General features: G+C 52.3%; 233 protein-coding genes, 2 other RNA genes, 1 riboswitch and 1 other annotated feature (1 of these 237 running past the window's edge). Of the genes, 199 read left to right on the forward strand and 36 right to left on the reverse strand.

Annotated features, from left to right (window positions below):
* Positions 1 to 129: 129 nt before the first annotated feature.
* From ACFQ2I_RS03950 to ACFQ2I_RS04010, 13 genes are all read left to right on the forward strand, one after another.
* The gene (locus tag ACFQ2I_RS03950) at positions 130 to 417 is read left to right on the forward strand and encodes a Dabb family protein (protein ID WP_377562322.1); all 288 of its coding nucleotides are present in this window, start codon (positions 130 to 132) and stop codon (positions 415 to 417) included.
* Between the two features lie 150 nt (positions 418 to 567).
* Positions 568 to 987 (forward strand): DUF86 domain-containing protein, encoded by a 420-nt coding sequence (locus ACFQ2I_RS03955; RefSeq protein WP_377562323.1) that lies wholly within the window; start codon positions 568 to 570, stop codon positions 985 to 987.
* A 40-nt stretch (positions 988 to 1,027) separates the two neighbouring features.
* Positions 1,028 to 1,681, forward strand: coding sequence for a helix-turn-helix transcriptional regulator (locus tag ACFQ2I_RS03960; RefSeq protein ID WP_377562964.1), 654 nt, complete (start codon positions 1,028 to 1,030; stop codon positions 1,679 to 1,681).
* Between the two features lie 172 nt (positions 1,682 to 1,853).
* Positions 1,854 to 2,324 carry a hypothetical protein gene (locus ACFQ2I_RS03965; RefSeq protein ID WP_377562324.1) on the forward strand — a complete coding sequence of 157 codons (471 nt, stop codon included), beginning with the start codon at positions 1,854 to 1,856 and terminating at the stop codon, positions 2,322 to 2,324.
* Positions 2,325 to 2,374: 50 nt separating this feature from the next.
* On the forward strand, positions 2,375 to 2,851 hold the full coding sequence (locus tag ACFQ2I_RS03970; RefSeq protein WP_377562325.1) for a YtxH domain-containing protein: 477 nt from the start codon (positions 2,375 to 2,377) through the stop codon (positions 2,849 to 2,851).
* Between the two features lie 164 nt (positions 2,852 to 3,015).
* Positions 3,016 to 3,831 (forward strand): glutamate racemase, encoded by an 816-nt coding sequence (gene racE / locus ACFQ2I_RS03975; RefSeq protein ID WP_377562326.1) that lies wholly within the window; start codon positions 3,016 to 3,018, stop codon positions 3,829 to 3,831.
* 144 nt (positions 3,832 to 3,975) lie between these two features.
* Positions 3,976 to 4,863, forward strand: a complete 888-nt coding sequence (locus ACFQ2I_RS03980; protein ID WP_377562327.1) for a M14 family metallopeptidase — start codon at positions 3,976 to 3,978, stop codon at positions 4,861 to 4,863.
* Positions 4,864 to 4,965: 102 nt separating this feature from the next.
* Positions 4,966 to 5,199, forward strand: a complete 234-nt coding sequence (locus tag ACFQ2I_RS03985; protein WP_377562328.1) for a hypothetical protein — start codon at positions 4,966 to 4,968, stop codon at positions 5,197 to 5,199.
* A gap of 112 nt (positions 5,200 to 5,311) precedes the next feature.
* A complete protein-coding gene (locus ACFQ2I_RS03990; protein ID WP_377562330.1) occupies positions 5,312 to 5,539 on the forward strand; it encodes a DUF1450 domain-containing protein in 228 nt (75 codons plus the stop codon).
* A gap of 95 nt (positions 5,540 to 5,634) precedes the next feature.
* Positions 5,635 to 6,249: a DUF3990 domain-containing protein gene (locus ACFQ2I_RS03995; protein WP_377562332.1), complete on the forward strand. Its 615-nt coding sequence runs from the start codon at positions 5,635 to 5,637 to the stop codon at positions 6,247 to 6,249.
* Entirely contained in the window at positions 6,209 to 6,511 is a 303-nt protein-coding gene (locus tag ACFQ2I_RS04000; protein WP_377562333.1) for a hypothetical protein, read from the forward strand. The genes ACFQ2I_RS03995 and ACFQ2I_RS04000 overlap by 41 nt, the downstream gene beginning before the upstream one ends.
* A gap of 104 nt (positions 6,512 to 6,615) precedes the next feature.
* On the forward strand, positions 6,616 to 8,013 hold the full coding sequence (locus ACFQ2I_RS04005; protein WP_377562334.1) for a PDZ domain-containing protein: 1,398 nt from the start codon (positions 6,616 to 6,618) through the stop codon (positions 8,011 to 8,013).
* 80 nt (positions 8,014 to 8,093) lie between these two features.
* Positions 8,094 to 9,494: an extracellular solute-binding protein gene (locus ACFQ2I_RS04010; RefSeq protein ID WP_377562336.1), complete on the forward strand. Its 1,401-nt coding sequence runs from the start codon at positions 8,094 to 8,096 to the stop codon at positions 9,492 to 9,494.
* Positions 9,495 to 9,607: 113 nt separating this feature from the next.
* Here the strand turns inward: ACFQ2I_RS04010 and ACFQ2I_RS04015 are convergent, their stop codons facing one another.
* Positions 9,608 to 11,014 (reverse strand): extracellular solute-binding protein, encoded by a 1,407-nt coding sequence (locus tag ACFQ2I_RS04015; protein ID WP_377562337.1) that lies wholly within the window; start codon positions 11,012 to 11,014, stop codon positions 9,608 to 9,610.
* Positions 11,015 to 11,253: 239 nt separating this feature from the next.
* Between ACFQ2I_RS04015 and ACFQ2I_RS04020 the strand changes: the two genes are divergently transcribed.
* The 7 genes from ACFQ2I_RS04020 (at position 11,254) to ACFQ2I_RS04050 (ending at position 18,542) form a co-directional block, all read left to right on the forward strand.
* The gene (locus ACFQ2I_RS04020; RefSeq protein ID WP_377562338.1) at positions 11,254 to 12,243 is read left to right on the forward strand and encodes a hydroxyacid dehydrogenase; all 990 of its coding nucleotides are present in this window, start codon (positions 11,254 to 11,256) and stop codon (positions 12,241 to 12,243) included.
* A gap of 363 nt (positions 12,244 to 12,606) precedes the next feature.
* Positions 12,607 to 13,602 carry a zinc-dependent alcohol dehydrogenase gene (locus tag ACFQ2I_RS04025; protein WP_377562339.1) on the forward strand — a complete coding sequence of 332 codons (996 nt, stop codon included), beginning with the start codon at positions 12,607 to 12,609 and terminating at the stop codon, positions 13,600 to 13,602.
* 62 nt (positions 13,603 to 13,664) lie between these two features.
* Complete coding sequence (locus ACFQ2I_RS04030; protein ID WP_377562340.1) at positions 13,665 to 14,681, forward strand: NAD-dependent epimerase/dehydratase family protein; 1,017 nt, start codon at positions 13,665 to 13,667, stop codon at positions 14,679 to 14,681.
* A complete protein-coding gene (locus tag ACFQ2I_RS04035) occupies positions 14,681 to 15,760 on the forward strand; it encodes a dihydrodipicolinate synthase family protein (protein WP_377562341.1) in 1,080 nt (359 codons plus the stop codon). Before ACFQ2I_RS04030 ends, ACFQ2I_RS04035 begins: the two co-directional genes overlap by 1 nt.
* Positions 15,757 to 16,428 (forward strand): L-serine ammonia-lyase, iron-sulfur-dependent subunit beta, encoded by a 672-nt coding sequence (sdaAB, locus tag ACFQ2I_RS04040; RefSeq protein ID WP_377562342.1) that lies wholly within the window; start codon positions 15,757 to 15,759, stop codon positions 16,426 to 16,428. The genes ACFQ2I_RS04035 and sdaAB overlap by 4 nt, the downstream gene beginning before the upstream one ends.
* 19 nt (positions 16,429 to 16,447) lie before the next feature.
* Positions 16,448 to 17,356 (forward strand): L-serine ammonia-lyase, iron-sulfur-dependent, subunit alpha, encoded by a 909-nt coding sequence (sdaAA, locus tag ACFQ2I_RS04045; RefSeq protein ID WP_377562344.1) that lies wholly within the window; start codon positions 16,448 to 16,450, stop codon positions 17,354 to 17,356.
* On the forward strand, positions 17,337 to 18,542 hold the full coding sequence (locus tag ACFQ2I_RS04050) for a M20 metallopeptidase family protein (RefSeq protein ID WP_377562345.1): 1,206 nt from the start codon (positions 17,337 to 17,339) through the stop codon (positions 18,540 to 18,542). The genes sdaAA and ACFQ2I_RS04050 overlap by 20 nt, the downstream gene beginning before the upstream one ends.
* A gap of 60 nt (positions 18,543 to 18,602) precedes the next feature.
* Here ACFQ2I_RS04050 and ACFQ2I_RS04055 read toward each other — a convergent pair whose 3' ends face one another.
* Positions 18,603 to 20,735: an LTA synthase family protein gene (locus tag ACFQ2I_RS04055; protein ID WP_377562346.1), complete on the reverse strand. Its 2,133-nt coding sequence runs from the start codon at positions 20,733 to 20,735 to the stop codon at positions 18,603 to 18,605.
* A 28-nt stretch (positions 20,736 to 20,763) separates the two neighbouring features.
* Positions 20,764 to 21,906, reverse strand: coding sequence for a THUMP domain-containing class I SAM-dependent RNA methyltransferase (locus ACFQ2I_RS04060; RefSeq protein ID WP_377562347.1), 1,143 nt, complete (start codon positions 21,904 to 21,906; stop codon positions 20,764 to 20,766).
* A 257-nt stretch (positions 21,907 to 22,163) separates the two neighbouring features.
* On the opposite strand from ACFQ2I_RS04060, the gene ACFQ2I_RS04065 reads away from it, so the two are divergent.
* A complete protein-coding gene (locus ACFQ2I_RS04065; RefSeq protein WP_377562348.1) occupies positions 22,164 to 22,796 on the forward strand; it encodes an O-methyltransferase in 633 nt (210 codons plus the stop codon).
* 107 nt (positions 22,797 to 22,903) lie between these two features.
* Here the strand turns inward: ACFQ2I_RS04065 and ACFQ2I_RS04070 are convergent, their stop codons facing one another.
* The gene (locus ACFQ2I_RS04070) at positions 22,904 to 24,097 is read right to left on the reverse strand and encodes an MFS transporter (RefSeq protein WP_377562350.1); all 1,194 of its coding nucleotides are present in this window, start codon (positions 24,095 to 24,097) and stop codon (positions 22,904 to 22,906) included.
* 253 nt (positions 24,098 to 24,350) lie between these two features.
* Between ACFQ2I_RS04070 and hemE the strand changes: the two genes are divergently transcribed.
* The 6 genes from hemE (at position 24,351) to ACFQ2I_RS04100 (ending at position 31,050) form a co-directional block, all read left to right on the forward strand.
* Positions 24,351 to 25,427, forward strand: coding sequence for a uroporphyrinogen decarboxylase (gene hemE / locus ACFQ2I_RS04075; RefSeq protein WP_377562352.1), 1,077 nt, complete (start codon positions 24,351 to 24,353; stop codon positions 25,425 to 25,427).
* Complete coding sequence (gene hemH / locus ACFQ2I_RS04080; RefSeq protein ID WP_377562353.1) at positions 25,420 to 26,370, forward strand: ferrochelatase; 951 nt, start codon at positions 25,420 to 25,422, stop codon at positions 26,368 to 26,370. Before hemE ends, hemH begins: the two co-directional genes overlap by 8 nt.
* Positions 26,371 to 26,375: 5 nt before the next feature.
* Positions 26,376 to 27,797 carry a protoporphyrinogen oxidase gene (gene hemG, locus ACFQ2I_RS04085; RefSeq protein ID WP_377562354.1) on the forward strand — a complete coding sequence of 474 codons (1,422 nt, stop codon included), beginning with the start codon at positions 26,376 to 26,378 and terminating at the stop codon, positions 27,795 to 27,797.
* 313 nt (positions 27,798 to 28,110) lie between these two features.
* Complete coding sequence (locus ACFQ2I_RS04090; protein ID WP_377562355.1) at positions 28,111 to 29,367, forward strand: CapA family protein; 1,257 nt, start codon at positions 28,111 to 28,113, stop codon at positions 29,365 to 29,367.
* Between the two features lie 47 nt (positions 29,368 to 29,414).
* Positions 29,415 to 30,182, forward strand: coding sequence for a glycerophosphodiester phosphodiesterase (locus ACFQ2I_RS04095; protein ID WP_377562356.1), 768 nt, complete (start codon positions 29,415 to 29,417; stop codon positions 30,180 to 30,182).
* A gap of 7 nt (positions 30,183 to 30,189) precedes the next feature.
* Positions 30,190 to 31,050 (forward strand): DUF92 domain-containing protein, encoded by an 861-nt coding sequence (locus tag ACFQ2I_RS04100; protein WP_377562357.1) that lies wholly within the window; start codon positions 30,190 to 30,192, stop codon positions 31,048 to 31,050.
* 124 nt (positions 31,051 to 31,174) lie between these two features.
* Here ACFQ2I_RS04100 and pepF read toward each other — a convergent pair whose 3' ends face one another.
* From pepF to ACFQ2I_RS04115, 3 genes are all read right to left on the reverse strand, one after another.
* The gene (pepF, locus tag ACFQ2I_RS04105; protein ID WP_377562965.1) at positions 31,175 to 32,971 is read right to left on the reverse strand and encodes an oligoendopeptidase F; all 1,797 of its coding nucleotides are present in this window, start codon (positions 32,969 to 32,971) and stop codon (positions 31,175 to 31,177) included.
* 249 nt (positions 32,972 to 33,220) lie between these two features.
* Complete coding sequence (locus tag ACFQ2I_RS04110; protein ID WP_377562358.1) at positions 33,221 to 33,409, reverse strand: hypothetical protein; 189 nt, start codon at positions 33,407 to 33,409, stop codon at positions 33,221 to 33,223.
* Positions 33,410 to 33,454: 45 nt separating this feature from the next.
* The gene (locus ACFQ2I_RS04115; protein ID WP_377562359.1) at positions 33,455 to 33,688 is read right to left on the reverse strand and encodes a hypothetical protein; all 234 of its coding nucleotides are present in this window, start codon (positions 33,686 to 33,688) and stop codon (positions 33,455 to 33,457) included.
* A gap of 188 nt (positions 33,689 to 33,876) precedes the next feature.
* Between ACFQ2I_RS04115 and ACFQ2I_RS04120 the strand changes: the two genes are divergently transcribed.
* Complete coding sequence (locus ACFQ2I_RS04120; protein WP_262675250.1) at positions 33,877 to 34,074, forward strand: cold shock domain-containing protein; 198 nt, start codon at positions 33,877 to 33,879, stop codon at positions 34,072 to 34,074.
* Between the two features lie 103 nt (positions 34,075 to 34,177).
* On the opposite strand, the gene ACFQ2I_RS04125 is transcribed toward ACFQ2I_RS04120, so the two are convergent.
* Positions 34,178 to 35,377, reverse strand: coding sequence for an MFS transporter (locus ACFQ2I_RS04125; protein ID WP_377562360.1), 1,200 nt, complete (start codon positions 35,375 to 35,377; stop codon positions 34,178 to 34,180).
* A gap of 193 nt (positions 35,378 to 35,570) precedes the next feature.
* Between ACFQ2I_RS04125 and ACFQ2I_RS04130 the strand changes: the two genes are divergently transcribed.
* Positions 35,571 to 36,653, forward strand: coding sequence for a tetraprenyl-beta-curcumene synthase family protein (locus ACFQ2I_RS04130; RefSeq protein WP_377562361.1), 1,083 nt, complete (start codon positions 35,571 to 35,573; stop codon positions 36,651 to 36,653).
* 71 nt (positions 36,654 to 36,724) lie between these two features.
* A complete protein-coding gene (gene pfkA / locus ACFQ2I_RS04135) occupies positions 36,725 to 37,693 on the forward strand; it encodes a 6-phosphofructokinase (protein WP_377562362.1) in 969 nt (322 codons plus the stop codon).
* A gap of 54 nt (positions 37,694 to 37,747) precedes the next feature.
* Here pfkA and ACFQ2I_RS04140 read toward each other — a convergent pair whose 3' ends face one another.
* The 3 genes from ACFQ2I_RS04140 to ACFQ2I_RS04150 form a co-directional block, all read right to left on the reverse strand.
* A complete protein-coding gene (locus tag ACFQ2I_RS04140) occupies positions 37,748 to 38,956 on the reverse strand; it encodes a putative glycoside hydrolase (protein WP_377562363.1) in 1,209 nt (402 codons plus the stop codon).
* A 148-nt stretch (positions 38,957 to 39,104) separates the two neighbouring features.
* Complete coding sequence (locus ACFQ2I_RS04145; RefSeq protein ID WP_377562365.1) at positions 39,105 to 39,299, reverse strand: hypothetical protein; 195 nt, start codon at positions 39,297 to 39,299, stop codon at positions 39,105 to 39,107.
* A 155-nt stretch (positions 39,300 to 39,454) separates the two neighbouring features.
* Positions 39,455 to 40,258 carry a YitT family protein gene (locus ACFQ2I_RS04150; RefSeq protein ID WP_377562967.1) on the reverse strand — a complete coding sequence of 268 codons (804 nt, stop codon included), beginning with the start codon at positions 40,256 to 40,258 and terminating at the stop codon, positions 39,455 to 39,457.
* A gap of 184 nt (positions 40,259 to 40,442) precedes the next feature.
* Between ACFQ2I_RS04150 and ACFQ2I_RS04155 the strand changes: the two genes are divergently transcribed.
* The 4 genes from ACFQ2I_RS04155 (at position 40,443) to ACFQ2I_RS04170 (ending at position 43,673) form a co-directional block, all read left to right on the forward strand.
* Entirely contained in the window at positions 40,443 to 42,035 is a 1,593-nt protein-coding gene (locus ACFQ2I_RS04155; protein ID WP_377562367.1) for a DEAD/DEAH box helicase, read from the forward strand.
* Positions 42,036 to 42,139: 104 nt separating this feature from the next.
* A complete protein-coding gene (locus tag ACFQ2I_RS04160) occupies positions 42,140 to 42,940 on the forward strand; it encodes a YesL family protein (protein ID WP_377562368.1) in 801 nt (266 codons plus the stop codon).
* 48 nt (positions 42,941 to 42,988) lie between these two features.
* A non-coding RNA gene (gene ssrS, locus ACFQ2I_RS04165) (6S RNA) lies at positions 42,989 to 43,172 on the forward strand.
* A gap of 111 nt (positions 43,173 to 43,283) precedes the next feature.
* On the forward strand, positions 43,284 to 43,673 hold the full coding sequence (locus ACFQ2I_RS04170) for a DUF1499 domain-containing protein (protein ID WP_377562369.1): 390 nt from the start codon (positions 43,284 to 43,286) through the stop codon (positions 43,671 to 43,673).
* Positions 43,674 to 43,752: 79 nt separating this feature from the next.
* On the opposite strand, the gene tpx is transcribed toward ACFQ2I_RS04170, so the two are convergent.
* Positions 43,753 to 44,271 carry a thiol peroxidase gene (gene tpx, locus ACFQ2I_RS04175; protein WP_377562370.1) on the reverse strand — a complete coding sequence of 173 codons (519 nt, stop codon included), beginning with the start codon at positions 44,269 to 44,271 and terminating at the stop codon, positions 43,753 to 43,755.
* 103 nt (positions 44,272 to 44,374) lie between these two features.
* Here tpx and ACFQ2I_RS04180 point away from each other — a divergent pair, with 103 nt between their 5' ends.
* Entirely contained in the window at positions 44,375 to 45,016 is a 642-nt protein-coding gene (locus ACFQ2I_RS04180; protein ID WP_377562371.1) for a rhomboid family intramembrane serine protease, read from the forward strand.
* A gap of 27 nt (positions 45,017 to 45,043) precedes the next feature.
* The gene (locus ACFQ2I_RS04185; protein ID WP_377562372.1) at positions 45,044 to 45,937 is read left to right on the forward strand and encodes a LysR family transcriptional regulator; all 894 of its coding nucleotides are present in this window, start codon (positions 45,044 to 45,046) and stop codon (positions 45,935 to 45,937) included.
* A 74-nt stretch (positions 45,938 to 46,011) separates the two neighbouring features.
* On the opposite strand, the gene ACFQ2I_RS04190 is transcribed toward ACFQ2I_RS04185, so the two are convergent.
* Together ACFQ2I_RS04190 and ACFQ2I_RS04195 are read right to left on the reverse strand one after the other, a co-directional pair.
* Positions 46,012 to 46,683 (reverse strand): zinc metallopeptidase, encoded by a 672-nt coding sequence (locus tag ACFQ2I_RS04190; RefSeq protein WP_377562373.1) that lies wholly within the window; start codon positions 46,681 to 46,683, stop codon positions 46,012 to 46,014.
* 30 nt (positions 46,684 to 46,713) lie between these two features.
* Positions 46,714 to 47,151, reverse strand: coding sequence for a MerR family transcriptional regulator (locus ACFQ2I_RS04195; RefSeq protein ID WP_377562374.1), 438 nt, complete (start codon positions 47,149 to 47,151; stop codon positions 46,714 to 46,716).
* A gap of 287 nt (positions 47,152 to 47,438) precedes the next feature.
* Between ACFQ2I_RS04195 and ACFQ2I_RS04200 the strand changes: the two genes are divergently transcribed.
* From ACFQ2I_RS04200 to ACFQ2I_RS04210, 3 genes are read left to right on the forward strand one after another with little or no spacing between them, the layout of a single operon-like run.
* Positions 47,439 to 48,812, forward strand: a complete 1,374-nt coding sequence (locus ACFQ2I_RS04200; protein ID WP_377562376.1) for an ammonium transporter — start codon at positions 47,439 to 47,441, stop codon at positions 48,810 to 48,812.
* A 32-nt stretch (positions 48,813 to 48,844) separates the two neighbouring features.
* Complete coding sequence (locus ACFQ2I_RS04205; RefSeq protein ID WP_377562377.1) at positions 48,845 to 49,900, forward strand: DUF294 nucleotidyltransferase-like domain-containing protein; 1,056 nt, start codon at positions 48,845 to 48,847, stop codon at positions 49,898 to 49,900.
* A gap of 24 nt (positions 49,901 to 49,924) precedes the next feature.
* Entirely contained in the window at positions 49,925 to 50,662 is a 738-nt protein-coding gene (locus ACFQ2I_RS04210) for an exonuclease domain-containing protein (RefSeq protein WP_377562378.1), read from the forward strand.
* A 24-nt stretch (positions 50,663 to 50,686) separates the two neighbouring features.
* On the opposite strand, the gene ACFQ2I_RS04215 is transcribed toward ACFQ2I_RS04210, so the two are convergent.
* Positions 50,687 to 51,889 (reverse strand): MFS transporter, encoded by a 1,203-nt coding sequence (locus ACFQ2I_RS04215; protein WP_377562379.1) that lies wholly within the window; start codon positions 51,887 to 51,889, stop codon positions 50,687 to 50,689.
* A 149-nt stretch (positions 51,890 to 52,038) separates the two neighbouring features.
* Here ACFQ2I_RS04215 and ACFQ2I_RS04220 point away from each other — a divergent pair, with 149 nt between their 5' ends.
* Positions 52,039 to 52,581 (forward strand): TlpA family protein disulfide reductase, encoded by a 543-nt coding sequence (locus ACFQ2I_RS04220; protein ID WP_377562381.1) that lies wholly within the window; start codon positions 52,039 to 52,041, stop codon positions 52,579 to 52,581.
* A 60-nt stretch (positions 52,582 to 52,641) separates the two neighbouring features.
* Here the strand turns inward: ACFQ2I_RS04220 and cimA are convergent, their stop codons facing one another.
* Positions 52,642 to 54,255, reverse strand: coding sequence for a citramalate synthase (gene cimA, locus ACFQ2I_RS04225; RefSeq protein WP_377562383.1), 1,614 nt, complete (start codon positions 54,253 to 54,255; stop codon positions 52,642 to 52,644).
* Between the two features lie 200 nt (positions 54,256 to 54,455).
* Between cimA and ACFQ2I_RS04230 the strand changes: the two genes are divergently transcribed.
* The 7 genes from ACFQ2I_RS04230 to ACFQ2I_RS04260 all read left to right on the forward strand — a co-directional run bounded on the left by ACFQ2I_RS04230 (position 54,456) and on the right by ACFQ2I_RS04260 (position 60,752).
* A complete protein-coding gene (locus ACFQ2I_RS04230) occupies positions 54,456 to 55,742 on the forward strand; it encodes a DNA polymerase IV (protein ID WP_377562385.1) in 1,287 nt (428 codons plus the stop codon).
* 72 nt (positions 55,743 to 55,814) lie between these two features.
* Positions 55,815 to 56,057 carry a ferredoxin gene (locus ACFQ2I_RS04235; RefSeq protein ID WP_377562387.1) on the forward strand — a complete coding sequence of 81 codons (243 nt, stop codon included), beginning with the start codon at positions 55,815 to 55,817 and terminating at the stop codon, positions 56,055 to 56,057.
* Positions 56,058 to 56,252: 195 nt separating this feature from the next.
* Positions 56,253 to 57,653 (forward strand): L,D-transpeptidase, encoded by a 1,401-nt coding sequence (locus tag ACFQ2I_RS04240; protein WP_377562389.1) that lies wholly within the window; start codon positions 56,253 to 56,255, stop codon positions 57,651 to 57,653.
* A gap of 33 nt (positions 57,654 to 57,686) precedes the next feature.
* Entirely contained in the window at positions 57,687 to 57,830 is a 144-nt protein-coding gene (locus ACFQ2I_RS04245) for a hypothetical protein (RefSeq protein WP_377562390.1), read from the forward strand.
* A 213-nt stretch (positions 57,831 to 58,043) separates the two neighbouring features.
* The gene (locus ACFQ2I_RS04250; protein WP_377562391.1) at positions 58,044 to 59,141 is read left to right on the forward strand and encodes a quinone-dependent dihydroorotate dehydrogenase; all 1,098 of its coding nucleotides are present in this window, start codon (positions 58,044 to 58,046) and stop codon (positions 59,139 to 59,141) included.
* A gap of 17 nt (positions 59,142 to 59,158) precedes the next feature.
* Entirely contained in the window at positions 59,159 to 59,956 is a 798-nt protein-coding gene (locus ACFQ2I_RS04255) for a GTP pyrophosphokinase (RefSeq protein WP_377562392.1), read from the forward strand.
* Positions 59,957 to 60,005: 49 nt separating this feature from the next.
* Positions 60,006 to 60,752, forward strand: a complete 747-nt coding sequence (locus ACFQ2I_RS04260; RefSeq protein WP_377562393.1) for a pseudouridine synthase — start codon at positions 60,006 to 60,008, stop codon at positions 60,750 to 60,752.
* A 71-nt stretch (positions 60,753 to 60,823) separates the two neighbouring features.
* Here the strand turns inward: ACFQ2I_RS04260 and ACFQ2I_RS04265 are convergent, their stop codons facing one another.
* On the reverse strand, positions 60,824 to 62,278 hold the full coding sequence (locus ACFQ2I_RS04265) for a DEAD/DEAH box helicase (RefSeq protein WP_377562394.1): 1,455 nt from the start codon (positions 62,276 to 62,278) through the stop codon (positions 60,824 to 60,826).
* Positions 62,279 to 62,466: 188 nt separating this feature from the next.
* Here ACFQ2I_RS04265 and ACFQ2I_RS04270 point away from each other — a divergent pair, with 188 nt between their 5' ends.
* Positions 62,467 to 63,708, forward strand: a complete 1,242-nt coding sequence (locus ACFQ2I_RS04270) for a CynX/NimT family MFS transporter (RefSeq protein ID WP_377562396.1) — start codon at positions 62,467 to 62,469, stop codon at positions 63,706 to 63,708.
* 476 nt (positions 63,709 to 64,184) lie between these two features.
* Positions 64,185 to 64,423: a binding site (T-box leader), on the forward strand.
* 60 nt (positions 64,424 to 64,483) lie between these two features.
* Positions 64,484 to 66,922: a leucine--tRNA ligase gene (gene leuS, locus ACFQ2I_RS04275; RefSeq protein ID WP_377562397.1), complete on the forward strand. Its 2,439-nt coding sequence runs from the start codon at positions 64,484 to 64,486 to the stop codon at positions 66,920 to 66,922.
* A gap of 44 nt (positions 66,923 to 66,966) precedes the next feature.
* Here the strand turns inward: leuS and comER are convergent, their stop codons facing one another.
* Complete coding sequence (gene comER, locus ACFQ2I_RS04280) at positions 66,967 to 67,806, reverse strand: late competence protein ComER (RefSeq protein WP_377562398.1); 840 nt, start codon at positions 67,804 to 67,806, stop codon at positions 66,967 to 66,969.
* A gap of 118 nt (positions 67,807 to 67,924) precedes the next feature.
* On the opposite strand from comER, the gene ACFQ2I_RS04285 reads away from it, so the two are divergent.
* The 7 genes from ACFQ2I_RS04285 to holA all read left to right on the forward strand — a co-directional run bounded on the left by ACFQ2I_RS04285 (position 67,925) and on the right by holA (position 76,701).
* Positions 67,925 to 68,440, forward strand: coding sequence for a ComEA family DNA-binding protein (locus tag ACFQ2I_RS04285; RefSeq protein WP_377562400.1), 516 nt, complete (start codon positions 67,925 to 67,927; stop codon positions 68,438 to 68,440).
* A gap of 70 nt (positions 68,441 to 68,510) precedes the next feature.
* Positions 68,511 to 69,803 carry a homocysteine synthase gene (locus ACFQ2I_RS04290; RefSeq protein WP_377562401.1) on the forward strand — a complete coding sequence of 431 codons (1,293 nt, stop codon included), beginning with the start codon at positions 68,511 to 68,513 and terminating at the stop codon, positions 69,801 to 69,803.
* 94 nt (positions 69,804 to 69,897) lie between these two features.
* Entirely contained in the window at positions 69,898 to 70,425 is a 528-nt protein-coding gene (locus ACFQ2I_RS04295) for a deoxycytidylate deaminase (protein WP_377562402.1), read from the forward strand.
* A gap of 494 nt (positions 70,426 to 70,919) precedes the next feature.
* The gene (locus ACFQ2I_RS04300) at positions 70,920 to 73,523 is read left to right on the forward strand and encodes a ComEC/Rec2 family competence protein (RefSeq protein WP_377562403.1); all 2,604 of its coding nucleotides are present in this window, start codon (positions 70,920 to 70,922) and stop codon (positions 73,521 to 73,523) included.
* A 174-nt stretch (positions 73,524 to 73,697) separates the two neighbouring features.
* The gene (locus tag ACFQ2I_RS04305; protein WP_377562404.1) at positions 73,698 to 74,246 is read left to right on the forward strand and encodes an RNA polymerase sigma factor; all 549 of its coding nucleotides are present in this window, start codon (positions 73,698 to 73,700) and stop codon (positions 74,244 to 74,246) included.
* On the forward strand, positions 74,243 to 75,391 hold the full coding sequence (locus ACFQ2I_RS04310) for an anti-sigma factor family protein (RefSeq protein WP_377562405.1): 1,149 nt from the start codon (positions 74,243 to 74,245) through the stop codon (positions 75,389 to 75,391). Before ACFQ2I_RS04305 ends, ACFQ2I_RS04310 begins: the two co-directional genes overlap by 4 nt.
* Before the next feature lie 263 nt (positions 75,392 to 75,654).
* Entirely contained in the window at positions 75,655 to 76,701 is a 1,047-nt protein-coding gene (gene holA / locus ACFQ2I_RS04315; protein ID WP_377562406.1) for a DNA polymerase III subunit delta, read from the forward strand.
* Between the two features lie 69 nt (positions 76,702 to 76,770).
* Here the strand turns inward: holA and rpsT are convergent, their stop codons facing one another.
* Positions 76,771 to 77,043, reverse strand: coding sequence for a 30S ribosomal protein S20 (gene rpsT, locus ACFQ2I_RS04320; protein WP_377562408.1), 273 nt, complete (start codon positions 77,041 to 77,043; stop codon positions 76,771 to 76,773).
* Positions 77,044 to 77,310: 267 nt separating this feature from the next.
* Here rpsT and gpr point away from each other — a divergent pair, with 267 nt between their 5' ends.
* The 17 genes from gpr to ACFQ2I_RS04405 all read left to right on the forward strand — a co-directional run bounded on the left by gpr (position 77,311) and on the right by ACFQ2I_RS04405 (position 93,916).
* Positions 77,311 to 78,321 carry a GPR endopeptidase gene (gpr, locus tag ACFQ2I_RS04325; RefSeq protein ID WP_377562409.1) on the forward strand — a complete coding sequence of 337 codons (1,011 nt, stop codon included), beginning with the start codon at positions 77,311 to 77,313 and terminating at the stop codon, positions 78,319 to 78,321.
* Between the two features lie 170 nt (positions 78,322 to 78,491).
* Entirely contained in the window at positions 78,492 to 79,754 is a 1,263-nt protein-coding gene (gene spoIIP / locus ACFQ2I_RS04330; RefSeq protein WP_377562410.1) for a stage II sporulation protein P, read from the forward strand.
* Positions 79,744 to 80,139, forward strand: coding sequence for a hypothetical protein (locus ACFQ2I_RS04335; protein ID WP_377562411.1), 396 nt, complete (start codon positions 79,744 to 79,746; stop codon positions 80,137 to 80,139). The genes spoIIP and ACFQ2I_RS04335 overlap by 11 nt, the downstream gene beginning before the upstream one ends.
* 77 nt (positions 80,140 to 80,216) lie before the next feature.
* Positions 80,217 to 82,034 carry a translation elongation factor 4 gene (lepA, locus tag ACFQ2I_RS04340; protein ID WP_377562413.1) on the forward strand — a complete coding sequence of 606 codons (1,818 nt, stop codon included), beginning with the start codon at positions 80,217 to 80,219 and terminating at the stop codon, positions 82,032 to 82,034.
* Positions 82,035 to 82,135: 101 nt separating this feature from the next.
* Entirely contained in the window at positions 82,136 to 83,299 is a 1,164-nt protein-coding gene (hemW, locus tag ACFQ2I_RS04345; protein WP_377562414.1) for a radical SAM family heme chaperone HemW, read from the forward strand.
* Between the two features lie 88 nt (positions 83,300 to 83,387).
* A complete protein-coding gene (locus ACFQ2I_RS04350) occupies positions 83,388 to 83,855 on the forward strand; it encodes an N-acetyltransferase (protein ID WP_377562415.1) in 468 nt (155 codons plus the stop codon).
* Between the two features lie 143 nt (positions 83,856 to 83,998).
* Positions 83,999 to 85,024 (forward strand): heat-inducible transcriptional repressor HrcA, encoded by a 1,026-nt coding sequence (hrcA, locus tag ACFQ2I_RS04355; protein ID WP_377562416.1) that lies wholly within the window; start codon positions 83,999 to 84,001, stop codon positions 85,022 to 85,024.
* Positions 85,025 to 85,046: 22 nt separating this feature from the next.
* Entirely contained in the window at positions 85,047 to 85,619 is a 573-nt protein-coding gene (gene grpE, locus ACFQ2I_RS04360; RefSeq protein ID WP_377562417.1) for a nucleotide exchange factor GrpE, read from the forward strand.
* A 58-nt stretch (positions 85,620 to 85,677) separates the two neighbouring features.
* Positions 85,678 to 87,522 (forward strand): molecular chaperone DnaK, encoded by a 1,845-nt coding sequence (dnaK, locus tag ACFQ2I_RS04365; RefSeq protein WP_377562418.1) that lies wholly within the window; start codon positions 85,678 to 85,680, stop codon positions 87,520 to 87,522.
* 110 nt (positions 87,523 to 87,632) lie between these two features.
* Complete coding sequence (gene dnaJ, locus ACFQ2I_RS04370) at positions 87,633 to 88,760, forward strand: molecular chaperone DnaJ (protein ID WP_377562419.1); 1,128 nt, start codon at positions 87,633 to 87,635, stop codon at positions 88,758 to 88,760.
* 129 nt (positions 88,761 to 88,889) lie between these two features.
* Positions 88,890 to 89,072: a YfhD family protein gene (locus ACFQ2I_RS04375; RefSeq protein ID WP_377562421.1), complete on the forward strand. Its 183-nt coding sequence runs from the start codon at positions 88,890 to 88,892 to the stop codon at positions 89,070 to 89,072.
* Entirely contained in the window at positions 89,073 to 89,276 is a 204-nt protein-coding gene (locus tag ACFQ2I_RS04380; protein WP_377562423.1) for a hypothetical protein, read from the forward strand.
* 142 nt (positions 89,277 to 89,418) lie between these two features.
* Positions 89,419 to 90,396 (forward strand): 50S ribosomal protein L11 methyltransferase, encoded by a 978-nt coding sequence (prmA, locus tag ACFQ2I_RS04385; protein ID WP_377562425.1) that lies wholly within the window; start codon positions 89,419 to 89,421, stop codon positions 90,394 to 90,396.
* Positions 90,397 to 90,413: 17 nt separating this feature from the next.
* Positions 90,414 to 91,121, forward strand: coding sequence for a site-2 protease family protein (locus ACFQ2I_RS04390; RefSeq protein ID WP_377562968.1), 708 nt, complete (start codon positions 90,414 to 90,416; stop codon positions 91,119 to 91,121).
* A 50-nt stretch (positions 91,122 to 91,171) separates the two neighbouring features.
* Positions 91,172 to 91,951: an RsmE family RNA methyltransferase gene (locus tag ACFQ2I_RS04395; RefSeq protein WP_377562427.1), complete on the forward strand. Its 780-nt coding sequence runs from the start codon at positions 91,172 to 91,174 to the stop codon at positions 91,949 to 91,951.
* Positions 91,952 to 91,956: 5 nt separating this feature from the next.
* Positions 91,957 to 93,348, forward strand: coding sequence for a tRNA (N(6)-L-threonylcarbamoyladenosine(37)-C(2))-methylthiotransferase MtaB (gene mtaB / locus ACFQ2I_RS04400; protein WP_377562429.1), 1,392 nt, complete (start codon positions 91,957 to 91,959; stop codon positions 93,346 to 93,348).
* Between the two features lie 136 nt (positions 93,349 to 93,484).
* Positions 93,485 to 93,916: an NUDIX hydrolase gene (locus ACFQ2I_RS04405; RefSeq protein WP_377562431.1), complete on the forward strand. Its 432-nt coding sequence runs from the start codon at positions 93,485 to 93,487 to the stop codon at positions 93,914 to 93,916.
* Here the strand turns inward: ACFQ2I_RS04405 and ACFQ2I_RS04410 are convergent.
* Positions 93,913 to 94,887, reverse strand: coding sequence for a Na/Pi cotransporter family protein (locus ACFQ2I_RS04410; RefSeq protein ID WP_377562433.1), 975 nt, complete (start codon positions 94,885 to 94,887; stop codon positions 93,913 to 93,915). The genes ACFQ2I_RS04405 and ACFQ2I_RS04410 overlap by 4 nt on opposite strands.
* 132 nt (positions 94,888 to 95,019) lie before the next feature.
* On the opposite strand from ACFQ2I_RS04410, the gene ACFQ2I_RS04415 reads away from it, so the two are divergent.
* The 31 genes from ACFQ2I_RS04415 (at position 95,020) to rnpB (ending at position 128,458) form a co-directional block, all read left to right on the forward strand.
* Entirely contained in the window at positions 95,020 to 96,384 is a 1,365-nt protein-coding gene (locus tag ACFQ2I_RS04415; protein ID WP_377562970.1) for a class I SAM-dependent rRNA methyltransferase, read from the forward strand.
* 24 nt (positions 96,385 to 96,408) lie between these two features.
* Positions 96,409 to 99,966 carry a helicase-exonuclease AddAB subunit AddB gene (gene addB, locus ACFQ2I_RS04420; protein WP_377562434.1) on the forward strand — a complete coding sequence of 1,186 codons (3,558 nt, stop codon included), beginning with the start codon at positions 96,409 to 96,411 and terminating at the stop codon, positions 99,964 to 99,966.
* Complete coding sequence (addA, locus tag ACFQ2I_RS04425) at positions 99,926 to 103,774, forward strand: helicase-exonuclease AddAB subunit AddA (protein WP_377562435.1); 3,849 nt, start codon at positions 99,926 to 99,928, stop codon at positions 103,772 to 103,774. The genes addB and addA overlap by 41 nt, the downstream gene beginning before the upstream one ends.
* Positions 103,771 to 104,394: a hypothetical protein gene (locus ACFQ2I_RS04430; RefSeq protein ID WP_377562436.1), complete on the forward strand. Its 624-nt coding sequence runs from the start codon at positions 103,771 to 103,773 to the stop codon at positions 104,392 to 104,394. The genes addA and ACFQ2I_RS04430 overlap by 4 nt, the downstream gene beginning before the upstream one ends.
* A gap of 80 nt (positions 104,395 to 104,474) precedes the next feature.
* Complete coding sequence (locus tag ACFQ2I_RS04435) at positions 104,475 to 104,774, forward strand: hypothetical protein (RefSeq protein WP_377562438.1); 300 nt, start codon at positions 104,475 to 104,477, stop codon at positions 104,772 to 104,774.
* Between the two features lie 138 nt (positions 104,775 to 104,912).
* The gene (locus ACFQ2I_RS04440) at positions 104,913 to 105,254 is read left to right on the forward strand and encodes a histidine triad nucleotide-binding protein (protein WP_377562439.1); all 342 of its coding nucleotides are present in this window, start codon (positions 104,913 to 104,915) and stop codon (positions 105,252 to 105,254) included.
* 102 nt (positions 105,255 to 105,356) lie between these two features.
* Positions 105,357 to 105,530 carry a 30S ribosomal protein S21 gene (gene rpsU / locus ACFQ2I_RS04445; RefSeq protein ID WP_028597065.1) on the forward strand — a complete coding sequence of 58 codons (174 nt, stop codon included), beginning with the start codon at positions 105,357 to 105,359 and terminating at the stop codon, positions 105,528 to 105,530.
* A gap of 15 nt (positions 105,531 to 105,545) precedes the next feature.
* Positions 105,546 to 105,989: a GatB/YqeY domain-containing protein gene (locus ACFQ2I_RS04450; RefSeq protein ID WP_377562441.1), complete on the forward strand. Its 444-nt coding sequence runs from the start codon at positions 105,546 to 105,548 to the stop codon at positions 105,987 to 105,989.
* A 197-nt stretch (positions 105,990 to 106,186) separates the two neighbouring features.
* Entirely contained in the window at positions 106,187 to 107,578 is a 1,392-nt protein-coding gene (locus tag ACFQ2I_RS04455) for an NfeD family protein (protein WP_377562443.1), read from the forward strand.
* Positions 107,579 to 107,600: 22 nt separating this feature from the next.
* Positions 107,601 to 108,593, forward strand: a complete 993-nt coding sequence (gene floA / locus ACFQ2I_RS04460) for a flotillin-like protein FloA (protein ID WP_377562444.1) — start codon at positions 107,601 to 107,603, stop codon at positions 108,591 to 108,593.
* 46 nt (positions 108,594 to 108,639) lie between these two features.
* On the forward strand, positions 108,640 to 109,161 hold the full coding sequence (locus ACFQ2I_RS04465; RefSeq protein ID WP_377562446.1) for a hypothetical protein: 522 nt from the start codon (positions 108,640 to 108,642) through the stop codon (positions 109,159 to 109,161).
* A 165-nt stretch (positions 109,162 to 109,326) separates the two neighbouring features.
* Positions 109,327 to 109,605: a sporulation protein YqfC gene (gene yqfC / locus ACFQ2I_RS04470; protein ID WP_377562448.1), complete on the forward strand. Its 279-nt coding sequence runs from the start codon at positions 109,327 to 109,329 to the stop codon at positions 109,603 to 109,605.
* Between the two features lie 21 nt (positions 109,606 to 109,626).
* Positions 109,627 to 110,829 (forward strand): sporulation protein YqfD, encoded by a 1,203-nt coding sequence (gene yqfD / locus ACFQ2I_RS04475; RefSeq protein WP_377562449.1) that lies wholly within the window; start codon positions 109,627 to 109,629, stop codon positions 110,827 to 110,829.
* Positions 110,830 to 110,832: 3 nt separating this feature from the next.
* Complete coding sequence (locus ACFQ2I_RS04480) at positions 110,833 to 111,813, forward strand: PhoH family protein (protein WP_377562450.1); 981 nt, start codon at positions 110,833 to 110,835, stop codon at positions 111,811 to 111,813.
* An 18-nt stretch (positions 111,814 to 111,831) separates the two neighbouring features.
* Positions 111,832 to 114,069: an HD family phosphohydrolase gene (locus ACFQ2I_RS04485; RefSeq protein ID WP_377562451.1), complete on the forward strand. Its 2,238-nt coding sequence runs from the start codon at positions 111,832 to 111,834 to the stop codon at positions 114,067 to 114,069.
* 5 nt (positions 114,070 to 114,074) lie between these two features.
* Complete coding sequence (gene ybeY, locus ACFQ2I_RS04490; RefSeq protein ID WP_377562452.1) at positions 114,075 to 114,572, forward strand: rRNA maturation RNase YbeY; 498 nt, start codon at positions 114,075 to 114,077, stop codon at positions 114,570 to 114,572.
* The gene (locus ACFQ2I_RS04495) at positions 114,572 to 114,937 is read left to right on the forward strand and encodes a diacylglycerol kinase family protein (protein ID WP_377562453.1); all 366 of its coding nucleotides are present in this window, start codon (positions 114,572 to 114,574) and stop codon (positions 114,935 to 114,937) included. The genes ybeY and ACFQ2I_RS04495 overlap by 1 nt, the downstream gene beginning before the upstream one ends.
* 17 nt (positions 114,938 to 114,954) lie before the next feature.
* Entirely contained in the window at positions 114,955 to 115,395 is a 441-nt protein-coding gene (cdd, locus tag ACFQ2I_RS04500; protein ID WP_377562454.1) for a cytidine deaminase, read from the forward strand.
* Positions 115,396 to 115,399: 4 nt separating this feature from the next.
* Positions 115,400 to 116,317, forward strand: coding sequence for a GTPase Era (gene era, locus ACFQ2I_RS04505; protein WP_377562456.1), 918 nt, complete (start codon positions 115,400 to 115,402; stop codon positions 116,315 to 116,317).
* A 90-nt stretch (positions 116,318 to 116,407) separates the two neighbouring features.
* On the forward strand, positions 116,408 to 116,569 hold the full coding sequence (locus ACFQ2I_RS04510; protein WP_377562457.1) for a YqzL family protein: 162 nt from the start codon (positions 116,408 to 116,410) through the stop codon (positions 116,567 to 116,569).
* Positions 116,570 to 116,621: 52 nt separating this feature from the next.
* Positions 116,622 to 117,368 carry a DNA repair protein RecO gene (recO, locus tag ACFQ2I_RS04515; protein ID WP_377562459.1) on the forward strand — a complete coding sequence of 249 codons (747 nt, stop codon included), beginning with the start codon at positions 116,622 to 116,624 and terminating at the stop codon, positions 117,366 to 117,368.
* Between the two features lie 345 nt (positions 117,369 to 117,713).
* The gene (glyQ, locus tag ACFQ2I_RS04520) at positions 117,714 to 118,601 is read left to right on the forward strand and encodes a glycine--tRNA ligase subunit alpha (protein WP_377562460.1); all 888 of its coding nucleotides are present in this window, start codon (positions 117,714 to 117,716) and stop codon (positions 118,599 to 118,601) included.
* Positions 118,594 to 120,675: a glycine--tRNA ligase subunit beta gene (glyS, locus tag ACFQ2I_RS04525; protein ID WP_377562971.1), complete on the forward strand. Its 2,082-nt coding sequence runs from the start codon at positions 118,594 to 118,596 to the stop codon at positions 120,673 to 120,675. Before glyQ ends, glyS begins: the two co-directional genes overlap by 8 nt.
* Before the next feature lie 34 nt (positions 120,676 to 120,709).
* Positions 120,710 to 121,525 carry a pyruvate, water dikinase regulatory protein gene (locus ACFQ2I_RS04530; protein WP_377562462.1) on the forward strand — a complete coding sequence of 272 codons (816 nt, stop codon included), beginning with the start codon at positions 120,710 to 120,712 and terminating at the stop codon, positions 121,523 to 121,525.
* Between the two features lie 125 nt (positions 121,526 to 121,650).
* Positions 121,651 to 122,121 (forward strand): YaiI/YqxD family protein, encoded by a 471-nt coding sequence (locus tag ACFQ2I_RS04535; RefSeq protein WP_377562463.1) that lies wholly within the window; start codon positions 121,651 to 121,653, stop codon positions 122,119 to 122,121.
* A 63-nt stretch (positions 122,122 to 122,184) separates the two neighbouring features.
* Entirely contained in the window at positions 122,185 to 124,014 is a 1,830-nt protein-coding gene (dnaG, locus tag ACFQ2I_RS04540) for a DNA primase (RefSeq protein WP_377562465.1), read from the forward strand.
* Between the two features lie 34 nt (positions 124,015 to 124,048).
* A complete protein-coding gene (rpoD, locus tag ACFQ2I_RS04545) occupies positions 124,049 to 125,176 on the forward strand; it encodes an RNA polymerase sigma factor RpoD (RefSeq protein ID WP_377562467.1) in 1,128 nt (375 codons plus the stop codon).
* Positions 125,177 to 125,250: 74 nt separating this feature from the next.
* On the forward strand, positions 125,251 to 126,096 hold the full coding sequence (locus ACFQ2I_RS04550) for a hypothetical protein (protein ID WP_377562468.1): 846 nt from the start codon (positions 125,251 to 125,253) through the stop codon (positions 126,094 to 126,096).
* A complete protein-coding gene (locus ACFQ2I_RS04555; protein ID WP_377562469.1) occupies positions 126,096 to 126,869 on the forward strand; it encodes a tRNA (adenine(22)-N(1))-methyltransferase in 774 nt (257 codons plus the stop codon). The genes ACFQ2I_RS04550 and ACFQ2I_RS04555 overlap by 1 nt, the downstream gene beginning before the upstream one ends.
* A complete protein-coding gene (locus tag ACFQ2I_RS04560; RefSeq protein ID WP_377562470.1) occupies positions 126,845 to 127,966 on the forward strand; it encodes a Nif3-like dinuclear metal center hexameric protein in 1,122 nt (373 codons plus the stop codon). The genes ACFQ2I_RS04555 and ACFQ2I_RS04560 overlap by 25 nt, the downstream gene beginning before the upstream one ends.
* Before the next feature lie 87 nt (positions 127,967 to 128,053).
* Positions 128,054 to 128,458, forward strand: an RNA gene (rnpB, locus tag ACFQ2I_RS04565) — RNase P RNA component class A.
* An 89-nt stretch (positions 128,459 to 128,547) separates the two neighbouring features.
* Here rnpB and ACFQ2I_RS04570 read toward each other — a convergent pair.
* Entirely contained in the window at positions 128,548 to 130,410 is a 1,863-nt protein-coding gene (locus ACFQ2I_RS04570; protein ID WP_377562471.1) for a S8 family peptidase, read from the reverse strand.
* A 175-nt stretch (positions 130,411 to 130,585) separates the two neighbouring features.
* Here ACFQ2I_RS04570 and ACFQ2I_RS04575 point away from each other — a divergent pair, with 175 nt between their 5' ends.
* The 11 genes from ACFQ2I_RS04575 to ACFQ2I_RS04625 all read left to right on the forward strand — a co-directional run bounded on the left by ACFQ2I_RS04575 (position 130,586) and on the right by ACFQ2I_RS04625 (position 145,315).
* Entirely contained in the window at positions 130,586 to 131,086 is a 501-nt protein-coding gene (locus tag ACFQ2I_RS04575) for a DUF3907 family protein (protein ID WP_377562472.1), read from the forward strand.
* A 54-nt stretch (positions 131,087 to 131,140) separates the two neighbouring features.
* Complete coding sequence (locus tag ACFQ2I_RS04580; protein WP_377562473.1) at positions 131,141 to 131,344, forward strand: DUF1540 domain-containing protein; 204 nt, start codon at positions 131,141 to 131,143, stop codon at positions 131,342 to 131,344.
* 5 nt (positions 131,345 to 131,349) lie between these two features.
* On the forward strand, positions 131,350 to 131,769 hold the full coding sequence (locus ACFQ2I_RS04585) for a hypothetical protein (protein WP_377562474.1): 420 nt from the start codon (positions 131,350 to 131,352) through the stop codon (positions 131,767 to 131,769).
* Positions 131,770 to 131,925: 156 nt separating this feature from the next.
* Complete coding sequence (locus ACFQ2I_RS04590) at positions 131,926 to 132,720, forward strand: ABC transporter ATP-binding protein (RefSeq protein WP_377562475.1); 795 nt, start codon at positions 131,926 to 131,928, stop codon at positions 132,718 to 132,720.
* Between the two features lie 11 nt (positions 132,721 to 132,731).
* The gene (locus ACFQ2I_RS04595; protein WP_377562476.1) at positions 132,732 to 135,086 is read left to right on the forward strand and encodes an alpha/beta hydrolase family protein; all 2,355 of its coding nucleotides are present in this window, start codon (positions 132,732 to 132,734) and stop codon (positions 135,084 to 135,086) included.
* Positions 135,064 to 137,385, forward strand: coding sequence for an RNA polymerase recycling motor HelD (helD, locus tag ACFQ2I_RS04600; RefSeq protein WP_377562477.1), 2,322 nt, complete (start codon positions 135,064 to 135,066; stop codon positions 137,383 to 137,385). The genes ACFQ2I_RS04595 and helD overlap by 23 nt, the downstream gene beginning before the upstream one ends.
* Positions 137,386 to 137,624: 239 nt before the next feature.
* Positions 137,625 to 139,643 (forward strand): 1,4-alpha-glucan branching protein GlgB, encoded by a 2,019-nt coding sequence (glgB, locus tag ACFQ2I_RS04605; protein WP_377562478.1) that lies wholly within the window; start codon positions 137,625 to 137,627, stop codon positions 139,641 to 139,643.
* Positions 139,561 to 140,739: a glucose-1-phosphate adenylyltransferase gene (locus tag ACFQ2I_RS04610; protein WP_377562479.1), complete on the forward strand. Its 1,179-nt coding sequence runs from the start codon at positions 139,561 to 139,563 to the stop codon at positions 140,737 to 140,739. Before glgB ends, ACFQ2I_RS04610 begins: the two co-directional genes overlap by 83 nt.
* Positions 140,736 to 141,851: a glucose-1-phosphate adenylyltransferase subunit GlgD gene (glgD, locus tag ACFQ2I_RS04615; protein WP_377562480.1), complete on the forward strand. Its 1,116-nt coding sequence runs from the start codon at positions 140,736 to 140,738 to the stop codon at positions 141,849 to 141,851. Before ACFQ2I_RS04610 ends, glgD begins: the two co-directional genes overlap by 4 nt.
* Positions 141,852 to 141,905: 54 nt before the next feature.
* Positions 141,906 to 143,369 (forward strand): glycogen synthase GlgA, encoded by a 1,464-nt coding sequence (gene glgA, locus ACFQ2I_RS04620; RefSeq protein ID WP_377562481.1) that lies wholly within the window; start codon positions 141,906 to 141,908, stop codon positions 143,367 to 143,369.
* On the forward strand, positions 143,351 to 145,315 hold the full coding sequence (locus ACFQ2I_RS04625; RefSeq protein WP_377562482.1) for a glycoside hydrolase family 15 protein: 1,965 nt from the start codon (positions 143,351 to 143,353) through the stop codon (positions 145,313 to 145,315). Before glgA ends, ACFQ2I_RS04625 begins: the two co-directional genes overlap by 19 nt.
* Before the next feature lie 20 nt (positions 145,316 to 145,335).
* Here ACFQ2I_RS04625 and ACFQ2I_RS04630 read toward each other — a convergent pair whose 3' ends face one another.
* From ACFQ2I_RS04630 to ACFQ2I_RS04650, 5 genes are read right to left on the reverse strand one after another with little or no spacing between them, the layout of a single operon-like run.
* Positions 145,336 to 145,776, reverse strand: a complete 441-nt coding sequence (locus ACFQ2I_RS04630; protein WP_377562483.1) for a spore germination protein GerPE — start codon at positions 145,774 to 145,776, stop codon at positions 145,336 to 145,338.
* A complete protein-coding gene (locus ACFQ2I_RS04635; protein ID WP_377562484.1) occupies positions 145,769 to 145,990 on the reverse strand; it encodes a hypothetical protein in 222 nt (73 codons plus the stop codon). Before ACFQ2I_RS04635 ends, ACFQ2I_RS04630 begins: the two co-directional genes overlap by 8 nt.
* Entirely contained in the window at positions 145,987 to 146,679 is a 693-nt protein-coding gene (gene gerPC, locus ACFQ2I_RS04640; protein ID WP_377562485.1) for a spore germination protein GerPC, read from the reverse strand. Before gerPC ends, ACFQ2I_RS04635 begins: the two co-directional genes overlap by 4 nt.
* 39 nt (positions 146,680 to 146,718) lie before the next feature.
* Complete coding sequence (locus ACFQ2I_RS04645) at positions 146,719 to 146,922, reverse strand: spore germination protein GerPB (RefSeq protein ID WP_377562486.1); 204 nt, start codon at positions 146,920 to 146,922, stop codon at positions 146,719 to 146,721.
* A complete protein-coding gene (locus ACFQ2I_RS04650; RefSeq protein WP_262675348.1) occupies positions 146,919 to 147,152 on the reverse strand; it encodes a spore germination protein in 234 nt (77 codons plus the stop codon). Before ACFQ2I_RS04650 ends, ACFQ2I_RS04645 begins: the two co-directional genes overlap by 4 nt.
* A 137-nt stretch (positions 147,153 to 147,289) precedes the next feature.
* Between ACFQ2I_RS04650 and ACFQ2I_RS04655 the strand changes: the two genes are divergently transcribed.
* The 7 genes from ACFQ2I_RS04655 (at position 147,290) to metG (ending at position 151,435) form a co-directional block, all read left to right on the forward strand.
* The gene (locus tag ACFQ2I_RS04655) at positions 147,290 to 147,724 is read left to right on the forward strand and encodes an Hsp20/alpha crystallin family protein (protein WP_377562487.1); all 435 of its coding nucleotides are present in this window, start codon (positions 147,290 to 147,292) and stop codon (positions 147,722 to 147,724) included.
* 106 nt (positions 147,725 to 147,830) lie between these two features.
* Positions 147,831 to 148,031 (forward strand): hypothetical protein, encoded by a 201-nt coding sequence (locus ACFQ2I_RS04660; protein WP_377562488.1) that lies wholly within the window; start codon positions 147,831 to 147,833, stop codon positions 148,029 to 148,031.
* A 24-nt stretch (positions 148,032 to 148,055) separates the two neighbouring features.
* Positions 148,056 to 148,280, forward strand: a complete 225-nt coding sequence (locus ACFQ2I_RS04665) for a hypothetical protein (RefSeq protein ID WP_377562489.1) — start codon at positions 148,056 to 148,058, stop codon at positions 148,278 to 148,280.
* Between the two features lie 95 nt (positions 148,281 to 148,375).
* Positions 148,376 to 148,819: a Fur family transcriptional regulator gene (locus tag ACFQ2I_RS04670; RefSeq protein ID WP_377562490.1), complete on the forward strand. Its 444-nt coding sequence runs from the start codon at positions 148,376 to 148,378 to the stop codon at positions 148,817 to 148,819.
* A gap of 11 nt (positions 148,820 to 148,830) precedes the next feature.
* Positions 148,831 to 149,052, forward strand: a complete 222-nt coding sequence (yidD, locus tag ACFQ2I_RS04675) for a membrane protein insertion efficiency factor YidD (RefSeq protein ID WP_377562491.1) — start codon at positions 148,831 to 148,833, stop codon at positions 149,050 to 149,052.
* 82 nt (positions 149,053 to 149,134) lie between these two features.
* Positions 149,135 to 149,374 (forward strand): hypothetical protein, encoded by a 240-nt coding sequence (locus ACFQ2I_RS04680; RefSeq protein ID WP_377562492.1) that lies wholly within the window; start codon positions 149,135 to 149,137, stop codon positions 149,372 to 149,374.
* A gap of 66 nt (positions 149,375 to 149,440) precedes the next feature.
* Positions 149,441 to 151,435, forward strand: coding sequence for a methionine--tRNA ligase (gene metG / locus ACFQ2I_RS04685; RefSeq protein WP_377562493.1), 1,995 nt, complete (start codon positions 149,441 to 149,443; stop codon positions 151,433 to 151,435).
* 190 nt (positions 151,436 to 151,625) lie between these two features.
* Here the strand turns inward: metG and ACFQ2I_RS04690 are convergent, their stop codons facing one another.
* A complete protein-coding gene (locus ACFQ2I_RS04690; RefSeq protein WP_377562494.1) occupies positions 151,626 to 152,345 on the reverse strand; it encodes a helix-turn-helix domain-containing protein in 720 nt (239 codons plus the stop codon).
* Between the two features lie 265 nt (positions 152,346 to 152,610).
* Here ACFQ2I_RS04690 and ACFQ2I_RS04695 point away from each other — a divergent pair, with 265 nt between their 5' ends.
* From ACFQ2I_RS04695 to ACFQ2I_RS04730, 8 genes are all read left to right on the forward strand, one after another.
* Positions 152,611 to 153,447, forward strand: a complete 837-nt coding sequence (locus ACFQ2I_RS04695) for a phytanoyl-CoA dioxygenase family protein (RefSeq protein ID WP_377562495.1) — start codon at positions 152,611 to 152,613, stop codon at positions 153,445 to 153,447.
* Positions 153,448 to 153,621: 174 nt separating this feature from the next.
* On the forward strand, positions 153,622 to 154,545 hold the full coding sequence (locus tag ACFQ2I_RS04700; RefSeq protein WP_377562496.1) for a nucleoside hydrolase: 924 nt from the start codon (positions 153,622 to 153,624) through the stop codon (positions 154,543 to 154,545).
* Between the two features lie 15 nt (positions 154,546 to 154,560).
* Positions 154,561 to 155,475 (forward strand): ribokinase, encoded by a 915-nt coding sequence (gene rbsK, locus ACFQ2I_RS04705; protein ID WP_377562497.1) that lies wholly within the window; start codon positions 154,561 to 154,563, stop codon positions 155,473 to 155,475.
* Positions 155,476 to 155,634 carry a hypothetical protein gene (locus ACFQ2I_RS04710; RefSeq protein ID WP_377562498.1) on the forward strand — a complete coding sequence of 53 codons (159 nt, stop codon included), beginning with the start codon at positions 155,476 to 155,478 and terminating at the stop codon, positions 155,632 to 155,634. It begins immediately after the preceding gene.
* Positions 155,635 to 156,139: 505 nt separating this feature from the next.
* Positions 156,140 to 157,270 (forward strand): metal ABC transporter solute-binding protein, Zn/Mn family, encoded by a 1,131-nt coding sequence (locus ACFQ2I_RS04715; RefSeq protein ID WP_377562499.1) that lies wholly within the window; start codon positions 156,140 to 156,142, stop codon positions 157,268 to 157,270.
* Positions 157,271 to 157,331: 61 nt separating this feature from the next.
* Entirely contained in the window at positions 157,332 to 158,129 is a 798-nt protein-coding gene (locus tag ACFQ2I_RS04720; protein ID WP_377562500.1) for a metal ABC transporter ATP-binding protein, read from the forward strand.
* Between the two features lie 6 nt (positions 158,130 to 158,135).
* Positions 158,136 to 158,951: a metal ABC transporter permease gene (locus tag ACFQ2I_RS04725; RefSeq protein ID WP_377562501.1), complete on the forward strand. Its 816-nt coding sequence runs from the start codon at positions 158,136 to 158,138 to the stop codon at positions 158,949 to 158,951.
* A gap of 37 nt (positions 158,952 to 158,988) precedes the next feature.
* Positions 158,989 to 159,702 (forward strand): cytochrome c biogenesis CcdA family protein, encoded by a 714-nt coding sequence (locus ACFQ2I_RS04730; RefSeq protein WP_377562502.1) that lies wholly within the window; start codon positions 158,989 to 158,991, stop codon positions 159,700 to 159,702.
* On the opposite strand, the gene splB is transcribed toward ACFQ2I_RS04730, so the two are convergent.
* Positions 159,699 to 160,766 carry a spore photoproduct lyase gene (gene splB / locus ACFQ2I_RS04735; RefSeq protein WP_377562503.1) on the reverse strand — a complete coding sequence of 356 codons (1,068 nt, stop codon included), beginning with the start codon at positions 160,764 to 160,766 and terminating at the stop codon, positions 159,699 to 159,701. The genes ACFQ2I_RS04730 and splB overlap by 4 nt on opposite strands.
* A gap of 160 nt (positions 160,767 to 160,926) precedes the next feature.
* Here splB and mntR point away from each other — a divergent pair, with 160 nt between their 5' ends.
* Positions 160,927 to 161,349, forward strand: coding sequence for a transcriptional regulator MntR (mntR, locus tag ACFQ2I_RS04740; RefSeq protein ID WP_377562504.1), 423 nt, complete (start codon positions 160,927 to 160,929; stop codon positions 161,347 to 161,349).
* Between the two features lie 72 nt (positions 161,350 to 161,421).
* Here the strand turns inward: mntR and ACFQ2I_RS04745 are convergent, their stop codons facing one another.
* Complete coding sequence (locus ACFQ2I_RS04745; protein WP_377562505.1) at positions 161,422 to 161,739, reverse strand: hypothetical protein; 318 nt, start codon at positions 161,737 to 161,739, stop codon at positions 161,422 to 161,424.
* A gap of 43 nt (positions 161,740 to 161,782) precedes the next feature.
* The gene (locus ACFQ2I_RS04750; protein ID WP_377562972.1) at positions 161,783 to 162,682 is read right to left on the reverse strand and encodes a DUF1385 domain-containing protein; all 900 of its coding nucleotides are present in this window, start codon (positions 162,680 to 162,682) and stop codon (positions 161,783 to 161,785) included.
* Between the two features lie 229 nt (positions 162,683 to 162,911).
* Between ACFQ2I_RS04750 and ACFQ2I_RS04755 the strand changes: the two genes are divergently transcribed.
* The 5 genes from ACFQ2I_RS04755 to ACFQ2I_RS04775 all read left to right on the forward strand — a co-directional run bounded on the left by ACFQ2I_RS04755 (position 162,912) and on the right by ACFQ2I_RS04775 (position 167,050).
* The gene (locus tag ACFQ2I_RS04755) at positions 162,912 to 163,442 is read left to right on the forward strand and encodes a YqhR family membrane protein (RefSeq protein ID WP_377562506.1); all 531 of its coding nucleotides are present in this window, start codon (positions 162,912 to 162,914) and stop codon (positions 163,440 to 163,442) included.
* 94 nt (positions 163,443 to 163,536) lie between these two features.
* Positions 163,537 to 163,977, forward strand: a complete 441-nt coding sequence (aroQ, locus tag ACFQ2I_RS04760; RefSeq protein WP_377562974.1) for a type II 3-dehydroquinate dehydratase — start codon at positions 163,537 to 163,539, stop codon at positions 163,975 to 163,977.
* Positions 163,978 to 164,002: 25 nt separating this feature from the next.
* Positions 164,003 to 165,076: a M24 family metallopeptidase gene (locus ACFQ2I_RS04765; protein ID WP_377562507.1), complete on the forward strand. Its 1,074-nt coding sequence runs from the start codon at positions 164,003 to 164,005 to the stop codon at positions 165,074 to 165,076.
* 27 nt (positions 165,077 to 165,103) lie between these two features.
* Positions 165,104 to 165,661 (forward strand): elongation factor P, encoded by a 558-nt coding sequence (gene efp / locus ACFQ2I_RS04770; protein WP_377562508.1) that lies wholly within the window; start codon positions 165,104 to 165,106, stop codon positions 165,659 to 165,661.
* A gap of 135 nt (positions 165,662 to 165,796) precedes the next feature.
* Entirely contained in the window at positions 165,797 to 167,050 is a 1,254-nt protein-coding gene (locus ACFQ2I_RS04775; protein ID WP_377562509.1) for an aspartate kinase, read from the forward strand.
* A 125-nt stretch (positions 167,051 to 167,175) separates the two neighbouring features.
* On the opposite strand, the gene ACFQ2I_RS04780 is transcribed toward ACFQ2I_RS04775, so the two are convergent.
* From ACFQ2I_RS04780 to ACFQ2I_RS04790, 3 genes are all read right to left on the reverse strand, one after another.
* Positions 167,176 to 167,634, reverse strand: coding sequence for a DUF441 domain-containing protein (locus ACFQ2I_RS04780; RefSeq protein ID WP_377562510.1), 459 nt, complete (start codon positions 167,632 to 167,634; stop codon positions 167,176 to 167,178).
* Positions 167,635 to 167,706: 72 nt separating this feature from the next.
* The gene (locus ACFQ2I_RS04785; RefSeq protein ID WP_377562511.1) at positions 167,707 to 168,420 is read right to left on the reverse strand and encodes a 2-phosphosulfolactate phosphatase; all 714 of its coding nucleotides are present in this window, start codon (positions 168,418 to 168,420) and stop codon (positions 167,707 to 167,709) included.
* Between the two features lie 19 nt (positions 168,421 to 168,439).
* Positions 168,440 to 169,285, reverse strand: coding sequence for a phosphosulfolactate synthase (locus ACFQ2I_RS04790; protein WP_377562512.1), 846 nt, complete (start codon positions 169,283 to 169,285; stop codon positions 168,440 to 168,442).
* A 180-nt stretch (positions 169,286 to 169,465) separates the two neighbouring features.
* On the opposite strand from ACFQ2I_RS04790, the gene ACFQ2I_RS04795 reads away from it, so the two are divergent.
* The 34 genes from ACFQ2I_RS04795 to ACFQ2I_RS04960 all read left to right on the forward strand — a co-directional run bounded on the left by ACFQ2I_RS04795 (position 169,466) and on the right by ACFQ2I_RS04960 (position 200,064).
* Positions 169,466 to 169,732 carry a YqhV family protein gene (locus tag ACFQ2I_RS04795; RefSeq protein ID WP_377562975.1) on the forward strand — a complete coding sequence of 89 codons (267 nt, stop codon included), beginning with the start codon at positions 169,466 to 169,468 and terminating at the stop codon, positions 169,730 to 169,732.
* A gap of 87 nt (positions 169,733 to 169,819) precedes the next feature.
* Positions 169,820 to 170,863: a stage III sporulation protein AA gene (gene spoIIIAA, locus ACFQ2I_RS04800; RefSeq protein ID WP_377562513.1), complete on the forward strand. Its 1,044-nt coding sequence runs from the start codon at positions 169,820 to 169,822 to the stop codon at positions 170,861 to 170,863.
* On the forward strand, positions 170,860 to 171,378 hold the full coding sequence (gene spoIIIAB, locus ACFQ2I_RS04805) for a stage III sporulation protein SpoIIIAB (protein WP_377562514.1): 519 nt from the start codon (positions 170,860 to 170,862) through the stop codon (positions 171,376 to 171,378). Before spoIIIAA ends, spoIIIAB begins: the two co-directional genes overlap by 4 nt.
* 15 nt (positions 171,379 to 171,393) lie before the next feature.
* On the forward strand, positions 171,394 to 171,597 hold the full coding sequence (gene spoIIIAC / locus ACFQ2I_RS04810) for a stage III sporulation protein AC (protein ID WP_262677842.1): 204 nt from the start codon (positions 171,394 to 171,396) through the stop codon (positions 171,595 to 171,597).
* Between the two features lie 10 nt (positions 171,598 to 171,607).
* Positions 171,608 to 172,003 carry a stage III sporulation protein AD gene (gene spoIIIAD, locus ACFQ2I_RS04815; protein WP_377562515.1) on the forward strand — a complete coding sequence of 132 codons (396 nt, stop codon included), beginning with the start codon at positions 171,608 to 171,610 and terminating at the stop codon, positions 172,001 to 172,003.
* Positions 172,004 to 172,011: 8 nt separating this feature from the next.
* Positions 172,012 to 173,265 (forward strand): stage III sporulation protein AE, encoded by a 1,254-nt coding sequence (gene spoIIIAE / locus ACFQ2I_RS04820; RefSeq protein WP_377562516.1) that lies wholly within the window; start codon positions 172,012 to 172,014, stop codon positions 173,263 to 173,265.
* Positions 173,266 to 173,295: 30 nt separating this feature from the next.
* A complete protein-coding gene (gene spoIIIAF, locus ACFQ2I_RS04825; RefSeq protein WP_377562517.1) occupies positions 173,296 to 174,033 on the forward strand; it encodes a stage III sporulation protein AF in 738 nt (245 codons plus the stop codon).
* A 1-nt stretch (position 174,034) separates the two neighbouring features.
* Complete coding sequence (gene spoIIIAG / locus ACFQ2I_RS04830) at positions 174,035 to 174,661, forward strand: stage III sporulation protein AG (protein WP_377562518.1); 627 nt, start codon at positions 174,035 to 174,037, stop codon at positions 174,659 to 174,661.
* A 36-nt stretch (positions 174,662 to 174,697) separates the two neighbouring features.
* Positions 174,698 to 175,318, forward strand: a complete 621-nt coding sequence (locus ACFQ2I_RS04835) for a SpoIIIAH-like family protein (RefSeq protein WP_377562519.1) — start codon at positions 174,698 to 174,700, stop codon at positions 175,316 to 175,318.
* Between the two features lie 152 nt (positions 175,319 to 175,470).
* Positions 175,471 to 175,977: an acetyl-CoA carboxylase biotin carboxyl carrier protein gene (gene accB / locus ACFQ2I_RS04840; RefSeq protein ID WP_377562520.1), complete on the forward strand. Its 507-nt coding sequence runs from the start codon at positions 175,471 to 175,473 to the stop codon at positions 175,975 to 175,977.
* Between the two features lie 40 nt (positions 175,978 to 176,017).
* Positions 176,018 to 177,361 carry an acetyl-CoA carboxylase biotin carboxylase subunit gene (gene accC, locus ACFQ2I_RS04845; RefSeq protein ID WP_377562521.1) on the forward strand — a complete coding sequence of 448 codons (1,344 nt, stop codon included), beginning with the start codon at positions 176,018 to 176,020 and terminating at the stop codon, positions 177,359 to 177,361.
* A gap of 133 nt (positions 177,362 to 177,494) precedes the next feature.
* Entirely contained in the window at positions 177,495 to 177,899 is a 405-nt protein-coding gene (locus tag ACFQ2I_RS04850; RefSeq protein ID WP_377562522.1) for an Asp23/Gls24 family envelope stress response protein, read from the forward strand.
* Positions 177,900 to 178,008: 109 nt separating this feature from the next.
* Positions 178,009 to 178,566 carry an alkaline shock response membrane anchor protein AmaP gene (amaP, locus tag ACFQ2I_RS04855; protein WP_377562523.1) on the forward strand — a complete coding sequence of 186 codons (558 nt, stop codon included), beginning with the start codon at positions 178,009 to 178,011 and terminating at the stop codon, positions 178,564 to 178,566.
* A gap of 21 nt (positions 178,567 to 178,587) precedes the next feature.
* Positions 178,588 to 178,818, forward strand: coding sequence for a DUF2273 domain-containing protein (locus ACFQ2I_RS04860; RefSeq protein WP_377562524.1), 231 nt, complete (start codon positions 178,588 to 178,590; stop codon positions 178,816 to 178,818).
* Between the two features lie 119 nt (positions 178,819 to 178,937).
* The gene (gene nusB, locus ACFQ2I_RS04865) at positions 178,938 to 179,384 is read left to right on the forward strand and encodes a transcription antitermination factor NusB (RefSeq protein WP_377562525.1); all 447 of its coding nucleotides are present in this window, start codon (positions 178,938 to 178,940) and stop codon (positions 179,382 to 179,384) included.
* A 37-nt stretch (positions 179,385 to 179,421) separates the two neighbouring features.
* The gene (gene folD / locus ACFQ2I_RS04870; protein ID WP_377562526.1) at positions 179,422 to 180,282 is read left to right on the forward strand and encodes a bifunctional methylenetetrahydrofolate dehydrogenase/methenyltetrahydrofolate cyclohydrolase FolD; all 861 of its coding nucleotides are present in this window, start codon (positions 179,422 to 179,424) and stop codon (positions 180,280 to 180,282) included.
* Positions 180,283 to 180,290: 8 nt separating this feature from the next.
* Positions 180,291 to 181,643 carry an exodeoxyribonuclease VII large subunit gene (gene xseA / locus ACFQ2I_RS04875; RefSeq protein WP_377562527.1) on the forward strand — a complete coding sequence of 451 codons (1,353 nt, stop codon included), beginning with the start codon at positions 180,291 to 180,293 and terminating at the stop codon, positions 181,641 to 181,643.
* 17 nt (positions 181,644 to 181,660) lie between these two features.
* Positions 181,661 to 181,900 (forward strand): exodeoxyribonuclease VII small subunit, encoded by a 240-nt coding sequence (xseB, locus tag ACFQ2I_RS04880; protein WP_377562976.1) that lies wholly within the window; start codon positions 181,661 to 181,663, stop codon positions 181,898 to 181,900.
* Positions 181,901 to 181,914: 14 nt separating this feature from the next.
* A complete protein-coding gene (locus tag ACFQ2I_RS04885) occupies positions 181,915 to 182,817 on the forward strand; it encodes a polyprenyl synthetase family protein (protein WP_377562977.1) in 903 nt (300 codons plus the stop codon).
* A gap of 118 nt (positions 182,818 to 182,935) precedes the next feature.
* Positions 182,936 to 184,837 carry a 1-deoxy-D-xylulose-5-phosphate synthase gene (dxs, locus tag ACFQ2I_RS04890; RefSeq protein WP_377562528.1) on the forward strand — a complete coding sequence of 634 codons (1,902 nt, stop codon included), beginning with the start codon at positions 182,936 to 182,938 and terminating at the stop codon, positions 184,835 to 184,837.
* Positions 184,838 to 184,897: 60 nt separating this feature from the next.
* Positions 184,898 to 185,731 (forward strand): TlyA family RNA methyltransferase, encoded by an 834-nt coding sequence (locus tag ACFQ2I_RS04895; RefSeq protein WP_377562529.1) that lies wholly within the window; start codon positions 184,898 to 184,900, stop codon positions 185,729 to 185,731.
* Between the two features lie 72 nt (positions 185,732 to 185,803).
* Entirely contained in the window at positions 185,804 to 186,337 is a 534-nt protein-coding gene (locus tag ACFQ2I_RS04900; RefSeq protein ID WP_377562530.1) for a hypothetical protein, read from the forward strand.
* Between the two features lie 25 nt (positions 186,338 to 186,362).
* Positions 186,363 to 186,815: a transcriptional regulator AhrC/ArgR gene (gene ahrC, locus ACFQ2I_RS04905; RefSeq protein ID WP_377562531.1), complete on the forward strand. Its 453-nt coding sequence runs from the start codon at positions 186,363 to 186,365 to the stop codon at positions 186,813 to 186,815.
* A gap of 37 nt (positions 186,816 to 186,852) precedes the next feature.
* A complete protein-coding gene (recN, locus tag ACFQ2I_RS04910) occupies positions 186,853 to 188,559 on the forward strand; it encodes a DNA repair protein RecN (RefSeq protein WP_377562532.1) in 1,707 nt (568 codons plus the stop codon).
* 123 nt (positions 188,560 to 188,682) lie between these two features.
* Positions 188,683 to 190,008, forward strand: a complete 1,326-nt coding sequence (gene spoIVB, locus ACFQ2I_RS04915; RefSeq protein ID WP_377562533.1) for a SpoIVB peptidase — start codon at positions 188,683 to 188,685, stop codon at positions 190,006 to 190,008.
* A 252-nt stretch (positions 190,009 to 190,260) separates the two neighbouring features.
* Positions 190,261 to 191,076 (forward strand): sporulation transcription factor Spo0A, encoded by an 816-nt coding sequence (gene spo0A / locus ACFQ2I_RS04920; protein ID WP_377562534.1) that lies wholly within the window; start codon positions 190,261 to 190,263, stop codon positions 191,074 to 191,076.
* Positions 191,077 to 191,270: 194 nt separating this feature from the next.
* The gene (locus ACFQ2I_RS04925; protein WP_377562535.1) at positions 191,271 to 191,996 is read left to right on the forward strand and encodes an HAD family hydrolase; all 726 of its coding nucleotides are present in this window, start codon (positions 191,271 to 191,273) and stop codon (positions 191,994 to 191,996) included.
* 35 nt (positions 191,997 to 192,031) lie between these two features.
* The gene (locus ACFQ2I_RS04930) at positions 192,032 to 193,648 is read left to right on the forward strand and encodes an ABC transporter substrate-binding protein (protein WP_377562536.1); all 1,617 of its coding nucleotides are present in this window, start codon (positions 192,032 to 192,034) and stop codon (positions 193,646 to 193,648) included.
* A gap of 16 nt (positions 193,649 to 193,664) precedes the next feature.
* The gene (locus ACFQ2I_RS04935) at positions 193,665 to 194,606 is read left to right on the forward strand and encodes an ABC transporter permease (RefSeq protein ID WP_377562537.1); all 942 of its coding nucleotides are present in this window, start codon (positions 193,665 to 193,667) and stop codon (positions 194,604 to 194,606) included.
* 63 nt (positions 194,607 to 194,669) lie between these two features.
* Entirely contained in the window at positions 194,670 to 195,425 is a 756-nt protein-coding gene (locus ACFQ2I_RS04940; protein WP_377562978.1) for an ABC transporter permease, read from the forward strand.
* Positions 195,426 to 195,446: 21 nt separating this feature from the next.
* A complete protein-coding gene (locus ACFQ2I_RS04945) occupies positions 195,447 to 196,460 on the forward strand; it encodes an ABC transporter ATP-binding protein (RefSeq protein ID WP_377562538.1) in 1,014 nt (337 codons plus the stop codon).
* Positions 196,447 to 197,415, forward strand: coding sequence for an ABC transporter ATP-binding protein (locus ACFQ2I_RS04950; RefSeq protein ID WP_377562539.1), 969 nt, complete (start codon positions 196,447 to 196,449; stop codon positions 197,413 to 197,415). Before ACFQ2I_RS04945 ends, ACFQ2I_RS04950 begins: the two co-directional genes overlap by 14 nt.
* An 87-nt stretch (positions 197,416 to 197,502) precedes the next feature.
* The gene (locus tag ACFQ2I_RS04955; protein WP_377562540.1) at positions 197,503 to 198,345 is read left to right on the forward strand and encodes a metallophosphoesterase; all 843 of its coding nucleotides are present in this window, start codon (positions 197,503 to 197,505) and stop codon (positions 198,343 to 198,345) included.
* A gap of 141 nt (positions 198,346 to 198,486) precedes the next feature.
* Positions 198,487 to 200,064, forward strand: coding sequence for a VanZ family protein (locus ACFQ2I_RS04960; RefSeq protein ID WP_377562541.1), 1,578 nt, complete (start codon positions 198,487 to 198,489; stop codon positions 200,062 to 200,064).
* 32 nt (positions 200,065 to 200,096) lie between these two features.
* Here the strand turns inward: ACFQ2I_RS04960 and ACFQ2I_RS04965 are convergent, their stop codons facing one another.
* Positions 200,097 to 200,390: a DUF2627 domain-containing protein gene (locus ACFQ2I_RS04965; protein ID WP_377562542.1), complete on the reverse strand. Its 294-nt coding sequence runs from the start codon at positions 200,388 to 200,390 to the stop codon at positions 200,097 to 200,099.
* A gap of 332 nt (positions 200,391 to 200,722) precedes the next feature.
* Here ACFQ2I_RS04965 and ACFQ2I_RS04970 point away from each other — a divergent pair, with 332 nt between their 5' ends.
* The 6 genes from ACFQ2I_RS04970 (at position 200,723) to lipB (ending at position 207,428) form a co-directional block, all read left to right on the forward strand.
* Positions 200,723 to 201,337 (forward strand): histidine phosphatase family protein, encoded by a 615-nt coding sequence (locus tag ACFQ2I_RS04970; protein ID WP_377562543.1) that lies wholly within the window; start codon positions 200,723 to 200,725, stop codon positions 201,335 to 201,337.
* Between the two features lie 469 nt (positions 201,338 to 201,806).
* Entirely contained in the window at positions 201,807 to 203,234 is a 1,428-nt protein-coding gene (gene lpdA, locus ACFQ2I_RS04975; RefSeq protein WP_377562544.1) for a dihydrolipoyl dehydrogenase, read from the forward strand.
* Between the two features lie 98 nt (positions 203,235 to 203,332).
* The gene (locus tag ACFQ2I_RS04980) at positions 203,333 to 204,367 is read left to right on the forward strand and encodes a thiamine pyrophosphate-dependent dehydrogenase E1 component subunit alpha (protein WP_377562545.1); all 1,035 of its coding nucleotides are present in this window, start codon (positions 203,333 to 203,335) and stop codon (positions 204,365 to 204,367) included.
* Entirely contained in the window at positions 204,367 to 205,350 is a 984-nt protein-coding gene (locus ACFQ2I_RS04985; protein ID WP_377562546.1) for an alpha-ketoacid dehydrogenase subunit beta, read from the forward strand. Before ACFQ2I_RS04980 ends, ACFQ2I_RS04985 begins: the two co-directional genes overlap by 1 nt.
* Positions 205,351 to 205,392: 42 nt before the next feature.
* A complete protein-coding gene (locus ACFQ2I_RS04990) occupies positions 205,393 to 206,691 on the forward strand; it encodes a dihydrolipoamide acetyltransferase family protein (RefSeq protein WP_377562547.1) in 1,299 nt (432 codons plus the stop codon).
* A 26-nt stretch (positions 206,692 to 206,717) separates the two neighbouring features.
* Positions 206,718 to 207,428, forward strand: coding sequence for a lipoyl(octanoyl) transferase LipB (gene lipB, locus ACFQ2I_RS04995; protein WP_377562981.1), 711 nt, complete (start codon positions 206,718 to 206,720; stop codon positions 207,426 to 207,428).
* On the opposite strand, the gene prli42 is transcribed toward lipB, so the two are convergent.
* Entirely contained in the window at positions 207,411 to 207,512 is a 102-nt protein-coding gene (gene prli42 / locus ACFQ2I_RS05000) for a stressosome-associated protein Prli42 (RefSeq protein ID WP_377562548.1), read from the reverse strand. The genes lipB and prli42 overlap by 18 nt on opposite strands.
* An 84-nt stretch (positions 207,513 to 207,596) precedes the next feature.
* On the opposite strand from prli42, the gene ACFQ2I_RS05005 reads away from it, so the two are divergent.
* Entirely contained in the window at positions 207,597 to 208,730 is a 1,134-nt protein-coding gene (locus ACFQ2I_RS05005; RefSeq protein WP_377562549.1) for a M20/M25/M40 family metallo-hydrolase, read from the forward strand.
* Positions 208,731 to 208,749: 19 nt separating this feature from the next.
* Here ACFQ2I_RS05005 and mciZ read toward each other — a convergent pair whose 3' ends face one another.
* A complete protein-coding gene (mciZ, locus tag ACFQ2I_RS05010) occupies positions 208,750 to 208,932 on the reverse strand; it encodes a Z-ring formation inhibitor MciZ (RefSeq protein WP_377562550.1) in 183 nt (60 codons plus the stop codon).
* 94 nt (positions 208,933 to 209,026) lie between these two features.
* Between mciZ and ACFQ2I_RS05015 the strand changes: the two genes are divergently transcribed.
* The 22 genes from ACFQ2I_RS05015 to ACFQ2I_RS05120 form a co-directional block, all read left to right on the forward strand.
* A complete protein-coding gene (locus tag ACFQ2I_RS05015) occupies positions 209,027 to 209,584 on the forward strand; it encodes an NUDIX domain-containing protein (protein WP_377562551.1) in 558 nt (185 codons plus the stop codon).
* Positions 209,585 to 209,747: 163 nt separating this feature from the next.
* Positions 209,748 to 210,371 (forward strand): stage II sporulation protein M, encoded by a 624-nt coding sequence (gene spoIIM / locus ACFQ2I_RS05020; RefSeq protein ID WP_377562552.1) that lies wholly within the window; start codon positions 209,748 to 209,750, stop codon positions 210,369 to 210,371.
* An 84-nt stretch (positions 210,372 to 210,455) separates the two neighbouring features.
* Positions 210,456 to 210,917 carry a ferric iron uptake transcriptional regulator gene (gene fur, locus ACFQ2I_RS05025; protein WP_377562553.1) on the forward strand — a complete coding sequence of 154 codons (462 nt, stop codon included), beginning with the start codon at positions 210,456 to 210,458 and terminating at the stop codon, positions 210,915 to 210,917.
* A gap of 139 nt (positions 210,918 to 211,056) precedes the next feature.
* Complete coding sequence (gene ald, locus ACFQ2I_RS05030) at positions 211,057 to 212,181, forward strand: alanine dehydrogenase (RefSeq protein ID WP_377562554.1); 1,125 nt, start codon at positions 211,057 to 211,059, stop codon at positions 212,179 to 212,181.
* A gap of 78 nt (positions 212,182 to 212,259) precedes the next feature.
* Positions 212,260 to 212,493, forward strand: coding sequence for a DUF4227 family protein (locus ACFQ2I_RS05035; RefSeq protein ID WP_377562555.1), 234 nt, complete (start codon positions 212,260 to 212,262; stop codon positions 212,491 to 212,493).
* A gap of 90 nt (positions 212,494 to 212,583) precedes the next feature.
* Positions 212,584 to 213,471: a site-specific tyrosine recombinase gene (locus tag ACFQ2I_RS05040; RefSeq protein WP_377562556.1), complete on the forward strand. Its 888-nt coding sequence runs from the start codon at positions 212,584 to 212,586 to the stop codon at positions 213,469 to 213,471.
* A 27-nt stretch (positions 213,472 to 213,498) separates the two neighbouring features.
* Positions 213,499 to 214,680, forward strand: a complete 1,182-nt coding sequence (deoB, locus tag ACFQ2I_RS05045; protein WP_377562557.1) for a phosphopentomutase — start codon at positions 213,499 to 213,501, stop codon at positions 214,678 to 214,680.
* Between the two features lie 31 nt (positions 214,681 to 214,711).
* Positions 214,712 to 215,539 carry a purine-nucleoside phosphorylase gene (locus tag ACFQ2I_RS05050; protein ID WP_377562558.1) on the forward strand — a complete coding sequence of 276 codons (828 nt, stop codon included), beginning with the start codon at positions 214,712 to 214,714 and terminating at the stop codon, positions 215,537 to 215,539.
* 111 nt (positions 215,540 to 215,650) lie between these two features.
* Positions 215,651 to 215,821 (forward strand): aspartyl-phosphate phosphatase Spo0E family protein, encoded by a 171-nt coding sequence (locus ACFQ2I_RS05055; protein WP_377562559.1) that lies wholly within the window; start codon positions 215,651 to 215,653, stop codon positions 215,819 to 215,821.
* Between the two features lie 26 nt (positions 215,822 to 215,847).
* Complete coding sequence (locus ACFQ2I_RS05060; protein WP_377562560.1) at positions 215,848 to 217,182, forward strand: pyrimidine-nucleoside phosphorylase; 1,335 nt, start codon at positions 215,848 to 215,850, stop codon at positions 217,180 to 217,182.
* A gap of 263 nt (positions 217,183 to 217,445) precedes the next feature.
* On the forward strand, positions 217,446 to 218,639 hold the full coding sequence (locus ACFQ2I_RS05065) for a D-alanyl-D-alanine carboxypeptidase family protein (RefSeq protein WP_377562561.1): 1,194 nt from the start codon (positions 217,446 to 217,448) through the stop codon (positions 218,637 to 218,639).
* Between the two features lie 132 nt (positions 218,640 to 218,771).
* A complete protein-coding gene (spoIIAA, locus tag ACFQ2I_RS05070) occupies positions 218,772 to 219,125 on the forward strand; it encodes an anti-sigma F factor antagonist (protein ID WP_377562562.1) in 354 nt (117 codons plus the stop codon).
* On the forward strand, positions 219,122 to 219,568 hold the full coding sequence (gene spoIIAB / locus ACFQ2I_RS05075; protein WP_377562563.1) for an anti-sigma F factor: 447 nt from the start codon (positions 219,122 to 219,124) through the stop codon (positions 219,566 to 219,568). The genes spoIIAA and spoIIAB overlap by 4 nt, the downstream gene beginning before the upstream one ends.
* A gap of 19 nt (positions 219,569 to 219,587) precedes the next feature.
* A complete protein-coding gene (gene sigF, locus ACFQ2I_RS05080; RefSeq protein WP_377562564.1) occupies positions 219,588 to 220,343 on the forward strand; it encodes an RNA polymerase sporulation sigma factor SigF in 756 nt (251 codons plus the stop codon).
* 112 nt (positions 220,344 to 220,455) lie between these two features.
* Positions 220,456 to 221,103: a stage V sporulation protein AA gene (locus tag ACFQ2I_RS05085; protein ID WP_377562565.1), complete on the forward strand. Its 648-nt coding sequence runs from the start codon at positions 220,456 to 220,458 to the stop codon at positions 221,101 to 221,103.
* Positions 221,096 to 221,527 (forward strand): stage V sporulation protein AB, encoded by a 432-nt coding sequence (locus ACFQ2I_RS05090; protein ID WP_377562566.1) that lies wholly within the window; start codon positions 221,096 to 221,098, stop codon positions 221,525 to 221,527. The genes ACFQ2I_RS05085 and ACFQ2I_RS05090 overlap by 8 nt, the downstream gene beginning before the upstream one ends.
* 22 nt (positions 221,528 to 221,549) lie before the next feature.
* Positions 221,550 to 223,187 (forward strand): spore germination protein, encoded by a 1,638-nt coding sequence (locus tag ACFQ2I_RS05095; RefSeq protein ID WP_377562567.1) that lies wholly within the window; start codon positions 221,550 to 221,552, stop codon positions 223,185 to 223,187.
* A gap of 140 nt (positions 223,188 to 223,327) precedes the next feature.
* On the forward strand, positions 223,328 to 224,659 hold the full coding sequence (gene lysA / locus ACFQ2I_RS05100) for a diaminopimelate decarboxylase (RefSeq protein ID WP_377562568.1): 1,332 nt from the start codon (positions 223,328 to 223,330) through the stop codon (positions 224,657 to 224,659).
* A 55-nt stretch (positions 224,660 to 224,714) separates the two neighbouring features.
* Entirely contained in the window at positions 224,715 to 225,149 is a 435-nt protein-coding gene (locus tag ACFQ2I_RS05105) for a peptidylprolyl isomerase (protein WP_377562569.1), read from the forward strand.
* Positions 225,150 to 225,267: 118 nt separating this feature from the next.
* Positions 225,268 to 225,467, forward strand: a riboswitch (FMN riboswitch).
* Between the two features lie 237 nt (positions 225,468 to 225,704).
* The gene (gene ribD / locus ACFQ2I_RS05110) at positions 225,705 to 226,811 is read left to right on the forward strand and encodes a bifunctional diaminohydroxyphosphoribosylaminopyrimidine deaminase/5-amino-6-(5-phosphoribosylamino)uracil reductase RibD (protein WP_377562570.1); all 1,107 of its coding nucleotides are present in this window, start codon (positions 225,705 to 225,707) and stop codon (positions 226,809 to 226,811) included.
* Positions 226,812 to 226,824: 13 nt separating this feature from the next.
* Positions 226,825 to 227,496 carry a riboflavin synthase gene (ribE, locus tag ACFQ2I_RS05115; RefSeq protein WP_377562571.1) on the forward strand — a complete coding sequence of 224 codons (672 nt, stop codon included), beginning with the start codon at positions 226,825 to 226,827 and terminating at the stop codon, positions 227,494 to 227,496.
* A gap of 24 nt (positions 227,497 to 227,520) precedes the next feature.
* On the forward strand, positions 227,521 to 228,252 hold the 5' portion of the coding sequence (locus tag ACFQ2I_RS05120; protein WP_377562572.1) for a bifunctional 3,4-dihydroxy-2-butanone-4-phosphate synthase/GTP cyclohydrolase II. Its footprint extends 510 nt past the window's final position; only the first 732 of its 1,242 coding nucleotides appear in the window; it begins with the start codon at positions 227,521 to 227,523; its stop codon lies off the right edge, out of view.

A 228,252-nucleotide genomic window follows, 5' to 3' on the forward strand; every position in this document is an offset into this window, starting at 1 on the left:
ATCTCCTTTGCCGAAAAGATTGCCGTAATGCGATCACTTAGGTTATTATGTGACAAAAGGACAAATCTCATGCTGTAAAAGCGGCATGGCTGATTTTTAGGATCCGCAACAAAATAGGAGGCCTTGTATATGATTACCCATATCGTTTTCTTCAAATTGAAAGACGGAAGCCGGGAAAATGTGGCGCATACGGCCGAAGTGCTCAGAAATATGGAGGGCAAAATCGATCAGTTGAAATATATTGAAGTGGGCGTCGACGTGCTTCATACTGAACGCTCCTTCCATATCGCGCTGGTAACAAAATTCGAATCTATGGCTGACCTGGAGGCGTATCAGGTGCATCCCGTGCATCAAGAAGTGATCAAGCATATGGCGCAAGTGCGCGAGTCCGCTGTCAGCGTAGACTACGAAAGCTGAGGGATGGACAGTTGAGAGACGTATATGAGATGCTTACTTACCTGCTTGTCGTCGTCTTGAGCAGTATCATTATGGTGATATGGCTGAAGAAGAAGGGCAAGCGCAAGAAGCAGGGCTGAATATTGGGCAGGAAAGCAGGCGGAAAGAGCTATGTATTATGTAAATGAAGAACAGATTAAAGTAAGGCTGGCTACGATTCCGGAGCTGGCGGCGGCGATGCAGCGGATTGCCGCAGAGTGGGACGGAGACGTTCTGCAAGGCTTGGCCCAGGAGAGAGCGCTTCATCAAGCAATCGAAATTGTGACGGATGTCGGCAGCTACCTAATCGACGGGTTCCTGATGAGAGATGCCAGCAGCTATGAAGACATAATTGCTATAACGGGAGCAGAGGGCGTATTCTCATCGGATCTTGCCGAGACATTGACGGAGCTCGTCAGGCTGCGCAAACCGCTCGTACAGGAATATTATTCCTGGGACCGCGGGCGGCTACATCCGCTGACTGAGATTATGGCAGAGCGTCTGCCGAAGTTCAAGGACGCTGTTGAGGCCTATCTGGCACAGGAATTGTAAGGGATAAGACGGAGAGGGAGCGGGAGCGGGGGTGAAAGCGATGAGCGGGGAAGGACTGACGACGCGAAGGCGCATACTGAACGCATTGAAGAGACATGGAAGGATGAGCGCCAGCGCTCTGGCCAATGAGATCGGGCTGACGGAGATGGGCATTCGCAGGCATATGTACGGGCTGGAGAAGGAAGGCTACGTGATAATCGAGTCTGTCCGCCAAGCGATGGGCAGGCCGCTTCATACGTATGCGCTGACGGTCAGCGGCGATGAGTTGTTCCCCAAAAACTATCATCTGCTCACGCTGGACCTCCTGTCTGAATTGGAGGATGCACAATTTATCGATGCCATGTTCGAAGGCAGAGGGAAGAAGCTGCTGGACCGATATGCTCCCCGTATGAAAGACAAGACGCTGCCGGAGCGAGTGGAAGAGCTGGCGGCAATTCAGAATGCCGGGGGATATATGGTAGAGATGGAGCGGCATGACGACGGTTCATATACGCTGCATGAATATAATTGCCCGATAGCGCAAGTGGCAGGCGTGTATCAGCAAGCATGCAGATGCGAGCTAGAGCTGTTCCGTTCCATGCTTCAGGTGTCGGTGGAGAGGACGGAGTGTCTGGCCAAGGGCGGCGGGAAGTGTAGCTACGTCATAGGCAGTCAATTACAATCGCAAGTCGAGAAGAAGCTTACAGATGCTTGAAAAGGCATGCTGTAAGCTTTTTTTGTAATCATTCTATATCAAAGAGAAAACACCCGTAAACCGTTTTTCTCATAAGCAGTGTCAAGTCAAGCCCAAATTGCTTATACTGTCATACGCAAGTAGGCATTCGTCTAGCAGTTGTAGCGACGAGCGCGAGGAAGGAGGGGTGTGAATGCTGATGGAGTGGAGTATTGCGGTTGCTGCCATGTCGTTCGTTGTACTGGTGGCGGGCATATTGTATGCGATTCGGATTGGACTGAATCGGCTGGAACGTATGCAGGCTTCAGCGGAGGCGCTGCAGGAAGAGCTACAGCAGTTATCAGCGCAAGCAAGCTCGTTGCTGGTGCCAGCGGGAGAGACAATCAAGACACTGAAGGAAGGCGTGCAGTCTGCTGAAGGTTTGTTCAAGGCGGTAAAGGGAGCAGGTCATACCATTCATCAGTCGACTTCTGCTTTGGAGCGCGTTACATCCACGTTATCGGATTCGGCTGTGCGGCATGCGGAGCAGTTGGCGGGCAAGCGCCAGCTGGATGAAGCGGTGCAGTGGGCGGAGCTGGGGCTGACAGCGTGGCATCTGTGGCAGTGGGGTCGGAAGTCTGAGGCGAAGACTGACAATGGGCGCTCATATAGCGGAAGAGGCTGAATGAAGGATGCTGGACGAAGGGTACTCTAATGAAGAAAGGAGCTGTATGAATGATGTTTGCAAGAAAAGGGAATAAAGGCGGCTTTTTGCTGGGGGCGCTTGCCGGTGGGGTAATCGGATCGATTACGGCATTGCTGCTCGCACCCAAGTCCGGTAAGGAGCTGCGCGAGGATATTGCTCTGCAGGCGCAGAAGGTTGGCGACTCGACGGTTCAGGCTGCGAATAGAGTGGGTGACGCAACGAGTCGCATCGCAAGGGATATCGGCAGCAGCGCGGCAGGCTTGGCTGATCGTACGAGGCAGGCAGCCGAGTCGGTAGTGAGCGGCATAAGAGGGAGCCGTACACAAGAAGAAGACGACTTGGCGAACGAAGAAGCTGTTGCGACAGTATCAGGGCTGGCAGAGGCAGATGGCGAAGAGCAATCGTTCATTATCGCTTCAGATGATCAATTGGAGAAGGAAGATGGGGGCTTCGGCGGAGAAGAAGCAGCATTGCGTCGCAGAGACCCCAATATGGACTTGTCTTAACAGGGCGAGAGACGAAGAGCCGGGTGAAGGAGCATTTCGCTTCAAGCGCCAAGGCTCTTTATCGTGAGCTGTCCATCCAAGCGATAAGATGAAGGTACGTTTCGGATGAAGCATTCATATGCTATCTTGTCACGGCAACCTATCATCATGAAGAAGAAAGCGGTGTGTTTGTGCAGCATCCGATTGCAGTTCTGGATTCCGGTGTAGGCGGGTTAACGGTAGTGAAGGAAGTTATGCGTCAGCTGCCGCGGGAGAAGATCATATACTTTGGGGATACGGCCCGAACGCCGTATGGACCAAGAACTCCTCAGGAAGTGATGGGGTTTACAAGAGAAATTGTAAGTTATTTAATCCAATATCAGCCCAAAATGATCGTTATCGCTTGCAATACGGCAACAGCTGTAGCGATGTCAGATATACGATCCAGCGTGGATATACCGGTTGTGGGCGTTATCAATCCCGGAGCTAGAGCGGCGATTGGCAGGACGTCGACAGGCTGCGTCGGAGTTATCGGAACGGAAGGAACGATTAGAAGCGAAGCGTACGAGATCGCTTTACGCGAGCTGTCGCCTCATGTGCAGGTCATCAGCCAGGCTTGCCCCCGATTCGTTCCGCTTGTGGAGCGCGGCAATTTTCGCTCGAGAGAGACGTATGACACGGTGAGAGACGCCATCGGGCATATGAAGCGCTATCCGATCGATTGTCTTATTCTAGGCTGTACGCATTATCCCTATCTGACGGACGCCATCTCCGAGGTGATGGGCGGCGAGGTGGCATTAATCAGTTCAGCGGAGGAGACTGCTCGGGAAGTCAGTGCGATTTTGCAGGATAAACGGGAACTGGCGAGAAGCAATCAACTGCCGGTTCATCAGTTTTTTTGCAGCGGCGAGCCTTGCATGTTCAGATTAATCGCTAACCAGTGGCTGGGAGAACAGATCGAGTTAACGCCTGTTGTGTGGCAGGTTCCGACGATTGGATGAACCAATAGAAATAGAGAGGCTGCTTTCGATGATGCCGGGAGCGGCTTTTTTGTTCTCTCCAATCTGAGACTAGGCGACTAGGAATAGCCTGTTACGGCATAGGCTAGGGTGAGACATGAATATTGCGCGATGGGGAGGAGGCTTATGGATATGACAAGCGACGCATACAGCTACAGCAGGATGATGCAGCGATGCGGCGAGCTGACCGCCGCCTATCCCTTTCTGTCGATCTATCCCATTGGACAGAGCGTGTTGGGACAACCGCTGGTTGCGCTTCGTCTCGGATATGGGCCCAGGCGCATCCATATGAATGCTTCGTGTCATGCCAATGAATGGATCACTTCGGCGCTGCTGATGCGCTTCCTGGAGGATGTGTGCGAAGCCTATGCATATGGAGAATCGTTATGCGGCTATCCTGTCCCAGTATTGCTTGCATCTGCGACGCTTTGGGCCGTGCCTATGGTTAATCCGGATGGCGTGGAACTGGCCCAAGGCAAGCTCAGTGCCGAGCATCCGCTGTATGACCGACTGAAGGATTGGAATGGCGGTTCGGAAGACTTCAGCGGGTGGAAGGCGAATATACGAGGAGTAGACTTGAATGATCAATTTCCGGCCTTCTGGTTAGAGGAATGCAAGCGCCGTGGCGTGAAGGGACCCGCACGCAGCGACTTCCCGGGACCTTGTCCGCTAAGTGAGCCGGAAGCAATTGCGCTAGCGCAGCTGACGGAGCGTCTTCGGTTCGATACAGTAGTGGCGCTTCATACGCAAGGGAGGGAACTTTATTGGAACTATCGGGACTTTGAGCCCCCCCATGCAGAGGAACTGGCGCAGAGGCTTGGCTCAGTAAGCGGGTATAAACCAGTCAAGCTAAGCGGCAGCGATGCCGGCTACAAGGATTGGTTCATACAGCGCTTCGGCAAGCCCGGCTTTACCGTTGAAGCCGGATGGGGCACAAACCCATTGCCCATGCATCAATTCGACTCTATTTACAAGGAGCTGCAACCGCTACTGGTGGAGGCGCTTCGATTGTGAAGAATCTCCCTCTTGTCTTTGCCCAAGCGGACGGTATGTCTATGTGGAAGCTGTGTTATACTGGATGGGAGGATACACGTCAGGGCAAAGGCAGGTGGGAAGATGCGGAAGCTGTTGACGCTCCGGCATTGGCGGGCGACCTTCGCCCTTATTTTCCGGGTGTTGCGGTCAAAGGATGTATCGCTGGCGGACAAGCTGCTATTCGGAGTGCCCGTAATTGTCTATTGGGTGATGCCGGATGCGCTGCCGATGCTGCCCGTTGATGATATCGCCGTTACGATGATTATTGCGGAATGGTTTGCCCGCAGGATGGGGAAGAAGTATAATATATTGTAAATGGCTGGAACTACGCTGCAAAGGGTTAGAAGGAGCTGGAATTTATGACATGTAAGATTACTCGCAAATCATTAATGCTCGCGGATAGCGAAGACGAACGGGATGATGAGCAATGGCGAAGAATGATATAAGAGTGTGCGACAAGTGCAAGCATATGCGAATGAAGACGGCAGTTCAGAAGCTGGAGAAGCGTGCGCCGGGAACAGAGATCAAGGTAGGGTGCAAGTCCTATTGCGGTCCCTGTGCCAAATACGCATTTGTATTTATCAACGGTCGTTATGTGAAGGGTGCGACGGAAGACGAAGCGATAGAGAAAGCATTGGTACATTTGAAGAAATAATTAGGATAATCATTCATACAGCAACCGCACGATGAACCCGACAGCAGCATGATTCTGTTGGGTTTTTGCATGATGAAGGGTAGAAAGGAGTAGGGATGGATATAAGGACACCTCAGCTGCTCTATCACGGCACGACAAGCCGCACGGTGGATTCCTTCGCCAAGAGGCTTCTGGCTTCTCGCTATTGGCGGCCAGGGAAGGATTTTGGAGAGGGCTTCTATACGACGATATCGATTGCACAGGCGCGTCAGTGGGCGCACAAGACGGCCAAGGAAAGCTGGGATGGCGGCAAGCCCTGCGTACTGGTCGTAGAGCTGGCAAGCATTCCGCCGCAGACGGAGCCGTTGCTGTTCCTGTCGGATTCCCTTGCCTGGGCTTCCTTCATATACAGCCATCGTCGGATGACGGTGAAGGGCATGGATCCTTGCGAGCTGCATCCGGAGATAATTATAGGTCCGATGGCGGACAATGACACTGGCAAAATAGTACATAAAGCAGTACAATTAAATAAAGATGATGCATGGTTTTATGATGAAATCACAAGATCAGGCAAGGGACGGAGACTGGACGCATTAAGCTTGGGCAATCAGGTCGTATTCGCTTCGGAGCGTTGGGAATCTCACCTGAGGCTTGTCGGTTATCACGTGTATTCAGGAGGAAGGTGGTTGTATGAAGATGCCAAAGACACGGGTGAGACTCAGTCTGTATGAACGGGGCATCGCCGAATCGCTGGTCAGCCAATATGGGTATACGCCGTATGAAGCTCGCGAACTGGTTGTCGACTATATTGCCATTGTACGCAAGCTGGGCGGATATGAGCAATGCGTACATTACGCGGAGCTGTTGCATCGGGCCAGAGAGTCGGGATACGCGCCTTCCGCTTGGTTGCAGCGAATTATCGAGATTGAGGGCGGCGAGGCGAGAGACAGAGGAATTGGAGCGGAGCAGCAAGAGTATTTGCAGAGCAGATAATTGTGCATGAACCGCGACGATTGTCCATATAGCAGTGAAGCGGGTTTAGGCCGGAAGCGGACTCGTTTCATTGCTTTTTTTTCGTATTAAGGAGGAGACAGGCAGTGAAGATTAGCGTACACAGAGAGATATCGGCAGGGATAGGGTACTATTATGCGGGAATGGCCGGGGCGATTGCCGTGATTGCTGCGGCGCAATTAATCTGGCTGCCGGCACCGCTAGAGACAGCACGCGGGATGCAGTGGATCGAGATGATTGATTGGCTTCTGCTGATGATCGCTTTCATCCCGCTCGTTTGGGGAATCGGGGCTTGCGTACGCATTCGGGCCAAGGAAGCGACCCGGTGGCTGAATGTGCTGCGGGGAGGGCTTGCCTTGCTTGCCTTCGGCACGGCTTGTTATCTAGTCATTGCTCCGGGAAGGTTCCTGGAACAGATCGTTCTGCTTGTCATCTTATGTATATTGCAACTGATGGACCTGATCGTAAGCGAGGCGAGACAGGGAGGCAGGCATCGTCTGCCGCGCAGAAGCATGGCCGTGCTGCTAGCGTTCGCAATGTTGCTGGCAGTCCTGCTATGGCCGACGGGCTACCGAGTTACTTACCCCGGCATGACAGTGAACATGCAGCGGTATGCGCATGTGGAAGGCGGTGAAGCGGGGCCGGTCGTAGACGGTGTACTGGTGTTCGAACGGCCTGCCGTCGCGGCGGACTGGCTGTATGCGAAGCTGTTCCCGCTCTATGTATTCGAACTCATTCCGGAGGATGAGCCGCCGCTGACGGAGACGTTCGCCGAAGTGGTGGCGATGAAGCGCAGCGCCAATGACGTCGCGGCAGCGATTGCGATGGAGAAGGCGGGAATCGGGGAGGGCGTGGTGCCGACTGGCGTCACAATCGTGGCGATTACGAAGGGCAGTCCGGCAGAGGGGCGGTTACGGGCGGGAGATGTCATAGTCGGGTTGAATGGCCAGCTTGTCCGGCGCATAGAAGACCTGGTGAATGGCATGCAGCAAGACGTAGTACCGGGACAAGCCGTATTCGTAAACGTAATCAGAGACGAAGAGAAGGAATTGTCAATCGAGGTGCCGACCGAAGAGCTGGTGGAGGATGATGGGAGCAGCCGCGCCGTGATGGGCATATCCATCCAGCCTCATGTCAGGCTGGATAAGCCGCGCGACATGACCTACGAGAGCTACATCGCACATCTTGGCGGCCCGTCGCACGGCGCCATGCTGACGCTGGCCATCTATGAGCAGCTCATCGGCGGCTCTGTCTCGCACGGATTGCGGGTGGCAGGTACCGGGACGATTGAATACGACGGCTCCATTGGCATGGTCGGCGGTATACCTCAGAAGGCGTACGCTGTAAGCCGAACGGATGCCGATGTATTCTTTGTCCCTTCCGCCGGAGCAGAGGCGGCTCGTCTTGCCGCCCCGGATCTGAACGTAGTGGCGGTGGACAGGTTTGATGAAGTGCTGGAATGGCTGGAGCAATACAGGAAATAAGGACGGAACGTTGACAAAATCGATGCTCATGCATAACAATGTTACTGGTGTTTATGAAATCAGAAATGAGTGAACAATACATGACAAATAAATCAGATAAGCGATCGTTTCATGAGCGGCTCACCCACTTTGTCCATGTTATCCGGACAGAGATCAGGAATGGCATCAGGCAGGAGGGCAGTTATTTGCCCTCTGAAAGCATGCTTGCCAAGCAGTTTCACTTAAGCAACAAGTCGATTCGCAAAGGGCTGGATCAGCTTGTCGAGGAAGGGTTAATTGTGAAGATCGACCGAGTCGGGAGCAAAGTGACGTCGAAGGGCGAAGGCGCGATTACCGTTCATTTCGGTTGTTCCAACAGCTTCCCATCCGATTTTGTCATCGACGACTTGATCGCGGACTTCAGCTTGCGATATCCCGGTATTCATATCCGGCGAATCACATTAAATCAGCACAATTATCTGGATTCAGCGCGAGAGATGATTGGCAACGGCTTGCTTGACGCAGTCGCACTAAACAGCCCGCAGTTCCAGGAATGGACAGAAGCCGGAATCGGCGACGCGCTTGAAGCACAGCAGCCCGATGAGAGCGTGCATCCCATAGCGGAAGACGCTTTTCGCTATGGGGGGGCGCTGTATGCCCGACCGCTATCCTTCTCGCCTGTTGTACTCTGCTACAACAAGCGGCATTTCGCTGAAGCGGGGCTGCATGAGCCGGACAGCTACTGGACATGGGATGACTTGATGGCAGCCGCTGCGAAGCTGTCGCTATCGCCGGGAAGACATGGCGTCTACTTCCTGCCTACGTCGGAGAATCGTTATCCTGTCTTCCTGCTGCAGAGCCTTGCCCGCTATGCCAAGGAAGGAGAGAACGCCGCCAGTCTCCGCCATCGATTAAGTGAAGGGCTGAACAAGTTGAATAAATTAATTGCCAGTCGCGACATATTCCCACCCTACATGGCGAAGGGCAATGATGAGACGATCGGATTGTTCGCGGACGGTCGCGTCTCTATGATTATGTGCACGTACTATAATTTGAATGAGCTGTCGCGTCAAGGTCTGAAGTACGATATATGCCCGTTGCCGGCTCTGTATCGGGGCGATCCGCAGAAGACGCTGCTGATCTCCATCGGGACGGCGCTTGTGAAGCACTCCCGTTCCAGAGAAGCTGCGCGCCAATTCGTGGAATACTTAAGCTCGGCGGAAGCGCAAGGCATCATACGTGACCGGACGGTCGGCATACCTGCCCGAAGAGACTGCAGCGATCGGAGCGGCCAAGCGTCAGTGAAGCTGCCTTCGCGGTACGCCATGTATCGCGAGATGATTCCCTCCTTCGCTTATCATTCGGAGTTGGGCATGAACATACGGCAGCTTCGTCAATTGACCAAGTGGTTGAAGGAATATTGGAGCGGCATGATGGACGAAGATGCGCTTCAAGTCAATCTGGCCGGATTGGAGAATAATGCCTCTGTACATCGTCAATGACACATGAATGCCTGAGATGAACAAGAAGCCTCTATAACCACTTGAACAGTGGAGTAGAGGCTTCTTGCCGTGAATTGCGTGAATGCTGCCAGCCGGGTTAATACGCTTGCAAGTCATTTTGCATGCAAGTCATTGCATTGAGCGAGCTTATCCTCTATTTTTTGAAGTACGCTGTCCAGTGATTCCAGGTTGGCCCAATAGAGCGTCAGCTCGTCCCTCATGAGAGACAACTGCCGGTGCGACAGATTTAAATCTGTGTAGTATCGGAACGTATTCATCGTCTCCCTGAACAGATGAAAGCGCGGCGGACGATTCATCGTTTCCTTCCCGCTCCATTCCGCAGCCGACTTGAGTGCGGGGACGCTAAGCGTATGCTTTCGAAGGAAGAGCTGCGCATCTTCCGATTGCATGAATTCCACGAATCGGCGAGCCGCTTCCTTATGTTCGGAAAGCTTGCTCACTGCAAGTCCAATGACGATTAGCAGCGACTTCGCTTCCTGCAAGAAAGGAACTGGCGCGATATCGTACCGGAGCTGCCGCCCTTGGTCCTCTTGCGGCTGCAAGCCGTTTAAGGTGGAGTAGGTGGCGATCATCATGGACACTTTCTGTCGACGGAACAAATCTTTAATATCGTTGTCGCTGCGGGACAGATGAATAGGGAACAGACTCTCGTCGCTCATCAGTTCCTTGCATGTAGCGAGGGCATCCTTCAGCTTCTGATCATTGGCCAGATGATAGCTCCCGTCCGCTTGCGGCTCGAATACAACGCCGTTCTGCAGCAGGAACAGAGGCCAACGATTGTCCGACAGCGTATGGAATACTAGCCCGTATCTGTTACCCGGCACCGCCAGCTTACGGCTTGCCTCCTGCACATCCCCCCACGACCAGCACGCATCCGGTTCAGGCACATTGTTCTCCCTGAAATGTTCTTTGTTATAGCACAGAATTACCGGTGTAAAGACGAAAGGCTGCACTGCGACCGCCTCCTCCTCGATCATGAAGGGCGTGTTCAATAATCGGTAGACACCTTCGTTCCTTGGCATAGGCTCAAGTAAAGACAAATCGCGCATGTCCTCGTAATCTTGCGCATTAATGCTCATCAGATCCAGCTTCAGCTCTTGGAAGTAGCTCGAGAAATATCGGTCATGAGCCGGATATTGCAGCGGGATCGGCTGAATGCGCAAGAGCGGATGCCGTTCGTGGAACCGTTCAATCAATTGCAACAGCTTCGCTTCCTGCACCAATGAGGGGTAATAACCGAAGCGCAGCGTAATGATGTTAGCATGGATTGAAGAGACTACCTTGGCTCCAATTCGCGGCACCTTCTCGATGTACCCCTCTTCGACAAGCACCTCCAGTCCTTTGCGGACGGTCATTTTACTAATGCCGAACAAGCTGCACAGCTCCAGCTCCGAAGGCAGATACTTTCCTATTTCATATTTCCCGGCCGTTATTTCATTGCGCAACGTGGCAATCATGAATTCGGACTTGCTGCGGGAAGCCGATCGACTTACTTTCATGGAAGTCCTCCTGCCTGAATTAGAAAATTAATCATAAAAAGGAATTGACTACATGATAAAAGCTACATATAATTATACCAAAGTATACTAGAATTTGAAAGGTGATGACGCTAATTAATATTTAATTGCTTATGACGTTTAGAATTTAAGGTTTGGTACAGACCAAAGTAGACTAGATGGACTATTCTTGTTCGAGAAGCTAGGGAAGATGGGGGACCAAAAGAAGAGGAGATGAGTAAGTGATCAACATCGTTTTTTTGGCGGGGAACTCGACATTGAAGCGTATATTTCATGATCAGCATATGGAACAACTGAAGCAGCTGGGGAATGTGAAATTGCATAACTACGATCGCCCGCTTACGACGGAGCAACTGGCTGAGCAGCTGACTAACGCTGATATTGCCATCACCTCGTGGGGATGTCAGGAGCTGACGGGAGAGCTGTTGGCTCATGCTCCGAATCTGAAGGGGGTATTGCACGCAGCGGGCACGGTGAAAGGTGTCGTTACCCCTGAGTTGTGGGCAAAGGGAATAAGAGTATCCAGCGGCGCGGAAGCGTTAGGCCTTGGAGTGGCGGAGACGGCGCTTGGCCTTACGATCGCTTCCTTGAAAGATATGTGGAGGCTGTCGCAATACACGCGGGAAGGCGGCTGGGGCAGGACGGACCGAGTGACGGAGTTGTATGGTATTAAGGTGGGCGTAGTGGGCGCAGGAAATGCGGGCAGGCATTATATGAAGCTGATGCGGAATTTTGAAGTTGAACGATTGCTGTTCGATCCTATGGTAACGGAGGAGCAAGCTGCTGCTATAGGAGCGACAAAGGTAAGTTTTCAACAACTGCTTACCCAATCCGACGTCATCTCCATTCATGCGCCGGCATTGCCGGAAACATATAGAATGTTCAATGACGATGCCTTTGGGCTGATGAAGGATGACTGTATTCTGATCAATACGGCGAGGGGATCGATTATTGATGAAGCTGCGCTTGTGCAGCATTTGCGCAGAGGCAGGCTGTTCGCTTGCCTGGATGTGACTGATCCGGAGCCGCCCGCTGTCGATCATCCGTTCCGAGCATTGCCGAATGTTGTTCTGCTGCCGCATATTGCGGGCTCGGTCAATAATGGTCTGTATCGTCTCGGTGCGTTCACGATTGCAGACTTGCGGCGACTGCTGAACGAGGAGACCATGCGAGGAGAAGTCACAGCAGCGCAACTCAATACAATCGCCTAAGCCCCTGAGCAGAAGGGAGAATAAAGCGGTGCTCTTCATGTATTAAACAAGTAAACATATTGATCGGGCCTTGGGCCCGATTTTTATTTTAAGTACGTGTCAACCGATAATCATACAGGAATGCTACACTGGAGCTCCGAAAAGGGGCGTGTGAGGCAAGAGAGAGTAAGACGTTTTAAGGCGATTTTCTCATGCTGGGGATTGCACGGAGTTAGGCCGGCGCTGGGCTTGCTAATTAATGGTTGACGATAGGAATGAACCATGATTTAATAAAGCTATACTACGTACATCAGTTGATGTATATTGAATAATAATAACCAAATAATGAATCAGTTGTGCTTCAAGTAGTGGGAGGAGGATACGATGAAAGCAGTAGAAAGCAATGAAGGTAAGGCGTTGATCGTCGAAATGCCGCAGCCGGAGGTGAAGCCTCATTACGTATTGGTGAAGGTGCAATACTCATCGGTTAGCATAGGAACGGAATTGATGCTAATCAAGAGCGGCCGCAAGGGGGCTCTGGGATATAGTGCGGCAGGCATCGTCGTCGAGGTAGGCGAAGGAGTTACACATGTGAAGCCGGGTGACCGCGTAGCGTGCTATGGTACTCCTGCGCATCGGGAGATCATGCTGTCGCCCAAGCATCTGACCGTGAAGGTACCGGATGAGGTAACGATGGAAGAAGCGGCTTTCTGCGGCATCGGCACAATTGCCATTCATGCGGTACGACAGGCGCAACTCACATTCGGGGAATCCGTCGTTGTTGTCGGAGCGGGCATATTGGGACAGATGATTGCGGCGATCGCCCATGCATCCAACTATCGGGTGATTGGTTACGAACTTATGGAATCGCGCAGGGAACGTCTTCTCCACATGGGTCTGCGTTATGCATGCCAGAACGGTGAGGAAATGAAGGAAGCGCTGCAAGCCGTCACAACGGGCGGCAAAGGTGCGGATGCCGCGCTTATATGCGCCAGCAACATGAATGAGAGTCTGATCGATATGGCGCTGCCATGGTTGCGGGATCGCGGCAATATCGTGGTCGTTGGCGCAACGGGCTGTTCGTTTGACCGCAATCTGTTCTTTTCCAAGGAGGCCAATGTGACGATCTCTAGGGCCGGCGGGCCGGGACGCTACGAGCCTGACTACGAGCAGTTAGGCTTCGACTATCCTATCGGTTATGTTCGCTGGACGGAAGGGCGCAATATTGAAGACTACCTCCGGATGGTTGCAGAGAAGAGAATCGATGTCAAGTCGCTGATTACGGAGCAAGTGGCCTTTCAGCAATTGCCGGAGCTTTATGAGCGCTACAGCAAGACGCCACAGGATATGCTGGGCATTGTCGTGCAATTCCCTCAGTGATCTGGCTTGCATGAAGCGAATAGAGGTCTGAGAACATACAATAACAGAGAGGATGAAGTGGAATGAGAACGGTACAAGAGCTGGAAGAGGTATTGGCGACGCCTTCAGAAGCGTTGATCAAGGAGCTTAGCGAGGTGGATGGTGATATTATGCTGCTCGGCGTAGGTGGGAAGATGGGGCCGAGCATGGCGAGATTGACGATGAACGCCATTAAGGCGGCGGGACTGAACAAACGCGTATACGGCGTATCCCGCTTCTCGAACGCCGCGCTGAAAGCGGAGCTGGAGGAGGCCGGTCTCGAAATTATTGCCGCCGACCTGAGCAATGACGCTGAGCTTCAAGCATTGCCCGATGTGAAGAACGTCATCTATATGGCGGGCAATAAATTCGGAACGACCGGCAATGAGCATTTTACATGGGCAATGAACAGCTATCTGCCTGGCCGCGTCGCTGAGAAATTCCGCAATTCCCGCATCGTCGTATTCTCTACAGGCAATGTATATCCACTGACCCCGATAGGGCAAGGCGGAGCGACGGAGAGCACGCCTCCGAATGCGAACGGCGAGTATGGCCAGTCCTGCCTCGGACGCGAGCGGGTATTCGAGCACTTCTCCCATAAGTATGAAATTCCAATGTTCATCTACCGGTTGAACTATGCGGTAGATCTTCGCTACGGTGTGCTGCTGGAAATTGCCAGAACGGTGAAGGCAGGCATTCCTGTCGATGTCGCGATGGGGCATGTCAATGTCATATGGCAAGGCGATGCCAATGAAATCGCTCTAAGGGCATTGACGAGATGCACGAGTCCTGCCAATATTATGAATGTAACAGGTCCGGAGACCGTATCGCTGCGCTGGGCCGCGGAGCAATTCGCGAAGCGCTTCGGCACGGAGGTCGTCTTTACAGGCGAGGAAGCGCCGACAGCACTTCTGAGCAATGCATCGAAGGCGAATGCAGCGTTCGGCTATCCGAAAGTAACGCTGATTCAGATGATCGATTGGATCGCCGAATGGGTAATGGCTGACGGCGAGACGTGGAATAAGCCGACACACTTCCAGGAGCGGGAGGGGAAATATTAATGGCTGCCGCGAAGGGAAGGGTAGAGCTGTCGGAACAACTGTACAGGGCGCTGCATGACGGTCTGGCCATTCCTGCGCATCCGCTGGCGCTTAATGCGGAGCGCAAGCTGGATGAGCGGCGCCAGAGAGCGCTTACCCGCTATTATATGGCGTCAGGCGCGGGCGGCATCGCTGTTGCGGTGCACTCCACACAATTCGAGATTAGAGATCCCGAGCATAATCTGCTGGAAACGGTGCTGCGTATGGCCGCCGAGGAAGTGGAGCGCGCTGCGCTGGATCGTCCCTTCATGAAGGTAGCCGGTATTTGCGGCGAGACGGAGCAAGCGCTTCGCGAAGCGCGGCTTGCGGCGGATCTGGGATATGAAGCAGGGCTGCTCAGCATGGGCGGACTTGCCCATTACAGCGATGAAGAGCTGCTGGAGCGGACGCGCCGCGTGGCCGAGATTATTCCGGTATTCGGCTTTTACCTGCAGCCCTCGGTCGGCGGACGCATCATGAGTTTCGATTTCTGGAGAAGGTTCGCAGAGATTGACGGTGTGATCGCGATCAAGATGGCTCCGTTCAATCGCTATCAGACGCTGGAAGTCATACGGGCGGTGATGGAATCGTCGCGCCGTGATGAGATCGCCCTGTATACGGGCAATGACGACAACATTGTGAGCGATCTGCTGACCACGTTCCGATTCGATGTGAACGGCGAGAAAGTGGAGAAGCGGATTGTAGGTGGCTTGCTGGGCCACTGGGCAGCTTGGACGAGCAAGGCGGTCGAGCTGCTTGAAGACATTAAGAAAGCGCGCACCGAACCGCAGCTGGCAGCGGAGTGGATGACACTCGCGGCCGAGGTGACCGACAGCAATGCGGTATTGTTCGATCCTGCTCATCACTTCCATGGTTGTATTCCCGGCATTCATGAGGCGCTGCGCCGACAAGGACTGCTGGAAGGAACATGGTGCCTCAATCCTGAGGAGCAGCTGTCTCCAGGTCAAGCGGAGGAGATTGAGCGGGTATGCCGAAGCTATCCGCACCTGATCGACGATGCGTTCGTTGCGCAGCATGTGGAGGAATGGTTGAAGCCATGAGATTCAAGGACGTCTTCTCTATAATAGGCCCCGTTATGGTGGGGCCTTCGAGCTCGCATACAGCGGGAGCTGTTCGGCTGGGACGTGTAGCCAGAGCTTTAATAGAACAGCAGCCGAAGGAAGCAGTCATCACGCTTTACGGCTCCTTCGCGGCGACTGGCCAAGGGCATGGCACGGACGCGGCATTGGTCGGTGGCTTGCTGGGTTATAACACTTACGATGAAAGACTGCCCGACGCTCTGGAGTATGCGGAGGCTGCCGGTATCGGCGTTGCGATCCGCACAGGGCAGGCACCCAATGCGCACCCCAATACGGTGCGCTTTGCGCTGTCCACGGAAGCGGGAGAAGTGGTAACGGTGACGGGCTGCTCCATCGGGGGAGGCACGATCAAGATGACGGAGGTGAACGGATTCTCTGTTAACTTCAGCGCTTCGTCCCCGACGATTGTCATTCAGCACGCCGATGTGAAGGGGATGGTTGCTTCGATTTCCAGGACACTGGAGAAGGACGGTCTTAATATAAGCCGCATGTCCGTAGACCGCAAAGGGCGGAACGGAGATGCGTTGTCCGTTATGGAGACGGATGAACCGCCAAGCGGAGAAACGCTGCAGGAATTGCATCGTATGGCCACCGTAAGAAGTGTAAGACTAGTGCATGTGGTGGATTGAGCAGAAGGAGGAACGAGTGATGGGATTTTCATCTCTTCAGGAGTTGATAGAGCGATGCGAATCGTCAGGCCAAAAAATATCAGAGGTTATGCTGGCATGGCAGTCCGAAGAATCCGGGCGCAGTGCGGATGTCGAGAGCATGCAAATGGCGGAGTATTACGGCGTCATGAAGGAGGCGGTGCGCAAAGGGGTCACCGAGGATGTGCGATCCCGCAGCGGCTTGACGGGAGGGGATGCCAAGCGCGTGTCGGAGCACTTTAAAGCGAACGAGGCCTCTTCGGGAGAGCCTGCCGCAAGAGCGATGGCCTATGCGCTTGCGGTATCGGAAGTGAACGCTTCCATGGGACGCATCGTCGCGACGCCGACTGCGGGCTCCTGCGGCATCATTCCAGGTGTATTCGTCAGCGCTCAGGAGAGATTCGGCTGGAGCGACGAGAAGATGGTCGAGGGCTTGTTCTGCGCAGGCGCGATCGGCTATGTCATCGCTAACAATTCCTTCATATCAGGTGCGGAGGGCGGATGTCAGGCGGAAGTGGGCTCCGCTATTGCAATGGCTGCGGGCGCCATGGTGGAGTTGCGCGGCGGGACGCCGGAGCAATCCGTTCATGCGGCTGGACTCGCCCTGAAGAATACGCTTGGTCTCATCTGCGATCCGGTAGCCGGACTGGTCGAAATACCTTGCATCATCCGTAACGGCCTCGGCGCAGTCAATGCGCTTGCTGCCTCCGATATGGCGCTGGCCGGCGTGAAGAGTCCCATCCCTTCCGACGAGGTCGTACAGGTGATGCTGGATATCGGTACGGCTATGCCGGAGGGACACAGGGAGACAGCGAAAGGCGGATTGGCGACGACACCGACAGGAAAACGGTTGATGGAAAGCTTATATGGAAAAGGGAGGGCGAAGAAACTTGATCGTAAAAGAGAATAGCGTCGCCCTGAAGGAGCTGCTATGGCACTCCGCCACTGCGCTGGAAGCGGAGCTGACGGAGCATAGAAGACATCTGCATGCCCATCCCGAGCTCAGTCTGGAAGAAGGGGAGACGGCGGAGTATGTGGCGGCTTACTTGCGACAGCTGGGCTTGGAGACGAGAACAGGCATAGGCGGGCATGGCGTCGTGGCCGACATCGAAGGTGGCCGCCCAGGCAGCACGATTGCGCTGCGCGCGGATATGGATGCGCTTCCGATCCAAGAAGAGACGGGGCTCACATTCTCTTCGAAGCAGGACGGCAAGATGCATGCATGCGGGCATGATGCGCATACAGCGATATTGCTGGGGGCGGCCAAGCTGCTGGTTCAACACAAGGAACATATAGCGGGAAAGGTGCGTCTATTGTTCCAGCCGGCAGAGGAGATCGTTGCCGGTGCGCAGGCGATGATCGAAGAAGGAGTGCTGGATGGCGTGGATCAAATCTACGGCCTGCACAATCTGCCGACCTTGGCTGCCGGGAAAGTGGCTACGTCTGCCGGCCCATTGATGGGCTCGGTAGACCGGATCGAACTGACGGTGCATGGGAAAGGCGCGCACGGCGCCATGCCGGAGCAAGGAGCGGATCCCATCGTCGCTTCCGCCGCTATCATTAGCAGCCTGCAGACGATATCCAGCAGAGAAGTGTCGCCCTTCTCGCCTGTCATCATTACCTTCGGAAGCATTCATGCCGGCGAAGCGAATAACGTCATCCCTCCTCTTGCTGAGCTGACAGGGACGGTTCGTACGTTCAATCCGGAAGTGAGGGCGACGATGAAGGAACGGATCACGCGCATCGTGGAGGGCGTGGCGGCGTCGCATCGCTGCCGCGCAGAGCTGCGCTTCATCGAGCAGAATCCAGTGCTCGTGAATGATTCCGGCTGCAACTGGTATGCGGAAGATACACTGGACTGGCTGCTTGGCGCAGACAAGCGGACAGCGGCTGCTCCGACGCTTGCTGGAGAAGACTTCGCAAGATTCGTGGAGAAGGTGCCGGGTTGCTTCTTCTGGCTCGGTTCCGGACCGCAGGAGGGAGCCGAGCATGCTTATGGCCTGCACCATCCGAAGTTCAATTTGAACGAAGAATGTCTGGTGCCGGGGGCGGCCGCCATGGCTGCACTCGCATTGCGAGGCGGGCATACGGTGTAGATGCTAGTCCTCAAGCTGTGCAGAAGACCTCGCAGCATACGAAAGCCTCCAATCCGACTGTTAGTCGGAATTGGAGGCTATCGGTCGTGCTTCCAGCATTGTGCTATCGAACAGCTTCGCAATCAAATTGTTCATGACGATCCGGTCTGACATCATCAACTGCTGCTCCGCAGCTACGATTCCAGGCTCGCACGCTAGCGGCTCCAGCAAGTCGCCGCTGTGGACGGCGTAGCACCTGCTCCCCGCCGCCAGCCCATCTGCCGAAGGCAGGTAGTAGCGCTTGCCGTCCGTCCAAGAGCCGTAGCGCTGCGCGACGAGACGTTCTTCAGCCGGCTGCTTCGTCAGCAGCGGCATGCCGAGCATCCCTTTATGTTGCGAGGATATCCCGAGCAGATGAAGCAGTGTCGGGGCGATATCCAGCTGCCCGCCGACAGTCGCATACGTCCCGGCTTCATCATTGCCGGGAAGTCGAATGATCAGCGGAATGCGCTTCAACATTCTCTCCTGCTCCAGCTCGCTACTCGTATCGCTCATGAATCGGTCGTAGAGCTTCCAGTCCGTAATGGAATTGTCATGATCCCCGTATATGGCCAGAATCGTATTATCCCATAATCCGTCCGTCTTCAATCTCGCGATCAGCTCGCCTAGCGCAGCGTCTGCATAATGGATAGATTGCAGGTAATCGCCCATAATTGTTCCGTCCAGCTCCTCCACATCCAGCCGCTTCTCCGCGGCAGGCATTCGGTAGGGGTGATGGCTTGTCAAGGTAATCAGGAAGCCGTAGAACGGCTGAGGCATATCGCTGATCACATCCATGGATTGACGATAGAACGATTTGTCTCCCAATGCCCATCCTACAGGTTCATCTAACCGAAAGTGCTTCAAGCTGTAAAATTGGTCGTAATTCATCCTGTTGTACATGACATTCCGATTCCAGAAGCCGCCCTGATAAGGATGGAAGACGGCAGCGGAATAGCCGTTCTCCTTCAGCATGCCTGGCAGGCAATGAAAGTCATTGGAGGCGTATTGGATGAATACGGAGCCGCTCATAACAGGCTGCAGCGAGCAGTTCGATGCGAAATCGGCATCCGACGTACGCCCCTGGGCGGTCTGATGATAGAAGGAACTGTAATAGACGCTATCCTTGAGCAGGTCGTTCAGTACAGGGGTGATTGCTGTACCGCCTATCGACTTGCCCAGCATGAAGGGTTGCAGCGCCTCCACTTGCACCATTAGAAGATTGCTTCCCGCGTACGCTCCGAACAGAGGGTCATCCTCCAGCTGCCCGCGCCGCTCGCCGAGCTCCTTGATCCATTCCAGCGTCTCATCGCGCTCATGGGCCGTTACCGTCTCCGCATCCAGCCAGTTCAGCTTGGCATAGCGATACACATCATAACCGTGGAAGCCAAGACCTCCAACCACATTGTACAGCGACAGGTTCCACCAGTCCTTCTTGAACAATTCCTTCGCCCACGTCTCCGCAGCCTTGTTCACTTGACCGAAGAACAACGAGAAGCCGAGGGCACACACAGCTGCGCCGGCCCCGATACGAAAGAGAACGGTGCGCCAGCGAGCGGTCTTCGCGCGCGCGATGGCTTCAAGCGAGGGTGCCTTGCTCGGTGTAGCCGGTGCGGATGAACCGGACAACGTCAACTCGGGGCCGGAAGAAGCGCCGCCTGATGGGAAACGTTCTCCACGGCTTATACGGAGATCGACTCGTCCTCTCAGGAGCACATAGGCTCCATACAGAAGGAGCAGAGGGATATCGGCCAGCAGCAGGAAGTCAGTCCCTCTCAACAAGGTCTCGATGCTGTCGCCGAGCGAATCGACCTGGCTCAGCTGTGTGAGTACCGGCACCGTGATCAAGTCTTGGAAATAGCGGTAATAGATAACATCCGCATAGAGAAGCGCCGATAATGCAGCATTCAAGCTGATAAGCGCAAGCAGCCGCCCTCTTGTCGGCAGCAGCAGCGTCCAGCTCGCGATTAGCAGCACGGCACCCGTCTCAATGATGGCGTCGGTCCTTGTCATATTCATATAGGGCACTGAAAGCAATGTGGAGAAGAAATAAAGCTTCCACACCATAACCGCTGCAAAAATAATGACATCCAGCACAATGAAACGATCAAGCTGGAGAAGGCTCCAGCGCAAGCAACGGCGTAGAAGGCCGTTGCTGTTTTTTTCTTGCTTCAATCTATAATACTTCCTTTCTAATACAGGACTAGCGAGAGCGAGGCGGCAGCGGTCCGAAGAAGGAGAACAGGTTGCATTGAATGCGTCCATTGTAAAGCTTGCGCTTCTTATCGGCCGGGCGGCCCATATAGTGCTCCACTTGATCTGAAGGACTGAAGGCGAAATACGACCAGGTCGGATAATATAACGCCATCCTGCCCCAATCCCGCAGGGCAAGCTCCGCAGCTCTGTCATCGCCTAGTCGTTCCCCGTAAGGCGGATTGGTAATCATGACGCCGTACTCATCTTGCAGCTTTACTTTGGCCACAGGCTGCACGCTAAGCTTAATGTCTTTGCCGAAGCCGGCTTTACGCACGGCGGCTTCCGCGATGTCGATAGCGTCGGGGTCGATATCGCTTCCTGCAATTTGCAGCGGAATATCATCCTTGACCGAGTCGTACGCCTCTTCGCGTACCTCATCCCACAGTTCCGAAGGCATGATGCCCCAGCTCTCGGAGTCGAAGCTTCGACGCAGCCCTGGAGCGATGTTCCAGCCTTGCAACGCCGCTTCTATTAGTACGGTGCCCGATCCGCAGAACGGATCGTACAGCGGCCGATCCGGCGTCCAGCGGCTAAGATGCACGAGCGCGGCGGCCATCGTCTCCCGGAGCGGAGCTTCGGTAGCGGCTCTCCGGTAGCCGCGCTTGTGCAGACCGGCGCCGGTGGTGTCCAGCGTGAGCAGGGCTTCATCGTTCAGCAGCGTGACCTCGATCACATAAGGCTCGCCTTCCTCCTGGAACCATTCCGTGCCGTAATGCTCTTTCATTTTCTCCACGATTGCCTTCTTCACGACGCTCTGGCATGCCGGTACGCTGGATAATTGTGACTTGTGGGAACGTCCATTGACGGGGAATGTCCCGTTCTCCGGAATCCAGTCCGGCCAATTCAAAGCCTTCACCCCTTCGAACAATTCCTCGAACGTAGTCGCTCTGAATCTGCCCATATTGACGAGAATTCGGCCCGCAGTACGGAGCCAAAGATTACTACGCGCGATGTCGCGAAGCGATCCCGTGAAGTTCACCCGCCCGTTCTCCGTCTGAAGATCGGTGTAGCCAAGCTCCTTCAGCTCCCGAGCGACAATTGCTTCCAGGCCCATGGGGGCCGTTGCAATCAACTTGATTGATTCTGCCATTTCACACACTCATTTCATATCATAATTGAAGGTATTATTCCGATTCTCTATCAAAGAAAGCATACTTTTCAGTATAGGTCAATTCATAGTCAATATACAAATGCCGAGATTATATCATTCATATTTATTGATGGTACAATAGAGGGAAGCAGTGTAGAGGGGGAAAGGCGTGAAATTTCCTTATCCTATAGTTCATTAGGTTTACGCGCTAGCTGACATTAAAGGAATAAATAAAGGAACAAAGAGGTGGATGGATCGTGTCGGTGAACGAACAGTATGTGGATTCGCTCTATGGGAGCGATGCGGATTTGGAACGGGTGAAGGCAGGACTAGACGCGCATGGCATGCCGCAAATTTCCGTATCGGAAGGCTACGGCCGCCTGCTGACGATGCTGGTTCGCATGTCGGGGGCAAGTCGTCTGCTTGAGATTGGAGCGCTGGGCGGCTATAGCGGTATTTGCTTGGCGCGAGGTCTGTCAAGCGGCGGGTCGTTGCTGTCATTGGAGCTTCTTCAGCCGTATGCGGATGTAGCCAAGCGGCATATGATGGATGCAGGACTGGGGGAACTGGTGGAATACCGTGTCGGGGATGCGAAGGAGAGTCTTGCCGCCTTGGTGCGGGAAGGTCGCCGATATGATTTTTTCTTCATCGATGCGGACAAGGAAGGGTATCCGGCTTATCTGGACTATGCGCTGCAGCTTGCGTCTCCTGGCGCCGTCATCGTAGCCGACAATATTCTGCTCCGTGGCCGAACGACGGAGCAATCGAAGCAGGGACCCGCTGTGAGGGCCGTCCGCGAGTTCAATGCGCGAATCGCGTCCGATGAGCGATTGGAGAGCACTGTGTTGCCGGGCTATGATGGACTGGCGATTGCGATCGTGAAGGGGTAGCATGGCCGTAAATAAGCCAACAGAAGCCTTCAGCACCACATTTCAAGTGGTATTGAAGGCCTCTGTATGGCTAGGAATGCCTTCGAAGAATAGGAACGTCCCTTCTTTCATCTTCTGCGAATAAGCGTATGCCATACCCATGCGCCATTCATCAGCATCAGTACAGCAGAGACCAGGAAGAGTCCGTGGATGCCGATCCAGCCGGACAGCGCGCCGCCAGCAATGGGTCCGATCATATTGCCCAAGCTGAGCGTGCTTGTGTTGAAGCTGTAAGCCCGGCTCTCCATTCCGTCTGGCGTATACTTCCGGATAAGTGCGTTCACCGCAGGGATGAGCCCGCCTAGAAACATGCCGAAGATGAATCGCGAGATGATCAGCTGCCAGACGGAGTCGGCCATCGCTTGCGGAATGAATGCAATGGCTGCGCCAAGCAGCGAGACCATAAGGACGCGCTGCGCTCCGATCCGGTCGCTCAGTCTGCCCAGAAGCGGTGAGGCAATCATATTGGACAACCCGGTTACGGAGCCGACGAACCCAGCCAGAAAGGCGATATTCTCCGTGGAACCCTGCAGCTCCTGCACGTAGAGCGGAATCAGCGTCATCGGGCTCATGTGGGCGAACTGAATAAGCAGCGTCACCCCGAATAAGGCCAGCAGCTGCGGGATGCGGCTCAATTGGCGGAAGCCTTCCATCACGGTTGCTTGCACGCGAGCAGCCGCCTTAGAGCGGTCGAACGACTCTTTCACGACGAATAAGGCAAGCAGCGATGCCATGAATAGAAGCGATCCCGTAATGTAGAAGATTGGGCGAAAGCCGACGGCATCTGCGAGCAAACCGCCAATGAATGGTCCCAATATGGTGCCGGCAATGGCGCCCGACTGGATGGATCCCATCGCGAAGCCCATCCGTTCCTTCGGCGTGGTGGCCGATACAAGCGCGATAGATGCCGGATTGAAGCCGGAGATCGTGCCGTTCAGCATCCGCAGCAGAAGGAGATGCCAAGGGCTCTCGGCGAAGCCCATCAGCACCATAACCACAGCCATGCCGAAGCCGGAGCGCAGCAGCATCAGCTTGCGTCCGTAGCGGTCCGCGAGCTTGCCCCATATGGGCTGGAAGATGAAGGCGGTAACGAAGTTCCCCGCGAAGATGACGCCCGCCCAAATGCCAATCTCATGGGGATCTGTCAAGCCCAGTTCGAATTGCAGATATAGCGTAAGAAAGGGGATGATCATTGTCATTCCGGCCATAACGAGAAATTGGCCGCACCATAGTACGATTAGGTTCTTTTTCCACTGTTCCATAATAGCCGATTATAGCATATTGCACAGGCAATGTCCCTTGGAGAACGACAATGTTCGACAACTAGAAATGCGGAGGCCATCGGTATGACGCAGGCGGCAAGGCAGTATTGAAGTCACTATTACTCATTTTGACGTGCGGAATATGGGGATTGTCATACTATTGTCATAGGAAAGAGATGATCGGCAGTTGTTAGGTTTGGGCAAACAGGGCATAATGGTAGCAGACTAAACTACATAGAAATGGGGAACGGGAATGTCTTACAATGACCGTTTCATTCGGGCATGCCGAAAGGAAAAGGTAGAACAGATTCCGGTATGGTATATGAGGCAAGCAGGTCGGTACGATCCGGAGTATCGTAAAATTAAGGAAAAGTATTCCTTGCTGGAAATTTGCAAGCAGCCGGAGCTGGCCGCTGAGGTGACGATGATGCCTGTGCGCAAGCTGAGCGTCGATGCGGCCATTCTGTATTCCGACATTATGAATCCCGTCGCTTCAATCGGAATTGATTTCGATATCGTAGCGAATGTAGGCCCAGTTATCCATAATCCCATTGCTTCTGCGGCAGATGTGGAGCGGCTGAAGCCGATCGATGTGGAGGGGGATCTCGGCCACGTGCTGGAGACGATCCGTATTTTGGACAAGGAACTGGAGGTTCCGCTTATTACATTTGCAGGCGCGCCGTTCACAATTGCGAGTTATTTGATCGAAGGCCGCCCGTCGAAAAACTACTTGCGGACGAAAGCGCTTATGTATGGCGAGCCGAAAGTATGGCATGAGCTGATGCACAAGCTGGGCGACATGGTAATTGCTTATCTGCGTGCGCATATGGCCGCCGGCGGCAAGGCATTCCAGCTGTTCGACAGCTGGGTGGGCGCCCTGTCTCCCGCGGATTTCAAGCAGTTCGTGCTCCCGACGATCCAGCGCATATTCGCTGAGCTATCGGATCTGCCTCAGCCGAAGATTTATTTCCCTGGCGTTAGCTCCGGCGAGCTGTTGCCGGAGCTGAAGGGGCTGAAGTGCGATGTGATCGGGCTGGACTGGCGCGTGACGATTCAAGAGGGCAGACGAAGACTGGATCATGGATACGCCGTGCAGGGCAACCTGGACCCTACCGTATTGACTGCTCCGATGGCCGTCATTCAGAAGTATGCAGCTGAGATCATCGACCAGGGCATCTCGGAGCCCGGATTCATCTTCAATCTTGGTCACGGATTGTTCCCGGAGGCTTCACTGGAGAAGCTGGCCGAGCTGACTGCATTCATCCATGACTATTCCAGGAAGGGAATTGCCGCTGCAGATGGCAAGAAGGAGGAAGTGCACAATGGCTGAACGGAATAAGCGCATCGGCGTGCTGGTCATGTCGTACGGCACGCCGGAGTCCATGGACGATGTGGAAGCTTATTATACGCATATTCGCCGGGGGCGTCCGCCGGAGCCGGAGCAGCTGGCTGAGCTGAAGGCACGGTATGAAGCGATCGTTGGCGGCGTGTTCCCGCTTAGAGAGAACACCAATCTTCAAGTGTCCGGGCTTCAGGATCAGCTGGACAAGCTGGCTCCGAACACATACAGCTGCTATCAAGGCTTGAAGCACGCGAGACCTTATATCGAAGACGGCGTATCCGCGATGGCGCAGGACGGCGTCACGGAAGCGGTCGGGATCGTGCTGGCGCCTCATTACTCCACGATGAGCGTGGGCAGCTACGTGAAGCGGGCGCAGGAGAAGGCAGACGAGTTGGGCGTAACGATGAGTTTCGTAGAGTCGTATCATCTTCATCCCAAGCTGCTTCAAGCGTTGACAGATCGCGTGAAGGACGGATTGGATCGGCTGAAGGCTGCTGCAGGCAGCGAGCATGAGCCGCTGGTGCTGTTCAGCGCGCACAGCTTGCCGGAGCGTATACGCGAGCTGGGAGACCCGTACGAGCAGCAGCTTCTGGAGACGTCGAAGGCTGTCGCGGAAGCGGCTGGCGTCGGCAGATGGCAATTCACGTGGCAGAGCGCGGGCCGTACGCGCGAGCCGTGGTTAGGGCCGGACATTCTGGAGACGATGGAATCCCTGGCGAAGGAAGGCGTGAAGGCTTTATTGTCCGCGCCGATCGGCTTCGTATCCGATCATCTGGAAGTGCTCTACGATATTGACATCGAAGCCAGAGCGGAAGCGGAGAAGCTCGGGCTGACGCTTGAGCGGATTGCGATGCTGAATCGGGACCCGCTGTATATGCAGACGTTGGCGGATTCCGTTGCAGAAGCTGCCTCGGATTTGAGAAAGGATTGAATCATATGCGGAGTAGGGAAGCCATCCAACGTATAGTCATTATTGGCGGAGGAATCAGCGGACTGAGCTCCGCTTTTTATATGCGGCAGGAAGCGGAGCGGCGCGGCATCGCGCTGCATGTGACGATCATCGACGAGGCGCCGAAGCTGGGCGGCAAGATTCATACGCTGGAGCGCGACGGCTTCGTCATTGAGAAGGGGCCGGATTCCTTCCTGTCCCGGAAGCTGCCCATTATCGATCTGGCCAGAGAGCTGGGGCTGGAGGGAGAGCTGACAGCTACCAATCCTGCGGCGAAGAAGACGTATATTATGCATCGCCGCAAGCTGCATCCTATGCCGTCCGGGATGATGCTGGGCATACCGACGGAGATCGGTCCGTTCGTCAAGTCCGGGCTCATCTCCTGGGGCGGCAAGCTCCGGGCGCTGATGGATCTCTTCATTCCGGCGCGCAAGTCGGCGGAAGACGAGACGCTGGGCGGATTCCTGGAGCGCAGGGTCGGCAAGGAAGTGATGCGGCGCATAGCAGAGCCGCTGCTGGCCGGCATCTATGCCGGCGACTTGAAGAAGCTAAGTCTGTCAGCGACGTTCCCCCAATTCCTGGAGTCGGAGCGGAGACATGGCAGCCTGATCAAGGGAATGCTTCACAATCGGAAGGCCGCAGCAGCTGCGGTGTCGAAGACGGGAGGAAGCACATTCCTCACCTTCAAGTCGGGATTGTCCACATTGGTGCGCGCTTTGGATGAGGCGTTGCCGGATGTGGAGCGGCGTCTGGGCGTCAAAGCCGCTGGGATTCATCGCATGGAGGGCGGCGGATACGAAGTGGAGCTGGCGGATGGAGAGCGTCTGGCGGCTGATCGGATAATTGTCACCGCGCCAGCGTTCGCAGCAGCGGAACTGCTGGAGCCATTGGCAGATTGCGAGGAGCTGCGAGCGATCCGTTATGTGTCCGTCGCCAACGTGGTGCTGGCCTATGACAAGAAGCAATTCGGACTGTCCTTCGATGGCACGGGCTTTGTCGTACCCCGATCGGAAGGGCTGCACATCACAGCCTGCACTTGGACATCGACCAAATGGTTGCATACCAGTCCTTCCGATAAGGTGCTGTTGCGCTGCTATGTCGGCCATTCCGAGGATCAGGAAAGTGTGAAGCTGCCCGATGGCGAGTTGCTTGCGGCTGTCAGAGCGGATATCCGGTCCGTGCTGGGAGTGACCGCGGAGCCGTTGTTCACAGAGATTACGAGGCTTAATCACTCCATGCCGCAATATCCGATTGGTCATGTGGAGCGGATGCGCGGGCTGCGCGACAGACTGAAGGAGCAACTGCCCGGTGTATGGGTGACCGGGGCGGCGTTCGACGGCGTCGGGCTCCCCGACTGCATCAGGCAGGGGAAGGAAGCCGCCACCATAGTAGCAGACGATCTTTCTTGACTATGATAAGCTGATGCAAGATAAGATTGGTTGGTATGCAGCTTAGAATATTATACAAGCCATTGTCCTTAAGAGAAGCGGAAGCTGAACTTGCAGGCAATGGCTTTCTTCTTGTCAACAGCTTGCCGATCTATTGAATCGCGAATAGGCATGGTGGGGAATAGAAGGTATAATGAGAGATATGAATCATTTTCATCATCTATTGCACTTATCACTATCCATACTGAAAAGGAGACATTAAATGTCACTATCCCGTATGCAAACATATCAGCGGAAAAAGAGTAAACGCAGCAGCAAAAGCCGCCGTCGCTTCATGACAAGCTTAGTGATTACCGGGGCCATGCTAATCGGCGCTGGCGTCTACCTGTCTATCGGCGATGATCCTCTATTATTCGACTTCAAGAAAGCAGCTCCTTCTGCAAGCGACACTGCTTCCGACAAGCCGGTGAACGGCGGGGAGGATGAGAAGGGCACCGATGCCGAAGATCGTGGCGGCGAGGTTCAGACCGAGCAACAGCCTGATGACGGTAACGGGATAGACGCGGTGAAGGGACAGGATGTTGCCGCGAGCGATGAAGCAGGGAATGATCAAGAGGGCGCTTTGCCAATGCCGGACGAAGAGTTTGTCGCACTGTCATTCGTGGGAGACTTGCTCCCAGACTACTACATAAATGATCTGCTGCAAACCCACGGCTATGATTATCCCTATCGTAATATCCTTTTTTATTTGAGCGAGCCTGACGTGATGGCGGGCAATTTGGAGACGCCCATTACGCTTCGTGGCACGCCGATGTCGCATGAGAACTTGGAATATGTGTACAAGGGCTCCCCTGAAGCGCTTCCGGCAATAGCGAGTGCCGGGTTCGACGTATTCAATCTGGCCAACAATCATGCCATGGACCAAGGCGTAGAGGGAATGCTGGATACGATGATGCACTTGGAAGAAGCGGATCTTGCGTACTTCGGTACAGGGAGCAACGATGCCGAAGCATTCCGGCCGCTTCTGAAGGAAGTAAGGGGGATGAAGGTGGCCTATATCGGCCTTAGTCGCGTCATTCCGTTCCCGGAGCTGAAGGCGGACAGGAATGTGCCCGGCATCGCGGAGACGTACGATACGACAAGAGCGGTTCAAGCGATCGCCAAGGCAGAGGAGGAGGCGGATATTGTAGTCGTGATGGTGCATTGGGGCAGTAACAATAAAGAAGAGCTGGAACCGTACCAAAGCCGTTTCGCGAAGGAATATATCGATGCGGGGGCGGATCTTGTTATCGGCAGCCACCCGCATCTGCTGCAAGGATTCGAGAAGTATAAGGACCGCTGGATTGCTTATAGTCTAGGGAACTTTATTTTCTCCAAAAATCCGGAAGGGAAGTTCGGTGAGACGGGTGTGCTGGATGCGCACTGCACGAAGATGGGGGAATGCGAGCTGACCTTCCACCCGATGCGGGTCGTCGACGCGCAGCCTGTTCCGATGGGAGAAGAGGAAGCGGCAGTCATGCTGGACAGGCTGTCAGCCATATCTTATGGAGTACGGGTGAATGAAGACGGCAGGCTGGAAGCGGAGAAGTGATGACAAGATACCATCTAGGATGAACAGCAAGAGAGGGGAACGACGGGATGAAGAATCCTTGCGTAGCGCATCGCGGCTGGTCGAGCCGGGCGCCTGAGAATACGATGGCTGCATTCCAACTGGCGATCGATGCGAAAGATATAGAGTGGATCGAATGCGATGTGCAGCTGTCGAGAGACGGCGTGCCGGTCGTTATACACGATTACAATCTGCGGCGAACAACGAACGGACGGGGCGATGTGAGGAGCTGGACGGCGGCGGAGTTGGCCTCGCTGGATGCAGGCGGCTGGTTCTCTCCGCAGTTCAAGGGAGAATCCATTCCGACGCTGGAAGAGCTGCTAACCGCAGCTGCCGGCCGCTGCAAGCTGAATATTGAATTGAAGACGGATGGAGTCCGCTATCCCTCGCTGGAGGAGGAGGTGCTCCAGCTGATCCGGGAGCATCATGCAGAAGCGGATGTGGTCATTACGTCCTTCCATGCCGGGGCGCTTCATAAGCTGAGAGGGCTGACTTCCGTCGTACGGACCGGCCTCATCGTGGATGGATGGAGATCGACGCTAATCGAGGAGCTGGAAGGACTGGGAGCGGACTTCCTGTCGATCGGTTATTCCAAGCTGAATGGAGAGCGCATGGAGCGACTGAAGGAAGCCGGTATACAGACGATGGCGTGGACCGTGAACGACAAGCGGCTCATTCGAAAGCTGACTCTGCTCGGGCCTGAGCTTCTTATATGCACGAATTATCCGGACCGCTGGCGAGAAGTGGCAGGACAGGAGAGAGTGAGCGGTAAGATGTCGCTATTGAAAGGATGGTGAGCGGGCAATGGTCGGAATATGGGACGAATGGTGGCTAAGGTTGATAATTGGCTTCCTGGGCAGCGGCGCCGCTGCTGCGCTCGCTTACCGCGAAAGGGCGTTGACGGCATCTGGGGCCTGGTCAGCCCTGTTAATGGGGACAGGCTTCGTGACACTCGGTGAGCCGCTGTGGTTCGGGCTGCTGATCGCGTTCTTCCTATCATCTACGGCGTGGTCGAAGTGGAAGAGGAATCATCGGCAGAAAGCGCAAGCGGAGCGCAACTACGAGAAGACAGGCCGCCGCGACGCCGGTCAGGTGTGGGCGAACGGAGGTGTCGGACTGCTGCTCTGCGCTGCGCATGCCATATGGCCCCATGAAGGCCTGGTGTATGCGTTCATCGGCGTGATGGCCGCCGTGAACGCGGATACTTGGGCGACCGAGATCGGTGCTCTCAGCCGTACGGCGCCGCGCTCCATCCGGAGCGGCAAGCCGGTCGCCCCCGGCACGAGCGGCGGCGTCACGCCGCTCGGCAGCGCAGCCGCGCTGGCGGGTGCCGTCTTCATCGGCGCGGCAGCCGCGCTGCTGCAGGCGCTCCAGCAGCCGGCATCAGCGGCTGCCGACGCGCCCGCGGCAACCGCGGCGGCGTACATCGCTGCGGCAGCCGCAGCAGGCCTGGCCGGGGCGTTCGCCGATTCGCTGCTTGGCGCCACCGGCCAGGCCATGTTCCGCTGCCGGGTGTGCGGCAGCGAGACGGAGCGCGCCGAGCACTGCGGTCGACCGGCGCGGCATGAGCGCGGCTTCGCCGCGCTGAACAACGACAGGGTGAACCTGCTGTCGTCGTTGTTCGCCGGACTGCTGGCTGCCGCCATCGGCCATCTGCTGGCTTAATTGCTCCGGCAGATCATGATCGATCAGAACAAAGCCCTTGCCAGAGCTGCGCAGCAGCGCATAGCCGGCAAGGGCTTTTATATTACTGTATTCTGATTTCGTATGGAGCGAGTGCCGTTCCGCACTATTTGCCGGAGGTAAGCTGCTCCATCTGCTTGATTAAATCCTCGAACACGCTCATTGCCTGCTCGATCGGTTCCGGAGTAGACATGTCTACTCCGGCTTTCTTCAGAATGTTGATGGAGAAGTCACTGCCGCCGCTTTTCAGGAAGCCGAGATAGCGGTCCACCGCCGGCTGGCCTTCCTCCAGAATCTGCTTGCAGAAGCTCGTCGCCGCCGAGAAGCCCGTCGCATATTTGTACACATAGAAGCTGTTGTAGAAATGCGGAATGCGAGCCCACTCCATCTCAATGTCCTTATCGACGACCATATCCTTGCCGTAATAGTTCACGTTCAGGTCGTAGTAGATTTTGCTGAGCTCCTGCGGTGTTAGCGATTCGCCACTCTCCGTACGCTCATGCACAATTTTCTCGAACTCCGCGAACATCGTCTGACGGAATACCGTCGTGCGGAATTGATCCGCGTAATAGGTAAGGAGATACATTTTCTCCTTGTCGTCCGTTGATTTGCCCAGCAAGTAATCCATCAACAGCGCCTCGTTCAGTGTCGAGGCGACCTCCGCCAGGAAGATCGTATATTGCGCATCGCGGTAATCCTGATTGCCGTCGGAATAATAGGAATGCAAGGCATGACCCATCTCGTGCGTCAGCGTGAACATGCTGTTCAGGTTGTCCTTGTGGTTGAGCAGCACATAGGGGTGGGTGCCGTACGAGCCCCAGCTGTATGCGCCGCTTCGCTTCCCTTCGTTCTCGTATACATCGATCCATCCATTGTCGTAGCCATCCTGCAGCGCTGCCACATAGTCTTCGCCAAGCGGCTTCAAGCTCTCCTTCACGATGCCTTTCGCCTCGTCATAGCTGATCGGCATATCGAATTCTTCCACCAGCGGGGCGAATAGATCGTACATATGCAGTTCATCTACCCCGAGCAGCTTCTTGCGAAGCTCCATGTAGCGGTGCATAAGAGGCAGGTGCTTATGGATCGTATCGATCAGGTTGGTGTACACTTCCTTCGGAATGTTATCTCCGTACAATGACATGCCAAGCACTGAATCATACTTGCGAGCCTTGGCATAAAAAATGTTTTTTGTCACGTTTGCGTTTAATGTGGCGGCCAAAGTGTTTTTCAGCTTGCCATATGTATCGTACATGGTGTGGAAGGCTTCCTTGCGAACTTCGCGATTTTTGCTCTCCAGAAATTGAATGTAACGCCCGTGCGTTAATTCCACTTCTTCGCCATTCTCATTTTTCACTTTCGGGAATTTCATATCGGCGTTGTTCAGCATGCCGAAAATATTGCCCGGCGCAGAGCTGACATTACCGACCTGCGCCAGCAGCGCTTCTTCGCTCTTGGATAGGACATGAGCCTTCTGACGGCGCATTTCCTCCAGCGTATGCCGGTACTTCGCCAACTGCTCGCTCTTGATCATTGCGTCAAGCGCATCATCGGTCAGGCTGAGCACCTCCGGCGTGACGAACGACAGCGCTTCTCCCAGCTCTACGCTCAGCTTGCGCGCCTTCTCCGACAGCGATTGGTTGCCCGGCTCCGCCATATCTTCATGATGCTTCATGTTGGCGAATACATATAGCCGTTCTACATGCAACGACAACTCATCCTCCCGCTCGAAGCAGGCTTTCAACTGCATCGGGTCGGACAGCTTGCCTTGGTATTCTGCCATTTTGCCCATGAGCGACTTTACTTTGTCATACTCCTCGTCCCACTGCTTCTGAGAGAGGAAGATATCCTCCAGCTTCCAGCGATAGGCTGCATCCGTCTCTGAACGTTTAAGTAATTGACTCATCGAATTCCTCCTAGAATGAGATTGATCGACTTTGTGATGGGACAGCTTCGCGCCGAATGAATAGATTGGCATTGCTGCCGCGCTTTGAGACAGCGTGACGGCAAGCAGCAGGGGCAGCCACTTCTTCATGATCTCACCTCAAGAGCAATAGTTATCGTCATCCCGGCAGTCGGGAACAGCATCCCTTCCACGGCGGGAATAAGTTTCTCTCACTATGCCCTCTCGACTATTGGATTATACGAAAGACTGTCACTGCTGGTCCGTTCCCATATTGAACAAAGCGTATACGATAAGAAAAAATGCAAAGCCGATCAACAATATCGAGATGATGGCCATTGCTCTTCGCATACGCGCCGGAATGGAATCCCGCTTCATGATGAGTACGACGCCGAGCGAAAAGGCCGCGATGATGAATATGAGCGATGATGTAGCATCCATGTCAGATGTATGTACCTCCTCTCATGAATATGCTTAGGAAGTCGGCTACACTTGTTTGAATGCGCTCATGATGTTCGCTAGTTCTTCTTCGCTGCCTTTGAAATCTTCAGGCCGGAATCGCTTCTCTGCCCAGTTCATCATTTCGGGTCGGCCTACGAAGGTATGGCAGTCTTCTCCCCATTCATCAGATATTTCGCGTACGATTAACGTTTTGCCCTGCACCTCGACAGTGAGCATGTTGTATTTATCGCGTTTGTAAATTTGATGCTTTTTAAACATAGTTTATCACCTCTTGCTCAATGTTTATCGTAATATTACCATAATAGCTATTCTGGACAGGCTAAGCAATAAGAATAGCAACGCCATTTGTTGCGCCGTACCACCTGCAATTGCATTTCTTTTTTTGGAACGTTATAATGAATGCATTCGCTGATCAAACAGCGATTAACTTTAGGAGGTTATGCAAGTTGAAAGGTACTGTGAAATGGTTCAACGCAGAGAAAGGCTACGGCTTTATTCAAGTGGAGAACGGAGAAGACGTGTTCGTCCATTACTCTGCAATCCAAGGTGATGGCTTTAAATCGCTGGAGGAAGGTCAAGAGGTGGAATTCGACATTACGGAAGGAAACCGCGGCTCTCAAGCGGCAAACGTCCATAAACTATAAGTGAAAGTGGCACGTTGCATGAAGGGATTTACCCCAGCACCTCGCGCATCCATTGGATGCGCGTTTTTTATTGTTGCTCCGGCAAATATACCCCGTTCGGAAGTTAAACGCCCCGGGACCTGAAGTGGTAGACCAGGAAGCCGGCAGCAGCCGCAAGACCGATCGCTGTGCCTGTCTGATAGAAAACGGCTCGGCCGAATTGCTCATAGAGGAAACCTCCCAGCACCCCGCTCGCGAGTCCCGCCAAGCCGATCCAGACGACAGCGTATACGGCTTGTCCCGAAGAGCGGTACTCATCGGGGATGAGATGCGAGATGTATCTAAGCGCCGAAGAGAAGTAGACGCCGAACGTAATGCTGTGCATGGTCTGCACAGCGATAATCCAGGCAGGCTCCTCTATTCTTCCGATTAGCCACAAGCGAAGAGCGTACATGAGCGATGCGAATACAAGCAGCGGAAGCTCTCGCAGCTTGTGTCCGTACTTGCCAAGCAGGAACAGAATTGGGATTTCGCTGACGGCGGATACGAGCCATGCCAGTCCGACCAGTGAATCGCTCGCGCCTAGCTGGCGCATCGTGACGGCTAGAAAGCTCTCATACATGCGATGCGAGACGGACACTAACAGGATTAGCAAGAAGAAGAACAAGACGCGCCGCTCACGAAGCAGCTTGAAAAAACCTGAGAACTGGAAGCGCACCGCGCTCTCCTGATAATCTTTCAACAGCAATGTCGCAATGAAGGATAAGCTGATTGTCCCAGCCGTTAAAGCAAGAGTCCATTCCGTGCCGATCTGCTTCAGCAATAATCCGAATGTGTAGGCGCAGCAAGCGAACCCGAGCGAGCCGAAGATGCGAACGAGCGCGTACGGCGTTCCCGTATGCTTGCTGGACAGCAGGATCATACTGTCGGACAGCGGCAATATCGGGGTCTGGAAAAAATAAAAAGCGGTCATCATGACGCAAACGATCGCAAACTGGGAGACTGGGAGCAATAGCCCAATCATGACGAGCTGTCCAAGCAGCAGCAACAGGAGTAATTTGCGGATCGTACGGTATTTATCGCTGGCAAACCCCATCAGGATGTTGGCAAAAATGGAGATGAACGGGCCGGTGGAATAAATGATGCCAATTTGTCCTTCCGTGAAGCCCATATCCAAAAAGTATAACGGGATAAACGAAACGACAAGTGCTTGCGTGGCAAAGGTTAAAAAGCTGAATGAACGGAGCGCGGCCGTTTCTCGCTTGGCGGTTGCAGATAGATCGCCTGTGCGCTCCTGAGCGGCTACGGCATTTATGCCCTTCATAATAGGTCATCTCACTCCGTCTCTTTGGTAGAATGGCATGTTATCCAGTATACCACGAATGGCAAGCGTAGGAATCGCTGGATTATTGTCGATTGAAATGGTACATTATTGAGTGGAGGTTTAATGGATTGGGATCAATAATTGGAGCCTCGTCGGCACTCCCAAGGAGATTTACAGCAGAGGAGGTGCGTTCATGAGATTGACGACTTTATCAGAGGCTGGAGCGCCCAAGGGACCGATCAAGCTGATGCATCGTGTATACAAGTATGTGCTGCCAGAAGTAGAAGAAGAGTTGAGGAAGCTTCGCCTTCGCGCAGAAGCCATACCGGATGCGGAATTGCGGGGACAAGCGCTAAGCAGCATGAGCGACAAGAAATTCCATTGCCAGGGCGGAGGCGTGTACGCGGCAGCCAACCTGGAATACCGGCACGTGCTCATACCGTTAATCGTCGCTCTTCAGACGATCAGCGATTATTTGGACAATTTGTGCGACCGAAGCACTTCATTGGATGCCGACGACTTCCGACTGCTCCATCAGTCCATGCTGGATGCGGTGAATCCGGAGGCGGAGCTTCGCGATTATTACAGGTTGCGCAGCGAACGTGATGATGGCGGCTACTTGCATCATCTTGTTCGTACTTGCCAGAGCTGCGTGACGCAGCTGCCATCCTACCGTAGTGTGCAGGGACATGTGAAGGAATTAGTGGGGTTATATAGCGATCTGCAGGTGTACAAGCATATACACATCGATAGGAGAGAAGAGCAGCTGATGACGTGGTGGGAGAAGCATCGCGACCATTATCCTCATCTGCAGTGGAATGAATTCGCTGCGGCAACGGGATCTACGCTGGGCATGTTCATGCTGTTCCTGGCGGCTGCGGAGGACGGGCTGTCGCAGGAGGACGCTGCAGGCATTCGATCCGTATACTTTCCGCATGTATGCGGATTGCATATATTGCTAGACTATTTAATCGATCAGGAAGAAGACCAATTGGGCGGGGATCTTAATTTTTGCAATTATTACGACAATCAACAATTGCTGATTCAGCGAATCGGAACGATTGTGGAACGCGCGAGGGAAGACGTCAAGCGGCTTCCAGCTTCCCGTTTTCACAGGCTCATTATCGAAGGGCTTCTAGCCCTCTATCTGTCAGACCCCAAGGTGAGCGATCAGACGGAAGTGAAGAAGGTGTCTCGAAAGCTGATGAAGAAGAGTCCCATTACGCGCCTGTTCTTCTTGGTCAATAGCAACTGGATACGCAGGCAGCAAGCTTAACGGCTGTAGTCGGCGCGTTCCGTTCAACATATTTTTAACGCAATCATGCACATCAGAGTGGAGGAATGATTATGTCTGCAGTGAAATCAATTGCAGTACTGACGAGTGGTGGAGATTCTCAAGGGATGAATGCAGCGGTAAGGGCTGTCGTGCGCAGCGCCTTGTTCCACGGACTGGAGGTATACGGCGTACAGCGCGGTTTTCAAGGACTGTTGAATGATGATCTTCGGCCGATGGATCTGCGCAGTGTGGGCGATATTATACAGCGCGGCGGAACGATCTTGCAGACTGCACGCTGCAAGGAGTTCACAACGCCGGAGGGGCAGCAGCGCGGCGCGGATATTCTTCGCACTAGAGGTATCGACGGCCTCGTGGTCATCGGCGGCGACGGATCGTATCAGGGCGCGAACAAGCTTAGCAAGCTGGGCATTAAGACGATGGGCTTGCCGGGAACGATCGATAACGACATCCCGTTCACAGACGTGACGATCGGATTCGATACGGCGGTAAGTATCGTAGTGGATGCTATTAACAAAATTCGCGACACGATGTCCTCTCATGAGCGCTCCTCCGTAGTGGAAGTCATGGGACGCCATTGCGGCGACATCGCCCTGTATGCCGGTCTGGCCAGCGGTGCCGAGACGATTCTCGTGCCGGAGGTGCCGTTCGATCTACAAGAAGTGGCGACGCGCATGAAAACTAATTTCACCAATGGTAAGCGACATAGCATTATCATCGTAGCCGAAGGGGCGGCGAAAGGCGAGGACGTAGCGCAGCAAATTACTTCAATCAGCGGCATAGAGGCGAGAGTGACCGTGCTGGGCCATATTCAGAGGGGTGGCACGCCGACGGCCCAAGATCGCATTCTGGCCAGCCGATTGGGCGATTTCGCGGTGCGTCAGCTTATCGCAGGCGATTCTGGCAAGTCATGCGGCGTCGTGAAGGGCGAATTGACGACGACAGACATTGAGACTGTCACGAAAACCAAGAAGCCGTTCGACATGGACATGTATGAGTTGGCTTTGCGTCTGTCGCAATAAGGAAGAAGAAAACGTACAGGGCTGGAGTAGCGATTCGCTTCTCCAGCCCTGTTCTCATTTATAATCTACGTTCGGAGAATACTTGTTCCCGGCATTCCAGAGCAAGTACTCGTCAACTCCAGAGTCTTTCAAAGCCTTAATTTGCGCTTCCACTTCCGCTTTACCGTACTTGATATAATTGCCCCTACCGAGCCAGCTCGCGGTAAAGTCTTGAATCCAGGGGCGTATAATCGGCTTAAGTTCACCGGTATCCGCCAGCTTCTTATGCGTGTCCTGGATCGCCCCTTTAATCGTCTCATAGGGGCTTCTGTCAGGCGTCTTTTGGTTGAACCAGCCTGCGCTGTAATGGCTGGGGTAGATCATTGGCGATATAATGTGCACATCGTTGGAGATCTTGACGAAGTCCTGGCCGATTCCTTCAGCAGCAGGCACCGATGCCGCATAACCGAATATATCGACCGATACCCTGACTCCGAGCGGTTCCAACTGTTCTCTGGCGTATTTCACGAAGCCAGCTACAGCGTCTACCCGGGAGAGCCCCTCCGTCTTGGTGAACGTTAAGGAGTCAGCGCGGTTCTCGAAGCCTTCCGGGAATCGGACATAATCGAACTGAATTTCTTTGAATCCCAGCCGAGCCGCTTCCTTGGCCACGGCAATATTATAGTCCCATACTTCCTTGTCATAAGGATTGACGAAGCTTTCGCCACGGCCATTTTTCCAGATGGTTCCGTCTTCATGAAGGAAGGACAGCTCCGGCCGTTTGACGGCAAGCACAGTATCTTTGAATACGACGATTCTTGCGATAGGATAAATTTCGAACTCGTTGAGCGTTTTCATGAGATTGTCGACATTCGGAATGAATTTCTTCGGCGTACCCAACTCCAGCAACTCCGGTGTGGCTGTCTGGTAAGTAATGTACCCGTTGTCGTCCTTAATGTCGATGACCATGCTGTTTAGCTCGGTATTGTCAATCAGTTCCAGTAAGCTCGTCATGCGTGGATGACCGGTCGTGTGGGCGGTGACATAGATGCCTTTCACGATGGGAGCGTTCGGTTGCGGGTCCTTCTTGACGGCCGGAGCGGCATTCGGATCCGCTGCTTGCTGGTCTTCTTCGGTCAGCGTCTGCATATTTGGCTGCAGAATGGTGTCGCCGGCTGCTGCATTTATCGAGGCGATCGCCAACTGTTTGGCTGCGATATGCTCCTCGCCAGTGCCGGTCAGCAAGCTGTAAAGCAGCAGAAAAGTAGAAATAATGATATCCATTATGCACTCTCCCCGTTAGCTATTCTGAAACAAATTATAAAGCACAACCAGTCGCGGGTCACTCTTTTTTTGACGGAGGCGAATAACGAAAAACGCCAGTCGAGCAGTAGCGGTCGACTGGCGCACACATTGTTCCTATCTCCCGGACCTAATGAAGCCAAGCTTCCTTCTGCCCGTTGCAGATGCTGACTTGTACGATTTCTGCAGCGTCGGCAGGCTCGAGCAGAGCAAGGCCGTCTCGGAGAACGATACTAGTGTCAAGCTCCCTGGTTGTGAGAAATGGACTCAGTTCAGGAACAAGCCGTTCTACGATTTCAGACAATTTCACTGTTTCCATATCCATCTGGCATCACCCTTTCATCCTAATCTTCGTCATTAGAAAGCCGGGTACATCCTATGGCAAGAAACTTGGGTTGCGGGATACGACTATTATAACAGGAACCAATTGAAAAACATAGCGATTGGAAGAGAAATCCATGTATATACATATGAGATGCCTTAATCATCGTTTCCGTTCCGGAAATCGCCAACGACGCCTACGGTCTCTACAATATTGATGAACGCATGGGCGTCGATCGAAATGATCGTTTTGCACAGCTCATTAAGCTCATATTTTGTACGGACAGTCATGAGCATATCTCTCTCTGCGGAAGAGTAGGCTCCTCTTGTTTTGACAATCGTGATTCCTCTTGGGTGGGTGAGCAGCCTCGCCAGAATTTCCTCCGTCTTCGTCGTAATGATGAAGGCGGTCACTTTAATATGTCTCACATGAATAAGATCTACTATTTTTCCTGCTGTGAAAATAGCGACCAGGGAATACAGCGCCAAGTCCCAATTGCCCGAAAATAAAATCAATATGGCAATGACACTGCCATTAAGTAAAAATATGAGCATTCCTACCGGCAAGTCGCGCTTGCGCGTCACAATGGAAGCGACGACGTCGAATCCGCCCGAGGAACCTCCGTAGCGAAGAGCAAGCCCGCTTCCAAAGCCGATCATAATGCCGCCGAATACGGCACCCAGCAAGATGTCGTCGGCGATCGGCTTCACGGGAATGATCTGCAGAAGAAGACTCGATACGATGACGGAGTAGATGCTCCACATGACAAAGCGACGTCCCAGCGCATACCAGCCCCATATGAGGATGGGGAGGTTCAGGAACAAGAACAGCCAACCGATATTCCCGCCTGTTATGTAACCTATCATCATGGAGATGCCGGACATGCCGCCGCTGAGTAACTGATGAGGAATGAGCAACAGGTTGAAGCCAGCTGCAACCAATAACGCTCCCATTGTCATCATGAGAATCGTTATGCCGTAGCGTGATTTATGGACGTTCAATACAATCTCTCCTATGCCATTCAGAGGAATGGTTATTCTTTTTATTATGCCTTTTTTTGCTTTACTGGTATTCACGTAAGGTTTTGTGCTATAATGATTTGGATATTTTTAAGTAGGCTGAAGATAGAAGGAGTATGAGAAAAGTTTGAAAACATTTGCTGAATTCGGCTTGGAACCAAAGGTACTGCAAGCAATTACGGAGCTTGGATTTGAGGAATCGACTCCAATTCAGGATAAAGCGATTCCGGTAGCGATGTCTGGCAAGGATATGATTGGCCAGGCGCAGACAGGGACAGGAAAGACGGCGGCATTCGGAATTCCGCTAATTAACAAAATTCCGGTTACAGAAGATCGCATCGTTGCACTCATCATGACGCCGACACGCGAGCTCGCGATTCAGGTAGCTGATGAGATCGGGAAGTTGACACGTTTTAAAGGGCTGCGCTCGTTGCCGATTTACGGAGGACAAGAGATTGGCCGCCAAATTCGTGCATTGAAGAAACGTCCTCAGATCATTATCGGCACGCCAGGACGTCTGCTGGACCATATTAATCGCAAAACGATTAAGCTGGAAGATGTCAAGACGGTTGTGCTGGACGAAGCGGATGAAATGCTGGATATGGGCTTCATGGAAGACATTCAGTCTATTTTGAAGCTGGTACCGGAAGAGCGTCAGACGTTATTGTTCTCCGCCACGATGCCGGCGAACATTCAGAAGCTTGCTCAGCAGTTCCTGAAGGAGCCTGAGCAAGTATCGGTCATTCCGAAGCAAGTAACGGCGCCATCCATCGAACAAGCTTACATTGAAGTGCATGAGCGTCAGAAGTTCGAAGCACTTAGCCGATTGTTGGATATGGAATCGCCTGAGCTTGCCATCATCTTCGGACGCACGAAGCGCCGTGTCGACGAATTGAGCGAGGCTCTGCAGAAGCGCGGATACTCCGCAGACGGACTTCATGGCGACCTGTCGCAGAATCAGCGCGATAATGTGATGCGCAAGTTCCGTGACGGAAGCATCGATGTACTGGTCGCGACGGACGTTGCAGCTCGCGGTCTGGACGTATCGGGCGTAACGCATGTCATCAACTTCGACTTGCCGCAAGACCCGGAGAGTTATGTGCACCGTATCGGCCGTACAGGCCGTGCCGGCAAGGAAGGCAAGGCATGGACCTTCGTATCTCCTCGTGAGATCGACCATCTGCACTTCATCGAGCGTATTACGCGACAGCGTATGTCACGCAAGCCACTGCCAAGCATTGCGGAAGCGATTGAAGGCAAGCAGCGCGTCACGGCTGAGCGTATTATCGAGATTGTACAGAATGAAGAGTCATCGGAATACAAAGCGCTGTCCATCCAATTGCTGGAGCAATATGATTCCGTGCAGCTGCTGGCTGCATGCATGAAGATGCTGACAGGAGAGAAGAAGGACGTCACGATTGAACTGACGCCAGAAGAGCCCATCAGGGCGAAGAAGCGCAGACCGGACATCCGCTCTAACGGACGACCATTTAACCGCAGTGGCGGGGGTGGTTATCGTGGTGGTGGCGGACGCAGCGGCGGCGGCTACCGCGGCGGCAACGACAACAATCGCAGCGGCGGTGGTTATCGTGGCGGCGGACGCAGCGGCGGCAGCGGCAGTGGAAGCAGCGGTTATGGCTATAAGCGCAGCGAAGAGGGCCGGAGCGATCGCAGACCAAGAGGCTCCGGATCTTCCGGAGGCTACTCCAATAACGAATAGCGCATGATCATCCGGGGAAGTCCGTGACGCCTTGCGGGCATCGGGCTTCCCCGTTTTCTGTGCTTGGATTTTGGTTGACTACATATTATTTGGGGGCGAAGCTGATGGAACCTAGAGGGCTAATGGGAGGATTTTACCGCATATCTGAATGGATTATGAGGTTTTCCGTCATCAATTTGCTATGGATCGTATGTTCGATTCCTTTTTTCTTTTTCCTGCTGACGTTGTTCGTGGGCACGGGAGAACAGCTGACAGAAGAACAAATTTTGGGCAATATGTACATGACGCTAATATTGATGGCCGTAGTAGCGCCGTTCACATTATTTCCGGCGACAGCGGCGATGTTCACGGTCGCCCGAAAGTGGGTAATGGGCGAGGTAGACGTCCCGTTATTCAAGACCTTCTTCCGCGGTTACAAGGAGAACTATAAGCAGAGCATGCTGGGCGGCATTCTATATACGTTGTTGTTCGCAATCATGGTTGTGGACTTTATCGTTTATCGCGAGCAATTGAATATTCTTTCTTATATATTCATCGCCTTTCTTATTTTGCTTGGCGTGTCCATGTTCAACTTTTTCTCTATGCTGGCTCATTACCATATGAAAACGTTTCAACTTCTGAAAAATGCGTTGCTCATTACGATTGGCAAGCCTTTCCGCTCCCTTTCGACGGCGATTATGGCAGGTGTAGTCGCGTATTTCAGTACGCAATTCACATTTTTAATTCCGTTCTTTATGGGAAGCATTATCGCATATCTGTCCTTCTGGAACTTCAATATCATTTATTTGAAGTTGCAAGAGCAAGCAGAGAAGATGAAGCAGTCAGAAGAGGAAGAAGCGGAAGAAGCTGCGGAGATGGATCGCGAAGATTTGGTGAAGGACGATTCCAAAGATTCCTCGAAATAACAGCTCGGGCTGAGTTTACTTTTGAAGGGGAACAGTCTATAATAACAATACATCCTGCGATGTTCGTTTCGACTCTTCGTTGTTTTGAACCAATGGCTGTTTCTTGGGAGTTCAACATATCGGCGTGGCTGTCATGCCCCTATAGCGGGGACTTCAAAAGCGCTGCTGAGGACACCCACCTGCGAGAGCGGGTTCAGAAACATGTGAGTCTGACGGCATTAGCGGGTTTTTTACTTAACAGGGAAGAGCTTTCGTCGTTATTCCGGCGAAAGCTCTTTTTTCATGTATGAAAACATGGTATCATAGTATTTATGTAGATAGATGCCAGAGGGGGAGATCGTTGTTGTTGAAGCGGACCTTGATTGGGCTGCTGCGCAGTCATGAAGCGACGGGCGACAGGGCAAAGGATCCATTGCTGAAATCGCACTTTTACAAGTTGACCAAGGACAAGGCTTGGGAGGAAGTGGTATCCACTCTTAAGAAGATGCAGGGCTATAAGGTGCTTCACGAAGTGGAATCGGTTGGCGAGATTGTAATGGAGAAGCGCACGGTCAGCGGCAGAACGATGGATATTACAGTTTCTGTCATCGGTGTCGATCCGCTTAGATCAGCGGTCGATATTTATTCCGCCTCGCGCGGCTCTTTAGGGGATTTGGGCTCTAATTATCGTGTTATCCTTGAAATATACCGAACGTTAGACAAGCGGTTAGCCGCATACAAAGTAAATAGCTGATCCATAAGCAAAGCGAGGAAGGGAAGCCCTTCACTCGCTTTGTTTGCGGTATGTAGCAGCTTTGCATCTTAATTGCTGACTATAACAATTCCTTCACAGCTGCAATCGCCTTGTCATAATTTGGATGCTCGGTCATTTCGGATAAGTACTCTACGTACTGAATCGTGTTTTTTTGGTCGATGACGAAGATTGCTCGCATATCCAGGGCAAACTCTTTAATAAGCACGCCGTACGCTTCGCCGAAGCTATTAGTTTTATAATCGGACAACATAACGACTTTGTCTACGCCTGCCGCGCCGCACCAGCGCGCTTGCGCGAATGGCGTATCGACACTTACGGTGAGTATGGTGACATTGTCCCCTAAGCCGGCAGCTTCTTCGTTGAAACGGCGCGTCTGCATATCGCATACGCCGGTATCAATGGACGGGACCACGCTGATCAATTTTATTTTGCCGCTGTAATCGTTTAGAGAAGCTGTCTCCGTCAATGATTTGTTCAGGATGAAGTCGGGCGCTTGATCCCCTGCTTGCAGCGCTGGACCGATTAGTGTGATGGGATTGCCTTTCAAGGTTGCTGCACCTTTACGTTCTTGTACCATAACGAAATTCCTCCTTCAATGGGGTTTGATGAATACGACATTCATTATAATCGTTAAAGAAGTAAGTTGTCCAATAACTGGCGATACGAAAGGGGGGATTAGTTTGATATTTCTACGTTACGAAAGCTTTAAAGGGTACTTGCGTAACTATCCCGGCACATCGGTGCTTGTGCTGCTTAATATTATTTACTTTATTGTGCTTGTAATAAACGGTGATCCCAACGACGCTTTGCATGCGTTCCGGATGGGCGCTTTCATCTCGGATCCTGTGACTGATCCGTTAGGTTTGGAACAACCATGGCGATATATTGTTTCCCAGTTTATGCATGCTGACTTCAGCCATCTGTTTTTTAATATGTTCGCATTGATCGTATTCGTTCCGCCGCTTGAATATTTGGTGAAGACGGTCAGATTTATTCCATTTTACTTGCTCTGCGGCATCGGCGGCAATCTTTTGTCGGCGATTATGGCGATTGGTGATGGCGATATTCATATAGGCGTAGGAGCTTCCGGAGCAATTTATGGCGCGTATGGTGCGTATCTGTTTATCGCATTATTCCGGAAGTCGATGATGGACATCGCCTCGCGCAAGACGATATATCTCATATTGGGATTTGGCATCGTGTATTCCATTATGATGGTGAGGGTTAGTCTGTGGGGTCATGTAGGAGGTTTGTTGACGGGGTTTTTGCTTTACAAACTATTTGAATCGGCACATTTATGGAAACGGCAGCGCCGGTCTTAAATGTTGAAAATGGAGAGAGCGGACGGTATGGAACTACGACAATTGTATTATTTCGTGAAGGTAGCGAAGAAGGAGCATGTGACGCAGGCAGCGGAGGAGCTTCATGTCGCGCAATCGGCCGTTAGCCGGCAAATTCACCAGCTTGAAGAGGAGCTTGGGGTCAAGCTGTTCGTGCAGAAGGGGCGCAACTTGCAGCTCACTCCGGTTGGTGCGCTCTTCTTGAAGCGCGCGGAGGTGATATTGGCTGACTTGGAGCGCGCGGTCATTGAGATTCATGAATTCCTGGACCCAGAGAAAGGGGAGATCCGGCTCGGCTTCCCGCATAGTCTGGGGATATCTCTTGTTCCGCAGGTTGTAGCGGCTTTCCGTAAGCTTCATCCCAACGTGAAGTTCCGCTTCAAGCAAGGCATGTACCCGTCGCTTATTCGGGATCTGACGAAAGGGGAAATTGATCTGGCCTTCATCTCGCCGTTCCCGAAAGAGCACGAGCAGGTATGCGGCGAGGTGCTCCTGACGGAAGAATTGTACGCAATACTGCCTCCCGGACATCCTTTGTCGTCAGAGAAGGGGATCGAGCTGAAGCGACTTGAACATGAGACGTTTGTGCTGTTCAGCGAGGGCTACTCGCTTCGCCCTATCGTATGGGACGCTTGTGAGCGTGCGGGATTCATTCCGAAGATCGGCTTTGAAGGGGAAGAGACGGATACGATAAGAGGTCTTGTTGCCGCAGGTATGGGGGTTAGCTTGCTGCCAGAGATGGCGCTGGACTATTGCGGACCGCTTCAGCCCGAGAAGGTGAAGATAAGCAATCCGTCGGTGACGAGAACGATCGGATTGATCCGTCGATCCAACGAGAAGCTGCCGCTAGTAGCGAAGGTATTCCACGGTTTTCTTGTTCGTTACTTCAATGATCGTCAATAATAGAAGATAAGACTGCAAAAATAAGAAGGCCGTTCCCTTGGTCAGCATTGACCTGAAGGGGACGGCCTTTCTTATTAATCTCTGTTCTGCGTAAAAATGAGGATATAACGCAGCAGTTCCATCAAGGACAAGAGCGCTGCTGCCACATAGGTAAGCGCTGCGGCGTTCAATACCTTGGCAACGCCTCGCTCCTCGTTGTTCGTAATGAAGCCTTCTGCGACCATCAGCTCTCGTGCTCGATTGCTCGCGTTGAACTCCACCGGCAGCGTAATCAGTTGAAAGGCGACTGCGATAGAGAAGAAGATAATGCCAAGTCCGATCAACCCGAGCGCATTGAACAGGAAGCCGGCAATCAGCAGGAATGGCGCAATACCGGAGGCAAAGTTCACAATCGGGAAAATACGATGCCGCGCGACGAGGAACGGGTAGTGAACCTTGTGCTGAATGGCATGCCCTACCTCGTGGCAGGCGACTGAAATGGCTGATATCGAGTTCTCATAATAGACTGGCTCCGACAATCTCACTACTCGATTGATAGGGTCGTAGTGGTCGGTGAGAGCTCCGCGGACTGGTTCGATCGGTATGTCGTGCAGCCCGTTGCTATCCAGCATTCTTCTAGCGGCCTGATACCCTGTCAATCCGCTGCTTACCTGCACTGCGGTCCACTTCTTAAACGTGCCCTTCACACGGAATTGCGCCCAGATTGTAAGGGCGAAAGCCAACAATACTGGAATGTACATCATCATAGTCGATTCCTCCGTTACATGTTGTCTTCGTTACATGAGAGAGCTCTTGTTCGTCAGGAGCATCAACGCTTCGATACAGGCGGCGGCTTGGGGCATCATTCGGGTGTACAGGCGGTTAACTTGCCGCGGCTTCATCTTCTTGATGACCGGCTCGAGCTCCTTCACTTCTTGCTCCAGCTTGGCTAGATGCTGCTGTATTTCCGATAACTTCAATGTCACCTGTTCGTCCGGCGTCACTTCACTCCATGTGCTTAATGCGGATTTAATCTCATCTAACGTATACTTGGCTTTTTTCATCTCCTCAATACGTTCAAGGCGCTTTAAAGTTTCATGCGCATACAGGCGATAATTTTTTTCTGTCCGCTTAGCTGGCTCAATCAATCCGAGCTTCGTATAATAATCGATTGTTCTGGCGCTTATATTCGATATCCTCGACAATTCCCCGATCCGATACAGTTCTGCAATCACTCTATCACCGCCCTTATTCATCTTCTATTTCTAATATTAATAGGAATGAGATCATACAGTCAAACATTTGCGTTGCGCATGCAGTGGATGTTGTTGGGTGTAGTTATAAGGCAGAATAATTCATGTAACTAAACTTAACATAAAATTTGTACTACTGCATATATTATTTGTATTATTCGAATATCTTATCAATTTCACGTTGCCTAACAATCAGAAGGACACTATAATGGCAATATAAGCCTTTGGTTGTGTAATAAAATATAACATTGACAAAGGGAGTGTTTGTAATGGTGAAAAAAATGTTGTTGGCGTTAAGCTGTATGACGATTTTGTTTCCGGTGATGGCATTTGCTGCAGGGCCTGAAGCAGCTGTGCTTGACACAGGATTGAATTCATTGTGGATTATTTTATCCTTTATACTGGTTCTGCTTATGCAAGGCGGATTTATTCTGCTGGAAGCCGGCTCAACAAGGATGAAGAATGCAGGACACGTTGCCGGAAAAACCATCTTCACAGTAGGACTTGCCGCTCTTATCTATTGGGCAGTGGGCTACGGTATTGCATTCGGCGGCGATTTGGGCGACAACATGCTCAACAAATTTATAGGCTGGGGAGAATTTTTCTTTAGTCCCGCGACGGAGATGGCGGAAGGCGAATCTTATACGACGGCAGTATTCTTCCTGTTCCAGCTCGCATTTGCCGCCATTTCCCTTTCAATCGCATGGGGGGGCTTTGCCGAACGGGCAAAGCTATCGGCATACGTCGTATTTACATTCGTATTTATCGCTTTCGTTTATCCTGTAGTCGCGCATTGGATTTGGGGCGGCGGATGGCTGGCGGATCATGGCGCACAAGATTTCGCAGGCTCTACAGTGGTGCATTTGACAGGCGCGGTTGCCGCATTTGCCGCCACTGTTCTTCTGAAGCCGAGAATCGGCAAGTTTAACAAGGACGGCTCAGCCAACGAGATATTAGGTCACAATCAGGTGTTCACTGCGTTGTCCGTGCTGCTGCTCTGGGTCGGATGGTTCGGCTTCAATGCGGGTTCAACAGTTGCGATTGGTGACGGCTTCTTCACTTATGTCGCGTTCACGACGATGCTAGGAGCCGGTGCAGGCGGTGTAGCGGCGTTGCTTATTTCTTGGGCGGCGCAAGGCAAGGCGGATATTACGACGATGTTGAACGGTACGCTTGCCGGTCTGGTGGCAATAACGGCTTCTTGTGCATTTGTGGATCCATGGTCTGCGGTCGTCATCGGTCTGGTAGCAGGCGTGCTGGTATTCTATAGTGTGAAATTATTCGAGAAGCTGAAGGTGGATGATCCCATTTATGCCCTTTCTGTTCATGGTATGGCAGGCATATGGGGAACGCTTGCGAACGGGATATTCGCCACGCAGGCACTGGCAGACAAGGTTGGGGTAGGGCAAGGCGGGTTGATCGATACCGGCAGCTGGAAGCAGTTGTGGGTACAATTCCAATCTGTTATCGTAGCAGGCGCGTTCGTGCTCGTCGTCTCTTTTATAGCTCTTGGTATTATGAAGAAAGTTATCGGGTTCCGTGTCACGGAGGAGCAGGAAATTATCGGTCTTGACCTTAGTGAGCATGGCGCATATGGTTATCCTGAGCAATTGAAAAAGCCGGGTGGGGATATCGGCGTTTAATGGTCGTAACGGAACAGGGGAGTGACCTGCGCATGTTGAATTTTGTGAACGCGGACTTGCAGCAGCGTATGGCGCGAGCGAGGAGTGCTGAGGATCTGCTGGAGCTTCGCGGATTCATGTACCAAGAGATGGAACGGCACTCTTATCTATCGATTGATATGCTGAACGAACAATTGAATGCATTGCACGACTGGGTGATAGGCAGAGCTATTGCGCTAGCGGAGAAGGAGTTGGCACGGAAGGGGAGGGGCGCTCCCCCCGTGCCATACGCTTATGTGCTGTTCGGCAGCGGAGGGCGCAAGGAGCAGACCTGGTCCAGCGACCAGGACAGCGGCATCATCTATGAGCATCAGGACTTGGATTGGGATACGACACAGGCCTACTTTCTGGCGCTGGGGGAAGAAATTGTAGATACCCTCTCTCGTGCGGGATACCCCCCTTGTGAAGGGAAGGTGCTGAGCAGCCATTCATTATGGTGCAAGTCCGTCCAACAGTGGCGTACCACCATCTCGTACTGGTGCAAGGACTCATCATGGGAGGCTGTGCGGTACTTGCTTATTATGGCAGACGGCAGAAGTGTCTATGGCGAAGAACGGTTGTGGAGCCAGTTGAAAGAGTGCTACTTAAGCGCTGTACAAAGCTATGCGAAGGTGCCAATCAGAATGCTGGAGAATACGATGCGACACAAGGTGCTGACGGGTATATTCGGCCAGTTGCTGACAGATCGGTATGGGGAGGATGCTGGCAATCTCGACATAAAGTATGGGGCTTATATTCCTATGGTTAATGCTGTCCGGTTACTGTCCATACGGGCTGGAATCGTTGAAACGTCTACATTGGAGAGATTATTGCGATTAATCGAACGCTACGAATTTACCGAGTCGGAAGGGAGAAGCTACCTCGACGCATTCCGCTTCTTCATACAAATGCGTCTGATGACCAAGGCTCATTTCGCAGATGGTTATTACATCAGCAGCGGCAAGCTGCCGCGTAGCGTATTGGCGAAGGAACAGGAAAGGGAGCTGAGAAGCTTCTTGAAGCAAGGGAGAAGACTGCAGCGATTCGTGAACAGGCTTAAGGATCGTTAGCGGCACATCGAGGCGGTGTCAGATGTGGAGGAGTATAAAGGAATCGGGAGAATGTGGCACTTGTACAAGCTGGGCGGAGTTACCCCGGCAATCGCTTCCATACTGGGTTCGCAGAAAGCGCAGCATATGGCCTATATTCGTCATGCGAATCGCCATATGCGCAATTCTTCTATGTTAGACGTGCCATTGCGTGAGCTAGAGGCGGCTGTCTTCGATCTGGAGACGACCGGATTTCATCCCGGCAGCGGCGATGAGATAATCTCGTTCGGTGCTGTAATCGTGCGAGGGGAGAAGGCCATCGAAGAAAGCGGGCACTTCTATTCGCTTGTCAATCCGAGTCGCGCGATACCGAAGCATATCCAGGAGCTGACTGGCATCACCGACGATATGGTGAAGGAGGCTCCGCCTCTTCTGGAAGCGCTGCGCCAGTTCATGGCTTTCATCGGCAAGCGATTGCTGATCGCCCATGGGTCTAATCACGACAGGAAATTTCTTGATGCCGCACTATGGCGAACATCAAGAGTGAATCTGAACCATCGCGTGTTGGATACGATGATGGTGGCGAAGTGGTTGGAGCCAGGACGTGAAGATTACGGACTGGACGGGTTGCTCTCCACCAACGGCATACAACTTCGCCGGCGTCATCATGCCCTGGATGATGCTTTGATGACAGGCGAACTATGGCAAATTTACTTGAAGCAAATGTTGGAGCGGCAAGTAATTACGCTTGGCGATCTGTATGCGTATTTAAGTCGGCGCTAACGGAATCGGGACGAGGGTCGATAGTTAGGCTTTGCTTTGTTGCTTGGGCGGATGGAGCAGGGCAATGACGCTCCAAAGCGACGCAAGGCTGAGTGCCGTCAGCATAACGAACAGCCAGGTGGCCGATCGAGCGGCCAACCAGGTGAACAATGGCGGACCGGCTGCGACACCGAAGAAGCGCAAGCTGTTATATAACGAAGTGACCATGCCGCGATGGGAGCGATCCACAGCCCCTGTAATGAGTGTATTGAGACAAGGAAGAATAAATCCTGTGCCTATGCTGCTGATGGAGATGAAGATCATCAGGACGATCATGGATGCGTGCCAGAGGGAGGCGGCAATGAGTGACGCCGACATCATAATTAGCCCTGTTATAATGATGCCTCGTATTCGCTTCCCATTTTTTTTGATCACTTTGCCCGTAATAAATGCCGTTATGACCAGTCCCAGGAGAGGAATAGCCAGCACGCCACCTTTCGCTACCCCTTGAAGGGACATAGGCGGCTTCTCCAGCATATCGGATAAATAGACAAGTAGGCCGAATAAAATAAATAATCCCAAGGAGCCCGCGAAGTAAGCGGTGAACAGCCACTTGTTATTCTTGCTGTAGATGTCCCTCATGCCGGATAAATACTGCTTAAGCGGCATGGCGCCCTGACGGTGCTCCGGCTCCTTGATGAATAGGATGACCGTCAGCAGGGCGGCGCCGCATACGATCGGGAAAGCGAAGAACGGGGCATACCAGATCCACAAGCCGAGCAAAGATCCGAGGATTGGGCTGATGACCTTGCCTGCTCCATTGGAAGCTTCGATCAGTCCAAGCAATTCACTCTCTGCTCCGTCCTTGTACAGGTCGCCGACTAGAGCCATAGCGATCGGAGCTGTTCCGGCAGCCGCTATGCCTTGAATGACCCGGGAACCGATTAATAAGGGGTAGGAGTGCCAGACGGCGGCGAATCCCGCTAGCAAGCCTGCTGCGCCATAGATCGCAAGCGCCGGCACGATGATCACTTTCCGTCTCGTTCGATCGGCGCAATAGCCGATGAAAGGTATGAATAGAGCTGCGGATACCGAGAATAAAGAGATGACGAGACTGGACTGCAGCGAGGTTAAGCCCATATGCTCCGCCATGTCCGGCAGGATGGGCACGAGCATGGAGTTGCCGAGCACGAGTACGAGCGGGACTGTGGCGAATGCAGCAGGTTGAAGCCATTTGGACTGCGCCATGTTCAAGTGTTCCTCCTCCGTGAAGTAAGTGAATGGCTTTGTTGAAGGTTTTATGGCTAATCTGCCCTACGACTTGAGCTTCCATACCTTGCGTGTTACGATGAGTTGAGTGTTTGAGTGCAAATTATTCTAATAAGGGAAGGGACAGTATGAGGAATATCATCTCTTTATTCGCCATTGCAATTCTGTTCGCAGGTCTTGGGACATATCAATATATGACAAGGGAAGTCGAAGCGGCAGCCTCTGAGGCTGTCCATGAGGAATTTAGACCGAAGGCCGGTTATATGGCGCAACCGTTCGGACTTCCCGATCTCGACGATAACATTGTCTCCGCAGGCGCAGCGGGGGATAAATTGCAATTGGTTAATTTCTGGGCGTCATGGTGCGGCCCCTGCGAGCTGGAGGCGCCTGATCTGCAAAAGCTGCATGAACAGTATGGAGAATTTGTAACCTTATATGGGGTCAATTCCACCTATTACGATAAGGAGCGCGAAGCCAGGAAGTTCGTAGATACGTATCAGTTCACTTTTCCCGTACTGATGGACCGGGAAGGCACGATCACGAATCGATATAAAGTGAAGGTCTATCCCACGACATTCCTGATCGATAGCGAGGGCGTTATTCGTGAGCGAATTAATGGCATCATTCCTTATGAGGAATGGGAGAGATTAATTGAGAAGTGGTCACAGTAGAAGGCAGACATGAGAAAGGAAGGCTCCTATTTTCGGAAGCCTTCCTTTTTCGATGGAACCTTAATGATTGCTTAAGCCTATCCGTTCCGATTTCTCGTTGCCGCTAATCTCAAGCTTGACCATGTTCATTAACGCGTACCGGAAGCTGTCGATTAACGCTTCCCAGCTCGCTTCGATAACGTTGCCGGATACACCGACCGTGCTCCAGGAGTTGTCTAGTCCCGTTGATTCCACCAGCACCCGCACTTTCGCTGCGGTTGCGTCCTTCTCGTCGATGACTCTGACCTTGTAGTCGGACAGATGGATGCTATCGATCTGTGGGAAGAATTGCACGAGCGACTTGCGCAGTGCATTGTCCAGCGCGTTGACGGGGCCGTTCCCTTCGGCCGCCGTATGTACCTGCTGCCCGTCAACGTTCAACTTGACGATCGCCTCCGAGATCATGCCGGCTTGTGTGCGTTCCACATGAATTTTGAACGATTCCACCTGGAATATGGGCTTGAACTCACCGAATGCTTCCCGCAACAGCAACTCCATGGAAGCGTCCGCACCCTCGAATTGGTAGCCTTGATGCTCCAACTCCTTGATTCTGTTCATTATTTCTTTCGTTTTCTCATTATTGTTATTAATATCAAGACCAAGCTCCGCCGCTTTGGAGATAATATTGCTCTGTCCCGCGAGCTCAGAGACAAGAATTCGTTGCTTATTGCCCACCAGCTCCGGCTGCACATGTTCGTATGTCTTTGCATCCTTCATAATCGCCGATACGTGGATGCCGCCTTTGTGCGCGAATGCGGCGTTGCCTACATACGCTTGGCCTACCGGCATATGCACATTGGCGATCTCACTAACGTACCGCGCTGTCGACGTCAAGGTGCCAAGCTGTTCCTCCGGAAGACAGCTGTAGTTCATTTTCAACTGGAGGTTGGGGATGATGGAGCACAGATTGGCATTGCCGCAGCGTTCGCCATAGCCATTGATCGTCCCCTGAACTTGCCTTGCGCCAGCCTCTACCGCGGCAAGCGTATTGGCGACAGCGAGCTCGCAGTCGTTATGGGTATGGATGCCGATCGGAGTGTCCAGCTCGGCTCTAACTCTGCCCACGATCTCGCGAATCTCGCCGGGCAGCGTGCCGCCGTTCGTATCGCACAGCACGAGCCAATCGGCTCCCGCTTCCGCCGCTTTACGCAATGCCGCGAGCGCGTAATCCGGATTGTGCTTATATCCGTCGAAGAAGTGCTCGGCATCGTACATCGCTTCCATTCCTTTCATTTTAAGGAAAGCGAACGAGTCGTGGATCATTGCCAGATTCTCCTCCAACGTCGTCTGCAATGCGGTGTGCACATGAAAGTCCCACGCTTTGCCGACAAGCGTAGCGGCGGGTACGCCGGATTCTACGATACGGAGCAAGCTGGCATCTTGTTCGGCGATGCTGTTCTTGCGGCGCGTACTGCCGAATGCAGTCAGCTTGGCGCTCAGGTTGAACGCTTTCACCCGCTGGAAGAATTCGATATCTTTGCCGTTGCTGCCGGGATTGCCGCCCTCGATATAGTGCACACCCAGCGCATCCAGCTTTAGGGCAATTTTTAATTTGTCGTCTGCGGACAAGCTGATGCCTTCCCCTTGCGTACCGTCGCGCAGCGTCGTATCAAATATGCTGATAGTTGATGACATTCCTGTAGACGCCTCCTTCAGTAAAGACCTTAACAAATCATAATTAACGATTATAACACTTTATTCGTGTAAAGTAGAGAGGCAAGTTCAAATTTTATTAATTATGAGATAGCGGTACATTGACTTGGCATAGTGCACATACTATGCTGAATATAATGTAGACAAGCTGCATGGGTAGCACGCTTGAAGGAGGGCTGTCGATGTCTGATGTGGATGCGCATTACCCGGCGCGCGGCAGAGTAATCATCCATCTGGATATGAACGCTTTCTACTGTTCCGTACACGAAGCGGAGCAGCCGGAATATTATAGAGAGATCCCGACAGCCGTATCCGGCAGCGTAGAGATGCGTAAAGGAATTATCGTGACTTGCTCATATGCGGCAAGAGCACGCGGCGTCAAGACAGGCATGAATGTGGCGCAAGCGATGCGGATCTGCCCAGAGCTTGTACTGATCAAGCCGGACTTCGAGCTTTATCGCAAGTATTCGAGAGGATTCCTGTCCATTGCCCGGCAGTTCACTCCCATGGTGGAGCAGGTGTCCATTGACGAGTGTTACCTTGATATTACCGGCTCGAAGCTGTTCGGCACGCCGCTGGACATTGCGAAGAAGCTGCAATACCGCATTGCTTCGGAGTGGTCCCTTCCTTGTTCGATCGGGCTTGCGCCCAACAAGCTGCTGGCGAAGATGGCTTCGGACATGATGAAGCCGAACGGGCTGACCGTCCTGCGCTTGCGGGATGTGCCTTCCCTTCTGTGGGATAAGCCATGCGGATTCCTGTTCGGAATAGGCGGCAAAACAGAGAAGAAGCTGCTTAGCCTGAACATTGAAACGATCGGAGAGCTGGCGGCTACGAATGAAGCGATCCTGAACAAGCACTTCGGAGTATTGGGCTCGTGGATGAAGTCGGCGGCGCACGGCATCGACCACTCTCCAGTCAATCCGATCCGCGAGAAGAATAAGTCAATCGGCCATACGACCACGCTGCCTCAGGACTTGACGGAGAAAGAGGATATCTACAGGGTGCTGCTCAATCTCTCGGACCAGACGGGTCGCAGGCTGCGTCGACAGAAGCTGGTGGCGGCCACCGTGCAGATTACGATTCGTAGGCCGGACATGTCGACGATAACGAGGTCTCATACGCTGCGAGTGCCTACCGACGACACCGGTGTTATATACCATGAATCCAAGCGTCTATACAATCGGCATTGGAAGCAGGGGGAGCCTATCCGCTTGCTCGGCGTAGCGCTTCAGAATTTGACATCTGCTGAAGAGACGGCGCTGCAGCTGGATTTGTTCCATTATGAGGAACAGCCGCGCAAGGAGGCACTGACAAGGACAATGGACGCGCTGCGCGATCGTTTCGGCGAGGATGCCGTCCTGACGGCGGGAATGCTGGGAGATGATCCCTCTGCCTTAATCAGGAACAAACGAATTCGCGGGACGTCCTTGCAAAGAGACGATACTTTGTTATATATTGATGAGTGAAGGTTTTCAGGTTAATTGGGATCAGCTGGAAGTTGTAGCGGTTGATTCTGTTACGATAAGGAGGGGAAATGAATGGCTAAATATACATGGGTGGAGAAAGACACTTGTATCGCTTGCGGCGCATGCGGAGCAACGGCGCCAGATATTTACGATTACGATGACGAAGGAATCGCGGAAGTCATCTATGATGGCGATGAGAACCATGGCAATACAGAGATACCGGAAGATATGTATGACGATATGCAGGATGCATGCGACGGATGCCCGACGGATTCCATCAAGATTGCCGACGAGCCGTTTAACGCACCGGGCTAATAATAATCATTACGACAAATAATAAGCTTTTCTCCAAGCAGGCGGAGAGGAGCTTTTTTTGTTGATCATTTTTTAGTGGGCTTGTTTGCTGTGAATTGTGCGGCATAGGCCTTAAGTCTCATTGAAGAAACGGTTTTTTTTCCGATATATTCCTTAAAGTGCGTGTTTAAAGCAGAGGAAGCGGAGGGGAACCGGATGAAGAAGCCGGACGACATCCTGTATTTGAAGCAGTTCGTCAAGCAGCATCCTGACAACAAAATGGGGTGGTACTTGCTCGGCAAGCATTACAGGGAAGCGGGAAAAGACGGGAAGGCCAATTACTGCTTTATCCAGGCAGGCGATATATACGACGCATATGAGCAGGAGAGTCATCCGCTGGCCCATTCCGAGCAGCAGCTTGAAGAGCTGAAGCGATGGGACCGTACGCAGAAGAAGAGAAAATTGTGGCGTCGAACCGCGTTGGCCGCGGCGATCCTGTTAATCGTTACACTGCTTATTCCTTACAATCAGTTCGGAAGGAAAGATACTCAGCCGGACAATCAGCAGCCTGCGGCGACGACGACAGCGGCTGCCAGATTGGCTGTTGGCGTCATATTTATTCCACAAGCCCACTTCCAGCCTGTCGGTTATGCGATGGAGAAGTTGATGGAAGCGGGCGGCGGAGCGCCGCGGCTTACGTTGGCTGCATCCCTTGGCGAGGAAGGGGGAATGATGCAGTGGATTAGCAGGGCGAGGCTCTATATGACGGCAGACAGGTCGCAAGGCGGCAATCCGCTAGAGTTGAAGCTGCTCGATCGTGAAGCGTGCTTGTGCGAGCCTTGGGACAGGAGTCGGGCGGAAGAAGTGCTCAAGGATTGGAAGAAGCGGCAAGAGACGCACTGGGTGCTTGGCAGCGGCATCATGCAGTATAAGCGAATATATGGCAAGTGGCCGGAAAGCTTGAACGATCTTATTCGGCCGTACCCCAACAATATTTTGTCCGGTGAAGGGGATGGCATGGGAGAGAGCTTTAGCGGCTTGTTAGAAGTCATCAAGAAGAAGGCGGCTTTAAGAGAGAAGGATTCGCAAGACAGCGGAGAAGGGAAGGTTAAGGCGGGAGCGGCCGATCTGGTGCGGACGGTCAGCTCGAATGGACTGTATGACGAGGCTTGGGATAAGCCACTCGAAGTTATTGTCGATACCGATAGTTATCAGTTGGCCGTTGTGCAGAACAATATAGTCATTCGTAGCTACACGGTAGGACTTGGCGGAGACAAGACGCCGGAAGGCGACTTCTATATAAGTGAAAAAGTAAGAAATCCGAAGGGAAGTCAGGAAGGTATGTTCGGGACGAGAGGTATGACCTTGTCGGGATCGCTGTACGCGATTCATGGAACTAATGAACCGGATAGTATCGGCAAGGACGAATCGCTGGGCTGTATCCGAATGAGAGACACCGATGTTGAGGAGTTATATGATCTGGTTCCTCTGGGAACCCGTGTAACGATCAAGGGAGGGAAGCTTCCGTTCGGACCGAAGCAGCCGGAGAACAATTTCTCACTCGTACCGAAGCAAGATGAAAGCAATCCCTCCAAGGTGTATCAATGGCTAACCTGAGAGACTTAAGATGTGAATATAAGGAGAAGAGAGATGGCAACTACGATGACTCCAGCGATGGAGCCGATCCATATTAGCGCCTTCTTGTTTATTTCTTCATTCTCCTTCGGTTTTAATGTTGCCGGTTTGCGTTTCGGAGCGCTCAATTGGGATCAACCTTTCTTTAAAATAATATAAACATGCAAACATGCCTATATTGTAATCGTTTTACTTCGTAGTCGCAACCAAACGCCCTTGTGAGAGGTTGATGTATGGACCGATTCTCGCAAGGGTTGTTTGTCATGGAAGCTGACATGAACACGCCTTTTTAGAAGCGATAGCCCTTTTCTTTTTGCGTCAAAAGGGATAAACTGATCGATAGAGCATAATAGTCAGAACGGAGTGAAGTCGTTGTTATACGAAAAGCTGCTTAAACCTTATTTTTTTAAATTGGATCCCGAAAAAGCGCATCACCTCGTCATCGATGGGCTGGCTACAGCAAGCAGAGTACCGGGGGCGCTCGGGGTTATGAATGCTATGTACGGCGTGAATGCCAATCCCCAATTGTCTACGGAGCTGTTCGGCATCCATTTTCCCCATCCTGTCGGACTGGCAGCGGGACTGGACAAGAATGGGAAAGCGACTGACGGATTCTCCAGCATTGGGTTCGGCTTCATGGAGGTCGGTACGGTGACGCCGAAGGGGCAGCCAGGCAATGAGACGCCCAGATTGTTCAGGCTTCCGCCCGATGGGGCGCTGATTAATCGGATGGGCTTTAATAATGAAGGTGCCGCGGCAATGGCGGATTCGCTGAAGAGACGGAACATTCATCGCATTCCTATTGCCGTCAATATCGGTAAAAACAAGGATACCCCGAATGACGAAGCGCATAAGGACTATCAGTCGTGCATTCAGTCGCTTTATGATTCCGGGGACTTCTTCGTGATCAATATCAGCTCGCCCAATACCCAGGGACTGCGAGACTTGCAACATGGCGAAGAGCTTCGCAAGCTTCTGGACATCGTGAATGAGGAGGTCAGACAGCAGGCTGCGAAGCGTAACGGCGCACCGAAGCCCGTATTGGTAAAGATTGCTCCGGACATGTCTGAAGCGGAGCTGGAGCAGACGGTTGCAACGATTATGTCAAGCGGTGTATCCGGCATCATTGCCACGAATACAACGTTGTCGCGGGATGGACTGGTGCATGTCAACAAGTCCGAGACCGGAGGATTGTCGGGCATTCCGCTGAAGGAGCGCTCAACGGAAGTGATACGCACGGTATATAAGCTGACGGGAGGCAAGCTGCCTATTATTGGTTCCGGAGGCATCTTTACAGCGCAGGACGCATACGATAAAATTCGCGCGGGTGCTTCGCTCGTGGAAGTATACACGGCATTAATCTATAAAGGACCAGGCCTGCTTCGCGAGCTGACGAGCGGGTTATCGGAATGTTTGAGAAGGGACGGCTACAGCCATATTGCGGAAGCAGTGGGTGTTGATCATAGATAGATACAGGAGGCGGCCGGATGGACGGAAGAGACTGGAGTTTATTTTTACAGCCTTACGAACAAGCGGTTGAGGAATTAAAGGTTAAATTTAAAACGATGCGTGTTGAGCTTAAGTTGCGGGAAGCGTATGCGCCAATCGAATTCGTTACTGGCCGTGTGAAGCGTGTATCCAGCATATTGGACAAAGCGAAGCGGCTGGGTGTTGCGTCCGATCAGTTAGAGACGGGAATAGAAGATATTGCCGGTATCCGCATAATGTGTCAATTCGTTGACGATATTCATAGAGTGGCGGAATTAATTCGAAGCAGGCGGGACTTGAAGCTTGTCTACGAGAAGGACTACATTACCAACTATAAAGATAGCGGCTATCGCAGTTACCATATCATCGTAGAATATCCCGTGCAGACGGCTTTAGGGTATAAAAAAGTGCTGGCTGAAATTCAAATCAGGACGCTTGCCATGAATTTTTGGGCAACGATCGAGCATTCCTTGAACTATAAGTACAAGGAACGCTTGCCGGAGGATGTAAGGGATCGACTGAAGAAGGCTGCGGAGGCCGCATCTCTGCTGGATAATGAAATGACGCGAATTCGCCAGGAAATATTGGACGCCCAGACCGACTTCGAAGAGAGGTCCAATATTGTCTCGCGAGTGCTGGGAGGCATACAGAATCTGTATTTCTATCATCGGGTCCGCGAAGCCGCTCAATATCAGATGAAGTTTAATGAACTATTCGAAGGGGAGGATTATCAAGGCTTGAACGAGTTGTATGCCAGCATTCAACAATCCATCACGAAAGCGAAAAAAGGGGTCTAGCTTTTTTGCGGGGATACAGAACTATTGCAGAATGGAGACGATTAACAGCATGGCGGATCGGTTGCGGCTTGACAAGCTGCTGGCTAATATGGGCTATGGGACGCGCAGCGAGATCAAGAGGGCGGTAAAACTGGGCAAGGTAACAGTTGACGGAATTGTGGCGAGGGATAGCGGGCAAATGATTGAGCCAGAGAAGCAAAGCGTCCAATATGAGGGAGAAACGGTCGTGTATCGCGACGTGATCTACATAATGATGAATAAGCCGCCTGGCGTTATTTCGGCTACGGAAGACGCTCGCGAGAGAACGGTCGTTGATTTGCTGAAGCCGGAGGACAAATTGCTGAAGCCTTTCCCGGTAGGTCGGCTGGACAAGGATACGGTGGGTCTGCTGTTGCTTACGAATGACGGAGCATTGGCGCATGATCTATTGTCCCCGAAGAAACATGTTGCCAAGACGTATGAAGCATTGGTGCTTGGTCAAGTTGGCGAAAGCGATATTCAGGCTTTCGCAAAAGGCGTTATGCTGGATGACGGCTATATGACGATGCCAGGGGAACTTGTCATCATAGAGCATCCAGAGTGGCAAGGGAAAGCGTGCTCATTCATACGACTAACCATTAGAGAGGGAAAGTTCCATCAGGTTAAGCGGATGTTTGAGTCAGTGGGGAAACGGGTACTTACATTGAAACGTGTAAGTATGGGATCGCTTATGCTTGATCACGCCTTGGAAGAGGGGCGCTACCGGGAGTTGACCCCGGATGAGTTGTCGCAATTGAAAGGAAATCGCCAGAGCTAATGCTCTGGCGATTTTGGTGTATGGATAGAGTTACACAGCAAAGTCCTCGTTACGATGATTATAAGAGTCGGTTACGGCCTTCTGCCGCTTCCTTTCCCGCTTCTTCCGATTGCTCTTCCTCCGGAACGTCCTCCGGAGCGCCCTCCGGAGCGTCCTTCGGAGGTGTTGGAACGGCCGCCAGATCTACCGCCGGATTTGCTCCGAGAGCGATCTCCGGTTGGCCGATCGGATGATTCCCAAGGGTTTTGGCTAGTTCGATTGTTCTTCAGGCGGTTCGTATTGTTGCTTTCTGATCGAGCGGCTTGCGCGCCCCCGCTTCTTCCGCCTTTGCCGCGCGCCCGTTTAGAAGATTGTTCTGAAGAGGGAAGAGCAGAAGCGTTATTGGATTTGCCGCCCGTAAGCAAGGTCCCGTCCCGGTCGATCGTTTTACGATCGATGCCGGATTTAATGCCTTTCTCGATGGAAGCAAGCTTGGAGCTGTCGTACGGTGTTGCTAGCGTGACTGCTACGCCCTGTTGTCCTGCGCGCCCCGTTCTTCCTATTCTGTGTATATAGATCTCCGCATCCTGCGGCACGTCATAATTGTATACATGCGTGACGCCTTCCACATCTAGGCCCCGAGCTGCGACATCTGTTGCCACTAACATTTGAAGCTTGGCTTCACGGAATCGCTTCATAACCTGCTCACGCTTGGCTTGCGTTAAATCGCCATGCAACTCATCACTTTGAAATCCTTGCTCTTGTAAAGCTTCATTGAGCTTTTTCGCCCGGATTTTAGTTCTGCAGAAAATAACCGCAAGGTAAGGCTGATGTAATTGAAGCAGCTCGACAAGCGCGCGTTGCTTGCCGCGATCAGTCGTCTCTACAATCATTTGTTTAATATTATCGAGCGTAACATTTGTACTTTTGATTTGCACATCGGCGGGATTGTTCATATATTCGCCGGCAAGCTTTCGAATCGCTCCAGGCATGGTGGCCGAGAACAGCATCGTTTGCCGTGCGCGAGGCGTACTGGCTATTATGCTTTCCACTTCAGGAAGAAATCCCATGTGAAGCATTTGGTCCGCTTCATCTAGCACGAGCATAGACAGCTTGCCGAGATTAACCGTACCACGGGTAAGATGATCGATCAGTCTACCTGGTGTAGCGACGACGATGTGAGGAGTATGCTTAAGCTTGCGAATTTGAGCTTCCACATCCTGACCGCCGTATGCAGCCAGCACCCGCACGCTGTACGCGGGAGCGAGCTTTTTCAACTCTGTTGTAATTTGCAGGGCCAGTTCGCGAGTGGGCGTTAAAATGAGCCCTTGTACTTGATCTTTGTTCACATTTATATGTTGGAGCATAGGTAGTGCGAAAGCGAGTGTTTTTCCGGTGCCGGTCTGAGCTTGGGCAATGACGTCCTGGTTTTTAAGCAAGAGGGGAATGGTTTCTTTCTGAACGGGAGTGGGTGCGCTTATTCCTTGTTGTATCAGTATTTCCGTAAGCTCAGGCTGGATACCTAGAGCGCTGAACGCAGTTGACATATTATCGAATTCCTCATTTCATCTCATCTTATGAAGCTTAGTATAACAGTTAAGGACGAGGAGTGCATCTTCAAGTTCCATATGATATGCTTATAGCCGGCATCCTTCGATAACAATAGGGATACGAAGTGATGAACATACGCGAGGTCGTTTTTTTACATGAATCGGAAGGTGGATTATTGACAAATATGAGCAGCAGAGATCAGTCCGACATATCGAACACACCTGTTGATTATCAGTCTCGAGATATTGATTTAAAGGGAGTTTGGCTTTTGGTTGGCGGCATCATTTTACTGTCCATTGTGTTGCGTGCGCCAATTACTATAGTGGGGCCCATTGTGGAGCAAATACAGAATGACTTGGGTCTTTCTGGTGCAGCGATGGGGTTGCTAACGACTTTGCCTCTGCTTGCATTTGGCTTGTTTTCTCCTTTCGCACCGACCGCCGCTGCGAAATACGGTTTGGAACGGACGCTGTTATTTGCTACGATCTTATTGACACTGGCCATCATTGTTCGCTCATTAGCAGGATCGGCAGCATTATTTATTGGTACAGTATTGATCGGAGCGGGAATTGCTTTTGCGAATGTACTTTTACCCAGTCTTGTGAAGCGGGATTTTCCGGAACGCATTGGCTTGATGACGGGGATATATACAGTTGCCATGAATTTAGGAGCCGCAGTCGGTTCGGGTTTTAGCTATCCTTTGACGGTCGGATTTGGCATTAGCTGGGCAGGAACGCTTGCTTCATGCGCAGTTATCGCTCTTGCGGCAACTATCGTATGGGTGCAGTTGACGAAGAGTTCCAGACGCCGAACCGTGGATACAATATCTATTGCAGGATCACGAAGCAACGGAAGAGGGCGTGTATGGGGATCGACACTGGCTTGGATGGTATCTCTATTTCTGGCACTGCAATCCTTTTGCTTTTATGTCAATGTCACATGGATACCGACGATTCTGGCGGACAAAGGGCTTAGCCATACCAGTGCGGGCTGGATGCTGTCCCTTATGCAGGTCATCAGCATGGGATCGACATTCATTGTGCCGATAGTGGCAGGAAAACAGAAGAGCCAGCGGGGACTTGCGCTGCTGATGGCAGCGATGTTTGTAGCAGGCTATGTTGGTTTGTTAGTAGGAAGTGCGGGGTTCGTCATTCCAGTGATGATATTGCTTGGATTGGGAGTCGGCGGCGGATTTGGACTTGCCGTTATGTTCTTTGCATTACGGGCAAGTACGAGCGAGATTTCCGCCAAGCTATCTGGAATGGCGCAATCCGTCGGTTATTTGCTTGCGGCAACGGGACCTTTTTTGTTCGGTTATTTGCATGACCGGACGGGCAGCTGGACATGGCCGCTAATCGTCATCATAATCGTGTCGATCGCTTACGGGATCGTTGGCCTTTGGGCTGGCGCGGACAAAAAAATATAAGATTCGAGAATTGAAGGGAGAGTGCGCGTATTCGTAAAAGCAAGCAAAGGCTAATAATCATAATCAGCGTATTATCCATCCTAACAGGATTACTTTATTGGAATGATTGGTTGTTTAACTTTGACTTTCTTGGGCCGGAAGCTGGCTCCGAGCGTTCTGTCGTCAAGGTCTGGGGCTGGAATTGTTCCGGAATTGGCGCATTGCTTATGCTTACTTTATGGCTTCGTAGTAAAATGAATCTAAAGTCCAACGATGGTTTATTGATTTTATTTCTGCTGCTTATGTTTATCGTTCAGCTTATCCCGGCCAGTATTTGGCTTGTACTTCTGTTTTCTGAATGGACCTGGATGGGAGGGGCCGTGCATACTATCCTACTGCTCCTTATTATCAGAGTGTTCATAATGGGAGGAAGCGGCGTCAAAACTTGACACTTTCAATTGTTAGCTTATATAATCGATAGTAATTGTTTTTTTATAGAATATGCATTGATGAGGAATAGTACGCGTATGTTCAAGGCTTTAGAGAGCCGGCGGATGGTGGAAGCCGGACCTTGATGACGGGGAAGCTCGCCTCGGAGCAGCGTGTGAAGCCGTCTTCTCAAGACGGGGCAAGCGCGTCGCATGGCCTGCGATATAGGCTTGAAGTGAGCATAGGGCAAAGCATGCCCCATGCTAACTAGGGTGGTACCACGGGAGAATAACCTCTCGTCCCTAGCGTTGAACCGCTGGGGACGGGAGGTTTTTTGTTTTGTATGCACAATGAGGAGGTTGGAAGTATGGGTCAAGAGAGTCAGCGTCATGGTTACAATCCTTTAGCGATTGAACCAAAGTGGCAAACCTATTGGGATGAGAACAAATCCTTCAAAACGTCGGAGGAGTCCGGCAAGCCAAAGTTCTATGCGCTTGATATGTTCCCGTATCCATCCGGAGCCGGATTGCATGTCGGTCATCCGGAAGGCTATACGGCTACAGATATCCTATCGCGCTATAAGCGAATGAAAGGTTATAACGTTCTGCATCCAATGGGCTGGGATGCGTTCGGATTGCCCGCAGAGCAGCATGCACTGGATACCGGTCAGCATCCGCGCGACATCACATTCAAGAACATCGATAATTTCAGAAGACAAATCAAATCGCTGGGCTTCTCTTATGATTGGGATCGCGAATTCAGCACGACGGATCCTGATTACTACAAGTGGACGCAGTGGATATTCATCCAGCTATACAAGCGCGGGCTGGCATATGTCGCTGAAGTTCCCGTCAATTGGTGTCCTGCGCTGGGTACAGTGCTGGCCAATGAAGAGGTTATTGACGGCAAGAGCGAGCGTGGCGGACACCCTGTCATCCGCAAGCCGATGCGGCAATGGATGCTGAAGATTACGGAGTATGCGGAAAGACTGCTGGAGGATCTGGAGGAACTGGATTGGTCCGAGAGCATCAAGGATATGCAGCGCAACTGGATCGGGAAATCCACAGGTGCTGAAGTGACGTTCCCGATCGACGGTCATGATGCTTCGCTAGTCGTATTCACGACACGTCCGGATACGCTGTTCGGTGCCACCTACTGTGTACTGGCTCCCGAGCATGAGCTGGTAGCAAGCATTACAACGGCTGAGCAGAGGGCTGCTGTGGAAGCCTATCAGGAAGCGGCTGCGCGCAAGAGCGATCTGGAGCGTACTGATCTAGCGAAGGACAAGACAGGTGTATTCACAGGGGCATATGCCATTAACCCTGTGAGCGGAGCCCGAACGCCGATATGGATCGCAGACTATGTATTAGCTGGTTACGGTACAGGCGCGATTATGTCCGTTCCGGGACATGATACGCGAGACTGGGAATTCGCCAAGCAATTCGACCTGCCTATCATTGAAGTTGTGCAGGGTGGAGATATTGATAAGGAAGCTTATACGGGAGACGGTGTTCATATCAATTCAGAATTCCTGAACGGGTTGAACAATGAAGAAGCGATCGCTCGCATGATTCAGCACCTGGAGGAGACGGACAAAGGCAAATCGAAAATCACTTATCGCCTGCGCGATTGGTTGTTCAGCCGGCAGCGTTACTGGGGCGAGCCGATTCCGGTGTTGCATCTTGAAGACGGCTCGATGAAGACGGTGCCTGAAGATCAACTGCCGCTTATTCTTCCTGATGTCGATGCGATTAAACCATCTGGAACAGGGGAATCGCCGCTTGCGAATGTGACGGATTGGGTGAACACGATCGATCCTGAGACAGGAATGAAGGCACGTCGAGAGACGAACACCATGCCTCAGTGGGCCGGCAGCTGCTGGTATTACTTGCGTTTCATTGATCCCAAGAACGATAAGGAAATATGCTCGCCGGAGAAGCAGGAGGAATGGCTGCCGGTAGACCTGTATATCGGAGGCGCCGAGCATGCTGTATTGCATCTGTTGTACGCGAGATTCTGGCATAAAGTTCTATACGATATCGGTGTCGTCAATACGAAGGAGCCGTTCCACAAGCTGGTGAACCAAGGCATGATTCTGGGCACGAACAATGAGAAAATGTCCAAATCCCGCGGCAATGTCATTAATCCCGATGATATTGTGAATGAATTCGGCGCAGATACGCTTCGTATGTATGAAATGTTCATGGGGCCGCTGGAGGCGACGAAACCTTGGAATGAGAACGGGGTAGAAGGATCATACCGATTCTTGGCTCGTGTATGGCGATTGTTCGTGAATGAGGATGGCAGCCTGAACGAGCGGATCGGCGGCGAAGAAGCAAGTGAAACATTCATGCGTACATGGCATCGTTCCATTAAGAAGATTACGGACGATTACGATCATCTTCGGTTTAACACGGTCATCAGCCAATTGATGATTTTCGTGAATGATGCTTATAAAGCCGAGAAGCTTCCGCAGCAAGCTATGGAGAACTTCGTGCAGATGCTTTCCCCGATTGCTCCGCACATCGCTGAAGAACTGTGGGAAAAGCTTGGACACAATGAAAGCATCACCTATGCGCAATGGCCTGCTTACGATGAAGCCTGGACAATCGATCAACAAGTTGAAATCGTCGTGCAAGTGAATGGAAAGATTGTTGAGCGCACATCTATTCCTGCTGATATGAATGAAGCGGATACGGAAGCGATGGTTAAAGAGCTGGACAAAGTTCAGGATTTGATAAACGGAAAAACGGTGCGTAAAGTCATCGTCGTGAAAGGCAAGCTGGTAAATATCGTTGCAAACTAAATAAAAGCAACCCGAAGAGGTGGGCGGCTTTAGCTGAAGAACAGCTATTGTCCGTTCACCTCTTCGCCGCAAAAAGCATTGGAAACTTTCACTAAGTCATCCTTATACTTGGTATGCGTCGTCCGAATGAGATGATTAAAGATGCCTTCCGTCTCTTGGCGCAACATATAAAGCGCTTTGGCCGTTATTCCTCCTGGAACCGCAACTCTCTGCTGGATTTGCTCGAGTGTCATGCCTCCTTCCGTTAACAGGAGACCTGTACCATGCAGCATGTTGATTGCCACTTGCAGCGCGCCATCGCGCGGTATGCCCGTCTCTTCGACTGCAGCGTCCACGAATTGCTGAAGCAGAAAAGCGAAGAAAGCAGGACCGCAGCTTGAAAGGTCGGATACGATACGCGTGTAGCTTTCCTCAATGCGGATAGGCTCGCTAATGAAAGAAAACAGTTGTTCAAGGTCTGACTTGTCTTGTTCGGTCATGCTGTCGCCATACATGCACAGCGTAGCTCCGCTTCGAACCATATTCGTTATGCTGGGGATGATTTTTGCGACTTTGCAATTCAGCTCTCTTTCCAGATGCGACAGGAGCACGGGACTCGTAATGGATACGACGATACTGTCGGAATGAACGCTGCTTTGAATATCCTGCACGACCTGCTTGAACTCATGCGGTTTGATGCACAGAAATATATAATCCATGTTCAAAGCGGCTTCAGCATTGCTGTAGGCTACGTTCATGCCGGGATAGCGGTCGGCTAATGCCTCTGCCTTGGCGATCGTTCGGTTGCTGATTGTTATCTCGGAAGGTGAGAGCGCATCCGAAGAAATAAAGGCTTCTATTAATAAGCTACCCATGCTGCCCGTTCCAATAAAACCAACATTCATGCTAAGCCCTCCTATATCGGCAATTCCATTTGTAGTGCTTTTTTATCCTATTCTGCAAGACTTGTTCCATATGTCTAAAACCACTGATGAAGATGATCGAACAAGGAGGTATGAAAAAATGAGCCGAGCCGAAAAAAGCGGATCAAGCGCCAAACTCCTTATTGCGGCGTGCGTGACGGGAGCGATCCTTCTTATAGCGGCTGCTTACATGGAACGCAAGCCAACTGCTGAGGAGTGGATTCCTCTGAACGATGCGGTTGCCGATGCGCTGAAGCAATTGCAGCAGCAGGAATCTGGGAATATTGAAGGAAAGGAAGGTGGTGCGACACAAAATGGAGGGAGGGATGCGAGCGAACTGCGGGACGAGTCAGTTAAACGAAGCGAACAGATCACTGACAAGCCGAGGGATGTCGAGGAAGCGGGGCAGGTTCAGAGTGGCCTGCTGAATATCAATAAGGCTTCCGTGCTAGAGCTGCAAGAGCTGAAGGGAATCGGACCAACCAAAGCGAGAGCGATTGTTGACGATAGAGAACTTAACGGACCGTTCCAATCCACAGAAGACTTGATGAGAGTGAAGGGGATTGGCGAGAGATTATACGCTGGAGTGAAAGAAAGCGTTGTCGCATTACCGTGAATATGAGAGAATGAAAACAAGCGTCCAACTATAGGGAGAGCTAATTGTCAATTTTAGGAGGAGTAAGAAGATGTCAGAGAGAAAATACTCGTTGGAAACATTATCCGTGCACGCAGGACAGGAGATTGATCCTACTACGATGTCTCGTGCAGTCCCCATCTACCAAACTACGTCTTATGGCTTTAAAGATACCGATCATGCGGCAAATTTGTTCGGGTTGTCGGAATTCGGCAATATTTATACGCGTATCATGAATCCGACAACAGATGTCTTCGAGAAGCGTGTGGCTGAATTGGAAGGCGGTGCTGGCGCCCTTGCCGTCGCCTCCGGTCAAGCTGCCATTACATACTCTATACTCAATATCGCAGGTGCAGGAGACGAGATCGTCTCGGCCACAAGTCTGTATGGCGGAACGTACAACCTGTTCTCCACTACATTGCCTAAGCTGGGCATTCATGTGAAATTCGTCGATCCATCCGATCCGGCTAACTTCCGCGCTGCCATCACGGAAAAGACAAAAGCGGTATACGCGGAAACCATCGGCAACCCCAAAGGCGATGTGATTGACTTGGAAGCCGTAGCGTCGATCGCGCATGAGCACGGCATCCCATTCATTGTCGACAATACGTTCCCGAGTCCTTACCTTTGCCGTCCCATTGAACATGGCGCCGACATTGTTGTTCACTCCGCCACCAAGTTCATCGGCGGACACGGCACTTCCATCGGAGGCATTATCGTGGATAGCGGCAAGTTCGACTGGAAGGCCAGCGGCAAGTTCTCCGGCTTGACCGAGCCGGATCCAAGCTACAATGGCGTTGTTTATACGGATGCAGTGGGACCTATCGCTTACATAATCAAGGCTCGTGTTCAACTGCTCAGAGACATGGGGGCCGCTTTGTCTCCGTTCAACTCGTTCATGCTGCTGCAAGGGCTGGAGACGCTACATCTGCGTATGGAACGGCATAGCTCCAATGCGCAAGCTGTCGCCGAGTTTTTGGAAGGCCATGATGCGGTAGAGTGGGTAAGCTATCCGGGCTTGCCAAGCCACGCTTCCTATGATCTGGCGCAGAAGTATCTGCCGAACGGAGCGGGAGCCATTATGACATTCGGCATTAAGGGCGGACTTGAGGCAGGCAAGAAGCTGATTCACAGTGTCCAGTTGTTCTCTCATCTTGCCAATGTCGGCGATTCCAAGTCGCTTATTATTCATCCTGCCAGCACGACGCATCAGCAGCTGTCCGAAGCAGAGCAGATTGCTGCAGGAGTATCGCCTGGCATGATTCGATTGTCCATCGGTACGGAAGGCATTGACGACATTATTGCCGATCTGGAAGCGGCGATAGCAGCCAGCCAGCAATCTTGAGTACAAATTGGAGTTAGGGTAAGATTGAAACAATAGCAATAGCAATAGCAATAGCATCAGCAACAGCAACAGCAAGAGAAAGGAAGAAGCAGGAATGGCAACGGGAAATGATGCCCTCCGAAAAGATTGGGATACGTATTTTATGGACATTGCTTATATGGTATCGACACGCTCCAGATGTCCACGAAGGCATGTTGGTACCGTACTCGTGCAGGGGAAGAAGCTGCTTGGCACGGCATACAACGGTGCTCCAATGGGCGTACAGGATTGCGAGGAAGCCGGCTGCATGATTGCGGAACAGTATGAAGTGCAACTGATCGACGGCAAGGAGCAGATGGTGAAGAAGCAGCGCTGCATCCGCACCATTCATGCGGAGCAGAATCTGTTGCTGTTCACGGATCGGGCTGATCGCGAAGGGTCCACGGTGTATGTGACCGATCAGCCCTGCTGGACTTGCGCTAATATGCTGGCGAACAGCGGCATCGTTGAGATTGTCTATCATCGCAGCTATCCGAAGGATAGCGACAAGGTCCATAATCTGATGGCAGGGAAAGGCATCGTTTTTCGCCAATTGAATCATTATGAACCGCCTCCTCAGGCGGGAATGGAAGTTACGCAGTGAGGAAGGACCTCCAGCAGCATCGCGAGATGCGGCTGGAGGTCTTTTTTTGGTAATAGAATTTATATAATTTTGGGGTTGGAGCACGGAATGTAGCTAGTTGTCTGGTTGCAAGAGATGTAGCCTCGGTTGGAGGGGGAAAAGTAGGCGGACGGTGAGCTGCAGGCGATGGACGGTTGCCACAGTGCTTATTTGGCTCATAATGGGCTATTATGCTGGCTAACGAATGCCCTGGAGCTTATGGAGCGTAGAAAGTGCGATATCGTATGTTACTGCGTGAAATAGGCTCCAAGGCAAACCGTTACAGCAGGAAAAGTGGAATTGGAGACGTAATAAGCTCGATGGCAGCCGTAAGAGTGGTTGGAGAGTCGAAAAAGGGTAAGAGTGAAGACTCCAAAAGGGAGTATGCGAGCTTGAAGAGAGCAGTAAAAGGACGCCGTCAGGCGTTTTCTTATGTTAGCAGTGTAATGGAGAGTAGATCTCAGGGGGGCGTGAGTATGAACAAGAGACCGATTGTATCGTTTGCCGCATGCTGGGTAAGCGGCAGTACGGCGGCTGCCGCATTGCCGCTTCGCGGCGTGCTGCTCATAGCAGCGGCGGCAACGCTGCTGGCCATCGCGGCTATAGCGGGCAAGAGGGTAAGTTGGCGGCTAGCAGCCGTCTGCCTGCTTGCCCTGATGCTGGCGGCGGGGCAGCGAATGTGGGCGGATGCCGCCAATGTCACTTCGCTGCCGGCATTGCAAGCGACGGCAGAGAGAGAGGGGCCGAGAGCGAAGTATCCTGCGGAAGCTCTCGGCACGATCGTGAGCGCGGTCGACGTCGATGGCGACCGCGTCACCTTCCACATGGAGGCGGATGCCGTCCATGTGGGGGGCCATGAGCCGCTCGCGGGGGGCGCCGAGCGGCTGCTGGTACAGCTCCGGCTCGCTGCGCAGCCGGAGCAGGCGATCGCCGCGGCCTGGCAGCGCGGCGACCGCATTGCCGTGACCGGCGAGCTGGCGCGGCCGGCCACGGCAAGCAATAGCGGCGGGTTTCACTACCGCCGCTATCTTCGCAGCCAGCGCATCCACTGGCTGCTGCAGGCGAAGGGCGCCGCCGCCGTCACGGCACGTCCGGCAGCGAGCACGGCCGCCACGGCCGCGCTGCTTGGCCGCGTAGACGCTGCGCGCGCATGGCTCGGCGCGCGCGTGGAGGAGCTGTACCCCGGGCCGCAGGCGGGGTACATGAAGGGGCTGCTGCTCGGTCTGCGCGAGGACATCGATCCCGGCCGCTTCCAGCAATATGCTCAGCTGGGACTGACGCATATTCTGGCCATATCCGGTCTGCACGTCGGCGTGTTCATGTATGTGCTGGGCGGCATGCTGAAGCTGCTTCGTCTTCGCCGGGAGCGAATATTAACGGTGCTGATGGCCGCTGTGCCCTTCTATGTCTTACTGGCGGGCGCTGCGCCCTCTGTCATGCGCGCAGGGGTGATGGCGATGCTGGGGCTCGCTGCAGCGCGGATGGGCAAGCTGAAGGATGGGCTCCATCTGCTGGCCGCCGCAGCTGTCGGACTTCTTCTGTTGGATCCCTATTACTTGGACAGCGTCAGCTTCCAGTTGTCATTCATCGTTACGTTGGGATTAATAGCGGGTGTGCCTGCGGTAAGAGGAATGATGCCGGCTTGGCGCCGCGGCGGACCGTTATTCGATCTGCTGTCCGTCTCCATCGTCGCCCAGCTTGTGTCCTTCCCGTTAACGATTTATTATTTCAATCAATTCCATCTGCTGTCCTTGCCTGCGAATGTAGTCGTCGTACCGATCGTCAGCATGATCGTGCTCCCGCTAGGAACAGCCTCCATGCTCGTCATGCCAATATGGGAGACGGGAGCTGGCTGGATCGCGCAGCTGTGCCGGCTTGTCAATGCATGCACATATTGGATCGTAGAGCGGTTGTCGGAGCAATCCGGGCTGCTCATCATTTGGAGCTCTCCGCCTGTCTGGTGGATTGCTGCGTGGCTGCTCTTAGCGGGAACAGGCTTTCGTCTAATGACCAGCTGGCGCCATGCACGGCATTCACAAGCTGCGGCACTGCAGCTGGCTGAGGAGCAGACTGTCCCGTTAGACACGGGACGCTTGCATGCTTCCGCATGGGAGGGCGGGTCGGTGCGCCGTGCCAGTACGTATCGATTCGCTATGGGAATGACGGCTACCATCATATTACTAGGCTATGCCTATATGCCGGACAAGCTGGATACGCGGGCTACAGTAAGCTTCCTGGATGTCGGTCAAGGCGATGCTGCACTCATACGAACACCTTCAGGAAAGCATATCCTTATCGACGGCGGAGGGACAATCTCGTTCCGCAAGTCCGGCGAGGAATGGAGGGAACGCAGAGACCCGTTCGAGGTCGGAGCCAAAGTCGTTGTGCCGTTATTAATGAAGCGTGGCGTAAAGGAGATTGACCTGCTCGTCATCTCTCATCTCGATAGCGATCATATTGGCGGGTTGAGGGCGGTAGCAGACGTCATACCGATCAAGCGGGTATGGTGGAATGGAACGGTTAAGCAAGCTTCCGACGCCATGGAGCTGCTGCAAATGCTGCTGGACAGGCACATTCCGTTGCATGCCCCTACGCTTGGCGATACTCTGCAGTTGGATGCTTATACTGAGCTTCTTGTGTTAGGAGAAGGACGAGAGCTGAATGATACGATTCCGCTTGTGCAGGACCAGAACGAAGCAAGCCTGATTGTCGCCGTCACGCTTTACAGCAGGACGTTTCTTTTTGCCGGCGATATTAACGCTGCAACCGAAGGAGTCGTGATGCGTAAAGCCATAGAGTTATCGCGAGGCAAAGAGAATGAACCGGGCGGCGTCGGCATTGATGTATTGAAGCTTGCGCATCATGGCAGCCGGTATTCTACTAGCGAAGAGTGGCTTGCCTATTGGCGGCCGAATGCCGTCGTTGTCTCCGTAGGCGCTTATAATACGTACGGGCACCCCCATCCTCATGTGTTGGATCGCGTGAGTGCGTCTGGCGCAGAGTTGTGGCGGACGGATGACGGGGGAGAAGTCTCTTTTGCTGTCACACATGAAGGTATTTTGGTCAATCGGCGACCCTAATTCTCTATACGGTTCACCAATAATTTGGTATGCTGTAATGTGGATGTTTGTTTAAACTCACTTATTTTTATCGATTTTCCGTACTTATTCCTATAAATCCGTTATTTCTATAAATGATTGCAACATTTTGCGCAACCGGTTCGTCTTAATGGTTGCAAGAGAGGAGGATCCTTCGTGGTAGAGCCTGGCACGATACAAGCCGCTCAATCGGGAGATCGGGAAGCACTAATTACTCTGTTGCGAGAGATTGAAACTCATGTATATCGGACAGCCTATTATATATTGAACAATGAACAGGATGCGATGGACGCCGCGCAGGAAGCCCTAATAAGAATTTATACGAAAATCAACTCCTATGAAGAAAAGGCGCAGTTCAAAACATGGGTCCAGCGTATCGTCACAAATATATGTATAGACAAGTTTCGAAGAACAAAACCGACAGTATCCATCGATGAGCATGAGCTGGTATTTCGGGAGAAGCAGGATGTAGAAGATCAAGTGATGGCTTCTTATACGTATCAGGACATTCGACATGCCATCGACCAACTGCCGGAGCACCACCGCACGGTTGTCGTGCTTCGATATTTACAGGATTTCTCCTACAATGAAATTGCAGATTCGCTTGATTTGCCCTTGAATACGGTGAAATCCTATCTGTTCAGAGCCAGGCAGCAGTTGCAAGCACTACTCCATGAATATCAGAAAGGTGGTGTCCGGGGATGAATTGCCAAGAGGTGATGGAGCTCATGCAGAGGCAATTAGATGATGATTTGAACGACACCGAGAATGAACGATTGATGACACATATGCATCATTGTCCGGACTGCAAGGCCATGTACGAACGGCTTCGGATACTTTCTTCCGAATTGACAAGCTTGCCGAAGGTGACTCCAAGCTATAGCCTTGTTGATGCCATACTTCCTGAATTGAAGCGTATAGAGGAGCAGAATGGAGCCGGCGGTTCGGCGATATCGGAATCTGCTCAGGGCGAACAGATTAGCGATGGACGACGCAGCTCCAAGCAGATGATGAAGCCTGCTTCTACATCTGTCCGCTGGACGTTCCTGCGATCGATGGCTGGAGTGGTCGCTGCAAGCGTCGTTGTCGGCTTATTCATCGTCACCTATGCACCGGGCGGCCGGAATGACGCAGCGAATATGAACAGTGGCTTCTCCGCGGACAATCGTATAGCGCAGAGCGATGCCAAGCAATATGCCTATGAGACGTCCGGTGCAGGGATGGATCCTGACGGTGACGCTTCTACCGAAAATATGAAAGTGAAGGAATCGCAGTCCTTGGCCGCCGGAGAGTTGTTCCAGATGAACAAGGGGAATGGCGCTGAAGATTCTGACACAGGAGCATTGGAGCACAGACTTAATCGCGCAGAAGCCGATGTGAACGTAACCGGCCAAGCGGACGAGCAAAACAGAACATCCATGCAAATAGCTGATCAATATGGCGCTCCTGTACTACCCGAATCTTCCAAAAATGACAGCAGCGACAAGTCCATGGAATCCTCCTCCGACGAACGGGAAGAAGCGTCAGTTGCGGATTCCGGAGGAGTAGAGATGGGGATTGCCGGAGGGAACCTCGGTGATTCCAATACAATTGCCCAGATCCCGATGGATGGTATTCCTTCACCGGACGGCCAGTACACAGCTCGAATCAACCAGCACAAATTGGAGATCATATCGCTTGAGAGCGGTGAGATCGTCATAGAGACATCCCGCAAGAACGGTCGCCATGGCAAGCTGGTGTGGTCGGAGGATAGCAGAATGCTTACGTATGAAGTGACTCTGGATCAGGGAGCGATCGAGAAGTATGTCATCACGATTTCTACCCGAGAAGAGCAGAAAGCACCGCATTAAGCAGCCCTTGGATGCACATTAACTAAGCCTATTGCGTATGATATAGCGAAAGTACAGTCTGCGACGTATTCCTTACGTCGTAGGACCATTCGTCAGGCAGAGCCATGGATCTGTACTGCGAATGTTTATATAGAACACCAAGGGATGGAGCCTCTTTCAAAAGAGGGGGGTTCATCCCTTGGTGTCATGCGTTCTTCGTTGCACCTTTGAGACCAATCTGATACACTTTGATTCTGTATGGGGAACAGTGAAGGGGGAGCCGGATGGAGATTAAGGACGCTCTCAAAGAATGGAAGAATGGAAAGTTCAGATCGGTATACGTGCTTTTCGGCAAGGATCGCTACCGAATGGAGCAATTTATCGAGATGCTGTCAGATGCGATGTTCACTGCCAACGAGAAGGAGATGGGCATAGCGCGCTACGATACGTCAGAGACGCCGGTTGAGGAGATTGTACTGGAGGCCGAGACAATTCCTTTCTTCGCTGCAAAAAAGCTGATTCTAGTGAGGGATACGTCGATCATGGCGGCTGGGGGCAAGGATCAGGCAAAGTCGGTAGAGCATCGTCCTGAGACCGTTTTACACTATATGGAGAATCCGATGGAAACGTCGGTTATCGTATTTGCTGTGTATGCGGATAAGCTTGACGAACGTCGCAAGCTCGTAAAGGCGTTGAAGGAAAGGGGAAGCATCGTCGCTTTTCCCGAGCTGGACGGTCCTCAGCTCGTACAGTGGATGGTGAAGCGGGCTGCACAGCAGGAAAGGAAGATGGTGTCCGATGCGGCAGAGTTGCTGCTGTCCCGAATTGGGCATCATATGCAGCAGCTCGCACAAGAAGTGGATAAGCTCTGTCTGCATGCGGGAATTGGCGGCGCCATTACGGAGGAACTGGTGAGAGACCTTACCTCGTCCACCGTAGAGGAGGACGTATTCGCACTCGTCGATGCAATCGCGGACATGTCCATCCAGCGTGCGCTTCCGCTATATCGCAATTTACTTATCAGGCGCGAGGAGCCGATCAAAATTGCGGCATTGATCGCAAGACAACTCCGAATTATGCTAGGTATTAAGGAGCTTGAAGGGCAGTATTCGCCACAGCAGATGGCAGGTCAACTGGGGCTCCATCCCTATGCGGTCAAGCTTGCAGCGGAGAAGGCCCGAAAGTATAATGTCAACCGTCTGAGTAAACTGCTCAGTTCTATTGCGGATCTAGATTATGCGATGAAGACGGGGCGAATTGACAAATCGCTAGGTATGGAGCTGTTTTTGTTGTCGTTGGGAACGGAGAAAGAGATGACGTTCGGCATATAGCCGGCAGCCGAAAAGCCCCCTGTACCGCCACAATACTGTGGCAGCAGGGGGCTTCTTGCTGCTGTCATATTAAGCTTGAGCAGACAGAGCGTTTACTTTTTTCGCAAGGCGCGATTTTTTGCGGGCAGCCGCATTTTTATGGATCAGGCCTTTTGTTACTGCTTTGTCCAGCTTCTTAGTCGCTACGATCAAAGCAGCTTTTGCTGCTTCTGCGTCAGCGCCAACGACGGCTTGGTCAGCAGATTTTACGGCCGAACGAAGCGCAGATCTTTGGGATGCATTCAGAGCGCGACGCTTCTCGCTCGTTTTCACGCGTTTAATAGCGGATTTGATGTTTGGCATGGAATTCACCTCCTACAGAATACTGTGCAAGTAAAACGTATCTCTTAAGCATTCGCTTCACTGTAAGTATAGATTCCTCGCATGCGAAAAATCTAGTCAACACAACTTAAAATATATTATCATGCACTGGACTAAAAAGCAAGAGGATAGCTCATCCCTTAGACATCCAACAAACGTATAAAAGATAGTTGTTCAACCTACTTCGCATGAAACAGGCAGCTCTGTAAACAATAAGCGTATGATCCAATGCGAAGGGGAGTTAACGCTATGAATAATAATGAGCTGGACTTGAAGCATTATGATGTCAGGACCGATCTTGCGCTTGAAGCGAAGGAGATGGCCGAAGGGGCCGGCGGCGGACCCATACCGGGTGTGCTGTCGGATGTGACGGAGGACAACGGTATCTCTATTACCCGCCTTCATGTACAGAATGAACAGGGATCCCAGGCGATTGGCAAAATTATCGGACAATACGTCACGTTGGAGGTACCCGGACTGCGGAGCGGAGATACCGGCTTGCAGGATCGGGTGGCCACACATTTGGCGAAGGAGTTCGAAGCCTTCTTGGAACGGCTGTCGATCAACAAACAATCGCGGGTGTTGATCGTCGGTTTGGGCAACTGGAACGTCACGCCGGATGCGCTGGGCCCGCTCGTTGTCGAGAATGTAATGGTAACCAGACATTTCTTCGAGTTGATGCCGGATCAGGTTGCGCCGGGCTATCGTTCTGTCAGTGCCGTTGCGCCGGGTGTATTGGGCATTACCGGCATTGAGTCCAGCGAGATCGTCCACGGCATTGTAGAGCAGTCGAAGCCTGATCTTGTCATTGCGATCGACGCGCTTGCCTCCAAGGCGCTGGAGCGGGTGAATACGACGATCCAGATTGCCGATACCGGGATCCATCCCGGTTCCGGCATCGGCAATAAGCGCAAGGGGCTGACGACCGACATATTGGGTGTCCCGGTTATCGCGATCGGCGTGCCGACGGTTGTCTATGCTTCCACAATTGTGAACAACGCCTTTCAAATGATGACGGAGCATCTGGAGCAGCAGAGAGGTGATACAGACAAAATATTCGGCTTAATGAACAAAATGGGTGACAATGAACGTCTGATGCTTGTAAAAGAAGTGCTGAATCCCATGGGGCACGATCTGCTCGTTACGCCGAAGGAAGTGGATCAGTTCATCGAAGATATCGCCAACATTATTGCCAGCGGCCTGAACGCCGCTTTGCATGAAGCTGTCGATACAGACAATGTGGCGGCATATACACATTAAGTGAATAACTCCCTTGGAGAAGGGGCAGTCCCGAAGGTCGTTGTTACATGACGACCGAAGGACGCCCTTTTTTCTATTCTTCTATTGTCTATATAGTTCTACCAGCTCTTTGTTCCTCATAGATTAATAGTAACTAGATTATGAGGTTTCGGAAAGGAGCGTTTTTCATCATGTTGAAGCAAAGTACGGTGCTAATGAAGAGCCTGGAGTGGAATGGCGGTAGAAAGCTGAAGGAAGTGCTTATAACGGGGAGGGCATTTGTCGTGCTTTCCCTTTGCTCTATGCTGTTTTTTATATTGATTGGCGTAGCGGGCATCATCTATGAGAAGTCATCCCAATCTTCCGTGCATTCTATGAAAGGCTTGGCAGCATCCGTATCAAGCGGTCTATTCGGGGACATGCTGGAGATGGAGGTGCCTGCTTTTCAAAGCGCCTTGCCCTCAGAAGCATTCTCGGGCAAGGAAGTCGGCATATTCCTGATGCGCTCCTTGACGGACTTGAATCCTGCCGAACCGCGAAGCATGCTTGCAGGCGAACTGCCGGGCATGAAGGGCAACGACGCTTTCCTCATTCGTAAGGGGAGCGGGACAGATACGGCGATTGGTCCGAAAGATCACGCGCCGTTCGCATATGATCCGCTTGAGGGGCTAGAAGAAGAGAATGGGACGGAACTGGTTTTTGGAGAGGATGGAGGCGACGAGCAGCCTGCATTCAGTGAAGATGCGGAAGAGGACAATGCCGTCCGGAATCCGTCCGAAAAGCCGACGACGGGGGGCAAGAAGATTGCTTTTATCTATCATTCGCATAATCGGGAATCTTGGTACCCGGAGCTTGATGGTGAAGCCAAGGATCCCAGCTCCAGAACGAAGAATATAACACTTGTCGGCAAGCGTCTGGCGGACAAGCTGGAGGAGAAGGGGATCGGCGCGATGGTGTCAGACGTGGATTATCCTACGTCGATAGCCGATTACCGGTGGGAGCTGAGTTATAAGTACTCCAAAAAGACGGTGAAGGAAGCGTTGGCGAGCAACGATGACCTGCTGTTTCTGTTCGACCTCCACCGCGACTCGCAGAAGAGGAAGTACACTACGGCCGAAATCGATGGAATAAGCTATGCGCAGGTCTACTTCGTCATTGGCCATAAAAACCCTGATTGGGAGAAAAATGAAGCCTTTGCATCCAAAATACACGAGGCGCTGGAGGCTGCATATCCTGGCATATCACGTGGCATCTGGGGGAAAACGGCGGCGACGGGCAATGGCGAATACAACCAGTCGCTTGCGTCAGAAAGTGTGTTGATTGAGATTGGCGGCGTGGACAATACTTTGGAGGAATCTTACCGGACGGCGGATGCGTTAGCAAAGGTCATAGCAGACATATACTGGGAGGATGCAAAAGTAACTGGAGGAGAGGGTGGCGGCGATGAGGCGTAATCGGTGGAAATGGATTGGCTTCGGGGTAGCGCTCGCATTCCTAATCATTTACGGCATTGAGCTGTCGACGACGGGTATTGAGCGGATCCATGGTCCGCTTGCAGAGGAGGATAGAACGTACATTCAATATAAGGAAGAGGTAACATCCACTTCCGATGAACGCAAACTTGAGGATCGGATTGAGGAACTGGAGAGAGATCTCGAATACTTAAAGAGGGGTGGTCGTATGCCAGTAGATGCGAATTCCCGGTGGCCAGGACTGCCTTATGAGTCGGACGAGCCGGTCGTCAACAGACTTGCGGATTCCACCTCCGAACTGCTGGAGAATGCTTCAAGCTCCGGTATTCGCTTCATTGCATCGTTATTCAACGGATTATTTGACTGACGTGCATTGCTGTCCTCCTTCCTTATTGTTATAATAGGAAGAATGATTGAATTTCATGGAATGTGTGGGGGATAGGCATGACAGATGTTCGTGACCGGCAAAAGAAAATAAGGAATTTTTCCATCATTGCGCATATTGATCACGGGAAGTCAACATTGGCTGACCGGATATTGGAGTATACGGGCGCTCTTACATCCCGTGAAATGCAAGCTCAAGTACTGGATAAGATGGACTTGGAAAGAGAACGCGGCATTACGATTAAGTTGCAAGCTGTTCGACTTTCCTATAGGGCGGATGACGGTGAGGAATACTTGCTTAACCTCATTGATACGCCGGGGCACGTCGATTTTACGTATGAAGTGTCTCGCAGCTTGGCTGCGTGTGAAGGCGCGCTGCTTGTCGTCGACTCGGCGCAAGGCATCGAGGCACAAACGCTGGCTAATGTATACTTGGCACTGGATAATAATCTGGAGATACTGCCCGTCATCAATAAGATCGACTTGCCAAGCGCTGAGCCTGAACGAGTGAAGGGCGAGATTGAAGATGTGATCGGACTGGACGCCAGCGAGGCTGTGTTGGCTTCCGCCAAGGCGGGTATCGGCATTAAGGAAATTCTGGAGCAAGTTGTCCAGAAGGTGCCGGCGCCTATCGGCGATCCGGATCAACCGCTCAAAGCGCTTATATTCGACTCGCATTACGATGCGTATAAGGGTGTAATTGTCTATGTCCGTGTAGTAGATGGAAGCATCTCCGCAGGGAAGAAGATTCGATTCATGGCCACAGGCGCAGAGTTCGAGGTGATCGAAGTGGGAGCGTTCAAGCCTAGAATGACGATCGTGGACGAGCTTGCAGTGGGCGATGTCGGATTCGTCATCGCGGGCATCAAGAACGTGAAGGATACGCGAGTAGGCGATACCATCACGGACGCGAAGCGTCAAGCGCCTGAGCCTCTGCCGGGCTATCGACGCATCAATCCGATGGTGTTCTGCGGCCTCTATCCTATCGATTCGCAGGACTATAACGATCTGCGGGATGCGCTGGAGAAGCTGGAGCTTAACGACGCTTCGCTCACGTATGAGCCTGAATCTTCAACGGCGCTCGGCTTCGGCTTCCGCTGCGGCTTCCTGGGTCTGCTTCATATGGAGATTATTCAAGAGCGTATCGAGCGCGAATTCAATATTCCGCTCATTACGACAGCGCCAAGCGTCATCTACAAGGTAACCTTGACGAGCGGCGAGACGATTCAGATCGACAATCCGTCGAATTATCCGGAAGCGGGCAAGCTGGAAGCCGTCGAAGAGCCCTACGTGAAGGCGAGTATCATTGTACCGAACGATTATGTGGGCGCCATTATGGAGCTGTGCCAGAACAAGCGCGGCGAATTCATCAACATGGAGTATCTTGATGCGAATCGGGTTACGATTATCTATCAGATTCCGCTGTCGGAGATCGTATACGACTTCTTCGACCAATTGAAATCCAATACGAAGGGCTACGCTTCGTTCGATTATGAACTTACTGGTTATCGCAAGTCCAATCTGGTGAAGATGGACATCATGCTGAACGGCGAGCAGGTTGACGCCTTGTCCGTCATCGTTCACCGTGACCGCGCATACCATCGCGGACGCGCCATATGCGAGAAGCTTCGCAGCCTTATTCCGCGTCAGATGTTCGAGGTGCCGGTTCAGGCCTCTATCGGCACGAAGGTTATCGCGCGTGAGACCGTGAAGGCAATGCGCAAGAATGTTCTTGCCAAGTGCTATGGCGGCGACATCAGCCGCAAGCGCAAGCTGTTGGAGAAGCAGAAGGAAGGCAAGAAGCGGATGAAGCAGGTCGGAAGCGTAGAAGTTCCGCAAGAAGCTTTCATGGCTGTGCTCAAAATCGACGAAGATTAGAAATGTTAGTAAGAGAGAGCATTCTGCTCTCTCTTTTTCGGAATTTACAAGAACATGCGTTTGTATTATGGGGCAGTTTCTGCCGGTTTTGGAGGTTGGCAATGATTCATCTAATAGCGCCGCGAGCGTTGTACATTCACATCCCTTTCTGCACGAACAAATGTCATTATTGCGATTTTACGTCTTACGTATTGCGGGGACAGCCGGTCGATCAATACCTGGATGCGCTTGAGGAGGAAATGAAGCATACTGTGGACCAGCTTCCCCCTGAAGGCATAGATACCGTATTCGTCGGCGGAGGCACGCCAACCGTGCTGACGCCTCCGCAGATGGCAAGATTTCTTCAATCTGTTCGGGACTACTTCCCGCTAACAGATGGCGCTGAATTCTCAATGGAGGCTAATCCCGGAACGACGGACAAGGAGAAGCTGGCGGCCATGCGCGAAGGAGGCGTCAACCGGATCAGCTTCGGTGTTCAATCGTTCGATAATGGCTTGCTGGAGAGAATCGGCCGCATTCATAATGTTGATGACGTCTATCGAAGCATAGAGAATGCGAGAGCGGTCGGCTTCCGTAATTTATCCATCGATCTGATGTTCGGCTTACCGGGGCAGACGTTGGGGCAGCTGTCGGACAGCGTAGAGCGCGCGATGGCCTTGGAACTGCCGCATTATTCACTCTACAGCTTGAAGGTAGAGGAGAATACGCTGTTCCACAAGCTCTATGAGCGCAATGAGCTTCCTCTTCCTCCCGAAGAAGAGGAGTACAATATGTTCATGTTGTTGATGGAGAAGTTGAAGGACGGCGGATTCCGTCATTACGAGATCAGCAATTTCGCAAAGGAAGGCTACGAGAGCAGGCATAATTGTACGTACTGGCGCAATGAGCCTTATTACGGGCTGGGAGCGGGGGCGCACGGTTATGCTCGTGGCTGGAGGCATGTGAATGTGAAAGGAATTCAGCCCTATATAGATAAGGCTGCTGTGGGATTGCCGCTGCTGGAGCGCCATGAGGTAAGCGAAGCGGAAGCGATGGAGGATTTCATGATGGTGGGGCTTCGTCTGCTGGAAGGTGTGAGAAGCTCTTCCTTCAAGAAGCAATTCCCTGCCGCCGATCTGAAGGAACGGTTTGGTCCTGTGCTGGAGAAGCTGATCGTAGACGGTCTGCTGGAGCAATTTGCGGAAGGCGCTGATACCGGGTATCGTCTGACGAAGCGAGGCGTCTTGCTGGGCAATGAAGTTTTTGGAGCCTTTTTGCAGGCATGACCGCAAAATCATCTTGAGAAAACATTCGTGTTAGTGTATATTTATTCATATTACTTAATATGAATGCTTGCGCGGAGGTGAGGCAGCTATGCAAACGGTGCAAGTCGTATGCCGGAAGGCGACGGCGGACGATGTGGAAAACCTATTTCAATTAATTCAAAGCTACGCTGAACAGGGGGTTATGCTGCCTCGCTCCCGCGAAGCTTTGCACAGAAGCATCGATACATTTTATGTGGCGGAGCTGGAAGGAAAGATCGTCGGTTGCGGTTCGTTAACGCGGCTCGGTGAAGAACTTGTGGAAATTAGATCGCTTGGCATTTTGGAGAGCTATAAGTCACTCGGTATCGGGAGCATGCTTGTCGATTCTTTGATCAAGGAAGCGCAGGAGCAGAAAATTGCAAAAATTATGGCTCTGACCTATGCGGTCCCGTTTTTCGAAAGGAACGGCTTTCAGGTCGTGAACAAGGAAATCTTTCCCGAAAAAGTGTGGACGGATTGCGTCCATTGTCCCAAGCGACATGCATGCGACGAAATCGCCGTATTGAAGAACATATAAGATGATATTGTTGGCTGAAAAATACCAAACCGACTTGACAATGATCAAGTCGGTTTGGTATTTTTGTAATAGCGATTAGCACTCTTGAGAGATGAGTGCTAACATTGTCGGTACGCACTACATCATGTATGGAGGGGATCACGATGCTAACTGATCGACAACGAATGATTCTGAGCGCAATTGTAGATGACTATATACGTTCTGCTGAGCCGGTTGGATCACGAAGTATCTCCAAACGGGGAGATGTCGCATACAGTCCCGCTACCATACGTAATGAAATGGCCGACCTGGAGGAGCTGGGGTATCTGGAGCAGCCTCATACGTCTGCTGGGCGCGTACCCTCGACAAAAGGATATCGCTATTATGTAGACCATTTATTAAGAATCAATGAATTGAACGATCAGGAATTAAAGCTGATGCGTTCTCATGTCACCGACAAGCTCAGTCAGATGGAGCAAGTTATTCAGCATACTGCGTTGGTCTTGTCCAATTTGACGAATTACACATCGATCTTGCTTGGGCCGGAGCTGTTCAGCAATACGCTGCGTCATTTCAGCCTCGTACCACTGGATGCCAGATCCGCTGTCATCATTATGGTCACCAATACAGGCCATGTGGAGAACAGATCTATCACCATTCCTGATGGCGTGAATATGGATGACATGGAGAAGGTTGTTAACATATTGAACGCCAAGCTTGTCGGTGTTCCGCTAATACGTCTGAAGTCCAAATTGCACAGCGAGGTTGCATACGAGCTGGAGCGACATGTGGATCACTTCGAAGAACTGTTATACGTGCTGGACAATGCGATGAAGAAAGGCGACGAGCATCGCGTCTACTTGAGCGGGGCTACGAACATGTTGACTCAGCCCGAATTCAAGGATGTCGATAAGGTGAAGACCATTCTCGACTTGCTGGATGAGACTCCGACGATTATGAAGCTGTTCTCCACATTGCCCGAAGGCATACAAGTGCGTATTGGTACAGAGAATGATCATAAGGCGATTAACGACTGTAGTCTGATTACGGCAACTTATGCCATTGATGGACAAGTGCTAGGCACATTGGGCATACTGGGACCGACGCGAATGGAATATGGGAAGGTCATCAGCGTGTTGAACTATCTGTCGAAAGATATGGGATTGTTGATGAGCAGATGGTATAAATAAGTCATGTTAAGGAGGTGATAAGGTGAGTACGAAGGAGCAACATCAAGAAGGCACGGAGGCGGCTGCAGAGGAAGTGAAAGTTACTGAAGCCGAGGAAATGTCCGGGGAAGCTGTTCAACAGGAAGATGAGCAAGTGGATGAAGCGGATGTTCGTTACGTTGAGCTTCAGAAGCAAGTCGAGGACAATCATCAAAAATACTTAAGAGCACAGGCGGACTTCGACAACTTCCGGCGTCGAACGATGCGTGAGAAGGAAGAGCTGGGCAAATACGCTTCCATGAAGCTGATCACCGAGCTGTTGCCGACGGTTGATAATTTCGATCGGGCGATGGCCGCCACTTCCGAGAACGGCGATTACGAATCATTGGCGAAAGGTATTGACATGATTTTCCGCCAACTGATGCAAACGTTGGAGCAGGAAGGATTGAAAGGAATGAATGCGGTAGGCGAGCCTTTCAATCCTGAATTCCATCAAGCGATTATGCAGGTGGAGTCCGATGAGTACGAGGAAGGAATCGTTGTCGAGGAAGTGCAGAAGGGCTATATGCTGAAGGATAAAGTTCTGCGCCCTGCAATGGTAAAAGTTAGCGGTTAATCTCGCTATTGTATATACACTGACATCAAATTGTATGATTGAAGGAGGAGCACGAGCAATGAGTAAAGTGATTGGCATTGACTTAGGAACGACAAACTCTTGCGTCGCGGTAATGGAAGGCGGAGAGGCAGTAGTAGTGCCTAACCCGGAGGGCAACCGTACGACGCCATCCGTAGTTGGCTTCAAAAAGGACGGCGAGCGCGTCGTCGGCGAGACGGCCAAACGTCAAGCGATTACCAACCCGGACCGCACCATTATCTCCATTAAGCGTCACATGGGTACGAATCATAAAGAAAAAATCGACGATAAAGAGTATACGCCGCAGGAAATCTCGGCAATGATTCTGCAGAAGCTGAAATCGGATGCCGAGGCTTATCTGGGCCAACCCGTTACTCAGGCAGTAATTACCGTTCCGGCTTACTTCAACGACAGCCAACGCCAGGCGACGAAGGATGCCGGCAAAATTGCAGGCCTTGAAGTGCTGCGAATTGTGAACGAACCGACAGCAGCCGCTCTTGCTTACGGTATGGAGAAGGCGGAGGACCAAACGATTCTCGTGTATGACCTTGGCGGCGGCACTTTCGACGTATCCATCCTTGAGTTGGGCGACGGATTCTTCGAAGTAAAAGCGACTAGCGGCGACAATATGCTGGGCGGCGACGACTTCGACCAAGTTGTAATTGACCATATGGTTGCCGAGTTCAAAAAAGAGCAAGGTATCGACCTGTCCAAAGACAAGGCGGCGGTACAGCGTCTGAAGGATGCAGCTGAAAAAGCGAAGAAAGAGCTGTCTGGCGTCGTATCGACTTCGATCTCCCTGCCGTTCATTACGATGGCTGATGGAGTGCCACAGCACTTGGAGATGAACTTGACGCGGGCGAAGTTCGAAGAGTTGTCGGCGGAACTGGTGGAGCGTACGCTTGGACCGACAAGACAAGCGCTTAGCGACGCGGGATTGGCTGCCAGCGATATCGACAAGATCGTCCTAGTCGGCGGCTCTACCCGTATTCCTGCCGTTCAGGAAGCTGTCAAGAAGCTGACTGGCAAGGATCCGCATAAAGGCGTGAATCCGGACGAGGTTGTAGCGCTTGGCGCTGCCGTACAAGCGGGAGTCTTGACGGGTGACGTGAAGGATGTCGTCTTACTGGACGTAACACCTCTATCGCTCGGCATTGAGACAGCGGGCGGCGTATTCACGAAGATGATCGATCGCAATACGACGATTCCGACAAGCAAGTCGCAAGTCTTCTCTACCTACGCAGACAACCAGCCAGGTGTTGAAATTCACGTTCTTCAAGGGGAACGCTCCATGGCTGCGGGTAACAAGACACTTGGCCGATTCACGCTGAGTGACATTCCGCCAGCGCCGCGTGGCGTACCGCAGATCGAAGTTACATTCGACATCGATGCCAACGGTATTGTCAATGTATCCGCTCTGGACAAAGGCACAGGCAAGAGCCAGAAGATTACGATTACTTCTTCCAGCGGCCTGAGCGATGAAGAAATCGAAAAAATGATGAAAGATGCCGAGCTGCACGCTGATGAAGACAGCAAGCGTCGAGATTTGGTTGAAGCTAAAAATTCCGCCGACCAACTGGTCTACACAACGGAAAAAACGTTAAAGGACCTGGGCGACAAAGTGGACGCATCTGAAATCGAGAAAGCAAACGCAGCGAAAGAAAAAGTGACAGCTGCCATTGCGACCGACGATCTGGAGCAAATCAAAACGGCTACCGAAGAGCTGACGGAAATCGTTCAGCAATTGTCCGTGAAGCTGTATGAAAGTGCGGCAGCTGATGCGGAGGCTTCCGGAGCAAGTGCGGGCGCTCAAGAGAGCTCCGATGGAAAAAAAGGAAAAGATAACGTCGTAGACGCTGACTACGAGGTCGTTGACGACAAGTAATAGATGCTGTTACCGGCGAGAGGTCAAAGACAGGCGTTTCCTGGCTTTGACCTCCTTTCATGTCAATAGGAATATGCAATTATAGCTTATGGTGAGGTGAGACAGACTAGATGGCGAACAAACGCGATTATTATGAAGTATTGGGTGTTGGTAAGGAAGCTTCCGACGATGACATCAAGAAAGCTTACCGAAAACTGGCACGGCAATATCATCCCGATGTGAACAAGGCTGCAGATGCCGAAGAGAAGTTCAAGGAAGTTAAGGAAGCCTACGATGTGCTCAGCGATGATAGCAAGCGATCGACATATGACCGGTTCGGTCATGTAGATCCCAATCAAGGGATGGGCGGTGCTGACGGAGCTGATTTCGGCGGATTCGGCGATATCTTCGACATGTTCTTCGGTGGGGGAGGCGGACGTCGCGATCCCAATGCCCCGCAGCGGGGCAACGACTTGCAATATACGATGACAATCGAGTTCAAGGAAGCTGTGTTCGGCAAAGAGACGGAAATTACGATACCGCGTACGGAATCTTGCGACACTTGTCACGGCTCCGGTGCGAAGGCGGGTACGAAACCGAAAACGTGCGGGACTTGTAACGGCTCCGGGCAGCAAGAGGTCGTTCAGAATACACCGTTCGGCAGAATGGTCAATCGCAGAACATGTTCTGCATGCGGAGGCAGCGGACGTGTCATTACCGACAAGTGCGGAACATGTCATGGCGCTGGTAAGGTGAAGAAGCAGCGTAGAATCAAAGTCAACATCCCAGCCGGCGTGGACGATGGCGCGCAAATTAGAATGTCCGGCGAAGGCGAGGGCGGATTGCGCGGCGGGCCTGCGGGTGACCTTTATATCGTACTGCGTGTGAAATCACATGATTTCTTCGAACGTGAAGGTGACGATATCTATTGTGAGGTTCCGTTATCGTTCGTCCAGGCGGCGCTTGGCGACGAGATCGAAATCCCGACCTTGACGGAAAAGGTGAAGCTGAAGATTCCTGCGGGCACGCAGACAGGCACTTACTTCAGATTGAAAGGTAAAGGTGTTCCGAAGCTTCGCGGTTACGGTACGGGAGACCAGCATGTGAAAGTGACGGTTGTAACGCCAACGAAGCTATCAGACGACCAGAAGGAGTTGCTTCGCCAGTTCGGCGGCTTGTCCGGCGAATCGACCAGCCAGCAAGATGAACATCATGAATCAATATTTGATCGTATGAAGAAAGCGTTCCGCGGTGAATAACCCGGAGCGCTTTCTTTTTTTGTTATGTGAATGGCTAGTAGGGCGTTTGTGCACAATACGATTGAAGCAGTAAGTTAATTTAAGCAAGAACGGTTATAGGGAATATACCAAAGAAAGCGGGTAGTCAATATGGAAGGCAACAAAAACAATAGGAAGACGAATGCGAACGACATGGAGAATATTAACTTCGCGCAACTGCCGATTGCAAAAAATGAAGATGTAGAGTTTTCTGAAGAGGCGGCAGATAATGCGGATCGCATCGCTCAACAGCGAGCGAATGCGGCAGACCGGAGAGCGCAGGGGGAGCAATAGGTGAGCGGCATTCAAATCAAAGCAGCGTTCGTCAATGATTCCACAGCGCATGAAGCAGCCAGAAAGCTGCAAGCATTAAGGGCGCTAGAAGTGGGCGAGCTTCAGCAAGGCGGTATGTTAACAGCGACCGTGGACGATTCAGTTGCCGATCGGGCCAGGTATTTGATTCAACAGATTGGTGGAAATATTGAATCCATGGAATAAACAAGTTCGGTGTCGGTATAAATGAAGTGCATTCAGGTAAGGAGCATGCTCGCTATAATGAGCGTGCTCCTTATTTTGTAATTTGAGGTGTCTCTAGTGTACAATAGAGGGTGGGTTTCAATGATTATGGGGGGCACGAAAGATGAAATGGCATGAACTTACAATCGGGACGACAGAAGAAGCAGTGGAGATGATTTCGAATTTCTTGCATGAGCTTGGTGCCGGCGGTGTTGCGATCGAAGAATCCGGGACGCTTAACAAGCCAAGAGATACGTCTCTTGGGCAATGGTACGAGCTCCCGCTTAACGATATTCCGGAAGGACATGCGGTTATGAAAGGGTATTTCGCAGAAGGGACAGATATGGAAGCTCTGCTGTGTCAGTTAAAGCCTCGGGTGGAGCAACTGCGAGAATTCGACATCGACACAGGAGACGTTTCCTATGAGAGCCTGCTTGTCGACGATGAGGATTGGGCGAATGCGTGGAAGCAATATTTCAAACCGGTAAAAATTACGGATACGCTTACGATTAAACCGACTTGGGAGGCATATGAAGCGGCTGATCATGAGCGTATTATCGAGCTTGATCCCGGGATGGCATTCGGTACAGGCACACATCCAACGACTTCCCTTTGTCTTCGTGCATTGGAATCCGTCGTTAAGGGCGGAGAAGTCGTAATCGACGTAGGAACGGGATCCGGTATATTAGCCATTGGTGCATGCAAGCTAGGCGCTGGCAAAGTGCTTGCGCTGGATCTTGATCCCGTTGCCGTATCCAGTGCGACCGAGAACGTGAGCTTGAACGGATTGTCGGATCAAGTCGAAGTAAGGCTTAGCGATCTGCTGGGTGTATTGCGTGAAGGAGATCGGGAGGGAACGGCTTCCGTTACGAACATACAGACGCCAGTCGATCTGGTTGTGGCGAATATTTTGGCCGAGATTATTCTGCTGTTCGTGGAAGATGTGTATGAAGCGTTGAAGTCGGGAGGGACATATATTGCTTCCGGCATCTATAAGAATAAGGAACAAGATGTGGAGGAGGGCCTTAAGAAAGCAGGCTTCCATATCGTGGAGAAACAACGCGATGAAGATTGGCTTGCATTCGTCGCGAGAAAGCCGTAGGTGATCGTATGGAAGCGTTGGAAAGGTTTTTATGGTACCCGTTGGAGGATTTGCCTTTTATTGCGCTGGTTTTAATTATCGCGTTTACTATTCATGAATTCGCGCATGCCTATAGCGCGTATAAATTCGGTGATGATACGGCTTATAAGGAAGGGCGAGTAACGCTGAATCCAGTTGTGCATCTGGATGTACTGGGAACCGCGTTGCTGCTAATTGCCGGATTTGGCTGGGCCAAGCCGGTTCCCGTCAATCCATCCCGCTTCAAAAACCGGAAATTGATGGGTGTAATCGTCTCGGCGGTCGGCCCATTGAGCAATCTTGTGATCGCCGTGGTCGGAATGTTTATTCTCTATTTGTTGGATGCGACAGGCTTGCTCCATGCAGGCGCGCAAGGCGTGTATTTGGCTCTTATTCATTTCTTTTATTACTTGATTTCTATTAACTTGTTGCTGTTTATTTTTAATCTCATACCACTGCCTCCCCTTGACGGTTATCGAATCGTATCGGATCTGCTTCCGCTTCGTATTCGTTACAAGATGGAGCAGCACATTCATTGGGGTATGATCATCTTTTTGCTAATGGTGTTTATACCGCCGCTCCGCCAATTGACGTTAACGCCGATTTTGGGATTGAGCGGGGATATATTCTGGAGTCTAGTCGATACCTTCAACGGTATATTCGGACCGATGAATTGGCCGGAGATAGCCATAGATTTAGAAGCTTAACCATGCTATGATGAACAATGGAATTGACACGTAAGGGTGGTTGACTTTCGGTGCAGAGATATTTTGTAACACCGCAGCAGGTTCAGGAGGGCACGTTCATCATAACGGGCGACGACGCCCGACATATCGTTAAAGTGATGAGAATGAAGCCTGACGATAAAATATACGTAAGCGATGGCCAGTCGAAATCCGGCATAGCCGTCATACGAGAGATAGGCGCAGATTCCGTGCAAGTCGAGCTGGAGGAGTTGCTGGACAGAAGCAGCGAGCCGGCTTGGTCGGTTACGATTGCGCAAAGTTTGCCTAAGGGCGACAAGATGGAGCTGATCATACAGAAGGGAACGGAGATCGGAGCTTGCGCTTTCGCCCCGTTCCAATCGGAGCGGATGATCGTGCAGTACGATGCTCGCAAGGAAGCGAAGCGGCTGGAGCGATGGGGCAAGATCGCGAAGGAAGCCGCCGAGCAATGTCATCGCGACCGCATACCCGTCATTGAAGGGGTGCGAAGCTGGAAGGAGCTGCTCCAGTTGATCGGCAGCTTCGATCTGGCTTTGTTTTGTTATGAGGAGGAAGGAAGAGAGGATGGAGGACTCGGCTTGCGCTCAGCGCTGCAACATTGGTTAACGGCCGGCGTGCGGCAAGCGGACAAGCCGTCCATTCTACTTATAGCAGGTCCCGAAGGCGGCTTTACGAAGAAGGAAGCAGCTGAAGCGGAGCAAGCCGGCGCCAGGCTGGTAGGACTTGGCAGCCGAATATTGCGCGCAGAGACAGCGGGCATTGTCGGATTGACTTGTTTAATGTACGAATCTGGAGAAATGGGAGGAGCGTGACTGCTATGCCAACGGTCGCATTTTATACACTGGGATGCAAGGTTAACTTTTACGATACTGAGGCCATCTGGCAGCTGTTCAAAAATGAAGGATACGAGCAGGTTGACTTCGAAACGACCGCCGATGTCTATCTGATCAATACATGCACGGTAACCAATACGGGAGACAAGAAGAGCCGTCAAATTATTCGTCGGGCTGTGCGCCGCAATCCGGATGCTATAATCGCCGTGACGGGCTGTTATGCCCAGACGTCTCCGGCAGAGATTATGGCGATCGAAGGCGTCGATCTTGTCATCGGAACTCAGGATCGGGATAAGATCATGGATTTCGTCAGGCAAATTCAACGCGACCGCCAGCCGGTCAATGCGGTGCGCAACATTATGAAGACGCGTAGCTTCGAGGAATTGGATGTGCCAGACTTCTCCGAACGGACACGCGCATTCCTGAAAATCCAAGAAGGCTGTAACAACTTCTGCACGTTCTGTATTATTCCATGGTCAAGAGGGCTGTCACGCAGCCGCGATCCCAAGAGTGTCATCCAGCAGGCGAAGGAGCTCGTCGCGTCGGGTTATAAGGAAATCGTTCTAACCGGGATTCATACCGGCGGCTATGGTGACGATATGGAAAACTATAATCTAACCAGCTTGCTGTGGGATCTGGACAAGGTGGAAGGGCTGGAGCGCATTCGCATCAGTTCCATCGAAGCGAGTCAAATCGACGAGGCGATGATCGAAGTGCTCAACCGATCCAGCAAGATGTGCCGCCATCTGCACATCCCGCTGCAAGCCGGCGACAATTCTGTGCTGAAGCGGATGCGACGCAAATATACAACTGAGCAATTTGCCGCCAAGATCAAGCTTCTACAGGCTGCGATGCCTGGCGTAGCGATTACGACGGACGTCATCGTCGGTTTTCCCGGCGAGACTGAAGAGATGTTCGAGGAAGGCTACAAGTTTATGGAGGAGCTTGGATTTGCGGAGATGCATGTATTCCCGTATTCCAAGCGTACGGGAACGCCGGCGGCGAGAATGGATGATCAGATCGACGAAGAATTGAAAAACGAGCGTGTACATCAGCTTATCGATCTGTCGGAACGGATGCAGCTCCAATATGCTGAGCGTTATGTGGATGAAGTGCTGGATGTTATCCCTGAACGCGAATATAAGGGGGCGGAAGGTACGGGCCTTATGATGGGCTACTCCGACAATTACTTGAACATCGTATTCGAAGGTTCTCCGGATATGATCGGCCAGTTATGCCGCGTGAAGGTGACGGAAGCCGGTGTGAACGAATGCCGCGGCAAGCTGCTCCGTGTGCTTGATTCCGGAATTCCGGTGAAGGACGCTGTAATTGGGGAAGATCACGCTCCGATGCGCCGCGAAGCGCTGGAAGCTTAGCGTTTGGACTGGTACGGAGATAAGAATAGCGCGAGGAACGAGCTATTGCCACCATCGGATGGCGATAGCCGTTTCTGCTTGTAAGCGAATATTCACAATGGGCAATATAAGGTAAAGACTGCAAGGGGGAAGGAGCATGAAGGAAATCTCGGCCGGCGGTGTGGTATTTCGCTACAACGAGCAAGGACAACTGCAAATCCAGCTTATACAGGATCGCTACGGCAAAGTATCGCTGCCGAAAGGGAAGATGGAGCCGGGGGAGACGGTGGAGGAGACCGCGCTGCGTGAAATTGCGGAAGAGACCGGGCTACAAGGTGAAATCGTTGCTCCTATCGATCAAATTAAATATCAATATGATCATTCCGGATGGGGAATGGTCAACAAAGAAGTTCATTACTATTTAGTAAAGGCGGTCGGCGGCAAGCATCAGGCTCAAGTGGATGAAATCAGAGGCGTCGACTGGTTCGACCCCATTGACGCGTGGCGCAGGCAGAAGCAGTCCGGCTATGAGAACAACGATCGCATATTGTCCGGAGCGTTAAAGCTGCTCGACATAGCGGTAGATTAGACAGTCTTCTGCAACTTCCGCCAGAATGGAAGATAGCAGACGGGCAGCGCCAGAAGGGAACAGGCGACATTGTAAATCGTCTGGGCGTGCGCGATAGCAGATGCGGGAGAATGGGACAGCCACTCTGCCGCTGAAGCGAGCTCTCCGGCAAGCGGTAGGAATAGAACCGCGCCGCCAGCGTTCAAGGCGAAGTGAGTCAGTGCGACGAGCTTACCGCCCCTGCTGCCGCCGATGGCGGCCAGCATCGCCGTAACGCAGGTGCCGATATTGGCGCCGAGAATAATCGATATGCCAATATCTAACGGCATCGCGCCAATTGTAGCGAAGCCCATGACAAGTCCGATTACCGCCGAGCTGCTATGTACGGCAGCCGTAATGACGGCGCCGGCTGCTACTCCCCAGAGCAGACTGTTCGATGAACGTGTCATGAACCAGTCGTACAGAGCGCTTTGTTCGAAGGCGGGGCCAATCGATTGCATGATAGATAGACCCGCCAGCAGCATGCCGAAGCCGCATACAGCAACGGCGGCTGATCGCATCGGCTCTAGCCAAGCCAATTCGCCTATTCTCGGCAGGCAGCGCATCTCCTTGAATAATGCCGTCAAGAGCCATGTTCCGAAAGAGCCGATCAGCAGCGGGACGGCAAGAGCGTGTATATTCATGCCGATCAGTTCGGTCGTAAGGCAGGTGCCGATATTCGTTCCAAGCACGATGCCGAGCGTACGTGGGAACGATAGCAGGCGCGCATTCACAAGACCAATCGTAATGACGGTGACGGCTGTGCTGCTCTGTAAAATCGCAGTTGAGACGGTTCCCATCGCAAGTCCGTGCAGCGGAGTGGCGGTCGAGCTGTGAAGTGCATCCAGTAAGCGGGGACCGGTTAGGCGGTGCAGCGCAAGCTCCATCAGCTTCATGCCGCATAGGAAGATGGCAAAACCCAATATGATTGGAATGATAATGGCATGAATCATAGCTGTACGCACCTGCCTTAAGGAAATACGAGTGAGTCTCGGCTATGTTCATTGTATGTTGTTACCAGGACATGCATGACAAGCCAAGGCATAATATTATGCAACAGAGAGGGAGAAGTGCCATTGAGCAAGATGGATAACAAGGTCGTATTGAACAAAACCCGTAAAAAAAGAATAGAGAACGGCCATCCCTGGGTGTTCGCATCCGAAGTCGGAGCCGTTGAAGGAAATCCCGCTCCGGGAGATTTGGTGCAAGTGGTATCGCATCAGGGACGCTATATGGCATCCGGATATTGGAATCCGGCTTCTCAAATCGCTGTGCGTATCGTTTCCTACGAACGGCTGGAGGAGATGGGGCGGGCGTTCTTCATGAATCGGTTCCGGCATTGTCTCGCTTACCGCAACCGCTTTGTGAAGAGTGCAGATTGCCGTCTAGTATATGGGGAAGCCGACTTCCTGCCGGGACTGACGGTGGATCGCTTCGGAGAAGTGCTCGTCGTTCAACTGCTTACGCTCGGCATGGACATGCGAAGAGACGACATTGTCAATGCGTTGGCGGAAGTATTCCAGCCGCAAGGGATATATGAACGCAGCGATGTCGGCGTCAGGAAGCTGGAAGGACTGGAGGAGCGTACAGGTGTGCTGTACGGCGAATGCCCGTCCATTGTCGAGATAGAAGAGAACGGTCTGAAGATGGAAGTGGACATCGTGAACGGCCAGAAAACAGGCTACTTCTTCGACCAGCGTGAGAACCGTGCGGCAATCGCACAATTAATGACAGGCTGGGGGGAGCGGAGCGGCATCATACTTCAAGCACAGCCGGATGAGGAAGGCGGCAGCTTCGTTCCGGTGAACAGAAACGGCAAAGTCGTCACGTTCCCGTATTGGGACGGTGCGACGGTGCTGGAGTGCTTCGCTCATACCGGCAGCTTCACACTGCATGCTTGCCAATACGGCGCCAAACGGGTCACCTGTCTGGACGTATCTCAGCACGCGATCGAGACGGCGAGACGCAATGTAGAGCGCAACGGCTTCACCGACCGCGTCGAATTCGTCGTCGCCGATGCGTTCGACTACTTGCGATCCCAGGCAAAGGGACATGAGGAGCGGAAGCTAAGGGCCAGTGGTGAGGCGGATACGTCGAAGAAGCTGGAGCAGGAAGCGAGAAGCTGGGACGTGGTCATCTTGGACCCGCCCGCATTCGCCAAGACCAAGAACGCTGTCGCGGGAGCATGTCGAGGCTATAAAGATATTAACCTGCAAGGACTGAAGCTGGTTAATGAAGGGGGATATCTGGTGACAGCCAGCTGCTCCTATCATATGAAGCCGGAGTTGTTCCTGGAGACGATACAAGAAGCGGCTCGCGATGCAGGCAAGCTGCTGAGACTCGTAGAGTGGCGTGCGGCGGGCAAGGATCATCCGCAGCTGCTGGGCGTTCCGGAGGGACATTACTTGAAATTCGCCATATTCGAGGTAAGAAGCAAGGACGCTATATAGGCTATTAAGAGAGGGGTGCTGGATATGCCGCTGCAATTGGTCATCGGTCGTTCCGGATCCGGCAAGACGGAGCATTGTCTGGAGGAGATTAGAGAAGAGCTTCGCATCGCACCGGACGGACCGCCGCTTATTCTGCTCGTACCGGAGCAGGCGACGTTCCAAAGCGAGTATGCCATGCTGCGCTCAGGGGAATTAAGCGGGACGATTCGTGCTCAGGCGCTTAGCTTCCGCAGGCTGGCGTTCCGTGTCATGCAGGAGACGGGCGGCACCTCGCTCGTCCCGATCAACGATACAGGCAAGCACATGCTGCTGTACAAGTTGGTGCACCGAATGGCGCCCGAACTTCAGCTGTTCGCCGGTGGGGCGGAGCAGCCGGGCTTCATCGAGCGGTTGACGGAACTACTGACGGAGTGGAAGAGATACGGTCTGCAGGAAGAGCAGTTGTCGGACAGCCGGGAAGCGATGGTTGGCTCGTCTTCCAATCTGCTACGCCGCAAGCTTCACGATCTGATGCTTATTTACCGTGAGATGGAGCGGGAACTAGGCGGTAAGTACCTGGATTCGGAAGACTACTTGCATTATTTGCGGGAAGGCTTCGCCGAGTCGCCTTCCATGCAAGGCGCGCGCATATGGGTGGACGGGTTCCACGGCTTTACTCCTACGGAATTTGCAGCGCTCGGCGCCTTGATGGCGGGGGCGGCGCATATGACCGTTACGCTCACGCTTAACCGTCCTTATCTCGACGGCGTCTCGCCGCATGAACTGGATCTCTTCCATCCTACAGCGGAAACTTGCCTGAAGCTGATGGAGTTGGCCGAGAGCGTCGGCGCAGAGGTGCTCGCTCCGATAAATATGCCCGCCCCTGAGCAAGGAAGATTCCGGCGCAACAGGATGCTGGCTCATCTGGAGCGGCACTATGGCAGCAAGGTGGCGATGATTCAGAATAGTGCGGAGAGTCTGCATTGTCACCAACCCGCATGCGGCATATCGTTGCATGCGGCCGCGAACAAGCGGGCCGAGGTAGAGGCAGTGGCCCGTGATCTGATCCGCAGAGTGCGCGAGGACGGCCTGCGATGGCGCGACATGGCGGTTATGGTGCGCAATGCGGAGGAATACGCCGATTATATCTCCCTCATTTTCAAAGATTACGAGATTCCCTTTTTCCTTGATCAGAAGAAGAAGGCGCTGCACCATCCGCTGGTGGAGTATATACGATCCGCTCTGGAGACTGTGCTGTATGGCTGGAGGTACGACGCAATGTTCCGCTGCATCAAGACGGAGATGGTTGTGCCGCTGGACAACAGCCTCCCCCGTGAATGGTTCGACCTCATGGAGAATTATGTGCTGGCTGCAGGGATCGACGGATGGAAATGGCTGGATGCCAGCCGCTGGAGGCCGATGATGTCTCATTCTCTGGAGGATGAAGGCGTTGACGGCGTATCTGCCGCTGCCAAGCGCGAGCTGAATATTGCGCTGGCTGCCCGCGAAGCTGTCGTTCCCTTGCTTCGCAGGTTCGAGCAAAGGCTTCGGAAGGCGGCAACGGTACAAGAGATGTGCGAAGCGCTATACAGACTGCTGGATCATTCCGATGCGGCTGATCGACTGGAGCGATGGAGCCGGCAAGACATGGAGAGGGGCGACGCGCAATCCGCGCGAAGTCATCGCCAGCTGTGGGACGGCGTCATGGCATTGCTGGACCAACTGGTTGAACTGGCTGGCGAGGAGCGCGTAGCGCCTGAGTTATTCGCGGGAATGATTGAGGCAGGGCTGGATAGCCTGAAGCTGGCGTCGGTCCCTCCTGCACTGGATCAAGTGCTGGTGGGCAGCATGGACCGCACCCGTTCCGGAGGAGTGGAGGTATGCTATCTGCTAGGCGCCAATGACGGCACTCTGCCCATGCGCGTGAAGGAGGACGGCATATTAACGGAGCCTGAACGGGAACAACTGGCGGAGACCGGCCTTCAGATGGCGCCAGGAGCGCGCAGAAGGCTTCTGGATGAACGATTTATGATCTACAACGCATTGACGACGCCAAGCAAGCATCTCTGGCTAAGCTGGGCAGGCGCAGACGAGGAGGGGAAGGGATTGCTCCCCTCTGAGATCGTGCGGCAGATGCAAGCGATGTTCCCCGGCATCCCTATTCATACGGAAGTGCTCGCTCCCGGAGCGGACATGCCGCAGGAAGAGCAAGCGGCATTCCTGCAGCATCCCGAGCGCTCTATATCTCATCTTATCGTTAAGCTGCGGGAGTGGCATCAAGGCGGAAATATCGCCCCTCTCTGGTGGGGATTGTACAATTGGTATGCTGTCAGGCCCCAGTGGCAGCAGAAGCTTGGAGTGCTGGTATCGTCGCTTGTGTATCACAACAAGGAGAACAATCTGTCGATCGCAACGGCAAGCCAGTTGTTCGGCGAACGCATGCAGGTGAGCGTCTCGCGGATGGAGCGCTTCGTCTCGTGTTCGTTCCAGCACTTCGCTATCCATGGACTGAAGCTGAAGGAACGGAGGTTGTATCGGCTGGGAGCGCCGGATATGGGCCAGCTGTTCCATGCTGCGCTAAGCGGACTGGCGAAGGAGCTTGGGCCTCGCTGGGGCAAGCTGAGCCGTCATGAAATTAAAGCAGAGGCCGATAAAACGGTCAGCGAGCTGGTACCCAAGCTGCAATCAGAAATATTGCTTAGCAGCAGCAGATTCCAGTTCGTCGCAAGGAAATTGAAGGATATCGTCGCACAGGCGGCCGTAGTGCTTGGCGAGCATGCGCGCCGAGCGGAATTCCATACGGTCGGCACCGAGGTGGACTTCGGTCCGAACGGGACGCTGCCGTCGCTTGTTATCCCTCTGTCAGAGGGCAAGGAGCTGGAAGTGATCGGCCGAATCGACCGTGTGGATGCAGCCGAGTCGGATGGAAGTCTGTTGCTTCGTGTGCTTGATTACAAGTCCAGCGCAATGGGGTTGAAGCTGGAGGAGGTCGTACACGGCCTCTCCTTGCAGATGCTGGCTTATCTGGATGTGCTCGTTACCTATGCGGGAAGCTGGCTTGGCAAGCAGGCGAAGCCGGCGGGCGTACTGTATTTCCATGTGCACAATCCCATGATGACGATGCATAACCGACTGCCTGCGGACGAGGCGGACAATCAGCTGCTGAAGCGTTACAAAATGCGTGGGCTGCTGACCGCAGAGCCGGATATTGCGCGTATGATGGATGGAGGTCTGGAGACGGGGTATTCCGAGCTTCTCCCTGTCGCACTGAAGCGGGACGGCAGCTTCTACAGCAGCTCCTCCGTCGTGACCGCCGAGCAGTGGGATATATTGCGCGGCTCTGTCAGAAGCAGAATTAGACGTATCGGACAGGCGATCCAGCATGGCGAGATAGCGATCACGCCTTATCGGATGGGCGGAAAGTCTCCGTGTCAATTCTGCGATTACAAGCCGTTATGCCAATTCGATCCGTTATTCCAGGGCAATGCATACAACGTGCTCGGCAAGCGGGCGGACATATGGGAGCAGTTGGCGAGAGACTGCCAGGAGGAGGTGGAGCGTCATGACCGTGCGGAAGCCGGCGAACAGCATATGGACGGATGACCAGTGGAAAGCGATTGTGACGGAAGGAGCCAATGTGCTGGTTGCCGCCGCGGCGGGTTCCGGCAAGACAGCCGTTCTTGTCGAGCGTATCATTCGAAAAATTTCGTCCCATACCGATGTAGACAGATTGCTCGTGGCCACCTTCACGAAGGCTGCTGCTGCGGAGATGAAGGAGCGTATTACAGTAGCGCTGGAGAAGGGGCTGGAGCAGGAGCCGGACAATGAGCATTTGCGTCGTCAGCTGGCGCTGATGGGTAGGGCTTCCGTCACGACGCTTCATTCCTTCTGCCTGGATGTCATCCGCCGCTATTATCCGCTTATCGGACTTGACCCCGGCTTTCGAATCGCCAATGAGACAGAGAGTGAGCTGATTCGACTGGAAGTGCTGGATGAGCTGTTCGAGCAGAAGTATGAGCAAGCGGGCGACGGCGGAGCGTTCCTTCGTCTGGCGGACTGCTATGGCGGTGAGCGAGGCGACGAGCCGCTGTACGAGCTGGTGCAAAGCCTGTACGACTTCGCACAGAGCCATCCTTGGCCGGAGCACTGGCTGAGGGAGACTGCGGCCGCTTACAAGATTGACAACCTGGAGCAGCTGGAAGGAAGCGAATGGACCCAGAGCGTCAAACGAGATGTCCGATTGACGCTTGAGGGCGCGGAATCGCTGCTGCGTCAGGCGCTCGCCATAGCGGCGTCTCCTGGAGGTCCGGCTCCGTACGTGGTGACACTGGAAGAAGACCTGCAGGTGGTGTTGCACCTGCAGGAAGTTGCCGCACGTGAGCCGTGGAGCAAGTGGGAGCCTTATTTCAGCAGCGCGGCGTTCGGCAGGTTGAAGCCGATGCGGGGTGAGCAATATGACAAGTCGCTGCAGGAAGCGGTAAAGGAGCTGCGCGACAAGGCGAAGGACTTGCTTTCCTCCACTTTGTCGGAATTGTTCGGCCGAAGCGCGGAAGAGTTCCTGCAGGAGGTGCAGGAGCTGGGCTTGTTAATGGGTGCGTTATCGGAGCTGGTCATCGGATTCGGCGAACGGTACGAAGAAGCGAAGCGGAGCAAAGGGCTGCTGGACTTCGGCGATCTGGAGCACTATTGTCTGCGTATATTGCGGGACCCGTCGTCAGAGCCCGATCGCCTTGTTCCCTCTGAGGCGGCCTTGTCTTACAGGGAGCAATTCGATGAAGTGCTACTGGACGAATATCAAGACACGAATCTGGTGCAGGAATCCATCGTATCGCTAATTGCGCGCCAGAACAGCGGCAACCTGTTCATGGTTGGCGATGTCAAGCAGAGCATCTACCGCTTCCGCCTGGCAGAGCCCAATCTGTTCCTGCAAAAGTACAAGTCGTATAGAAGCCGTAGCGAACCCGGAATTGTTAATGATGAGGATGAGGGAATAGCCCAGGGGGTTAGAATCGATCTGGCCCGTAACTTCCGCAGCAGAAGCGAAGTAGTCGACGGCGTGAATAGCGTCTTCCGAGCCATCATGCGGGAAAGTGTAGCGGAGATGGACTACGATAGCCGGGCCGAGCTTGTATGCGGCGCCGGATATCCGCCGCCGAATCCTCCTGACAGCTGCGCGATTCAGCTGACGGTGCTGGATCGCAGCGGCATGGCGCCGGCGAAGGAGCCGGTAGAGGATAGCCGGGGGCACGATGAAGAATATGGGAGCGATGTGGACCCGGCGGAAGAAGCGACGGTTGCCGAGCTGGAGGCGCGCTGGATCGCGCGTCAGCTGCAGGAACTGATGGAGCAAGACTTCCAGGTCTACGACGGCAAGCTGAAGGCATATAGGGCGCTGCATTGGCGCGACGTCGTCATCCTGCTGCGCGCTACGCAGGCATGGGCGCCCGTGGTGATCGAAGAGCTGCAGAGCTTCGGTATTCCGGCCTATGCGGAGCTTAGCAGCGGCTATTTCGATGCGGTGGAAGTGGAGACGATGCTGTCGCTGTTGCGTGTCATCGACAATCCCTATCAGGATATCCCGTTGGCGGGCACCTTGCGCTCGCCATTGTTCTCGCTGACGGGAGAAGAGCTTGCGCGAATCCGCATCTTGTCGCGGGAGACGTCCTATTACGAAGCTGTCTGCCATGCGGCAGGAGCTGACGAGCTTGAAGAGGAGCTGCGCTATAAGCTGTCGCGCTTCCTGAACTCCCTTGACCGCTGGCGGGAGGAAGCGCGGGGAGGAGCGCTTGCGGACCTGTTGTGGGGCATCTATCGGGAGACGGGCTATTATGATTTCGCAGGCGGATTGCCCGGAGGCGTCCAGAGGCAAGCCAACCTGCGCGCCTTGCACGACCGGGCACGGCAGTATGAATCCACTTCCTTCCGCGGGCTGTTCCGCTTCCTGCGCTTCATCGAACGAATGCGGGACAGCGGCGGGGACCTTGGAGCGGCAAGGGCGCTTGGCGAGGGCGAAGATGTCGTGCGAATCATGTCGATTCATAAGAGCAAAGGGCTGGAGTTCCCGGTCGTATTCGCAGCGGGTCTCGGCAAGCTGTTCAATCAACAAGATCTGCGCAGCAGCTTCCTGATGCACCGAGAGCTGGGCTTCGGCCCTAGATACGTGGACTCGGAACAACGAATGAGCTATCCTACTCTGCCTTATCTAGCCATTCGGAAGCGGCTGCGCATGGAGATGCTGGCAGAGGAGATGCGCATCCTGTACGTTGCGTTGACCCGTCCGAAGGAGAAGCTATTCTTGCTGGGTACGGTTGCAAGCATGGAGAAGGCGCTTGATCGATGGCAGGCGCAGCGCGATGCGGAAGGGACAATGCCCGACTACGCCGTAGCGGGAGCCCGCACCTATCTGGATTGGCTGGGACCTCTCGCGTCCGATCAATTCACGCAAGAGGGTGCAGACGAGTCCGGTGGGAGCGGCCTATCGCAATGGACGGCGCATACAGTGCCGGCGGAATGGCTTGGCGCGGAAGCGGCGGCTTCCCGTGAGGCAGATGCAGAGCATGCGGAAGCCGCGGCGGAACGGCTGCAAGCACTCGTATCGCTTGCCTTGATTGAAGGCGAAGAGGCGGACGAGGAACTGGATCGCAGGCTCCAGTGGCATTATTCTCACCGGATGGCGGAACGCATTGCCGCCAAGACGTCCGTGACGGAGATGAAGCGCATGCATGAACAAGCCGCAGAGGATGTATTCAGCTGGGAGGAAGGAGCGGGCCGGGCGGCCAGTTCCTCTTCCGGCAGCTATTCCTTCCGGCTGAGACGGCCTTCCTTCATGGAAGAGCAGTCCTTAACGGCTGCCGAGAAGGGCTCTGCCAGCCATCTGCTCATGCAGCATCTGCCGCTTCATGCAGACGTGGACAGACAAGTGGTAGAGAGCACACTTGAGCGTATGGTGGAGAAGCAATTGCTGAGCGGGCAGCAAGCCCGCAGTGTCGATGCCGATGCTGTTGCCGACTTCTTCCGCGAAGACATCGGGAAGCGGCTGCTTGCGGCGGATTGGGTGAAGAGAGAGGTGCCCTTCAGCTGCGTATTCCCTTCCGAACGAGTATATCCTGCAGTTGAAGCGGATCGCGCGACGGGCGAGCCGATACTCATACAGGGGGTTATCGACTGTCTGTTCCAAGATGATCGGGGATTAGTGCTGCTGGATTACAAGACGGACAGCATCTACATGAAGCAATGGGACCTTGCCGCTCAGCGCCATCGTTTTCAGCTCGAGCTGTATGCGGAAGCGATTCATTCCGTACTGAAGCGGAAGGTGGATGAAATCTATGTTTATTTCTTTGACGGTTCCCGCACGGTAAGGCTGAACGATGAACAGCCCTCAGGCGGATACGACGGGGAGGGATCACAGTGAAGCAGCAACAGAAAGGCAAGCGTTCCATCGCCTTGCCTGTCACGCTAATCTTATTGGTCATGAGCTTGATGGGTAACGTATTGTTGTTGACCAAAAATATAAACAACGGCCAGAGAATCGCGGTGCAAAAAGGCGAGGTGATATTCGACCGAGCCAAACAGAGTCTTGAGCTTGCTCAGAACATGGAAGGGCGGATGATGGAGTTAATAGAGCTATCCCCCTCTGACGGAACGGCCCAGCGTCTGGCCGCCCGTTATGCCGCAATCGACTTGCAGCATGACGGCAGCAGCTTGAAAGAGCTTATGGCAACGGCCGAATTGCAATCCGAAGGCGCTCTGGAAGGGGCAGGCGCTACGACAGAAGCGTATATTGACAACTTCTCATACGAGCGGTTATTCGCTATTGGCAACGGTGCCGGAGCGCTCGATGAAAGCGAACGGAAAGCGATAGAAGAGCTGCAGCAATCTTTTTCAGAGCTGCAGAGAGCTATATCGACCTTCAGCTTCGTCGGCGAAGGCAACAAGTCCTTTATGATTCGTCTGTCTTCCGGATACGGCTGGCACGATGTAGCGACTTCGATTGAGGCCGTCATACAGCAATATACGAATAGTCATAATTGATTGCCAGGAAAGGACAAGTCAATCTTTTGTAGCCAGTTGCCTATCTTTGCATAGAATGATGGTGACAGGAGGTTGAGGAAATGGCGAATGCGAATACGATCATGAGTAACGCGGACAAGAAGAATATATGCCAGCAGCATATGCACCGCTATGTATTAGCGCAAACAGCGGACGGATGGTGCGACGGATTCGTGGAGCATGTGGATGACGAGATGGTCTATCTGGCTGTGCCGTGCGCGTCGGATGGGATGGATGAACGCATCTTATACCCCTATGGAGGACCCATATATCCATATCCTTACTATCCGCGGCGCAGATTTTTTCGCAGAAGGTTCCCGTTAGGCGCGCTGCTGGCATTATCCTTACTGCCGTATTTCTAATTATCGGTGACGCAGCTGCCGGCTGACGCATGCTTGGAATGCAGAGCGTCAGCCGGCATCGTTATTGGATTTTTCATTTTATTTTCGCTATGATAATAGAAGCATGAATTCAATCAAGGGAAATGGAGGTCGATCACGATGGATTGCATATTCTGTAAAATTGTAGAGGGAAGCATTCCTTCCAGCAAGGTGTATGAAAACGACAGTGTAGTGGCATTTCACGACATACAGCCTGCAGCGCCCGTACATATACTCATTATTCCGAAAAAACACATTGCTACCATGAATGATGTGGCTCCGGAAGACCATGGGCTGATCGGGGACATCTTTGCCGCTGCACGTCATATAGCCCAGGAGCTGGGTATTGCGGAGGACGGCTACAGGCTCGTTAACAATGTGAACAGCCATGGCGGACAAGTCGTCTATCATTTGCATGTCCATTTATTGGGCGGCAAGAAGCTGGGTCCTCTTCCGGCATAATCGTGAAGCGAAGTTGACACTGGCTTTCATTTTACTTTATAATGAAGTTTGATAAACCGTGTTAAAGCTCTGGACGGTCTGTTTCGGAGGGAGGGAAAACTGGTGTCTGAAACTAAAGTTCGCAAAAACGAAACAATCGATGCTGCGCTTCGCCGTTTTAAACGTACAATCGCTAAAGATGGCGTTTTGGCTGAGGTGAAGAAACGCAAGCATTACGAAAAACCAAGTGTAAAGCGCAAGAAAAAGTCCGAGGCTGCGCGTAAGAGAAAGTTTTAGGAGGATCCTTCCACAATGAACCTGAGCGAACGATTGAACGATGATATGAAGCAAGCAATGAAGAGCAAAGACAAGTTCAGACTGACAACGATCCGCATGGTTCGCGCGTCTGTGAAAAACTTGGAAATTGAGCTCAAGCGTCCTGTGGACGATAGCGAAGTGCTTGAAATTCTGAGTCGTGAGATCAAACAGCGTAAAGATTCCCTCCAAGAATTTAAAAAAGCTGGTCGCGATGATCTGATTGCAGATCTTGAGACAGAAATTGAAATTATTAGTGGATACCTTCCCGAACAGCTGACTGAAGAAGATATACAAGAGATTGTTAGGCAGACCATCCATGAACTCGGTGCTTCTTCCAAAGCCGATATGGGGAAAGTGATGAGTGCGCTGATGCCCAAAGTAAAGGGACGCGCGGACGGCAAACTAGTAAATCAAGCTGTACAGCAATTTCTGCAATAGCATCACCGTGCGGACTCGCAAAACACCCCGATTCGGGGTGTTTTTTTCATTATGGTGCGGTGTTTTGTGTTAAAGTAATGTGGAGTACGAATAATAGTGAAATAGGATTAACTATGATTGGAGCGGGGAGGAATGTCAAATTCGTAAGGGGTTAAACTCTAAATAACAAATGTCAAACGGTGCAAAGGAGTGATGGTGTGCATTGTACAAAGTGGAAGCGTGCCATATCTGTAACGTTGGTAATCTGGCTTGCAGCTGCCGCGTTGTGGACGGTCGGAGACTTGCTGAGATCGATGCCTGCCTTTGCTCAGGCAGCGGAAGGAGGGGACGATGCCGGTCCAGCCGTATTCGTCATACCGGTGAAGCATACGGTAGAACGAGGGATGTACGCCTTTCTCAAGCGAGCTTTCAAGGAAGCGGAGGAGAGTCGCGCAACGCATGTCATACTGGTGGTCAATACATTGGGAGGACAAGTAGACAGCGCGAGCAACATCGGCGAATTAATCCGGACGAGTGGTATACCGACTACTGCTTATGTGGAAGGGAAGGCGGTATCGGCGGGTACATACATCGCCTTGAATGCGGATCACATCGTCATGCAGCCTGGAAGTACAATAGGCGCAGCTGCCGTCGTAAACGGCAGTACGGGAGAAATGATCCAGAACCCGAAGGTCGTGTCGTTCTGGGTGTCCCAGATGACAGAAGCCGCCAAGATGAACGATCGCGATCCCGCCATCGCTGCGGCAATGGTTGACGTACAGGCGACAGTAGCGCTTAAGGATCAAATCGGTCGCGATAAGCAAGCGGGAGAAATATTATCACTATCGCATTCTGAAGCGATCCAGGTCGGCTACTCCGATTATACCGCCTCGAGCGTGCGGGAAGTGGCTGACTGGTTAGGATTGAGTCAACGAACGCTTATCGAAGTTCAACCCACCATCGCGGAGGAAGTAGCCCGGTTTCTCGTCCATCCCATCGTGTCTACTGTGCTTCTGATCATTGGCATAGCGGGTATAGCGATCGAATTGCTTGTGCCAGGCTTCGGGGTTCCCGGTATTATGGGGGTGCTGGCGATGGGACTGTTCTTCTTCGGCTCCTATGTGTCCGGATTCGCTGGAATGGAATCGGTTGTGTTGTTCGTACTGGGTATCGTACTGCTGTTTGTTGAGATATTCATACCGAGCTTTGGCATACTAGGTCTGCTCGGAAGCACCTCGCTCGTTGCCGGTGTTATCATTGCCGCTCCCGATCCCCGATCGGGCATTCTGTCGCTGGCAATCGCCTTCGTGGCGGCACTCGTTATTGTCGTCCTGTTCGCCAGAACCCATCGCGGTCGCGGGGTGTGGAACAAATTCATATTGCGTGACAAGCTAACGACAGAAGAAGGATACTTATCGGCAGCTTCGAAAGAGCTTTTGATCGGTCAAGAAGGAATAGCCGTAACGCCGCTAAGACCGGCAGGAACCGCCTTGCTGGCCGACCAGCGGATCGATGTGATCACGTCCGGACAATTCATTGAAGCTAATACTCCGGTTCAAGTTGTGAAGGTGGAAGGGACCTGGGTTGTTGTGAAAGCGAATAGAGAATGAAAAATGAATGGAGGCTCATGAAATGCAATTGGATCCAATCATTATGATTGTAGTTGTCGGTATATTGGTTGTTATTGTGCTTTCCGTGTTCCTTAGCTTCTTCCCCATTATGCTATGGATATCTGCGCTTGCTTCAGGCGTGCGCATCAGTATTATCACGCTTGTGGCGATGAGACTGCGCCGCGTCGTGCCGAGCCGGATTGTCAATCCTATGATCAAGGCGACGAAAGCGGGGCTTGGACTGACGATCAATCAGTTGGAGAGTCACTTTCTGGCGGGAGGTAATGTCGACAGAGTCGTCAACTCTCTGATCGCGGCGCAGAGAGCGAATATCCCGCTGTTGTTCGAGCGGGCTGCGGCGATCGATCTGGCGGGCCGCGATGTGCTGCAAGCCGTTCAGATGAGCGTCAACCCTCGTGTTATCGAGACTCCCATCGTCGCCGCAGTCGCTAGCGACGGCATTGAAGTAAAAGTAAAGGCGCGGGTGACGGTTCGAGCGAATATCGACCGGTTAGTGGGCGGTGCAGGAGAGGAGACGATCATTGCGCGCGTCGGGGAAGGCATTGTAACGACTGTAGGCTCATCGAGATCGCATAAGGACGTTCTGGAGAATCCGGACTTGATCTCCCGGACGGTATTGGGCAAGGGACTGGATGCCGGCACAGCATTCGAAATCTTATCTATTGATATCGCGGATGTGGATGTAGGCAAGAATATAGGCGCGTACTTACAGACGGAGCAGGCCGAGGCAGACAAGAAGATCGCTCAGGCGAAAGCGGAAGAGCGGCGAGCGATGGCTGTAGCGCAAGAACAAGAGAACAAAGCGAAAGTGGTTGAGATGGAAGCGCGGGTCGTGGAATCGGAATCCCAGGTGCCGCTTGCCATGGCGGAGGCGCTGCGCAGCGGCAAGCTTGGCGTCATGGACTATCTCAATATGAAGAATATCGAATCGGACACAAAGATGCGAAGTGCGATTGGAGAGACGGATCCCCTGCAGGATGAACAAGACAAATAATCTGCGGACAGACGACTGTCGCTATTCGTAAGGGAGGTGAGCGAAGATGTCATTATTGGATATGCTGCTTAGCAACCTCTATGTAGTCGTACCGGTTCTGTTCATCGTCTACCGGTTGTGGAAGCAAGCTCAGCGAAGCGGGCAATCCGAAGCGGAAGCAAGCAGACCGCCACAGCGCTCTACGTCAAGTCCTCGTCATGAGGATCGTACCCGCAATGAGTCATCTCGCGTGCCGGGAAGTGGGGATAACGTATACCGCTCAGCGCTGGAGCCTATGCAGCGAACGGAGCGTCCGGCACTCGGAGACATGCTGCGACAAGATGAACCGGAAATCTTGACAGAACGGACGGGGGCCCCGTCCCGTCGTTCACTATCCAGTCGTTCCTTGACAGGAGCAGCGTCTTCTCGCGGTGCTTCTCCATTCTCCTCCACCGTTCGGACCGGAACAGGGGAACAGGAGACTGTACCGTTGAAGCTGAGCAGGCAGGAGTTGAGACGCGCTGTCATATGGTCTGAGATACTCGGTCCGCCCAGATCAAGCACTAGGAACATGAACAAACGAACTTAATACAGCATAAATGCAGCAATAACCCCCTTAACGGCCGTCAGCGGTCGGTTAAGGGGGTTTATTGGTTGTGGAGAAAATGAGCGCTCGACGTTCCTCATATTTAAGAAATGAGCAGCATATTTTGTTATAGTACGCATCTGCGAAATAAGGGGGCAATTAGCATACATGCGACATTTGAAGAAGAAGTTTCACAAGCTAACGGCTGAGATGCTGGATATGCCGCAAGATGTCGTGTATGACTTGCCGAGGTTAACTTTAATAGGTGACCGACAATTATATATCGAAAATCATCGGGGGGTCGTCCATTTTTCAAGTGAGAAGCTTATGCTCGCACTAAGCAAAGGCCAACTTGAAGTGACGGGCAGCGATCTAGTCATACGTACAATTTGGACGGAGGAAGTATTTATCGAAGGAGTTATTACCGGCATTCAATTGCTGTCTTAACGAGAACGGGAGGGAATTGCGATGAGAAGAGACGGGCTAGAGTGGCTTAGAGGGGTTGTTGTTGTACAAGCAAGGGGCGGCGAGGCAGAGATGCTGCTGAACAAGGCGCTTGCAGGAGGATTGTCCTTGTCCGAGATACGATGGACAAGCAGCGGTGGGGATAAAAAACTGTATTTTCAAACGTCAGTTAGCGACTTCTTCCGGTTGCGGCCGTATTTAAAGGAGACAGGCTGCCGTATTCATGTCGTGGAACGTCGCGGCTTGCCGTTCTGGCTTGTAAGGGCTGAACGCCGTTTATGGTTCTCTGGCGGGCTTATGTTATTCTTTGCCATGATCTTTATGCTGTCTTCTCTCGTGTGGAGCATAGAAGTGGAGGGCAACGTCAAGCTGACGGAGGACGAAATTCTACAGGCTGCCAAGCAGGAAGGATTGTATCATTTTCAATGGTCATTCCGTCTGAAGGATATGGATGTGTTGTCGAAACGTCTCGTTAGCGATCTGCCGGGCACAACCTGGATCGGTGTAGAGAAGAAGGGAACGAAAGTGCGGATACAAGTGGTGGAAATGACGCTTCCCGAGCAGTCTCCGCTGCACAATCCAAGACATCTTGTGTCGTCTGTCGACGGGGTGGTAACCGAGATTATCGCAGAAGCAGGCCGCCCGGTCGTGAAGAAGAATTCGCGGGTGAGAAAAGGACAAATCTTAATATCGGGAGCAATTGGTTCCGAATCTCATTCGCAAATTGTCGTGGCTAAAGGTACAGTAAAGGGATTGGTATGGTACGAGTTCACGGTGGAATCCCCTCTCGTGCAACGGATGAAGATTTATACAGGTGAGAAACAGACGAAATGGTACGCCGTCTTTGGGTCGAGAGCGCTTCAGCTAAGCGGATTCGGCGAAGTCGGATTCCAGCAGTTCGAAGTGATTACACACCAAGAGCGCGTATCATGGCGCAACTGGTCACTACCTATCGGGCGAATGAAGGAGACGGTAATGGAATCGGAGCTGCTGGAGAGAGAATTGTCGGCGGACGAGGCCAAGACAGTCGGTCTGCTGCGAGCGAGAGCGGAAGTTATCGAGAAGGCGGGAACGGATGCAATCATCCACGATGAAATTGTTTTGCATGAAGAGTCGGACAATGGTAAAGTTTATATGAAAGTTCTTTTTGAAGTGGAGCAATCCATCGTGCAGGAGATGCCTTTAGTTCACATGCAGGGAGATTGAGAATTGTTGCAAATTGAAACGATCAAAACCGTAAAAATTCCACTAGGCAATGCAGCAGAAGGCTTGGCCGTGTTCGGTCCGCAAGACAGGTACCTCAGACTGATTGAAGAAAGTATGCACGCTTCATCCATCGCTTCGCGCGAAGCGGAAATCGTCATCTCCGGGCCAGAATCGGAAGTCGACTCGCTGGAGCAGCTATTCACTGTATTGCTGCAGCTTGTACGCAACGGCTACACGCCTTCTGAGCGGGATATTGCATACGCGCTTGACTTAGCTCTTAATATGCAAGCGGAACAGTTGTTGGATCTGTTCAAGAAGGAAGTGGCCACAACGTTCCGCGGGAAGAAGATTCTTGCCAAGACGATTGGCCAGCGTCATTATGTGAAGACGATTCGTAAGCGGGATATCGTATTCGGAATCGGACCGGCAGGAACGGGCAAGACATATTTGGCAGTCGTGTTGGCTGTGGTTGCCTTGAAGGAGGGCGCAGTCAAGCGGATCGTCCTGACGCGTCCTGCAGTAGAAGCCGGAGAGAATCTGGGCTTTCTGCCGGGTGATTTGCAGGAGAAGGTAGACCCTTACTTGCGGCCGCTTTACGATGCACTGCATGATGTGCTCGGTCCCGATCAGACGGTGAAAGCGATGGAGCGTGGCATGATTGAAGTTGCGCCGCTTGCTTATATGCGGGGGCGAACGCTGGACGACTCTTTTATAATATTGGACGAAGCCCAGAATACGACGCCCGAGCAGATGAAGATGTTCCTCACGCGCCTGGGATTCGGTTCCAAGATGGTCATTACTGGCGATGTGACCCAAATTGACTTGCCGCGCGGCAAAAACTCCGGCTTGGTGGAGGCCCAGCGCATATTGAAGTCTATAGACGAAATAGGCATGATCTACTTCTCGGAGCAGGATGTCGTCCGTCATTCCCTCGTACAGAAAATCATAACAGCTTACGACCGGGAAGCAGAATCGAAAGCCTAGAGGAGGGTTGGAAGCGGCATGAACGAGAAAGGGACAACAAAGTCCGGTAATGTCCGGCCTGCCAAAACTTCCGGCTGGAGACAAAGCCCGGCTGTCAGATGGCTGCTGATGGGACTGTTTGTGTTATTGTTCTACTTCAGCCTGTCGCCTCATGTCATACCGGAAACCTATGATATGACGGAAGGCTCTGTCAGCGAGAAGGATATTAAAGCGCCGTTCCAGATTAAAGATGAGAAAGCGACCAGGCAAGCGGAAGAGGAAGCGGCGGGAAGAATCGAGGATATCTATTCCAATGTCTCGCTTCGAAACGAGCAACTTGTAGAACAAATTATGTACAGGATTGAGCAGCTGAACGCCGACGATCAGGTGACGACCGAGAATAAGATTGAGATCTACCGTTCGGAAATACCGAAAAAGTATGGTGATCATATCGATTTGTTCGTGAAGGCTAACTTGGGCAAGGGGACATATAGCGACTCCTTGCTGGAGGAAATGTCTTATGTCGCCAAGGAGCAGCAGTACACAATTCCCGAAGAGACATTCTACAAGATGCCTCAGCTTGCATCGGACCAATTGATTGAAATGCGTAATGTCGCAAAAGAAATTGTCCGTAAGCTGACCATCGATCCACTGAGGGATGCGGAGACAGCAAGGATGCAAGTGGCTGAACTAGTCAACGGAAGCTCGATCTCGCATCGCACTGCCAGGGAAATCGTCCAGGAACTGTCTCGATTCTCCATCATGCCGAACAGATTCCTCGATAAGGAAGCAACGGACGAAGCCAGAGTGCAAGCGAAGCAGAATACGCCTCCTGTCGTCATTAAAGAAGGCGATGTTATCGTCAAGCAGGGGGAGACGATTACGCCTGAGCTGTACAAGCTATTGTCCGACGCCAATCTGCTGCAGGACAAGCAGCATTACTGGCCGCAGGCAGGATTGCTCATCCTCTCGCTTATGTTCGTGTTAGTGTTGTACGCATATTTGCATCAATCTGGCAGTATCAGCGGCTTGAAGCCGAAGTACAGCAACGCCCAACTGCTCATGCTATGGCTCATATTCCTGATCAATATCATTACGATTCAGATCATTGCACTCACCCAGACGGATTCCGCGCATTATGCCGGATATCTGGCCCCTGCGGCGTTGGGGGCGATGCTCATTACGCTGTTGCTGGATATGCACTTGGCGGTCATCAGCTCCTTTATTTTTGCCGTCATGGGAAGTATGATATTGAATACCGGGCAAGGTCACATTTTTGATTTTAAATACGGTTTCTTCTTTATCGTCATATCGCTTGCGGCCGTATTCTCTATTCATCGCGCGAGTCAGCGGTCGGCCATATTGAAGGCTGGCATTATGGTGAGTCTGTTCGGATCGCTGGCGGTTATGGTCACGCTCATGATGTCCGAGCAGATGGACCGAATGCCGTTTATCTATTCGATAACTTTCGCTTTTGCAGGAGGCTTGCTTACAGCGGTGCTTGTCATCGGACTGATGCCGTTCTTCGAGATCACATTCGGCATCCTATCAGCGCTGAAGCTGGTAGAGCTGTCTAATCCGAATCATCCACTGCTGCGCAAGCTGCTTACCGAGACGCCTGGGACTTATCATCATAGCGTCATGGTAGGCAATCTGTCGGAAGCAGCGGCAGAAGCGATCGGAGCAGACGGTCTGCTGTGCCGGGTAGGCTCCTTCTACCACGATATCGGCAAGACGAAGCGGCCCAACTACTTCATCGAGAATCAGTCCAATATCGAGAATCCACACGATTCGATCGATCCGAAGCTGAGCAAGTCCATTATCGTGGCTCATGCGAGGGATGGCGTAGACATGCTTAAGGGGTATAATATTCCAAAGCCGATTCGCGATATTGCAGAGCAGCATCATGGCACCACATCATTGAAGTTCTTCTACCACAAGTCGCTAAAGCAAGCTCAGGAAGCGGGCGTGGATCCGGACTTTACGGAAGACGACTTCAGATATCCGGGACCCAAGGCGCAATCCAAGGAGGCGGCCGTCGTCGGCATTGCAGATTGTGTGGAAGCCGCCGTACGTTCCTTACGCAACCCTACAGTAGATCAAGTAGAAGCGATGATCAACAAAATTATCAAGAGCAGGCTAGATGACAATCAATATAACGAATGCGACCTTACGCTGAAGGAACTGGACAGAATTGCCCAGTCACTCAAGGAAAGCATCATAGGTATCTTCCATTCCCGCATTGAATATCCGGAAGATGTGAAGACGAAGGAGTGAATGGATTGAGCTTGAAATTGGATTGGAGTAACGAACAGAATAAATTTGATTTACCCGAAAATATGATCGTTAAGCTTGAACAGCTGTTGACGCTCGCCGGGGCCGCGGAAGGTCTCGCGGACGGCGAAGTGACTCTGACCTTCACGGATGATGAGGGCATTCATTCCTTAAACCGTGAATATCGCAACATTGACCGGCCGACCGATGTGTTGTCATTCGCAATGCAAGACGACGGGGTGGAAGAGCTGGACATCGTGTTCGAAGTAGAGAGCGAAGACGAAGCTGACCCCATCAGCGGGATGCTTGGCGACATTATTATTTCAGTGGAACGCGCGGCTGCTCAGAGTGAGGAATACGGTCACTCCTTGGAGCGGGAGCTTGGCTTCCTGTTCGTTCACGGCTTCCTGCATTTGTTGGGTTACGATCATGAGGATGAGCAATCGGAAGCCGTCATGACCGCCAAGCAAGAGGAAACGCTGCGGCAAGCTGGCTTGACAAGATAATGAAGGCGTTCATACGCAGTGCGGGGCTGGCGATATCAGGCATACGCCATTCCGTTGCGACTCAGCGGCATATGCAATTTCATTGCATAGCCGCTTTCCTTGTCTTTATAGCGGGTATCATTTTGTCTCTGGATGCATTGGAATGGGCAATGATCACGATGGCGGTCGGGATGGTCATCACGACGGAGATGATAAATACGGCAATGGAGAGAGTCGTTGATCTTGCTTGTCCCGAGTGGCATCCTCTGGCGAAGATAGCCAAGGACTGCGCGGCCGGGGCGGTGCTCGTCAGTGCAATCGCGGCCGTCATAACTGGATTGCTGGTAATGGGTCCCCCGCTCTGGCATTTACTAACCAGAGGTTGAAGGAGAGTGGCTGTAAGTTGAAGAACAAGTATATAGGATTGAGCGACGAGTACAAAGCGTTGCTGGAGGATGCGGCGGAAGCCAGAGCGCGCGCCTACACTCCCTATTCACGCTTCCAGGTAGGGGCTGCGTTGCTGGATTGCGACAATAACGTCCATCAAGGCTGCAACGTCGAGAATGCCGCCTATGGACCGACCAACTGCGCGGAGCGGACAGCACTATTCCGAGCGATTGCGGACGGAAGGCAGGCGGGACAATTCAAGGCTATCGCTGTCGTGGGCGATACAGATGAGCCGATTACGCCGTGCGGGATATGCCGGCAAGTGCTGGTGGAGCTGTGTCCGCCCGACATGCCGGTCATTATGAGTAATCTGCAAGGAGATTGGGAAGTGAAGACAGTCGCGGAACTGCTGCCTGGAGCGTTCACGCCGCTGTCTTTGTATAAGGAGGAGCAATAACTATATGAATACATCTATGAACAACAATGACAGCTTTCGTTCTGGATTCGTTGCCATCGTGGGTCGTCCGAATGTGGGCAAGTCCACGCTGATGAATCATGTGATCGGGCAGAAGATCGCCATTATGTCGGATAAACCGCAGACGACGCGCAACAAAATTCATGGCGTCTACACGACCGATGAACTGCAAATCGTCTTTTTGGACACGCCGGGCATTCACAAGCCGCAATCCAAGCTGGGCAATTATATGAATCAATCAGCTGAGAGCGCTCTTAAGGAAGTAGAGGCCGTCATGTTCCTGATCGATGCTTCCGAAGGGCTCGGCGGCGGCGATCGCTATATTATGGAGCAGTTGAAGAGTGTGAACACGCCAGTCTTTCTGGTCATGAACAAAATAGATAAAATTCAGCCGGAACAACTGCTTCCGCTCATTACGCAATATAAGGACCTGTATCCCTTTGCCGAGATCGTGCCGATATCCGCTCTGCAAGGCAATAACGTGAATACGCTGCTTGAGCAGCTGTCACGGTATTTGCCGGAGGGGCCGCAGTATTATCCCGCGGATCAAGTGACGGACCATCCGGAGCAGTTCGTATGCGCCGAGCTTGTCAGGGAGAAGATACTGCACCTGACCCGAGAAGAGATTCCTCATTCCATTGCAGTTACGATTGAAGATATGAGGGTGCAGGACAACGGTGTCGTCTATATCGGCGCGGTGATATTCGTGGAGCGTGACTCACAGAAGGGAATTATAATCGGTAAGCGCGGCGAACTGCTGAAGGAAGTAGGAAAGGGCGCCCGGCAGGATATCGAAGCGTTACTTGGCTCGCGTGTATTCCTGGAGCTGTGGGTAAAAGTGAAGAAGGATTGGCGTAACCAAGAGAGAGTGCTTAGAGATATGGGATTCCGACATGATAGCTGACGTTTTTTGCTAAGGATACCCCGGGTCATTTCGATGCATCCTAATAACTGTCTGGAGCAGCATTTCCGAGGCTGAAAGGGATGAATACGAATGCGAGATTTTTCGTGGAAGTATTTTACGTTGACCGGGGATGTCGAATCATACATGCTGTACAAGGAGATGGATCAGGTGGGAGCGGAGACCCATCCAGATGCAGCGTGGGATGGCGATGACGAAGAGTTGATCGCGGATCACTCCAGCTTGAGGAATTAAGCACTAATGCCATAACTGGATTAGAGTCGGTTGTCATGGGGGAGAAGGCGGTATGCTGGTTCGTGTGGAAGGTATAGTCATTCGCAGTATGGATTATGGTGAGAATCATAAAATCGTCACGCTGCTGACGAATGAATGTGGCAAGGCGGGCGTGCTCATCAGAGGAGCCAAGAAGGTCAGGAGCAAGCATGCTTCGCTGGCCCAGCCGTTTACGTACGGCGAATTCCTGCTTTTTCGAGGCAATAGTGGATTAGGGACATTGAATCATGGTGAGATTATACAATCTCACCATGATTTGCGTATGGATTTGGATCTCGCGGCTTATGCATCCTATGCAGCTGAGTTGACAGACCGAGCGCTGCAGGACGATGAAGCGGGCAGTTATCATTTTCACCAGCTCCTGGCATGTCTGGCAGCGCTGCAGGAAGGCAAGGATCCCGGTATCGTCTTGAATGTGTATGAGATGCGAATTCTGGACATGTCGGGTTATGCTCCAGTGCTGGAGCAGTGTGTGCATTGCGGCAATGTAGTCGGGCCGTTCAAGCTGCTGCCCCATGCGGGAGGCGTCATCTGCTCCCGCTGTGCCAGTAGGGCTTCGGATGCGATACCCGTCAGCGAGAACGCTCTGAAACTGCTTAGGCTGTTCAGTAAGCTCGATATGAGAAGGCTTGGCAATATTAACGTATCTCTTCATACGAAAACAGAGATCCAGACGTGCTTGTCCAGCTTGATGGATGCACAGCTGGGACTAAGGCTGAAATCGAAACAATTCCTGGATCAACTGGGGAAGTTAAATTGACTTATATGAGCAAAGCGCATATAATAATATATTATGACTATCATGCTGTGATGGAGAAAGTAATTGCGGTTAAAGCCGATCGTAGCGAACCGGGGATGGTGAAAGCCCGGGAGGACACCGCAATGAAGGGCACTCTGGAGCGATGAAAAATGAAAGCGGGTCATCTAAAGAAGCGGCATGCGCCGACAAGGATGGCCAAGTAGGGTGGAACCGCGGGAATAACAACTCTCGTCCCTATGTCTGGCAGCAGGCATAGCGACGGGGGTTTTTTGCTGTATTGCGGCCGCTGCTCTATGAATTGCCAAGATAGAGTTTTTTAATTGATGAAATGAAGGAGTGGGGTCATTGAATTTTCAAACGATGATATTGACGCTTCAGCAGTTCTGGTCCGATCAGAATTGCATACTGGTGCAGCCGTACGATGTGGAGAAAGGCGCCGGCACGATGAATCCGATGACATTCTTGCGCTCAATCGGTCCCGAACCATGGAATGTCGCTTATGTGGAACCTTCCCGCCGCCCGGCCGACGGCAGATATGGCGAGAATCCAAATCGGCTGTATCAGCATCACCAATTCCAGGTTATTCTGAAGCCGTCGCCGGACAATATCCAGGAGCTCTATCTGGAAAGCCTGAATCGCCTTGGCATAGAAGCAAAAGATCATGATATTCGCTTCGTAGAAGATAACTGGGAAGCGCCAACGCTGGGAGCATGGGGACTGGGCTGGGAAGTATGGCTGGACGGCATGGAAATTACTCAGTTCACGTACTTCCAGCAAGTAGGCGGAATAGATGCGAATCCTGTCGCAGTTGAAATTACGTACGGCCTGGAGCGCCTTGCATCTTATATTCAGGATAAGGAAAATGTATTCGAGCTGGAATGGGTGGACGGCGTAACGTATGGAGACGTATTCCTGCAGCCCGAATATGAGCATTCCAAGTATACCTTCGAGACATCGGATACAACTATGTTGTTCTCTCTCTTCTCTATGTATGAGGAAGAAGCGAAGAAGACGATGGACAAATCGCTCGTCTTCCCTGCGTATGATTATGTGCTTAAGTGCTCGCATACCTTCAACTTGTTGGACGCAAGGGGAGCGATTAGCGTAACGGAACGAACGGGTTACATTACCAGAGTTCGGAATTTGGCGCGCGGTGTAGCGGCGGCATTCCTGGAAGAACGAGAGAAGCTGGGATTCCCATTGTTGAAGAAGGAGGCTGCTAATGATGACTAGAGACCTGCTGCTGGAGATCGGACTGGAGGAAGTGCCCGCTAGATTCGTGCGCGGAGCAATGGATCAATTAAAGGAAAAGCTGAAGAAGTGGTTGGAGCAATCGCGCATACATCATGGAGCTGTACATGCGTATGCGACGCCAAGGCGCCTTGCCGTTATTGTGAAGGATATGGCGGATAAGCAGACGGACATGCAAGAGGAAGCGAAAGGACCGTCCCGCAAAATCGCTCAAGATTCGGAAGGCAACTGGAGCAAGGCTGCGCTTGGCTTCGCCAGAAGTCAAGGCGTGGAACCGGATCAATTGTACTTCAAGGAATTGTCCGGCGTGGAATACGTCTACGCTACCAAGAGCAGTATCGGCGTAGAGTCTAGCAGTCTTCTGCCTCAAGGCTTGAGCAGTCTCGTCTCATCGATGTCCTTCCCGAAAAATATGCGCTGGGGAAGCCAGGAGTTCCGCTTCGTTCGGCCGATTCGCTGGCTAGTAGCACTGCTGGGACAAGACGTCATCGATCTGGAGATTGCGGGGGTGACAGCGGGACGCGTATCGAGAGGCCATCGTACTCTGGGGGCGGATGCGGTGATCGGCGACCCGGCCGAGTACGTCGAGAAGCTGCGCGAGCAGCATGTCATCGTGGATGTTGAAGAGCGCCAAGCGATGATTGTAAGCGGAATTCGCACGTTAATGGCAGACAAGGACTGGCATGTGTCCATGAAAGAAGACTTGCTGGAGGAAGTCCTGTTCCTTGTGGAGTATCCTACCGCACTGCACGGCTCATTCGATCCTCTATATCTGCAAATTCCGCAGGAAGTACTCATTACCTCGATGCGAGAGCATCAGCGCTACTTCCCGGTAATGGATGAATCTGGAAAGCTGCTGCCGCACTTTGTGACGGTGCGCAATGGCGACAGTCGTTCTATCGACCTTGTGGCCAGAGGGAATGAGAAGGTGCTACGGGCTAGACTGTCCGATGCGAAGTTCTTCTACGAGGAAGACCATAAGCTGACGATCGATCATGCGATGTCGAAGTTGTGCAACGTCGTCTATCACGAGGAGTTGGGTACGGTCTCTGATAAAGCGGATCGGATAGCAGCCGTAGCGAAGAGGCTGACACAGCAGCTTCAGCTGGACGAGCAGACATCCTCACACATTCAACGCGCGGCGTCCATATGCAAATTCGATCTGGTCTCCCAGATGGTCTACGAGTTCCCGGAGCTTCAGGGCATTATGGGCGAAGATTATGCCAAGCGTGCTGGCGAATCCGAAGATGTGGCGATAGCGATTAATGAGCACTATCAGCCTAGATTCGCAGGAGACCATGTGCCTTCAGGCGTGACGGGAGCGATCGTAAGTCTGGCAGACAAGATCGACACGATCGTAGGCTGCTTCTCGATTGGTATCGTTCCTACAGGCTCACAAGATCCTTACGCACTGCGTAGAAGTGCTGCAGGCATCGTACAGATTATGCTGGCCTTCGGCTTCAAGCTGGAGCTGACGGATCTCTACCGGACGGCGCTAACCGTTCATGATTCAAGAGGTCTGAAGCGTCCGGCAGATGAGATCGAGAAGGACCTGAATGAATTCTTCTCGCTCCGTGTGAAGAACTGGCTTTCGGAGCAAGGATATCGTTACGATGTCATCGATGCGGTGATGGCTGCCGGCATCTCTGATCTGCAGCTGACGGCAAGTCGTGCCGCGGCCGTGGCGGCGGGAGTGAACGGGAATGACAAGGCGTCGTTTAAGATGACGGTCGAAGCGTTCAACCGGGTGAGCAATCTGGCGGGCAAGGCGACAACGAGATCGGTGGATCGGCAATTGTTCCAAGAAAGTATCGAGCAGGAGCTGCATGACGCATGGCTGTCGCAGAAGGAGGCGTTCCGGACGGCATTAGCAGATAAGGATGCTGCAGCAGCTTTGCAATCCTTGTCTTCATTGAAGTCGCTTATTAACCTGTACTTCGAGTCTGTTATGGTGATGGCCGAAGATGAGGGAGTTCGGAACAACCGGCTGGCTACCTTGGCGATTATCGCGGATGATATTAGCCTTGTCGCGGACTTCTCCAAGTTAGTCTGGTAACACTCGACGATTCGCGAAGGGAGTGAGTGTACATTTGTCAGAACATGAGACGGAAGTTGTCGTATACGTCGTGTCAGATGCGGCAGGGGATACGGGAGAACTAGTCGTACGCGCAGCAATCGCACAATTTCACCCTATTCATGCCAATATTCGCAGAGCCCCTTTCATTACGAACGAAGCGTCGCTGCAGCGGATTGTGGAACTGGCTAATGAGCAAGGAGCCATTGTGCTGTACACGCTTGTTATCCCTGGCCTAAGAGACGCTATGCGAAGGCTGGCCAGTCAATACAGCATATCGGCCATTGACTTGCTAGGTCCGTTCATCGAGACGCTGGAGGCGGCTACGGGACGCCGTTCACGCAAGGAGCCGGGCCTGAATCATGTGCTCGATGCAGATTACTTCCGGAAGGTGGAAGCGGTAGAGTTCGCAGTGAAATATGATGATGCTCGCGATACGTCCGGTATTCAGAAGGCTGATATCGTGCTGGTCGGCGTATCGAGGACATCCAAAACCCCGTTGTCGATGTACTTGGCTCATCAGAAGTTCAAAGTGGCTAATGTTCCGCTCGTACCGGAGTTGAAGCCGCCCGATGAGTTGTTTAAACTCGATAAAGGGAAAATAGTCGGCTTGACGATTGATGTCGGCTATTTGAATGTCATCCGGAAAGAACGGTTAAAAGCGTTGGGATTGCCGGATACGGCCTCTTATGCGACAACGGAACGGATTGAACAAGAGCTACTATATGCGGATGACATTATGAAGAAGCTGGGCTGCGTTGTCATAGATGTATCCCATAAAGCAGTAGAAGAGACGGCTAGCCTGATTATGGAATACATGCGTTGCAAATGAGCCTCTTTTTTTAAAACTTTTATATGGACATAATGTGCGCTCATTTCATTCATGTAGCAGGATTTTTTAATCAGGCGCCGTATATAATAGTACGGTATAGATTGCAGAATGAGCGGTGATGCAAGATGAATAGTTGGAAACCGATCATCTATGTAGATGCCGATGCCTGTCCGGTCAAGTCTGAAATTGTCCAGACCGCCAACCGCTTAGACGTACTTGTCCGAATGATTGCTTCTTACGATCATCGGTTGAAGCCTGCCGAGGGCGTGGAGATCGTGCAGGTGGACCGAAGCAGTCAGTCCGTGGATCTTTACATTGCGAACCATGTAACGGTCGGCGATGTTGTCGTGACGGCCGACTTCGGACTGGCTTGCATGGTGTTGGGCAAAGGCGCGGTTGCTCTGTCGCCGCGTGGGGAGATGTATACGGAAGGGAGCATCGACTATTTAATGGAGCGGAGGCATGAAGGGGCCAGACGCCGACGTGCCGGCATGCGCACGAAGGGACCGCGAGCAATGAGCGGTGCCGATGCGGTTTGCTTTCAACAAAAGTTGACAAAAGTTTTGCAAAACGAGCAGGAGAACTATGACGTATAGCGAATATAGTTTACAATCTGGATTTGTCTGTGACTTTTCTCATCTGAATGCAGGTGATATTTGATGACAAGCGGGAAAATTCCTGATGCGGTCATTGATGCGGTACGCAAGCAGCATGATATTGCGGAGACTGTCGGGAAATACGTTCATCTGACGAAGCGCGGCAAATACATGGTAGGACTTTGTCCTTTCCATTCAGAGAAGACGCCATCGTTTACCGTGACGCCTGAGATGCAGATTTATCACTGTTATGGCTGCGGGAAAAGCGGGAATGTCATCAGGTTTGTCCAGGAGATGGAGGGCTATTCCTTCCCGGAGGCCGTGCGAGTGCTTGCGGAAAGTGCGGGTATTCCGGTAACATGGGCATCTTCCAGCCAAGGGAATTCAACCGGACAAGATCCTAATGAATGGAAAGTGATCGAAGCGCACGAACTGGCCGCCAAATTTTATCATTACTTGCTAAGCAACACGAAGCAAGGCGAACGGGCCAAACATTATTTGCGCGAACGAGGAATGACCGACCGGTTAATCGATCAGTTCATGATCGGTTATGCGCCAGAGGAGTGGGATGTGCTGTCCCGCTTCCTGGACGGCAGGGGTTATCCGCTGGAACTTATGGCTAGTGGAGGCTTGCTGTCGCCGAAATCGGACGGAAGCGGCTATGTAGACCGATTCCGCGGTCGCATCATGTTCCCGTTATGGGATCGTGATGGGCGTGCTGTCGCTTTCGCTGGCAGAATTATTGACGAGGGCCAGCCCAAGTATTTGAATTCGCCTGAGAGCATGGTGTTCACGAAGAGCAGAATGTTGTATAACTTGCATCATGCGAAGCCTTTCGTTCGCAAGAGCAAGTCCGCGGTACTGTTCGAAGGATTCATGGACGTGATTAAGGCGTGGAACGCCGGCGTCAAGAACGGTGTTGCAACGATGGGAACGGCTCTGACAGAGGAACATTGCGTATCGCTCAGGCGGCAAGCGGAGGAAGTTATATTATGTTATGACGGTGACGATGCGGGACAAGCCGCTGTCCACAAATCAATTCCGCTGCTACAGTCCGCCGGCTTGAAGGTGCTTATCGCCATTCTTCCCAAAGGCAAAGATCCTGATGAATATATTGAGGAGTACGGACCGGAAGCATTCTCCAGGCTTCTGGATGATCCTGTGTCAACTACGAAATTCAGACTTATATATTCTCGAAAAAGCCATATACTGCTAAAAGAAGAAGGGCGAAAAAATTACCTGATGGAAGCCGTCGGAATTGTAGCCGAGCTGGACTCCTCAACGGAACGCGAGTTGCACTTGAAAGAACTGTCGCGCGAATTCGATGTCTCTCTGGAAGCTCTAAAGCAGGACTGCCATGAATATCGCATGGAGCTGCAAAAAAAGAAACCGCAAAGGGATAATAACGACAATTCGTGGAATAATGGTAGGAATGAAAAGCGCCGTGTAACACGGGCTTCGACTCTTCTGCCTGCTTATGCCACCGCTGAACGTAGACTGCTTCATGTCATGATGCAAAACCGTGAGGTGGCGGAAGATGTGCATGCAAGGCTCGGGGAATCCTTTCACGTAGAGGATCATGCAGCCCTCGCTGCTTATTTATACGCTTATTATGCCGGAGGTCATGAACCGGATCCCGCCCGATTCATTGAGACTTTACATGATGAACGATTGGAACAAGCGGCTACAGCAATACTAATGATGGACGGCGGATTTCCTTTCGACGAGTCTGTAATGGAAGCATTTATTCATGAGATTATGAAGGTTCCCAAGCAGAGGGAGATCGAAAGAAAACGGGAAGAAATGGTGCGTGCCGAGCGTGCCGGCGATGCTTTATTAGCAGCGCAGTTAGGTCTTGAGATTATCGCCCTAGAGAGACAGCTGAAGAATTGACAGATGATGCTTCTAGGGAGGAGGGAGTCGGAATATGGCGAATGATCAACATACAGAACTAGATACTGAACAAAAACTTGATCAAGTTAAGGATCAACTTATAGAGCATGGCAAGAAGCGCTCCTCCTTAACCTATAAGGAAATTATGGAGAAGTTGTCTCCATTCGATCAGGATCCGGAGCAAATTGACGAGTTTTTCGAACAGCTTGACGATTTGGGAATTGAGGTCTTGAACGAAAGCGATGAAGATCCGCTTGTGCAAACAGGTGACGATCAGGAGAGGGAATCGGACGATTTCAATTTCGACGATGATCTTGCCTTGCCGCCCGGCATTAAAATTAATGATCCTGTGAGAATGTACTTGAAAGAAATCGGACGTGTTCCACTTCTCTCCGCCGATGACGAAATCGATCTTGCCATTCGGATCGAAAATGGCGATGAGGAGGCGAAGCGTAGGCTGGCTGAAGCGAATCTCCGTCTCGTTGTCAGCATCGCCAAGCGCTATGTGGGACGCGGAATGTTGTTCCTTGACTTGATCCAGGAAGGGAATATGGGTCTTATTAAGGCGGTCGAGAAGTTCGATCACCAGAAGGGATTCAAATTCAGTACCTATGCGACTTGGTGGATTCGTCAAGCGATTACGCGCGCAATTGCGGATCAGGCACGGACGATACGTATTCCTGTGCATATGGTGGAAACGATCAACAAGCTCGTTCGTGTGTCTAGACAGCTGCTGCAAGAGCTGGGGCGTGAACCGACTCCTGAGGAAATAGCGGAAGAGATGGAGCTGAGCACGGAGAAGGTTCGTGAAATTATGAAGATTGCCCAAGAGCCCGTCTCCTTGGAAACGCCGATTGGCGAGGAAGACGATTCGCATCTGGGTGACTTTATCGAAGATCAAGAAGCGCTCGCACCTGCCGATGCAGCTGCCTATGAGCTTCTCAAAGAACAGCTGGAGGACGTGCTGGACACTTTGACTGAGCGAGAGGAGAATGTGCTCAGGCTCCGCTTCGGATTGGACGATGGCCGTACCCGTACGCTTGAAGAAGTGGGCAAGGTGTTCGGCGTTACAAGAGAACGGATTAGACAGATCGAAGCGAAGGCGCTTCGAAAATTGCGTCATCCAAGCCGCAGCAAGAGGCTGAAAGATTTCCTTGAATAACCCAGATATAACGACCTTCTGCATGAGCAGCAAGGTCTTTTTTCTCCTATTTCAACAGAGAGGATATCTGCCCTATGGATCACCGTAAGGAAATTATCGTAAAGGAAATTCAGCATTGGCGTAGAAGCAAGGTACTGCCGGATCAGTATTGCGATTTCCTCCTCAATCTATATCGGGATCCTGATACGGATTCTGGATCGGATTCCGGTCAAGATGCCCCAGGCCGTACAATCGGGAAAGCGGTTATGGCCATGAGGCACGCAACGGGGAAACAATGGCTCCTTACATTTGGAACTTTTACTTTAATTTCCTTCGTTGTGCTTTATTTTAGCTTTTTTCATCCGTTATTGCAAATCGCAATTATTGTAGGAGGCACGCTTATCTTGCTTTGGGCAGGCAAGCGATGGAGAGGGCGCAGTGAAGCGGCTGGCTTATCCATATCCAGCACAGGGATGTTGCTTCTGCTCGGCGGCGGATTGTACTTGTTGAATCAACATGAGCTGAGTGCTTGGGGCTGGCAGGCAGTGTTCATCAGCGTCTGTGCGTTGTTCTGGATCATCTATGGCATAAGAATGGGGATGCAGGTGCTACATCTATGCGGTTGGCTTGCACTGCTGCTTACATACAGCTGGCTGCTTTCCCGATTCTCTCCGGAGCCCAAGTGGTTCGAAGTCCAGTTGTACTGGCTTCCGTTGTCCATTCTGTTCGGCTGGAGCAGTTGGTTCCTTCATCGCTGGACGAAGGCGGTTCCACTGATCTTATTCGCGGTTTGCGCCTTAACCTGGTTTATGCCGGAAGTTTATAGCCTCGCTGTTCTGAAGGAGACAGAGTGGATTCAACTGCAGTTGCTAACGAAATTCGCGCTGGGAGGGACACTGCTCTACTTGATGCGCAAACAATGGATGGTGTGGGTGGCTTAATGATCAAATTATCGAACAGACTTCAAAAAATCGCGTCATACATAACGCCGGGCAGCCGTGTTGCCGACATTGGCTCGGACCATGCGCTGTTACCGGTCTATCTGCTTCAGAGTGGCATTGCGGTGTCCGCAATAGCAGGTGAGCTGAATGCAGGACCGCTGGCTGCGGCGAAGAAGCAAGCGGCCGATGCTGGGCTAGCCGGCAGGCTGCAGGTCCGACAGGGCAACGGGCTGGCTGTCCTGCAAGGGGATGAAGCGGATACGGTTACGATCGCCGGCATGGGTGGTGGTCTCATGAAGGAAATATTGGAGGAGGGGCATGAGCGCGGCAAGCTTGCGCAAGTGCAAGAGCTTGTATTGCAACCGAACGTCGGAGAAGATATCGTACGAAGCTGGCTTCTGGAGAAAGGCTGGTATTTGAAGGCGGAGTGCATTCTGGAGGAAGACGGTAAAATATATGAAGTGTTACATGCGCAAAGGACTTCAAATGCTGAGCAATTGAATGGGGCGCTCTATGACGGTTCGTTCCTAGGCTTAGCTTGGCAGAAGGAGACAACAAGGGCTCTCTTGGTCCATATGGGTCCTCATCTGTTAAGATCAGGAGGGCCGATCCTTATCATGAAATGGCAATCAGAGCTTCAGAAATTGAATCGGATATGCGGTCAATTGGCGGAGTCTGAACTCCCTCAAGCGGCAATGAAGCGGACGCAAATACAGGAGGAAATCATAAAGATTGGAGAGGTGCTACAGTGTTTGCAAACGGCCAACGATTAATGCAGTATATGGAGCAACTGGCGCCAAAGCATTATGCGGTGGAGAACGACAAGATAGGACTTCAATTGGGCACGTTGAACAAAGAAGTGGAAAAAGTCATGGTCGCTCTCGATGTGACAGATGAAGTGGTGGACGAGGCGATTGCAGCAGGCGTGAATCTAATTATTGCGCATCATGCGATCATATATCGTCCTTTGGCCAAGCTGGATACGAGTACACCAGCAGGCAGGCTTTACGAACGGTTGATTAAGCACGATATCGCTGTGTATATATCGCACACCAATCTGGACACCGCCGACGGGGGCATGAATGACTGGCTGGCCGATGCGGCAGGCATTGTGAAGGAAGGCCGCATCCCGCTAGACGAGGTGCATACCGACAAGCTGTACAAGCTCGTCGTATTCGTTCCTGAGAGCCATTACGAAGCCGTCCTTGAAGCATTGTGGCGCGCTGGTGCCGGAGAGATCGGCAATTACGGCAGCTGCAGCTTCAATATAAGAGGTACCGGCACATTCCGTCCCGGCGAAGGAAGCCAGCCCTATATCGGCTCAGCAGGGAAGCTGGAGAGGGTAGAAGAAGTTCGTGTAGAGACGATAGTGCCGTACAGTGTACACCGAGATGCGGTTGCCGCCATGCTGAAGGCACATCCGTATGAGGAGGTGGCTTACGATCTATACCCTATCGATCTGAAGGGGAGAACGTTCGGGCTTGGCCGTTCAGGCAAGCTGGAGAAACCTGCAACGCTTGGTGAGCTTGCACAACGTCTGAAGCAAGCCTATGATGTGCCCAACGTGCGGGTGGTCGGTCCTCTTGACAAGCCGATTCGCAAGGCTGCTGTGCTAGGAGGATCGGGAAGCCGCTATGTGCGGCATGCTATGTTCGCTGGCGCCGATGTGCTCATTACGGGCGATATCGATTACCATACGGCCCATGATGCGCTTGCGGCGGGCATGACCATTATCGACGCGGGACACAATATCGAGAAGATCATGAAGCATAAGGTTGCGGAGTATTTGCTGGGCAAGCTGTCTGACGACAACTATAAGACAGAGGTGGTCGCTTCTGCACGATCAACGGAGCCATTCGTCTTCCTCTAATTTCTTGGTTAGCAATGTTTTGAATGAATGGAATGGATTCAGTCTTGAGCTTTTGTAGAAATCCTAGTATACTGAATGCTGCACCGGAAAGTTTGACAGACAATCGCTGGCAGCTTAATCGCTGCGAGAGGAAAGTCCGGGCTCCACAGGGCAGGATGCTGGATAACGTCCAGTCAGCGCGAGTTGAAGGATAGTGCCACAGAAATGGACCGCCGATGGCCGGCTTCGCCGGCACAGGCAAGGGTGGAACCGTGGTGTAAGAGACCACGAGGAGCATAGGTGACTATGTTCCTGGTAAACCCCATCTGGAGCAAGACCGAGAGGATGCGGCAGCCGCAAGGCTGCAGCCTTAGCCCGAGGCGCATCCGGGTTGGTTGCTTGAGCCGGCTAGCAATAGCAGGCCTAGATAGATGATTGTCGCTTCAATAGTGGGAGGGTCGTTCCCGTCATACCACCAGAAGTACAGAACCCGGCTTACGGCAAACTTTCCGCAACGGCACGAACAATAAGCCTTGAGATCTCCTCGCATTGCTGCGAGGGGATCTCAAGGCTTTTTTGTGGCAATCGCATGTCTACCCTACTTACGGGGTATGCGCCTTAATGCGCTCCAGTCGACGCTTAACCTGCTGAGGATAGGTTTGAAGCGCGCCGGAATAGTTCGTGGTAGCTTGAAGTGCGCTGTTTACATCGATTTCGCCATACCCGTAATATTTATCCTTGCCTGTGTTGCCGAGATCGATCGAGGATGCCCGCATAATCTCCATAACCTCTGTGTTGGTCAACTGGGGATTAAGCGAACGGATCAACCCTGCGAGCGCGGCTACGTGAGGGCTGGCCATCGACGTACCTGAGAGAGCGGCATATTGCTTGCCGGGATAGGTGCTGGCAATCTGGTCCCCGGGTGCCGCTACATCGATATAATTGCCGAAGTTGGAGAAGGAAGCCTTCTGCTTGGTGGATGTTGTCGCCGCTACGGCGAATACTTCGGGATAAGCAGCTGGATAGCCGGGCCGCTCCGTATTATCGTTGCCGCTGGCTGCGATCAGCACGACGTCGCGTTCATAAGCATACTTGACTGCATCATGCAGGAAGTCGGCTTGCGCGTAATTGCCTAGACTCATATTGATGACCTTGGCGCCGTGATCAACTGCCCATATAATACCTTGCGCGACAGAGTATGCAGAGCCTGCACCGCTGCCGTCAAGCACCTTCACCGGCATAATTTTGTTGTACCAGGATACACCCGCGACCCCTTCGTTATTATTCACAGATGCGCCGATGATGCCCGCTACATGCGTGCCGTGTCCCACATCATCTTCAGGCGCAGCATTGGCGCTTACGATGTTCACGCCTGGAACCAGTCGGCCCCGCAAGTCGGGATGGCTGCTCTCCACTCCGGTATCCAGGACGGCAATTATGACGCCTTCATCTCCTTTAGACAATTGCCAGCCCTTCTCGGCCTCGATAGACGGCAGATTCCATTGATGACGAGAATATAATACATCATTGGGAACAATCGGAGCGCTTGCATTCCCCAAGTCTTCTTGATTCGTCAGATACAGATAATGGGGTTCGACATATTTCGGATTCCATTTTGTTTTGAAATAATGCATCAGTTGCTTCGTTTCAAGCTGGTCCGAACGGAATACATAAGCATGTCCGATTTGGCCGATTCGATCTGCCGATTGCGCGTGAATGTCCGCTTTAATTCGATTCAATTCCTCAGGAGTGACCGGTCCGGAGAAGTGCACGATAACATCCCGAATATAGTAATGGCTTGCATTGCCGTTGTCCTCACCGGATTGGACGGTAATGTCCTTGGTTGTGTTCGGTTGTACGGATTCAACGTGGAATTTGCCTTCCGCAGGATAGGGGATGATGCGCAAATTCTGCTTCTGATGTCGTTCAACCGACTTGACGATATTGGCATTCAATACTGTAACGATATATTGCTGATCGCTTGTTCCGGGTATGCTGATTACAATATACCGGTTGCCGTCGCTGCTCTCGACTGCCGGTGATTCATACTCCATGCCGTTACCGGACTTCTGCTTCGCTTCCGAGACGTATTTGGCAATCAAGCGTTTATGATCCTTCGGGATATAGCCTTGCTTGATATCTTCTTGATGGGTGGACCATTCGATATATGCAAGGTGGGGATGATGCTCCATTAGATCCTTCACGCCCGTGCCGTTCATTATTCCATCGTTCGCTTGGATCAGTCTGTTCAGATCTTGCCTTGTCTCCGCAGCCATCAGAGCCGACGTTGCGCTCATGTCGTTCTGAAGAGCGGTCAGCTTCAGCTTTTGCTCCTTCGCAACGGAGTGGGGCGCTGTCTCGGGAGCCTTAGGCTCTGTGCGAGGAAGCACGCCTGGCAATACGGGGATGAGCAGCGCTATGACGGCTAACATGGTGAAGGCGGCTATCCATCTTGGTTTACGCATATTATTTTCCTCCTGAGGTCGTTGATGTTACAATAGAATTATCTTTAGATTCCGACCTTGCGTGTGAAATTATGCGGACAATTGGAAATCGCCTGTACCGTTTCTGTGGTATTTATGGTACGATGTTGATGTTTATAGTTTTTTTCGTTTGGAAAATGAAAGGGGATCTACCATCATGCCATCCACTAATGTAAAATCATTAACCGAATCCGCACGTTTAAAACTGAAAGAAGCGATTACCCAGTTGGAGCCTTTTCTAAACAATCATACGGTTGCCGGTCTAGTTGGCGAAGATGGAGGGGAAGACGCTGAGCTATTCTACAAAGGTTTGCTGTCGGATTTAAGACATCTGCTTGTTTTTTCAGAAGTTGTCGTTGAGAAGCTGGGTGTGCTGCTAAGAAGACCCAACTTCGATAATGACAATGCGGAGCGTGTGTTGTATGAGGTGTATCACCACTGCGTTAACGCATTTTTCTATCCCAAAAATGAATGCTATTCCGAAGACGGCCGCTATGCGTATACAGGTCAGGACGCCATTCGATTCAGATACAAGTCGAACCGCGAATCCCGTACAATCGTGCTTGGCGTATCCAAGCTATATGAAGAGTTGCGGGACGAATTGGCTTATTATGAAAGTGAATATATGACGCATCGACGCATGCAAGGACAAAAATAAGGCAGAATGAATCACTTCCGCTGGAGAGACACTGTATAGCGGAGGTGATTTTTTATGCCGAAGGGCGTAAACTGCAGTGTTGCTAATTGCAGCTTTTGGAAGGAAGGCAATCTGTGCAACGCAGAAGAAATCAAAATCGAAATTGATGCCCATTCATTCAATGAAGAGTTCGCATCAGACAAGCTAGGCCTGCTTCATCAAGATCAAGCGATGCAATCGGCTGCCACATGCTGCCACACCTTCAAGAAGAAGGAGTGATTCCAGTGGAGAAGAAAAAACAAGCGGATAATCCTTTGGATGAGGGCAATAAGAAACCTTCGGAAGGTCTTGTGCCGAATGAAACGCTTCCGAACGGAGCGATGAGCTTCAGGGAAGAGATGGGAGCGGATTTTGCATACGGTATGCCGGTAAGCAAACATTCGAAGAAGTTCCGCTATGAAGAAGAGAAGGCTGCTTCGGAGTCGGATTCCGGTGCTTTTGCTTTAGGTTGGATCGCGCTCGTCTTTTCCATTGCTTCGTTGTTTCTTTGGCCGGTTCTGTTGGCGCCTACCGCGACGATTCTAGGCTATATGGCTTACAGACAAGGGGCAAGAGGCTTGGGTGGATGGTCGGTCGCCATTAGTCTGCTGGTGCTTGTCATTCATTTCATCATTACACCGATTTATTTCGCACTTGTCAGTTAATCATGGATGCGTGGTAACACAACGGGAAGCTTCTCTTATCTTTGCAGAGAAGCTTCTCTCTTGCTTTCGATCGACCCTATTTCGTTGTATGATAGAGTAGATTGCTGAAGAGGACAGGAATATAGATGGGGAGAAAGAGCAGGGAGGGGAATACGCGTGGTTATACAAATTCGCGATGTCGTATGGGAACGAGGAAGCAGAACGATTCTGAAGGGATTGGACTGGACCGTAAAAAGAGGAGAACATTGGTGTATACTGGGCTTGAATGGCTCCGGGAAGACATCACTTCTCAATATGATTAACGGATACATATGGCCAACTTCTGGTTCTATTAGTGTATTGGATCGTAAATTCGGTGAATATGATTTGCGAGAGCTTCGTAAAGAAATCGGTTGGGCCAGCTCTTCCATGGACCTGCGGTTATATGGCAGCGATTCTGCGTTGAAAATTGTATTAAGCGGGAAAAATGCCATGATTGGCATTTATGAAGAGCCTTTGAAGGAGGATAAAGCATATGCCGAGCATCTGCTGAACGAGTTGGGCTGCGCTCATCTGGCGGAATACCCGTATGATGCGTTGTCGCAAGGAGAGCGTCAGCGTATCGTAATTGCCAGAGCGCTCATGACAAAGCCGAAGCTTCTTATTCTAGATGAGCCATGTTCCGGATTGGATGTGTTCGCGCGTGAGCAACTGCTTGCCATTGTGCAATCGATTGCGGAGCAGGAGAATGGACCCGCATTAATCTATGTCACGCATCATGTGGAAGAGATTCTTCCTTGCTTCACTAAATCGCTGCTGATGAAGGATGGTGAAGTATTTGCTCAAGGCACGACCTCTTCGCTGATGACTTCATCTGGAATGAGTGACTTCTTCGGCGTGCCAGTAGAGGTGGTGCAACAGAGGGAACGTTATTGGCTTACGGTGAAAGGGGAAGAATGGAAGCGCATATAGAGAAATCAAAGATGTGGAGAAGACTGGGCAATTGGTTGTCCCGACGCTTCAAGCTTCGGCTAGCCCGGGATGGCCGCCTGTCGATGGCCGCAGCAAGCAGTCTAGCCTTGTTCGGTGCAATTGCAATAGCTGCCAGTGTTCCAGGCATGCCTACCGGTCTTGGCTTGTGGACGGATATGCTGTTCATGTTGTTGCTGCATTCTATTGTCATGTGGGCCGTCTGTTATGGAATAACTTTTCTTTTCTCGTTGCTTTATTTGCCTTTGCCAAGAAGGCTTGCAGCGATTTATCTTTATGTTGTGTTGGAAGCTTACATCATTTTGTACTATATGGAGTGGGGAATTCTCCTCTCCTTGTCATTCGCGATTGCCTATGCTTCCCTAGCGTTGCTCGCCGGCTTGTTGTCAGCTGCTGCAATGCGTTCTGGTCGTTCGCGCATGATGCGCTGGGGAGCAGTGAGCGCCGCAGCCGTTCTGCTGGGAACGTCGTCGGCAGCTCTGGTAGCCTGGTCGCCGAGCGATGCTGCGCCTCCGCGCGTACAGGGGGTAGAAGACGTCGCAGATGAAGTGTCGACCGCCAGCACAGCCTCCATCATTCCTATTGCTGCCGAAGATCCATCGGCCACGGGGGAACATGAAATTATTAGCTTGAGCTATGGGAGCGGGAGAGATAAGCACAGGAAGAGGTTCGGCAGTGAAGTCGACAAGATTGCCGCGCCGGTAGACGCTTCATCTATTATTACGAAGTGGCCGAAGAAGAAAGAATGGTTCTGGGGATTCGATCAGCATGAACTGCCCATTAACGGAACAGTATGGATGCCGAAGGAGAACGGTAAATTCCCGCTTGTGTTCATCGTGCATGGCAATCACCTGATGGAGCACTTCTCGGATGAGGGCTATGCTTATCTCGGCGAGCTCCTTGCAAGTCGCGGAATGATCGTGACTTCTGTCGATGCTAATTTCTTGAATTACTCGGTGTGGTCAGGCATCCCTAATGATGATATGAAGGCTAGAGCATGGCTGATGCTGCAGCATCTACGTCAATTCCTGCAATGGGATCAATCGGACAATGACGTATTCGCAGGCAAAATTGATTGGAATAATATAGCCATGATCGGACATTCCAGGGGAGGGCAAGCGGTTGCCATGGCCGCGGATCGGGAGAGTTGGTTCGCAGATGACAGTTCGTTGAAGCTTCTGGAAGGCGTATCCATCAAGTCGGTGGTCGCGATCGCACCAACGGATAAGAGAGTGGATTCGAAATCAGCGAGCCTTAGCAATGTGAACTATTTGACCATACAAGGTGCCAGGGACGCAGACGTCAATCATTTCTATGGCTCTCGGCAATACAACCGGACCGCTTTCGATGAGACTGGCTATTTCAAGTCCTCGCTGTATATTGAAGATGCCAATCATAGCAGATTCAACTCTGACTGGGGGAGTATGGATGAGAAGTGGCCTGGTGGATTAATGCTTAACGACCGGAATATGCTAAGTGGTGAGGAACAGCGGCATATTGCCAAGGTGTACATTTCAGCCTTCTTAGAGTCTACCCTGCTGGCAAATCAGTCTTATATGCCGCTGTTCCAGGATTATCGGACGGGGATGGCCTGGTTGCCGGACACAGGCTATGTCAATCGATACGAAGGGGCGGAATTTGTCGCCATCGAACGTTTCGAGGGGACAGATACCTGCATTGACCATGCCAGCGCTACCGGTATGGCCTCCTGGATGAGCCAAGCGGCAGTGAATCGGAACGGTGCCAGCAAAGGCACGAACGGCGTAGAGCTGGGCTGGAGCGAAGCGGGTGCAGAATACACATTCCGTCTAACCTCTGAAGCTGAGCGGCAATTAGTGTCGTTGGAGGGGGGCAGCTTGATGTTCTCTTTGATGAATATGGAGTACGATCTGGTATCGGGACGTCCTGGAGAAGATGGAGATCAAGCTCTGGATGAGAAGGAACAAGGAAAGTGTTATCCACCGCTGCCCGAATTGCTCCCCCAGCTGCCGCCGCTCCCTGAGGTGGAAATCGTGCTTATTATGCGGAACGGTGAAGAATATGCTGTTCGCTTACAGAATTTGGCACCGGTTCAACCCCCCTATTATACAGCATTCATGAGGTTGTCTTGGCTGGACGACATCGTGAAGGATGAGAAGTATGAGCGTCCGGCAGAAGCGGTATTCCAGACATTCGTGCTGCCGCTTGCACTATTCGCAGCTGAGGACGGCAACGCCCCTGGTCAATTGGCGCCTAGTTCCATCCAGGAGATAACATTCCGATTCCATTCCGGTCCCGGCAAAGTGATGCTGGACGATATTGGATTCCAACCGCAAGGAGGTACTTATGTCCATTATAGTGAAACCTGACGGACGACAGGAGGAGCAGCAACGTGTAGAGGAATTGCGCCGACTGATGAAAGGGAAATTGGCGACGCTGGAACGGCAGACAGGCGGACTAAGAGAGGAAATTGTCACGATCCGTCGCCACTTCTGGGACGATGTTACCGTCAACTTCGAGGATGCGGCAGAGACGGCTGAAACCTATGCCAGCATGAAGCAGCAAGCAGAATTGTTGACTGAGAGGGAGAGAAGCCATCGCGTTGCCGCCGTTCAATTGAAAACGCTAATGCGGTTAATGGACTCGCCTTATTTCGGACGAATCGATATCGCTTATGAAGGAGAAGATTCCGCGGCTGCCCAGCCGGTCTATCTGGGTGTAGGATCGCTGCTGGACGAAAGCGGAGAACATTATCTCGTCTACGATTGGCGCGCACCAGTAAGCAGCGTCTATTACGACTATGGCCCGGGACCGGTTCGCTATACGACGCCCGCGGGGACTATTCGAGGCGAGATGACGCTGAAACGCCAATATGTCATTCGCAACGGAACGATAGAAAGTATGTTCGATACAGGCGTAACCATCGGCGATGAGCTGTTGCAAGAGGTGCTGGGCAAGCATTCAGACGCCGCCATGAAGAGCATTGTAGCCACGATACAGAGGGAGCAGAATCAAATCATTCGCAACGAAAGGGCGAGGCTGCTTATCGTGCAGGGAGCCGCGGGCAGCGGGAAGACGTCTGCAGCCCTGCAGCGGGTCGCATACTTGCTCTACCGATATCGCGATACGTTGAGCGCAGAGCAGATACTGCTGTTTTCACCCAATCCGATGTTCAATAGCTACATCTCGACAGTGCTGCCGGAGCTTGGCGAGCAGAATATGGGCCAGACGACTTATCAGCAATATTTGGAGCATCGGCTGGGCCGAATGTTCCGGCTTGAAGATCAGTTCGACAGCATGGAGTATAAGCTGACGGCTCAGCGTGATCGCATGTACAATCAGCGAATAGCGGGAATGACATTTAAATCCGAAGAAGGCTTCATGCACATCATTGATGCCTATGCGAAGGACTTAATGACCCAAGGACTGCGCTTTAAACCATTGAAATTCCGGGGAAGGACGCTGATCGGAGAACGGGAAATGCGTGAGCGCTTCTATGGGATCGATAACAGCATATCGATACCCAATCGGCTGCGAATGATGTCAGAATGGCTGCTGAAGGAACTGACACGACTCGGCAAGCTGGAGCGGAAGAAAAACTGGGTGGAAGACGAGATGGAGCTGCTTGACAACGAGGAGTACATCCATTCATTCCAAGCGCTGAGAGGGAAGAATAAATTCCATGACGCCTCGTTCGATGACGCCGGCTCGGAACATGATTACCTTGCTTCCCGAATCGTTCAGCAGAAATTCAAACCGCTCCGCATACGCGTGAAAAGGTTGAAATTCATCGACGTGCCCGCAATATACAAAGGGTTGTTCTACCGCAGTGTTGGAGCTGTTAAGTTCCCGGAGCAATGGGACTCTATTGCAAAATGGACGGTGGAGCGACTGGATGAAGGTATAATGCCATATGAGGATGCTACTCCGTACTTGTACTTGAAGGAGAAGATGGAAGGCTTCCACACCAACACGAAAATTAAACATGTGCTGATCGATGAAGCGCAAGATTACTCTCTGTTTCAATTCCATTACTTGAAGCGATTATTCCCGGCGGCGAAGATGACCGTGCTCGGCGACAGCAATCAGACGATATTCGCCCACGCATCGTCCGGTGAAGGGTTCCATCGGCTGAGTGACTTGTTCGGCGCAGACCATACGGAGACGATAACGCTGACTCGCAGTTACAGGTCGACGCAGGAGATTATCCAATTCACCGCTGGCATGCTGCCTGACGGCCATCGAATTGAGGCGTTCAACAGAAGCGGAAAAGAGCCGGTAGTGACATATGTAAGCGATGAAGCTGCGATGATTGATGCGCTGCAGCATAAGCTTGTCGAATTGGAGAGAAGCGGCTATCGCTCCGTAGCCATTATTTGCAAGTCTGCGGAAGAGAGTCGGAATATTTATGAGAGAATGAACAATTCATGCCCGCAATTGCGGTTGATTCGTTCGGATACGGCCACTTTTGAGAAAGGCCTGGCTGTAATCCCTTCCTATCTGGCGAAAGGCGTCGAATTCGACGCAGTCGTCATCAGTGACGCTTCCAGCCGGCAATATAGTGCGGAGAGTGAACGGAAGCTTTTCTATACCGCTTGCACAAGAGCGATGCACGAGCTCCATCTATTGTATTGCGGCGAACTTACCCCTTTTATTCAGATGGGATGATAATGATACTTGTGGGATGATAGTTGAACATGAAGCTCCGAGGCGAACAGCAAAGCTGTGAGCCTTGGGGCTTTTTTACTAACAATAATTATAATCGACAACTCTGACGTATGACGTCGAAAAGTGAGATAATATGACATAGAAAACGATAAAGGTCCTATTTACTGAAAATTAACTGGTCTTTTTCAAAGAATTACGTATAATAGTGTTAACTACTCTTCCATGGTGGTGAGATTTAAGTGATTGACGCTATGCCTATTGGTTTATCCAAGGAAGACATTTATCTATTCAACAGAGGGGAGTCTCATCACAGCTACAAATTCATGGGAGCGCATCCCATCGTTTCGGCGGAAGGAACGGGCGTTCGCTTCGCGGTATGGGCGCCGGAGGCTTCGGTGGCGAGGGTGATCGGATCGTTCAACAATTGGAATGGCGAAGCTCATCGCATGGAGCGTATCGGTACGACGGGCGTGCATGTATTGTTCGTCCCTCATCTGCGCGCCGGTGAGCTCTATAAGTATGAGTTCCTTACAAGGGAAGGAGCCGTTATCCGAAAGAGTGATCCTTATGCTTTCCAATCGGAGCTTCGGCCCGGCACTGCTTCGGTGATAGCCGATTGTTCGGAGTATCCATGGAGCGACGGGCCATGGTATGAAGAGAGAAACGGCAAAATGCCCTATACAAGCCCGCTCCTGATCTACGAGACACATCCCGGCTCATGGAAAATTAAAGGAAAGGAGCTGTTCTACACTTATGAGGAACTGGCCGACGATCTGATTCCGTATGCGGTACATATGGGCTATACCCATATCGAACTGCTGCCTCTGGCAGAGCATCCGCTTGATCAGTCATGGGGGTATCAGATTACCGGCTTCTACAGTCCGACTGCTCGTTACGGCAACCCTCGCGGGCTTATGGCGTTCGTCAATAGCTGCCATCGCAGCGGACTGGGCGTGATTATGGACTGGGTGCCGGGGCACTTCTGCAAGGACGACCACGGCCTTCGGCTGTTCGACGGCTCACCGCTCTATGAGGGAGCGGATGCCCGCAGAGCGGAGTTGCCTCTTTGGGGCACCTTGGCCTTCGATTTCTCGCGCAGCGAGGTTGTAAGCTTTCTCATCTCCAATGCGATCTACTGGATGGACAGATTTCATATCGACGGCTTGCGTGTGGACGCCGTTGCCAACATGATTAACCTTCATATGGACAGAGCTCCGGACTGCTTCACCTTCAATGAACTGGGCGGCAAGGACAATCTGGACGCGCTCCGCTTCCTGAAGAAGCTCAATGAAACGGTATTCCATTATTACCCCAATGCACTTATGCTGGCGGAGGATTCCTCTGCATGGCCCGCTGTTACTTCTCCGACCTACTTGGGCGGCCTCGGCTTCAACTTCAAGTGGAATATGGGCTGGATGAACGATATGCTCCGCTATATGGAGATGCAGCCCGAACACCGCAGACTTCATCATCATTTGATTACATTCTCGTTATGCTATGCTTTTTCCGAAAACTATATATTGCCTCTCTCCCATGACGAAGTTGTGCATGGGAAGCGTTCGCTTCTGAACAAAATGCCTGGGTCTTACGGGGAGAAATTCGCTCAGCTTAGGCTGTTCTACGGCTATTGGATGACGCATCCCGGAAAGAAACTGCTGTTCATGGGCGGCGAATGGGGACAATTCGACGAATGGAAAGACAGCGATATGCTGGATTGGATGCTCCTGGACTACGATGCCCATCGTTCAATGCATAATTATGTTCGAACGCTCAATGGGCTGTACCGCGGACAGCCCTCGCTGTGGGAGCGGGACAGGGAGCCGGAATGTTTTCAATGGATTGACGTTCATAATTCCGAGCAATCGATCATATCCTTTATTCGTTGTGGTTTCTCTGACTTTGTAGTAATTGTGGCTAATTTCTCAAGAGAGGAGTACTGCAATTACCGGATCGGCGTTCCAAAGCATGGCTTGTACCGTATTCTATTGAACAGCAATGAACGCCAGTTTGGTGGTACGGACACACTTCAGCAGCGGTGCTGCAGCAGTGAGAAGACAGCATGGCACGGTCGCGATCAGAGTATTTCACTTCAGTTGCCCCCATTCACCTTTATGCTTCTTGCCTACGAAGGGGGACACATCTTAAACAACCTCTTACAAGAAGGAGTTGGTGTCCATGAGCCGCAAAGAAATGATAGCAATGCTGTTGGCAGGAGGAGAGGGAAAAAGACTAGGCGTGCTGACAAAGGATCTGGCTAAACCGGCAGTTTATTTCGGTGGGAAATACCGCATTATCGACTTTGCGTTAAGCAATTGCGCCCATTCCGGTATTGATACAGTTGGCGTACTAACGCAGTATCAGCCGCTGGAGTTGAATCGTTATTTGGGAATTGGAAGCCCGTGGGGATTGGACCGCCGCGACGGTGGCATGACCGTATTGCCGCCTTTCGTCAAGCAGAAGGGCGGCGTCTGGTATAAGGGAACGGCCAATGCCATTTATCAGAATATGGGTTTTATCGAACGCTACAATCCGGAGTATGTGCTTATTATTTCTGGCGACCATATTTACAAGATGGATTACGATTTGATGCTTCAGCATCATAAGCGGTCCGGCGCGGATGTGACGATCGCCGGCATCGAAGTGCCGTGGCGTGAAGCCAGCCGCTTCGGCGTCATGCATGTCGACGACGAGGATCGGATAACCGCATTCGAGGAGAAGCCGAAAATCCCGTCCAGCAACATCGCTTCCATGGGCGTATACATTTTCTCTTGGCAGGCGCTGCAACGGTATCTGATCTATGACGAAGTGAGCCGCACTTCCAGCCACGACTTCGGCAAGGACGTCATTCCGACAATGATGCGAGATGGCCTCCGCATGCATTGCTATCCGTTCAAGGGCTATTGGAAGGATGTCGGAACGCTAGAAAGCTTGTGGGGGGCGAACATGGACTTGTTGGAGGAGAAGCCTCCGCTTGAGCTGTCGGACCCGGAGTGGCGCATCTATTCTGTAAGTCCCAATAGGCCCGCACAGTATATCGGACGCCATGCTATGCTGAACGCGTCTCTATTGTCGGAAGGGTGTATCGTGGAAGGCCATGTCGATCGTTCCGTCCTGTTCTTCGGTGTGCAGGCGGAGGAGAATAGTCTCATCAAGGAGTCTGTCATTATGCCGAACGTGAGAATCGGTATGGGGGCACGAATCTATCGTGCGATTATTGGCGAAGGGGCTGTCATAGAAGCGGGTGCGACAATCGGCCATCCCGATGACGACGCTATAACGGTTGTGGCTGTTGAGCAGTGCATTCGAAGTCATGATCAAGATCACGATGTGCTGCGGGAGGTTGAAAATCTATGAAAACGAATTTGCTTGGCGTGATCAACCTAATACACGAAAACGACGAGCTGGAGCATCTGACTCAAAGCCGCTGTCTCGCTACAGTCCCCTTCGGGGCCAGATACAGACTGATTGACTTTGTATTGTCCAGCATGGTTAATTCCGGCATATCGAAAGTCGGTGTATTCGCTCATAAAAAATATCGCTCATTAATGGATCATATGGGTAGCGGTAAAAACTGGGATCTCCAACAGCATCGGCATAGCGGCTTGTTCATTTTGCCCCCCGCAACGGATGATATACAGGAGCTTAGCCGGGGAGATCTGTATCACTTCTACCAGCATCGCGATTTCTTCAATCGCTCGCCACATGATTATGTCGTCATTACACGCAGCTATATGGTGTGCAATATCGACTTCGACGCGGTGCTCCGCTTCCATCAGCAGAAAGGCGCGGATATTACTGTCGTCTGCAAGCAGCACGATCAGCCTCTTTCCGGCAAGACCCGAAAGGTACGGATGGAGGGAGACGGCCGGATCTATGCGATGCAGGATCATTACGGCCGCATGATCAGCGATGTCAGCTCGATGGAGATGTATGTTATGCGGCGGGATAAGCTGATGGAATTGGTGGAGACCTCGCTGGCGCAAGGGCAGGATCATCTCGTCCGGCACGCCATCTTCTCCAGGCTCCATGAGCTGAAAGTATACGGCTATTATTATGACGGATATCTGGGAGCCGTCAATACGCTGTCCAGCTTCTATACGCATAACCGGAATCTGTTGCGGTCGGACGTGTGGCGGGAGTTATTCTACCAACCTGGCCCCATCTTCACGAAAGTGAAGGATGAACCTCCGGCACGATACGAGGCGGGCTCCAAAGTGACCGGATCGCTGGTTGCCAACGGCTGCAGAATCGAAGGCACCGTAGTGAATAGCGTATTGTTCCGGGGGGTACACGTGGAGCGCGGTGCGGTGGTGCAGGACAGCATCATCATGCAAAATGGCCGGATCGGACGCGACAGCTATGTATATAACAGCATTCTGGATAAGGATGTGTGTGTGGAAGCGGGACGGGACATTAGAGGAGTGGGGACGTCGCCATATGTGGCAGGTAAGAAAAAAATCATATGACAGGCAGCCTTACAGGATCGCTAAGTCGCTGTAAAGGAATGGAGGAGTAAGGGAATGAACGTATTGTATGCTGCTTCAGAGGCGGTTCCGTTGGCGAAAACAGGAGGACTGGCGGATGTGTCCTATGCGCTTCCGAAGGCGCTTAAGCAAAGGGGGGCGGATGTCAGGCTGATCATGCCCAAATATGAGGAGATTCCGGAGCGCTACGCCTCCCGGTTCAGCCGTATTGGAGAATGCAATGTCACCTTCGGCTGGCGCAATCAGTACTGCGGCTTGCTGATGGCGGAAATCGACGGAATGGTCGTGTATCTGATCGACAACGAATACTATTTCAAGCGCAGCGGATTGTACGGGTATGACGACGACGCGGAGAGGTTCGTCTTCTTCAGCATGGCTGTCATGGAGGCGGCAAGGTATACCGGCTTCAAGCCCGATATCGTGCATTGCCACGATTGGCAGACAGCGCTCATCCCTTTCCTGCTTCGCACGAGATATGCATTCGATCCCGCATGGGCCTACGTGAAGTCTCTGTTCACCATCCATAACCTGAAATACCAGGGCGTCTTCAATATGGAATTGATCAAGGAGCTGACGGGAGCGGGAGACGATCTGTTCGATTACGATGGACTAGGCTTCTATGGCGATGCCAACTGCATGAAAGCCGGGATCGGCTTCGCCGACAAGCTGACGACGGTCAGCCCGTCGTATGCGGAGGAAATTCAGACCGCTTATTACGGCGAGAGATTGGACCCGCTGCTCGCATACCGGAGAGAGGATCTGACCGGCATCGTCAATGGGATTGACGAGAGCTATTACGATCCCATGAACGACTCCTCTCTCCACACGCCGTATCGCAGCTCCCTATCCCGCAAGCGCAAGAACAAGCTGGACTTGCAAGCGGAGCTGGCGCTGCCGCAGGCCGCGGATATTCCTATGATCGGCATCGTATCGCGTCTGGTGGAGCAGAAGGGCTTCGATCTGCTCGCCGCGATTATCGACGAGCTGCTGCAGGAGGATGTTCAGCTTGTCGTATTGGGAGCGGGCGAGCATCGTTACGAGCGCATGCTGGCCGAGGCGGCGGAGCGGTATCCCGACAAGGCGCGCTTGTGGCTCGGCTACAGCGACCGGATGGCGCGCAGGATCTACGCGGGGGCCGATATGTTCGCCATGCCTTCCCGCTTCGAGCCGTGCGGCCTGAGTCAGCTTGTAGCGCTGCGCTACCGCTCCGTGCCGATCGTCAGAGAGACGGGCGGGCTGAAGGACACGGTCAGAGATTATGAGGAGGCTGCAGGCTCGGGCAATGGCTTCAGCTTCAGCAACTATAACGCGCATGATTTCCTCTTCACGCTCAAGCGCGCGATCGGACTGTTCCGGGACGAGAAGAAGTGGAAGGAAATCGTGGACAATGGCGCCCGAGAAGACTACAGCTGGAATAGCTCGGCGAAAAAGTACATGGATATGTATGAGCAGCTTCTGGCTTGCCGAAAGGAGCAGGAGACATGGCCCGTCACCTCGTAATCGGGAACGGAAAGATGCTGCTCAATCTGGATCGGCATTGCTTCATAAGAGATATATACTATCCCTTCGTGGGGCAGCTGAACCATGTCGGCGGTCATTATTGCCGATTCGGCATATGGGTGGAGGGCATATTCTCATGGCTGGATGAGCCGGAGTGGCAGTTCAAGCTGGATTACGTTGAGGATTCGCTCGTGACGAATATTATCGCGAGGAATGACGCCATTGGCATCGAGTTGTATATGAATGACGGCATCCATCAGCGGGAATGCATCTATTTGAAGCGGGTCGTCGTCCGCAATCTGAATTCTTCGAGACGCGAGGTTCGGCTGTTCTTCCATCAGGATCTGATGATTGACGGCTCCGAGGTGGGCGATACCGCTGTCTACTACCCTGAGAATCATACGTTGTATCATTACAAGCGCTCCAATTATTTTATGTTCAACGGGATGAGCGACGAAGGCGGCATCATGCAGTATTCTACGGGCATCAAACGGTTCCAATCCGCTGAAGGCACATGGCGCGATGCGGAAGACGGCATTCTGATGGGTAATACTATCGCTCAGGGATCTGTGGACAGCACAATAAGCTTTCGCACGTTCGTAGAACCAGGCGGAGAGAAGAGCTTCTTCTACTGGATGTCGATCGGCCGTAATCTGGAGGAAGTCAAGGCGCTGGAGCAGTATGTTCAGGACAATCATCCGGAGAAGCTGCTCAGCCGGATTGTCGTCTATTGGAAGCATTGGCTTGGGAGAGCGGAATCGGATCTGGGCAATCTGCCGCCGGACGTCGTGCGCCTGTTCAAGATCAGTCTCCTCATAGTGCGCACCCAGATAGATGAGCAAGGCGCGATATTGGCTGCGAACGATACCGATATCTTACAGTATAACCGCGATCACTATAGCTACATGTGGCCGAGGGACGGCGCGCTTATTGCGGATGCCATGTCGTTGGCCGGCTATCAGAGTGTGATCGCTCCGTTCTTTCACTTCTGCGCTTCGGCTCTTGCTCCAGAAGGGTACTTGTACCACAAGTACAATCCTGACGGGACGGTCGGCTCCAGCTGGCATCCCTATATCTTACAGGGTAGCAGGCGACTGCCGATTCAGGAGGACGAGACGGCGCTCGTGCTGTTCGCGTTATGGAGAGATTACGAGCGCAACGGGGTTATCGAATTGCCCCAATCGTTGTACAGCAATCTGATTCGCAAGTCGGCGTCATTCCTGTGCGAGTATATGGAGCCGACATTGTCGCTTCCGCGGCCAAGCTATGATTTGTGGGAGGAGCGCTACGGCATATGGACCTATACGACTGCATCCGTATACGGCGGCCTGAAGGCGGCCGCATTCTTCACGGAGCTGTTCGGCGATTATGAGCGAAGCGATCAATACAAGGAAGCGGCCGAGCGAATCAAGGCGGGCATGTTAACCCATCTGTGGGACGAGGAAGCCGGTCGCTTCGCACGCGGCTTGATTCAGAAGGATAACCGTTGGGTGAAGGATATGACGCTGGAGAGCAGCTTGTTCGCCATATTGGAATTCGGCGTGCTGCCGGTAGAGGACGAGCGCGTTAAGCGGACGATGGGAGCGATCAAGTCGGGGCTCAGCATCAAGACAGAGGTCGGTGGAATAGCCCGTTATACGAATGATTACTACTTCCAGCAATCAGGCGACATTGACAGAGTGCCAGGCAATCCGTGGGTGATATGCACGTTGTGGATGGCGAACTTCGAGATCGAATCCGCCAAGTCGCTGGAGGAGTTGGCCGGACCGCGGGATATCCTGCAGTGGGTGGCGGATCATGCCCTGGAGAGCGGCGTGCTGCCGGAGCAGCTTAATCCTTACGATGGATCGCCGTTGTCTGTCGCGCCGCTTACGTGGTCGCACGCGACCTTCGTGCAAAGCATATGCAAGTACGCTGCTAGATACAAGCGGCTGACGTTACGTTAGTCGCGGTGTGAAGAGCCTCCTCATTGGCCCGGGAGGCTCTTTCCCACTGCGCTCTGGCTGGGGAACTGGCGGATATGCTTAATGATTGATGTTGCATTGTTGCTCCTGGCATTGCCGACAAGGAAGCTGGAAGAAGAACCCATCGCTGTCACGCGGATGAAGCCTACTGTGATGTCCGGACAGTGATTGAATCTCTCTGTCTGTATAAGCTGACCGGTATCATGAAGCTGGTCGATCAGGTACGGTAGCGGACGCCTGAAGATGTCGTAGGATTCGAAGTAAGCTTCTCCTGCCGTGATGTGGTTCTCTGCCCGCTGTACAGCTAGCGCTCGCAGGTTGGCATACGTATCACCCCGGTCCCCGAATTGCACGACGGAGGCTGTGGCGGCGCTAATGATGCAGACAGCGCCAATCTTGGCCGTTCTGACCGCGTATTGCGGACAGGGACCATATTCACTCATTGATATTGCCTTCCCCGATCGCTACGGATTCCTGCCGGGGCTCAGGGAACGGGGCAAGCGGCCCGATCACGACGGATTCCGGCGGTGTATCGAATACAGAGTGCAAATTAACAAATTCAGTGTCTCCGACCTGTAGCATGGATGAGCTGGATACGCCGAACACGTCGATTTCCCCTACCGCAAGCGAATGATTAATGACATTAAACTGGATCATGACGCACCTCCTGATTGTTCATTGTCTTGAATGGATGTAAGCTGACGCATGTAGGCCTGCAATGCAGTGTCAGCATCCCGCCGCATCTTCAGGAATACCCGGTCAAGTATCAGATCGGGATATTCCTGTACCTCATTGTCGCCTCCCGCACCATTGGCTGTAACGTTCCCGTGCTGCTGCAAGTAATAACGAATTCGCGCAGGCATCTGCTTGCGCACATCCTCAATAACGATGCGCCTGTGATGCTGGTCTAGCGTTACGCCATGTTCCTGCTCCAGCCGTACAAGCGTCTCATAGCCTTCCCTGTTCAAGTAATCGTTCATACGGGAGACGATCCTCTGAAAGGCGCTGTCGTCGCTTCCCGTCCCCGTAATAGAGGAAGGCGCCATCGGGAACTGACCGGTATGCGAGACGGCCATCTGCTCGATATCGCCAGGCGCTCCGCCTTCTCCCGGTGCAGACATGCCGATATTCAGCGTGCCTTCCAGCTTCTCAACCTTTAATTGATCGAATTTATAATTAATGCTATCGATATGATAGGTTGGTTTTCCCTCCAGCTCTTTCATCAGGCCTGACAACCGGGTCAGCTCGAGCTGGAGATGGTTAATCTGCTCTTGCTGCTCCTTCAGCCGTTGCTGCACGCTGAGAGACCAGGCTTGCCATGGGGACAGCTCGCTTTGTTCTTTCATGCGTCAGACTCCTCTCTGGATGCAATGTTCGAGGTGAGATCAGGATGGATTGGGAAGCGGAACGAAGGTGAGCGGATTCTCCTCTTGCAGCTGCGGGGCGGGACCTGTGAACCCGCCCGTATTGTACAGCTGTGACAAGGAACGGATGGAGCCTGCGCTGCCCACTTGTACGACGGAGCTGTTCGCGACGCTGTCTACCTTGAATTGATGAATCGTAATCTGCTGATGAATCGTCCAATTCATATGAGATTCGCCCCGTTCGGCACATTGGTGTTGTCTTGCAGATCCGGATCAAGCGAATTCGTGGCGCTGACGGCATTGTTGGAATTGGTCAGGCTACCGGTTAGGAAGGAGCCGGAGCCCGCATACGTCTTGGAATTGCTTGACGGGGATATTTGCAACGTATCGCCGAATTGCACGATTGAGCCTGAACCTACGCTTACGACTTTCACGAACCCGACGACTGCCGGCATTTCAATCACCCTTTATGGTAGCTGTTTGTAACATCTTATGCGGCATTCGCCCAGACGTTACCGGGATGCTAAGTGTCTCACTAATAGGCGAATGCATAGACTGAAGGGAGTATAGCGGAAGGGGGGAGCTTCAAGCGATGACGTCCAAATGGGATGAGCTGGAACGCTGGATGGAAGGCCAGCAGTTGCCGAAAGGGTTTGAAATTTTCCGCGAGCCTGATTGGGTAGAGAACTTCGTTCGTAAAATGATGACGAAGGCGTTGCCGGAAGCGGCCGGATTGCTCGGCGGCTCCTCTTCAACCTCCGCTGAGTTCTCTGAATCCAAACAGTATCTTCAAGTGAAATACCGTCTACCTTCCGGGTTCGACCGCAATGCGATATCGCTGCATGTACGGGAAGACCGTGTGCGGGTGGAAGGACTACCCGGCGGCAAACGTGAACTGATCAGGCTTCCGAAGCTGGTCAAGCCGCGTATATGCCGCGCTGTCGTCAGAGAAGGCGTGCTGCTTGTGAAGCTTCGCAAGCGACAGCGGCTTCAGCGTTATCACGAGCATGGGATCCTGTGGGAATAACACGCAATTGTCACGAAATAATCGAGGATACGGCTGGATAATGAAGGGACAATCCCTTATAATAGAATCGCATAACAATTCATCGGTTGAAGAGGGAGTGTCGTCCGTGTCGTTGGTGGATGTTAGCGATGTATCTGCATCGCTCTTTATATTAGGGGTAGTGTTCTTATTACTCATATTCGGATTGCTAAGCTTGGGCATATTGCGCATGTTCCAGCAGAAGTTCCGCGCAGGTTGGTACTGTTTCGGCGGGGCGCTGATTAGCTTTACCGGATTTATGTTTGTGCTGAACAAATGGTATCTTTAACGTTTAATTGACGGGGGTATAAGCTTGAAATTGACGCTTATCTGGTTTTTGATCAATATTTTGTTTGTAACTTCGGCCATCGTATATCTATTCCAGCATCGGGCTTACACGCAGGCGAAGCAGCAGCGTTTGGATGAGGCGAGAATCCGGTCTTTTGCCAGACGACGTAAGGTGACTGCGATTATTGCGATCGCTATGTTTATTGCGATGTCTACCAGCTTTATTATGAATATGAAGATAAACGGATAACGGCTCTCATTGACGAGAGTCTTTTTTTTCGGCATGATGGGTAATGAGGAATAGGTATCAGGGTATGAAATACGAACAGGTACGGAGGATTCAGCATGCATACAGTTGAGGAAATTGTCAGCCGGATGTCGAGCCAAGGATTGCGGGTCACCGATCAGAGAAGAACGCTGGCGAAGTTATTCTCAGATACTTCGGGTTATCTATCTCCCAAGGATGTCTATGAATTTATGGGCAAAACGTATTCCGGTCTGAGCTTCGATACCGTATACCGCAATCTGCGTGTCCTGGAAGAACTGGGCGTTCTGGAGCAGGTCATGTTCGAGGATGGTGTGAAGTTCAAGCTGCACTGCAGCGAGCATCATCACCACCACCATCTGATCTGCCTGCAGTGCGGGCTTACGCACCCCATCGTCTTCTGTCCGATGGAGCAGACTGCCGTCCCGGATGACTTCAAGGTCGTCAAGCATAAATTCGAGGTATTCGGGTATTGCAAGGCTTGTGGAAGTGAGGTAGAAGTGAAAGGTGAGAGCGGCCTGTGAGGCGGCGGCGCGTGGGCCGCATCGTACTGCAAGCCCCGATTCGCTTCTACCGCAAAGTCATATCCCCCTTAAAGCCGCCGACTTGCCGCTTCTATCCCACTTGCTCGATGTATGCGCTGGAGGCAATTGAGAAGCATGGCGCGGCGAAGGGGGGCTGGCTTGCGGCCAAACGGATCGCCCGCTGCCACCCCTTTCATCCCGGCGGCTTCGATCCTGTGCCTGACAAGGAATAGCCACTTTTGGCGGACGCTTGACAATGGGACTGCTTTTTCGGTATATTTTAGCCATATTGCATTGCCGATGAAGGGATGAGTAATGCGAACGTACCATTGCAGAGAGCCGGTCTGGACGGTGGAAGCCGGCATGGGAAGTCGCTTGAAGATGGTCCTGGAGGCACCGGTTTCGAGCTGTCCGCTAATTGCGGAAGTAAGGGAACGGCGCATGGCCGGCGTTATCGGCTGTTTGCCGGCGGCAGCGCTTGGCATTACAATGAAGCAATCATACGTATTGTGCAGTCATGCATGCGTAGATTGGAATTTGGGTGGTACCACGTGAGCTTGCAGCTCTCGTCCCATGAGGACGGGGGCTTTTTTGTATGCCATGAACAGGAGGATTCAAGTAATGAGCGAGAACAAAACCTTTTACATTACGACCCCAATCTATTACCCCAGCGACAAGTTGCATATCGGTCATGCCTATACGACGGTGGCGGGTGACGCTATGGCGAGATACAAGCGTCTGCGCGGCTACGACGTCCGGTATTTGACCGGTACTGACGAACATGGGCAGAAGATTGAGCGCAAGGCGAAGGAAACGGGCAAGACGCCGCAGCAATTCGTGGACGATATCGTCGTCGGCATCAAGGAGCTGTGGAGCAAGCTTGAAATTAGCAACGACGACTTCATTCGCACTACTGAGAGCCGTCACAAGACCGTTGTAGAAAAAATATTCAAGCAACTGCTGGAGCAGGACGATATTTACAAGGGTACCTACGAAGGCTGGTATTGTACGCCTTGCGAATCGTTCTTCCTGGAGCGGCAGCTGCAGGACGGCAATTGTCCGGATTGCGGGCGGCCGGTCGAGCTGGTGAAGGAAGAGAGCTACTTCTTCCGCATGAGCAAGTACGCAGACCGTCTGCTCCAGTTCTACGAGGATCATCCCGGCTTCATCCAGCCGGAGTCCCGCCGCAACGAGATGATCAACAACTTCATCAAGCCCGGTCTGGAGGACCTGGCGGTATCGCGCACCACGTTCGATTGGGGCATCCGGGTGCCGGGCGACCCCAAGCACGTCATCTACGTATGGATCGACGCTCTGTCGAACTATATCACGGCGCTGGGGTATGCAAAGGAAGGCGAGGATGAAGCGTACCGCAAATTCTGGCCGGCAGACGTTCATCTCGTGGGCAAGGAAATAGTCCGGTTCCATACGATCTATTGGCCGATCATGCTGATGGCGCTCGGCTTGCCGCTGCCGAAGAAGGTATTCGCTCATGGCTGGCTGTTGACGAAGGAAGGCAAAATGTCTAAATCGAAAGGAACAGTCGTCGACCCGGTCGTGCTCATAGATCGCTACGGATTGGATGCGCTTCGCTATTATCTGCTGCGGGAAGTGCCGTTCGGTGCGGATGGAGCGTTCACGCCGGAGAATTTCGTGGAGAGAATCAACTTCGATCTGGCGAACGATCTGGGTAATCTGCTTAACCGTACTGTAGCAATGATTGACAAATATTGCGGGGGGGCGGTTCCGGAGTTCCGCGGCTCCGTCACCGCGTTCGACGACAATCTGCAGGAGCTGGTGCAGCAGACAGTCGTCCAGGTGGAGAAAGCGATGGAAGAGATGCAGTTCTCCATTGCGCTGTCTTCCCTCTGGCAACTGGTGAGCCGCACGAACAAATATATCGACGAGACGCAGCCATGGGCGCTGGCGAAGGATGAGGAGCGGCAAGCAGAGCTTGATGCCGTCATGTATCATCTGGCGGAGTCGCTGCGGATGGTCTCCATTATGCTGCAGCCGTTCCTGACGCATGCGCCGAGGGGGATATGGCAGCAGCTGGGTATTCCGGCGGGCGAGCTGACCTCATGGGAGAGTATGCGGGAGTTCGGACTTATTCCCGGAGGGACGAAGGTGAACAAGGACGCGCCTCTATTCCCGAGATTGGAGATGGCGGAAGAGGTGGCGTTCATCGCGGCTTCGATGGGAGGCGGCAAGGCATCCGCTGATGCTCCACCAGAGGGCGATGGCAGCGTAGCGACGAAGGAGGACATAGAGGGACCGGCGCCGTCCGATGCGGAGGAGATCGGGATCGACGACTTCGCGAAGGTAGAGCTGCGCGTCGCACAGGTGCTGGCCGCCGAGCCGGTGGCCAAAGCGAACAAGCTGCTCAAGCTGCAGATTGATCTGGGCTATGAGAAACGTCAGGTCGTGTCCGGCATCGCGAAGTTCTACAAGCCGGAGGAGCTTGTTGGGCGTAAGGTGATCTGCGTTACGAACCTGAAGCCGGTGAAGCTGCGCGGCGAGCTGTCGCAAGGCATGATATTAGCGGCGTCGCACGGCGATCAACTGACGCTCGCCACCGTACCGGAAGGGATGCCGAACGGTGCTATTGTGAAGTAGCCTGCACGAACCACTTCGATCAGGTCACTGCGGTATGAACGCTATACGAAGATTTAAGAGACTGCCCTCTCGGGGGCAGTCTCTTGTGCTTTCCATGGAAGCGCTGTTTGCTGCAAGGCATGCGGCATAGTCTGGATTGAGGAAAGCGGCTTGTTGAGGAGCTGTAAGCGACGACTCCTCTAGCGGCCGGCTAGTGCGCTGTGCGATAGCTCTCGCGGTATTGAGAAGGGCTGAGATGGAAGTGCCGCTTGAACATGTCGCCGAATTGCGAAGCGGTGGAGAAGCCGCAATCATGAGCGATAGCGGATATGGTATCGTCTGTACTGATTAGTAATTGACGGGCATGCTCCAGCCGCTTCCCGATGACGAAGTTCAGCGGCGATAGTCCGGTGTGCTCCTTGAACAGATGGCGGAAGCGATCGTAGCTGTAGCCTGTCAGGTCGGACAAGGAGCGGAAATCTACATTGTGCAAATAATTCTCCTCCAAAGCCCGAATGGCATAATGCAGCTTGCTTCCAGCTGTTTCCACAGCCGGCTGGTGCTGCAGGCGCAGCAACTCCATGACGACCTGTCCTGTCAGCAGATCCATCTGCTCGGCATGAAAGGCGCCCGGCGCTCCCAATTCCCGCTTCATGCGCTGCATTATAGGAAGCACAGTCCCGTTCTGATCGTAGAAAATTCCGCTGGTCAGATGTGCCGGCTTGTCGTCATGAAGAAATCCGATGAAGATGACCTCCGTCTCCTCGTCGTGCCTTTCATCGTGATACAGCTTGGGGCGGGTCATGCTTATGGTCCCCGGACCGTAGCGGTAGGAATCCTTCTCGATCATCATCTCGCCTGTGCCCCGAACATAATACACGATCTCGAAGCAATTATGATTGTGGAAGTCGACGTAACTGTCTTTCGGCATGGAGTGACTCATTAGGAAGTCGAGACTGCAAAGCACGGATATCCTCCCCTTTTCCATCAGATACTGATGCAATTGTACTGAAGAATGAATCGATTGAAAAGTGCTGCCAATACATAATAATCGATTAACATAGCCAAATCATGATAGGTGTTAGCCATAAGGTTATAGATGATTTCACTAATTCAAGTATAAAATCGAACCATGCATATCGTAATTAGCCATAAAATGAGATGCAATGTCATCTCTAAGCAGGGAGGCGGATCCTATGTTGACGCAAGAACAAGTGCAAGCCTATAAACGAGATGGATATCTTGTCATTGAGAACATCTTGTCGGATGCGGAGGTGGAGCTCTATCGGGAGCTGACGGACTCTTCTTCGATCTCGTCGCTTCGGGAGGAACTGCAGGAGAAGGATAAGGAAGCGACGGTACATATGCTGGGGCTGACGAGTATGTCCTCCCTCTTCCTAGATCTGGCCAGACATCCTGCTATCGTAAGCCGTATACAAGCTCTGCTGGGCCCGGACATTCAGCTTCAGCACTCCAAGCTGGCGACGAAGCCCGCCGCCAAAGGAAAGGGGATTTTCCCCTGGCATCAGGATTATATGTTCTACCCGCATACGAATACGGATATTCTGTCCGTCATGATTATGCTGGACGACGCCACTGTGGAGAATGGATGCATGCAGATGGTGAAGGGGAGCCATAAGCTTGGCCCTCTCGATCATACGAAGGATGGGTACTTCACGGGAGCCTGCACGGAATCCTGCTACTGGGAAGATGAGCGACAAGTCGTCAACATCATGCCCAGGGCAGGCGGAATCAGCATTCATCACGGCCTGACGTTGCATGGATCGGGCCCGAATCTGTCCGGACATTCCCGCCGAGGCATCGTCTTCTCCTATCGGGCCGATGACGCTTATCAGCTTGCTGACGGCGTGTGGAGCGATACGGGGGTGCTGATTAGCGGGCAGCGGCACGAACGAGTTCGTTGCGACGCAGGAGTGGTCAGACTGCCGCGGACGCTGCGTTATCCCGGTTATCCCTTCGGTCATGCCTGGAATCAAGAGGGAGATATGGCGAAGCAGGACAGAGAGTGCTAGTCGCCTATTCCCGTCAGGTAAACAAAAGTCAATGCAAGATGTAAACATAACGAAGTGGCATGTCCTGAAGCAGTGGTCTTACAATTGAAGCATAACGGAAATGCAGCTGAACCGCCCAGGTATGATATGAATGCCTATGCTGAAGGTCATAAAGAATAAGGAGGACGACAGAAAATGAACAAGCATGCTTATCCCCTATTGTCGGAGATGGAATACGCCAAGCGGTTGACTCCGCCAAAGGGCAAAATCAGTATGGTGCTAGATACTGACACGTTCAATGAAATAGACGATCAGTTCGCTGTCATATATGCGCTTGCTGCCGCTGAAAAAATGGAAGTGGAGGCGTTCTACGCCGCACCATTCTTCAACGAGTTGTCCAGCGGTCCCCGGGACGGGATGGAGAAGAGTTATCAGGAGCTCTTGAAAATTCGCGGATTGATGGAACGTGAAGATATTCCCGTATTCCGAGGCTCCGAGTCGTATATGGATGCTGAAGACTTACCGGTGGATAGCGAGGCGGCGCGAGACCTGGTGGAGCGCGCCATGAAGCGCGATCCGGAAGAGCCTCTCTACGTCGTGGCGATTGGCGCCATTACCAATGTAGCCAGCGCTATTGCGATGGAGCCTCGTATTATCGAGAGAATGGTAGTTGTCTGGCTCGGCGGCCATACATTAGAATGGGGAGATACTAGAGAGTTCAATCTTCAACAGGATCTGCACGCCTCCCGCATCGTGCTGGACAGCGGCGTGCCGCTTGTACTTGCGCCTTGCATGGGCGTTGCGTCCAATCTTAGAACGACGCTGTCGGAGGTAAGAGATTACGTACTGCCGCAAGGAGCGATCGGACAATACTTGTATGAGACGTATCGCAATTGCCGGGAAGATCACTTCGCTTATTCACGCGTGATCTGGGATATTGCGGTTATCGCCTGGCTGATTGAGCCGGAGTGGGCGCCGTCGCATCTCATGCCAAGCCCCAGAGTATCCGAAGATTTCCGGTGGGGAATAGATCCGTCCCGCCATCTTATCCGCTATATTCGTTATATCGATCGCGACGCTGTATTCAAGGATCTGTTCCAAAGACTGGCGGCGCTATAAGCGAGGAGGAGCTTCATGAGCAGTACACCGAAAGTGACAGTTATAGGCAGTCTCAACATGGATCTGGTCGTATCCATGCCGCGGATGCCGAAGCAAGGCGAGACGCTGACCGGCGATGCAATTCATTATATTCCCGGGGGCAAGGGGGCCAACCAGGCGGTCGGCTGCGCCAGGCTAGGAGCCGATGTAACGATGATCGGCGCTGTTGGATCCGACAGGTTCGGCGAGCATATCCTGCAGGATATGCGGCGATTTGGAGTATCGGTCGAGGCGCTCGCCGTATTGGAGGACAAGCCGACTGGGACCGCGTCTATCTTCCATACGTCTGAAGACAACAGCATTGTTATCGTTCCTGGGGCCAATGGCGCCGTTACACCAGAGATGATCGATGCACACGCTTCAGCCATTGTGTCAGCAGATATTGTCCTGCTGCAGCTGGAGATCCCTCTCGACGCCGTAGAGCGCGCTTTGCAGATTGCAAGATCGGGCGGCGTGCGCACCGTGCTGAATCCGGCTCCTGCTGTGCATCTGCCGCAGGAAGTGCTATCTTTATGCGATTACGTTACGCCGAACGAGCATGAATTCGAGCTGTTGTCATCACTTGCATTAGGAGAATCGGAAGCGTTGATAGAAGAGGGGATCAGAAGCTGGGAGGAGCGTTATGGCAACAAGCTGCTTATGACCAGGGGCAAGCATGGCGTATCTTATCTGGACGATAACCGTCTGCAGACGGCGTCCGCTCCCATCGTGGAAGCAGTCGATACGACAGGTGCAGGCGATTGCTTCAATGCCGCATTTTGCTACGGACTGGCTTCCGGCTGGGAGTTGAAGCAAGCCGTTCCGTTCGCGGTGAAGGCGGCCTCACTCTCCGTCACCAGGTTCGGAGCGCAAGCCGGCATGCCGACGCTGCAGGAAGTGGAGTCGCTGTAAATGTATGTTCCAGAACGGAATATGCTTAAACTCATCGAACTCTCGATCTCGGTCAACTTGCCGCATGTGCAAGGTGAATGTGTAAAGCTGGAGGTGTATCTGTTGTTGTCTCCCGAATGCAGAAGAATGACCCGGATATCCGGAATGATAGAGCTATAATGAAAGCCATGCAACAAGCCAATTGCCAATCGAGGCAATTGGCTTTTTTGAAGATATAGAGTTTATAAAATTCGGTGCGAGTCTACAGTGTATGCAGCCAACACTAGAGTGGCGAAATCCCGAGCAAGCGAGCCTATAGTGTATGCAGTCAACACTAAAGTGGCGAAATCCCGAGCAAGCGAGCCTATAGTGTATGCAGCCAACACTAAAGTGGCGAAATCCCGAGCGAGCGCGCCCGCAGTGTCCTACACTGGAGCTCCGAAAGGAGTAGACGATCCGCAAAAGAGGAATGAAAGGGAGCGCCGTTAGGCGTTTTTCTCAATAAGAGAGGGGTGCAAGTCAGTGCCAGTTGTCCGATGTGTGCGATGCCATAACATGTTTGAAGCATTTTTCTATACATAGGCGGTTGACAGGACAGAAATAGAGGCATATAATCTTAAACGTAATCATAACGATTACTGATAATGATTTTGCGAATAGTGGAGAGAGAGAAGGGGAAGTTAAGATGAATAGTAGATTTACATTATATGGATTAGGCTCACCTGTGAGAATTACTGCAGCCGTTGTAATCACGTTACTCATTGTGCTAACTACGGCTTGCGGTAGCGGGAACGAGAATGGAGCAGCATCCGACAACGGACAGAAGCAAGCGGAGGAGAGCCGCAATAACAATGCTGCGCAAGGAAGCGCCGAACAGAAGAACGAAGACGCTTCGGACGAGGCTGATGAGCCTAAGCTACAGGTCATTACTAGCTTCTATCCTCTCCAATACATGGTGGAAGAGATTGGCGGCGAACGTGTCGAAGCGAGAAGTCTTGTCGCTGCAGGCGTAGAGCCGCATGACTGGACGCCGAAGAGCCGGGACTTGCAAGCAACTTCCAACGCAGCATTGTTCCTGTATCACGGAGCCGGTCTGGAGGGCTGGGTAGACGACTTCCTGGGCGGATTGTCTAAGGGCAGCAGTGTAGTGGCGAAGGAGATGAGCCAAGGAATCTCCCTCATTACCGGCGAAGGCGTACATGTGCATGGAGAGCACGATGAAGATGGACATCAAGATGATGAGCATGAACATGGTGAAAATAAAGCAGATGAGCAGGGGAATTCACATTCCAGCGACATCGATCCTCACACTTGGGTAAGCCCGAAGTCAGCGCTAATACTGGCGAATAATGTGAAGGACAGCTTGATCGAAGCCGATGAGTCTCATGCCGAGTATTACCAGGAAAATTATGAAGCGCTGAGAGCCAAGCTGGAAGAGCTGGATAAGCGGTATTCGGAGGAACTGGGCACGCTGAAGCAAAAGAATATCGTCGTGTCCCACCAGGCATTCGGCTATCTCGCCAGAGATTACGGCTTGACGCAGGAGTCCATAATGGGCCTGAATCCGGGAGCAGAGCCACGTGCGCAGGACATACTGGCAATAGCGAAATTTGTCAAGGAGCACGGCGTGCAATATATTTTCTTCGAGGAGCTGGTATCGGACGACTTGGCGAACATGCTTGCCCGGGAAGCGAAAGTGGATACAATGGTGCTTAATCCACTGGAAGGACTAACGAAGGAACAAGAGAAAAATGGTGAAACTTACTTGACATTAATGGAACGCAACTTGCAAAATTTGATCTTAGCCTTACAATAAAGGAATAATAAATGAATGCGGAGCTATTGCAGGCTCCGCTTTGCTGTGAGGAGGATGCATAATGAATCCGACGGGAGCCGTTGCAGCGGCAAGCTGTCATGAAGAGGTCGTCTCGGTTGACGGCGTTTCGTTCTCCTATCAACAGAAGAACGTGCTGACAGAGGTCAGCTTCGGCGTGAAGGAACGCGATTTCGTCGGCTTGATTGGCAGCAACGGCGCCGGAAAGTCGACGTTGTTGAAGCTGATTGTCGGCCTGCTCAAGCCCACGAAGGGGGAAGTCCGGCTGTTCGGCAAGCCGCTATCCCGCTTCAAGGAATGGGACCGCATCGGTTATGTGCCGCAGAAGAATGCACTCAATCCGCTATTCCCTGCAACCGTGCACGAGGTAGTGATGTCCGGGCTGTACGGGCGAGGGATGCTGTTCAAGCGAATAGGGAAGCAGGAGCTGGCCAAAGGCCAGGATGCCATGCGCGCGATGGACATTGAAGATCTGGCAGGCAAGCGAATCGGACAGCTGTCGGGCGGACAGCAGCAACGCGTCTTTCTGGCGCGTGCGCTCATCAACAATCCGTCATTGCTCATTTTGGATGAGCCGACAGTTGGCATTGATGCCGAGACGCAAGAGAGCTTCTTCCATATGCTGAGACATATGCATCAGCATCATAATATGACCTTTTTGATGGTATCGCACGATATGGAGATGATTCGCGGTTATTTGGGTCAGGAGCCGGCTTCCAAGGCAGGCAAGCTGAATTTCTACGTTAGACACTCCCACGAGACGCAAGATTGCGTGGAGGATAACTTGGCGCACAGCTTAAGCGGCTTGAGACAGCGGATGGAAAGCGGGAAGAGAGGTTGAACGCGTTTGGAAATCGTAACGAGTGAGTTTTTTCAACGGGCACTGATGGGAGGTTTGTTAATCGGCATCACCGCACCGCTTATGGGATTGATTCTGGTGCTGCGCAGATTATCGATGATCGGAGATACCCTGTCCCATGCGACGATAGCTGGCGTCGCGCTCGGCTTTCTAATTGATGAGAGCTATGCGCTGGGAATGGGGCTGGTATTCGCCTTGATTGCTGCACTGGCAATCGAGAAGCTTCGCAAAGCCTATCAGTCGTATGCCGAGCTGTCACTGGCGATCATTATGGCCGGGGGTATCGGCATGGCATCGCTGTTGTTCACGATGGGGCGAGGCTTCACGATGGATGTGGACAGCTTCCTGTTCGGCAGTATCTACACGCTGACGAATCAGGATCTGATCGTCATCGGGGTCGTCACCGTAGTCGTGCTATCCGTGCTCGGCTCTCAGATGAAGGAGATGTTCCTGATGGCGTTCGACGAGGATGCGGCTGCCGTAAGCGGCTTGCCCACGCGTATTTATAATGTTATGCTTAGCGTGCTTACGGCTTTGGTTATTACCATCGCGATCAAGATTGTAGGAGGTCTTCTTGTCTCCGCTCTGCTGACTATTCCTGCGGCATGCAGCCTGGCGGTTGCCCGAAGCTTCCGCTCCAGCGTCGTGATCGTCGTCGTAATCGGCGAGTTGGCCGTTGCTCTTGGCCTGATGATTGCAGGCATATGGAATTTAGCGCCGGGCGGTACGATCGTTATGCTGCTCATCGGTATATTGCTGCTGCTATTGCTTCTGCGCAAAACGATTGGCCGTCTGAGTTCATAAGAAGAAAATTGATTTCCAATAGAAAGAGGTATTCCCAGTGACTGATATCAATATGTGGCTGGCGCTTGGCGCCGGCTTCGCATCATTTCTGTCGCCCTGCTGTCTGCCTTTATATCCTTCTTACTTATCCTACATAACCGGCATTTCTGTCTCTGAGTTAAAGGATAACGCGATCACGAAGCGCAAAAGACTTTTAATGATGACGCATACGCTGTTCTTTTTGCTTGGGTTCAGCATGGTTTATTATGCTCTGGGTTACGGTACGAATGTGTTCAGTGAATTTTTCAGTCAGTACAATACGATTATTCGCCAATTGTCTGCACTGCTTATTATATTAATGGGCTTGTTCCTGCTCGGCATATTCAAGCCCCAGTTGCTCATGAAAGAAGTTCGTATGAATTTGATTCCGAAGAAGGTCGGCTACGTCAGTTCCTTCATATTCGGGGTCGGCTTCTCCGCAGGTTGGACGCCTTGCATGGGCCCGGCGTTAACGGCGATACTGGGCCTTGCAGCATCAGAGCCGGGCACTTGGTTTCGGCTAACGACCGCTTATGCTCTTGGCTTCGCTATTCCCTTCTTTATACTGGCATTTTTCCTTGGTACGGCTCGCTGGATACTGAAGTATTCCGCCGCTGTCATGAAGGTGGGAGGCGCGGTCATGATTTTAATGGGTATTCTATTATTCACGGATCAGATGACCAAGATTACGATATGGCTGAATGACCTGACGCCGGAATGGCTGAAATATTAGGTAAAGTATTCGATCTGCGATTGCGGGAAATGATGAAAGATGCGCTCTGACAAAAACATGCGGAGCGCATTTGCCTGTTCGTCAGGATAGACGTACTTGCCCTGTCCCCAGCGTCCCCATTTATATTTTCGTTTTTCGATCTCCATTTCCAGTTTTGTACGCGGATAGCGTTTCTCAATAACGCCTTTTGCCGTCTTCGTGAATCGGTGCTGAATGAGCTCGAACGTCAGATCGCTCCGCGCATCCATAGGCAGCGCCTTGTCCAACGCCTCAATTAGCTCCCCGTATCCAGCTTCCCATTCGTCATACCATATAATCGGCGCGATGATGAATCCGATTGGATAACCCGCACCAGCCATCTTCGCCGCAGCTTCAATGCGCTGCTCGAAGTGCGAGGTGGCGGGTTCGAAGTTTTTGATGACGTACTTGCTGTTCACACTGAATCTTACGCGAGTATGCCCGTTATGGGGAACGTCTAGCAGGGAATCTACATGATGGAATTTCGTTACGAACCTGAGACGTCCATGAGGCTGCTCCGCCATGAAGGCAATCAGCTCGCGCAGGCTCCCTGATATAGGCTCCAACCCTACAGGATCGGATGTGCAGGCCGCTTCGAAGCGCGTAACCTCCGGACTGCGTTCCTCGATGTATCCGCGCGCCGCATCCAAGATGTCGTCTATATTGACATATATCCTCACATACGGTTTCGCGCCGAGGGTTGTTTGCAAGTAGCAGTAATGGCAGTGTGCCATACAGCCAGTCGCTATAGGAATAGCATATTCCGCAGATGGCTTCGATGTATCGAATTTAAGTGTTTTGCGAATACCCACGACGAGCGTACGTTTCGCCATTCGGTATTTCTCCAGCTCGGTATCGCCCGGCAAATTCAATATGCGATTATGAGAAGTCGTCATTTTGTAAGGAATTCCTTCCTGCTTCGCCCATTGGAATATGCGTTCTCCTTTGGGGTATTCCAGAGCAGCAGGTTCAAAGTAGACCAAGTCAGGCACGAAGGACAACGAAGAACGGTCGACGCGTGGTCGTTGAATCACTTTTGTAGACATGATGAATGCCTCCACTCCTTAGTACTAATTAATGATTTTATTATGTACGTTCAGGGAGTGACTAATGACAACAAGTTGCAGGAAACAGCAAGAAAAGTGTATGATAGAGGTTGTGACGCCGAGGAAACTGGGTGAAGAAGCAAGGATAGGAGGTTCTTCAATGCCGACTCCGAGCATGGAAGATTACTTGGAACGAATCTATAAGCTCATCGAAGACAAAGGCTATGCACGGGTATCGGACATCGCCGAAGGCTTGGAGGTCCACCCTTCTTCAGTAACCAAAATGATCCAGAAGCTTGATAAAGATAATTACTTGATTTATGAGAAGTATCGTGGATTGGTTCTGACGAACAAGGGAAAGAAGATGGGAAAGCGACTGGTTGACCGTCATCATTTGTTGGAGGAATTCTTGGCGACGATTGGCGTCCAAGAAGAAAACATCTACATAGATGTAGAAGGTATCGAGCATCACTTGAGCTGGGATTCCATCACATGCATTGAGACGCTCGTCGAGTACTTCCGGCGAGACCGTAACCGGCTTGACGAGTTGCGTGCGATTAGGAGCGAGATGGATAAGGACTGATTCAGTACAGTGAGAAAAACGCCTGAACCGTAACTGTTGTAGCAGCGGTTCAGGCGTTTTTGTCTGTTGTGATCAGTGGTATTTGGGCAAGTCGTCTTCGTTGTCGTCTTTGCCGCCATCAATGACCTTGAACGGCACAGGCTTGGAACGTGAACGTTCCTTGCTGCTGCTACGCTGCTTATGAGGGTGCTGGTAGCTGCGGGCTTGCCGAACGCCTGATTGCTTCCTGCCCATGAATGAAGGCGGATATTTGTAAAGCAGGAATATGGCCCCAATGATAACGACGGGCAGCAATATGGCCATCGGGTTATCGCCTGTTGCTGTCACAATCCCGATAATCAGTAATGTAAATACGATAATGGCACCAGCTGTTAATCCGGATTTTCTCATATGCCGTCATCCCCCTTTACGTTCTTTAAACAATTCATTGATATTAAGGCTTGGTCATTTGTTCGTCTAATTCACGCATCCGGGTGAATGAAGCAATAGACACAGCCACCTGATCATCGGATGGTTCCTTCGTCGTCAGCAGCTGTAGCCATAGTCCGGGATAACCCAGATAGCGCAGTATAGGCATATCTCGGAGGGAATTCGTAAATCTCAGCACCTCATATGACAAACCTAGCACGACAGGCAGCAGCGCAATTCTAATCCAGATGCGGTCCCATATCGTCTGCCAGTCGAAGAAGGGCAGGGAATAGACGAAAACGCCTACAATAACGGTGAATACGATAAAGCTTGAGCCGCATCGATAATGTAGACGACTATATTTCTGTACGTTGTCGACGGTCAATTCCTCGCCGGCTTCATATGCGCTGATCACTTTGTGCTCCGCTCCATGGTATTGGAACAGCCGCCTAATAATTGGCGTTAAAGAAATGAAATACAGGTAAGCAAGCAGCATAATGAATTTTATGAGTCCTTCTAATAGATTATGGCCGATCTGACTTTCGAACATCTTGCCGAATAACAGCTCCTCGACAGCGGCCGGAGCAGCCGTGAACAGCAATTTCCCCGCTATAAAGGATAGAACCCCTGCTACGGCGACGCTGACGATCATGCTCAAGCTGAAGCCGCTTTCCTTCTTCTTCGCCTTTTCGCGCTCCTCTTCCGACATGTCCTCCATCTCGTCCTCCGCATAAGCTTCCATGGAGAAGTTCAGATGCTGCGATCCCTTCGCACTAGATTCAACGATGCCGACAACGCCGCGGACGAACGGTATTTTCTTGAGTGCCTGCACCCACGGCTTAGAGGCGCGTGGCACTTCATAATAAACAATTTCTTCGTTTTTGCGACGGACTGCCGTTACGTTAACATGTTTGCCCGCAAACATGACGCCTTCAATAACCGCTTGTCCCCCGTAAATATTTCTTCCGTTTTGCGACAAGTGCTGTTCACCTTCCTTGAATGGATAGCGTCGTATGCTATTCCGTAATAAGCTCCCGAATACTTTTCTATTGTACTTGATCTGTTCTCATATTGCCAATGAGAGCTCACGACTACTGCATAAGATATTTTCACATACTAATCAAAATAAGTTGACCAGAAAGGTGAGACATGCAATGCACAATGAACAGGGGAACGACAATTGGCAAGGTGGGAACAAACGAGGTGTCGAAAGGAAGAAGCATGTTACGAACCGGTGGTTGTATGCGCTGCAAATCGGCTTCTTTGGCGGGCTCATTTGGGGTGGATTGAGATGGCTGTTTTACGAGATGAAGTTCACGAAAGTATTGCCGGGCTTTCTGGGCGAACCCTTCCTGCTGACGAGCTTTCTTCGTTCGCCTTGGGGACTTGTGATAGGAATTGGGCTATATATACTGTTCTCCATTGCCGCAGCCTTCCTTTATATGATTCTGTTCAGCAAGCTTCGGGGCCCTTGGCCGGGAATGCTGTACGGTTTGTGCTGGTGGGGATTACTGTTCCTGGTGATTGGTCCGATGCTCGGCATGATGAAGCCGGTAACGGAGATCGGCTGGGACAGCCTCTTTTCCGAGCTTTGCGTGTCGCTGCTGTGGGGACTGTTCATCGGCTATTCCATCGCTTTCGAATTTACAGACGAAGCGTCCAGGGAGCCTGTTCACTCTCATTGACGATATTCAGCTTCTCAAGCGGCGGGCATTTGTGGTAAAATGTCTAATGATCTGCGACGGAACAGTGTCGTGGGCTGGTTGGGGGGCGAAAATGATGCTGAAAATCGAAGTGTTGAATGGACCCAATCTGAATATGCTTGGCATTCGCGAGCCTGGCGTATACGGCAAGGAGACGTTAGCCGCTATCGAGGAACAGGTGAGGAAAGCGTCGAAGCAGTACGGTGCAGAGGTATCGTTCTTCCAGAGTAATCATGAAGGTGTGATGATTGATCGGATACATAGCGCTTACGGGCATGCTGATGGCATCATCATTAATCCCGGCGCTTGGACGCATTACAGCTATGCGCTGCGGGATGCGCTTGGCGCTGTGAATTTGCCATTCGTTGAGGTTCACTTGTCGAATATTCATAAGCGGGAAGCTTTCCGTCATCTGTCGGTAGTGGCCCCGATTGCGATTGGCCAAATCGCCGGTTTTGGCGCGCATGGTTATGTGTTGGGACTGGAAGCGCTTGTCCGGCACTTGCAGCGCGGCTAATGCGCGGTAAATAAAGGAGTATGTTATGACGATTGATAGAGTACAGAAACTTCGAAAAGCGATGAATGACGCGGGAATCGAAGCTTTGCTCATAAGCAGTCCATACAACCGCACATATATTAGCGGATTTACCGGCTCTGCCGGTCTTGTGCTGCTTACGCATGAGAAGAGCTGGTTCCTGACCGACTTTCGCTACAGGGTGCAAGCTGCCCAGCAAGTTCATGGCTTCGATATGGTGGAGTACGGTGCGGAGCCGATGGAGTCCGTGCGTGAGCTGCTGACGGAACGGGGAGTCGGCAAGCTGGCATTCGAGCAGGAGCATGTCACTTACGGGCAATACTTGTCTTGGACTTCTGTGCTTGCCGGAATTTCTCTTCAGCCGGTTTCTTCTCTTGTAGAAGAACTCAGAATGTACAAGGACGAGTCGGAATTGACGATTATGGCTGAAGCAGCTGAGCTCGCAGACCGCACGTTCGCACACATTACGGGATTAATCCGTCCCGGAATGAAGGAGTTGGATATCGCGCTGGAGATGGAAGTATTTATGCGCAGCCACGGCGCGACCAGCTCATCCTTCGATACGATTGTCGCTTCCGGCGAGCGTTCCGCATTGCCGCACGGCGTAGCCAGCAGCCGGATTGTGGGAACGAACGAGTTCGTCAAGCTGGACTTCGGAGCGTTGTATAACGGCTATTGCTCCGATATTACACGAACCGTCGTCGTCGGTAAGTCAACGGACAAGCACCGTGAGATCTACAATATCGTACTTGAAGCCCAACTGCATGCGCTGGAGCATATTAAGCCGGGTATGACCGGCCGCGAAGCGGATGCTCTAGCTAGGGACGTCATTGCCAAGTACGGGTACGGAGACAGCTTCGGACACGGTACAGGACATGGCCTTGGCATGGAAGTGCATGAGTCGCCCCGGTTATCCAAGATGAGCGATACCGTGCTCCAGCCAGGCATGGTGGTTACGGTAGAGCCCGGCATTTACATCCCCGGATTCGGCGGCGTCCGCATCGAAGACGATATCGTCCTGACAGATTCCGGAATATCGGTATTAACCTCATCTCCGAAAGATCTTATCATTCTGGGATAGGCACTATTATAGAGGAGGGAATCAGTAATGATTTCTGTTAATGATTTTAAGACTGGCTTAACCGTACAAGTTGACAACGATATTTTCACCGTGCTGGAGTTCCAGCATGTAAAGCCGGGCAAGGGCGCTGCGTTCGTGCGTTCCAAATTGAAAAATCTGCGTAACGGGAATACAGTGGAGAAAACGTTCCGTGCAGGCGAAACGATCGGCAGAGCGATTATCGAAAACCGCGAGGTACAGTATCTGTACAACTCCGGATCTGAATACACATTCATGGACAATGAAACGTATGACCAATTCGCGCTTGACAGCAGCCAGCTGGAATGGGAAATCAATTTCCTGAAGGAAAATATGAATGTTAACATTTCCAGCTACGAGGGAGAAATTCTCGGCATTCAATTGCCTAACAGCGTCGAGCTGCAAGTGACTGAGACTGAACCGGGCGTAAAGGGCAACACAGCGCAAGGCGCAACGAAGAATGCGAAGGTGGAGACCGGTCTGAATGTGCAAGTTCCATTGTTCATAAATGAAGGCGATGTGCTTCTGATCGATACGCGTGATGGAAAGTATATTTCAAGAGCATAATTTTGCTTTGTTCAAGAGCCGTCCATATGTGATATGGATGGTTTTTTTGTGGCAAATTTTATGTGTTCAATAGATGAGCGTCTATGCTATAATATAAAATTGTATGCAAATGCCAAGGCGGGGAGTGATAAAGCTTTGTCTTTCATCGTAATGAAATTTGGCGGCAGTTCGGTAGGAACGCCGGAAAGAATGAAGAGAGTAGCGCAGCGTATTATTGACAGACAGCAAGAGGGCAATGATATTGTGGTCGTCGTGTCGGCAATGGGGGATACGACTGATGATTTGATTGATCAATCGAAACAACTGAACCCGAATCCGCCGCAGCGGGAGATGGATATGCTTCTGACGGTTGGCGAACAAATATCGATTGCATTGCTGTCTATGACCATCCAGGAAATGGGTGCGAAAGCGATGTCTTTCACTGGTTGGCAAGCAGGTATGAAAACAAACAATGCGCATGGCAAGGCAAAAATTACGGATATTCAACCGGATTCTGTGTTGAACGCCGTAAAACAGGGCCATATCGCCATTGTAGCCGGTTTTCAGGGCGTTAGTGAGGAAGGCGAGATTACAACACTTGGCCGAGGTGGCTCCGATACGACGGCAGTTGCAATGGCAGCAGCTATGAAAGCGGACATCTGCGAGATTTATACAGACGTTGACGGCGTGTACTCAACGGATCCTAGAGTGGTGAAGAACGCTCGCAAGTTGGATGAAATATCTTATGATGAGATGCTGGAGCTGGCCAACTTGGGTGCAGCCGTATTGCATCCCAGAGCAGTGGAATATGCGAAGCATTATAATGTAAAGCTTGTTGTACGGTCCAGCTTTACGGGTAATGAAGGAACATGTGTGAAGGAGGATGCGGTTATGGAACAGGGAATCGTCGTACGGGGGATTGCCTTCGACAAGAACGTGACGCGAATCAGCATTCTGGGCGTGCAGGATATTCCAGGCGTGCTGGCAGGCGTGTTCGAGGCTTTGGCGGAAAACGGCATTGATGTGGATATTATTGTGCAGAGCTTCGTCCAAGACGGCAAAGCGGACTTCTCCTTCACGATCTCCAGTGAAGATAAGCAAAAGGCGCTGAACGTCATCGAAGGCATCCGTTCGAAAGTGTCATATGATCAAGCGTCATCCGAAGAAGGACTTGTGAAGGTGTCCATAGTGGGCGCCGGAATGGTAAGCAACCCGGGGGTTGCGGCGAAGATGTTCTCCACGATATCCTCAGTCGGAGTAAGTATTAAGATGGTTAGCACCTCGGAGATCAAGTGCTCTTGCGTGATTGATTCTGCTTCCTTGCAGGATGTCATTCAAGCGCTTCATACGGCATACGGTCTGGATGCGGAAGAGAAAGCGTTCGTTGGCGGCCCGTCCGAGCGTCGCTAAAACCCTGACACAAAAAAGTAAGAGCCTGCTTTTGGCCTTCGGCGTACTCGCCGGGCGCTCCAGCAGGCTCTTTTTATTTATACCCTGATAAGCATCGAAGCGGAGCCCCATCAAGTTCAAATCCATCATGAACCGCCAAGAAGCTTGAACAGTTTGTACAGGATAGCGGTAATTCCCGCTGCCATCAGCGGACCGACGGGGATACCGCGCAATACGAGAATACCGACGATCGATCCCAGCACCAGTCCTGCGATCATGCCGGGTTCCACTTGAAGCAGCTGAAGTCCTTTGCTGTTAATGTAGGTGGCAGCAGCTCCTCCAATCAAGGCTAGAATACCTTGCCAGGAAGTGATCACCGCGACAAAGTCCTTCAGACCGACCTTGCCGGATGCGAACGGAACCAATACGCTTAACGTTAGAAATAGTAAGCCTAACTCTAATCCGCGTCGTTCGATACCGGGCAGAAATCGTTCCAAATGAACCAGCTTGATCGCCAGCAGTATGCATGCCGCCGTCGCGATAATGGATGAACGGCCTACGACGCCGACGATTATGAGCAAGACAAGCACGATTTCACCCAGCATGAGTCATACACCCTATCCCTATAAATTGCAGCCTGCGTCAGGTGGCTACATCACATTATATGGACGGGCTGTTCAGGATATGTCGATTAGTTGACCACTGCGCCATATCGGCACATTGTGGTACAGATTACGCCTGGAGCATGCCTCAATGTCTTGTGATTGTCCCAGCTTCAATAGTCTTCTTCCCGTCGTACTGTCGAATAGCGTGCTGCATATAGCGTCTTTGCGGTCGTTGTATAAGCTGTACATCGCAGCCCCGAAATCATCCATCTTCAAATCACTGATGCAATGCTCCAGTAAGCTGTGCAGCAGGAAGCCGGCACACAATCCATCCTCAATCGCAAATTCGTTATGGCTGCCCGCGCAAATCATGACGATGTCTCTCCGCTGTCTTGCGGCATAAGCTGCGCACGCTCCTCCATTCAAGAAGGCGGCGGCGATGACTTCTTGCGCTCGTAGCGATTTCAATATGGCGCGCGTTCCGTTAGTAGTCGTCAGAATGACTCTTCGTCCGGCCACCGTCTGCGGTACGTATTCATCAGGGGAATTGCCGAGTTGGAAGCCTGTTATTCGTCGACAGAAGCGCTCACCTCCCAACACGTCGCCTTCCGTGTAATATTCTCGGGCTTCCATTACCGTCTCGACTGGCTTAACAGAGGAGGCCCCTGCTGCAAGTGCAGTCGCAATTGTACTCGTTGCACGAAGTGCATCAATGACAATGGCCGTCTTATGGCAAAACTTCGCCGAGCAAGCTTCGTTCACGTTGGAGATGACCTGTACCTGCATGTTCCAACATCCCTTCCTGTCAAATCATGTACTCACAGCCGTTCTCGTAAACAGCGGACCCTCTGGCGAGGCGGAATGTGTCGGCTCTGAGGCCCCGGCGCATCGCTTCCAATGCCAAAGCGTCGCCTGGCGCTACATTGCCCAGATGAACTCCTGCTCCGAAAGCGCTGAGCAGCTCCGCCTGCTGATGCTTCAGTGGGGCTTCCCATAGAAGAGGCTCCATCTCACCTATCGCACCCTTGATCGTCTCTAGCAGATCCTGGCGGCAATGCCCTTGTTCATCGTAGAGGCCGATATTCGTACCGGATTCCCGCGCTTCAACGGCGACCAGCTGTGCGCCGGCCCGAAGATCGCATTCGGCTGTGAATGCCAGTTCATCAGCGTCGATACTGCTGCCGGCAATTTTCTTTCCGTATTCGGTCACGACAAATAAACCGCGTTGCACCCCCTGCTTGATGAGTGAGGTGCGTCGCAGCCGATCCAGGAATATGGTTCCGTCCGAGACCTCAATGCCTGTGAATCCGATTGCGCACAGCTTATCCATTAGAGGTTCAGCGGCGCCTTGTACAATGGCCGTCTCCAGCAGCGTGCCTCCAGGCATGACGATGATGCCTTGCTTAGCAGCCAGATTCAATTTCTGGCGAACGACATCCGGCTCATACAGAACGGCAGTTCCGAACGCAAGCTTAACCATATCGATGTGGCGGCCGCTAACTTCCAGGAGATCCCGGAAGGCGGACAGTCCTAATCCTTTGTCGATGATCATTGTCTTGCCAAGCCCTTTTTTGCGGCCATTCTCTCTTAGACCGCCAGGGTCAAGCAGCTCCTGCTGCCATGCTCCGATTCCCATCAACGCATTCTCCATCTGCTTATTCTCCCCATCATTCAGACTCTGGCCGGCCTGTAGAGGCAGCCAATACTGTACTATATGCACATTCGCCCAGTAGAGTGCCCTTGTGTCCGTCATGAAGTGGAGACAAGCGTGCATACATATGAATAGAGCGGAGTCTGACTTAGAAGTCTTGAAGGGGAGGGGATTGGGTTGCTGGTCAATAAGATTGTGCTCAGCATGGCGCTGATGCGAATACTGTCAGGCAGTATTGAGATTGGAGTAGCGCTGTTCATGCTTCGTTACAACGATATCGAGAGAGCGCTTGTGATGAACTCTTCTCTCGCTCTGGTCGGTCCGATTATACTGATGGCGACAACGACGGTAGGGCTAGTCGGCGTCTCGGAGCAGCTGTCGCCATCCAGATTCCTGTGGGTAGCTGCAGGAGTGACTTGTCTGTTAATCGGCATATTGAAGAAGTAGTCGGATGCAAAAAAAGCGAGACATGATTCTAACTAGACAAGCATACATATGTAACGACAAGAGACAAACATCCGGGAGTGATGAGCCATGTTGTCGTACGTATTCCAATTGTTGCCGCTGGATATGAAGAAGCTGGTGGAAAAACTGCCTCAAGAAGCAAAAGCTACGCTTGAAGAAATACGCATCAGGGAAGGTCGGCCTCTGGAGATTGTCTATGCCGACGGATACCGCTTCGTGGGAACCAATGGAAGCTTGCTTCGACAGAGCGACGGAGCGTACAAGCCGTCGGGTGAGCAATGCCGCAAGCTGCTTGAACGGATGACAAACTATTCCATCTATGCAATGGAAGAGGAGCTTCGCAGAGGCTACATAACGGTTACAGGCGGTCATCGGATCGGATTGGCTGGCAGAACGGTTCTGGACGGCGGCTCGGTAAGAGGGATACGCGATATCGGCGGATTCAACATTCGGATAGCCAGGGAGGTCATCGGAGCAGCGGGCTTCTTACTGCCCAAGCTGCTGGATCGCAGTCGGGGCAAGGTTAGGTCCACGCTTATACTGGCTCCGCCGCAGCAGGGCAAGACGACTCTCATCCGCGATATGGCAAGATCACTGAGCTATGGCTTGCCACCCGCCAACGGCCATTCTGGATGGGCAGGCATGAAGATCGGTATCGTGGACGAACGGTCGGAGATCGCGGCATGCGTTAGAGGAATTCCGACCTTCGACGTCGGACCCCGCACGGATGTCATGGACGCCTGTCCCAAAGCGGAGGGCATGATGATGTTGCTGCGGTCCATGTCGCCGGAAGTGTTGGTCGTCGATGAGATTGGTCGTAAGGAAGATGCCGAAGCAATTAGAGAAGCGAGCCATGGCGGCGTATGCGTCATTGCGACTGCGCATGCATATGACTTCCAGGATGCGATGGGTCGTCCCGAGCTGTCAAGGTTGCTGGAAGATGGTTCGTTCCACGAGGTGGTCGAGCTGAAGCGAACGTCTGGCGGTGTGATGCACCGGCTTATTCACACCCGGAAGTTAATGAGGACAGGTGCTGAGGTAGGCGAGCGTCGTGAGGTGGATTGGCCACTGGCCTCGTCGAAGTCGATCACCGCTAGGGCGGACGTTCGATGATGAGTTTCGTTGGTGCGTTATTGATCCTTATAGCCGGTACGCTGTTCGGCTTTCAGAAGGCCGCCGGCTTCGCTGAGCGGCCGAGACAGATCAGGCAGCTGACGCACGCGCTGCAGAGGCTTGAGACGGAGATTGGCTTCGCTGCTACGCCGCTGCCAGAAGCGCTTCTACGTACGGCGGAAGGTTCTCCGGAACCGCTGGCGGCGCTGCTCCGTCAAGTCTCTTCCGAATTGATTCGATCGGAAGAGAGGTCGTTCTCTGAGGTGTGGGAGGCGGCTGTAACAGACCATTGGGGTGAGCTGTCCATGGGCTCTGCGGAACGGGGAATAATTGTTCGTCTTGGCACGACACTGGGAATTAGCGACAGGGAAGATCAGTTAAAGCATTTGAAGCATGCAGTAGTTGGCCTGCGGGGTGAGGAGGAGACGGCAAGGGACGATCAGCGTCGCTATGAAAAAATGTGGAAAAGCCTTGGTTTGCTGATTGCTGCGTTAGTCGTCATTTTGATGGTGTAAGAGGGTGCTTCCGGGATGAATATTGATGTGAGCGCCATCTTCCAGATTGCCGGAATCGGCATTGTGATTGCCATGATTCATTCCGTTCTGAAGCAGATGGGCAAGGAAGATATGGCGCATTGGGTGACTGTGATCGGTTTTGTGGTCGTGTTGTTTATGGTAGTCAAGTTGTTGAACGAGCTGTTCCAAGAAATCAAGACGATCTTTCTCTTCCAGTAGGTGAATGCGGATGGACATGATTCAAATCGTAGGAATCAGCTTGATCGCCACAGTGCTTATCGTTATCGTCCGCGAGCAGAAGCCTGCGTTCGCCTTTCTGCTTGCCGCGTTCACCGGGCTGTTTATCTTCCTGTTCGTTATCGGTAAGATCGAGGCCGTCATCACCGTGCTGGAAGACTTGGCGGCACGCTCAGGCATTCCATCCGTTTATTTGAAAACCGTACTAAAAATTATCGGTATCGCTTATATAGCAGAATTCGGAGCGCAGATCGTCAGAGATGCCGGACAGGAGAGTATAGCCTCCAAAATAGAATTTGCCGGCAAGGTATTCATTCTCGTCATGGCGATTCCCATCATTAGTGTAATCGTCGAAACGGTGATCGGATTGCTGCCGGCAGGGAGCTGATTGCAGGGATGATAAGTAACCGCGCCAACGGAGGAGACAGGTTGAAGCTGCTAATCTTGCTGCTGGTCGCATGCTTCCTGCTGCCGGGGATGTCGAGCATTGGCTTCGCTTCGGATGGCGGCGACCCGGTGCGGGCAGGCGAGAGCGGACTCGGCAATGCAAGGGAAATAAGCTCAGGCCTCGCGGAGGAACAGTTGGGCGGTCTTGAGACATCATCCATCGAACAATACTGGAGCAAGTTGAGCAGCGAATATGGAGGCTACTTCCCGGAGGGGAAGGTTCCCGGTCTGAAAGAGATGATATGGCAGGGAAGTGGAGGCTTCAAGCTGTCGGATATGATGCATGGGCTGCTTCGCTATATGTGGCATGAAGTGCTCTACAACGGGAAGCTGCTTGTCACAATCGTCTTGCTAACGATATTCAGCATGGTGCTGGAGACGCTGCAGAATGCGTTCGAGCGGAATGCCGTGAGCAAGGTGGCATATTCCATTGCTTACTTTGTCTTGATAATTATCGCCGTGAACAGCTTCCATGTCGCTATCGGCTATGCCAAGGAAGCGATTCAGAGCATGATTGCGTTCATGATGGCGATGGTGCCGCTGCTGCTGACGCTGTTGGCCTCAATGGGAAGCCTTGTAACAGTATCCGTACTCCATCCGCTAATTATTTTCATGATTCACATTGTGGGAACAGTGATCTACACCGTCGTCTTCCCGCTGCTGTTCTTCTCGGCAGTCCTTCATATTGCAAGCGCCCTGACGGAGAAGTTCAAAGTGACACAGCTTGCTAATCTGCTTCGATCGGTTGCTGTTGGCCTGTTAGGTGTGCTGCTTACCGCATTCCTTGGCGTGATAACCGTCCAGGGCGCAACCGGAGCGGTAACGGATGGAGTGGCGCTTCGCACTGCCAAATTCGTCACAGGCAACTTCGTTCCTGTCGTCGGAAGAATGTTCTCCGATGCGGCAGACACCGTCATTTCCGCATCGATGGTGGCCAAAAATGCGATCGGACTCGCTGGTGTCATTATCTTGTTGTTTCTATCCGCATTTCCTGCCATCAAGATATTGACATTAGCGCTGATCTACAATATATCGGCGGCTGTCATGCAGCCGTTGGGCGATTCGCCGATTGTTGATTGCTTGTCGACGATCGGCAAAACGATGATCTATGTGTTCGCCGCTCTTGCTGCAGTCAGTCTAATGTTCTTCCTGGCTGTAACCATTATTCTAACCGCCGGCAATGCGGCGCTTATGGTTCGCTGAATGGTCCACTGATTAGGAGGTGAGGAGAATGTGGTAACATGGCTAAGCGACTGGCTAAGAGATATTATCGCAGTCATATTGCTTGCGGTTCTCGTGGAGCTGCTGCTTCCGGGCAAGGCGATGCTTCGTTACGCGAGACTGGTCATTGGCTTGTTCATTCTCCTTACCATACTGTCACCCGTACTATCGTTGCTGCAGGATGATGTGAGTATCCATCTGGAAGCAGGCTTGAAGCTGTGGGACGAGAGGACGGCGGCGAAGGAAGTGATCATGCCTTCCATAGAAGAAATTAAGCAGGAGGCGGGAGAGCTCGAGAGACAGAGAGAGCGGCAGTCGGCCAGACTGACAGCGGTCGCGCTGCAGGAAGCAATGAGGAGCGAGCTGGAGAAGCGCACTGATGTACCGATCGAGCGTATAGCTGTGGAACTGGATTGGAAGAAGGAGAGGGGTGGCGGACAGACTCCTGTCATTGCAGGCGTCACCGTAACCGTCGACTCCAATGAAGTCGCCGGCGGGACAGATGCCGGCCCGCTGGCTGAGGAGGTGGAGAACGTTCAGCCTGTGTCAGTGGATATTATTGTTCAGTCTTCGAATAGCAGTGAGCCGTTCGCTGAGAGGGAACGGGATGAGCACCCCCCGGCGGATCCAATCCTATCTTCATTCATCAAGAAAACACTGGCGAACGGCTGGACGGTACGAGAGGATCTCATTCATGTAGTGGACGTTGCAAGCAAGCAGACGGTTCCGAACGGAGGGAAGGAGGGCTAACGTGGCAAGATGGCTGGAGAAGCTGGAGTCGGCAATTGGTGGCGGGCCGTCGGGTCCCAATCGCGTCAGAACACTGAGAATATTGTTGATTCTGGGATTGATCGGCGCGCTCTTCATGCTGCTGAACGCATATCTGCCGTTCAAGGAGGTGGATTCCTCCATTCCGGAATCCGGACCTGAGCCAGAGGTTGCAGCCTGGAATCAGAGCGCCCCTACCGAATCTCCGTTCGAGACGATCGAGAAATCGCTGGAAGCTAGACTGAAGGTTATTCTGGAGAAGATCGTGGGAGTGGATTCCGTCAGCGTGCTTGTGACGGTGGATTCCACAGAAGAAGTCGTTGTGGAGCGCCATAGACAGGAATCTCAGTCTGTTACAGACGAGAGTGACAAAAATGGGGGGACGCGTCATGTGACGACGGTCAATGAGGAAGGGCAGGTAGTGCTGTATGAAGTGTCTGGCGATCAGAAGCCGATCGTCACCAAGACGGTCAATCCGAAAGTGAGAGGCATACTGATCGTGGCCAAAGGAGCGGAGAACGCGACGGTGAGAAGACTTATCGTTCAAGCGGTAGAGAGGGGCGTCAACATTACGCCAAACCGTATTTCGGTCGTGCCAAGCAAACAATAAGCAAATAAAAATGTGTAGAAATGGGAGGGTATTCGCATGAATACGAAACGTCAAACAATATGGCTGGTATCGATGTTGAGCTTGATGGTGCTCTTGTCCGCATATTATCTGTTCACTCAAGATATCGATGACGTTGGCAAGATGGCCAGCGATGCATCATCCGGACAGCAGGCCGCGGAGACGGCGGGTAAAGGGGCATTCACAGCTGAAGGCATTGTCGTGCCGGGAGGGGAATACTCTACTGCTATGAATGAAGCCGACAAGAGAGTGCTGGAGCAGCTCGAACGGGAAGGAATCGCGCAGGGCGGCGTATTCAGCCAACTGCTGGCGAAGCGGCAGGCGATGAACGAGGAGGAAGGTAACCGCATCTGGTCCGTCGTCGCTGACGTCAGCCAGAAGCCGGAAGAGGCAACGGCGGCATTCGCGGAATGGGAGAAGCTGGAGGAGAAGCATACGAGGATGACTACGCTTGAATCCAAGCTGATGGAGGATTACGAGATTGCGGTCGTATCTCCCGAGGAGAATGATCGGTATAAGGTAGTTGTTTCCAGTGATAAGCTGGAGAAGAAGGAAGCGGCCTCTATCATTGAGCAGGTGATCACGGTATTGGAAGTTAGACCGGAGCAAGTATCCGTACAGTATGTTCCCGCTCCGTAACACGAATCGGCATTCGACAAGCCCCGTTCATTCCAGGCGATCAGCCCGGCAATGTATGGGGCTTGTTGTCTTGGACAAAAAATTGATTCGTGTTAGGGCATATTTATGTTATAATGACTAACGTTATGTGAAAAAGAGGAGTGATTACGTTCATGTTCAAGTTGAGCGAGATTAAAGAATTGATCAAACTGGTCGATCAAACATCTCTTCAGGAGCTCGAAATAGAAAATGATGGAGCGCGGCTGCACATCCGCAAGCCGGGCAAAACTGAAGTTGTCAGTGTAGCGGCCGCTCCCATTACGCATACATATCAGCAACCGGTCGTGCAGCAAGTGCCGCCGGCGCAGACGCAGCATGCGGTGGAAGCGCCTGCAGCGGAATCGAAGGCCGATACGGGATCGGCCGCCCCTGCACAGAATCTGCACCAGATCGTGTCTCCTATGGTGGGAACGTTCTATAGCGCGCCATCGCCCGATGCGGATGCGTTCGTCAAGGTTGGCGATCGTGTGAAAGAAAAGAGTGTCGTCTGCATTCTGGAAGCGATGAAGTTGATGAACGAGCTGGAAGCGGAAGTGAGAGGCGAAATCGTCGACATTCTGGTGACGAACGGTCAACTGGTTGAATACGGCCAGCCGCTGTTCCTTGTAAAGCCGGAGTAATTGATCCCGTCTGGGAAACTTGGTAGAAAGGGGATCCTACGTGAAATTCCATAAACTATTAATCGCCAATCGCGGCGAGATTGCCGTTAGAATCATTCGGGCTTGTCGTGAACTTGGCATTGCTACTGTGGCTGTCTATTCCGAGGCCGATCGGGACGCCCTTCATGTCCGATTGGCAGATGAAGCTTATTGCATCGGACCGACGCCATCCAAGGACAGCTACCTGAATTTGACCAATATTATGAGCGTAGCGACCATCACGGAATGCGACGCCATTCATCCTGGCTACGGGTTCCTCTCTGAGAATGCGGATTTCGCTGAAATATGCGAATCCTGTAATATCGCATTCATCGGGCCTTCCCCGGAGGCCATCAGCAAGATGGGCGACAAGTCTGTGGCGAAGTTGACGATGAAAGCTGCTGACGTGCCCGTCATTCCCGGCTCTGACGGACTGATCGAGAGTCTGGAAGACGCAGTGCGGATTGCGCGCGATATTGGCTATCCCGTCATTATTAAGGCGACTGCGGGCGGCGGCGGCCGCGGCATCCGCATTGCCGAGACGGAGGAAGCGCTAATTAGCGGTATTAAGACCGCTCAGCAGGAAGCGCAGAACGCCTTCGGCAACGCCGGTGTCTATCTGGAGAAATTCCTGACGGGCATGAAGCATGTAGAAGTACAGATTATGGCGGACAAGCACGGCAATGCGGTCCATCTGTTCGAGCGAGACTGCTCCGTGCAGCGCAGGCGTCAGAAGCTGATCGAAGAGGCGCCCTGCCCGGTGTTAACCCCGGAGCTTCGGGAGCGTATGGGACAGGCTGCCGTTCGCGCTGCGCTCGCCGTGGACTATTCCGGAGCGGGTACGCTTGAGTTCTTGCTTGGGCCCGACGGGAACTTCTACTTCATGGAGATGAACACGCGCATCCAGGTTGAGCATCCTGTAACAGAGATGATCACAAGCATTGACTTAATTAAAGAGATGATCAGTGTAGCGCAGGGCAACCCGCTCTCATTCGCCCAGGAAGATGTCAAGATCAACGGCTGGTCCATTGAATGTCGGATTAACGCAGAGGACTCTGAGCGTAACTTCATGCCTTCAGCGGGACATGTGCCGTTCTACCTGCCGCCGGGCGGCAATGGCGTACGCGTTGACAGCGCTGTGTATCCCGGGTATACAATCTCACCGCATTACGATTCCATGATTGCGAAGCTGATCGTATGGGGCAATACGCGGGATGAGGCAATTGCCCGCATGAAGCGCGCCTTGTCTGAATTTGCGATTGAAGGCATACGGACAACGATACCTTTTCATTTGAAGGTGCTTGAGCATCCCGTATTCATCAAGGGCGACTTCGACATCAAGTTTTTAGAGGAGCACGAGATCTGATTTCGCGCTTGGATATGTTGGAAGGTATAGTTTGTCATATTTCAAGGCGAATGTTATAGTATAGAAATAAGATGCGGATATCGGCTTGGCCGTGCGGCCAGGCGCGCAACTTTACTAGGAGGTGTACAAGGTCATGAGTACAATTGCGGAATATGAGAAGACGGATATGGGGACGATTCAGATTGCTCCCGAAGTCATCGAAGTGATTGCCGGACTTGCTACTATTGAAGTGGAAGGCGTAGCCGGAATGAGCAGCGGCTTTGCCGGCGGTATCGCGGAGCTGCTGGGACGCAAGAACTTGTCCAAGGGCGTCAAGGTGGAGGTCGGGCAACGCGAGGCTGCGGTTGACGTATCCATCATCGTAGAGTACGGCAATCAAATTCCAGAGGTTGCTTCCCAGATCCAGAACAATGTGAAACGGTCAATTGAGATGATGACCGGGCTGAATGTTGTAGAAGTGAATGTACATATCCATGATGTCCACTTCAAGCAAGCAGAACGACCTGAAGAAGAGGAATCGATCAATCGGGTGAAATAAGATTATAGCTATACCTATGAACTACCCCCTCGTGATTGGGCATGCCGCTCGGCGCAAGGGGGTTTTCATTCGCTAAGGTGTTTAATACGTTTGATTGGAGGCTTAACGGGTGATAAAAGTCGTAGATAAGCTGCTATTGTTTTTGTATAGCATCTCAATCGGAGTTATCGCGCTGTTCATGGCCGGTATCGGATTCAGGTGGATCTCGGAAGATCTGCTTCAGGATCTGCTCGCCGACTTCAATAATAGCGATACCATCCGAATTGCAATAGGTGTCGTGGGAATCGTGCTGCTGCTCATCAGCTTCCGATTCTTCGTGATGTCCTTGCGTAGAGGGGGGGCCTCGGCTCAATCCATCGACCAGCGCACCGAATTCGGAGATATTCGTATATCGATGGAGACGATTGAGAACCTAGCCTTGAAGTCTGCCTCTCGGCAGCGCGGCGTGAAGGAATTGCGCGCAAGGGTGCGCGTGACGGATGCGGGAATCGAAATTATGCTGAGAGCGATCGTCGACGGCGAACACTCCATTCCCGTATTGACGGAAGAGATACAACGCGCCGTCAAGGAGCACGTCGAGGAAATTACGGGCATTCCTGTCGTGAATGTGGCTGTATTCGTGGCAAACGTCATCCAGTCCAATACATTCAAGAGCCGTGTGGAATAGGGAATAGAGGTGAACATGCCCATGTGGAGGGAATGGTGGTCCGTCTACTGGAAGCGAATCATAGGCGCAGCCGCAGGCTTGATGTTCGGAATCATTTATTTGATATCCGGCTTTTGGGATATGCTTTTCGTAGCGCTGTTGATCGGTGCTGGCTACTGGTTCGGTAAATTGAAAGAAATGTCGAATGGTCCGCTTGTACCATGGAAAAAGCTTTGGTATGAGCTTATGGAGCGATTTCGACCATTCAGATAATCCTGTGGTCTCCTCCGTACTCCGAATATCGGGCTGCCGCTATTTGGGGCAGGGAGGAGATCATAGGTTTTTTTGGACAGAAGACATATTAGATTTGGCAAGAATGCCATGGAGGTCACATGAAACGTAGAGTTGCAAGAGAAATAGCCGTATCCGGGCTTTATCAGATGGAAATGAATGAAGTAACGGCCGAGGAAGCAGTGGATATGCTTCTGGAGGAGATGGAGCAGGATGGGGAGAATGTTGCTGGCAAGCGAACCGATCAGACTGGCGAATTCGCCCGCAGTCTTATTTATGGCGTACAACAGAACAAACGGGCGATCGACGATTTGCTGCAGCAATTTTTGACAGGCTGGCATGTAGACCGATTGTCTAGGGTAGACCGTCAAGTGCTGAGGCTGGCTTGCTATGAGATGGTCTATCGCGACGATGTGCCGCCCAAGGCCGCCATTAATGAAGCAATCGAATTAGCCAAGCACTTCGGTACGGAGGAATCCGGCAAATTCGTCAACGGCGTGCTCGGCAAGCTGCTGAAAGAGCTGGAACAGCTGAAGGGAAACAAGTAAACGCCAAATTCATCTAGCAAAGGGGAAACGATCATTCATGAGCGCACTGAGAATAGAAGGCAAAAAAATCGCAGAGCAAATTCGAGCTGAGCTTACGGTAGAGGTTGCAAGCCTGAAGGAACAGAATATCGTTCCGGGACTGGCAGTGGTGCTGGTGGGAGAAGATCCCGCTTCCAAGGTGTATGTCGGTTCCAAGGAGAAGGCTTGTCAGAGCATGGGCATTTATTCTGAAGTGCACCGGTTGGCTGATAACACAAGCGAAGAAGAGCTGCTTGCGCTTATTGACAAGCTGAATGGACAAGCCTCTATTAACGGCTTACTTGTTCAGCTCCCGCTTCCGTCGCATATTAACGAGAAGGCGGTTATCAATGCCATTGCCCCGGAGAAGGATGTGGACGGCTTCCACCCCGTCAGCGTAGGCAATCTTGTAATCGGCGATGACAGTCTACTGCCCTGCACCCCCGCAGGAGTAATAGAACTTATTAAACGGAGCGGAACGGACATTGCAGGCAAGCATGCGGTTGTTATCGGGAGAAGTAACATCGTAGGCAAGCCTGTCGCGATGCTGCTGCTGCGCGAGAACGCCACAGTTACGATGTGCCATTCCCGCACGGCCAATATGGAAGAGCTGGCCAGAAGCGCCGACATATTGGTCGTCGCGATCGGCAAGGCCAAAGCGATCGACAGCCGCTACATCAAGCCGGGGGCAGTCGTTATCGATGTGGGCATCAACCGTCTGGCGAACGGGAAGCTTGCCGGCGATGTTGACTATGATGATTGTGCGGCAACAGCCGGTTATATGACGCCGGTTCCGGGCGGAGTAGGTCCCATGACGATTACGATGCTGATGAGCAATACAGTGAAAGCAGCCAAAAAAGCGAACGGCGTGAAGGAGTGACTCCCTCTATGAAGGAGACGCCGCGTATTTATTCTATTAAGGAAATCAATAAGTATATTCGGATGAAGCTAGATAACGATATCGTGCTAGGCGATGTATGGTTGCGCGGAGAGATATCCAACTTCACGCATCATTCCAGCGGGCACATGTACTTCACGCTCAAAGATCGCGACAGCCGTATCAAGTGTGTCATGTTCGCCTCCCATAACGCAAGGCTTCCCTTCTTGCCGAAGGAAGGCTCCGGAGTCATGGCTCGCGGTAACGTATCGGTGTTCGAGCGGGACGGCAATTATCAATTTTATGTACAAGCTATGCAGCCCGACGGAATCGGCAGCCTATATCTGGCGTACGAGCAGCTGAAGGGCAGATTGGAAGCGGAAGGTCTCTTCTCGGCCGCGCGAAAGCGCCCATTGCCGCGCTATCCCTCCGGTATTGGAATTATCACATCGCCTACGGGCGCAGCTGTACGAGATATCATTACGACGCTTCAACGCAGATACCCTGTTATCCCGATCTATATCTATCCCGTGCTCGTACAGGGGAAAGCCGCCGCTCCCGATATTGCAGCGGCGATCCAAGCCATGAACAGATTCGGACAATGCGATGTGCTGATCGTCGGAAGAGGGGGCGGATCGCTCGAGGAGCTATGGGCCTTCAATGAGGAGACTGTCGCCAGGGCGATTGCCGCTTCTTCCATTCCGGTTATCAGCGCAGTGGGCCATGAGACGGATTACACGATTGCCGACTTCGCAGCCGATGTGAGGGCGGCAACGCCTACGGCCGCGGCTGAACTGGCCGTGCCGCATCTAATGGAGCTGGAGCAGCAGCTGTCTCGCTTGCGGCAGCGGCTGACGTCGGCGCTCACGGGCAGAGTCGGCATGGAGAAGGAGCGATTGCTGCGTATTCGGCGATCGCCGTTCTTCCTACATCCTCGCCGCTATCTGCTGGAACAGGCCCAGCAGCTTGATCGCATGAAGGAGCTGCTGCAGCAGCGCGCTATACGGCTGGTGGATCGCGAGGAAGCCAGGCTTCAGCGGCTACAGGCTACCTTGGCTGCTCATCACCCGGGCGAGAGCGTTCGATACGCAGCGAAGCGTCTGGAAGCGGCTTCCCGCTCGCTGGAGAGCGCCATGAGCGCACTCGTGAAGGAGCGGAAGGGGAAAGTCGGCAGCGCCGTTCGCCAATTGGATGCGCTTAGTCCGCTTAAGGTGATGGCTAGAGGATACAGTCTGGCGTACGATGCCAAGGAAGAACGCCTGATCAGATCCATTCAAGATGCAAGCGTCGGCGATGAAGTGAATATAAGACTGTCCGACGGTTATATGCTTTGTCAAGTACAGTCGTTGAAGGGAGAGCGATAACAGTGGACAATAAAGAGATGAACGAGCTGAGCTTCGAAGAAGCAATGGAACGCCTAGAAGCAATTGTAACGAAGCTTGAAAATGGGGATGTCCCTCTGGAGACAGCCATCGAATTGTTCCAGGAGGGAATGGCTCTGTCGCAGCTATGCGGAGGCAAGCTGGAACTGGTGGAGAGCAAGATTGAAACGCTGATTCAGTCGGGAGAAGGCTTTCATAAAAAAACGTTTGCGATCACAAACGATGATAAAGGGGAATAAGTTTGGAAACGAGCATGTCGATTCACGATTATTTGAAAAGCTGCACTGCGCAGATCGAGGAAGCTCTCTCGCATGCTCTTGACGGCTGGGGACATATACCGCCACGCTTGCAAGAGGCGATGCTCTATTCGCTTCAAGCCGGCGGCAAACGGATTCGTCCCACTCTGGTTGTAACGGCGGCCGCCGCTGTAAGAGGGGATTGTGCCTCCGCTGCGCATGCAATGCCTGTCGCCTGCGCCGTTGAATTCATACATACGTATTCGCTTATTCATGACGACTTGCCGGCAATGGACAACGACGATTATCGCCGGGGCAAGCTAACGAATCACAAAGTATATGGCGAGGCGATGGCCATACTGGCTGGCGATGCGCTGTTGACCTATGCGTTCGGGCTCGTAGCGAGAACCGCTCGCGGCGGGATTGTCTCTTCAGATGTATTGCTTGCCATCGTTGAAGAATTGTCGCTCCTGTCCGGAGCAGCAGGGATGGTCGGTGGACAGGCCGCCGACATGCTCGGCGAGCAAGGCGTCACCTCCATCGAGGAGCTGGAATATATTCATCTACACAAGACCAGCGACCTGATCCAATTCGCCGTCAAGGCGGGTGGGCGCTTAGGGGGTGCGGACCAGCGGCAGCTTGACTGTCTTGCCTTGTATGCACGTAACCTGGGACTTGCATTCCAGATTCAGGATGACATCCTGGATGTGATCGGAGATGAAGGAAAGCTTGGGAAGAAGACGCAAGGCGATGTAGAGCAGAATAAAGTGACGTATCCCTATTTAATCGGCCTTGAGAAGAGTAAGGCTAAGGTGGCGTCGCTGACCCGGGAAGCAAAATCCGCCATAGCCAGCGCGAGGCTTGCCGAGCCGGATCGACTTCTGCAAATTGCCGATTATTTGTTGCGCCGCGATCATTAATGATTATGAAGGAGCAACTTTGGTGCCATTGTAACGTATATGCTATAATGGGAAAAATGTAGACGTTTAGAGGGGAGAGCTGCAATTTGAGACTCTCCGTGAAAGTGAGGTAAGCACTGTGCTGCTTGATGGAATAACGGGACCACAGGATTTGAAAACGTTGAAGCCTGCACAACTGGATGAACTTGCCGAGGAAATCAGGCAATTTCTTATTGAGAAGCTGTCTCTAACTGGCGGTCATCTGGCTCCTAATCTGGGTGTTGTAGAATTAACTCTGGTCATGCATTATTTATTCGATAGTCCTCGAGACAAATTCATATTCGACGTGGGTCATCAGTCTTATGTCCACAAAATATTGACCGGTCGCAAGGATAAATTCGACTCCCTTAGGCAATATAAAGGGTTGTGCGGGTTCGTTAAACGTTCCGAGAGCGAGCATGACGTGTGGGAAGCCGGTCACAGTAGCACTTCTCTGTCCGCAGCAATGGGTATGGCTCTGGCACGAGACCTGCGCGGAGAGAGCAATCGCGTCGTGGCCGTCATCGGCGACGGTGCTCTTACTGGAGGCATGGCGCTGGAAGCGCTGAATCACATCGGCCATGAGAAGAGCAACATGATTGTAGTCTTGAACGATAACGAGATGTCGATCGCTCCCAACGTGGGCGCACTTCATCATTATTTGGGTAAAATACGCTCCGATCGTCATTACCAAAAGGCGAAGGAAGAGCTGCACCATCTGCTGAACAGGATTCCTGCCATTGGCGGGAAGCTGGCCAAGACAGCGGAGCGCTTCAAAGACAGTCTGAAATATTTGCTTGTAAGCGGCATTCTGTTCGAACAATTCGGTCTTACTTATCTTGGACCAGTGGATGGACATGATACAAGTCAATTGCTGGACATTATGAAGCAAGCGGATGCCATTCCGGGTCCAGTGCTTGTACATGTGCTTACAGTGAAGGGAAAGGGTTATTCACCTGCTGAAGCTGACTCACACAAGTGGCATGGCGCTTCTCCTTACAAGATTGAATCGGGACAGATGGTGAAAGCCGTCGGACCGCCGATGTATACGAAAGTGTTCGGCGACATGCTGATTCAACTGGCGGAGCAAGATCAACGTATTGTAGCTGTCACGCCAGCCATGCCGAGCGGTTCAGGGTTGATCGAATTCGCCGAACGCTTTCCCGGCCGCATGATCGATGTCGGTATTGCGGAGCAGCATGCCGCTACGATGTCCGCAGCGCTGGCAATGGAAGGGATGAAGCCGGTATTTGCGGTATACTCCACCTTCCTGCAACGCGCATACGATCAAGTCGTGCATGATATATGCCGACAGAATCTGAACGTCGTATTCGCCATTGACCGTGCAGGCTTCGTAGGACCGGATGGAGAGACGCATCAGGGCGTGTATGATATCGCGTTCCTCAGACACGTTCCCAACCTTGTCATTATGATGCCGAAGGATGAGAACGAGCTTAGAAGCATGTTGAAGACGGCTCTGGCATATGATGAAGGGCCCATCGCCGTGCGCTATCCCCGGATTAACGGATTGGGCGTACAACTGGAGCAGGATCCGCCACTTATTCCGATTGGTACGTGGGAGACTGTCAGAGAAGGCGACTCCTCTTATGCGATCGCTGCACTTGGCCCCATGCTGGGTGTAGCTGAGGAAGCGGCGGACATGCTGAAGCGCGAAGGAATCAATGTGGAAGTGATTAACGCCCGATTCATCAAGCCGCTGGATGTAGTCAAGCTTCAAGCCCTTGCTCATCAAGGGAAGCGTCTAATTGTGATCGAAGAAGCTTGTGAGCTCGGAGGATTGGGCAGCGCCGTGCTGGAATTCTATGCTGCAAGCGAGCTGGATGATATGATCGTGCGAACGATAGGCATTCCGGACCTGTTCGTGGAGCACGGCACCATTAAGGAGCAGCGTCGTGAAGTAGGCCTTACCGCTGAACGGCTGGCGGATGAAATACGCCGGATGCAGCCCAAAGTAATCAAGCGGGTAACGGGACAATCATAAATTGCAATGGGATATCCGCATAGCCTAATGCGGGTGCGGGAGCAACGGGGAGTATTAAGGATGACAACAGTGGATAAGGAACGAATTGATGTGCTGCTCGTAGAGCGCGGTTACTTCGAAAGTCGGGAGAAAGCCAAGAAAGCGTTGATGGCGGGACTGGTGCTTGTCAATGACGAGACGGTAGACAAAAGCGGAATGAAGGTGCCCCGGGACGCTCATATTAAAGTCAAGGGCGCCCTTCATCCCTATGTGAGCAGAGGCGGTCTCAAGCTGGAGAAAGCGGTCAAGTCGTTCGGCATTCAGTTGACGGGTGTGACTATGCTTGATATCGGAGCCTCCACTGGCGGGTTCACCGATTGCGCTCTGCAACACGGCGCCGCTCATGTGTATGCGATCGACGTCGGCTACAATCAGCTGGACTGGTCGCTCAGACAAGACGACAGAGTTACCGTAATGGAGCGTACGAACTTCCGCTACATGAAGCCCGATATGCTACAAGGGCCGAATCCTACCTTTGCCAGCATCGATGTCTCTTTCATATCGCTCAAGCTGATCTTGCCGGCTCTGTCCGGTCTGCTGCAGAGGGAATCGGGAGTCGTCGCCCTCATTAAGCCACAATTCGAAGCGGGGCGCGAGAAGGTTGGAAAGTCAGGTGTCGTCAGGGAGCCTGCCGTTCATAAGGAAGTTATCAAAACCGTCACGCAAGCGGCTGCCCAACTGGGCTACTTGCTGCAGGACTTGACATTCTCCCCGATAACGGGCGGCGAAGGCAATATCGAGTTTCTGGCTTATTGGATATGGAAGGACGAGCCGAACGCCGACGTGCCGGATGAGGCGCGTATCCATAACCTCGTGTTGGAAGCGAGAGGAACCTTTACTACTAACAAGGAATAACGTAATGCGTGAGGGATGCCAACAGTTTTATACTGATTAGGCATCTTTTCTCTTTACAGGAGCACCTTCGATTTGCTACACTGTATGCAATGGAACAAACGTTCGCTTCATGGCGTTCATGAAGAATGGAGTGTCGGATTCATGGGGACGTATGGCGATTGGTTCATCATGCTGCTTGCGGGCAGCCTGCTATTGATATGGGCTTACAGGTCGTTTTACCGATGGCTTCATGAACCAGTCAGCGTGAATCGGATCAAGCTGGGGAAGGGCGGCAAGATCGAACCCGAAGATGCGAACGTGCAACTGCTGCAACGCTGGGGCTACGAGGTCGTCTCCGGCAAGCACGCCGTTACGGTTGATATTGCGATGGACGGGGCTCCTCTTGGACAGGGCTCCAGGCTCTATATTGATTACATAGCGGAGAAGGACGAAGAGATGTTCGTTGTGAAGACGGCAAGAGAGAGGCTGCCAATGGACTGGACGGCGAGCGGAGTAAGAGACAGATTTCTTGTCTACTCCCTGCTGTTGCCGGACTGCAGCGGCGTTCTGTATGTTGATGCCAAGGACGGCATCTTGAGGAAGATATCGTTCTGGCTGCCGAAGTAATGAATGGATCAATGGAGGAGAGCCCATGAAGGCGATAAGACAATTCAAAATTAGAGAAATAATAGCCAGTCAAGAGATTGAGACGCAAGAAGAGCTTGTAGAAGCGCTTAGAGCTTCCGGTATGCAGGTGACTCAAGCTACCGTATCGCGAGACATGAAGGAATTAATGCTCATCAAGGTGCCGGCAGCTGAAGGGCGCTACAAGTATTCCATTCCGATGGACGGCCATCGCCTGAATCCTGTCCATAAGCTTAAGCGTGCGCTTCTTGATCATTTCGCCCATATCGATTACAGCGACAATCTCGTCGTAATGAAGTGTTTGCCGGGCACGGCCAATGCAATTGGCGCACTAATCGACAATATGGAATGGCAGGAAGTGATGGGCACGATTTGCGGCGACGACACAATATTGATTATTTGCCGCAGTAAGAAGCTAAGCGGAGAAGTCGTGGAGCGGTTATTGGAAATGCTGAATTGATAATACACACTGCTTACTATATATAGGAGGTATAATCATGCTGCGTGAGTTGTCCATACGCAATCTTGCTGTTTTGGAGGAAGTGAATGTATCGTTTCATAACGGATTTCATGTGCTAACTGGCGAGACGGGAGCAGGGAAATCCATTCTAATTGATGCTTTAAGCTTGATTGTCGGGGGACGCGGCTCTGCAGACATGATTAGGCACGGTAGGGACAAGGCGGAGATGGAAGCAATGTTCGATATGAACCCGGAACATCCGGTGTGGAGCGTGCTTGAACGGCTGGGCCTCAGCCATAGCCGAGAAGAGATGCTTATCATCCGCAGAGAGCTTACGCGGCAAGGCAAGAGCAGCAGCCGAGTGAACGGGCAACTGGTGACGATGACGATGCTCCGTGAGATCGGGGAATGTCTGGTGAACATTCATGGTCAGCATGAGCATCAGTCTCTGCTACGAACTGAGCGCCATCTGGAATGGCTGGACGCCTACGGCGGAGATTTGCTTCTGGAACGGAAGGGACAATACGGGGCAATCTATAAGGAGCTGCAGGAGGTGCGACGTTCCCTGCAGCAATTGAGCGAACATACGAGGCAGAATGAGCAGATGCTGGATCTTTATCGTTTTCAGGTGGATGAGATTCAGGCAGCTGCCCTGAAGCCGGGAGAGGATGAGGCGCTGGCGGAAGAGCGTAAGCTACTTCTCTTCGCAGACAAACGAATGCATGCCCTGTCGGAATCGTACAGTCTACTGAATGAAGGGGGCGGTCTGGATGCCGTAAGAACGGCCGTTGCGAGACTTGTCGACACCATTCAGTATGACGAGGAAGGGCTGGGACCCATTCTGGAGCAGCTTCAGTCGGCATTCTATCAAGCAGAGGATGCCGCTTATCAGCTTCGTGAATACAGGGAAGGCATCGACGTGAATCCGGAACGACTGGCTTATGTGGATGATCGCTTGGATATGATTAACGGAATGAAGCGCAAATATGGCGAGAGCATCCCTGACATATTGTCGTATTTAGAGAAAATCACGTCGGAACGCGACAAAATTGAAAACAAGGATGAATGGCTCGATCAGCTTCGCTTTCGAGAGGACAAGCTGTATAGGCAAGCTTCGAGACTGGCAGAGGAGCTGTCTGCACTTCGTAGACATGCATCCAAACAATTGTCGGAGGCTGTGGTTAGGGAGCTTAGAGGGCTGGAGATGCCGTCCGCAGAATTCCAGGTGGAATTATCCAGCGGATGGAATAAGTCGGGAGATCAGATACCGTTACATAGTACGGGTACGGATGAAGCGGTGTTCATGTTGACGACTAATCCGGGGGAGCCATTGAAGCCGCTGAACAAGATCGCATCAGGCGGGGAGATGTCGCGTATTATGCTGGCCTTGAAGAGCATATTCGCCGAGATTGATCATATCCCGGTACTTATATTTGATGAGGTGGATACAGGAGTCAGCGGAAGAGCAGCACAAGCAATCGCCGAGAAGTTATCACGTTTGGCGGGCAGATGTCAAGTATTCTCAATTACTCATTTACCTCAGGTTGCTTGCATGTCCGATCACCATTACGAAATCAAGAAAACCGTCATCGACAACAGAACATCCACATCTGTGATGGAATTGCAAGCGGAGGGAAGAATCAATGAGCTGGCGCGGATGCTTGGCGGCGTGGAAGTGACGGAAAAGACGAAGCACCATGCACAAGAAATGCTTGATCTGGCACATGGACTGAAGGGGGCGTAATGGAAGGCATTTTGGGAATGTTTTTTCGGTCATAAAAGCTGGGGGGCGGGGTAACTTAAAGGTACGCCAATGGCGATTAATCCTTTTTCGTCATGCGATGGAATGACAGGGAGCGTGAAATCATTGAATTCCAACGAACGGAAACGATGGTTTGGCCTTATCCTCGTTTGTTTCGTTGGCATGATCGGGCTATCCACCCCTTTTCAACACTTTGCCGCCTTCCCGAATGAGCTCCGCTTATTTTCCGGACAAATGAAACGGCTGCAATACGGTGTTCCCGTTCATGCCGAGGTTACGGTCGACCCCAACATGCTTCAAATTAATGGATCAGCAGATGGTTCTCAAACTGTTAATTTGAACGAACCGCTATCATTGCATCCTTATCAAAGCGGTCAAACGAACATGAAAGTGAAATTATTCGGTAAGATTCCATTCAAGACGGTGAAAGTCAATGTAATGCCAGATTTACGGGTTATTCCTGGAGGACAAACGATTGGTGTAAAGGTGAAATCGGCAGGTATTCTTGTCGTTGGTCATCATCAGGTTAGAAACGTCGACGGCACGAAGGAATCACCTGGCGAAGCGGCAGGATTGAAGCTTGGTGATCTGATTACATCCATTAATGAAGTGCCGATTAAAGAAGTTCGGAAGGTCGGAGAGATATGTGAGCAGTATGGTCGTGATGGCAAACCACTATCGGTCACATACAAACGAAGCGGCAAGATGTACAAGACACAGCTTAATCCCATGTATGATTCCGAAGACCGGGCGTGGCGGCTTGGCTTATACATCCGGGACTCGGCAGCCGGTGTAGGTACATTGACGTTCTTCGCTCCTGAACAAGGAGTATACGGCGCACTGGGACACATGATTACGGATATGGATACAGGTACGCCTATTGAGGTGGGAGACGGTCAGATTCTGCAATCCCATGTAACTTCAATTAATAAAAGTCAAAATGGCGATCCAGGTGAAAAGAGAGCCCAGTTCGTAAAAGAAGGTAAAATATTGGGCAACATTGTTCGTAATACACCATTCGGCATTTTCGGAAAAATGAAGGAGCTCCCAGATCATAGCTTTAACGCCAAAGCACTGCCGATCGCTTTGGCAGAAGATGTGAAGGAAGGATCGGCACATATTTTAACCGTTGTTAATGGCCAGAGGGTTGAGCAATTCGACATTGATATTGTGCATGTCTCCAAACAGACGGGGCCGGCTACGAAAGGTATGGTTATCAAAATTACCGATAAACGGCTAATAAACAAAACAGGCGGTATTGTTCAAGGGATGTCGGGAAGTCCAATCATTCAGGATGGAAAGCTTGTAGGAGCTGTTACGCATGTATTTGTGAATGATCCAACATCAGGATATGGTTGCTTTATTGAATGGATGCTACAGGACGCAGGGGTCCTTCATCCACCCAAGTCCCCTGAAGAAAACGCTGCTTAAGCTTTTGGAACGTTTCTGCATTGTGCGGACAACGTTCCTTCTGTTTATGGGCGGATAGATCATTCGACACCCTCTTGTCGAAGCATTGCGAAAAAGAAAGATATATGAAACAAAATATATATTATATCGAACTCCAGAAAAAAAATAAAGAAAAAAATAATTCGACAGAAGGAATTCAAACACTGATGTCGAAAACGTAATTCAGACAGCAAAAGAACGAGGACAAAAAACATAGATTAAGGGAGGAGCACGTTGCACATGATCGAAGTACTGTTAGCTGACGACAACAGAGAATTTACTAACTTGTTATCGGAATATATTGCCGATCAAAGCGATATGAATGTAAGCGGTGTAGCATACAATGGAGAAGAGGTTATTCGCCATTTGGAACAGACGCGTACTATTCCGGATGTGCTTATCCTTGATATTATTATGCCTCATCTTGATGGTCTTGGTGTATTGGAGCGTCTCAAAGATATGGATTTGTCTCCAATGCCCAAGATTATTATGCTCACAGCATTCGGTCAGGAAAATATTACGCAGAAGGCTGTTCAACTTGGAGCATCTTACTACATTCTGAAGCCATTCGATATGGATATTTTGGCCAGCCGAATTCGCCAGCTGGTCGGCAATTCGCAATCGTATTCCACTTCCGCCAATTACAGCGGCAGCTCATCTGTTATGAAGTCCAATGTCGTGCCGATGGCGAAGGGCAAAAATCTGGATGCCAACATTACGAGCATCATTCACGAAATCGGAGTCCCCGCTCATATTAAGGGGTATCAATATTTGCGTGAAGCGATTACGATGGTATACAACAATATCGAAATTCTAGGTGCGATAACGAAGACCCTCTACCCTGCTATTGCCGAGAAGTTCAAAACGACGCCTAGCCGCGTCGAGCGCGCCATCCGCCACGCGATCGAGGTCGCTTGGACGCGCGGCAACATTGACAGCATCAGCCACCTGTTCGGCTACACCATCAACATCAGCAAGTCAAAGCCAACTAATAGCGAATTCATCGCGATGGTGGCTGACAAGCTGCGGATTGAGCATAAGGTGAGCTGAAACAAGTAGTAACCTATCGAAAAAAGCTCTGTACGGATCCCTAGTGGGAGTCGTGCAGAGCTTTTTTGTCATTTAAAGCGAATCTTCATAATAACTCAATCTCTATCTAACAATCTCATAACAGAACTCCTGTAACGTTAGGAAGTGATGTCGGACAACTGACATGAAGATAAAAACATGAGTGGAGGCTCGACATGCGCAAGTCATTTGTTTGGTTTGATTTGGGATACACCCTTGTGTATCAGGAAAGAGAATCCGCTTATCAGACCGCATTGAAGCAGTTCGGATTGGACAAGGAGTTGAACGAAATTGAACGGGCGTACCATTATGCGGACAAGCTGTTCATGCGCGAATATCCCGGCGTTCTCGGGGGAGACGCAGCATCATTTGTCCCATGGTATCTGGGTGTCGTCAATTATCGGCTGAACATTCAACTCGACCTGTACCGGCTGGCATCAGCCATACGGGAACAGATGAAGAACAACAAAACACATTGGCAAGCTTTCCCTTGCACCCACAGTACACTTGAGCGGCTGAAGGAACAATCGGTTGGGATTGGCCTCATTTCCAACTGGGACAACAGCGCCAGGCAAGTACTGGAGGAGAATGGCTTGACCGATTATTTCGATAGGATCGTTATTTCCAGTGAGACGGGTTACGAGAAGCCGGACCCACGTATCTTCCATCATGCGATGCAGCTTGCCGGGGTGAGCGCGAGCGAGTGTCTGTATGTCGGAGACAATTATTACGATGATGTCGTAGGTGCGCGAACGGTTACGATGGATTGCCTGCTCATTAACCGATTCGGCCGCTTCGGCATCGAAGAAGTGAGCGATGCGGAGATTATCTTCTCGGTAGCCGAGGTTCCCGCACAGGTAGAGACGAAGAAGGACAGTCAGTCATCAGGAATGTTGGTGTAGCTTCATACTACTTACGAAAATGAGGGATCGTGAACATGCAAAAACCTGCATTGAAACATGGACTGCTTCTTATTAGTGTGATCGTACTCGTATTGATGAGCGCATGCGGATCGAGTGGCAATGGCGGCAGTGAAAGCGGCGGAAATAGCGGAGCTGGAAATACAGCGTCACAGAAGCCGGAGGATCATTCAACCGATGGCAAAGAAGACAAAGGCAGTGACGAGAAAAAGCCGTCCTACGGCGGCGAAGTCGTCATGGTCGTGCCGCAGGACCCCGATTATCTGGACCCTCATATGTCAGCCGCTTCCGGTACGCTGGAGATGATGTTCAATGTATTTGAAGGCTTGCTGAAATCCAATGAGAAAGGTGAGCTTCAACCGGCAGTCGCCTCTTCTTACGACATATCCGAAGACGGCCTGACTTACACGTTCAAGCTGCGTGAAGGTGTGAAATTCCATAATGGCAATGACGTCACGGCCGAGGATGTGCAATATTCCATTGAGCGCCTCATGGGCAAGGATACAGGGCAACCGCTGAAGACGGCATTCGCTAATGTGGAATCTGTCACGACAATCAATGCGCAGACGGTGGAGCTGAAGCTGAAGCAAAACGATGTCTCCTTCCTCAGCTTTATGACGAACGCCATCCTGCCTGCCGGATACGATAAGCATAACGAAGCACCAATCGGCACCGGGCCGTTCAAGTTCGTGGAATATTCCCCGAATCAGCGCGTCGTTATCGCCAAGAACGAGGATTATTACGTGGAAGGGGTACCGTACCTGGATAAGGTGGAATTCCGCATTATGCCGGATGGCGAATCCTCACTGCTGGCGCTGAAAGCTGGCGAAGTGGATATCTATCCGCGTATCGGCGATGAGCGGATTGCCGAGCTGGGCGATGGATTCCGGTATGTGGATGGCATGCAAAACATGGTTCAGCTGATGACAATGAACATCACCCGCAAGCCATTCGATGACGTGAAGGTACGTCAAGCGATTAACTACGCGGTAGACGTCGACAGCATCATTGAATTGATCGCGAACGGCAAGGGTACGAAGCTCGGCTCCAACATGAGTCCTGTCATGGATAAATATTTTCAGGAAGGTCTGGAGAACACGTACAACGTGAATATCGAGAAGGCGAAGGAGTTGCTGAAGGAAGCGGGTTACGAGGATGGCATTACGACGACGATCTCCGTACCTTCCAACTACAAATTTCACGTGGATACTGCCCAAGTGATCGCCGATCAGCTTAGCCAGGTGGGCATAAAAGCGGAAATCGAAATGGTGGAATGGGCGGTATGGCTGGAGCGCATATACAAGGGGCGCGATTACAATATGACCATTATCGGCTTGACGGGCAAGCTTGATCCGCATGAAGTGCTCGTCCGTTACGTCTCCGATTACAAGGCCAATTTCTATAATTATGTGAATCCTGCTTACGACAAGCTGATTAATGACGCCAAAGTAGAATTGGACGACAGCAAGCGTGTCGAGCTTTACAAAGAAGCCCAAAAAATATTGACACAGGATGCGGTAGCCGTCTATATTATGGACCCTAACTTTACGATTGCAATGGACAAAGCGCTTGACGGCTATAAGCTGTATCCGCTGTATGTACAGGATATGTCGTCCATTCATTATTTGAAGTAAAGACAGGAGATTGCCAATGCATTACTTATGGAGACGCTCAGTGTCCCTTATCGTTACCTTACTGCTTGTGATGATGCTGACGTTCATCGTCTTCCGCATCATTCCAGGGAATCCGGCGTTGACGATTCTCGGCATGAATGCGGACGAACATCAGATTGCCGCGCTTGAAGCGAAGCTGGGCACGGATAAGCCGCTACTGGAGCAATTCACCAAATGGATGAAAGGAGCGGCGACAGGAAATCTGGGCGAATCGTTGAAATTCGCCCGACCTGTCAGCGAGCTGATATGGAATAGACTGCCGGTTACTTTATCGATCGCTGTGCTTTCCATGCTGATGACGGCAGTGATTGCCGTACCGCTCGGGATAGCGGCCGCGAGGGCAAGGGGTAAGCTGCTGGATTTGATCATCTCGTCACTCACGCAGCTAGGCATGGCCGTTCCATCTTTCTGGATGGGCATTCTGCTCGTCTTGTTGTTCGGACTTATGCTGAAGCTATTCCCTACCAGCGGGTATATACCGTGGTCGGAAGATCCCCTTGGTGCGCTGCGTTCCTTGTTTTTGCCCGCACTAGCCGTATCGATTCCGCAAATCGCGGTCGTGGTTCGATATTTGCGAACGACATTGATTGAGCAGTTGGAACTGGATTATGTACGTACGGGTTACAGCAAAGGATTGAGGAAGTCGATCGTTATTTACAAGCATGTGCTGAAAAACGCGCTTATCCCTGTCATTACCGTGATGGGGTTGCTATTTGCTGATGTGCTTGGCGGCAGTCTGATCGTGGAACAGATTTATGCGTTGCCCGGTATGGGTCGATTGCTGATCTCGTCCATTGGCGCGCGCGACTTCCCACTTGTGCAAGGGCTTGTATTGTTCACAGCGCTTATTGTCATTGTAATCAACTTCACCGTGGATATATTGTATCGACTGCTTGACCCAAGAATTTCATTAAAGTAGGTGTCCCTGTTGATTCGAGCTGATCGCGTAACTTTGCCATTAGGCATAGCAATTGTCATCATCATGCTCATGATGGCAATTGTCAGCCTGTTTTATACACCTTATGATCCCAACGCGATGAATGCGAAGGACAAGTTCCTGTCGCCAAGCTGGAGTCATCTCCTTGGAACGGACAACTTCGGAAGAGATATATTAAGCCGAATTCTGCAAGGCTCCCGAACGGCGTTCTATGTCGGATTTCTTGCCGTAGGCATCGGTCTGTCCGGAGGAATTGTCATAGGCGCTGCAGCAGGCTACATGGGCGGCTGGGCAGATGAAGCGCTGATGCGAATTATGGATGCGATGATGGCCCTTCCCGGTATCCTGCTCGCGCTCATGCTGATCGCCGTCTTCCAGCCTAACCTGACCAATACGATCATCGCGATTGGGGTGATGGCGATACCCGGCATGTCCCGTATCGTGCGAAGCGGCTTCGTGCAATGCCGGGAGCTGCCGTACGTCAAGGCGGCCCGTTCCATTGGCGCAAGCCATCTGTCGATTATGTTCAGACATATCTTCCCCAATATCATGTCGCCGGTTATTGTAGCGGCTTCGCTCAGCTTCTCCGGTGCGATATTGGCGGAAGCGGGTCTGAGCTATCTCGGTCTTGGCATTCAACCGCCCGACCCCAGCTGGGGCCGCATGCTGAATGAAGCGCAAAGTCATATGTCCAGAGCGCCGTGGTACACGTTAGCACCAGGAATTATGATTACGATGACGGTACTCGGCTTCAATCTGCTTGCCGATGGCATGCGCGACAAGCGGGACCCGAGAGGATAAGGGCACGAGGGAGGAATAGAGATGTATACAAGTGATGCATCGTTATTGGAGATCAATCAATTGCATGTAGATATCGGTGACAGAAAAGGAAGAAAGACTCGCCGGGTGCTGGAGAATGTCAGCTTGTCCGTCCGGCATGGCGAGAAGCTCGGCATCGTTGGGGAGTCCGGCTGCGGGAAGAGCATGACGGCCTTGTCCATTATGGGACTGCTTCCCCGGGGCACGGCTATTAGCGGCGGTACCATCTCTTTCCGCGGCAAGGAATTGACGTCGATGAAGGAGGAGGGATGGGAATCCGTTCGCGGTCGCGAGATGGCCATGATCTTCCAGGACCCGTTATCTTCGCTAAATCCTGTGTTGACCATTGGAGAGCAACTGACCGAAGGCATTCGGCTTCATCTGGGGCTATCACGCCGCGAGGCGAGAGCGCATGCCTCAGCTATGCTGCAGAAGGTTGGCATGGCGAGAGCGAGGCAGCTGCTTGACGAATATCCGCATCGCTTGTCGGGCGGCATGAGGCAGCGCGTCATGATCGCCATGGCGCTTGCCTGCTCGCCAAAGCTGCTCATCGCCGATGAACCGACGACTGCGCTGGATGTGACGGTACAGGCACAAATATTGGAGTTAATGAAGCGGCTGAATGAGACGGAAGGCACAGCAATGATCCTGATCTCGCATGATCTGGGTGTCATTGCGGAGATGTGCGATCGCGTCGCTGTTATGTATGCGGGTGAGATCGTGGAAATCGGAACAGTGGAACAGCTATTCGCTTCTCCGAGGCATCCCTATACGGTCGCGCTGATGAACGCTCGGCCGCGGCCCGACCGCAAAGGAAGCCCGTTAGCCACGATTCCCGGCAAGGTGCCCGCACCCGGCGAACGCGATAGCGGATGCTCATTCCGCGAACGCTGCGCATCCGCCGCATCGGCATGCGGCAGCGGGGAATCGCTGCTCCTGCCGGCAGGCAAGGGACATGAAGTGCGCTGCCTTCTGGTGGAACGCAGAAGGGAGGAGCTGCAGGTTGCCTACGCGTGATGCCCTGATTGAAGTGAGAGGACTGACGAAACGTTACCCCTCCGGGAGCGGGAAGTGGGGCGCAAGCCAATACGTCCATGCCGTGAACGATGTATCCTTCCGCATCTATCCAGGGGAGACGCTCGGGCTTGTGGGAGAGAGCGGCTGCGGCAAGTCTACGACAGGCGACATGCTGGCCAATCTGATTGCTCCTTCAGCTGGGGAGATTGTCTACGACGGAAGAAGTATTCACAATCATGCCAGCAAGTCGGCGAAGCAGCTGCGCAAGGAGATTGGGGTTGTCTTCCAGGATCCTTATTCCTCCTTGAATCCGCGTCATCGGATCGGCAGCATTCTGCAGGAGCCGCTCCGTATTCATCGAGAAGGCTCTGCTGAGGAGCGGTTGCGAGCGGCCCGGGATATGCTGGAACTCGTTGGTCTGGATGAGAGCTATGCCGCCCGTTATCCCAACGAACTGAGCGGCGGACAGAGGCAGAGGATCGGGATAGCTCGCGCCTTGATGCTGAAGCCTCGCTTCATCGTTGCAGACGAGCCGGTATCCGCACTGGACGTATCGGTGCAGGCGCAGATTGTCAATCTGCTGCAGGATATGCAGAAGCGCTTCTCGCTGACGACGTTGTTCGTGTCGCATGATATGAATGTCGTACAGCTCATTAGTGATCGTATTGCCGTCATGTATCTGGGACGGGTCGTCGAGATTGCGCCAGCCGCAGAGCTATTCCGCCAGCCGCAGCATCCCTATACGCAGGCTCTGCTGTCGGCGATCCCCGCCGACATGCCGTCTCAGAAGCGGGAACGCATCGTGCTGGAAGGCGAGGTGCCAAGCCCGATTCATCCGCCTTCCGGCTGTACGTTCCATACGCGCTGCCGCCATGCGACGTCTGCGTGCAAGGAGCAGGCACCAGTGCTCCGCGAGGCTGGCGAAGGTCGGCTAGTAAGTTGTATCCTGACCTAATGACCGTTAACACGAGACGTGTCTCGAGCATGAAGCGTAGAAGAGCTAATTGAACAGCATAGCCATACCAAGGGAGAGTGATTGAGGTTGAACATTGGCGTTCTATCCGATCTGCATGTTGACTTGAATAACGGCCAGTGCTCGCCTTCAGTCGAAGATGCGCTGTGCAGCGTGATCAGGAAGCGGAAGCTGGAGCTGATGATTATTGCAGGCGATGTGTCCAATCATTATACCAGCACGCTGGATACATTGACGCGGCTGGAGCGGGACAGCGGCATCCCGTGCCTGTTCGTTCCAGGCAATCATGATCTGTGGCAGAAGGATGGGGAAGGTGCAGAGTCCGGTTCGGATGACGGCATAGGCGTAGACCCTTATCAGGAATTGTTAGCCTATCCCCATAATCTGGGCAACGGTCCATACTTGATCGGCTCGGACTGGGCGGTCGTCGGCGATGCCGGCTGGTATGACTACTCGTTCGGCGATTCATCCTTCTCCGAAGAGCAATTCCGGGAGCGGACGAAAGACGAGAGAGTATGGAAAGATAAACTGTATGTTCGCTGGGGACACAGCGATCGCGAGGTCAGCGACTTCTTCTATGACAGGTTGAAAGCGCAGCTAGAGTCGGTCAAGAACCGTCAAGTGATTGTCGTGACGCATACGCTGACTCATCGGGAATTCACAGTGCCGCTGCCGAATGAGGAATGGCGCTATTTCAACGCCTTTCTGGGCAGTGAGAAGTACGGCGAGTTGATTGAGGCGTATGACGATTCCGTGCGCTATGCCGTCTCGGGACATGTGCATTACCGCAAGCGTATAATGATCGGCAGGACAGAATATATGAATACATGTCTGGGTTATGTAAGGGAATGGAGATGCGGCGCTGACGCTGTGGCGGAAGTGGAAGCGGCGCTTCAGACGATTATGCTATAAAGAAAGATGGAGAGCAGCCCGATACGGGCTGTTCTTTTTTGGCGGCAGTTGGCTAATCCTTACATCATTGTCACATGTCTAGGTGTCGAATTGTGGTATACTTTTGTGAGCGCAATCCTTAGGAGAGGTTGAACATAGAGAATGAACGCCTATCTGTTTCCGATTAAACAAGCTATCATTACATTTCCATTCCTTGCTCTAGCGTTGACTGTGCCGTTCCTTATCGTGCAATACCGCAAATACGGCTACGTGAACAAGCTAAGGTCGACGATTCTTTACTCGCTGCTGCTTTATGCGATTACAGCTTATTACCTGGTCATTCTGCCCTTGCCTAAGCTGCTGGATAATTGCGAGGCCTATGGATCCTTCTGGTCGTATATGCAGTGGCAACCCTTCACATTCGTAAGCGATATTGGCAGGGAGACCAGTTTTGCATGGAATAGCTTCTCCTCTTACACCCAATTGCTGAAGGAGCGTTCGTTCCTCCAGGTGCTGTTTAATATGGTGCTGACCATTCCGCTTGGCATCTATTTACGTTATTACTTCCGCTGTAGCTTTAGAGCAACGTTGTTCTTATCGCTGGGCGTTTCTCTGTTCTTCGAATTGACGCAAGTGACAGGACTATACGGTATATACACATGCCCGTACCGCTTGTTCGATGTCGATGATCTTATGCTGAATACGACAGGCGGCATCATCGGCTTTCTTATCGCGCCGATTGTCTATACCTTCCTGCCTCGTTCGGAGAAGCTGGACGAGAAGGTTAATCTATCAGAGCTCAGAGTCGGTTTTATTAGAAGGAGCATTGCGTTCGCAATCGATCTGTTCGTCATGACGATCGTCACGGCAATTATGAGCCTGCTGCTATCGGGAGCGACATTGCTTACGTACCAGTTGACAAGCGGCACCTTGGACGCATCCGCCTCTCGGCTTCTGTCCGCCGGTCTGGCAATGCTCTTGTACTTCGTGCTAATTCCCGCAGTGTGCGGCGGGAGAACGCTGGGCAAGTGGATCACACGTATTCATATTGTGGAAGATGTCAGACAGAGCGATGCGAGGCATGTGACGTGGAGAGGTCTTCTGAAGCGTTATGGCTTGCTATATTTCGTTTATGGCCTACTGGATGTGATGAACATGATAGCCCAATTCGGCGAAATTACGATGCAGGCGTCGATCGGGATCTTGTTCCTGCAGTTTCTGCTGATATTGGGAATATTCGTGCATGTAATTATCAGTATGGTGAAAGGGGACAAGCTTCTCTTCTATGAACGTCTTAGCGGTACACGCAACGTCGTTACGGAGGGAGAGAGAGAGGCACGAACAGAAGCGGAACATAAGATGGAGGCTTCAGTCATTGGCCGACAGGAAGAGGAGTCGGATCAGCCATCCGTGATCACCTCAGCCCTGCTGGCCCAGAGGAAGGATGTGGAAGTTGTTCATTCGTCCGTTGGGGAAGCATCCCAATCGCCGCGTTCCAAGCTCACGGAGCAATCTGAACAGCAGAGCGAGCCTGCGGTTGAAGCGGTGCCGTATGAGCATGAAGAGCAGCAGCCATCGCATGAGACGGGAAGGAAGACATACACGTTGGGAGAGATGGTTCCGGAACTGGACGAGCTTCCGCGGTCGAATATTACCAGCGAAGAGGTGGAGCGGGAAGTGGAACGTCTTCGCGCGAAAGTAGCTTTACTTGAGAAACGGGAAAAGGAAGGGAAGGACTAACCTTTCAATGAAAAAAAGAAGCGTCATCGACGCTAGGCCTGAGGCTTAGGCGGACGAGGGCGCTTCTTTTTGAATCTTGGTGCAACGTAGTTACGCTTGCGGTCTCGGAAAAAAATCCACCCGCCGATAAAGCCGGCGCCAGCGACAAACATGACAAGGCCAAGAAGAAATGTCAACCAGTCGAATTGCGGCTGCACGGCGTCATTGCCGAAGTCGGAGAAGTAAATAAACAGTGCATCTTTCATTTTCAAAAAACCGAAGCAGGCAAGCACGCCAGGGATGACCAGGAAAAGAACAGCGATGAATCGTGCGATCAATAATTTCATAATATGAGCTCCTTGTTGCTATGGTCGTACTTTTACTATCATAACCTTTCGTGAAGGAAGTGTCATCATTTTGTATGACGGAAGTGAAATCGATAGGAAAAACAGGTGCTTGACCTATTGCAGCTTTGGCCATGCTGAGCGTGTTTAACAGTTGAAATTCAAAAAATCTATTTACATGTTTATTGAAGGTTTGTTAAACTGTAATTAATTTAATCATTAAGATATAAAAGCTGGAGCCAGGAGGGAGCCGGATCTGTCTACGAAGAAATGATGCGGAACGGCGCATCCTGATGAAACACCAAGCATGTAGATATGATTATGGGAGGGCAATGATGGACTTAATTGTTATTCGACATGGTCAATCGGTTGGAAACACGTTCCCGGATGACGTAGACGTACCCGACAGTCCGTTAACTAAACTAGGGATGGAGCAAGCACAATTCGCTAAGGAATGTCTCAAGAACAGTGGGATTGATTGTATTATTTCAAGCCCTCTTATTCGTGCGATTACGACAGCTCAGCCATTAGCGAATGAATTAAACTTACCGATTAATGTATGGTTAAATACCCATGAGGTACGGAGTCATCCCTCACATCGAGGTCATACAAAGGAATATCTTCTGAATAATTATCCGGAAATTTGCTTTCATGAAAAAGTTGATGAAGAGGGCTGGTTTTATTTAGGGGAAGAAACTGGCGAACATGCGATGATTCGGACAAAACAGGTGGTGGAGCAATTATTGGCGAAATACAGTGGCAAACGAGTAGCTTTATTTGCGCATGGTGGTTTTAATAGCTTCCTCTTGCTCTCTACTTTGGGGATGGACTATCGCAAGCCGAGTCGTTTTAGACAAAATAATACGACATTTTGTTGGCTCAGTTTTAGAGAAGATGAAACGATGGTCAATTATTTTGGGGAAATGCAGAAAATTAACTGGTCAAGCTGACAAATTTCAACATCGTCCGCAATATGCTGAAGTCCTTCTCTTCCTTGCAATTGTGCATGCAAGAACAGCTTTATGTACGCCTGTGTCGTTAACTTTACATAACCATCCCCAGCAGAGAGTGTATACCAAATATTATCCCCCGTCGACATCCTTTTATCAGCAATCACCACAATCTTGCCACAATCGTATTCTCGCTTAATCCGCAAAAGGTTGGGACGATAGGTCATGCAATCATTCGTGTTGCTCGGAAACAACTGTTTTTGATCCGATCACTGATCCGGCCTATCCTAATGTTTCCTTAGGAAGTGTCATCATTTTACTAGCCGGAAGTGAAATCAATAGAAAAAACAGGTACAATGATAGAGAGGTCTCCTGGGAGGCGGGCATTACATAGCAAGCCCATGCGGACATGTATGAACAAGGTGCGAACAGGCATATATTGTATGGAAAGATAACGGAGGCGACGATAATGGCAATTCATGTAGATATAGCGATACTTGGCGGTGGACCTGGCGGATATACGGCAGCGATACGTGCGGCGCAAGCGGGCAAGACGGTGGCAATCGTAGAGAAGGACAAGCTGGGCGGCACTTGTCTGCATAAGGGATGCATTCCCAGCAAGTCGCTGCTGCGCAGCGCGGAGGTATACAGAACACTGATGCAGGCAGCAGACTACGGGATTGCGGTGCAGAACGGAGCGGTCAGTCTGGCGTTCGACAAAGTGCAATCTCGCAAGGGGCAAGCAGTCGATAGTCTTCACCGTGGACTACAAGGCTTGATGAAGCGGCACGGTATTGTGCTGATCAATGGCGCTGGAAGGGTCATCGGACCTTCCATCTTCTCGCCGAAGAGCGGCTCGCTCGCCGTGGAGCTGGCTAGCGGCGAGATGGAATCTGTCGTATGCGACAACTTGATCATTGCCACGGGCTCCACTCCTCGCTCACTCCCAGGGCTGGAGGCAGACGGCCGTTACGCGCTTAACAGCGATCACGCGCTCGCTATGGAGCAACTGCCGCAATCCATCCTTATCGTTGGTGGCGGTGTGATCGGTGTGGAGTGGGCTTCCATGCTTCAGGACTTCGGCGTTGCCGTTACACTCGTGGAAGCAGGCGCAAGGCTGCTTCCCGGTGAGGATGCTGAGATTTCAACTGAGATTGCCAAGGCGCTTCGCCGTCGCGGTGTTCGCGTCCTGACGAGCGTTCAACTGAAGACGGAGACTTATACAGCTGGTGAAGAGGGTATATCGATTGCGGCAAGCACCCCGGACGGAGATGTCGTATTGGGGGGAGAGAAGCTGCTGTTGTCCGTCGGGCGCCAACCGAACGGGGAAGGAATCGGATTAGAGAATACGGACGTTCGCATCGACAAAGGAGCCATTGTCGTCAATGCGTTCGGCCAGTCGAATGAGCCGCATATTTATGCCATCGGCGACGTGACGGGGGGCATGCAACTAGCGCATGCGGCTGCTCATGCTGGCATTGTGGCCGTCGATCATCTGTGCGGCGAGCAACCCGTGCTTGTTCCCGATCACCTTATCCCTCGCTGCATATACAGCAGTCCCGAGATCGCTTCCTACGGGTTGACCGAGGAAGCAGCCAGGAGGGCGGGACACGATGTGCGCATCGGCAAGATTCCATTCCAGGCGATCGGGAAAGCTATTGTGCTGGGGGAGTCCGAAGGGTTCGTGAAGGTCATTGCCGACCTTACAAGCGGAGATATTCTGGGCGCTCATATCATCGGTGCGCATGCGACAGATCTGATCTCAGAGGCGGTGCTCTCCAGTTGGTTGAATGCCACGCCATGGGAAGTCGGCTCCATGATTCATCCACATCCGACGCTATCAGAGGCAATCGGTGAGGCGATGCTTGCGGTTGAGGGGAAATCCATTAGCTATTAAACAGACATTTTCTTTTTTGCGGGATAGGGGTTATAATGAAGGATGACGTGGTACTAGTACCAGGTTACAATTACAGACAATATTAGGAGGAATGCCACATGTCTCTATTGTCTTCCGAGCGGCAACATATTCGTCATCCGGAGCTTGGGCTTAGCGATGAACAGGTTGTCGAGATGTATACATGGATGGTAACGGCGCGTATGTACGACGAGCGGATGCTGCTCCTTCAGCGCGCAGGCAAAATAAATTTTCACGTATCGGGGGTTGGCCAGGAAGTCGCGCAGGTGGCTGCGGCATTCGCGCTGGATCGCGATCAGGATTACTTCCTGCCTTATTACCGAGATTATGGATTCGTATTGTCCGTCGGAATGACGCTCAAGGAGCTGTTCCTGTCGGCGTTCGCCAAGGAAGAAGACCCCAATAGCGGCGGCCGTCAAATGCCGGGGCACTTCGGCTGCAAACGGCTCCGTATCGTGACGGGTTCGAGCCCGGTGACGACGCAGGTGCCGCACGCGGTCGGAATCGCGTTGGCAGCTAAGATGAAGGGGAAGAAACATGTATCATTCGTCACGTTCGGGGAAGGCTCCAGCAATCAGGGCGACTTCCATGAGGGATGCAACTTCGCTGGCGTACATAAGCTTCCAGTCATTCTCATGTGCGAGAACAATCAATACGCGATCTCCGTTCCGGTACATAAGCAAATTGCCGGCAAGGTAGCCGATCGCGCGCTCGGCTATGGCTTCCATGGGGAACAAGTGGATGGCAACGATGCGCTGGAGGTATTCCGAGTCGTCAAGGAAGCGCGTGAGCGCGCTATCGCCGGAGAAGGTCCTACATTAATCGAGGCGATGATGTACCGCCTCTCACCACATTCCACATCTGACAACGATCTGGTATATCGGACGAAGGAGGAAGTGGAAGAGAATCGTGCGAAAGACGGCATTCCCATCCTCCAAAGCTATCTGGTCAATTGCGGATTATGGGACGACGAGAAGGAAGCGCAGCTGAGAGCAGGCATTCGAAGCCAGCTTGACGAAGCGACAGTATACGCTGAGAAAGCTCCATTCCCGACGCCGGAATCGGTCTTGCTGCATGTATACGGTGACGATGTCAATGCAGGGAGGCAATCATAATGGCGAAAATGGATTATATTGATGCAATCCGCCTGGCGATGAAGGAAGAGATGGAACGAGACGAGGATGTATTCGTGCTGGGAGAGGATGTCGGTGTAAAGGGCGGCGTCTTCACAACGACAAAGGGGTTGTTCGAACAGTTCGGTGAGATGCGTGCGCTGGATACGCCGCTTGCGGAGTCGGCGATAGCGGGCGTGGCGATCGGCGCGGCAATGTACGGCATGAAGCCGATCGCGGAGATGCAATATTCTGACTTCATGTTCCCCGCAACGAATCAGATTATTAGCGAGGCCGCCAAGATCAGGTATCGGTCCAATAACGATTGGACCTGTCCAATCGTCATCAGAGCGCCGATCGGAGGCGGCGTATTCGGCGGACTGTATCATTCGCAATGTCCCGAGTCCGTCTTCTTCGGAACGCCTGGCTTGAAGATTGTGGCTCCATACCGTCCGTACGACGCGAAGGGGCTGCTTAAGGCGGCGATTCGCGATGACGATCCCGTCATCTACTTCGAGAACAAGAAGAGCTATAAGCTTGTGAATGGAGATGTGCCGGAGGACGATTACATTGTGCCGATCGGTCAAGCTAACTTGCTTCGTGAAGGAGAGGACATTACCGTTATTGGCTATAGTCTCCCGCTTCGCTTCGTCGAGGGCGCGGCAGAAGAGCTTGCTCAGGAGGGCATCAGCACTCATATTCTTGATCTTCGCACGCTGCAGCCGCTGGACAAAGTAGCGATATTGGAGGCCGTAAGGAAAACCGGTAAGGTACTGATCGTCCATGAAGACAACAAGACAGGAGGCGTAGGCGCCGAAGTAGCGGCAATTATCGCCGAGGAACTGCTGTATGAGCTGGACGCGCCCATTATGCGTCTGTGCGGACCCGATGTCCCAGCCATGCCGATCAATCCGCCGGGCGAGAAATTCTTCTTGTTGAATCAGGACAAGGTGAAAGAAGCAATGCGACAATTGGCGATATATTAGGGCAAGGATGGATTCGCTTGAACCGGATGGGAGCTGAAAGAAATGAGTAAAATAATCGAAATTCTGTTGCCGCAGCTGGCTGAATCGCAGGTGTCGGCCACAATCGACAAATGGCTGAAGCAGCCCGGAGATAGGGTGGAGATGTACGAGCCGGTGTGTGAAGTGTTGACCGATAAAGTGAATGCGGAACTGCCATCGACCGTATCAGGAACATTGAAGAAAATATTGGTCGGAAGTGGGGAGACGGTAGAAGTCGGTACGGCGATTGGCCTTATCGAGACGGAAGAATCCGCTCGCGATGAAGCGGATGCAAGCATAGCGCAGCAGCCTGCCATTGCCGGACATGCGGCACCGCCAGCGGCCGTAGAGGAGGAGAACGGATCGATGCGCAACCGATATTCCCCTGCCGTTCAGAAGTTGGCTGCGGAGCACGGCGTACGTTTGTCGGATCTAACAGGCACCGGGCTTGGCGGACGTATTACACGACAGGATATTCTGGCTTATGTCGCTTCCGGCGCTCACAAGTCAGCTCCCCCCGCACAGGATCGCGATCGTGGTGTGCAAGTGCGCTCCTCCGGCATTCATCTGTCGGAGACACCTCGCATTCCGAAAATAGAAATGGAGAGCTCTAGCACACCGGGCCGGGGCGAGACATTCATCGATGTTACGCCGATACGCAATAATATCGCGCGCAATATGCGTCAGAGCGTGAGCGAAATTCCTCATGCCTGGACCATGATCGAAGTGGACGTCACCAATATTGTCATGCTTCGCAACAATCTGAAGGACGAATTCATGAAGCGTGAAGGCATCAATCTGACGTATCTGGCTTTCCTGATCAAGGCTGTCGTCAATGCGATCAAGGATTATCCTATTATGAATGCTACATGGGCGGTCGATAAGATCATCGTCAAGCGGGACATTAACATATCGCTGGCGGTCGGTACAGAGGATTCCGTTCTGACGCCTGTCATCAAAAATGCCGATCTCAAAAACGTAGCGGGTATCGCAAAAGAAATCGACGAGCTGGCGCGCAAGACGCGTGAAGGCAAGTTAACGTTGTCCGATATGCAAGGCGGAACATTCACTGTGAACAATACAGGCTCGTTCGGCTCCATCTTGTCTTACCCCATTATTAATTATCCGCAGGCAGCGATACTGACATTCGAATCTATCGTCAAGCGGCCAGTCGTCATCGATGACATGATTGCCGTTCGTTCCATGGCGAATCTATGTCTGTCGCTGGATCACCGTATTCTGGATGGCGTCATCTGCGGACGCTTCCTGCAGCGGGTGAAGGACAACCTGGAAAGCTATAACATGGACAGCAAGTTATATTAATACAACTGAAGAAGGGGACAACCATGATGAAGAATACTTGTCATGGCGGGCCGGAGAGGGTGCTGGAGGCTCGGTATATCGGCAGTATGGTGGATTATGCCGAGGGATGGGAGCTTCAGAAGAAATACGTGAAGCAAATTGATCAGGGGGAGCGCGCGGAGACGCTGCTCCTTCTTCAGCATTCCCCAACGTATACGATGGGGACCGACCGCCATCCTGAACACTTGCTGCTGAACGAAGAACAGCTGAAAGAGAAGGGAATCTCGCTGTTCCAAATTGATCGCGGAGGCGACATTACTTATCACGGGCCAGGCCAACTGGTAGGTTATCCACTGCTCTATCTGGACACGGTAGGTCTGGATTTGCACGCGTACTTGCGCAGTCTGGAGCAGTCCATCATAGACTGGCTGGCGGAGCATGGTATAAAAGCGGGTAGAAAGCCTGAATATACAGGGGTATGGGTCGGAGATGAGAAGATTGCGGCGATCGGGGTGAAGTTCAATAGAGCCCGGAATAGAAAAGGGTTCATTACAAGCCACGGATTCGCTCTTAACATTGCTGAGGGTATTGCATCGGAAGGGTTCAGCGGCATTATTCCCTGCGGCATAGAGCAGTACGGCGTCACATCCTTTAACGCATTGACAGGCCTGTCGCTAACCGTAGAGGAAGCTGCCCATGGGCTGCTTCCCCACTTCGCCGGGCAGTTCCAATGCAAGCTACTAGAACAGGAAAAATGAGCTTGCTCCTGCCAGCAGTGTTGTAATTAGCAGCGCTGCTGCGACGATGATGGCGATGAGCCGAATCAGCTTCTGTTGACGCACGGGACAGATCTCCTTCCATATGAGCCATGATGCTCGACGATATATGTCCTATTGTAAACCAATATACGAACGGAGGAAACAGTCATGATTGAAAGAGAAAGATTGGTTGAGGAATTCATGGAGTTGGTGCGAGTGGATAGCGAGACAGGCAACGAAGGCGAAATCAGCCGGGTGCTGAAAGATAAATTTTCTTCATTGGGTTTGTCGTTGAAGGAAGACGATGCGGCGGAGAAAACAGGACACGGTGCGAACAACCTGTTCGCCAGCCTGGAAGCGACGTCTGAAGCCTCGGTTGCGCCCCCTATTTATTTCACGTGCCATATGGATACAGTAACACCAGGCGTCGGCATCAAGCCCCAGCTGGACGAAGACGGGTACATCCGGAGCGACGGCACGACGATATTGGGTGCGGACGACAAGGCGGGCATCGCTGCGCTCTTGGAAGCGATCAAGGTGCTGAAGGAGCAGGACATCAAGCACGGACCGGTCCAGTTCGTCATTACGGTAGGAGAAGAGTCGGGATTGTTGGGAGCCAGATCGCTGGATGCATCGCTCATGAACGCGAAGTTCGGTTATGCGCTGGATTCCAACGGCAATATCGGCGATATTGCCGTCGCGGCTCCGACACAAGCGAAGGTTACGATCGAGATGTATGGCAAATCGGCTCACGCAGGCGTTAATCCGGAAGATGGTATTAGTGCGATCCAGGTGGCGGCGAAGGCCATCTCGAAAATGCCGTTAGGCAGAATTGACGAGGAGACGACGGCCAATATCGGCAAATTCCAGGGCGGAGGAGCGACGAATATTGTATGCGATTATGTGAAGCTGGACGCCGAAGCGAGAAGCATTGATGATGAGAAGCTGAAGCGGCAGGTGGAAGCGATGCGTGAAGCGGTGGAAAGCGCCGCCAGTGAATGCGGAGCGAAGGCCAAGTTCCATAGCGACGTGATTTACCCTGCTTTCAAGTACGAGGAGAGCGATGATGTTGTGGCGCTTGCTCAGGAAGCGATACGGGCGATGGGACTTACGCCAAGCACGTTTCACTCCGGCGGCGGAAGTGACGCCAACATTTTCAACGGATTCGGCATCCCGACCGTCAATCTTGCTGTTGGCTATGAGCATATTCATACAACGAAGGAACAGATCAAAGTGGACGATCTGGTGAAAGCGAGTCGGCTGGTCGTAGAAATCGTGAAGCTGGCGGCTGAGCGTTCTTAAGGCGTTGGCTGTCCGGGCATTATTCGTTCCGGATGCCCATATCGGCCGGACGGCCAATCGCCGCGACGACCGGCGTTCGCAGGCAAGTGAACCGGAGCAGCGTATCATTGCCTGCAATGTCCATAAAGGCGGCCAGCTGCCGGCGAACTTCCCAGCCTTTTCCGATGAGGCGAATGTGCTTGTCGGTTACATATTGTTTCATGATGAATCCCCCTTGTGCTGTTTTGTTCATAGTTATGCGCCAGGGGGACAAGTTATGTGCTTGTGATCCGAATAACGACGAGGGAGAGAGTGGAATGGACAAGAAGCGGGAAATCTGGCAAGAGAAGACGATCCAGTCAGAACAAATTTTTCAAGGTCATATGATCTCGTTGCAGGTGGATACCGTGGCGCTGCCGGATGGGAAGAGCGCGAAGCGCGAGCTTGTGAAGCACCCCGGGGCCGCTGCCGTTATGGCGTTGCTGGACGGCAAGCTGCTGGTGGTGGAGCAGTTCCGCAAGCCGTTGGAGCGGAATCAGATCGAGATTCCGGCCGGCAAGCTGGATGCGAATGAAGATCCCATGGAAGCGGCGGCAAGAGAGCTCGAAGAAGAGACGGGATACCGTGCGAAATCGCTGAAGCTGTTGCGTGCATTTTACACCTCTCCGGGCTTTGCCGATGAGAAGCTGTATTTGTATGTGGCGACGGAGCTTGAGGCGGGAGAGGCTAATCCAGATGAGGATGAGGATCTGCTGGTGGAAGCCATTACGTTGGAACAAGCCGAAGCGTACATGGCGGAAGGCCGGATTAGCGATGCCAAGACGATTCTGGCGGTGTATGCCTGGAAGCTGTATGTGGCAACCGGCTCCTTCTGAGATCGCAGCTTTAATCGTTAAGCGAGGGTAAGGAAAGTCATACACGCACTGCTCCTCTCATAAGCTGTATAGACAAGCTCTCCATGTGCGAATCCCTGATTTCGATTAGAGGATCGGTTAGAGGCAGAGCTCTGTAGACAGACGGAGAGGAGCAGGAACGGCCGTGAAATATCATTATAACTTATACGTCTTTGTCACAGTTCTCTTTCTGGCAGGGGCCGTATTCGGTGTGCTGCTAGTTCATACGTTGACTCTGGAGCAGCAGCAAGATCTAGCCGGGGAGATCAGCCGTTATCTACAACTATTGAACAGCGGCAACGGTCTTGACCTTGAGCAATCCGACTATTTTTGGAGTCGACTGCTTTTCCATCTGAAATGGCTTTTTCTGGTCTATGCGCTGGGCATTACGGTCGTCGGTATACCAGCCGTTTTGGCATTGAACTTTCTGAAGGGCGTCGTGGTCGGGTTTACGATCGGCACCTTCGTGCTCCAGTATGCGTGGAGAGGACTAGCCTTCTCGCTTGTAGCCGTCATGCCTCATAATATGATCGTTATTCCTGCGATGATCGTCGTTAGCGCAGCTGCGATCAGCTTTGCAATGTTTGTTGTGAAGAATCGTCTACTTCGCCAGGAGGGGGCGTTGCCGCCGCAGTTGGGAGGCTATTCCTTGACAGCGGTATTGATGTTTTTGCTGTTCGCGGGAGCTGCGCTTTTCGAAGCATATTTGGCGCCATCTCTCATCCAGTGGGCATCCGGTTTCCTGTCCTCTGCAGACGGCATAATTTGACATTAATCGTTTGACTTTCTCCCATTCCAGCTCATATAATGATAAAATAATGCTCACTGGGTTATGGATCGTAGGGGGGAAGTCATGGAGTCCCGTATTGAGAGTATTAAAGAACAGCTGCAGTCCAAAGGCTACAAACTGACTCCGCAGCGAGAGGCAACGGTTCGCGTATTGCTGGAGAACGAAGAGGATCATCTGAGCGCCGAGGATGTGTTCATGCTGGTGAAGGAGAAGGCGCCGGATATTGGCCTTGCTACCGTCTATCGGACGCTGGAGCTACTGAGCGAGATTAGCGTTGTCGAGAAGATGAACTTCGGGGACGGAGTGGCAAGATACGACCTTCGTACGGACAGCAGCAAGCATCATCATCATCATTTGATTTGTGTGCAATGCGGCTCTATGGAAGAGATCAAGGACGACTGGCTGCTTTCTTTGGAGGAGCGTCTGGAGAAGGAATTTCAATTTTTTGTTTCGGATCACAGGCTGGATTTTCAGGGTATATGCCGCCATTGCCGGAAGAATAGCGACGAATCGGTTTCCCATTAGAAACGGTTATGCTTTCCCCTTATTTTTTGGAGGAGGCGTAATCGTTTTTGCTTTTTTATCGCTTCGCCAGCTCCCATTACATAATATAACTACTAGCTGGAGATGGTATCGCTTAGAAGTATTCGAAGGAGGAGATGAGATGAATATTGGCATTCCGAAGGAGATCAAGCAAAGTGAATATCGGGTTGCTATCACGCCAGCAGGAGTCACGTTGCTGCGCGCGGCAGGGCATGAAGTAATTGTGGAGCGCAGAGCAGGCGAGGGCAGCGGGTTCCCGGACGATGATTATATGCGGGAAGGTGCGCTCATTGCTTCGGAGGCGGAGGAGGTGTGGGCGAGGAGCGATATGGTGATGAAGGTGAAAGAGCCTCTCCAGGAGGAATTCGGCTACTTCCGAAAGGGTCTGTTACTGTTCACCTATCTTCATCTGGCGGCTGCCCCAGAGCTGACGAAAGCGCTTATCGATGCCGGAGTTACCGGTATCGCGTATGAGACGATTCAACTCGATAACGGCAGCTTGCCCCTGCTTACGCCGATGAGCGAAGTAGCCGGACGGATGGCAGTTCAAGTGGGCGCTCAATTCCTGGAAGCCTTCAATGGTGGTCGAGGCGTATTGTTAGGCGGTGTGCCCGGTGTGCCTCCGGCCGAGGTTGTTGTCATCGGAGGCGGAATCGTCGGTACGAATGCGGCGCGAATCGCACTTGGCATGGGAGCAAATGTCGTTCTTCTGGAGAAGAGTACGGATCGCATGCGTTACCTGGACGATGTGTTCGCGGGGCGCATACGCACGTTGATGTCCAGCCCTTATCATATCGCCGAGGCGGTCAGGGCAGCCGATCTCGTTATTGGGGCTGTCCTGATTCCGGGCTCGAGAGCTCCACATTTGGTGACCGAGGATATGGTCATGCAGATGAAGAAGGGGGCAGTTATCGTTGACGTAGCCGTCGATCAAGGCGGATCGATCGCCACGGTCGATCGTCCGACGACGCACAAGGATCCGGTCTACGTGAAGCATGGCGTAATCCACTATGCTGTGGCTAATATTCCTGGTGCTGTGCCACGTACATCCACGTTCGCATTGACGAATGTCACGATGCCTTATGCCCTTCAGCTCGCGAATGAAGGGGCGGCGGCGGTAAGGAAGCACACGCCACTTCTGAAGGGAGTCAATACGATAGGAGGTCAAGTGACGAACGAAGGTGTGGCGCTCGCGACAGGGTATGCCTATTCGCCTCCGGAGCAGTGGTTGAGTACGATCCCGTAATAGATATTGGATTTAGGACTAATTGCATCTCTCTAGGCATAAGGTGGTAGGGACAACCTTAAGGGGGGTGATGGATGTATGATCGTATCGATTCGCAAGTGGATCGGGAGAATATTGTTCTTGCTCCTGTTTTCCATGCTGCTCATCATTGTCACAGTAGGTTACAGATGGCTTGTTGAAGTCGTATCGCCCATTCATCCTTACAAGAAGCCGGAAGGTCATGCGATGAAAGTTTTCGACGTAGATCCTGAATTTCCTGAGGGCGGCAATGCCGCCGATCGTTTGAGATGGTTTTATTGGTATGGCGAATAAGACAGGCAGGAATTACCGTGTCGAGTGTTGAATCTTTCTTGGGAGAATTGTCAACTTGCCGTTGAATGGATAATCGAGAGGGATATTAACATGAAGGCTGAATTAAAGCAGTACTTTGAATTTCTAACGGATAAAGGACGACTGACAGAAAGCTCTATGGTGTCCTATGAGAGAGACTTGCATGCGCTGTCGCTGCATTTGGAGTTGCAAGGCGTCGAAGGGTGGGACGGCGTGCAGCGACATCACCTGTCGAAGTTCATCCATACGCTGAAAGAACAGGGGCGGAAGGCTGCTACGATCTCCCGCCACATCGTCTCCATTCGCGCTTTTTTCCAATATATGCAGATGAACGGATATCTTAATGGTGATCCCTCTATCTATCTGGAAGCTCCGCGATGGGAGAAGAAGCCGCCGACCGTATTGACGGAAGCAGAGATGAATGCGTTGCTTGAAGCGCCGGATACGACAAGCCATGCAGGAAAGCGGGACAAGGCGATGCTGGAGCTGCTATACGCTACAGGCATTCGCGTATCGGAACTTGTATCGCTCAATCTGGAGCATATGCATATGGCGCTCGGGTATCTACAATGCTCCTCCGGCATGAAGGAGAGGATTGTACCGTTCGGGCGGCATGCGGCTGCTGCAGTAGAAGCTTATTTGGACGAGGGAAGGGACGGCTTGCTGAAAGGTCGTGCTTGCGATTCCGCGATGTTCCTTAACCATCTTGGCACACGGATGACTAGACAGGGCTTCTGGAAAATGCTGAAGAAGTATGCGAGGGAAGCAGGCATTGGTGAGGAGATCACTCCCCACACGTTGCGTCACTCTGTGGCCGCTCATCTGTTGAATCATGGAGCAGATGCGAGAGCCGTTCAGGAGATGATGGGGCATGCCGACATTGCGACGACGCTCAAATATTTGCATGGCCATAAAGCTCGCCTGAAGGATGTCTACACAGGAGCGCATCCGCGCGCCTAACGATAGAAGAGAGAAGGGGGCGTCATCATGACATTTCAACGAATAGCCGTTATCGTGCTGGATAGTGTAGGAATAGGCGCATTACCGGATGCGCATGCCTTCGGCGATACTGGCTCGCACACACTGGGCCATATCGTGGAGAAGGTACCGCAGCTGCAACTTCCGAATATGAGAAGCTGGGGACTGGACCGTATTGCGGATATCTCCGACTGGAAGCCCGCGGACGGCACACCTGGAGCCTATTACGGAAAAATGGCCGAGAGCTCGGTGGGAAAAGATACGATGACGGGACATTGGGAACTGATGGGGCTGAACATCACCGTTCCGTTCCAGACCTTCCCCGAAGGATTCCCGGAGGAGCTGATTGCTCGCTTCGAGGAGCTGACGGGACGCCCCGTTATCGGCAACAAGCCTGCTAGCGGCACAGTCATTCTGGACGAACTCGGTGCCGAGCAGATGAATAGCGGAGCGTGGATTGTGTACACGTCGGCGGACAGTGTGTTCCAAATTGCCGCTCATGAGGATATTATTCCGCTTGAAGAATTGTATAAAGCTTGCGAGACCGCCAGAGAACTGACAAGAGACCCAAGATTCACAGTGGGCAGAGTGATCGCCAGACCTTATATTGGCGAGCCGGGCGCTTTCAAACGGACTCCGAACAGACATGACTATGCATTGAAGCCGCCGCAACCGACGGTGCTGAACGGGCTGAAGGACCATGGCTTTGACGTTATTGCAATAGGTAAGATTAATGATATCTTTGACGGAGAGGGCATTACTGCGACAACGCCTACGAAGAGTAACTCGGATGGCATTGTTCGCACGCTGCAGCAGCTGAAGGAACCGTTCCGGGGCCTGCTGTTCACGAACCTTGTAGATTTCGATTCCTTGTACGGCCATAGAAGAGACCCTGAAGGTTATGCACGGGCGCTCCAGGAATTCGACGCTTCTCTGCCGGAACTGGCTGGCAGCATCGGCCCACGTGATCTGCTCGTTGTAACTGCGGACCATGGGAACGATCCTACCCATCCCGGCACGGATCATACACGGGAGTATGTTCCCATCCTGCTCTACAGTCCGGCTTTCAACAACCCCGGCGCCTTACCGACCAGGGAGACCTTCTCTGACCTCGGAGCTACAATTGCGGATAACTTCGGCATTGCCGCTCCGCCGAACGGCAAGAGCTTTCTAGCGCAATTAAAGCTATAATAAAGAGATGAACTTCAAGGAGGATATAGACATGATGCAAGTAGTAACTGCGCAAGGCGTTAATGAAGCGGCACAGTATATAAAGGAGCGGATCTCCGTACAACCGCAAATCGGTCTTATCATGGGCTCTGGATTAGGCGTGCTGGGCGAGCATCTGGAGAATGCGGTCGTCATTCCTTACGATCAGATTCCGCATTTTCCGATCTCCACAGTCGAAGGACACGCGGGAGAATTGATGATCGGTATGCTGTCCGGCAAGCCTGTCGTGCTTATGCGCGGCAGATTCCATATGTATGAAGGCTACGGACCTGAGCTGACGGCATTTCCCGTTCGGGTAATGAAAGCGCTAGGCGTCTCAAGCTTGCTTGTCACCAATGCGGCGGGAGGCATCAACCTTCACTTTGCTTCAGGCAACCTGATGCTGATCTCCGACCATATTAACCTGACCGGCAAGAGTCCGCTCATCGGGCCTAATGAAGAATCTTTCGGTCCCAGATTCCCGGATATGTCAGAAGCATACAGTACGCGTCTGCGCAAGCTGGCGATGGAGGTGGCGAAAGAAGAGGATATTTCGCTTCAGGAAGGCGTATATGTCGGATTGCTGGGACCTTCCTATGAGACGCCTGCAGAAATTCGGATGCTGCGAACGCTGGGGGCAGATGCTGTCGGAATGTCCACTGTAGCCGAAGTGATCGCTGCCAGACACGCCGGTCTGGAGGTTGTAGGCCTATCGTGCATTAGCAATATGGCGGCGGGTATATTAGACCAACCGCTGTCGCATTCAGAGGTTATGGAGACGACGGAGCGGGTGAAGTCCCAGTTTTTAGGACTCGTAACGTCATTAATCGCCAGAATCTAACGGTACTGTAACACAATTGTAACATTTGGCTCGACTCATTGTGACAGTGTTCAGTGACCTCTTCGTCGTATAATGTCCATGATCTAAGAAAAATGGTGGAGAGGACGAGTCATGGACAAGCAATTGCTGCTGCAGCTTGAGGAGCTGCGCAATGAGATGGTTGAGACGGCATTAATTGAAAAAGATTTGCTGCATCGCGATGTGCTTATATTAAGCCAGTCGCTGGATGAGCTCATCGTTCAGATACAGTGGGAGAGACGCCCTAAGCGGCGGGCTAACTAGAGAACTTAGCGACAGGAGGGGTCCGCATGCGATCTGTGGAGCTGATCGGCAAGAAGCGGGACGGCGGGGAGCTGTCTTCGGCGGAAATTCTACATTTGATGCGTGGATACGTCAGCGGCGAAGTGCCGGATTATCAGATGGCTGCGTGGGCAATGGCTGTGTATTTCCGCGGTATGACCGTTGATGAGACAGCCGCATTGACATTGGCGATGGCGCAATCAGGCGACCAGGTGAACCTGGACGGCATACAAGGCGTGAAAGTGGACAAGCACAGTACGGGGGGAGTCGGCGATAAGACGACGCTCATCATCGCGCCCCTTGTTGCTGCCGCCGGTGTACCAGTCGCCAAAATGTCGGGCAGAGGATTGGGACATACCGGTGGCACGATCGATAAGCTGGAATCTATTGCAGGCTTTCAGATCGAGATGACGCGGGAGCAATTCTTGAACCAGGTAAACGAGATCGGACTGGCTGTCATTGGCCAAAGCGGCAATCTGACTCCTGCGGACAAGAAGCTGTATGCGCTTCGTGATGTTACGGGCACGGTGGAATCCATGCCGCTTATCGCCAGTTCGATCATGAGCAAGAAGATTGCCGCTGGAGCGGATGCTATCGTGCTTGATGTGAAGATGGGCAGCGGAGCATTCATGAAAACGCTGGATGCGGCAGAAGAGCTTGCCAGGACGATGGTGGAAATCGGAAACCATGTCGGCCGCAGCACTTCGGCGATTATCAGCGATATGGATCAGCCGCTCGGCTTCGCCATCGGTAATGCGATTGAGGTGGCAGAGGCGGTTCGAACACTGCAAGGCGACGGTCCTGAAGATCTGACGGAGTTGTGTCTGACGCTTGGCTCGCATATGGTCGTTCTTGGCGGGAAGGCCGGCAGCTTGCAGGAAGCGCGTAAGCTGCTGGAAGACAAGCTGAGCAGCGGTGAGGCGCTTGGCAAATTCCGTGAGCTAATAGCGGCGCAAGGCGGAGACGTGTGCATCGTGGACAATCCGGAGCTGTTGCCCCAAGCGGAACGATTAATTGCAGTGAAGGCGTCTCATTCGGGCTATGTGCAGGCGATCGAGGCGGAGCAGCTCGGCCTGGCTGCCATGGGTCTAGGCGCTGGGAGGGCGACGAAGAATGATGCAATCGATTATGCCGTCGGTATTACGCTCCGCAAGAAGGTTGGCGACCATGTGGAAGCGGGTGATACGCTGGCAATGCTGCATGCGCAGTCTCACAGCGAAGCGCTGGAGGAGCGGATCGCCCAGGTTCGAGACGCTTATACGCTTCAACAAGAGAAGCCCCGGCAGCGACCGCTGCTGCTATCCATCGTCACAGCGGAAGGCATTGAACGTTTAGCTGAATAACACATCCCAAGGAACCTCAATTTCCAATTCGATACGGAGACTGAGGTTCTTTTCTTTTTTCTTTGCAATTAAAGTGATGCCCTGAAAGCGATAATTGCTTTAAAGTATCCGAGCCAAACAAGCCCACCTACCACCGTTCCAACAACCTGATAGAGACTAAGAGATTTTTAGGCTTTATAGCAACCCTTACAGAAGGAATATTTTTCATGCGGATTGTAAACACTAAAAAGGAAAATATAGCCTTAGTTCAGGAGGGACATTCTTTGAAAAAACGATTACTCTCGCTTATGGCGCTTGCGCTCGCTTGCGCGATGGCGCTGCCCGCGGCGGTCTGGGCCGAGGAGGCGACTCCCGTCAGCGAGAACGGGAATGCGGCTGCTGTTCCGGATCTGGCTCCGTCCGCACGTTCGGCTGTATTGATGGATGCGGATAGCGGAACGGTTATTTTCGAGAGGAATAGCCACGATAAGCTGCCGCCGGCTAGCATTACGAAGATTATGACGATGCTGCTCATTATGGAAGCGCTGGAAGATGGGAAAATCAAGCTGACAGATATGGTACGTACGAGTGAGTATGCGGCTTCCATGGGAGGATCACAAATATTCCTGGAGCCAGGCGAGGAAATGAGCGTCGAGGATATGCTGAAGGGCATCGCGCTCGCATCCGGCAATGACGCTTCGGTTGCAATGGCTGAGAAGCTGGCGGGAACGGAGGACAATTTCGTCGCGATGATGAATACGCGGGCAGCGGAGCTCGGCATGAAGGATACTCGCTTTACCAATGCGAACGGCTTGCCTACCGAGAATCAATACACCTCGGCGCACGACATCGCAATTATGTCCAGAGAGTTGCTAAAGTACAATGATGTAATTAAATATACGGGGCTGTATCAGGACTATTTGCGCAAAACATCCGATAAGCCATTTTGGCTCGTCAACACCAATAAGCTTGTGAGGTTCTATAGCGGCGCGGACGGGTTGAAGACGGGCTATACGAGCGAAGCGAAGTACTGTTTGTCTGCAACGGCCAAACGCGACGGCTTGCGCGTCATTGCTGTAGTGATGGGGGAGCCTACTACGAAGCAGCGCAATACCGAAGTGTCGGCGATGTTTGATTACACCTTTTCCCAGTATATGAACTATCCCATCGTCCAGCAGGGTGACGAGCTTGGTTCGCTTCACATCGAGAAGGGGATGGAGTCTAGGTTGAAGCTGAATGCCGAACGTCCTTACAGCGTATTGCTGAGGAAGGGCGGGAGCGTGGAGCATATCCGCCATGAGCTGGTCATGGAAGGCGAGCTGAAGGCTCCTGTGAAGAAAGGACAGCCGATCGGTAAGCTGATTGTCTATCAAGGCGACGAGGTGCTGAAGGAATATGAACTACTAGCGCCGGAATCCGTTGATAAGGCGACGTGGTGGAGACTGCTTAAGCGATCTGCAGCCGGATTGTTTCAATAAGGGCTTGTTCCATTTTGTCAGGTCGTAGCGGTATGCTTCTAGTTTTGTCGTTGAGAAGGAATGTGGTACTGCAATGGAGAATTGCTAGATCTATCCGCGAGGAGAATCCATTACCTTGAGGGAGAGTGCGACATGAGTCTGCGAACCGAACTGGAGCATTACCGCAATACGCTGATTGTGCGTTTGTACGGCGAGTTGGACCATCATACGGCGAATATTGTCCGATTCAAGATGGAAGAAGCGCTTGTCCGCCATAACGCGCATCACGTGATCTTAAGCCTGAAGCATTTGCAATTCATGGATAGCTCCGGGCTTGGTGTTATTCTTGGCAGGTACAAGCAAGTGAAGGGCAAGGGCGGACGAATGGTTGTCTGCGATGTGAACCCCAATGTGCGGCGGTTGTTCGAACTGTCGGGGCTGTTCAAGATTATCGAAGAGCATGACAGCGAACGCAGTGCGATTACCAGTCTGGAGGTGGTGTCATGAAAGGGACTAACGAAATGAAGCTTTTGTTTAGCGCCCGATCGGAGAATGAAGCCTTCGCCAGGGTCGCGGTTGCTGCATTCGTCTCACAGCTTGATCCGACAATGGAAGAGCTGAACGATCTGAAGACTGCCGTGTCTGAAGCCGTGACGAATGCCATTATTCACGGTTATGATAATGACGGCAAGCGTCAAGTGTGCGTCGAGGGTGTTATCGACCAAGACAGAGTGACGATTATCGTCTCGGACGAAGGCAGCGGAATCGAAGATCTGGAACTGGCCAGGCAGCCTCTCTATACGTCGAGACCGGAACTGGAGCGCTCTGGCATGGGCTTTACGATCATGGAGAACTTCATGGATCAGTTCGAGGTGAGCAGTAAAGTCGGAGGGGGAACCCGGGTAGCGATGATGAAACGTATCGAATCAAAAAAAGCGCTCTACAATTAGGGCATAGGGGTTGAGCCTCATGGATGTCGATTTGAAGCAAACAGCCCAGCCGTACTTGGATGACGCAGAAGTGAAGCGGCTAATCGCACTAAGCCAATCCGGCGATACGGTGGCGAGGGATACGCTGGTAGGGAGCAATATCCGGCTTGTATGGTCTGTCGTTCAGCGCTTCATGAATAGGGGCTATGAGCCGGAAGACCTGTTCCAAATCGGCTGTATCGGATTGTTGAAGTCGGTAGACAAGTTCGATCTGTCCTATGACGTGAAATTCTCTACTTATGCGGTGCCGATGATCATTGGAGAGATACAGCGGTTCCTTCGCGATGACGGCACGCTTAAGGTGAGTCGCTCGCTGAAGGAGACGGCGAACAAGGTTCGCAAGATGAAGGATGAGCTGTCCAAGACGCTCGGAAGGCTTCCGACGGTCAGCGAAGTGGCGGAGCGGCTCGGCATTACGCCGGAGGATGTCGTATTCGCGCAGGAAGCCAACAAGCCTCCAACGTCGATTCACGAGACTGTATTCGAGAATGACGGAGATCCCATTACGCTGATGGATCAGATCGCGGACGAATCCGGCGAACGCTGGTTCGACAAGCTGGCGCTTATCGAAGCGATTGAAGGCTTGAACGAACGCGAGCGGCTCATCGTCTTCTTGCGGTATTACCGGGACAAGACGCAGTCCGAGGTGGCCAGCAGGTTAGGCATCTCGCAAGTGCAGGTATCCAGGCTGGAGAAGAAAATATTGCAGTCCATTCGTGACCAAATCGCGCTTTAAGCGATTTGGTCTTTCCTTTTTTTACATCGACATGTATGACTATCCTGAGCATCCTTATCTCATACTAATCAGGAATCAGATGCCATACTACTGGCAGAAGGGATGATGGCGGATGAGCGGTGCCAGCCCAGTCCTCTATCTTCGGCTCAAAAAAAGAATAGACATCAAGCCGTTGCATACTGTCACGCTGGGCCAGGCAGCCAGGCTGCTCCTGGAGGACAAGGAGCTGCATTCCGCTCTAGCGGAGCTGCCGCTGTACGAGCATCGAAGGTCAGACGGCAATCGTGTCGTCATTGACGTGCTTCAAATCGTAAAAGTCGTGCGCGAGGCGGTTCCTGGCATGACAGTGGAAGTGTACGGCGACCCTCAAGTGCTGCTCATGGTGGCTGAGAAGCCGATGAAGCCCCGTTACATCTTACTAGCCGTCAGCTGGCTGCTTCTGTTCTTTGGGGCAGGGCTTGCGATAATGAATTTCCATACTGATGTCAGCATGAAGGAGGTTCATATCCGCATTGCTGAGCTAGTTACAGGCGAGCGTGACGAGCATCCGTTATGGCTGCAGATCCCGTATTCGTTGGGGCTCGGTCTCGGCATGGCGTTGTTCTTCAATCATATATTCCGCAAGCGACTCAACGAGGAGCCCAATCCTCTGGAAGTGGAGTTGTATATGTATCAAGAAAATCTGAATCAATACGTTATAGCGGATGAAATAAGTAAGCGCGCCGAAAACGAGAAAAGGCGGGGAGGTGGACATGAGTGAGTGGTTGTTGCATTTGTTCATCGCCACGCTTGGCATAGCGGGCGGTCTGGCGGTAGGAAGCGGTCTGGTCGCGCTCTTGATTGTCTTCGATCTGGTGCCGCGGCTGGCCCAGTTGACCAGAGCGTTCCGTATGTCCGCCTGGTTCGAGAGCGCCATCGTAAGCGGTGCGCTATACTGGACATTCGCGGACTTCCTGGACTGGAAGCTGCAGCTGCCTGCGCCCTTGTTCCTGAGCGGCATCGGACTGCTGGACGGCATGTTCATTGGTATGCTGGCCGCTGCGCTGACGGAAGTGATGAACGTATTGCCAATACTGGCCAAGCGTCTGAGGCTGTCTCATTATATGATAGCGTTCGTCATGGCGATGGTGCTGGGCAAGACGATCGGATCTCTGTTCGATTGGCTCATCTTTCAATGGAATTAATTAAGCAACGAGGTGATAGGGCATGTCAGATTGGAATCGGGGAGAGGAACAACAGGAGTCGCCCGAACGGGAACTGCCGCTGCCGGAAGATATGATTCCCGGCATGGAGCCGCGGGAAGGGGGGGACGGGGTGGAACTGGGTGGCTGGAGTAAGCCGTCCGGAAGTTCTTCTGGCAAGGAAGGGCAAGAAGCGAAGAAGGAATCGATTCCCCGTGAACTTGATCAAGTGTTGAAGAAGCTGGAAGAGGAGATGGGCCTTGGGGTCAGCTTCGACCTTGTGATCCGGGAGATGACGTTCGGCAATCGGAAGACGGCATTATTTTGCATGAACGGGCTTGTCAAAGACGAGCTGCTGACGGAGATTATTAAGCGACTCACTTACTTGCAGGCTGAGGATATTGACAGCGATGCGCTGCAAGCGTTCCTGGATCTCTATGTTCCGGCTGCGCAGGTGAATAAGCACGACGACTGGATCAAGCTGATGACGCTCGTTCTGTCAGGAGCGACCGCGTTGTTCATCGATGGCGAGCCGAATGCACTTATTGTGGACGCCAAAAATTACCCGGCTAGAGGATTGGAAGAACCCTCGACCGAAAGAGTGGTGCGTGGGGCCCGCGACGGATTCAACGAGACGATGCTTGTGAATGTATCGCTCGTGCGCAGAAGGCTCCGAGATCCAAAACTTCGATACGAGTTGATGCAAGTAGGCGAGCGGACGAAGACAGACGTATGTGTGGCTTACATTGAAGATATTGCAGATGAAGAGCTGGTGAAGTCGATCAAGCATAAGATCGGGATGGTTAAGCTGGATGGTCTGCCGCTGGCGGATAAGCAGCTGGAAGAAGCAACGATCAAGCGTGGCTGGAGTCCGTTCCCGCTCGTTCGTTACTCTGAACGTCCCGATACGGTTGCCTCGCATCTGCTGGAAGGCTCCGTCGCCGTATTCGTAGATACGTCGCCCAGCGTCATGACGCTGCCGACCACATACACCGACCTGATGCAGCACGCTGAGGAGAATCGGCAGACACCGACGATCGGAACCTACTTGAGATGGGTGCGGTTCATCGGCATATTGATGTCGTTATTCATGCTGCCGTTATGGCTGCTATTCGTTATGCATCCAGAATACAAGCCGCCGATTATGGACTTCATCGGACCTAATGAAAAGGGGAAAATTCCGTTATTCGTTCAGTTCCTCCTAGCTGAGATCGGAATCGACCTGCTACGGATGGCGTCGGTGCATACCCCTACGTCGTTGGCGGCTGCGATGTCTCTGGTGGCGGCTATTCTCATCGGCGATATCGCTGTGAAAACCGGCGTATTCGTGAATGAAGTCATCTTGTATATGGCGATAGCGGCAATCGGCATGTTCGCGACGCCCAGCTATGAGCTGGGGCTGGCCAATCGGCTAGTCAGACTCACGCTTATCATGGCGGTAGCCGCCTTCAGTGTTCCAGGACTCGTCGTGGCGACGACGGCCATCTTCATCTTACTGGTGAAGGAGCGTTCTCTGAATCGGCCGTATATGTGGCCGATCATTCCGTTCGATGCCAGAGGGGTCTGGAACATTGTAGTGCGTCAGCCGGTGCTCTTTAACAGAAAGCGGCCTAATATTCTGCGCCCACAGCAGCAGGATAAGATGCCGAAATCGAATGATTAGTGCTTCTTTCATCGCTAAAAATGCAAATGAAATGCGAAATAATCCATTTCGGATCGTTGTCGATTGCGTTATACTGTTCCTATAGATGCAAATTAAATCCGTTCTATCCATGAAAGGATAGGGAAAGTCGAGGGGAAACAATGTATCTGCATGGAACAAGCAGAATTAACGACAAAGGTCATCTGGAGATTGGCGGATGCGACGCAACTGATCTGGCTGCCCAGTTCGGTACGCCATTATATATCATGGACGAGGCACTCGTCCGCCAGCGTGCGAGAGAATATGTAGAAGCATTCAAGGCATCCGGCTTGCCTTTCCAGGTCGCTTACGCAAGTAAAGCGTTCAGCGTCATGGCCATGTGCGCCATTGCGGAGCAGGAGGGCCTGTCGTTGGACGTCGTATCGGACGGAGAGTTGCACACGGCGCTGCAAGCGGGTTTTCCAGTGGAGCGCATCCACTTCCACGGCAACAACAAGACCCCTGACGAGATCAATATGGCGCTTGAGACTGGCATCGGCTGCTTCGTAGTGGACAACTTCCTGGAGCTGGAACTGCTGAATGCCCTTGCCGGCGACAAGGGCAAGAAGGTCAATATTCTGCTTCGGATTACGCCGGGCGTCGAAGCGCATACACATGATTACATTTCCACGGGACAGCAGGATTCCAAGTTCGGCTTCGACTTGGGCAATGGCGCTGCTAGAGAGGCAATCGGCAAAGCGCTGACACTGTCGAATCTAATCTTGCTTGGGGTTCATTCTCATATCGGATCGCAAATTTTCGAGGTGGAAGGCTTCCGCATGGCGGTCGACAAGGTCGCCCAGTTCGCAGTATCCATCCGCGAAGAATTGGATCTGACGTTCAAGGTGGTCAATCTAGGAGGCGGCTTCGGTATCCGTTACGTGGAGGGGGAGACTCCGCTTCCCATCCATCAATATGTTCAGGCGATTACGGACGCTGTCAAGTCTAACTTCTCCGATGCGAACTATCCGCTTCCAGAGATCTGGGTAGAGCCAGGCCGCAGCATGGTCGGCGACGCCGGTACAACGCTGTATACGATCGGGACAAGCAAGAATATCCCTGGCGTACGCAAATATATTGCCGTTGACGGAGGGATGACGGACAACCCCCGTCCGGCGTTATATCAGTCCCAGTACGAGGCAATTCTCGCCAATCGCGGAAACGCTCCGCTGGAAGAGACAGTCTCCGTAGCAGGCAAGTGCTGCGAGAGCGGTGACATGCTCATCTGGGATCTAGAGCTGCCTCAATCGGAGAGCGGCGATCTGCTCGCCGTATTCTGTACGGGCGCATACAATTATGCGATGGCCAGCAACTATAATCGGATTCGCCGTCCAGCTGTTGTGTTCGTCAAGGATGGCGAAGCAGATCTTGTCGTCAAGCGCGAGTCACTGGACAATATTGTGTGCAACGACGTGATTCCGGCAAGACTTCACAAATCGCCCCTTGCGAAATAGGGACAGAATTGGTAACGTAGTCTTATACGGACTATAGAAAGAGGGTAATGATAGCATGGCAAAACAAGCAAAAATTACGCTGGCAACAGGGGAAGAGATTATTCTGGAGCTATTCGATCAGGATGCTCCGAACACAGTTGCGAATTTCGAGAAGCTGTCGAACGAAGGCTTCTACAATGGCCTTACATTCCATCGCGTCATTCCGGGCTTCGTTGCTCAGGGCGGTTGCCCGGTAGGCAATGGCACAGGCGGCCCTGGCTATACCATCAACTGTGAGATCAACCCCAACAAGCACGAGCGCGGCACGCTTGCGATGGCGCATGCGGGACGCAATACAGGCGGCAGCCAGTTCTACATCTGCTACCAGCCACAACCGCATCTGGATGGCATGCACACCGTATTCGGCAAGGTAACAAAGGGCATGGAGTTTGTGGATGCGCTTAGCGGCGGCTCCAAGATGGACAAGGTGGTAGTAACGGAAGCGGAATAAAGGAATAGAATCTCCTCGCCCTCATCTTCGGATGGGGGCGAGTTTTGTAAAGTTCAATTATAATGCAGTTGATGTTTTTGCAGAATAGTGGTACGATGCATACTATAAAAATGAAAGTTTGCTTCTTCGGGGTAGGGTGAAATTCCCAACCGGCGGTGATCGGGCATAAAAAATTTGTCGGCGCAAGCCTTCAACTCTATTAGCTCGTAAGTCCGTGACCCGTCTCGACGTCTCGCTGCATCGTGCAGAGTGTCGCCGAGCGGTGGACCTGGTGAAAATCCGGGACCGACAGTATAGTCTGGATGGGAGAAGAAGGAACTTCGGCAATAGAAATTGCAGCAGCTACATTGTGCATTATTTCACCAATTACCCTTGACCAGTTGCCCGAAACGGGGGACTTTATTTGAGGTATGCATGCATCGTGATGGCGTTGTATTTAGCTGGCTCAACTATCATCCTCTATTTGCGATGAGCAAGCTTGTTTCCTATTGTCGAATTATCCTGACTGACACCCCCCGTCGGCAAGCTGGCCGTTAGGGGGTTTTTTGCGCACTTATGAAAGTTCTGAATGATAAGTATTACATGCAGCTGGCGCTCGAGTTGGCTGCTGGAGCAGAGGGACAGACCGGCATTAATCCGATCGTCGGTTGCGTTATCGTCAAGAATGGCAATATCGTCGGCATGGGGGCACACCTGAAGCGGGGCGAAGGACATGCGGAGGTGCATGCGCTCGCCATGGCGGGCGAGAAGGCGCGGGGCGCCACGGCGTATGTCACACTGGAGCCGTGCAGCCATCATGGCCATACGCCGCCTTGCGCGAACCGGCTTATCGATGCCGGGGTCGCGAAGGTTGTCGTCGCGGCTACCGATCCCAACCCGCAAGTGTCAGGGAGAGGGTTGCAGCGCTTGTTCGATAACGGCATTGTGGTCGTGTCGGGAGTGCTTCAGGAGCAAGCTGAGCGAATGAACGAGAAATTCAACAAGTACATTACGACAGGAATGCCGTATGTTACTTTGAAGACGGCGAGCACGCTGGACGGCAAGATCGCCGCCAGAACCGGTGACAGCAGATGGGTGACAGGTCCCGTTGCCAGGGAACAGGTACACACGCTGCGCCACCGGCATCAAGGCATTATGGTCGGGATCGAGACGGTTATAGCGGACGATCCATCCTTAACGACCCGGACGGCAACCCCAGGGCTGCATCCCGTTCGTATTGTAGCAGATTCCATGCTGCGATTGCCTTTAACGGCAAAGGTTGTATCGGACCGCACGGCCAGAACAATCATATTGACGACAGACAATAGCGATGCCGCCAAACGCGCCCAGCTGGAAGAAGCGGGAGTGGAGGTGCTGACTTGCGGCAGCGGTCCCCATATCGACTTGACTGTGGCTATGGAGCTGCTGGGTCGGCTGGAGATCGGATCCATCCTTCTGGAAGGCGGCGGTAGATTGAATGGTGCTATGCTGGAAAATGAACTAATCGATAAGGTGATCCTGTATTACGCAGCCAAAATTGTCGGAGGCCCCGTCGGTGCGTTCACCTTTCCTGGCATGGAACGAATGGCAGATGCCGTCAGACTGAGAGATGTGGAAGTGGACATGGCCGGAGAAGATATACGCGTCGTAGGTTATCCCGTCTATTCATCCGGGACCAGGTGAGAGGAGGAAGGACATGTTCACAGGATTGGTGGAAGAAGTAGGTGAACTGAAGAGCATTAGAAGACAAGGGGAAGCGATGGTGCTGACTCTACATGCAGCCAAGGTGTTGGAAGGCATTCAGCTTGGCGACAGCATCTCCGTTAACGGAGTATGCCTGACGGTCATCTCTTTCGACAGCCGCTCGTTCAGCGTTGATGTCATGCCGGAGACATATCGCCAGACAACGCTGCATGCATTAAGTCAAGGCGATTCTGTCAATCTTGAGCGGGCGATGCAAGCCGGCGGCAGATTCGGCGGACATATCGTGCAAGGACATGTCGATGGAACGGGTCGTATAGCGGGACGCACACGAGATGCGAACGCTGTCGTATTCACAATTGATCTCGACGATCGGGAGCAGCTTCGACATATACTGCCAAAGGGCTCCATCACGATAGACGGCATCAGCTTGACTGTAGTCGGAACGACGGATACGGCATTCACCATATCGATTATCCCGCACACGCTGGCCGAGACGGCGCTTCAGCATCGGCAGACCGGCGACAAGGTCAATATCGAGTGCGACATTATTGGTAAGTATGTGGATCATCTGTTGCATTTCAAGGGCAGAAGCGAAGGGTCGGGGGCATCCGCTTCGAAATCCGCTTTAACAGAGCAATATTTGGCCGAGCATGGCTTTATATGATATTTGGAGGAGGAAAGAGACATCATGGAGCAACAGCGAGAAATAGCATTTGATTCGATTGAAGCGGCAATTGAAGATTTGAAGCAAGGACGTCCCGTTATCGTTGTGGACGATGAGGACCGTGAGAATGAAGGTGACCTGATTGCTCTGGCGGAGAAGGCGACTCCGGAAGTTATTAACTTCATGATTACGGAAGCAAGAGGACTAGTCTGCGTCCCAATTACCGAAGAGAAGGCCGAACAGCTGGATTTGCCGCCGATGGTGAAGCAGAATACGGATTATCACGGCACAGCTTTTACCGTATCCGTGGATCATGTGTCCACAACGACAGGCATTTCCGCCCATGAACGCGCGATGAGTGTGCAAGCGATGATTGATCCCGCCACATCGCCTTCCGATCTGAGACGTCCCGGCCATATTTTTCCGCTTATTGCGAAGCCAGGAGGTGTATTGCGTCGAGCCGGCCATACCGAAGCAGCTATCGATCTTGCGCTACTGTGCGGCGCGGCGCCAGCAGGCGTTATCTGCGAGATTATTAAAGCTGACGGATCGATGGCCCGATTGCCTGATCTGGCTGAATTCCGCGAGAAGCACGGCTTGAAGCTGATTACGATAGAAGATCTGATTCGCTACCGCAATGCGAAGGAGAAACTGGTAGAACGGGTTGTTGAAGTGAAGATGCCGACGGACTTCGGCGAGTTCCGTGCGGTCGCTTACAGCAATCAGGTGGACGACAAGGAACATGTCGCGCTCGTG

This window comes from Paenibacillus chungangensis (assembly GCF_042675905.1).
GTDB lineage: Bacteria > Bacillota > Bacilli > Paenibacillales > Paenibacillaceae > Pristimantibacillus > Pristimantibacillus chungangensis.

Excerpts from the sequence above, each read along its gene's own strand:
- ACFQ2I_RS04610 (WP_377562479.1), top strand. The coding sequence starts at position 139,561 with ATGAGCCGCAAAGAAATGATAGCAATGCTGTTGGCAGGAGGAGAGGGA.
- ACFQ2I_RS04230 (WP_377562385.1), top strand. The coding sequence starts at position 54,456 with ATGTCTGATGTGGATGCGCATTACCCGGCGCGCGGCAGAGTAATCATC.
- hemH (WP_377562353.1), top strand. The coding sequence starts at position 25,420 with ATGGCTGAACGGAATAAGCGCATCGGCGTGCTGGTCATGTCGTACGGC.
- ACFQ2I_RS04860 (WP_377562524.1), top strand. The coding sequence starts at position 178,588 with ATGTGGAGGGAATGGTGGTCCGTCTACTGGAAGCGAATCATAGGCGCA.
- ACFQ2I_RS04835 (WP_377562519.1), top strand. The coding sequence starts at position 174,698 with ATGAATACGAAACGTCAAACAATATGGCTGGTATCGATGTTGAGCTTG.
- ACFQ2I_RS04000 (WP_377562333.1), top strand. The coding sequence starts at position 6,209 with ATGAAGATGCCAAAGACACGGGTGAGACTCAGTCTGTATGAACGGGGC.
- ACFQ2I_RS04265 (WP_377562394.1), bottom strand. The coding sequence starts at position 62,278 with ATGTCAACTGCGTTCAGCGCTCTAGGTATCCAGCCTGAGCTTACGGAA.
- ACFQ2I_RS04415 (WP_377562970.1), top strand. The coding sequence starts at position 95,020 with ATGGATAACAAGGTCGTATTGAACAAAACCCGTAAAAAAAGAATAGAG.
- ACFQ2I_RS04535 (WP_377562463.1), top strand. The coding sequence starts at position 121,651 with ATGAATAGTTGGAAACCGATCATCTATGTAGATGCCGATGCCTGTCCG.
- ACFQ2I_RS04115 (WP_377562359.1), bottom strand. The coding sequence starts at position 33,688 with ATGTTTAAAAAGCATCAAATTTACAAACGCGATAAATACAACATGCTC.
- ACFQ2I_RS04465 (WP_377562446.1), top strand. The coding sequence starts at position 108,640 with ATGTCATTATTGGATATGCTGCTTAGCAACCTCTATGTAGTCGTACCG.
- ACFQ2I_RS04645 (WP_377562486.1), bottom strand. The coding sequence starts at position 146,922 with ATGAATTGGACGATTCATCAGCAGATTACGATTCATCAATTCAAGGTA.
- ACFQ2I_RS03980 (WP_377562327.1), top strand. The coding sequence starts at position 3,976 with ATGGATATGACAAGCGACGCATACAGCTACAGCAGGATGATGCAGCGA.
- hemE (WP_377562352.1), top strand. The coding sequence starts at position 24,351 with ATGTCTTACAATGACCGTTTCATTCGGGCATGCCGAAAGGAAAAGGTA.
- ACFQ2I_RS04255 (WP_377562392.1), top strand. The coding sequence starts at position 59,159 with ATGGACGGAAGAGACTGGAGTTTATTTTTACAGCCTTACGAACAAGCG.
- pepF (WP_377562965.1), bottom strand. The coding sequence starts at position 32,971 with ATGAGTCAATTACTTAAACGTTCAGAGACGGATGCAGCCTATCGCTGG.
- glgA (WP_377562481.1), top strand. The coding sequence starts at position 141,906 with ATGAACGTATTGTATGCTGCTTCAGAGGCGGTTCCGTTGGCGAAAACA.
- ACFQ2I_RS04625 (WP_377562482.1), top strand. The coding sequence starts at position 143,351 with ATGGCCCGTCACCTCGTAATCGGGAACGGAAAGATGCTGCTCAATCTG.
- ACFQ2I_RS04270 (WP_377562396.1), top strand. The coding sequence starts at position 62,467 with ATGAGCAGCAGAGATCAGTCCGACATATCGAACACACCTGTTGATTAT.
- ACFQ2I_RS04695 (WP_377562495.1), top strand. The coding sequence starts at position 152,611 with ATGTTGACGCAAGAACAAGTGCAAGCCTATAAACGAGATGGATATCTT.
- ACFQ2I_RS04130 (WP_377562361.1), top strand. The coding sequence starts at position 35,571 with ATGAGATTGACGACTTTATCAGAGGCTGGAGCGCCCAAGGGACCGATC.
- ACFQ2I_RS05060 (WP_377562560.1), top strand. The coding sequence starts at position 215,848 with ATGCGATCTGTGGAGCTGATCGGCAAGAAGCGGGACGGCGGGGAGCTG.
- yqfC (WP_377562448.1), top strand. The coding sequence starts at position 109,327 with ATGCGACATTTGAAGAAGAAGTTTCACAAGCTAACGGCTGAGATGCTG.
- ACFQ2I_RS04145 (WP_377562365.1), bottom strand. The coding sequence starts at position 39,299 with ATGGATATGGAAACAGTGAAATTGTCTGAAATCGTAGAACGGCTTGTT.
- spoIIP (WP_377562410.1), top strand. The coding sequence starts at position 78,492 with ATGTTGAAGCAAAGTACGGTGCTAATGAAGAGCCTGGAGTGGAATGGC.
- folD (WP_377562526.1), top strand. The coding sequence starts at position 179,422 with ATGAGCGCACTGAGAATAGAAGGCAAAAAAATCGCAGAGCAAATTCGA.
- ACFQ2I_RS04555 (WP_377562469.1), top strand. The coding sequence starts at position 126,096 with ATGATCAAATTATCGAACAGACTTCAAAAAATCGCGTCATACATAACG.
- ACFQ2I_RS03970 (WP_377562325.1), top strand. The coding sequence starts at position 2,375 with ATGATGTTTGCAAGAAAAGGGAATAAAGGCGGCTTTTTGCTGGGGGCG.
- fur (WP_377562553.1), top strand. The coding sequence starts at position 210,456 with ATGGAGTCCCGTATTGAGAGTATTAAAGAACAGCTGCAGTCCAAAGGC.
- spoIIIAC (WP_262677842.1), top strand. The coding sequence starts at position 171,394 with ATGAATATTGATGTGAGCGCCATCTTCCAGATTGCCGGAATCGGCATT.
- ACFQ2I_RS04655 (WP_377562487.1), top strand. The coding sequence starts at position 147,290 with ATGACGTCCAAATGGGATGAGCTGGAACGCTGGATGGAAGGCCAGCAG.
- ACFQ2I_RS04215 (WP_377562379.1), bottom strand. The coding sequence starts at position 51,889 with ATGGCGCAGTCCAAATGGCTTCAACCTGCTGCATTCGCCACAGTCCCG.
- ACFQ2I_RS04110 (WP_377562358.1), bottom strand. The coding sequence starts at position 33,409 with ATGGATGCTACATCATCGCTCATATTCATCATCGCGGCCTTTTCGCTC.
- ACFQ2I_RS05035 (WP_377562555.1), top strand. The coding sequence starts at position 212,260 with ATGATCGTATCGATTCGCAAGTGGATCGGGAGAATATTGTTCTTGCTC.
- addB (WP_377562434.1), top strand. The coding sequence starts at position 96,409 with ATGCCGCTGCAATTGGTCATCGGTCGTTCCGGATCCGGCAAGACGGAG.
- spoIIIAD (WP_377562515.1), top strand. The coding sequence starts at position 171,608 with ATGGACATGATTCAAATCGTAGGAATCAGCTTGATCGCCACAGTGCTT.
- ACFQ2I_RS04785 (WP_377562511.1), bottom strand. The coding sequence starts at position 168,420 with ATGCAGGTACAGGTCATCTCCAACGTGAACGAAGCTTGCTCGGCGAAG.
- ACFQ2I_RS04885 (WP_377562977.1), top strand. The coding sequence starts at position 181,915 with ATGTCGATTCACGATTATTTGAAAAGCTGCACTGCGCAGATCGAGGAA.
- ACFQ2I_RS04690 (WP_377562494.1), bottom strand. The coding sequence starts at position 152,345 with ATGCCGAAAGACAGTTACGTCGACTTCCACAATCATAATTGCTTCGAG.
- ACFQ2I_RS04375 (WP_377562421.1), top strand. The coding sequence starts at position 88,890 with ATGGAAGGCAACAAAAACAATAGGAAGACGAATGCGAACGACATGGAG.
- ACFQ2I_RS04750 (WP_377562972.1), bottom strand. The coding sequence starts at position 162,682 with ATGTTTGCGGGCAAACATGTTAACGTAACGGCAGTCCGTCGCAAAAAC.
- ACFQ2I_RS04300 (WP_377562403.1), top strand. The coding sequence starts at position 70,920 with ATGAACAAGAGACCGATTGTATCGTTTGCCGCATGCTGGGTAAGCGGC.
- ACFQ2I_RS04945 (WP_377562538.1), top strand. The coding sequence starts at position 195,447 with ATGTATACAAGTGATGCATCGTTATTGGAGATCAATCAATTGCATGTA.
- ribE (WP_377562571.1), top strand. The coding sequence starts at position 226,825 with ATGTTCACAGGATTGGTGGAAGAAGTAGGTGAACTGAAGAGCATTAGA.
- helD (WP_377562477.1), top strand. The coding sequence starts at position 135,064 with ATGTCCATTATAGTGAAACCTGACGGACGACAGGAGGAGCAGCAACGT.
- ACFQ2I_RS04960 (WP_377562541.1), top strand. The coding sequence starts at position 198,487 with ATGAACGCCTATCTGTTTCCGATTAAACAAGCTATCATTACATTTCCA.
- ACFQ2I_RS04335 (WP_377562411.1), top strand. The coding sequence starts at position 79,744 with ATGAGGCGTAATCGGTGGAAATGGATTGGCTTCGGGGTAGCGCTCGCA.
- spoIIIAE (WP_377562516.1), top strand. The coding sequence starts at position 172,012 with ATGATAAGTAACCGCGCCAACGGAGGAGACAGGTTGAAGCTGCTAATC.
- lysA (WP_377562568.1), top strand. The coding sequence starts at position 223,328 with ATGTATCTGCATGGAACAAGCAGAATTAACGACAAAGGTCATCTGGAG.
- comER (WP_377562398.1), bottom strand. The coding sequence starts at position 67,806 with ATGAATGTTGGTTTTATTGGAACGGGCAGCATGGGTAGCTTATTAATA.
- ACFQ2I_RS05095 (WP_377562567.1), top strand. The coding sequence starts at position 221,550 with ATGTCAGATTGGAATCGGGGAGAGGAACAACAGGAGTCGCCCGAACGG.
- ACFQ2I_RS04495 (WP_377562453.1), top strand. The coding sequence starts at position 114,572 with ATGAAGGCGTTCATACGCAGTGCGGGGCTGGCGATATCAGGCATACGC.
- ACFQ2I_RS03985 (WP_377562328.1), top strand. The coding sequence starts at position 4,966 with ATGCGGAAGCTGTTGACGCTCCGGCATTGGCGGGCGACCTTCGCCCTT.
- ACFQ2I_RS04035 (WP_377562341.1), top strand. The coding sequence starts at position 14,681 with ATGGCTGCCGCGAAGGGAAGGGTAGAGCTGTCGGAACAACTGTACAGG.
- recN (WP_377562532.1), top strand. The coding sequence starts at position 186,853 with ATGCTGCGTGAGTTGTCCATACGCAATCTTGCTGTTTTGGAGGAAGTG.
- ACFQ2I_RS04930 (WP_377562536.1), top strand. The coding sequence starts at position 192,032 with ATGCAAAAACCTGCATTGAAACATGGACTGCTTCTTATTAGTGTGATC.
- hemW (WP_377562414.1), top strand. The coding sequence starts at position 82,136 with ATGATTCATCTAATAGCGCCGCGAGCGTTGTACATTCACATCCCTTTC.
- accB (WP_377562520.1), top strand. The coding sequence starts at position 175,471 with ATGTTCAAGTTGAGCGAGATTAAAGAATTGATCAAACTGGTCGATCAA.
- ACFQ2I_RS03965 (WP_377562324.1), top strand. The coding sequence starts at position 1,854 with ATGCTGATGGAGTGGAGTATTGCGGTTGCTGCCATGTCGTTCGTTGTA.
- ACFQ2I_RS04680 (WP_377562492.1), top strand. The coding sequence starts at position 149,135 with ATGCGAACGTACCATTGCAGAGAGCCGGTCTGGACGGTGGAAGCCGGC.
- sdaAB (WP_377562342.1), top strand. The coding sequence starts at position 15,757 with ATGAGATTCAAGGACGTCTTCTCTATAATAGGCCCCGTTATGGTGGGG.
- gpr (WP_377562409.1), top strand. The coding sequence starts at position 77,311 with ATGAATAATAATGAGCTGGACTTGAAGCATTATGATGTCAGGACCGAT.
- ACFQ2I_RS04990 (WP_377562547.1), top strand. The coding sequence starts at position 205,393 with ATGAGTAAAATAATCGAAATTCTGTTGCCGCAGCTGGCTGAATCGCAG.
- era (WP_377562456.1), top strand. The coding sequence starts at position 115,400 with ATGAATACATCTATGAACAACAATGACAGCTTTCGTTCTGGATTCGTT.
- lipB (WP_377562981.1), top strand. The coding sequence starts at position 206,718 with ATGAAGAATACTTGTCATGGCGGGCCGGAGAGGGTGCTGGAGGCTCGG.
- rpoD (WP_377562467.1), top strand. The coding sequence starts at position 124,049 with ATGGCGAATGATCAACATACAGAACTAGATACTGAACAAAAACTTGAT.
- ACFQ2I_RS03960 (WP_377562964.1), top strand. The coding sequence starts at position 1,028 with ATGAGCGGGGAAGGACTGACGACGCGAAGGCGCATACTGAACGCATTG.
- ribD (WP_377562570.1), top strand. The coding sequence starts at position 225,705 with ATGAAAGTTCTGAATGATAAGTATTACATGCAGCTGGCGCTCGAGTTG.
- holA (WP_377562406.1), top strand. The coding sequence starts at position 75,655 with ATGGAGATTAAGGACGCTCTCAAAGAATGGAAGAATGGAAAGTTCAGA.
- ACFQ2I_RS04985 (WP_377562546.1), top strand. The coding sequence starts at position 204,367 with ATGGCGAAAATGGATTATATTGATGCAATCCGCCTGGCGATGAAGGAA.
- ACFQ2I_RS04780 (WP_377562510.1), bottom strand. The coding sequence starts at position 167,634 with ATGCTGGGTGAAATCGTGCTTGTCTTGCTCATAATCGTCGGCGTCGTA.
- ACFQ2I_RS04350 (WP_377562415.1), top strand. The coding sequence starts at position 83,388 with ATGCAAACGGTGCAAGTCGTATGCCGGAAGGCGACGGCGGACGATGTG.
- ACFQ2I_RS04755 (WP_377562506.1), top strand. The coding sequence starts at position 162,912 with ATGCACAATGAACAGGGGAACGACAATTGGCAAGGTGGGAACAAACGA.
- ACFQ2I_RS05005 (WP_377562549.1), top strand. The coding sequence starts at position 207,597 with ATGATTGAAAGAGAAAGATTGGTTGAGGAATTCATGGAGTTGGTGCGA.
- ACFQ2I_RS04935 (WP_377562537.1), top strand. The coding sequence starts at position 193,665 with ATGCATTACTTATGGAGACGCTCAGTGTCCCTTATCGTTACCTTACTG.
- ACFQ2I_RS04245 (WP_377562390.1), top strand. The coding sequence starts at position 57,687 with ATGGCAACTACGATGACTCCAGCGATGGAGCCGATCCATATTAGCGCC.
- ACFQ2I_RS04895 (WP_377562529.1), top strand. The coding sequence starts at position 184,898 with ATGACAACAGTGGATAAGGAACGAATTGATGTGCTGCTCGTAGAGCGC.
- hrcA (WP_377562416.1), top strand. The coding sequence starts at position 83,999 with ATGCTAACTGATCGACAACGAATGATTCTGAGCGCAATTGTAGATGAC.
- tpx (WP_377562370.1), bottom strand. The coding sequence starts at position 44,271 with ATGGTACAAGAACGTAAAGGTGCAGCAACCTTGAAAGGCAATCCCATC.
- glyS (WP_377562971.1), top strand. The coding sequence starts at position 118,594 with ATGACTAGAGACCTGCTGCTGGAGATCGGACTGGAGGAAGTGCCCGCT.
- recO (WP_377562459.1), top strand. The coding sequence starts at position 116,622 with ATGCTGGTTCGTGTGGAAGGTATAGTCATTCGCAGTATGGATTATGGT.
- ACFQ2I_RS05055 (WP_377562559.1), top strand. The coding sequence starts at position 215,651 with ATGGACAAGCAATTGCTGCTGCAGCTTGAGGAGCTGCGCAATGAGATG.
- ACFQ2I_RS04630 (WP_377562483.1), bottom strand. The coding sequence starts at position 145,776 with ATGAGTGAATATGGTCCCTGTCCGCAATACGCGGTCAGAACGGCCAAG.
- ACFQ2I_RS04440 (WP_377562439.1), top strand. The coding sequence starts at position 104,913 with ATGGATTGCATATTCTGTAAAATTGTAGAGGGAAGCATTCCTTCCAGC.
- ACFQ2I_RS04580 (WP_377562473.1), top strand. The coding sequence starts at position 131,141 with ATGCCGAAGGGCGTAAACTGCAGTGTTGCTAATTGCAGCTTTTGGAAG.
- ACFQ2I_RS04100 (WP_377562357.1), top strand. The coding sequence starts at position 30,190 with ATGGTCGGAATATGGGACGAATGGTGGCTAAGGTTGATAATTGGCTTC.
- ACFQ2I_RS04150 (WP_377562967.1), bottom strand. The coding sequence starts at position 40,258 with ATGATGACAATGGGAGCGTTATTGGTTGCAGCTGGCTTCAACCTGTTG.
- ACFQ2I_RS04700 (WP_377562496.1), top strand. The coding sequence starts at position 153,622 with ATGAACAAGCATGCTTATCCCCTATTGTCGGAGATGGAATACGCCAAG.
- prmA (WP_377562425.1), top strand. The coding sequence starts at position 89,419 with ATGAAATGGCATGAACTTACAATCGGGACGACAGAAGAAGCAGTGGAG.
- ACFQ2I_RS05050 (WP_377562558.1), top strand. The coding sequence starts at position 214,712 with ATGATGCAAGTAGTAACTGCGCAAGGCGTTAATGAAGCGGCACAGTAT.
- mciZ (WP_377562550.1), bottom strand. The coding sequence starts at position 208,932 with ATGAAACAATATGTAACCGACAAGCACATTCGCCTCATCGGAAAAGGC.
- ACFQ2I_RS04095 (WP_377562356.1), top strand. The coding sequence starts at position 29,415 with ATGAAGAATCCTTGCGTAGCGCATCGCGGCTGGTCGAGCCGGGCGCCT.
- ACFQ2I_RS04720 (WP_377562500.1), top strand. The coding sequence starts at position 157,332 with ATGAATCCGACGGGAGCCGTTGCAGCGGCAAGCTGTCATGAAGAGGTC.
- gerPC (WP_377562485.1), bottom strand. The coding sequence starts at position 146,679 with ATGAAAGAACAAAGCGAGCTGTCCCCATGGCAAGCCTGGTCTCTCAGC.
- sdaAA (WP_377562344.1), top strand. The coding sequence starts at position 16,448 with ATGGGATTTTCATCTCTTCAGGAGTTGATAGAGCGATGCGAATCGTCA.
- ACFQ2I_RS04285 (WP_377562400.1), top strand. The coding sequence starts at position 67,925 with ATGAGCCGAGCCGAAAAAAGCGGATCAAGCGCCAAACTCCTTATTGCG.
- efp (WP_377562508.1), top strand. The coding sequence starts at position 165,104 with ATGATTTCTGTTAATGATTTTAAGACTGGCTTAACCGTACAAGTTGAC.
- addA (WP_377562435.1), top strand. The coding sequence starts at position 99,926 with ATGACCGTGCGGAAGCCGGCGAACAGCATATGGACGGATGACCAGTGG.
- ACFQ2I_RS04450 (WP_377562441.1), top strand. The coding sequence starts at position 105,546 with ATGAACCTGAGCGAACGATTGAACGATGATATGAAGCAAGCAATGAAG.
- ACFQ2I_RS04185 (WP_377562372.1), top strand. The coding sequence starts at position 45,044 with ATGGAACTACGACAATTGTATTATTTCGTGAAGGTAGCGAAGAAGGAG.
- ACFQ2I_RS04235 (WP_377562387.1), top strand. The coding sequence starts at position 55,815 with ATGGCTAAATATACATGGGTGGAGAAAGACACTTGTATCGCTTGCGGC.
- ACFQ2I_RS04205 (WP_377562377.1), top strand. The coding sequence starts at position 48,845 with ATGTTGAATTTTGTGAACGCGGACTTGCAGCAGCGTATGGCGCGAGCG.
- ACFQ2I_RS04160 (WP_377562368.1), top strand. The coding sequence starts at position 42,140 with ATGGAACCTAGAGGGCTAATGGGAGGATTTTACCGCATATCTGAATGG.
- leuS (WP_377562397.1), top strand. The coding sequence starts at position 64,484 with ATGGGTCAAGAGAGTCAGCGTCATGGTTACAATCCTTTAGCGATTGAA.
- ACFQ2I_RS04970 (WP_377562543.1), top strand. The coding sequence starts at position 200,723 with ATGGACTTAATTGTTATTCGACATGGTCAATCGGTTGGAAACACGTTC.
- cimA (WP_377562383.1), bottom strand. The coding sequence starts at position 54,255 with ATGTCATCAACTATCAGCATATTTGATACGACGCTGCGCGACGGTACG.
- spoIIIAB (WP_377562514.1), top strand. The coding sequence starts at position 170,860 with ATGATGAGTTTCGTTGGTGCGTTATTGATCCTTATAGCCGGTACGCTG.
- ACFQ2I_RS05105 (WP_377562569.1), top strand. The coding sequence starts at position 224,715 with ATGGCAAAACAAGCAAAAATTACGCTGGCAACAGGGGAAGAGATTATT.
- ACFQ2I_RS04965 (WP_377562542.1), bottom strand. The coding sequence starts at position 200,390 with ATGAAATTATTGATCGCACGATTCATCGCTGTTCTTTTCCTGGTCATC.
- ACFQ2I_RS05085 (WP_377562565.1), top strand. The coding sequence starts at position 220,456 with ATGAGCGGTGCCAGCCCAGTCCTCTATCTTCGGCTCAAAAAAAGAATA.
- ACFQ2I_RS05040 (WP_377562556.1), top strand. The coding sequence starts at position 212,584 with ATGAAGGCTGAATTAAAGCAGTACTTTGAATTTCTAACGGATAAAGGA.
- spoIIIAA (WP_377562513.1), top strand. The coding sequence starts at position 169,820 with ATGTTGTCGTACGTATTCCAATTGTTGCCGCTGGATATGAAGAAGCTG.
- ACFQ2I_RS04745 (WP_377562505.1), bottom strand. The coding sequence starts at position 161,739 with ATGAGAAAATCCGGATTAACAGCTGGTGCCATTATCGTATTTACATTA.
- spoIIAB (WP_377562563.1), top strand. The coding sequence starts at position 219,122 with ATGAAAGGGACTAACGAAATGAAGCTTTTGTTTAGCGCCCGATCGGAG.
- ACFQ2I_RS04650 (WP_262675348.1), bottom strand. The coding sequence starts at position 147,152 with ATGCCGGCAGTCGTCGGGTTCGTGAAAGTCGTAAGCGTAGGTTCAGGC.
- ACFQ2I_RS04850 (WP_377562522.1), top strand. The coding sequence starts at position 177,495 with ATGAGTACAATTGCGGAATATGAGAAGACGGATATGGGGACGATTCAG.
- ACFQ2I_RS05090 (WP_377562566.1), top strand. The coding sequence starts at position 221,096 with ATGAGTGAGTGGTTGTTGCATTTGTTCATCGCCACGCTTGGCATAGCG.
- dnaJ (WP_377562419.1), top strand. The coding sequence starts at position 87,633 with ATGGCGAACAAACGCGATTATTATGAAGTATTGGGTGTTGGTAAGGAA.
- ald (WP_377562554.1), top strand. The coding sequence starts at position 211,057 with ATGAATATTGGCATTCCGAAGGAGATCAAGCAAAGTGAATATCGGGTT.
- lepA (WP_377562413.1), top strand. The coding sequence starts at position 80,217 with ATGACAGATGTTCGTGACCGGCAAAAGAAAATAAGGAATTTTTCCATC.
- ACFQ2I_RS04710 (WP_377562498.1), top strand. The coding sequence starts at position 155,476 with ATGTATGTTCCAGAACGGAATATGCTTAAACTCATCGAACTCTCGATC.
- metG (WP_377562493.1), top strand. The coding sequence starts at position 149,441 with ATGAGCGAGAACAAAACCTTTTACATTACGACCCCAATCTATTACCCC.
- ACFQ2I_RS04925 (WP_377562535.1), top strand. The coding sequence starts at position 191,271 with ATGCGCAAGTCATTTGTTTGGTTTGATTTGGGATACACCCTTGTGTAT.
- floA (WP_377562444.1), top strand. The coding sequence starts at position 107,601 with ATGCAATTGGATCCAATCATTATGATTGTAGTTGTCGGTATATTGGTT.
- ACFQ2I_RS04310 (WP_377562405.1), top strand. The coding sequence starts at position 74,243 with ATGAATTGCCAAGAGGTGATGGAGCTCATGCAGAGGCAATTAGATGAT.
- ACFQ2I_RS04485 (WP_377562451.1), top strand. The coding sequence starts at position 111,832 with ATGAACGAGAAAGGGACAACAAAGTCCGGTAATGTCCGGCCTGCCAAA.
- nusB (WP_377562525.1), top strand. The coding sequence starts at position 178,938 with ATGAAACGTAGAGTTGCAAGAGAAATAGCCGTATCCGGGCTTTATCAG.
- hemG (WP_377562354.1), top strand. The coding sequence starts at position 26,376 with ATGCGGAGTAGGGAAGCCATCCAACGTATAGTCATTATTGGCGGAGGA.
- ACFQ2I_RS05015 (WP_377562551.1), top strand. The coding sequence starts at position 209,027 with ATGGACAAGAAGCGGGAAATCTGGCAAGAGAAGACGATCCAGTCAGAA.
- ACFQ2I_RS04940 (WP_377562978.1), top strand. The coding sequence starts at position 194,670 with ATGCTCATGATGGCAATTGTCAGCCTGTTTTATACACCTTATGATCCC.
- ACFQ2I_RS04015 (WP_377562337.1), bottom strand. The coding sequence starts at position 11,014 with ATGAAAGTAAGTCGATCGGCTTCCCGCAGCAAGTCCGAATTCATGATT.
- ACFQ2I_RS04060 (WP_377562347.1), bottom strand. The coding sequence starts at position 21,906 with ATGGCAGAATCAATCAAGTTGATTGCAACGGCCCCCATGGGCCTGGAA.
- sigF (WP_377562564.1), top strand. The coding sequence starts at position 219,588 with ATGGATGTCGATTTGAAGCAAACAGCCCAGCCGTACTTGGATGACGCA.
- yqfD (WP_377562449.1), top strand. The coding sequence starts at position 109,627 with ATGAGAAGAGACGGGCTAGAGTGGCTTAGAGGGGTTGTTGTTGTACAA.
- ACFQ2I_RS03995 (WP_377562332.1), top strand. The coding sequence starts at position 5,635 with ATGGATATAAGGACACCTCAGCTGCTCTATCACGGCACGACAAGCCGC.
- rpsT (WP_377562408.1), bottom strand. The coding sequence starts at position 77,043 with ATGCCAAACATCAAATCCGCTATTAAACGCGTGAAAACGAGCGAGAAG.
- xseB (WP_377562976.1), top strand. The coding sequence starts at position 181,661 with ATGAACGAGCTGAGCTTCGAAGAAGCAATGGAACGCCTAGAAGCAATT.
- ACFQ2I_RS04010 (WP_377562336.1), top strand. The coding sequence starts at position 8,094 with ATGACAAATAAATCAGATAAGCGATCGTTTCATGAGCGGCTCACCCAC.
- ACFQ2I_RS04550 (WP_377562468.1), top strand. The coding sequence starts at position 125,251 with ATGGATCACCGTAAGGAAATTATCGTAAAGGAAATTCAGCATTGGCGT.
- ACFQ2I_RS04715 (WP_377562499.1), top strand. The coding sequence starts at position 156,140 with ATGAATAGTAGATTTACATTATATGGATTAGGCTCACCTGTGAGAATT.
- ACFQ2I_RS04635 (WP_377562484.1), bottom strand. The coding sequence starts at position 145,990 with ATGATCCAGTTTAATGTCATTAATCATTCGCTTGCGGTAGGGGAAATC.
- ACFQ2I_RS04670 (WP_377562490.1), top strand. The coding sequence starts at position 148,376 with ATGCATACAGTTGAGGAAATTGTCAGCCGGATGTCGAGCCAAGGATTG.
- ACFQ2I_RS04240 (WP_377562389.1), top strand. The coding sequence starts at position 56,253 with ATGAAGAAGCCGGACGACATCCTGTATTTGAAGCAGTTCGTCAAGCAG.
- ACFQ2I_RS04200 (WP_377562376.1), top strand. The coding sequence starts at position 47,439 with ATGGTGAAAAAAATGTTGTTGGCGTTAAGCTGTATGACGATTTTGTTT.
- ACFQ2I_RS04435 (WP_377562438.1), top strand. The coding sequence starts at position 104,475 with ATGGCGAATGCGAATACGATCATGAGTAACGCGGACAAGAAGAATATA.
- ACFQ2I_RS04030 (WP_377562340.1), top strand. The coding sequence starts at position 13,665 with ATGAGAACGGTACAAGAGCTGGAAGAGGTATTGGCGACGCCTTCAGAA.
- glgD (WP_377562480.1), top strand. The coding sequence starts at position 140,736 with ATGAAAACGAATTTGCTTGGCGTGATCAACCTAATACACGAAAACGAC.
- ahrC (WP_377562531.1), top strand. The coding sequence starts at position 186,363 with ATGAAGGCGATAAGACAATTCAAAATTAGAGAAATAATAGCCAGTCAA.
- ACFQ2I_RS04190 (WP_377562373.1), bottom strand. The coding sequence starts at position 46,683 with ATGATGATGTACATTCCAGTATTGTTGGCTTTCGCCCTTACAATCTGG.
- ACFQ2I_RS04575 (WP_377562472.1), top strand. The coding sequence starts at position 130,586 with ATGCCATCCACTAATGTAAAATCATTAACCGAATCCGCACGTTTAAAA.
- ACFQ2I_RS04025 (WP_377562339.1), top strand. The coding sequence starts at position 12,607 with ATGAAAGCAGTAGAAAGCAATGAAGGTAAGGCGTTGATCGTCGAAATG.
- ACFQ2I_RS03990 (WP_377562330.1), top strand. The coding sequence starts at position 5,312 with ATGGCGAAGAATGATATAAGAGTGTGCGACAAGTGCAAGCATATGCGA.
- ACFQ2I_RS04410 (WP_377562433.1), bottom strand. The coding sequence starts at position 94,887 with ATGATTCATGCCATTATCATTCCAATCATATTGGGTTTTGCCATCTTC.
- ACFQ2I_RS04790 (WP_377562512.1), bottom strand. The coding sequence starts at position 169,285 with ATGGAGAATGCGTTGATGGGAATCGGAGCATGGCAGCAGGAGCTGCTT.
- pfkA (WP_377562362.1), top strand. The coding sequence starts at position 36,725 with ATGTCTGCAGTGAAATCAATTGCAGTACTGACGAGTGGTGGAGATTCT.
- aroQ (WP_377562974.1), top strand. The coding sequence starts at position 163,537 with ATGCTGAAAATCGAAGTGTTGAATGGACCCAATCTGAATATGCTTGGC.
- ACFQ2I_RS04140 (WP_377562363.1), bottom strand. The coding sequence starts at position 38,956 with ATGGATATCATTATTTCTACTTTTCTGCTGCTTTACAGCTTGCTGACC.
- ACFQ2I_RS03955 (WP_377562323.1), top strand. The coding sequence starts at position 568 with ATGTATTATGTAAATGAAGAACAGATTAAAGTAAGGCTGGCTACGATT.
- splB (WP_377562503.1), bottom strand. The coding sequence starts at position 160,766 with ATGTCTACAAAAGTGATTCAACGACCACGCGTCGACCGTTCTTCGTTG.
- mtaB (WP_377562429.1), top strand. The coding sequence starts at position 91,957 with ATGCCAACGGTCGCATTTTATACACTGGGATGCAAGGTTAACTTTTAC.
- lpdA (WP_377562544.1), top strand. The coding sequence starts at position 201,807 with ATGGCAATTCATGTAGATATAGCGATACTTGGCGGTGGACCTGGCGGA.
- ACFQ2I_RS04090 (WP_377562355.1), top strand. The coding sequence starts at position 28,111 with ATGACAAGCTTAGTGATTACCGGGGCCATGCTAATCGGCGCTGGCGTC.
- spoIIAA (WP_377562562.1), top strand. The coding sequence starts at position 218,772 with ATGAGTCTGCGAACCGAACTGGAGCATTACCGCAATACGCTGATTGTG.
- ACFQ2I_RS04510 (WP_377562457.1), top strand. The coding sequence starts at position 116,408 with ATGCGAGATTTTTCGTGGAAGTATTTTACGTTGACCGGGGATGTCGAA.
- dnaK (WP_377562418.1), top strand. The coding sequence starts at position 85,678 with ATGAGTAAAGTGATTGGCATTGACTTAGGAACGACAAACTCTTGCGTC.
- ACFQ2I_RS04570 (WP_377562471.1), bottom strand. The coding sequence starts at position 130,410 with ATGCGTAAACCAAGATGGATAGCCGCCTTCACCATGTTAGCCGTCATA.
- deoB (WP_377562557.1), top strand. The coding sequence starts at position 213,499 with ATGACATTTCAACGAATAGCCGTTATCGTGCTGGATAGTGTAGGAATA.
- ACFQ2I_RS04595 (WP_377562476.1), top strand. The coding sequence starts at position 132,732 with ATGTGGAGAAGACTGGGCAATTGGTTGTCCCGACGCTTCAAGCTTCGG.
- ACFQ2I_RS04290 (WP_377562401.1), top strand. The coding sequence starts at position 68,511 with ATGTCAGAGAGAAAATACTCGTTGGAAACATTATCCGTGCACGCAGGA.
- ACFQ2I_RS04295 (WP_377562402.1), top strand. The coding sequence starts at position 69,898 with ATGGCAACGGGAAATGATGCCCTCCGAAAAGATTGGGATACGTATTTT.
- mntR (WP_377562504.1), top strand. The coding sequence starts at position 160,927 with ATGCCGACTCCGAGCATGGAAGATTACTTGGAACGAATCTATAAGCTC.
- ACFQ2I_RS04070 (WP_377562350.1), bottom strand. The coding sequence starts at position 24,097 with ATGGAACAGTGGAAAAAGAACCTAATCGTACTATGGTGCGGCCAATTT.
- ACFQ2I_RS04765 (WP_377562507.1), top strand. The coding sequence starts at position 164,003 with ATGACGATTGATAGAGTACAGAAACTTCGAAAAGCGATGAATGACGCG.
- dnaG (WP_377562465.1), top strand. The coding sequence starts at position 122,185 with ATGACAAGCGGGAAAATTCCTGATGCGGTCATTGATGCGGTACGCAAG.
- ACFQ2I_RS03950 (WP_377562322.1), top strand. The coding sequence starts at position 130 with ATGATTACCCATATCGTTTTCTTCAAATTGAAAGACGGAAGCCGGGAA.
- rbsK (WP_377562497.1), top strand. The coding sequence starts at position 154,561 with ATGAGCAGTACACCGAAAGTGACAGTTATAGGCAGTCTCAACATGGAT.
- ACFQ2I_RS04980 (WP_377562545.1), top strand. The coding sequence starts at position 203,333 with ATGTCTCTATTGTCTTCCGAGCGGCAACATATTCGTCATCCGGAGCTT.
- ACFQ2I_RS04405 (WP_377562431.1), top strand. The coding sequence starts at position 93,485 with ATGAAGGAAATCTCGGCCGGCGGTGTGGTATTTCGCTACAACGAGCAA.
- ACFQ2I_RS04260 (WP_377562393.1), top strand. The coding sequence starts at position 60,006 with ATGGCGGATCGGTTGCGGCTTGACAAGCTGCTGGCTAATATGGGCTAT.
- xseA (WP_377562527.1), top strand. The coding sequence starts at position 180,291 with ATGAAGGAGACGCCGCGTATTTATTCTATTAAGGAAATCAATAAGTAT.
- ACFQ2I_RS04125 (WP_377562360.1), bottom strand. The coding sequence starts at position 35,377 with ATGAAGGGCATAAATGCCGTAGCCGCTCAGGAGCGCACAGGCGATCTA.
- ACFQ2I_RS04220 (WP_377562381.1), top strand. The coding sequence starts at position 52,039 with ATGAGGAATATCATCTCTTTATTCGCCATTGCAATTCTGTTCGCAGGT.